General features: G+C 59.6%; 188 protein-coding genes, 1 tRNA gene, 7 pseudogenes and 1 riboswitch (2 of these 197 only partly in view). Of the genes and pseudogenes, 106 read left to right on the forward strand and 90 right to left on the reverse strand.

Annotated features, from left to right (window positions below; translation table 11 throughout):
• Positions 1–881 carry the 3' portion of an EamA family transporter RarD gene (gene rarD, locus AB4N41_RS22970; protein WP_056789655.1) on the forward strand. The gene continues 1 nt to the left of window position 1, outside the view, so 881 of the gene's 882 nt are visible here — the last part of the coding sequence; its start codon straddles the left edge of the window (only 2 of its three bases are visible, at positions 1–2); its stop codon occupies positions 879–881.
• A gap of 173 nt (positions 882–1054) precedes the next feature.
• Here the strand turns inward: rarD and hppD are convergent, their stop codons facing one another.
• Positions 1055–2131 carry a 4-hydroxyphenylpyruvate dioxygenase gene (hppD, locus tag AB4N41_RS22975; RefSeq protein WP_016774910.1) on the reverse strand — a complete coding sequence of 359 codons (1077 nt, stop codon included), beginning with the start codon at positions 2129–2131 and terminating at the stop codon, positions 1055–1057.
• A 351-nt stretch (positions 2132–2482) separates the two neighbouring features.
• Here hppD and AB4N41_RS22980 point away from each other — a divergent pair, with 351 nt between their 5' ends.
• Positions 2483–4018 (forward strand): EAL domain-containing protein, encoded by a 1536-nt coding sequence (locus AB4N41_RS22980; protein ID WP_460138079.1) that lies wholly within the window; start codon positions 2483–2485, stop codon positions 4016–4018.
• A 227-nt stretch (positions 4019–4245) separates the two neighbouring features.
• Positions 4246–4611 carry a histone-like nucleoid-structuring protein, MvaT/MvaU family gene (locus AB4N41_RS22985; protein ID WP_041480175.1) on the forward strand — a complete coding sequence of 122 codons (366 nt, stop codon included), beginning with the start codon at positions 4246–4248 and terminating at the stop codon, positions 4609–4611.
• Positions 4612–4826: 215 nt separating this feature from the next.
• Here AB4N41_RS22985 and AB4N41_RS22990 read toward each other — a convergent pair whose 3' ends face one another.
• Complete coding sequence (locus tag AB4N41_RS22990; protein WP_095180140.1) at positions 4827–5345, reverse strand: DUF4946 domain-containing protein; 519 nt, start codon at positions 5343–5345, stop codon at positions 4827–4829.
• Between the two features lie 137 nt (positions 5346–5482).
• On the opposite strand from AB4N41_RS22990, the gene gloA reads away from it, so the two are divergent.
• A complete protein-coding gene (gene gloA, locus AB4N41_RS22995) occupies positions 5483–6004 on the forward strand; it encodes a lactoylglutathione lyase (protein ID WP_039762746.1) in 522 nt (173 codons plus the stop codon).
• Positions 6005–6255: 251 nt separating this feature from the next.
• On the opposite strand, the gene ahpF is transcribed toward gloA, so the two are convergent.
• The 3 genes from ahpF to AB4N41_RS23010 form a co-directional block, all read right to left on the reverse strand.
• Positions 6256–7818, reverse strand: coding sequence for an alkyl hydroperoxide reductase subunit F (gene ahpF, locus AB4N41_RS23000; RefSeq protein WP_252876398.1), 1563 nt, complete (start codon positions 7816–7818; stop codon positions 6256–6258).
• Positions 7819–7942: 124 nt separating this feature from the next.
• The gene (gene ahpC / locus AB4N41_RS23005) at positions 7943–8506 is read right to left on the reverse strand and encodes an alkyl hydroperoxide reductase subunit C (RefSeq protein WP_016774916.1); all 564 of its coding nucleotides are present in this window, start codon (positions 8504–8506) and stop codon (positions 7943–7945) included.
• 137 nt (positions 8507–8643) lie between these two features.
• Positions 8644–9582: a site-specific integrase gene (locus AB4N41_RS23010; protein WP_252876399.1), complete on the reverse strand. Its 939-nt coding sequence runs from the start codon at positions 9580–9582 to the stop codon at positions 8644–8646.
• Positions 9583–9759: 177 nt separating this feature from the next.
• Between AB4N41_RS23010 and AB4N41_RS23015 the strand changes: the two genes are divergently transcribed.
• Positions 9760–10776 carry a DNA-binding protein gene (locus AB4N41_RS23015; RefSeq protein ID WP_460138080.1) on the forward strand — a complete coding sequence of 339 codons (1017 nt, stop codon included), beginning with the start codon at positions 9760–9762 and terminating at the stop codon, positions 10774–10776.
• Here AB4N41_RS23015 and gorA read toward each other — a convergent pair.
• Both gorA and galU read right to left on the reverse strand, forming a co-directional pair.
• Entirely contained in the window at positions 10773–12131 is a 1359-nt protein-coding gene (gene gorA, locus AB4N41_RS23020) for a glutathione-disulfide reductase (protein WP_460138082.1), read from the reverse strand. The genes AB4N41_RS23015 and gorA overlap by 4 nt on opposite strands.
• A gap of 129 nt (positions 12132–12260) precedes the next feature.
• Positions 12261–13100, reverse strand: a complete 840-nt coding sequence (galU, locus tag AB4N41_RS23025) for a UTP--glucose-1-phosphate uridylyltransferase GalU (protein ID WP_024013124.1) — start codon at positions 13098–13100, stop codon at positions 12261–12263.
• Between the two features lie 258 nt (positions 13101–13358).
• Between galU and AB4N41_RS23030 the strand changes: the two genes are divergently transcribed.
• Both AB4N41_RS23030 and AB4N41_RS23035 read left to right on the forward strand, forming a co-directional pair.
• Positions 13359–13544, forward strand: a complete 186-nt coding sequence (locus tag AB4N41_RS23030) for a hypothetical protein (RefSeq protein ID WP_016774922.1) — start codon at positions 13359–13361, stop codon at positions 13542–13544.
• 140 nt (positions 13545–13684) lie between these two features.
• Positions 13685–13972: a hypothetical protein gene (locus AB4N41_RS23035; RefSeq protein ID WP_016774923.1), complete on the forward strand. Its 288-nt coding sequence runs from the start codon at positions 13685–13687 to the stop codon at positions 13970–13972.
• 3 nt (positions 13973–13975) lie between these two features.
• Here AB4N41_RS23035 and AB4N41_RS23040 read toward each other — a convergent pair whose 3' ends face one another.
• Together AB4N41_RS23040 and AB4N41_RS23045 are read right to left on the reverse strand one after the other, a co-directional pair.
• A complete protein-coding gene (locus AB4N41_RS23040) occupies positions 13976–14206 on the reverse strand; it encodes a hypothetical protein (RefSeq protein ID WP_016774924.1) in 231 nt (76 codons plus the stop codon).
• Between the two features lie 72 nt (positions 14207–14278).
• A complete protein-coding gene (locus AB4N41_RS23045) occupies positions 14279–14635 on the reverse strand; it encodes a hypothetical protein (RefSeq protein WP_016774925.1) in 357 nt (118 codons plus the stop codon).
• Between the two features lie 211 nt (positions 14636–14846).
• On the opposite strand from AB4N41_RS23045, the gene AB4N41_RS23050 reads away from it, so the two are divergent.
• The 4 genes from AB4N41_RS23050 to ada all read left to right on the forward strand — a co-directional run bounded on the left by AB4N41_RS23050 (position 14847) and on the right by ada (position 17170).
• A complete protein-coding gene (locus tag AB4N41_RS23050) occupies positions 14847–15149 on the forward strand; it encodes a DUF1883 domain-containing protein (protein ID WP_007912251.1) in 303 nt (100 codons plus the stop codon).
• Between the two features lie 28 nt (positions 15150–15177).
• Positions 15178–15348, forward strand: coding sequence for a hypothetical protein (locus tag AB4N41_RS23055; protein WP_016774926.1), 171 nt, complete (start codon positions 15178–15180; stop codon positions 15346–15348).
• 8 nt (positions 15349–15356) lie between these two features.
• Positions 15357–16028: a DNA oxidative demethylase AlkB gene (alkB, locus tag AB4N41_RS23060; protein ID WP_056789629.1), complete on the forward strand. Its 672-nt coding sequence runs from the start codon at positions 15357–15359 to the stop codon at positions 16026–16028.
• An 80-nt stretch (positions 16029–16108) separates the two neighbouring features.
• Complete coding sequence (ada, locus tag AB4N41_RS23065; RefSeq protein WP_252876401.1) at positions 16109–17170, forward strand: bifunctional DNA-binding transcriptional regulator/O6-methylguanine-DNA methyltransferase Ada; 1062 nt, start codon at positions 16109–16111, stop codon at positions 17168–17170.
• Here the strand turns inward: ada and acuI are convergent.
• Positions 17160–18143, reverse strand: coding sequence for an acrylyl-CoA reductase (NADPH) (acuI, locus tag AB4N41_RS23070; protein ID WP_252876402.1), 984 nt, complete (start codon positions 18141–18143; stop codon positions 17160–17162). The two genes, ada and acuI, sit on opposite strands and share 11 nt — an antisense overlap.
• A 206-nt stretch (positions 18144–18349) precedes the next feature.
• On the opposite strand from acuI, the gene AB4N41_RS23075 reads away from it, so the two are divergent.
• The 10 genes and pseudogenes from AB4N41_RS23075 to AB4N41_RS23120 all read left to right on the forward strand — a co-directional run bounded on the left by AB4N41_RS23075 (position 18350) and on the right by AB4N41_RS23120 (position 25672).
• On the forward strand, positions 18350–19414 hold the full coding sequence (locus AB4N41_RS23075) for an NAD(P)H-dependent flavin oxidoreductase (RefSeq protein WP_252876403.1): 1065 nt from the start codon (positions 18350–18352) through the stop codon (positions 19412–19414).
• Positions 19415–19547: 133 nt separating this feature from the next.
• Positions 19548–20315 carry a molybdate ABC transporter substrate-binding protein gene (gene modA / locus AB4N41_RS23080; protein WP_252876404.1) on the forward strand — a complete coding sequence of 256 codons (768 nt, stop codon included), beginning with the start codon at positions 19548–19550 and terminating at the stop codon, positions 20313–20315.
• The gene (modB, locus tag AB4N41_RS23085) at positions 20316–20996 is read left to right on the forward strand and encodes a molybdate ABC transporter permease subunit (RefSeq protein WP_076562644.1); all 681 of its coding nucleotides are present in this window, start codon (positions 20316–20318) and stop codon (positions 20994–20996) included.
• A gap of 3 nt (positions 20997–20999) precedes the next feature.
• On the forward strand, positions 21000–22079 hold the full coding sequence (modC, locus tag AB4N41_RS23090) for a molybdenum ABC transporter ATP-binding protein (protein ID WP_252876406.1): 1080 nt from the start codon (positions 21000–21002) through the stop codon (positions 22077–22079).
• Positions 22080–22150: 71 nt separating this feature from the next.
• Complete coding sequence (locus AB4N41_RS23095) at positions 22151–23188, forward strand: DNA topoisomerase IB (protein ID WP_056789610.1); 1038 nt, start codon at positions 22151–22153, stop codon at positions 23186–23188.
• Between the two features lie 161 nt (positions 23189–23349).
• Entirely contained in the window at positions 23350–23580 is a 231-nt protein-coding gene (locus tag AB4N41_RS23100) for a hypothetical protein (protein WP_016774936.1), read from the forward strand.
• A gap of 309 nt (positions 23581–23889) precedes the next feature.
• Positions 23890–24006 (forward strand): annotated as a pseudogene (locus AB4N41_RS23105) (con-10 family general stress protein); the annotation flags it as partial.
• Positions 24007–24382: 376 nt separating this feature from the next.
• Entirely contained in the window at positions 24383–24934 is a 552-nt protein-coding gene (locus tag AB4N41_RS23110) for an ATP-dependent Clp protease proteolytic subunit (protein ID WP_041480149.1), read from the forward strand.
• A gap of 232 nt (positions 24935–25166) precedes the next feature.
• A complete protein-coding gene (locus tag AB4N41_RS23115; RefSeq protein WP_056789607.1) occupies positions 25167–25424 on the forward strand; it encodes a DUF6555 family protein in 258 nt (85 codons plus the stop codon).
• Positions 25421–25672 carry a hypothetical protein gene (locus tag AB4N41_RS23120; protein ID WP_252876407.1) on the forward strand — a complete coding sequence of 84 codons (252 nt, stop codon included), beginning with the start codon at positions 25421–25423 and terminating at the stop codon, positions 25670–25672. Before AB4N41_RS23115 ends, AB4N41_RS23120 begins: the two co-directional genes overlap by 4 nt.
• Positions 25673–25684: 12 nt before the next feature.
• On the opposite strand, the gene AB4N41_RS23125 is transcribed toward AB4N41_RS23120, so the two are convergent.
• Positions 25685–26098, reverse strand: coding sequence for a cupin domain-containing protein (locus AB4N41_RS23125; protein ID WP_150635125.1), 414 nt, complete (start codon positions 26096–26098; stop codon positions 25685–25687).
• 215 nt (positions 26099–26313) lie between these two features.
• Between AB4N41_RS23125 and AB4N41_RS23130 the strand changes: the two genes are divergently transcribed.
• Positions 26314–26694, forward strand: a complete 381-nt coding sequence (locus tag AB4N41_RS23130) for a RidA family protein (RefSeq protein WP_024013136.1) — start codon at positions 26314–26316, stop codon at positions 26692–26694.
• Positions 26695–26858: 164 nt separating this feature from the next.
• Here AB4N41_RS23130 and AB4N41_RS23135 read toward each other — a convergent pair whose 3' ends face one another.
• Positions 26859–27335 (reverse strand): hypothetical protein, encoded by a 477-nt coding sequence (locus AB4N41_RS23135; protein ID WP_252876408.1) that lies wholly within the window; start codon positions 27333–27335, stop codon positions 26859–26861.
• A 224-nt stretch (positions 27336–27559) separates the two neighbouring features.
• On the opposite strand from AB4N41_RS23135, the gene AB4N41_RS23140 reads away from it, so the two are divergent.
• Entirely contained in the window at positions 27560–29548 is a 1989-nt protein-coding gene (locus AB4N41_RS23140; RefSeq protein ID WP_150740958.1) for a peptidase U32 family protein, read from the forward strand.
• 114 nt (positions 29549–29662) lie between these two features.
• On the opposite strand, the gene AB4N41_RS23145 is transcribed toward AB4N41_RS23140, so the two are convergent.
• Positions 29663–29737 (reverse strand) — tRNA-Gln (locus tag AB4N41_RS23145).
• Between the two features lie 307 nt (positions 29738–30044).
• On the opposite strand from AB4N41_RS23145, the gene AB4N41_RS23150 reads away from it, so the two are divergent.
• A complete protein-coding gene (locus AB4N41_RS23150; RefSeq protein ID WP_056789584.1) occupies positions 30045–31079 on the forward strand; it encodes an alpha/beta fold hydrolase in 1035 nt (344 codons plus the stop codon).
• A 220-nt stretch (positions 31080–31299) separates the two neighbouring features.
• Here the strand turns inward: AB4N41_RS23150 and AB4N41_RS23155 are convergent, their stop codons facing one another.
• The 3 genes from AB4N41_RS23155 to AB4N41_RS23165 form a co-directional block, all read right to left on the reverse strand.
• On the reverse strand, positions 31300–32310 hold the full coding sequence (locus tag AB4N41_RS23155; protein WP_191636952.1) for a GlxA family transcriptional regulator: 1011 nt from the start codon (positions 32308–32310) through the stop codon (positions 31300–31302).
• A 115-nt stretch (positions 32311–32425) separates the two neighbouring features.
• On the reverse strand, positions 32426–33586 hold the full coding sequence (locus tag AB4N41_RS23160; RefSeq protein WP_150635122.1) for a radical SAM protein: 1161 nt from the start codon (positions 33584–33586) through the stop codon (positions 32426–32428).
• 118 nt (positions 33587–33704) lie between these two features.
• On the reverse strand, positions 33705–34598 hold the full coding sequence (locus tag AB4N41_RS23165; protein WP_252876409.1) for a LysR family transcriptional regulator: 894 nt from the start codon (positions 34596–34598) through the stop codon (positions 33705–33707).
• Between the two features lie 113 nt (positions 34599–34711).
• Here AB4N41_RS23165 and AB4N41_RS23170 point away from each other — a divergent pair, with 113 nt between their 5' ends.
• From AB4N41_RS23170 to AB4N41_RS23210, 9 genes are all read left to right on the forward strand, one after another.
• The gene (locus tag AB4N41_RS23170) at positions 34712–35110 is read left to right on the forward strand and encodes a RidA family protein (RefSeq protein ID WP_041480136.1); all 399 of its coding nucleotides are present in this window, start codon (positions 34712–34714) and stop codon (positions 35108–35110) included.
• 157 nt (positions 35111–35267) lie between these two features.
• Positions 35268–36131, forward strand: coding sequence for a putative selenate ABC transporter substrate-binding protein (locus AB4N41_RS23175; protein WP_041480134.1), 864 nt, complete (start codon positions 35268–35270; stop codon positions 36129–36131).
• Positions 36128–36925 (forward strand): phosphonate ABC transporter ATP-binding protein, encoded by a 798-nt coding sequence (locus tag AB4N41_RS23180; RefSeq protein WP_252876410.1) that lies wholly within the window; start codon positions 36128–36130, stop codon positions 36923–36925. Before AB4N41_RS23175 ends, AB4N41_RS23180 begins: the two co-directional genes overlap by 4 nt.
• Entirely contained in the window at positions 36919–37746 is an 828-nt protein-coding gene (locus tag AB4N41_RS23185) for a PhnE/PtxC family ABC transporter permease (RefSeq protein WP_150635119.1), read from the forward strand. The genes AB4N41_RS23180 and AB4N41_RS23185 overlap by 7 nt, the downstream gene beginning before the upstream one ends.
• Complete coding sequence (phnE, locus tag AB4N41_RS23190; RefSeq protein WP_016774956.1) at positions 37743–38510, forward strand: phosphonate ABC transporter, permease protein PhnE; 768 nt, start codon at positions 37743–37745, stop codon at positions 38508–38510. The genes AB4N41_RS23185 and phnE overlap by 4 nt, the downstream gene beginning before the upstream one ends.
• 178 nt (positions 38511–38688) lie before the next feature.
• Positions 38689–40368 (forward strand): MFS transporter, encoded by a 1680-nt coding sequence (locus AB4N41_RS23195; protein WP_252876411.1) that lies wholly within the window; start codon positions 38689–38691, stop codon positions 40366–40368.
• A 108-nt stretch (positions 40369–40476) separates the two neighbouring features.
• Positions 40477–40695 carry a hypothetical protein gene (locus AB4N41_RS23200; protein ID WP_252876412.1) on the forward strand — a complete coding sequence of 73 codons (219 nt, stop codon included), beginning with the start codon at positions 40477–40479 and terminating at the stop codon, positions 40693–40695.
• A gap of 230 nt (positions 40696–40925) precedes the next feature.
• A complete protein-coding gene (gene relB, locus AB4N41_RS23205; RefSeq protein ID WP_056789559.1) occupies positions 40926–41120 on the forward strand; it encodes a type II toxin-antitoxin system RelB family antitoxin in 195 nt (64 codons plus the stop codon).
• Between the two features lie 37 nt (positions 41121–41157).
• Complete coding sequence (locus tag AB4N41_RS23210; protein ID WP_252878180.1) at positions 41158–41379, forward strand: type II toxin-antitoxin system RelE/ParE family toxin; 222 nt, start codon at positions 41158–41160, stop codon at positions 41377–41379.
• Positions 41380–41435: 56 nt separating this feature from the next.
• On the opposite strand, the gene AB4N41_RS23215 is transcribed toward AB4N41_RS23210, so the two are convergent.
• From AB4N41_RS23215 to gspG, 10 genes are all read right to left on the reverse strand, one after another.
• On the reverse strand, positions 41436–53921 hold the full coding sequence (locus tag AB4N41_RS23215) for a filamentous haemagglutinin family protein (RefSeq protein ID WP_252876413.1): 12486 nt from the start codon (positions 53919–53921) through the stop codon (positions 41436–41438).
• Between the two features lie 173 nt (positions 53922–54094).
• A complete protein-coding gene (locus AB4N41_RS23220; RefSeq protein WP_252876414.1) occupies positions 54095–55198 on the reverse strand; it encodes a substrate-binding domain-containing protein in 1104 nt (367 codons plus the stop codon).
• A 464-nt stretch (positions 55199–55662) separates the two neighbouring features.
• A complete protein-coding gene (gene gspF, locus AB4N41_RS23225; protein WP_252876415.1) occupies positions 55663–56874 on the reverse strand; it encodes a type II secretion system inner membrane protein GspF in 1212 nt (403 codons plus the stop codon).
• Positions 56874–58280: a type II secretion system ATPase GspE gene (gspE, locus tag AB4N41_RS23230; protein WP_252876416.1), complete on the reverse strand. Its 1407-nt coding sequence runs from the start codon at positions 58278–58280 to the stop codon at positions 56874–56876. Before gspE ends, gspF begins: the two co-directional genes overlap by 1 nt.
• Before the next feature lie 1675 nt (positions 58281–59955).
• Positions 59956–60438 (reverse strand): hypothetical protein, encoded by a 483-nt coding sequence (locus AB4N41_RS23235; RefSeq protein WP_252876417.1) that lies wholly within the window; start codon positions 60436–60438, stop codon positions 59956–59958.
• Positions 60435–62816 carry a type II secretion system secretin GspD gene (gene gspD, locus AB4N41_RS23240; RefSeq protein ID WP_252876418.1) on the reverse strand — a complete coding sequence of 794 codons (2382 nt, stop codon included), beginning with the start codon at positions 62814–62816 and terminating at the stop codon, positions 60435–60437. Before gspD ends, AB4N41_RS23235 begins: the two co-directional genes overlap by 4 nt.
• Positions 62813–63361, reverse strand: coding sequence for a type II secretion system protein GspM (gene gspM / locus AB4N41_RS23245; protein WP_095180163.1), 549 nt, complete (start codon positions 63359–63361; stop codon positions 62813–62815). Before gspM ends, gspD begins: the two co-directional genes overlap by 4 nt.
• Positions 63354–64475 carry a type II secretion system protein GspL gene (gene gspL / locus AB4N41_RS23250; RefSeq protein WP_252876420.1) on the reverse strand — a complete coding sequence of 374 codons (1122 nt, stop codon included), beginning with the start codon at positions 64473–64475 and terminating at the stop codon, positions 63354–63356. Before gspL ends, gspM begins: the two co-directional genes overlap by 8 nt.
• Positions 64472–65392 (reverse strand): type II secretion system minor pseudopilin GspK, encoded by a 921-nt coding sequence (gene gspK / locus AB4N41_RS23255; protein ID WP_252876421.1) that lies wholly within the window; start codon positions 65390–65392, stop codon positions 64472–64474. Before gspK ends, gspL begins: the two co-directional genes overlap by 4 nt.
• A gap of 47 nt (positions 65393–65439) precedes the next feature.
• Positions 65440–65898 carry a type II secretion system major pseudopilin GspG gene (gene gspG / locus AB4N41_RS23260; RefSeq protein ID WP_076562599.1) on the reverse strand — a complete coding sequence of 153 codons (459 nt, stop codon included), beginning with the start codon at positions 65896–65898 and terminating at the stop codon, positions 65440–65442.
• Positions 65899–66046: 148 nt separating this feature from the next.
• On the opposite strand from gspG, the gene gspI reads away from it, so the two are divergent.
• Positions 66047–66433, forward strand: a complete 387-nt coding sequence (gene gspI, locus AB4N41_RS23265; protein WP_252876422.1) for a type II secretion system minor pseudopilin GspI — start codon at positions 66047–66049, stop codon at positions 66431–66433.
• Positions 66434–66800: 367 nt separating this feature from the next.
• Here the strand turns inward: gspI and AB4N41_RS23270 are convergent, their stop codons facing one another.
• Entirely contained in the window at positions 66801–67160 is a 360-nt protein-coding gene (locus tag AB4N41_RS23270) for a DUF6124 family protein (RefSeq protein ID WP_122601907.1), read from the reverse strand.
• Positions 67161–67809: 649 nt separating this feature from the next.
• Here AB4N41_RS23270 and AB4N41_RS23275 point away from each other — a divergent pair.
• On the forward strand, positions 67810–68991 hold the full coding sequence (locus AB4N41_RS23275) for a phospholipase D family protein (protein ID WP_252876423.1): 1182 nt from the start codon (positions 67810–67812) through the stop codon (positions 68989–68991).
• Between the two features lie 246 nt (positions 68992–69237).
• Here AB4N41_RS23275 and AB4N41_RS23280 read toward each other — a convergent pair.
• The 4 genes and pseudogenes from AB4N41_RS23280 to AB4N41_RS23295 all read right to left on the reverse strand — a co-directional run.
• Positions 69238–69315, reverse strand: a pseudogene (locus tag AB4N41_RS23280) (DUF6124 family protein); the annotation flags it as partial.
• Between the two features lie 552 nt (positions 69316–69867).
• The gene (locus AB4N41_RS23285) at positions 69868–71799 is read right to left on the reverse strand and encodes a UvrD-helicase domain-containing protein (protein WP_460138087.1); all 1932 of its coding nucleotides are present in this window, start codon (positions 71797–71799) and stop codon (positions 69868–69870) included.
• The gene (locus AB4N41_RS23290; protein WP_252876425.1) at positions 71796–74198 is read right to left on the reverse strand and encodes an ATP-dependent endonuclease; all 2403 of its coding nucleotides are present in this window, start codon (positions 74196–74198) and stop codon (positions 71796–71798) included. Before AB4N41_RS23290 ends, AB4N41_RS23285 begins: the two co-directional genes overlap by 4 nt.
• Before the next feature lie 355 nt (positions 74199–74553).
• Complete coding sequence (locus tag AB4N41_RS23295) at positions 74554–74991, reverse strand: type II secretion system protein N (RefSeq protein ID WP_252876426.1); 438 nt, start codon at positions 74989–74991, stop codon at positions 74554–74556.
• A gap of 120 nt (positions 74992–75111) precedes the next feature.
• Here AB4N41_RS23295 and AB4N41_RS23300 point away from each other — a divergent pair, with 120 nt between their 5' ends.
• Complete coding sequence (locus AB4N41_RS23300; protein ID WP_122698127.1) at positions 75112–75558, forward strand: GspH/FimT family pseudopilin; 447 nt, start codon at positions 75112–75114, stop codon at positions 75556–75558.
• Positions 75555–76163: a prepilin-type N-terminal cleavage/methylation domain-containing protein gene (locus AB4N41_RS23305; protein ID WP_252876427.1), complete on the forward strand. Its 609-nt coding sequence runs from the start codon at positions 75555–75557 to the stop codon at positions 76161–76163. The genes AB4N41_RS23300 and AB4N41_RS23305 overlap by 4 nt, the downstream gene beginning before the upstream one ends.
• 39 nt (positions 76164–76202) lie before the next feature.
• Here the strand turns inward: AB4N41_RS23305 and AB4N41_RS23310 are convergent, their stop codons facing one another.
• A complete protein-coding gene (locus tag AB4N41_RS23310; protein WP_252876428.1) occupies positions 76203–76874 on the reverse strand; it encodes a Crp/Fnr family transcriptional regulator in 672 nt (223 codons plus the stop codon).
• 93 nt (positions 76875–76967) lie between these two features.
• Between AB4N41_RS23310 and AB4N41_RS23315 the strand changes: the two genes are divergently transcribed.
• The gene (locus AB4N41_RS23315; protein WP_252876429.1) at positions 76968–77648 is read left to right on the forward strand and encodes a hypothetical protein; all 681 of its coding nucleotides are present in this window, start codon (positions 76968–76970) and stop codon (positions 77646–77648) included.
• Positions 77649–78132: 484 nt separating this feature from the next.
• Here the strand turns inward: AB4N41_RS23315 and AB4N41_RS23320 are convergent, their stop codons facing one another.
• Genes AB4N41_RS23320 through AB4N41_RS23330 form a run of 3 tightly spaced genes read right to left on the reverse strand, consistent with a single transcriptional unit; the run spans position 78133 to position 80374 of the window.
• Positions 78133–79071: a FecR family protein gene (locus AB4N41_RS23320; protein WP_252876430.1), complete on the reverse strand. Its 939-nt coding sequence runs from the start codon at positions 79069–79071 to the stop codon at positions 78133–78135.
• Between the two features lie 32 nt (positions 79072–79103).
• The gene (locus tag AB4N41_RS23325; protein ID WP_252867725.1) at positions 79104–79655 is read right to left on the reverse strand and encodes an RNA polymerase sigma factor; all 552 of its coding nucleotides are present in this window, start codon (positions 79653–79655) and stop codon (positions 79104–79106) included.
• Positions 79652–80374: a secretin and TonB N-terminal domain-containing protein gene (locus tag AB4N41_RS23330; protein WP_460138420.1), complete on the reverse strand. Its 723-nt coding sequence runs from the start codon at positions 80372–80374 to the stop codon at positions 79652–79654. Before AB4N41_RS23330 ends, AB4N41_RS23325 begins: the two co-directional genes overlap by 4 nt.
• A 149-nt stretch (positions 80375–80523) precedes the next feature.
• On the opposite strand from AB4N41_RS23330, the gene AB4N41_RS23335 reads away from it, so the two are divergent.
• Positions 80524–80826: a hypothetical protein gene (locus tag AB4N41_RS23335; protein WP_041480100.1), complete on the forward strand. Its 303-nt coding sequence runs from the start codon at positions 80524–80526 to the stop codon at positions 80824–80826.
• A 180-nt stretch (positions 80827–81006) separates the two neighbouring features.
• Here AB4N41_RS23335 and AB4N41_RS23340 read toward each other — a convergent pair whose 3' ends face one another.
• On the reverse strand, positions 81007–81447 hold the full coding sequence (locus AB4N41_RS23340; protein ID WP_252876431.1) for a carboxymuconolactone decarboxylase family protein: 441 nt from the start codon (positions 81445–81447) through the stop codon (positions 81007–81009).
• A 443-nt stretch (positions 81448–81890) separates the two neighbouring features.
• Here AB4N41_RS23340 and pdxR point away from each other — a divergent pair, with 443 nt between their 5' ends.
• The 4 genes from pdxR (at position 81891) to AB4N41_RS23360 (ending at position 85909) form a co-directional block, all read left to right on the forward strand.
• A complete protein-coding gene (gene pdxR / locus AB4N41_RS23345; RefSeq protein WP_217849020.1) occupies positions 81891–83324 on the forward strand; it encodes a MocR-like pyridoxine biosynthesis transcription factor PdxR in 1434 nt (477 codons plus the stop codon).
• 123 nt (positions 83325–83447) lie between these two features.
• Positions 83448–83741, forward strand: coding sequence for a putative quinol monooxygenase (locus AB4N41_RS23350; RefSeq protein WP_016774982.1), 294 nt, complete (start codon positions 83448–83450; stop codon positions 83739–83741).
• Between the two features lie 192 nt (positions 83742–83933).
• Positions 83934–84335: a cupin domain-containing protein gene (locus AB4N41_RS23355; protein ID WP_252876432.1), complete on the forward strand. Its 402-nt coding sequence runs from the start codon at positions 83934–83936 to the stop codon at positions 84333–84335.
• Between the two features lie 275 nt (positions 84336–84610).
• Positions 84611–85909, forward strand: a complete 1299-nt coding sequence (locus tag AB4N41_RS23360; RefSeq protein ID WP_252876433.1) for an NHL repeat-containing protein — start codon at positions 84611–84613, stop codon at positions 85907–85909.
• A gap of 61 nt (positions 85910–85970) precedes the next feature.
• On the opposite strand, the gene AB4N41_RS23365 is transcribed toward AB4N41_RS23360, so the two are convergent.
• The 3 genes from AB4N41_RS23365 to AB4N41_RS23375 all read right to left on the reverse strand — a co-directional run bounded on the left by AB4N41_RS23365 (position 85971) and on the right by AB4N41_RS23375 (position 93035).
• Positions 85971–90866: an NAD-glutamate dehydrogenase gene (locus tag AB4N41_RS23365; RefSeq protein ID WP_095180183.1), complete on the reverse strand. Its 4896-nt coding sequence runs from the start codon at positions 90864–90866 to the stop codon at positions 85971–85973.
• 479 nt (positions 90867–91345) lie between these two features.
• Positions 91346–92740, reverse strand: coding sequence for a hypothetical protein (locus AB4N41_RS23370; RefSeq protein WP_252876434.1), 1395 nt, complete (start codon positions 92738–92740; stop codon positions 91346–91348).
• Between the two features lie 79 nt (positions 92741–92819).
• A complete protein-coding gene (locus tag AB4N41_RS23375) occupies positions 92820–93035 on the reverse strand; it encodes a hypothetical protein (protein ID WP_252876435.1) in 216 nt (71 codons plus the stop codon).
• On the opposite strand from AB4N41_RS23375, the gene AB4N41_RS23380 reads away from it, so the two are divergent.
• The 9 genes from AB4N41_RS23380 to AB4N41_RS23420 all read left to right on the forward strand — a co-directional run bounded on the left by AB4N41_RS23380 (position 93034) and on the right by AB4N41_RS23420 (position 103834).
• Positions 93034–93390 (forward strand): hypothetical protein, encoded by a 357-nt coding sequence (locus tag AB4N41_RS23380; RefSeq protein ID WP_056789468.1) that lies wholly within the window; start codon positions 93034–93036, stop codon positions 93388–93390. The two genes, AB4N41_RS23375 and AB4N41_RS23380, sit on opposite strands and share 2 nt — an antisense overlap.
• 519 nt (positions 93391–93909) lie before the next feature.
• A complete protein-coding gene (locus tag AB4N41_RS23385; protein WP_252876436.1) occupies positions 93910–95097 on the forward strand; it encodes a YcaO-like family protein in 1188 nt (395 codons plus the stop codon).
• Positions 95098–95123: 26 nt separating this feature from the next.
• Positions 95124–96830: an ATP-binding cassette domain-containing protein gene (locus tag AB4N41_RS23390; RefSeq protein ID WP_252876437.1), complete on the forward strand. Its 1707-nt coding sequence runs from the start codon at positions 95124–95126 to the stop codon at positions 96828–96830.
• Positions 96831–96997: 167 nt separating this feature from the next.
• Positions 96998–97957, forward strand: coding sequence for an AAA family ATPase (locus AB4N41_RS23395; RefSeq protein ID WP_007913915.1), 960 nt, complete (start codon positions 96998–97000; stop codon positions 97955–97957).
• Between the two features lie 5 nt (positions 97958–97962).
• Positions 97963–98907 (forward strand): DUF58 domain-containing protein, encoded by a 945-nt coding sequence (locus tag AB4N41_RS23400; protein WP_016774988.1) that lies wholly within the window; start codon positions 97963–97965, stop codon positions 98905–98907.
• On the forward strand, positions 98904–99401 hold the full coding sequence (locus tag AB4N41_RS23405) for a DUF4381 domain-containing protein (protein WP_042606790.1): 498 nt from the start codon (positions 98904–98906) through the stop codon (positions 99399–99401). Before AB4N41_RS23400 ends, AB4N41_RS23405 begins: the two co-directional genes overlap by 4 nt.
• Positions 99394–100473, forward strand: coding sequence for a vWA domain-containing protein (locus AB4N41_RS23410; RefSeq protein ID WP_252876438.1), 1080 nt, complete (start codon positions 99394–99396; stop codon positions 100471–100473). Before AB4N41_RS23405 ends, AB4N41_RS23410 begins: the two co-directional genes overlap by 8 nt.
• A complete protein-coding gene (locus tag AB4N41_RS23415) occupies positions 100470–102206 on the forward strand; it encodes a vWA domain-containing protein (protein ID WP_056789457.1) in 1737 nt (578 codons plus the stop codon). Before AB4N41_RS23410 ends, AB4N41_RS23415 begins: the two co-directional genes overlap by 4 nt.
• Positions 102203–103834, forward strand: a complete 1632-nt coding sequence (locus AB4N41_RS23420; RefSeq protein WP_252876439.1) for a BatD family protein — start codon at positions 102203–102205, stop codon at positions 103832–103834. Before AB4N41_RS23415 ends, AB4N41_RS23420 begins: the two co-directional genes overlap by 4 nt.
• A 9-nt stretch (positions 103835–103843) precedes the next feature.
• On the opposite strand, the gene AB4N41_RS23425 is transcribed toward AB4N41_RS23420, so the two are convergent.
• The 4 genes from AB4N41_RS23425 to AB4N41_RS23440 all read right to left on the reverse strand — a co-directional run bounded on the left by AB4N41_RS23425 (position 103844) and on the right by AB4N41_RS23440 (position 117987).
• Positions 103844–104164 carry a hypothetical protein gene (locus tag AB4N41_RS23425; protein ID WP_151550880.1) on the reverse strand — a complete coding sequence of 107 codons (321 nt, stop codon included), beginning with the start codon at positions 104162–104164 and terminating at the stop codon, positions 103844–103846.
• Between the two features lie 3 nt (positions 104165–104167).
• Positions 104168–104569 carry a hypothetical protein gene (locus tag AB4N41_RS23430; RefSeq protein ID WP_252876440.1) on the reverse strand — a complete coding sequence of 134 codons (402 nt, stop codon included), beginning with the start codon at positions 104567–104569 and terminating at the stop codon, positions 104168–104170.
• Between the two features lie 132 nt (positions 104570–104701).
• A complete protein-coding gene (gene imm45 / locus AB4N41_RS23435; protein ID WP_252876441.1) occupies positions 104702–105040 on the reverse strand; it encodes an Imm45 family immunity protein in 339 nt (112 codons plus the stop codon).
• Positions 105040–117987, reverse strand: coding sequence for a hemagglutinin repeat-containing protein (locus tag AB4N41_RS23440; RefSeq protein WP_460138091.1), 12948 nt, complete (start codon positions 117985–117987; stop codon positions 105040–105042). Before AB4N41_RS23440 ends, imm45 begins: the two co-directional genes overlap by 1 nt.
• Positions 117988–118435: 448 nt before the next feature.
• On the opposite strand from AB4N41_RS23440, the pseudogene AB4N41_RS23445 reads away from it, so the two are divergent.
• The 7 genes and pseudogenes from AB4N41_RS23445 to AB4N41_RS23475 form a co-directional block, all read left to right on the forward strand.
• A pseudogene (locus AB4N41_RS23445) lies at positions 118436–118843 on the forward strand (toxin VasX); the annotation flags it as partial.
• A gap of 39 nt (positions 118844–118882) precedes the next feature.
• Complete coding sequence (locus AB4N41_RS23450; protein WP_460138424.1) at positions 118883–122017, forward strand: toxin VasX; 3135 nt, start codon at positions 118883–118885, stop codon at positions 122015–122017.
• Positions 122007–123122: a SoxR reducing system RseC family protein gene (locus AB4N41_RS23455; RefSeq protein ID WP_252876445.1), complete on the forward strand. Its 1116-nt coding sequence runs from the start codon at positions 122007–122009 to the stop codon at positions 123120–123122. The genes AB4N41_RS23450 and AB4N41_RS23455 overlap by 11 nt, the downstream gene beginning before the upstream one ends.
• A gap of 200 nt (positions 123123–123322) precedes the next feature.
• Positions 123323–124483 carry a hypothetical protein gene (locus AB4N41_RS23460; protein WP_252876446.1) on the forward strand — a complete coding sequence of 387 codons (1161 nt, stop codon included), beginning with the start codon at positions 123323–123325 and terminating at the stop codon, positions 124481–124483.
• A gap of 77 nt (positions 124484–124560) precedes the next feature.
• On the forward strand, positions 124561–125805 hold the full coding sequence (locus AB4N41_RS23465; RefSeq protein WP_252876447.1) for an exonuclease SbcCD subunit D C-terminal domain-containing protein: 1245 nt from the start codon (positions 124561–124563) through the stop codon (positions 125803–125805).
• Positions 125802–129443 carry an AAA family ATPase gene (locus tag AB4N41_RS23470; protein ID WP_252876448.1) on the forward strand — a complete coding sequence of 1214 codons (3642 nt, stop codon included), beginning with the start codon at positions 125802–125804 and terminating at the stop codon, positions 129441–129443. The genes AB4N41_RS23465 and AB4N41_RS23470 overlap by 4 nt, the downstream gene beginning before the upstream one ends.
• Positions 129440–130036: a glutathione S-transferase gene (locus AB4N41_RS23475; protein ID WP_252876449.1), complete on the forward strand. Its 597-nt coding sequence runs from the start codon at positions 129440–129442 to the stop codon at positions 130034–130036. The genes AB4N41_RS23470 and AB4N41_RS23475 overlap by 4 nt, the downstream gene beginning before the upstream one ends.
• Before the next feature lie 120 nt (positions 130037–130156).
• On the opposite strand, the gene AB4N41_RS23480 is transcribed toward AB4N41_RS23475, so the two are convergent.
• The 8 genes from AB4N41_RS23480 to AB4N41_RS23515 all read right to left on the reverse strand — a co-directional run bounded on the left by AB4N41_RS23480 (position 130157) and on the right by AB4N41_RS23515 (position 136953).
• Positions 130157–130414: a hypothetical protein gene (locus AB4N41_RS23480; RefSeq protein ID WP_016775000.1), complete on the reverse strand. Its 258-nt coding sequence runs from the start codon at positions 130412–130414 to the stop codon at positions 130157–130159.
• Positions 130411–130623 carry a hypothetical protein gene (locus AB4N41_RS23485; protein WP_039763920.1) on the reverse strand — a complete coding sequence of 71 codons (213 nt, stop codon included), beginning with the start codon at positions 130621–130623 and terminating at the stop codon, positions 130411–130413. The genes AB4N41_RS23480 and AB4N41_RS23485 overlap by 4 nt, the downstream gene beginning before the upstream one ends.
• Positions 130624–130888: 265 nt before the next feature.
• Positions 130889–131068, reverse strand: a complete 180-nt coding sequence (locus AB4N41_RS23490; protein WP_016775003.1) for a hypothetical protein — start codon at positions 131066–131068, stop codon at positions 130889–130891.
• A gap of 156 nt (positions 131069–131224) precedes the next feature.
• On the reverse strand, positions 131225–132400 hold the full coding sequence (locus AB4N41_RS23495) for a lactonase family protein (protein ID WP_460138093.1): 1176 nt from the start codon (positions 132398–132400) through the stop codon (positions 131225–131227).
• On the reverse strand, positions 132387–132698 hold the full coding sequence (locus AB4N41_RS23500) for a DUF5629 family protein (protein WP_110645651.1): 312 nt from the start codon (positions 132696–132698) through the stop codon (positions 132387–132389). Before AB4N41_RS23500 ends, AB4N41_RS23495 begins: the two co-directional genes overlap by 14 nt.
• Before the next feature lie 205 nt (positions 132699–132903).
• Positions 132904–134484, reverse strand: a complete 1581-nt coding sequence (locus tag AB4N41_RS23505; RefSeq protein WP_460138094.1) for an aldehyde dehydrogenase (NADP(+)) — start codon at positions 134482–134484, stop codon at positions 132904–132906.
• Positions 134485–134493: 9 nt separating this feature from the next.
• Positions 134494–135486: an AraD1 family protein gene (araD1, locus tag AB4N41_RS23510; protein WP_130928830.1), complete on the reverse strand. Its 993-nt coding sequence runs from the start codon at positions 135484–135486 to the stop codon at positions 134494–134496.
• 144 nt (positions 135487–135630) lie between these two features.
• Positions 135631–136953 carry an MFS transporter gene (locus AB4N41_RS23515; RefSeq protein WP_056789414.1) on the reverse strand — a complete coding sequence of 441 codons (1323 nt, stop codon included), beginning with the start codon at positions 136951–136953 and terminating at the stop codon, positions 135631–135633.
• Positions 136954–137145: 192 nt separating this feature from the next.
• On the opposite strand from AB4N41_RS23515, the gene AB4N41_RS23520 reads away from it, so the two are divergent.
• On the forward strand, positions 137146–138882 hold the full coding sequence (locus AB4N41_RS23520; RefSeq protein WP_041480068.1) for an IlvD/Edd family dehydratase: 1737 nt from the start codon (positions 137146–137148) through the stop codon (positions 138880–138882).
• 187 nt (positions 138883–139069) lie between these two features.
• A complete protein-coding gene (locus AB4N41_RS23525) occupies positions 139070–139789 on the forward strand; it encodes a FadR/GntR family transcriptional regulator (protein WP_024013185.1) in 720 nt (239 codons plus the stop codon).
• Positions 139790–140053: 264 nt separating this feature from the next.
• Here AB4N41_RS23525 and AB4N41_RS23530 read toward each other — a convergent pair whose 3' ends face one another.
• Entirely contained in the window at positions 140054–142438 is a 2385-nt protein-coding gene (locus AB4N41_RS23530) for an efflux RND transporter permease subunit (RefSeq protein WP_042606775.1), read from the reverse strand.
• Positions 142435–143478 (reverse strand): WD40/YVTN/BNR-like repeat-containing protein, encoded by a 1044-nt coding sequence (locus AB4N41_RS23535; RefSeq protein WP_252876450.1) that lies wholly within the window; start codon positions 143476–143478, stop codon positions 142435–142437. Before AB4N41_RS23535 ends, AB4N41_RS23530 begins: the two co-directional genes overlap by 4 nt.
• A gap of 461 nt (positions 143479–143939) precedes the next feature.
• Between AB4N41_RS23535 and AB4N41_RS23540 the strand changes: the two genes are divergently transcribed.
• From AB4N41_RS23540 to AB4N41_RS23570, 7 genes are all read left to right on the forward strand, one after another.
• Entirely contained in the window at positions 143940–144530 is a 591-nt protein-coding gene (locus tag AB4N41_RS23540; RefSeq protein ID WP_007968626.1) for an amino acid synthesis family protein, read from the forward strand.
• A gap of 32 nt (positions 144531–144562) precedes the next feature.
• Positions 144563–145396 (forward strand): alpha/beta fold hydrolase, encoded by an 834-nt coding sequence (locus AB4N41_RS23545; RefSeq protein ID WP_130927338.1) that lies wholly within the window; start codon positions 144563–144565, stop codon positions 145394–145396.
• Positions 145393–146874 (forward strand): aldehyde dehydrogenase, encoded by a 1482-nt coding sequence (locus AB4N41_RS23550; RefSeq protein ID WP_042606772.1) that lies wholly within the window; start codon positions 145393–145395, stop codon positions 146872–146874. The genes AB4N41_RS23545 and AB4N41_RS23550 overlap by 4 nt, the downstream gene beginning before the upstream one ends.
• A gap of 12 nt (positions 146875–146886) precedes the next feature.
• On the forward strand, positions 146887–147372 hold the full coding sequence (locus tag AB4N41_RS23555) for a flavin reductase family protein (protein WP_071172702.1): 486 nt from the start codon (positions 146887–146889) through the stop codon (positions 147370–147372).
• A 130-nt stretch (positions 147373–147502) separates the two neighbouring features.
• Complete coding sequence (locus AB4N41_RS23560) at positions 147503–147892, forward strand: carboxymuconolactone decarboxylase family protein (RefSeq protein ID WP_027613073.1); 390 nt, start codon at positions 147503–147505, stop codon at positions 147890–147892.
• 57 nt (positions 147893–147949) lie between these two features.
• Positions 147950–148714 carry a GntR family transcriptional regulator gene (locus AB4N41_RS23565; RefSeq protein WP_016775014.1) on the forward strand — a complete coding sequence of 255 codons (765 nt, stop codon included), beginning with the start codon at positions 147950–147952 and terminating at the stop codon, positions 148712–148714.
• A gap of 1 nt (position 148715) precedes the next feature.
• Positions 148716–149279, forward strand: a complete 564-nt coding sequence (locus AB4N41_RS23570; protein ID WP_150635080.1) for an NUDIX hydrolase — start codon at positions 148716–148718, stop codon at positions 149277–149279.
• Between the two features lie 123 nt (positions 149280–149402).
• Here AB4N41_RS23570 and AB4N41_RS23575 read toward each other — a convergent pair whose 3' ends face one another.
• Complete coding sequence (locus AB4N41_RS23575) at positions 149403–149699, reverse strand: DUF1330 domain-containing protein (protein WP_236169613.1); 297 nt, start codon at positions 149697–149699, stop codon at positions 149403–149405.
• A 68-nt stretch (positions 149700–149767) separates the two neighbouring features.
• On the opposite strand from AB4N41_RS23575, the gene ribBA reads away from it, so the two are divergent.
• The 5 genes from ribBA (at position 149768) to AB4N41_RS23600 (ending at position 155153) form a co-directional block, all read left to right on the forward strand.
• Positions 149768–150877: a bifunctional 3,4-dihydroxy-2-butanone-4-phosphate synthase/GTP cyclohydrolase II gene (ribBA, locus tag AB4N41_RS23580; RefSeq protein ID WP_016775017.1), complete on the forward strand. Its 1110-nt coding sequence runs from the start codon at positions 149768–149770 to the stop codon at positions 150875–150877.
• Between the two features lie 357 nt (positions 150878–151234).
• Entirely contained in the window at positions 151235–152260 is a 1026-nt protein-coding gene (locus AB4N41_RS23585; RefSeq protein WP_016775018.1) for an ABC transporter substrate-binding protein, read from the forward strand.
• Positions 152257–153165 (forward strand): ABC transporter permease, encoded by a 909-nt coding sequence (locus AB4N41_RS23590; RefSeq protein WP_064363445.1) that lies wholly within the window; start codon positions 152257–152259, stop codon positions 153163–153165. Before AB4N41_RS23585 ends, AB4N41_RS23590 begins: the two co-directional genes overlap by 4 nt.
• A gap of 6 nt (positions 153166–153171) precedes the next feature.
• On the forward strand, positions 153172–153981 hold the full coding sequence (locus AB4N41_RS23595) for an ABC transporter permease (protein ID WP_007918021.1): 810 nt from the start codon (positions 153172–153174) through the stop codon (positions 153979–153981).
• 17 nt (positions 153982–153998) lie between these two features.
• Positions 153999–155153, forward strand: coding sequence for an ABC transporter ATP-binding protein (locus tag AB4N41_RS23600; protein WP_016775021.1), 1155 nt, complete (start codon positions 153999–154001; stop codon positions 155151–155153).
• A gap of 203 nt (positions 155154–155356) precedes the next feature.
• Here AB4N41_RS23600 and map read toward each other — a convergent pair whose 3' ends face one another.
• Positions 155357–156148: a type I methionyl aminopeptidase gene (gene map / locus AB4N41_RS23605; RefSeq protein ID WP_460138097.1), complete on the reverse strand. Its 792-nt coding sequence runs from the start codon at positions 156146–156148 to the stop codon at positions 155357–155359.
• On the reverse strand, positions 156145–156372 hold the full coding sequence (locus AB4N41_RS23610) for a ParD-like family protein (protein WP_007918027.1): 228 nt from the start codon (positions 156370–156372) through the stop codon (positions 156145–156147). The genes map and AB4N41_RS23610 overlap by 4 nt, the downstream gene beginning before the upstream one ends.
• 209 nt (positions 156373–156581) lie before the next feature.
• Positions 156582–156773: riboswitch (cobalamin riboswitch) on the forward strand.
• 140 nt (positions 156774–156913) lie between these two features.
• On the opposite strand from AB4N41_RS23610, the gene AB4N41_RS23615 reads away from it, so the two are divergent.
• From AB4N41_RS23615 to AB4N41_RS23625, 3 genes and pseudogenes are all read left to right on the forward strand, one after another.
• Positions 156914–157927: an ABC transporter substrate-binding protein gene (locus tag AB4N41_RS23615; RefSeq protein WP_460138098.1), complete on the forward strand. Its 1014-nt coding sequence runs from the start codon at positions 156914–156916 to the stop codon at positions 157925–157927.
• Positions 157924–158940, forward strand: a complete 1017-nt coding sequence (locus AB4N41_RS23620; RefSeq protein ID WP_041480056.1) for a FecCD family ABC transporter permease — start codon at positions 157924–157926, stop codon at positions 158938–158940. Before AB4N41_RS23615 ends, AB4N41_RS23620 begins: the two co-directional genes overlap by 4 nt.
• Positions 158941–159032: 92 nt before the next feature.
• Positions 159033–159701 (forward strand): annotated as a pseudogene (locus AB4N41_RS23625) (ABC transporter ATP-binding protein); the annotation flags it as partial.
• Between the two features lie 209 nt (positions 159702–159910).
• Here AB4N41_RS23625 and metE read toward each other — a convergent pair.
• Positions 159911–162199, reverse strand: a complete 2289-nt coding sequence (gene metE / locus AB4N41_RS23630; protein ID WP_460138099.1) for a 5-methyltetrahydropteroyltriglutamate--homocysteine S-methyltransferase — start codon at positions 162197–162199, stop codon at positions 159911–159913.
• Between the two features lie 364 nt (positions 162200–162563).
• Between metE and AB4N41_RS23635 the strand changes: the two genes are divergently transcribed.
• The 3 genes from AB4N41_RS23635 to AB4N41_RS23645 all read left to right on the forward strand — a co-directional run bounded on the left by AB4N41_RS23635 (position 162564) and on the right by AB4N41_RS23645 (position 165929).
• Positions 162564–163940: a pyridoxal-phosphate dependent enzyme gene (locus tag AB4N41_RS23635; protein ID WP_460138101.1), complete on the forward strand. Its 1377-nt coding sequence runs from the start codon at positions 162564–162566 to the stop codon at positions 163938–163940.
• Complete coding sequence (locus tag AB4N41_RS23640; protein WP_460138103.1) at positions 163937–165109, forward strand: cystathionine gamma-synthase; 1173 nt, start codon at positions 163937–163939, stop codon at positions 165107–165109. Before AB4N41_RS23635 ends, AB4N41_RS23640 begins: the two co-directional genes overlap by 4 nt.
• Positions 165110–165359: 250 nt before the next feature.
• Complete coding sequence (locus tag AB4N41_RS23645) at positions 165360–165929, forward strand: hypothetical protein (protein ID WP_460138104.1); 570 nt, start codon at positions 165360–165362, stop codon at positions 165927–165929.
• Positions 165930–165979: 50 nt separating this feature from the next.
• Here the strand turns inward: AB4N41_RS23645 and AB4N41_RS23650 are convergent, their stop codons facing one another.
• Positions 165980–167608 (reverse strand): ATP-binding response regulator, encoded by a 1629-nt coding sequence (locus AB4N41_RS23650; protein ID WP_460138106.1) that lies wholly within the window; start codon positions 167606–167608, stop codon positions 165980–165982.
• Positions 167609–167722: 114 nt separating this feature from the next.
• Here AB4N41_RS23650 and AB4N41_RS23655 point away from each other — a divergent pair, with 114 nt between their 5' ends.
• Positions 167723–168325 (forward strand): LuxR C-terminal-related transcriptional regulator, encoded by a 603-nt coding sequence (locus AB4N41_RS23655; protein WP_236169602.1) that lies wholly within the window; start codon positions 167723–167725, stop codon positions 168323–168325.
• 6 nt (positions 168326–168331) lie between these two features.
• On the opposite strand, the gene AB4N41_RS23660 is transcribed toward AB4N41_RS23655, so the two are convergent.
• Positions 168332–169330, reverse strand: a complete 999-nt coding sequence (locus tag AB4N41_RS23660; RefSeq protein ID WP_041480047.1) for a bile acid:sodium symporter family protein — start codon at positions 169328–169330, stop codon at positions 168332–168334.
• Positions 169331–169412: 82 nt separating this feature from the next.
• Between AB4N41_RS23660 and AB4N41_RS23665 the strand changes: the two genes are divergently transcribed.
• Positions 169413–170201 (forward strand): AraC family transcriptional regulator, encoded by a 789-nt coding sequence (locus tag AB4N41_RS23665; protein WP_056789351.1) that lies wholly within the window; start codon positions 169413–169415, stop codon positions 170199–170201.
• Between the two features lie 239 nt (positions 170202–170440).
• A complete protein-coding gene (locus tag AB4N41_RS23670) occupies positions 170441–171415 on the forward strand; it encodes a TerC family protein (RefSeq protein WP_375122305.1) in 975 nt (324 codons plus the stop codon).
• 122 nt (positions 171416–171537) lie between these two features.
• On the opposite strand, the gene AB4N41_RS23675 is transcribed toward AB4N41_RS23670, so the two are convergent.
• Complete coding sequence (locus AB4N41_RS23675) at positions 171538–172638, reverse strand: polyamine ABC transporter substrate-binding protein (protein WP_041480044.1); 1101 nt, start codon at positions 172636–172638, stop codon at positions 171538–171540.
• Between the two features lie 249 nt (positions 172639–172887).
• Positions 172888–174294 (reverse strand): purine-cytosine permease family protein, encoded by a 1407-nt coding sequence (locus tag AB4N41_RS23680; RefSeq protein WP_460138107.1) that lies wholly within the window; start codon positions 174292–174294, stop codon positions 172888–172890.
• 323 nt (positions 174295–174617) lie between these two features.
• Here AB4N41_RS23680 and AB4N41_RS23685 point away from each other — a divergent pair, with 323 nt between their 5' ends.
• The gene (locus AB4N41_RS23685) at positions 174618–175103 is read left to right on the forward strand and encodes a flavin reductase family protein (RefSeq protein WP_016775037.1); all 486 of its coding nucleotides are present in this window, start codon (positions 174618–174620) and stop codon (positions 175101–175103) included.
• Between the two features lie 139 nt (positions 175104–175242).
• Here the strand turns inward: AB4N41_RS23685 and AB4N41_RS23690 are convergent, their stop codons facing one another.
• Positions 175243–176010 (reverse strand): methyl-accepting chemotaxis protein, encoded by a 768-nt coding sequence (locus AB4N41_RS23690; RefSeq protein ID WP_370593578.1) that lies wholly within the window; start codon positions 176008–176010, stop codon positions 175243–175245.
• Between the two features lie 138 nt (positions 176011–176148).
• Positions 176149–177189 (reverse strand): annotated as a pseudogene (locus AB4N41_RS23695) (cache domain-containing protein); the annotation flags it as partial.
• Positions 177190–177392: 203 nt separating this feature from the next.
• On the opposite strand from AB4N41_RS23695, the gene AB4N41_RS23700 reads away from it, so the two are divergent.
• The gene (locus AB4N41_RS23700) at positions 177393–178436 is read left to right on the forward strand and encodes an LLM class flavin-dependent oxidoreductase (protein WP_122602394.1); all 1044 of its coding nucleotides are present in this window, start codon (positions 177393–177395) and stop codon (positions 178434–178436) included.
• Positions 178437–178529: 93 nt separating this feature from the next.
• On the opposite strand, the gene AB4N41_RS23705 is transcribed toward AB4N41_RS23700, so the two are convergent.
• From AB4N41_RS23705 to AB4N41_RS23730, 6 genes and pseudogenes are all read right to left on the reverse strand, one after another.
• Positions 178530–178874: a hypothetical protein gene (locus AB4N41_RS23705; RefSeq protein WP_252876460.1), complete on the reverse strand. Its 345-nt coding sequence runs from the start codon at positions 178872–178874 to the stop codon at positions 178530–178532.
• A 240-nt stretch (positions 178875–179114) separates the two neighbouring features.
• Entirely contained in the window at positions 179115–179699 is a 585-nt protein-coding gene (locus AB4N41_RS23710) for a hypothetical protein (RefSeq protein ID WP_150635066.1), read from the reverse strand.
• Between the two features lie 1124 nt (positions 179700–180823).
• A pseudogene (locus AB4N41_RS23715) lies at positions 180824–182191 on the reverse strand (DUF637 domain-containing protein); the annotation flags it as partial.
• A gap of 127 nt (positions 182192–182318) precedes the next feature.
• Positions 182319–182909, reverse strand: coding sequence for a hypothetical protein (locus tag AB4N41_RS23720; protein ID WP_150635064.1), 591 nt, complete (start codon positions 182907–182909; stop codon positions 182319–182321).
• Between the two features lie 25 nt (positions 182910–182934).
• Positions 182935–183552 carry an SMI1/KNR4 family protein gene (locus AB4N41_RS23725; protein WP_224787207.1) on the reverse strand — a complete coding sequence of 206 codons (618 nt, stop codon included), beginning with the start codon at positions 183550–183552 and terminating at the stop codon, positions 182935–182937.
• A 237-nt stretch (positions 183553–183789) separates the two neighbouring features.
• Positions 183790–184059: a hypothetical protein gene (locus tag AB4N41_RS23730; RefSeq protein WP_016775048.1), complete on the reverse strand. Its 270-nt coding sequence runs from the start codon at positions 184057–184059 to the stop codon at positions 183790–183792.
• 218 nt (positions 184060–184277) lie between these two features.
• Here AB4N41_RS23730 and AB4N41_RS23735 point away from each other — a divergent pair, with 218 nt between their 5' ends.
• Complete coding sequence (locus AB4N41_RS23735) at positions 184278–184577, forward strand: hypothetical protein (RefSeq protein ID WP_130927882.1); 300 nt, start codon at positions 184278–184280, stop codon at positions 184575–184577.
• On the opposite strand, the gene AB4N41_RS23740 is transcribed toward AB4N41_RS23735, so the two are convergent.
• Genes AB4N41_RS23740 through AB4N41_RS23750 form a run of 3 tightly spaced genes read right to left on the reverse strand, consistent with a single transcriptional unit; the run spans position 184558 to position 195375 of the window.
• Positions 184558–184992, reverse strand: a complete 435-nt coding sequence (locus AB4N41_RS23740; RefSeq protein WP_016775049.1) for a hypothetical protein — start codon at positions 184990–184992, stop codon at positions 184558–184560. The two genes, AB4N41_RS23735 and AB4N41_RS23740, sit on opposite strands and share 20 nt — an antisense overlap.
• Positions 184992–193643: a two-partner secretion domain-containing protein gene (locus AB4N41_RS23745; protein ID WP_252876462.1), complete on the reverse strand. Its 8652-nt coding sequence runs from the start codon at positions 193641–193643 to the stop codon at positions 184992–184994. The genes AB4N41_RS23740 and AB4N41_RS23745 overlap by 1 nt, the downstream gene beginning before the upstream one ends.
• A gap of 25 nt (positions 193644–193668) precedes the next feature.
• A complete protein-coding gene (locus AB4N41_RS23750; protein ID WP_252876463.1) occupies positions 193669–195375 on the reverse strand; it encodes a ShlB/FhaC/HecB family hemolysin secretion/activation protein in 1707 nt (568 codons plus the stop codon).
• 223 nt (positions 195376–195598) lie between these two features.
• Between AB4N41_RS23750 and AB4N41_RS23755 the strand changes: the two genes are divergently transcribed.
• Entirely contained in the window at positions 195599–196417 is an 819-nt protein-coding gene (locus AB4N41_RS23755; RefSeq protein WP_095180222.1) for an alpha/beta fold hydrolase, read from the forward strand.
• A gap of 115 nt (positions 196418–196532) precedes the next feature.
• On the forward strand, positions 196533–197156 hold the full coding sequence (locus AB4N41_RS23760) for a glutathione S-transferase family protein (protein ID WP_460138109.1): 624 nt from the start codon (positions 196533–196535) through the stop codon (positions 197154–197156).
• Between the two features lie 12 nt (positions 197157–197168).
• On the opposite strand, the gene ptrR is transcribed toward AB4N41_RS23760, so the two are convergent.
• Positions 197169–198047, reverse strand: coding sequence for a putrescine utilization regulator PtrR (gene ptrR / locus AB4N41_RS23765; RefSeq protein ID WP_038862196.1), 879 nt, complete (start codon positions 198045–198047; stop codon positions 197169–197171).
• A gap of 103 nt (positions 198048–198150) precedes the next feature.
• Here ptrR and AB4N41_RS23770 point away from each other — a divergent pair, with 103 nt between their 5' ends.
• On the forward strand, positions 198151–199542 hold the full coding sequence (locus AB4N41_RS23770) for an aldehyde dehydrogenase family protein (RefSeq protein WP_310216493.1): 1392 nt from the start codon (positions 198151–198153) through the stop codon (positions 199540–199542).
• A 252-nt stretch (positions 199543–199794) separates the two neighbouring features.
• On the opposite strand, the pseudogene AB4N41_RS23775 reads toward AB4N41_RS23770, so the two are convergent.
• A pseudogene (locus tag AB4N41_RS23775) lies at positions 199795–200963 on the reverse strand (DUF1624 domain-containing protein).
• Positions 200964–201145: 182 nt separating this feature from the next.
• Here AB4N41_RS23775 and AB4N41_RS23780 point away from each other — a divergent pair.
• Together AB4N41_RS23780 and AB4N41_RS23785 are read left to right on the forward strand one after the other, a co-directional pair.
• A complete protein-coding gene (locus tag AB4N41_RS23780; RefSeq protein ID WP_041480769.1) occupies positions 201146–201742 on the forward strand; it encodes a paraquat-inducible protein A in 597 nt (198 codons plus the stop codon).
• Positions 201739–202425: a paraquat-inducible protein A gene (locus AB4N41_RS23785; protein ID WP_460138110.1), complete on the forward strand. Its 687-nt coding sequence runs from the start codon at positions 201739–201741 to the stop codon at positions 202423–202425. The genes AB4N41_RS23780 and AB4N41_RS23785 overlap by 4 nt, the downstream gene beginning before the upstream one ends.
• Here the strand turns inward: AB4N41_RS23785 and ydiJ are convergent.
• Positions 202358–205384, reverse strand: a complete 3027-nt coding sequence (gene ydiJ / locus AB4N41_RS23790; protein WP_460138421.1) for a D-2-hydroxyglutarate dehydrogenase YdiJ — start codon at positions 205382–205384, stop codon at positions 202358–202360. The genes AB4N41_RS23785 and ydiJ overlap by 68 nt on opposite strands.
• Positions 205385–205541: 157 nt before the next feature.
• Here ydiJ and AB4N41_RS23795 point away from each other — a divergent pair, with 157 nt between their 5' ends.
• Positions 205542–206426, forward strand: a complete 885-nt coding sequence (locus tag AB4N41_RS23795; protein WP_056789299.1) for a LysR substrate-binding domain-containing protein — start codon at positions 205542–205544, stop codon at positions 206424–206426.
• Positions 206427–206528: 102 nt separating this feature from the next.
• Here the strand turns inward: AB4N41_RS23795 and AB4N41_RS23800 are convergent, their stop codons facing one another.
• Entirely contained in the window at positions 206529–207803 is a 1275-nt protein-coding gene (locus AB4N41_RS23800; RefSeq protein WP_460138111.1) for a glucarate dehydratase family protein, read from the reverse strand.
• Between the two features lie 30 nt (positions 207804–207833).
• On the reverse strand, positions 207834–209201 hold the full coding sequence (locus AB4N41_RS23805) for an MFS transporter (protein ID WP_460138112.1): 1368 nt from the start codon (positions 209199–209201) through the stop codon (positions 207834–207836).
• Between the two features lie 119 nt (positions 209202–209320).
• On the opposite strand from AB4N41_RS23805, the gene AB4N41_RS23810 reads away from it, so the two are divergent.
• Positions 209321–210220 carry a LysR family transcriptional regulator gene (locus tag AB4N41_RS23810; RefSeq protein ID WP_056789291.1) on the forward strand — a complete coding sequence of 300 codons (900 nt, stop codon included), beginning with the start codon at positions 209321–209323 and terminating at the stop codon, positions 210218–210220.
• Positions 210221–210360: 140 nt separating this feature from the next.
• On the opposite strand, the gene AB4N41_RS23815 is transcribed toward AB4N41_RS23810, so the two are convergent.
• Together AB4N41_RS23815 and AB4N41_RS23820 are read right to left on the reverse strand one after the other, a co-directional pair.
• Positions 210361–210966 carry a DUF6338 family protein gene (locus AB4N41_RS23815; protein ID WP_353187599.1) on the reverse strand — a complete coding sequence of 202 codons (606 nt, stop codon included), beginning with the start codon at positions 210964–210966 and terminating at the stop codon, positions 210361–210363.
• A gap of 189 nt (positions 210967–211155) precedes the next feature.
• The gene (locus tag AB4N41_RS23820; RefSeq protein ID WP_150635055.1) at positions 211156–211491 is read right to left on the reverse strand and encodes a hypothetical protein; all 336 of its coding nucleotides are present in this window, start codon (positions 211489–211491) and stop codon (positions 211156–211158) included.
• Between the two features lie 184 nt (positions 211492–211675).
• Between AB4N41_RS23820 and AB4N41_RS23825 the strand changes: the two genes are divergently transcribed.
• Positions 211676–211915, forward strand: coding sequence for a hypothetical protein (locus AB4N41_RS23825; protein ID WP_041480783.1), 240 nt, complete (start codon positions 211676–211678; stop codon positions 211913–211915).
• Between the two features lie 64 nt (positions 211916–211979).
• Here AB4N41_RS23825 and AB4N41_RS23830 read toward each other — a convergent pair whose 3' ends face one another.
• A complete protein-coding gene (locus tag AB4N41_RS23830) occupies positions 211980–212177 on the reverse strand; it encodes a DUF2188 domain-containing protein (protein WP_095180231.1) in 198 nt (65 codons plus the stop codon).
• Positions 212178–212395: 218 nt separating this feature from the next.
• On the opposite strand from AB4N41_RS23830, the gene AB4N41_RS23835 reads away from it, so the two are divergent.
• A complete protein-coding gene (locus AB4N41_RS23835; protein ID WP_460138113.1) occupies positions 212396–212758 on the forward strand; it encodes an NUDIX hydrolase in 363 nt (120 codons plus the stop codon).
• Positions 212759–212761: 3 nt separating this feature from the next.
• Here AB4N41_RS23835 and AB4N41_RS23840 read toward each other — a convergent pair whose 3' ends face one another.
• Together AB4N41_RS23840 and AB4N41_RS23845 are read right to left on the reverse strand one after the other, a co-directional pair.
• Positions 212762–213004, reverse strand: coding sequence for a DUF1652 domain-containing protein (locus AB4N41_RS23840; RefSeq protein WP_016775073.1), 243 nt, complete (start codon positions 213002–213004; stop codon positions 212762–212764).
• Positions 213005–213109: 105 nt separating this feature from the next.
• Positions 213110–214009, reverse strand: coding sequence for a polysaccharide deacetylase family protein (locus AB4N41_RS23845; RefSeq protein WP_252876473.1), 900 nt, complete (start codon positions 214007–214009; stop codon positions 213110–213112).
• A 198-nt stretch (positions 214010–214207) separates the two neighbouring features.
• Between AB4N41_RS23845 and AB4N41_RS23850 the strand changes: the two genes are divergently transcribed.
• Both AB4N41_RS23850 and AB4N41_RS23855 read left to right on the forward strand, forming a co-directional pair.
• Positions 214208–214888, forward strand: coding sequence for an SOS response-associated peptidase (locus tag AB4N41_RS23850; protein WP_041480789.1), 681 nt, complete (start codon positions 214208–214210; stop codon positions 214886–214888).
• A 263-nt stretch (positions 214889–215151) separates the two neighbouring features.
• The gene (locus AB4N41_RS23855) at positions 215152–215424 is read left to right on the forward strand and encodes a hypothetical protein (RefSeq protein WP_041480791.1); all 273 of its coding nucleotides are present in this window, start codon (positions 215152–215154) and stop codon (positions 215422–215424) included.
• Positions 215425–215468: 44 nt separating this feature from the next.
• Here AB4N41_RS23855 and AB4N41_RS23860 read toward each other — a convergent pair whose 3' ends face one another.
• Entirely contained in the window at positions 215469–215612 is a 144-nt protein-coding gene (locus AB4N41_RS23860) for a hypothetical protein (RefSeq protein ID WP_164488351.1), read from the reverse strand.
• Between the two features lie 129 nt (positions 215613–215741).
• On the opposite strand from AB4N41_RS23860, the gene AB4N41_RS23865 reads away from it, so the two are divergent.
• Positions 215742–216128: a DUF2784 domain-containing protein gene (locus AB4N41_RS23865; protein ID WP_041480792.1), complete on the forward strand. Its 387-nt coding sequence runs from the start codon at positions 215742–215744 to the stop codon at positions 216126–216128.
• On the opposite strand, the gene AB4N41_RS23870 is transcribed toward AB4N41_RS23865, so the two are convergent.
• Complete coding sequence (locus AB4N41_RS23870; RefSeq protein ID WP_310216520.1) at positions 216125–216652, reverse strand: DUF3087 domain-containing protein; 528 nt, start codon at positions 216650–216652, stop codon at positions 216125–216127. The genes AB4N41_RS23865 and AB4N41_RS23870 overlap by 4 nt on opposite strands.
• 222 nt (positions 216653–216874) lie before the next feature.
• On the opposite strand from AB4N41_RS23870, the gene ppnN reads away from it, so the two are divergent.
• On the forward strand, positions 216875–218248 hold the full coding sequence (gene ppnN / locus AB4N41_RS23875; protein ID WP_056789275.1) for a nucleotide 5'-monophosphate nucleosidase PpnN: 1374 nt from the start codon (positions 216875–216877) through the stop codon (positions 218246–218248).
• Between the two features lie 202 nt (positions 218249–218450).
• Here the strand turns inward: ppnN and AB4N41_RS23880 are convergent, their stop codons facing one another.
• Positions 218451–219854, reverse strand: coding sequence for an FAD/NAD(P)-binding protein (locus AB4N41_RS23880; RefSeq protein WP_252867774.1), 1404 nt, complete (start codon positions 219852–219854; stop codon positions 218451–218453).
• The gene (locus tag AB4N41_RS23885) at positions 219855–220418 is read right to left on the reverse strand and encodes a helix-turn-helix domain-containing protein (RefSeq protein WP_076562418.1); all 564 of its coding nucleotides are present in this window, start codon (positions 220416–220418) and stop codon (positions 219855–219857) included.
• An 85-nt stretch (positions 220419–220503) separates the two neighbouring features.
• On the opposite strand from AB4N41_RS23885, the gene AB4N41_RS23890 reads away from it, so the two are divergent.
• The 7 genes from AB4N41_RS23890 (at position 220504) to AB4N41_RS23920 (ending at position 227667) form a co-directional block, all read left to right on the forward strand.
• A complete protein-coding gene (locus AB4N41_RS23890) occupies positions 220504–221439 on the forward strand; it encodes a DMT family transporter (protein ID WP_252867775.1) in 936 nt (311 codons plus the stop codon).
• Positions 221440–221609: 170 nt separating this feature from the next.
• Positions 221610–224528, forward strand: a complete 2919-nt coding sequence (locus AB4N41_RS23895) for a monovalent cation/H+ antiporter subunit A (protein WP_150635048.1) — start codon at positions 221610–221612, stop codon at positions 224526–224528.
• A complete protein-coding gene (locus tag AB4N41_RS23900; protein WP_252867777.1) occupies positions 224528–224872 on the forward strand; it encodes a Na+/H+ antiporter subunit C in 345 nt (114 codons plus the stop codon). The genes AB4N41_RS23895 and AB4N41_RS23900 overlap by 1 nt, the downstream gene beginning before the upstream one ends.
• Entirely contained in the window at positions 224869–226548 is a 1680-nt protein-coding gene (locus AB4N41_RS23905; RefSeq protein WP_095180236.1) for a monovalent cation/H+ antiporter subunit D, read from the forward strand. Before AB4N41_RS23900 ends, AB4N41_RS23905 begins: the two co-directional genes overlap by 4 nt.
• The gene (locus AB4N41_RS23910; RefSeq protein ID WP_252876478.1) at positions 226545–227033 is read left to right on the forward strand and encodes a Na+/H+ antiporter subunit E; all 489 of its coding nucleotides are present in this window, start codon (positions 226545–226547) and stop codon (positions 227031–227033) included. Before AB4N41_RS23905 ends, AB4N41_RS23910 begins: the two co-directional genes overlap by 4 nt.
• Positions 227030–227308 carry a K+/H+ antiporter subunit F gene (locus AB4N41_RS23915; RefSeq protein ID WP_041480807.1) on the forward strand — a complete coding sequence of 93 codons (279 nt, stop codon included), beginning with the start codon at positions 227030–227032 and terminating at the stop codon, positions 227306–227308. Before AB4N41_RS23910 ends, AB4N41_RS23915 begins: the two co-directional genes overlap by 4 nt.
• Complete coding sequence (locus tag AB4N41_RS23920; protein WP_095180237.1) at positions 227305–227667, forward strand: Na+/H+ antiporter subunit G; 363 nt, start codon at positions 227305–227307, stop codon at positions 227665–227667. The genes AB4N41_RS23915 and AB4N41_RS23920 overlap by 4 nt, the downstream gene beginning before the upstream one ends.
• 114 nt (positions 227668–227781) lie before the next feature.
• Here the strand turns inward: AB4N41_RS23920 and AB4N41_RS23925 are convergent, their stop codons facing one another.
• The 4 genes from AB4N41_RS23925 to AB4N41_RS23940 form a co-directional block, all read right to left on the reverse strand.
• Positions 227782–228222 (reverse strand): DUF3995 domain-containing protein, encoded by a 441-nt coding sequence (locus AB4N41_RS23925; RefSeq protein WP_252876479.1) that lies wholly within the window; start codon positions 228220–228222, stop codon positions 227782–227784.
• A gap of 92 nt (positions 228223–228314) precedes the next feature.
• Positions 228315–229331 carry an ABC transporter substrate-binding protein gene (locus tag AB4N41_RS23930; RefSeq protein ID WP_076562406.1) on the reverse strand — a complete coding sequence of 339 codons (1017 nt, stop codon included), beginning with the start codon at positions 229329–229331 and terminating at the stop codon, positions 228315–228317.
• A gap of 124 nt (positions 229332–229455) precedes the next feature.
• Positions 229456–229653: a hypothetical protein gene (locus tag AB4N41_RS23935; RefSeq protein ID WP_056789256.1), complete on the reverse strand. Its 198-nt coding sequence runs from the start codon at positions 229651–229653 to the stop codon at positions 229456–229458.
• On the reverse strand, positions 229650–230120 hold the full coding sequence (locus AB4N41_RS23940; RefSeq protein WP_353956552.1) for a hypothetical protein: 471 nt from the start codon (positions 230118–230120) through the stop codon (positions 229650–229652). Before AB4N41_RS23940 ends, AB4N41_RS23935 begins: the two co-directional genes overlap by 4 nt.
• A gap of 459 nt (positions 230121–230579) precedes the next feature.
• Here AB4N41_RS23940 and AB4N41_RS23945 point away from each other — a divergent pair, with 459 nt between their 5' ends.
• Positions 230580–230686, forward strand: partial view of a hypothetical protein gene (locus AB4N41_RS23945; protein ID WP_236168680.1) — the 5' portion only. The gene runs 106 nt beyond the window's last position; the window shows 107 of its 213 coding nt (coding positions 1–107); its start codon is at positions 230580–230582; its stop codon lies beyond the right edge, outside the window.

Raw genomic sequence — 230686 nt, forward strand, 5'->3', positions numbered from 1 at the left:
TGTCTAAAGGTATCGCTCTATCGGTTTCAGCCTCCGTGCTGTTTGCCGTCATGTATTACTACACGTCGCTGCTGACCCCTCTGAGCGGCGTGGAAATCTTCGGCTGGCGCATGCTTCTGACCGTTCCGTGCATGACGGTGTTCATGCTGGTTTCCGGGGAATGGCGGCGGGTGCTGGAGCTGTTCCGATTGATGGCCGCCAGGCCGAAGCTGATCGCCGGGCTGCTGGTTTCTTCCGCCCTGCTCGGGGTTCAGCTGTGGCTGTTCATGTGGGCACCGCTCAATGACTACAGCCTGGATGTATCACTGGGCTATTTCCTGTTGCCACTGGCGATGGTGCTGACCGGGCGGATTGCCTATGGCGAGAGCCTGTCTTACCTGCAGAAAATCGCGGTATTTTTCGCCAGTCTTGGCGTGTTGAACGAGCTGTATCAGGTTGGCGGATTTTCCTGGGCGACGCTGATGGTCGTGGTCGGTTATCCGCTGTACTTCGTACTGCGCAAATACCTGCAAACCGACAACCTCGGTGGCCTGTGGGTCGACATGACCCTGATGCTGCCGGTCGCCTACTGGTTTGTGCAGGGCGGCGAACAGGGCCTGGCCGTGTTCGATCAATATCCGGGGCTGATGTGGCTGATTCCACTGCTCGGCCTGATCAGTGCGTCTGCGCTGGTGGTGTATATCATCGCCAGCCGCTTGCTGCCGTTCAGTCTGTTTGGGTTGTTGAGTTATGTCGAACCGGTGCTGTTGCTCGCGGTGGCATTGTTGCTGGGAGAGAGCATCAAGTCGGGCGAGTGGCTGACTTACATCCCGATCTGGCTGGCGGTTGTGGTGCTGGTGTTCGAAGGCTTCAAACACTTGATGCGCCAACGCCGCTCTTAAATGCAACACAAGACAAATGTGGGAGCGAGCCTGCTCGCGAAGTCGTCAGACCAGTCAACATGAGTGTTGAATGAAAGTCCGCATTCGCGAGCAGGCTCGCTCCCACAGGTTTTGGATGAAGCAAAAAAATCCCGGCCCTGCATTTCTGCAGGCCGGGATTTTTTCATTTCAGATTACTCGGTGGTCAACACACCACGACGCACCTGGTCACGCTCGATCGATTCGAACAGGGCCTTGAAGTTGCCCTCGCCGAAGCCATCGTCGCCCTTGCGCTGGATGAATTCGAAGAACACCGGCCCCATCAGGGTTTCCGAGAAAATCTGCAGCAGCAGACGCTTGTCGCCCTGCTCCGATGCGCCATCGAGCAGGATGCCGCGCGATTGCAGCTGATCGACCGGCTCGCCGTGATTCGGCAGGCGACCTTCGAGCATTTCGTAGTAGGTATCCGGCGGCGCGGTCATGAAGCGCATGCCGATTTTCTTCAGTTGATCCCAGGTCTTGATCAGGTCGTCGGTGAGGAACGCAACGTGCTGGATGCCCTCGCCGTTGAACTGCATCAGGAACTCTTCGATCTGCCCGGCGCCCTTGGACGACTCTTCGTTGAGCGGAATGCGGATCATGCCATCCGGTGCGGTCATGGCCTTCGAGGTCAGGCCGGTGTACTCGCCTTTGATGTCGAAGTAACGGATTTCACGGAAGTTGAACAGCTTCTCGTAGAAGTTCGCCCAATAGGCCATGCGACCGCGATAAACGTTGTGGGTCAGGTGGTCGATGATCTTCAGGCCAGCGCCAACCGGGTTGCGATCAACACCTTCGATGAACACGAAGTCGATGTCGTAGATCGAGCTGCCTTCGCCGAAACGGTCGATCAGGTACAGCGGCGCGCCGCCAATGCCTTTGATTGCCGGCAGGTTCAGTTCCATCGGACCGGTCTCGATGTGAATCGGCTGAGCGCCGAGTTCGAGTGCGCGGGAATAGGCCTTCTGCGAATCCTTCACGCGAAACGCCATGCCGCAAACGGACGGGCCGTGTTCGGCGGCAAAGTAGGAGGCGACGCTGTTGGGTTCGTTATTGAGGATCAGGTTGATTGCGCCCTGACGATACAGGTGCACGTTCTTGGAACGGTGGGTCGCGACTTTGGTGAAGCCCATGATCTCGAAGATCGGCTCCAGTGTGCCAGGAGTCGGCGCTGCGAACTCGATGAATTCAAAGCCCATCAGGCCCATTGGGTTTTCGTATAAATCTGCCATGGTGACGCCTCATCATTTCTTATCAATTAACCAGGGTTATTTGTCAGGAAAGTGATGTGGACGGCGGCGCACAGGAGATGCCACGCACGCTGCGCGCGAGGAAGTCTCCGTAGATCAGTTGAAACCCGAATATCTTCATTGTCGACCCAAGGCTCTTGCGGGCGAGGCTTCTGCTGCCAGAAGACGATTATTATTGTATGCGTAACCCGATTCTACACAGCGTAACCAGACCTGTCTGCCCTCTGTATAAAATCCGCTTTTTTACCTACGGCACAAGAGCTATCTGCCATCTATTCTCCCCTCTGGCTCAATTGTTTATCGGGTCGGATTTCTAAACCACAGGATGTGTCCATGCCACTGACCCACCGATCCCGCCGCAAACGCAGCACCCGAATCGCAGTGACTTTGCTCACCGGTCTGCTGCCAATCGTGCTGGGCAGTGGGATTCTTTATATGCAGGCAAAACGAACGCTGGAGCAAAGTGCCGGGGAAACGGCCGAACAAGCGTTGCAACAGTTCGATCTGATGCTCGACAACACGGCAGAAGCCGCCCGGGTTCTGCTGCCTCTGGCCGGGAAAAATTGCGAAGACGTGAAACTGGCCCTGCGCGAACAAGTGACCCGACGCCCCTTCGTGCGCTCGACCAATCTGGTCTGGGACAACATTCTCTACTGCAGCTCACTGTTCGGGCAGTTCAAGGAAGCGGTCAATGCCGGGGACTATCATCAAGGCAAATTGTGGTTGATGAACGGCAATCCCGTCACCCCCGACACGGCATTGTTGATCTACCGCCTCAGCGACGGTCGTGGCGGCGCGCTGACCACGCTTGATGGTTATCACCTGAGCAACATCCTGCGCCTGATCGGCCGCCAGACATTACTGATGTTGCAAGTGGGCGATAACTGGCTGTCCGCCGACGGCAGAGTGCATCAAGGGCCCCTGCCCGCTTTGCCGGTCGCGCATAGCATGCTCGAATCCGAACGATACGGTTTCAACGTGTCGGCGGGTTTTCCCGAAGGAGAAACCTGGCGTTACATGGCGGCCAATTATCCGCCGTTGTTCAGCCTGCTGATATTTTTCGGCGTGATCTCGGGCGCCATCGGCCATGTCGTGCAGAAACGCTCGAACTCGCCCAGTCACGAAATGCTTCGCGCACTCGAGGCCGGGGAATTCATTCCTTACTTCCAGCCGGTGGTTCACGGTGACAGCAAGCAGTGGTCCGGCGCTGAAGTGCTGATGCGCTGGAATCACCCGAAAGAGGGCCTCGTACGCCCGGATCTGTTCATTCCATTTGCCGAGCATTCAGGCTTGATCGTGCCGATGACCCGCGCGCTGATGCAACAGACTGCCGCCCTGCTGGGACCGCATTCTGCGGTCTTCGCCAAACCTTTCCATATCGGCATCAACATCACTGCCAGCCATTGCAAGGATCTGGAACTGGTCGAAGACTGTCGCGACCTCCTGGCGGCGTTTGCGCCCGGCAGCGTCGAGCTGGTGCTGGAATTGACGGAGCGCGAGCTGATCGAACCGAACGACATGACCCTGCAACTGTTTGAGCAATTGCACGCACTTGGAGTGAAAATCGCGATCGACGATTTTGGTACAGGCCACTCAAGCCTCGGCTACTTGCGCGCCTTCAAGGTCGACTTTCTCAAGATCGATCAGAGCTTTGTCGCCATGATCGGCATCGATGCGCTATCACGGCATATTCTCGACTCCATCATTGAACTGTCGGCAAAGCTGGATCTGGCCATTGTTGCCGAAGGTGTCGAGACACAGGCCCAAGCCGATTACCTGACGGAGCATCAGGTGGATTTCATGCAAGGTTATTTGTTTGCCAAACCGATGCCGGCAGCAGATTTCATCAGCGCATTAAGTGATCGTTAACTCATTAGCATAGCCCGTCCAACAACCGCACCAAATTGATACAAAAAGTCATTGTTGTTACATGGCGACAACATCAGGATTTACTCTTGTCGCATTAACTACTACAATTTTTTCAACCTGAGCCAGACTGACAGGTGAGCCAATTATCACCGAGTCGCTTCCAGGCTCTTGGCTTATAGCTTTGTTTGCGGTTGGTATCAGCCAAACACACTATTGGAGTAAAGATATTGTCCAGACTCGCTGAATTTCGCGCAGCTGAAAAGGCCCTTCAGGAACAGCTCAAACAGCTGGAGTCACTGAAGAATGACGCCGGGCTCAAGAAAGAAATCGAATTCGAAGAAAAGCTCCAGGGACTGATGAAAACCTATGGCAAAGGCCTGAAAGATATCATCGCTATCCTCGACCCGAACCCGGCGAAGTCCGGTCTGCAGGCCGCCCCAGCGCCGAAGACCCGCCGCGCCCGCGTCGTCAAGGTTTACCAGAACCCGCACACTGGCGAGCTGATCGAAACCAAGGGCGGCAACCATCGCGGCCTGAAAGCCTGGAAAGAACAGTACGGTGCGGCCACCGTGGATTCATGGTTGCGCGGTTAATCTGACGCCAACAAAAAGCCCTGCGCGATGCAGGGCTTTTTTATTGACAATATCTAACAAATGAAATGATTTTCATCGAACAAGTTGGAAAATTGTGTAACGTTACTGAGTCATCACGCTAAACATTTTGCTGCGCGATGTTGCTGCAAACGATGAATCAAACTTTGTGCTTAATCCTTTCCGGCATTCAAAACACCGCGAGTTAGTACGGACGTTTATAATTTCAGGCTGTTACGTGCCGCCTCTATGTCGTCGGCGCTCGCCTTATAAACCTCAGCCTGACCGGCATATGAAAGTACATAAGCCTTGTCTGTTTCCACGGCAGCCACCAACGTTTGTGATAATACGTGCCGGCCGTTCTCGGTGATCGTGCAAGTCGTCTCCAACCCGGTCAATGATCCGAACGCAGCCGGATGGATTCGGTTGCAGACGCTCTGATAACCACTGCGGAAGAAATCCTTCTGGATGGATTTACGCATCTCCAGCAGCACGCCTTGCAAATTGACCTGATGCCCCGCCTCCACTTGCGTCATGGTCAACTCCATCACCATCACCTGATTGCCGTCGGCATCGAGCTTCACTGCCCTTTGCCGCGAGACTGGCGGCGCGGTATCCGGCAACACTTCAACCTTCCAGCCCGCTGGCCAGGTGATGCTCGGTTCGGCCATGGCCGGGAAAACCACGGCCAATGACAAAGCAAAAAAAACAAACACGGATTTGAACAGTCGGATCATTGCCGGACGCACTCGAAGGTAGAGAGCAAAGTCTGAGCCCCGCCCTCGCGCAGGGCAAGCCCGCCTTGCATTTGGCGATGCCGGCCGGCATGCGTATCATTGCGCCCATTCACTCGCCCATTGTTATTGGAGGGCCCATGAGCCTCAACGAACTGAACACTTTCCCCGGCGTGACCGCCACGCCAGACAGCGCAACCCGCAACTTCGTGTTCAACCACACCATGCTGCGCGTGAAGGACATCACCAAGTCGCTGGATTTCTACACCCGCGTCCTGGGTTTCTCGCTGGTCGAGAAGCGTGATTTTCCGGAAGCCGAATTCAGCCTGTACTTCCTTGCGCTGGTCGATAAAGCGCAGATCCCGGCCGATGCTGCTGCGCGTACCGAATGGATGAAATCGATTCCAGGCATTCTCGAATTGACCCACAACCACGGCACCGAAAACGATGCCGACTTCGCCTATCACAACGGCAACACCGATCCGCGTGGCTTTGGTCACATCTGCATTTCGGTGCCGGACATCGTCGCAGCGTGTGCACGCTTTGAAGAGCTGGGTTGCGATTTCCAGAAGCGCCTGACCGACGGCCGGATGAAGAGCCTGGCCTTCATCAAGGACCCGGATGGCTACTGGGTCGAGATCATTCAGCCTGCGCCGCTGTAAAAGCTGAAAGCCCCTACCCTAGCCCTCTCCCAGAGGGAGAGGGGACTGATTGCGGGATGTTGGAGAATTACGCCGACTTGAACGATTGGCGGTGAATCCATAATCGACCGGCTCTCTCAGGTCGATGGATGACTTCAGACACCTCGGTCGGCTCCCTCTCCCTCGGGAGAGGGCTGGGGTGAGGGGTGGCTTTCCACGCGCAATAAAAAACCCATGATCGCTCATGGGTTTTTTCGTTTTCGACCTGGCAGTTACGCCGGGGCCGAAGTCCGGATCAGGTGATCGAACGCACTCAGCGAAGCCTTGGCGCCCTCGCCCACTGCAATCACGATCTGCTTGTACGGCACAGTCGTCACGTCACCCGCTGCAAAGATCCCCGCAATGGAAGTCTCGCCACGGTTGTCGACAATGATCTCGCCACGCGGCGACAGCTCGATGGTGCCCTTCAGCCAATCGGTGTTCGGCAGCAGACCGATCTGCACGAAGATGCCTTCCAGCTCAACCGTGCGCAGTTCATCGGTAGTGCGGTCCTTGTAGCGCAGGCCGTTGACCTTCTCGCCATTGCCGGTGACTTCAGTGGTTTGCGCACTGGTGATCACGGTAACGTTCGGCAGGCTGTGCAGCTTGCGTTGCAGCACGGCGTCGGCACGCAGTTGCACGTCGAATTCCAGCAGCGTTACGTGCGCCACGATACCGGCCAGATCGATCGCCGCTTCAACGCCGGAGTTACCGCCGCCGATCACCGCTACGCGCTTGCCCTTGAACAGCGGGCCGTCGCAGTGCGGGCAGTACGCCACGCCTTTGTTGCGGTATTCCTGCTCGCCCGGGACGTTCATTTCGCGCCAGCGTGCGCCGGTCGCGAGAATCACGCTCTTGGCTTTCAGGGTTGCACCGCTGGCGAAGTGGACTTCATGCAGCTCGCCGTTCTTGCCCGGGATCAGCTTGTCGGCGCGTTGCAGGTTCATGATGTCGACGTCGTACTGCTTGACGTGTTCTTCCAGCGCCGTGGCCAGTTTCGGCCCTTCGGTTTCCTGCACGGAAATGAAGTTCTCGATGGCCATGGTATCCAGCACCTGACCGCCGAAGCGCTCAGCCGCGACACCGGTGCGGATGCCTTTACGTGCGGCGTAGATAGCGGCCGAAGCACCCGCCGGGCCACCGCCGACGACCAGCACGTCAAAGGCTTCTTTGGCGCTGATCTTCTCGGCCTGACGCTCAATCGCGCCGGTGTCGAGTTTGGCAAGGATTTCCTCCAGGCCCATGCGGCCCTGGCCGAAGTTTTCGCCGTTGAGGTAGATGCTCGGCACAGCCATGATCTTGCGATCGTTGACTTCGTCCTGGAACAGCGCGCCGTCAATGGCGACGTGGCGGATGTTCGGGTTGAGCACGGCCATCAGGTTCAGCGCCTGAACGACGTCCGGGCAGTTCTGGCAAGACAGCGAGAAGTAAGTCTCGAAGCTGAACTCGCCTTTGAGCGAGCGGATCTGCTCGATCACTTCAACGCTGGCCTTCGACGGGTGGCCACCGACTTGCAGCAGAGCCAACACCAGCGAGGTGAATTCGTGGCCCATTGGAATGCCGGCGAAACGCAGGCTGATGTCGGCTCCAGGGCGATTGATCGAGAACGATGGCTTGCGGGCATCGTCACCGCTGTCGATCAGAGTAATCTGGCTCGAAAGACTGGCAACGTCTTTCAGCAGTTCCAGCATTTCACGGGATTTCGCACCGTCGTCGAGGGATGCAACGATCTCGATCGGTTGGGTGACCCGTTCCAGGTACGATTTCAACTGGGCTTTAAGATTGGCGTCCAACATACGGGCGATTTCCTTTATTTGAGGCGAAAAAAAGCCCGAGCGAATCTCGCCCGGGCATTTTTATTGGGCGGTGCAGCTAACTTAAGAAGGTGCGGCGTGCCGCCCTGCGTTGCATGTCACAGACTTAGATCTTGCCGACCAGGTCCAGCGACGGAGCCAGAGTGGCCTCGCCTTCTTTCCACTTGGCCGGGCAAACTTCGCCTGGGTGTGCAGCGACGTACTGAGCAGCCTTGATCTTGCGCAGCAGCTCGGAAGCGTCACGGCCAACGCCGCCATCGTTCAGTTCAACGATTTTGATCTGGCCTTCAGGGTTGATCACGAAGGTGCCACGGTCAGCCAGACCAGCTTCTTCGATCAGCACGTCGAAGTTGCGGGAGATGACGTGGGTAGGGTCGCCGATCATGGTGTATTCGATTTTGCCGATGGCTGGCGAAGTGTTGTGCCAGGCAGCGTGAGCAAAGTGGGTGTCGGTCGAAACACTGTAGATTTCCACGCCCAGCTTCTTGAACTCAGCGTAGTTGTCAGCCAGGTCTTCCAGCTCGGTTGGGCACACGAAGGTGAAGTCGGCTGGGTAGAAGAACACTACGGACCACTTGCCTTTCAAGTCAGCATCCGAGACTTGAACGAAGTCGCCGTTTTTGAACGCGGTAGCTTTGAACGGTTTTACTTGGCTGTTGATGATAGGCATCGATGACTCTCCGTCAGGGGTTATGAAGTTGATGGGTGAATCCTACCCACTCACTCGACGGAAGGCTCATTGGCAAACCTGATACTGCTGATTTGTTTTCGCTATTAGCTGACTGTATTAATAGAAGAAAACGATCTCTACGGCTGATCCGGCTTATCCATAATCCGAGCCATTCCCTGGAATGGGCTGACCTCAACATAGCGCATGGCGGATTTCATGTCCTTCCAGCCAACATAACTCATCAACGATTTCAGATCCCAGCCGCTCTGATGCGCCCAGGTTGCAAAACCGCGTCGCAACGAGTGACTGGTATAACCGGCGGCGACAATCCCGGCGCGCTGCAACGCCTGGCGGAGCAGCGGAATAATGCTGTTGGCGTGCAGGCCCTCCTCGCTCAGATTGCCCCAGCGATCAATGCTGCGGAACACCGCGCCGCGCACCAGCGCAGCTTCTGTAATCCAATCGATATAGGCCTGCACCGGGCACAACTTCAACAGCGCCGGGGCCTGGTAGGTCTGCCCGAGGTTTTCCCGGTCGCCCTTGCTGCGCGGCAGATACAGAGTGATGCCCTTGCCAGCGCTCGCCTGCACATGCTCGATTTGCAAACGGCACAATTCGTCGCTGCGAAAGCCGCGCCAGAAGCCCAACAGAATCAGCGCGCGATCCCGATACGCCTTGAGCAAGGTCGGGCGGTCCTGTTCTTCCCGGGCCGTCTGCGCCTCCTGCTCAAGCCAATCGATCACGCGCTGCAGATCCTGCAATTGCAGCGGCTCAGCCTGTTTTTCCTGCGCCGGGTGCAAAGCACGAATGCCCTTGAACACCTTGCGCACCACTGGCGCCTTGGTGGGATCGGCAAACCCCTGACTGTTGTGCCACTGCGCCAGCGCCGACAGACGCAGCTTCAGCGTGTTGATCGACAGCACGCCAGCGTGCGCCACCAGATATCGCGCAACGCTGTCGGCAGTAGCCGGCAGAAATCCGCCCCACGTCACCTCGAAGTGCTCGATGGCCATGCGATAGCTGCGGCGAGTGTTGTCCCGGGTGGCGGCTTGCAGATATCGATCAATGTCGCTCATGGGCAGTTTTCTCGCTGGCGTACGGGTTCAGGCATGCAGGTGCGCATTTTGCCCCCTGACATTGGGTAATACCAGTATATCCCGCCTGTTTTATCTCAAAGATTTACCTATATTTTCAGCATGGTACACTGCGTACTTTAGTGGCATGTACCACAGTACGTAAACGTAGGAGTTCACATGGCCCGTGGCGGCATTACCAAAGCACTGGTGCAAATCGCACGCACAGCGATCCTGGCTCGCGGCGAACACCCAAGCATCGATGCAGTACGCATTGAAATGGGCAACACCGGCTCGAAAACCACGATCCATCGCTATCTGAAAGAACTGGACGACGGCGCCCAGCCGAATGAGGCGTCGGCAGAACCGATCGATGATGAGCTCACCGCCCTCGTCTCTCGACTCGCCCAGCGCCTGAAAGAACAAGCACAGGAACCCATCGAGCAAGCCCGCGAACAGTTCGAGGAGCAACGCGAAGCACTGGAAACCGAGCTGAAACAGGTTCGCCAGGCGCTGGAAAAACTCGAGCACGACCACGACATTCAAGGCGCCGCGCTGCAACGCGAATCCGAAGCGCTGGGCAACACCCGCTCGATGCTGCAAACCGAACAGACGCGCAACGCCGGCCTCAACCAGGCATTGGCCGACTTTGAATTGCGCTTGCAGGACAAGGACGAACAGATTCGCTCACTGGAAGAGAAGCACCTGCACGCCCGCGATGCGCTTGAGCATTACCGTAACGCAACCAAGGAACAGCGCGAGCAGGAGCAGGCCCGCCATGAAGGGCAACTTCAGCAGATACAGGCAGAATTGCGTCAAGCCCAGCAGAGCGCGTTGGTGCGTCAGGATGAGATCACACAGTTGCACCGTGACAACGAACGCTTGCTCACCGAAAACCGTGGCACTCAGCGCGAGCTGAACCTGGTGCAGGATCAGCTCAAGCACAGCAATCAGCGTCAGGATCAGTTGCTCGAGCAGGCCACGCGCATGGACAGCGAGCGCACCCTCCTCCAGGAACGTCTGCGCGTGGCGGCACTGGAAAGCCAGGCGCTCAAACAGAGCGTCGACGAGCAGACGCAGCTCAATCAGTCACTGGAGAAGGAATTGCTCAAGGTTCAGGCAAGCCTTGAGGACAGCCAGCGTCTGGCGTCTGCCGTTGCGGCAGCGCCAGACTCGGCCAAAGCGACAGACGCTTAAGCGCTGACCGGCGTACGCATGGTGACGAACTCTTCGGCGGCCGTCGGGTGCACCCCGATGGTGTCGTCGAAGTCGCGCTTGGTCGCGCCGGCCTTCAAGGCGATCGCCAGACCTTGCACGATCTCGCCAGCGTCCGGGCCGACCATGTGGCAGCCAAGCACCTTGTCGGTTTTGGCGTCGACCACCAGCTTCATCAGGGTTTTCTCCTGACAGTCAGTCAGGGTCAGCTTCATCGGCCGGAAGCGGCTCTCGAAGATCACCACCTCGTGGCCGCATTCGCGCGCTTCTTCTTCGCTCAAACCGACCGTGCCGATGTTCGGCAGGCTGAACACGGCGGTCGGAATCATCTTGTAGTCCACCGGACGGTATTGCTCCGGCTTGAACAGACGCCGCGCCACGGCCATACCTTCGGCCAGAGCGACCGGGGTCAGTTGCACGCGACCAATGACGTCGCCCAGCGCCAGAATCGACGGCTCGGTGGTTTGATACTCGTCGTCGACTTTGATAAAGCCCTTGTCGTCGAGCTGCACATTGGTGTTTTCCAGGCCCAGATTGTCCAGCATCGGACGCCGGCCGGTGGCGTAGAACACGCAGTCGGCTTCGAGTACGCGACCATCCTTGAGCGTCGCCTTCAAGCTACCGTCGGCCTGCTTGTCGATGCGCGCAATGTCGGCATTGAATTGCAGATCGAGGCCACGCTTGGTCAATTCCTCTTGCAGATGCTTGCGCACCGACCCGTCGAAGCCGCGCAGGAACAGATCGCCGCGATACAGCAGCGTGGTGTTGGCGCCGAGGCCATGGAAAATTCCGGCGAACTCGACGGCAATATAACCGCCGCCGACCACCAGCACACGCTTGGGCAGCTCTTTGAGGAAGAACGCTTCATTCGAACCGATCGCATGCTCATGCCCGGGGATTTCAGGGATCTGCGGCCAGCCGCCGGTGGCGATCAGAATGTTTTTCGCGGTGAAGCGCTCGCCATTAACCTCGACCTCGTGCGGCCCAACGATTTTCGCGTGCGCCTCGTGCAGGGTCACGCCGCTGTTGACCAGCAGATTGCGATAAATGCCGTTAAGGCGATTGATTTCACGGTCCTTGTTGGCGATCAGCGTGGCCCAGTCGAAGTTGGCTTCGCCCAGGTTCCAGCCGAAACCGGACGCCTGCTCGAAGTCCTCGGCAAAGTGCGCGCCGTAGACCAGCAGCTTTTTCGGCACGCAGCCGACGTTGACGCAGGTGCCGCCCAGGTAACGGCTTTCGGCCACCGCCACTTTCGCCCCGAAGCCGGCGGCAAACCGCGCAGCCCGCACACCGCCGGAACCGGCACCAATCACATAAAGGTCAAAATCGTAGGCCATTTCTATCTCCTCGGCAGGCCATCAGCATACCCGCAGCCATTCATTGGGCAAGCACTGCCATCCATATAAGGGCGGAAAATGAAAAAGCCACCCGAAGGTGGCTTTCTTTTGCAGACGAGGCAGATGCTATTAGTAAGCTTTGCCAGTCTTGTAGAAGTTTTCGAAGCAGAAGTTGGTCGCGTCGATGTAGCCTTCAGCACCACCGCAGTCGAAACGCTTGCCCTTGAACTTGTAGGCCATGACGCAGCCGTTCTGGGCCTGCTTCATCAGGGCGTCGGTAATCTGGATTTCACCGCCCTTGCCTGGCTCGGTCTGTTCGATCAGGTCGAAGATGTCCGGGGTCAGGATGTAGCGACCGATGATCGCCAGGTTCGACGGCGCGTCTTCCGGCTTTGGCTTCTCGACCATGCTGTGCACGCGGTAGATGTCGTCGCGGATCATTTCGCCGGCGATGACACCGTACTTGTTGGTTTCCTGCGGATCGACTTCCTGGATCGCGACGATCGAGCAGCGGAACTGCTTGTACAGTTTGACCATCTGGGTCAGTACGCCGTCGCCGTCGATGTTGACGCACAGGTCATCCGCCAGGACCACGGCGAACGGTTCGTCACCGATCAGTGGGCGGCCAGTCAGGATTGCGTGGCCCAGACCTTTCATTTCGGTCTGACGGGTGTAGGAGAACGAGCACTCGTCCAACAGCTTGCGGATACCGACCAGGTACTTTTCCTTGTCGGTGCCCTTGATCTGGTTTTCCAGCTCGTAACTGATGTCGAAGTGGTCTTCCAGAGCACGCTTGCCACGGCCGGTGACGATGGAAATCTCAGTCAGGCCCGCGTCCAGTGCTTCTTCAACGCCGTACTGGATCAGTGGCTTGTTTACCACCGGCAGCATTTCTTTAGGCATGGCTTTGGTCGCTGGGAGGAAGCGAGTGCCGTAACCGGCTGCTGGAAACAAGCATTTCTTGATCATATAAGTCCTTGAAAAGGCTGTGTGTACGAGTTTCGAGGCAGTCTAATCAGGCGGCGTGCGCCTTACAATGCCCCGCGCTGGCTAACCGATGCCAACATAGAGAAATATTCGCGCGGATAGTTCCATCCGGGTATTTCAGCGGCGGCGTCAGCGTAGCTCAAGATCCGGGCAAACAGGATCACCATACGCTTATCAGCCCCCATTGCGAGCATTTGCCGCTATCATGGCGCCTTTGAACCAGCGAATGAGACAGACTAGATGGCTGCGGTAAAAATCATCAACGGGTATGTGATCGACAAAAAAGACGGCAAGTGGACGCTGACCACTACCAATGGCGAACATATCGCCGGGCCTTTCGACAGCGAGCAGATGGCGACAGATGTGGCCTCGGTGTTCACTGATACGCCTGCTTCTTCCAAGCGCCGAGGCAAAGATCAGGACTGATCCTTTTAGCACTTGCGCCAAGCCCTGCCAGCATGCAGGGCTTTTTTGTGCTTTGTTGGCAAACAAGTGGCCAATCGCTATAACCTTTTCATCGCGGCGCTGTCAGAGCAACCAGTCCCCCACTTGAAGACCTCGCAACCATGAATCTGAACAAACTGCAGCCGCTTTTCGCGGTATTGGTACTGAGCGGCTGTGCCACTTCGCAGCCCACCTATCTGAACAATGGCGAACAGGGTCTGAGCATCGACTGTTCCGGCGAAGCCAACTCATGGGCCATGTGCTACGAAAAGGCCGATGCATCCTGCGCCGGCACCGGCTATCGCATCGTCGGCACTGATGGCACACCGGCGCCCAAGGAAGATGACAAAACCCTGGGCGTTGACGTTGGCAACTACAAGACGCGCAACGTCGTGGTCGTCTGCAAGTAAGCCTTACATGTGGATTTCGGCGAATTTGATCCCGAGGCCACGGACGACCTCGATCAGGTCGTCGAGCCGATTGAAAGACTCGACTTCATCATTGTCATCCACCAAAAAGTAGCTGCGCCCTGCACTCTTCTTGAAAAACACGATCCATTCACCCGGATTCGCCGGGTTCTGGATGACATGAGTGGCAGAGATAAGGCCCTCTGCGTGGCGCTCCCGCACGTGCTCTCGCTTCATTGCGACTCCATAAATGACAATGCCGCCACAGCAGGACTGTGACGGCATCGGGTGCTGATGTTCGCTAGTCTATCAGCCGGAAATACAGGCGTTCGCAGCTTTCTGTACATCGCGAGGGCGAACCGGCACGTTGGACATGCGCTCATGCAGCTTGATGCTGCTGCCGCCGGCGCGATCCTCGATATCAAACACGGCTGCCGGGCCTGACGAAAGTTTGCCGGGAACGATGACTCGTACACCGTCCTTCTGCGGCTGGACTTGCAACGCACCACGACTGTCAGCGAGCTTGTCGGTCAGACACTGCGCATACTCCTGGGGCTTTTTGCCGGAGATCACGCTCATGGTTGGCAGCGTTTCATTGATTTCGGAAACATTTGCACAACCGGCCATCGCCAGAATCAACGGCACACACACCACACCCCACTTCATAGAAATCCTCCGTTAAAGACCGTCCGACAGCACAAATGCCGCTTTTCTCCGGGGCCTTGTGCATTTAACCCGCCCGCCATGGCGAAGTTCTGTTCAAAATTTGTCAAAGCAACGCCCGACGGCCAGATAATAACCCGTGCGGGCTGATAAACTGCGCCCATCGACAAGCTATCGTTTTGATTTAGTAGAAAAAGCCCTTCTGGAGGCGCCCATGAAATTCATTCACCAGCGCGAGCACCTCAACGAAGACGACATCGTCGTCATTCAATGCTCGCAGATGTGCAACATCCGTTTGATGAACGACGCCAACTTCCGCAGCTTCAAAAACGGCGGCCGTCACACCTACCACGGCGGCGCGTTCGACACGTTCCCGGCACGCATCACCGCACCGAGCACCGGCTTCTGGAACATCACCATCGACACCGTCAACCGCCGCGCAATCAGCGTGACGCGCAAGCCGACGCTGACCCACTCGATCAAGATCATCCGTCGCTCCAGCACTAAACTGAGCTGAGACGCGCAGCCTATTCTGAAAGGGAAACATGACCGTGGCGCAAAAAACCAAATACGTGATCAAGTACAAACTGGACGGTGAACAGCGTTTCGAATTCGCTGAACTGGAAACCGGCACTGACGAGGAAGCGAAGGCGGCGCTGAAGAAAATGCACGCTGACGAAGAGCTCAGTGACATCAAGGTCAGCAAAGCGCTGTAACCAACACCATGCAACCGACCACGTTTGACCTGTTCGCCGACAACGAACCCGTACAGCAAGCCCGCGCCGAGCAGATCGGCGAACAATCGTGGGTGCTGCGCGGGTTCGCCTTGCCGCAGGTCGAGCAACTGCTGACCGGGCTCGACGCCATTCTTGCCGCCGCCCCGCTACGCCACATGGTCACGCCCGGCGGTTTCAGCATGTCGGTCGGCACCAGCAGTTGCGGACAGCTGGGCTGGATCACCGATCGCAGCGGTTACCGCTATTCCAGCGTCGATCCACTCAGCGGCTTGCCGTGGCCGTCGATGCCGGCGGTGTTTGCCGATCTGGCGCACGAGGCGGCGGAACGCGCCGGGTTTACGGATTTTCAAGCCGACTCCTGCCTGATCAACCAGTACGTCCCCGGCGCCAAGATGTCGCTGCATCAGGACAAGGACGAAAAAGGTTATGCCGCGCCCATCGTTTCGCTGTCGCTAGGTTTGCCGGCAATGTTTCTGTTCGGCGGCTTCGAACGCAGCGATAAAACCCAGCGCATTCCGCTGTTGCATGGCGACATGGTGGTCTGGGGCGGCGTGGACCGCCTGCGCTATCACGGCGTGCTGCCAATCAAACCTGGCCGTCACCCGCTCTTGGGCGAGCGGCGCATCAACATCACCTTCCGCGTCGCGGGCGTTCAATAAAAGTTTGACCGCAAGGCGCGGAGTGTTGCGGGTTACGATGCTGGTTAACCTGACTCAAACAGGTCAACGGATCCCCTCTCATGGACACGCTTTCGAAGACAATCAGCATTGAGCACGATCCTCGCTGGGCCGCTGTGGTGGCGCGCGATCCGCGTGCCGACGGGCAATTTGTCTATGCGGTCAAAACCACTGGCATCTATTGCCGGCCGAGCAGTCTGGCGCGCCTGCCGAAACCGCAGAACGTCGAGTTTTTCGACAGCGCCGAACTGGCCGAAGCTGCCGGGTATCGGCCAAGCAAACGCGCCAGCAAGGATCAGAGTGATGCGCAGCATGCAGCGATCGTGGCTGCAGCCTGTCGGCAGATCGAGACCTGTGAGACGCTGCCGGCGCTCAACAGCCTCGCGGCCACCGCTGGCCTCAGCCCTTTTCATTTCCACCGGCTATTCAAAGCCGCGACCGGCCTGACGCCCAAGGCTTACGCCACGGCGCATCGCTCACGCAAACTGCGTGCGCGCCTGGCGGACGGCGGCTCGGTGACCGACGCGCTGTATGACGCTGGCTTCAATTCCAACAGCCGCTTTTACGAATCAGCCGATCAACTGCTGGGCATGAAGCCCACCGATTACCGCGCCGCCGGGCAGAACAACGACATTCGCTTTGCCGTTGGCCAATGCTCGCTGGGGGCGATTCTGGTGGCGCAAAGCGAACGTGGGATCTGCGCGATTCTGCTCGGCGACGATCCGCATCAGCTGGTCTGCAACCTGCAGGATCAGTTTCGCAAGGCCAACCTGATCGGCGCCGACCGCGAATTTGAACAGTTGATCGCCAGCGTCGTCGGCTTTGTCGAAGCGCCCGCGACGGGCCTGAAATTGCCGCTGGATATACGCGGCACAGCGTTTCAGGAGCGCGTCTGGCAGGCGCTGCGCGAGATCCCGCCAGGCAGCACGGCCAGTTACGCCGAGATCGCGCAACGCATCGGCGCGCCGACTTCGATGCGTGCGGTGGCCCAGGCTTGCGGGGCCAACCGTTTGGCGGTGGCGATTCCCTGCCACCGCGTGGTGCGCAGTGACGGCAATCTTTCCGGCTACCGCTGGGGCGTCGAGCGCAAACGCCAACTGCTTGAGCGCGAACTCAACGATTGACGTCGACCACCACCCTGCCCCGCAGTTGCCCGGCGAGTAATCTGGGCGCGGCCTCAAGGGCTTCGCTCAAGCTGATTTCGTGACTGATCAATTGCAATAACGAGAAATCCAGATCCTTGGCCAGTCGGCCCCAGGCCTCGATACGGTGCGCCTTGGGCTGGGTCACGCTGTTGATCCCGGCCAGCGTTACGCCGCGCAGAATGAACGGTGCTACCGAGGCCGGGAAATCCATGCCTTGCGCCAACCCGCATGCCGCGACCACGCCTTCCGAGCGTGTGCTGGCGCAAGCATTCGCCAGCGTATGACTACCGACCGAATCGACCACCGCCGCCCAGCGCTCTTTCGCCAACGGCTTGCCCGGTTCGGACAAGGTGGCTCGATCGATAATGTCGGCAGCACCCAATTGCTGCAGGTATTCATGCTCGGATACACGGCCGGTGGATGCCACCACGCGGTATCCCAACTTGCTGAGCAAGGCGATGGCAAAGCTGCCGACCCCGCCATTGGCGCCGGTGACCAGCACTTCGCCGTGATCCGGTGTCAGGCCATGGCGCTCCAGTGCCAGAATGCACAGCATTGCCGTGTAGCCTGCGGTGCCGATGGCCATGGCTTGCGCCGGGGTGAAAGCTTCGGGCAGTGGAATCAGCCAGTCACCGTTGAGCCGGGCCTTTTGCGCCAGTCCGCCCCAGTGGCTTTCACCGACGCCCCAGCCGTTGAGCAGCACCTGATCGCCCGCCTTGAAATCGGCATGCGAACTGGACTCGACAGTCCCCGCCAGATCGATCCCCGGAACCATGGGGAACTTGCGCACCACCGGGCTACTGCCGGTGATCGCCAGGCCGTCTTTGAAATTCAGGGTGCTGTACGCGACGTTCACGCTGACGTTGCCTTCGGGCAGTTGCTGCTCATCGATTTGCTGCAGATTGGCGCGATAACCGCTGTCGTCTTTGTCGATCAGAATGGCATTGAACATGACGGCCCCTCGAAAATAATGGGAAGAAAGCGTGCCCTGAAATAACACATCGCAACACATTGCCACACTCGACTTTCGCTAAGCCACCCGCACCGACGCTGAAAAACTGCACGTAATGTTCAGAATTTCAGACTGGCCCCGCAGCCGGTTTTGCTGCTAAAACCGCTTGCCGTCCCTGCCCGTTTCATCGTTCGGAGAATTGCTTTATGAGCCAGTGGCCAGACACCCGTATCCTTGATCTTCTCGGTATCGAACTGCCGATCATCCAAGGCCCGATGGCCGGTGCGACCAATTCTTCGATGGTGATTGCCGTGTGCAATGCCGGCGGCCTCGGTTCAATGCCGGCAGCGATGCTGAGCATCGAGCAACTGCGCGAAGAACTGAAGACGATTCGCCAGCACACCACCAAGCCGTTCAACGTCAATTTCTTCTGCCATCAGCCACCGGCGCCTGATGAGCAGCGAGCCCGGGACTGGAAAAATCTGCTCGAACCTTACTACCGCGAACTCGGTGCCGATTTCGAGGCGCCGACGCCGGTGTCCAACCGTGCTCCTTTCGACGAGACTGCGTGTGCCGTGCTCGAAGAATTCCGCCCCGAAGTGGTGAGTTTTCATTTCGGGTTGCCGGAGAAAAATCTGCTTGATCGGGTCAAGGCAACCGGGGCGAAAATCCTTTCGTCTGCCACCACGGTCGAAGAAGCGATCTGGCTGGAGCAACACGGCTGCGATGCGATCATCGCCATGGGTTATGAGGCGGGCGGGCATCGCGGGATGTTTCTCAGCGATGATCTGAGCAGCCAGGTCGGCACCTTTGCATTGGTGCCGCAGGTGGTCGACGCGGTGAAAGTGCCGGTGATTGCGGCGGGCGCGATCAGCGATGCCCGGGGTGTTGCGGCGGCGTTGATGCTCGGCGCCTCGGCGGTGCAAGTTGGTACGGCGTACCTGTTCACGCCGGAAGCCAAAGTCAGCGCCTCACATCACAAGGCCCTGCGCACCGCCAAGGAAAGCCAGACCGCCATCACCAACATTTTCACCGGACGTCCGGCGCGGGGCATTGTCAATCGGGCGATGCGTGAACTCGGCCCGATGTCAGCGCAAGCGCCAGCCTTTCCGTTGGCCGGCGGCGCGCTGATGCCGCTGCGAGCCAAGGATGACGCCGATTTTGCCAATCTGTGGGCCGGTCAGGCGCTGACGTTGGGCAAGGATATCGGTAGCGCTGAACTGACCCGGCAACTCGCCGAGGGCGCATTGGCGAAACTCAACCGTCATTGAATTTACGCGGCGAGCGGATTTAATCCCTCGCCACTTGGCGGCATATCGCTATATATTTCCGTATACAGCGATTGCGCCCGTGTATCGGCGTTATCCAAAGCAAAGCATTCAATGCCGATCACGGAGCCTTTACATGACACCTGCTGCCACACGCCTCGCCCCTGCCTGTCTCGCCTCATTCCTCACATTTTTCAGCATCAGTGCCGCGCAAGCTGACGAAGTGCAAGTGGCGGTCGCCGCCAATTTCACCGCGCCAATCCAGGCCATCGCTGCCGATTTCGAAAAAGACACCGGGCACAAATTGGTTGCTGCTTACGGCGCAACCGGCCAGTTCTACACCCAGATCAAAAACGGCGCGCCCTTCCAAGTGTTTCTCGCAGCTGACGACAGCACCCCGGCAAAACTCGAACAGGAAGGCGAAACCGTCAAAGGCTCGCGCTTCACCTACGCCATTGGCACCCTGGCGCTGTGGTCGGCAAAAGAAGGTTATGTGGATGCACAGGGTGACGTGCTGAAAACCAACCAATACCAGCACTTGTCCATCGCCAACCCGAAAGCCGCGCCATACGGTCTCGCCGCCACCCAGGTGCTGGAAAAACTCCAGTTGAGCGAAGCCACGAAAAGCAAAATCGTCGAAGGCCAGAACATTACTCAGGCCTACCAGTTCGTCTCCACCGGCAACGCCGAACTAGGCTTTGTGGCGCTGTCGCAAATCTTCAAGAACGGCAAAATCAGCAGCGGCTCGGCATGGATTGTTCCGGCCACCCTGCATGATCCGATCAAACAGGACGCGGTGATCTTGAACAAAGGCAAGGACAGCGCTGCTGCCAAGTCCCTGATCGATTATCTCAAAGGCCCGAAAGCCGCTGCGGTGATCAAATCCTTCGGATATGAACTGTAAATGTCGCTGACCAGTGCCGACTTCGCCGCGATCTGGCTGACCCTGAAACTGGCGTCGCTGACCACCGTGATTCTGCTGGTGATCGGCACGCCGATCGCGTTATGGCTGTCGCGCACCTCGTCGTGGTTGCGCGGCCCGATTGGCGCCATCGTCGCCCTGCCGCTGGTGCTGCCGCCGACGGTGATCGGCTTTTATCTGTTGCTGGCGCTGGGGCCGCACGGTTTTCTCGGCCAGTTCACTCAATGGCTGGGGCTGGGCACGCTGACGTTCAGTTTCACCGGGCTGGTCATCGGCTCGGTAATCTACTCCATGCCTTTCGTGGTGCAACCGCTGCAAAACGCTTTCTCGGCAATCGGCACCCGCCCGCTGGAAGTCGCCGCGACGTTGCGCGCCAATCCTTGGGACACGTTCTTCAGCGTGATCCTGCCGCTGGCGCGCCCCGGTTTCATCACCGCAGCGATCCTCGGTTTTGCCCACACCGTCGGTGAATTCGGCGTGGTGCTGATGATCGGCGGCAACATTCCCGACAAGACCCGCGTGGTCTCGGTGCAGATTTACGACCACGTCGAAGCGCTGGAATATGCCCAGGCGCACTGGCTGTCCGGGGCGATGCTGGTGTTCTCGTTTCTGGTGTTGCTGGCGCTGTATTCCAGCCGCAAAACCCGCGCAGGCTGGAGCTGATCGATGATTGATGTACGCCTGAAACGCACTTATCCGGGGTTCGAACTGGATGTTGATCTGCAAGTGCCGGGCCGGGGCGTCACTTCGCTGTTTGGCGATTCCGGCTCGGGCAAAACCACTTGCCTGCGCTGCATCGCCGGGCTGGAGCGCGCCGAGCAGGGTTTTGTGCAGATCAATGACGAGATCTGGCAGGACAGCGCCAACGGCATCTTCGTACCGCCGCATAAACGTGCGCTTGGCTACGTGTTTCAGGAAGCCAGCCTGTTCCCGCATCTGTCGGTGCTGGCCAATCTGGAGTTTGGTCTCAAACGCATCGCCAAGTCGCAACGCCGGGTCAATATCAACCAAGCGACCGAACTGCTCGGCATCGGCCATTTGCTTGAGCGTCACCCGCAGCATCTGTCCGGCGGCGAACGACAGCGCGTCGGCATCGCCCGCGCCCTGCTGACCAGCCCGAAACTGCTGCTGATGGACGAACCACTGGCGGCTCTCGACAGCCGGCGCAAGAGCGAAATCTTGCCGTACCTGCAACGCCTGCACGACGAACTGGATATTCCGCTGCTGTACGTCAGCCATGCCCAGGATGAAGTCGCGCGTCTGGCTGATCATCTGGTATTGCTCCGTGACGGCAAAGCCCTCGCCAGCGGCCCGATCGGTGAGACCCTCGCACGCCTGGATCTGCCCTTGGCAATGGGTGATGACGCCGGGGTGATCATCGAAGGTCAGGTCAGCGCCTACGACGCCACCTATCAATTGCTCAGCCTGCAACTGCCAGCTACCGAAATGAACATTCGCGTCACCCACGCGCCGATGGCCGTGGGCCAAGCCCTGCGCTGCAAGGTGCACGCCCGTGACATCAGCCTGGCGCTGAACAATGATGCGGCCAGCAGCATTCTCAATCGTCTGCCCGTTACCGTCATCAGCGAACAGGCCGCTGACAACAGTGCCCATGTGCTGATCCGCCTCGATGCCGGCGGCACGCCGCTGCTGGCGCGGATCACCCGCTTCTCGCGTGACCAATTGGGCGTGCACCCGGGCCAGCGGCTGTGGGCGCAGATCAAGGCGGTGGCGGTGCTCGCGTAAATCATTCGGCACGACGGCCAGCGCCTGCGGTCAATCAGTTACAGACTGCCGTATGACCGAAGGAAACCGCCATGCCCGATACCGTGCTGACAGATGCCCTGCCCGCCGATCTGCATTACGTCGATGACACTCAGCCTGGTATCACCCGGAAAAAACTGCGCGGTAAGTTCGTCTATTTCGAACCGTCGGGCCAGCGCATCAGCGATCCGGACGAAATCAAACGCATCAATGCCCTCGCGGTGCCGCCGGCTTACACCGATGTGTGGATCTGCGCCGACCCGTGCGGCCATTTGCAGGCCACTGGCCGCGATGCGCGCGGGCGCAAGCAATACCGTTATCACGCACGCTGGCGCGAAGTGCGCGACGCCGACAAATACTCGCGCCTGCGAGAGTTCGGCCTGGCCCTGCCCAAACTGCGGCGCCAGCTTGAGGCGCTGCTCGACGCCCCGGGCTTCAGCCGCGACAAGGTCATGGCCACGGTCATCACCTTGCTCGACGCCACGCTGATCCGCGTCGGCAATACCCAATATGCGCGAGACAATCGCTCTTATGGCCTGACCACGCTGCGCAGCCGCCACGTCGAGGTCAATGGCAGCGCGATCCTGTTCCAGTTCCGCGGCAAGAGCGGCATCGAGCACCAGATTACCGTCAAGGATCGGCGTCTGGCGCGAATCATCAAGCGCTGCCTGGAAATTCCCGGGCAAAACCTGTTTCAGTACCTTGATGAACACGGCGAACGGCACACTGTCACCTCCTCCGACGTAAACGCCTATCTGCAAAAGCTCACCGGCGCTGAATTCACCGCCAAGGACTACCGCACCTGGGCGGGCAGCGCATTGGCTTTGGCAGTGCTGCGCGAGCTGCAGCATGAGTCGGAAACCGAGGCCAAGCGCCATGTGGTCGAAGCCGTGAAGAACGTCGCCAAACAGCTGGGCAACACGCCAGCGGTGTGCCGCAAATGCTACATCCACCCTGCGGTGCTCGAACATTTCATGCTCGGCGCGCTCGCCGAACTGCCCCGCCCGAGAGTGCGCAAAGGCCTGCGCGCTGAGGAAGTAGCCTTGGCGATGTTTCTCGAGCGGATGTGTGAGGTGAGCGAGGCGTCCTGAGTCGCACAACCCCCCTGCAGGCTCACTCCTACAAGATTTGCCGATGAGCTGAGCCGGGTATTTTTTGCACGATCGCGCAGGGCTTCTATAGTTGATCTGAAGGTTCGCGCCACGCGGGCTTTTTGTTGCAACTCAGCCGTTTCAGCGAACGGAGGTGTTTCATGTCCGAGAAAGAGTCCATCACCACCCTCCTCACCCTGCTCGACGCCCGTCAGGCGCGCCTGGCAGCCGCCTGCAAAGAGATCGCCGACTGGGTTGATCATCAGGGCGGGCATCCGACAGCTTTGCGCATTCGCGACCGACTGCATGACATCGAAAAAGATGCGCCGCTTATTCGCGATACGCTTTCGACGCTCAAGCCAATTGATCGGCCGTTGCCACGATTCAGATAGTCGAGGTTCAATTAACTTCAACAACTGGCTCGGCGTCGGTGTAACTGTTTTTCTTTATTATCCATTGCGATTGAGCGTAGCCCCTTTAGTTATATGTGCACTACTGGCCAATACAAGTTGAAAGTGCAGGCACCGCTCATCGGATCAATTAAAAAAAATCAAAACACCGTGAACCGATATGCAATCGAAGTAGGTGTCCATGACGAAAACGGACATCACTAGCGAAACGTTAATAGATATCGGAGAGCTATCATGACTACCGGAAATAAAAATACAGGTAACGCCGGCAACGATCGTGACAAGATGCAAGAGTCCGGGAAAAAAGGCGGACAGTCTGGCGGCAACTTCGCCAACGATCGTGAAAAAGCATCCGAGGCAGGTCGCAAAGGCGGACAATCCAGCCACAGTGGAGGTCGCAAGTCGTAAATGAGCGGTACAAGGGCAGCCTCGCTGCCCTTGTAATATTCGACGGAGCGCATAGATGACCACCTCCATACATACTCCTCCAAGCCAGTTACACCAACACGAAGGCGCTGAAGTTGTTCCAGAAGCGACGCGCAGCTCCCCGGAGAAACTGCCGGACGACGCTGGGTCTTCGTGCATTGAAAGAAAACCTGGCCACCCGCAGCACAGCGATCGTGCCCAACATGAATGTTACGAGCGCAGGCAGTTGAACGTTGACTCTGAAAACTCTCGAGAAACGGAAACGACGCCAACGTACGAACGCTGCTCCTGACTGACGGGCACCAGTCCTTGCGCAAAGAGCCCGTTCGCAGAGCCCCGGCCCGTCGAGGAAATTGCCATGCCTGTTCACGTGATTAACTTTACCGGCCCGATCAATGCTTCGACTTGCGGTCAGCTGATTGATAGAGCCTCGCGTGCGGTAAAGGAAGATGCCCCCAGGTTGATTCTGAACATCGCTACCATGGGTGGCGAATGCAGTTACGGTTTTACGATGTACAACTTTCTGATGGCGCTGCCCGTCCCGGTACACACGCATAACCTGGGAACGGTCGAGTCGATGGGCAATATCGTTTTCCTCGCCGGCCAGCGCCGCACTGCGTGCACTCATAGCAAGTTTCTGTTTCACCCTTTTCATTGGCACTTGCAGGGAGCGGTTGATCATTCGCGCATGTCGGAATATGCCATGAGCCTGGATTACGACTTGCATCTGTACGCGCAGATTGTCGCCGAGCGTACCAGTAACGGGAAAAATGCATTGGAGACAGAGAAATACCTGACAGCGGCTCCGCGCATTATCAATCCTGAAGAAGCTTTGCATGCCGGGTTGATTACAGCGGTTGAAGACACCGAGATTCACGCAGACTTTGTCTGCTCATGCATTTACTCCTGAAGCCCCTTCTGAATAACGCGCCGTTTTAGGTGCGTTTCATTCTATTCAGCTCGCCACTCTGAGCAGCGACATTACAAGATCATGTAGTGCATTGACGCCTCAACTTGTACACGCCCCAACGGGCGGTATAACGCAAAACAAGCGGCGTATGCCGGTCATCCCAGCCAAAAGAATTTTCTCTGAATTATTCATTTCGCCAGACATCCCTCTTTTTAACAGCCGGAGGAAATGTATGAGCGCAGTGGACTTGTACGTGATCGAGTACCTGTTACATGGAAAGCCCAGGTCATTCGTCATTCGCACAAAAAACATGAACAACGCCGAAGCGTGGCAGTGGGCAAGTTGCGACGCAGGAATCGCGCCCATCCCCCGCCCCGGTCGGCCTCCGTTGAAACGTTTTTCCAAACCGATGGCGGAGCGCTTTGGCGTGACCGGGGTGCAATGGCGCGAGTCGGTGCCTCTGGTGTGGGAGGAGGATCACGCAAAATGAATGAGCGCACGTTGAGATTCGGTTTCGGCCGATCCTGGGGTGACGAGATGGCAGAAAACGCCGCGATGTTCCGCGAGGCCGACCTGCTGGAAGAGGCGGCCTACAGAATCATTGAGCATGACGCCGACAGTCCTGAGGCCTGGGCTCGCTTCAGCGAAGCAAAAGCCTTGGCCGACGCCAAGCGAACGGCGGCCTATCAGGACTGGATGCGCATCAAGCGCGCAATGAGCAAGCCGCGCTCGAAATAGCAGCCTGACAGGTCATGGTTTGAGGATCAGCAGCGGCTCGCCTTTCGGCACGACGTAAGTGGCCAGTTCCACGCCCTTTTCGCTGCCAATGTTTTTCGCCACATGCGCCACGCCCGCCGGAATAAACAGGGAATCGCCGGCCTTGAGCGTAACCGGCGCCTGACCTTCGAGCTGGTATTCAAACGTGCCACTGATCACGTAGGCAACCTCAACGCCGGGGTGAGCATGCCGAGGCGAGGTGACGCCAGCATCAAAATCGATACGCGCCTGAATCACTTCGCGATTGTCAGCGCCGAGATCCTGGCGAACCAGATCAGTACGGCTCAGACCTTTCTGCCAACTCGTCGCCGGCGCATCTGCCGCATGGGCGAAACCGGCAAGGGAGGCGAAGACAACGGCAGAAGCCAGAAACAGTGGACGGTACATGGTGGTGCCCTCTTGAACGTAGTGTTGGTGTGAGGGCTACTTTGGGCTCGGCATGTAGGGCGGATGTGTCTCGAAGGCGCAGTTTGGTGTTGCCGTGTGTATCGGCTGAGCGGTGATACACGCTTATACAAACGTGTCGCGGTCCCCGTCCGGGCCATGGTGGGAAAGAATCTGTAAACTGCCGCAATCTTCATTCACCCAAACAAGAGATGCCCATGGCTAATCAAGACATCATCTTCACGCCTGATCCGGACACCGATTCGATTTCTTCCGACGTCGCCACCTTTGGCGGGATCATGGTCTCGACGCAAATCCCGACCCGCGCCGATGGCAGCCTGGAACTCGGCGGCATCACCGAGCAAAGCGAGTGCACGCTGCAAGCGCTGAAAGTCGCCTTGGAACGTGCTGGCAGTTCGATGGACCGGGTGCTGCACCTGACCATTTACCTCACCGACATGGGCGATCGCGGGGCTTTCAATGAAGTGTACAAACGCTATTTCGCCAAGCCTTGGCCAGTGCGGGCAGCGGTGGGCGTCGCCTCGCTGGCGGTTGAAGGGATGCGTGTGGAGGTGACGGCGATGGCGGCCAAGGGCTGATTTGCGGAAATACTGCGTAGGCTGCCGCCACGATTCCGGTTGCGGCGTACGCAGTGAAATACTCAAGGGCGCGCGCCAAACACAGCAGCCACCAGGATGCGGCCGTTTGGCATGCGCTGGCTCGCTCGTTGAGCGAATTGGCGTCAACGGTCTATTCACAAAACTTAAAGGGGACCGCTAGCTATAACAAACAGTTTACCTTCTGATACCCGGTATGTTTGCCCGCGGTGCTCGATTTCAAAATTGAATGTTGCCGTAATCGAATCGATGCCTTCTTCGTGTTTGCGAGCAAACTCTATTGTTCCTGTTTTCGCATATAAAATTTCATGCGACATAGTCATCAATCCCGCCACAGGGCTTCCGAACCCGCCAACTTCATGTCTACCGTCCGCAAGGGAGCGATCTATCACAAATGAAATAATCTCACCCACCTCGTCCGTAAAATATTGACCAATAACGCTGAACGTCTCCTTTGTGCCGAAATAGAGATGCCGAGTAGCGGAGAATATTGGCTTGCCTATGCCCGGATGATCGGGTGAAACGACCGCTTTGTAATACACTTCGGCCTTCTTCTGCGGACGCGATTTAAACGACGCGAAATCCGAGATACCAATCGTCGCGAAGGCGTTATTACCTTTCATGATATTAATCTCCAATGTCTTGCGTGATATAGGCCAGAGCGACTGTCCCGCTCCCACCTGATGTTCACGCTTTGGACGCGGACGGACAACTGACAGACTTTACAGTTATGCATTGCCTCGTATTGTGCTAGGTCCTTCGTACCTGATATCGGCACGCTGATGCCGCCCAGGTGTTTCACAGGTACAATGCGCCCCTTGCCCGTGACCGCCTGACTAAAAAAACTATGTCCTTGCCCAAGCATCACCTGGAATTGCTCAGCCCTGCCCGCGATGTCGCCATTGCCCGCGAGGCCATCCTGCATGGCGCTGACGCCGTGTACATCGGCGGCCCGAGCTTCGGCGCACGCCACAACGCCTGCAACGAAGTCAGCGAAATCGCCGAACTGGTCGAGTTCGCCCGCCGTTACCACGCGCGCATCTTCACCACCATCAACACCATCCTGCACGACAACGAACTGGAGCCGGCGCGCAAGCTGATCCATCAGTTGTACGACGCCGGCGTCGATGCGCTGATCGTTCAGGATCTGGGGGTGATGGAGCTGGACATTCCGCCGATCGAGCTGCACGCCTCGACCCAGACCGATATCCGCACGCTGGAGCGGGCGAAGTTCCTCGATCAGGCCGGTTTCTCCCAGTTGGTACTGGCCCGAGAACTGAACCTGCAAGAAATCCGCGCCATCGCCGATGAAACCGACGCGGCCATCGAGTTCTTCATCCACGGCGCGCTGTGCGTGGCCTTCTCCGGCCAGTGCAATATTTCCCACGCGCAAACCGGCCGCAGTGCCAACCGAGGCGACTGCTCCCAGGCTTGCCGCCTGCCGTACACCTTGAAAGACGAAAAGGGTGGCGTGATCGCTTACGAAAAACACCTGCTGTCGATGAAAGACAATAACCAGAGCGCCAACATCCGCGCGCTGGTCGAAGCAGGCGTGCGTTCGTTCAAGATCGAAGGTCGCTACAAGGACATGGGCTATGTGAAGAACATCACTGCCTATTACCGCCAGCGTCTGGACGACGTGCTCGAAGACCGCCCTGACCTGGCCCGCGCCTCCAGCGGCCGCACCGTGCATTTCTTCCTGCCCGACCCGGAAAAGACCTTCCACCGTGGCAGCACCGATTACTTCGTCACCGATCGCAAGATCGACATCGGCGCCTTCGATTCACCAACCTTCACCGGGCTGCCGGTCGGCACGGTGGAAAAAGTCGGCAAGCGTGACATGCAGGTTGTCACTCACGAGCCGCTGTCCAACGGCGACGGCCTGAACGTGCTGGTCAAACGCGAAGTGGTCGGCTTCCGCGCCAACATCGCCGAGGCCAAAGGCGAGTTCGAAGAAGACGGCGAGAAGCGCTACCGCTACCGCGTCGAGCCGAACGAAATGCCCGAGGGCCTGTTCAAGCTGCGTCCAAGCCACCCGTTGAATCGCAACCTTGATCACAACTGGCAACAGGCGTTGCAGAAGACTTCTTCGGAACGTCGCGTAGCCCTGAGCTGGTTCGCCCGCCTGCGCGAAGAACAGTTGGAAGTGACCGCGACCAGCGAAGAAGGCATCAGCGCCAGCGTCACGCTGAACGGGCCGTTCGGCGTTGCCAACAAGCCGGAGCAGGCGCTGGAGCAACTGCGCGACCTGCTTGGTCAGCTCGGCACAACCCAGTACCACGCCACCGACGTCAAGCTGGATGCGCCGCAAGCGTTCTTCATTCCCAACTCGCAGCTCAAGTCGCTGCGTCGCGAAGTGATCGAAGCGCTGACTGCGGCGCGTGTCGCCGCGCATCCGCGTGGCAGCCGCAAGGCCGAAACCACGCCGCCGCCGGTGTACCCGGACTCGCACCTGACCTTCCTCGCCAACGTCTACAATCAGAAGGCCCGCGACTTCTACCACCGTCACGGCGTCAAGCTGATCGACGCGGCGTACGAAGCTCACGAAGAGCCAGGCGAGGTGCCGGTGATGATCACCAAGCACTGCCTGCGTTTCTCCTTCAACCTGTGCCCGAAACAGGCCAAAGGCGTGACCGGCGTGCGCACCAAGGTCGCGCCGATGCAGTTGATCCACGGCGATGAAGTGCTGACGTTGAAGTTCGATTGCAAGCCGTGCGAGATGCACATCATCGGCAAGATGAAAGGCCACATTCTGAACCTGCCGCAGCCGGGCAGCGTGGTCGGCCACATCAGCCCTGAAGACCTGATGAAAACCATCCCGCGCGCACCGCACTGAGTGACAGGCGTGCGCGGTGCTTCGGCATCGCGCACGCCTGCTTGGCTCCAAACGCGGTAAATCGCAGGCATAAAAAAACGCCAACTTCTTGCGAAGTTGGCGTTTTTTCGTAGATGGCAGGGGCGGCTGGATTCGAACCAACGCATGGCAGGATCAAAACCTGCTGCCTTACCGCTTGGCGACGCCCCTGTAGCTCTGATCAGCGGCTCCGTTAGGATCGCTGTGAGAACGGGGCGCAATTTAACAACATTCATTTCATTTGGGAAGCCCGAAATAAAATTTTTTTTGTTTTAAAACAGCCACTTATTATTTTCGCGCGAAAACTCACCGTTTCATCGCCATGTATCACACTGTGTACGCGCCCCGCTGCTACACAACCCAATGCAAAAACGCTCTCTGGCGACACAGAGCAGATACCTCGCCACGCTTCAATGCACCCAGGGTTTCAAGGGTTCATCCAGCCCCTTGGCCACAGGCTCGCAAAGGAGACGTCAGCATGAAACAGGCTCTGCACACCTCTAAAATCACCGCCGCGCTCGGCTTGTCAGTCCTGGCGCTGTCACTGTTCGGCGCCGTCGGCAGCGCTCAGGCGCAAACCACAGAACCCGCCGCCGTCAGCTATTCCGCGCCCTCGCCCTTCGGCCCGCTGAAGCACATCAAGGCTGGCTTGCTCGACGTGGCCTACGCCGAAACCGGCCCCGCTGATGGTCCAGTGGTGATTCTGCTGCACGGCTGGCCCTACGACATTCACAGCTACGACGATGTCGCACCACTGCTGGCGGCCAAGGGTTATCGCGTGTTGATGCCGTATGCGCGGGGTTATGGCGACACGCAGTTCCTGTCCAAAAACACCCTGCGCAACGGCCAACCGGCGGCGCTGGCTAGCGACGTGATCGACTTCATGGACGCACTGAAGATCAAGCAAGCAGTGCTGGGCGGCTACGACTGGGGCGCGCGTTCGGCGGACATCGTCGCGGCCTTGTGGCCAGAGCGCGTCAAGGCGCTGGTGGCGGTCAGCGGCTACCTGATCGGCAATCAGGCCGCCGGGCAAAACCCGCTGCCGCCGAAAGCCGAATTGCAGTGGTGGTACCAGTTCTACTTCGCCACCGAACGCGGCCGTGCCGGCTATGAAAAGAACACCCACGACTTCGCCAAACTGATCTGGCAGCTGGCTTCGCCACAGTGGAAGTTCGACGACGCCACTTTCGACCGCAGCGCCCAAGCGTTGCAGAACCCCGATCACGTCGAAATCACCGTGTTCAACTACCGCTGGCGGCTGGGCCTGGTGCAGGGCGAGGCGAAATATGCCGCGCTGGAAGAAAAATTGGCTACTGCGCCTTCGATCAGCGTGCCGACGATTACCCTGGAAGGCGACGCCAATGGTGCGCCACATCCCAAGCCTGAGGACTATGCCAAGCGTTTTACCGGGAAATATCAGTTCCGGTTGATTGAGGGTGGGGTTGGGCACAATTTGCCCCAGGAAAGCCCGGCGGCGTTTGCGCAAGCTGTAATCGATGCTGATCGTCTCTGACAGACCCACCCTCAATACCCCTCACCCTAGCCCTCTCCCGGAGGGGAGAGGGAAATGATTGGGGGATATTCGAGATTTACGCCGACCTGAAAGCGCTGTATTGAATCCAAAGTCGACGTCCATCTTTCAGGTCGATGTACAGCGCAAGATACCTCGGTCGGCTCCCTCTCCCTCTGGGAGAGGGCTGGGATGAGGGTTTTTGGGGATTGCACCGGTCGATCTATTTAACCAGCCGTTTTTCCTTCGAAGGCCGATAACCAAAATACGAGCTGTAGCACTTGCTGAAATGGCTCGGTGAAACGAAACCACACGCCACCAGCACTTCCACCTGCGACAGCTCGGTATGTTGCAGCAGGCGCCGTGCTTCGGTGATGCGCAGTTCCAGGTAATAGCGCTGCGGCGTGGTGCCCAGTTGTTCCTTGAACAAGCGCTCGAGCTGGCGCCGTGAGCGGCCGGCGTAGACCGCCAGTTGTTCCAGCTCCAGCGGCTCTTCGAGGTTGGCGTCCATCAGCTTGATCACTTCCCGCAACGGCGCGCTGACGCAGATGTTTTCATCCGGTTTGATTCGCCGGTAGCGCGATTCCTCGAACGCCAGAATGTCCTCGACACCCTCGACCAGCGCCTTGCCGTGCAGGCTTTTGATCCAGTCCAGCGCCATGTGGAAAGCCCCCGATGGGCTCGACGCGGTGAGACGGTCGCGGTCGATCACATAAGGCTCGCTGCTGACGTGCGTAGCCTTGGCAATTTCCGTCAACGCGGGGCGATGTTCCGGGTGAATCGCGCAACGGTAGCCGTCGAGCAACCCGGCGCGCCCGAGAAACCACGAACCGTTCCACAACCCGGCCAGACTGACGCCCCGCTCCGCCGCGAGTTTGAGCAAGTGCACAAACCCATCGCTCGCTCGCAGTTCAGTGCGATAACCGCCGCAGACCACCAGCAGATCCAATTCCTCGAGCGCTGCTGAGTCCAGACGCGCATCGGGGCGGATCACCAGCCCCAGGTCGCTGATGACCTCGCCCTCACCCAGCCCGAAGGTGCGCGAGGTAAACAGCCCCGGGCGCAACAGATTGGTAGTCACCACGGCGTCCAGCGTCTGCGTAAAGGCCGGTAGCGAAAAGTGTTCGAGCAGCAGAAAACCGGTGCGCGTCAACTGCGCGTTATCGCTTTGCTCATTCAGATAGCGGAGGTTTTTCCCCTTCATGCCTCCGCTGAATTGGCGTCGTTCGGTCAAGTTTCAATCCATCGGTCACATTGTTGTGCGCCGATAGTTGGCCGGAACCGGTAAAGAGTCAATCACGTCATCAGGCCACACCTTCAAACAACCCATGGCCGTCGCCCCGGGTATCTCAAACGATCGTATTCAACCCCGCCCCGAGCCGACCTTCGAGGCGCCCAAACAGGACGTAGTGTTGATAGCCACTGGAGAAGGCGCCTGTGGCGATTGCAGTCTTTACGTCGGCATTGAGGCGCAAATATTGCTCCTCATCGAAGTGCTCGGCGCTGACTTCACCTGTACGGCCCAGACGTTCGCTATCGATCGGCTGTTCGAGAATCGTGCGTCGTTGAAAGTCGATGATGCGATTGACCGCATGACTTTCCAGCGGCCCCTTGTTGGGCGATGCGGAGTAGATGTGCAGACCGTTCTTCGCGCAGCGGTTGCACAAGTCCACGCAGTTCTTTTGCGTGGATTTGCGACTCATCAATTCCTGTACCGGCATGTCCAGATACTTGCCGACGCTGTATTCCGCCTGATTGAAAATCGTGCAGCACAGCACGGTATTGCCATTGCAATCGAGTACCAGCCAATCATCTTTCAGGGTGCACGCCTGTTTGGGGTATTGCTTGACCAGATTGACCAGGTCTGCATACGGTGGCAACGCCAGGCGCTTGAGGGTTTCCCGGTCCGTGTCGGTGACCGAGGCATCGTCTTCGACGATGGCGAAGGTTTTTTCCAGCGGCATCATCACCGAGTAGCCGGTGGAGAAATTGAAACCCAGGCGCTCGCTGAACTCGCGCATCAGCCCCTCTTCTTCGAGGTTATCCAGATAGCGGTGGTAATAGACCTCGATAAGCGTATTCAGGCCGTGACGCTGCTTGAGGTCATGCAGCTTGATCATGTTCTGCTTGACCACTTCGATGTCGCCGCCGACATGCCCTTGGCGGTAGGTATCCTGGTGAAACCCGGACAGGGAAACACGGAAGAACCAGGGATTGGCGAGCATCGCGCTTTCAATGTTCTTGGCCAGGTTAAGGTTGGAGCTGATGCCGCTTTGCAAGCCAGCTGCGTTGATGATTTCGACGAACTCACCAATGCGCGGGTGAATCAACGGCTCGGTCCAGTTGTACAAGAAGATCGCCTTGACCCCTTCACGACGTGCCTTATCGACAATCTGCGTGAACATCTCGAGCTGCATGGCTTTCTTGAAATTGGCATTTTCCGAATTACCCATCGGGCATGACGGGCAGCTCAGATTGCAGGCGCCGACGATATCGATGTACATATTCATTACGCGCATAGCTCCTTGGGTCGAACGTGCGCCTCTCATCACGAGCACGTTCGGGTCGTCGGGTTGGTTGTTTTTCTGACGACCTGCCTTCACGTAAAGCAATAAGCGCACCAGAGCCCTACGCCATTAACGCCACAATCCAGTCGATAAACACCCGCAATTTCAAGCTGACATGCCGGTTCGGCGGATACGCGACGTAAAGCGGCATGCTTTCCAGGCGCCAGCCCTCAAACAACGGCACGAGCTCGCCGCGCGCGACATGCGCATCGGCCATATACGTCGGCAACCACAGCACACCCATGCCCGCCAGTCCCGCCGCCAGATAGGCATTGCCGTCATCCACCGCAAGCACATGCCGACCCTTGATCTGCAGGCGCTCGGTGCCATTGTGCAACGTGTACGGAAGAGGTTTACCAGTGCGAGCCCAAAGAAACGCGACCACCCGATGATGGGAGTCTTCCAGTTCGCGTGGATGATCGGGCGTACCTTCGCGAGCCAGATAAGCCGGCGCGGCAAATACCCCCAAGGGCAGATCGGCGAGCTTGCGCGCCATCAGCGATTGATCGAGCAATTCACCGCCGCGCACCACGCAATCGACGTTCTCATCGATGATGTCGACGATGCGGTCGCTGACGCCCATGTCGATCTGAATGTCCGGGTAGCGCGCATGAAACTCCGGCAAGGCTGGCACCAGAATATGCCGCGCGAACGGGCTCGGCACGTCGATGCGCAAGCGCCCCCGTGGCCGTGCGGCGGCACCGGGAAGGCTGGTTTCGGCGTCGTCCATGTCGGCCAGCAACTTGATCACCCGCTCGTAATACGCCGCACCATCGGCGGTGACGTTGACCTTGCGCGTGGTGCGATTGAGCAGCTTGACCCGCAGCCGCGCCTCCAACTGCTGCACCAGTTGCGTCACCGTGGTCTTGCTCATGTGCAGGGTTTCGGCAGCTTTGGTGAAACTCCCCGCCTCGACCACCCGGACAAAGGCCTGCATCGCATCGAACCGGTCCATCCGCGCCTCTCGATTGTTTGGAATTTGCAAACAGTGAACGCCAAGCTTGCGCGTTTATCCAGCAGCTGCAAATACCTAAAGTCACTCCATCAACCACTGATGGAGTCAGCCCCATGTCCAAGCGCGATGTAGTGTTCCCACCCGCCCGCCACGCCCTGTATGAACGTCACCGTTACTCGCCGGCGATTCGCTCCAACGGTTTCCTGTTTGTCTCCGGACAAGTCGGCAGCCGTGAGGATGGCTCGCCCGAGGCCGATCTGCGCGATCAGGTGCGCACCGCCTTCCACAACCTCAACGCGATCCTCGCTGCGGCCGGTTGCAGCTTCGATGATGCGGTGGATGTCACCGTGTTCATGGTCGATCCGCACTCGACGTTCGAAACGATCTGGACTGTGGTGCCGGAGTTTTGGGGCGAAGCGCCGTTTCCGACCATCACCGCTGTCGGCGTGACCTGGCTGGCGGGTTTCGATTTTGAAATCAAGGTGATTGCCAAACTGCCGGAAGCGGCTTGACCGCAACCGTACACAAACAGACACACCGCGCCGGCACGGAGGCTGGCCAATCTCCTCGCGAATGCGTATAACCTCGCCGTTTCGTCTACCCTGACGTGGCGCGCCGCCCGGTAGCGGCTGCCCTTCGAATGTTGACGCTTACGAAACGGAGAATTCTATGTTCAAGCGTACCCTCGCCCTCACCGCCGGTCTGGCCCTGTCCTTTTCTGCCCTGATGACGCAAGCCGCTGATGTCCTGCGCGTCAGCGCGATTCCCGACGAAGCCCCGACCGAGCTGCTGCGCAAGTTCGAACCGCTGGGTGCCTATCTTGAGCAGCAGTTGGGCATGAAGGTGCAGTTTGTGCCTGTCGCCGATTACCCGGCGGTGGTTGAAGCGCTGGCCACCGATCGCCTCGACATGGCCTGGCTCGGCGGTTTCACTTTTGTGCAGGCTCGTTTGAAGACCGACGCCACTACACCAGTGATCCCGCTCGTGCAGCGCGAGCAGGATGCGCAGTTCACCAGCAAATTCATCACCGCCGACCCGAACGTGAAAAGCCTCGCCGATCTGAAGGGCAAGACCTTCGCCTTCGGTTCGGTGTCGTCCACCTCGGGCAGTCTGATGCCGCGTTACTTCATGCTGAAGAACGACGGCATCAAGCCTGAAGGCTATTTCAGCCGTGTCGCCTACTCCGGCGCGCATGACGCCACCGTTGCCTGGGTGCAGGCCGGCAAGGTCGACGCTGGTGTGTTGAACGCCAGCGTCTGGCAGAAACTGGTCGACGCCGGCAAGGTCGACACCAACAAGGTCAAAGTCTTCGCCACCACCCCTACCTACTTCGATTACAACTGGACCGTGCGCGGCACCCTTGATCCGAAGCTGGCCGCGAAGATCAAGCAAGCCTTCCTTGACCTCGACCCGGCCAATCCTGAGCAGAAGAAGATCCTCGATCTGCAGGCCGCCAGTCGCTTCATCGAGACCAAGCCCGAGAACTACAAGGGCATCGAGGAAGCCGCCCGCGCCGCCGAACTGCTGAAATGACCCTACGCCTCACCCAGGGCAGCCTGCGCCATGCCAATGGCGTCGATGCCCTTCGTAACATCGACGTGCAGATTGGCGCTGGCGAACAGGTCGCAATCATCGGCCCGTCCGGCGCTGGCAAGTCGAGCCTGCTCAATCTGCTGGCCACCGCGCTCAAGCCCAGCAGTGGCGACATCGAAGTGCTTGGCGAACGCGCCTGGCACTTGTCGGCGCACCAGCGGCAGCGCCTGCGTGCGCGCATCGGCCTGGTGCATCAGGCGCCGCCGATTCCGCCGCGTCAGCGGGTCATTACGGCGGTGCTGGCCGGCAAGCTCGGTCAGTGGAGTCTGGGCAAAAGTCTGCTGAACCTGCTGCATCCGCTGGATGTGGCGGGCGCTCGCGCGGCGTTGGCGCGGCTGGATCTGGGCGACAAACTGTTCGCCCATTGCCAGCAGTTGTCCGGCGGGCAGTTGCAGCGCGTCGGCATTGCGCGGGTGCTGTATCAGGCGCCGGAAATATTGCTCGCCGACGAACCTGTCTCGGCCATGGACCCGGTGCTTGCCGGCCATACGCTGTCGATCCTTTCGCGCCATGCCCGCGAGCACAACGTCACGCTGGTGGCGAGCCTGCACGCGGTGGATCTGGCGCTGGAACACTTTCCACGGATCATCGGTTTGCGCGACGGGCAGATTCTTTTTGATTGCCCATCCGATCAAGTTAGCCGCGACAAGCTCGATGCGCTGTACGCCAATGAACAACTGCAATCGCCAGCGCCGGCGGTCGCGCCTTTGATCGTGCAGATTCCGCGATGCTGAAAGCTGATTCACGGGACCCTGCGGCGTGGCCGCGATTGTTGCTGACGCTGCTGGCGCTGGCTTTGCTGTGGCCGGGCATTCAGCTCAGCGAACTGGACCTGGGCGTGTTGTTTCAGGCCGATAGCCAGAACGAAATGGGCCGTTTTGTTTCGGCATTCTGGCCGCCGGCGCACGATCAAGCGTTCCTGCAACTGTTGCTCAAAGCCACCCTGCAAACCCTGGCGATTGCCACAGCGGGCATGGCCTTGGCGTTGCTGCTGGCGGTGCCGGCGAGCCTGATCGCCAGCCGCGCGCTGTCGCTCTCGGCGGCGTCCCGGGGCGGCGTGCCGAGCCTGCCCGGGCGTTTGCTGCGCTGGCCGGTGCGTGGCTTGCTGATCTTTTTGCGCAGCGTGCCGGAGATCGTCTGGGCGCTGTTGTTCGTCCGCGCGGTCGGCCTCGGCCCGGCGGCTGGCGTGCTGGCCATCGCCATCACCTACAGCGGCATGCTCGGCAAGGTCTACGCAGAAATTTTCGAATCCACCGACCAGCGCCCGGCGCACGCATTGTTGCAGGCCGGCAGCGGTCGACTGGCGGCGTTTGCCTACGGCACGCTGCCGAATGTCGCCGCCGAACTTCTCTCGTACACGGTGTATCGCTGGGAGTGCGCGATCCGTGCCTCAGTGGTGATGGGCTTTGTCGGTGCCGGTGGGCTGGGGCAACAGATCGACCTGTCGATCCGCATGTTCGCCGGCGGTGAAGTCGCCAGCATGTTGCTGACGTTCCTGCTGCTGGTGCTGTGCGCCGATCAACTCAGCCGCTTGCTGCGCTGGAGGCTGGCATGAGGCGCCTGATCAACCTGCTGCTGCTCGCCGCCATTGCGGTCGCGGTGGTCGCCTCTTTTGCCTATCTGGAACTGGATCTCGCCGAACTCGGCAGCGCCAACAGCCTCAAGCAGATGGGCAGTTATGTGCAGCGTTTTCTAAGTCCCGACTTGAGCGCCGGTTACCTGAAAGCCATTGCCCACGGTTCACTGGAAACCCTGGCCATGTCCGCGTTGGGCACCCTGCTTGCGGCGCTGTTCGGCATCGTTCTCGCGCTGCCCGCTGCCGGGCGTTTCGGCTGGCCGCTGCAAAGTGCGGCGCGCCTGCTGCTCAACGGCTTGCGGGCGATTCCAGAGCTGGTTTGGGCCGCGCTGATGGTGCTCGCCGCCGGTCTCGGCCCGAACGCCGGCACCCTCGCCCTTGCCCTGCACACCACTGGGGTGCTCGGTCGGCTATTTGCCGAAGCATTGGAAAACACTCCGCCACAACCGGCCGAGGCGATCCGTTTGCAGGGCGGCAATCCGATCCTCGCGTTCTGCTACGGCACCCTGCCTAACCTTGCCCCGCAACTGCTCGCCTACTGCCTGTATCGCTGGGAAAACAACATCCGCATGGCCAGCGTGCTGGGCTTTGTCGGTGCTGGCGGCCTGGGCCAGATGCTGTATGTCAGCTTGAGTCTGTTCCAGGAAGCCCAGGCCAGTACGGTGATTCTGGCGATGCTGTTGCTGGTGTTTCTGGTCGATTGGTTGAGCGCCTGGAGCCGGCAGCGTTGGGTCAAAGCGTAGGCCGAGTGGATATCTGGCAAAAGCTGATTATGCTTCAGGAAACCTTGCAGCCCTGCGAGGCGGTCAGACTGTGCAAGCTTCACGCTAGAGCAACGGCGGCAGATGCCAACGGGCCAGAGTGCGACAGGCAGTAACGGGGGACTCCGGCCTACAACAATAAGCACGACGGAGAACACCCATGGCCACAATCGACACAGCATCCACCGGCACACCGCCCCGCAGCGGCGGTATCACGAAGGAGGAGCGCAAGGTCATCTTCGCTTCCTCGCTGGGCACGGTTTTCGAGTGGTACGACTTTTACCTCTACGGCTCACTGGCGGCGATCATCGCCAAGCACTTCTTCGCCGGCGTCAACGAAACCACCGCGTTCATCTTTGCCCTGCTGGCGTTTGCCGCCGGGTTTGCGGTGCGGCCGTTCGGCGCCATCGTCTTCGGGCGCCTGGGTGACATGATCGGGCGCAAACACACGTTTCTGATCACCATCGTGATCATGGGCGTGTCCACAGCAATCGTCGGTTTGCTGCCCGGCTACGCCACCATCGGCGTCGCTGCCCCGGTGATTCTGATCACCCTGCGCTTGCTGCAAGGCCTGGCGCTGGGTGGTGAATACGGCGGCGCGGCGACCTACGTAGCGGAGCACGCACCACGCAATCGCCGTGGCTTTTTCACTTCGTGGATTCAAACCACCGCCACCCTCGGTCTGTTCATGTCGCTGCTGGTGATTCTCGCCTGTCGCACGGCGCTGGGTAACGAGGCGTTCGAGGCTTGGGGCTGGCGGATTCCGTTTCTGCTGTCGATCATTCTGCTGGCCGTGTCGGTGTACATCCGCCTGCAACTGAGCGAGTCGCCGGTATTCCAGAAAATGAAGGATGAAGGCAAGGCCTCGAAAGCGCCGCTGACTGAATCCTTTGCACGCTGGGACAACCTCAAAGTGGTAATCATGTCGCTGCTGGGCGGCACGGCCGGGCAAGCAGTGGTCTGGTACACCGGGCAGTTCTATGCGCTGTTCTTCCTGTTGCAAACATTGAAGATCGACGCGCAGACCGCCAACCTGCTGATCGCCGGATCGCTACTGATCGGCACACCGTTCTTCGTGATTTTCGGCAGCCTGTCCGATCGCATCGGGCGCAAACCGATCATCATGGCCGGGTGCATTCTCGCGGCGCTGACTTACTTCCCGATCTTTACTGCGCTGACCCAGTACGGCAATCCGGACGTGTTCGTCGCTCAGGAGAAAAACCCAGTCAAGGTGATCGCCAGCCCCGAGCAGTGCTCGTTCCAGTTCGATCCGGTGGGCAAGGCCAGATTCACCAGTTCCTGTGACTTGGCGAAAACCTTGCTGGCGAAACGCGCGATCCCTTATGAGAACGTTGCCGCCGAACCGAACAGGGTGGCGCAGGTGCGCATCGGTGACCGCGTCGTCGAGAGTTTCGAAGGCAGCGCCCTCCCCGCCGCCGACTTCAAGGCCCGCAACGACGCCTTCACCGCCAACCTCGGCGCGGCGTTGAAGGAAGCCGGTTACCCGGAAAAAGCCGACCCGGCGAAAATCAATTACCCGATGATGCTGCTCCTGCTCACCGTGCTGGTGATCTACGTGACCATGGTTTATGGCCCGATCGCCGCGTGGCTGGTCGAACTGTTCCCGACGCGCATCCGCTACACCTCGATGTCGCTGCCCTACCACATCGGCAACGGCTGGTTCGGCGGCTTCCTGCCGACCGTGGCGTTCGCCATGGTCGCCGCCACCGGTGACATCTACTACGGGCTGTGGTACCCGATCGTCATTGCAGTGGCGACGGCAATACTCGGCACGTTCTTCCTGCCGGAAACCAAGGATCGCGACATTCTCAAGGACTGAAAAAAGCCGCAGCGCCCTCTCCTGCCGGAGAGGGCCTCGCAGCTGAAAAATTTCGAACGTCTGCCGCCGCGCTGTCTCCAATGTGTACACCCACAGGAGGCCAGCGCCATGAACCCCAACGACGACAAAACTCCCAACGCCCCACCCACCGATGCCAACGGCAAACCGGTGAACGTGGTCGAGCGCGATCTGCAGGACCGCGACGGCAAAACCGAAGGCGTGGACAAAATCATCACGCCGTCTTCCACTCGGGTCAAAGAGCAGGAAGCTGAAGAGCTACAGCGCAAAGTCGATGAGATCGAGCGTAAGGTTGCAGACGGTAACTGAGTGCAGCGTGGCTGTGGCCGCGGCTTTGAGCGGCGGCTGTCAGCCCGATGACCAAAAGCTGATTTCCTACAGAATTGAACTACACAGCTGATCGACTTCACGTGCATCACAAGCGAAGCGTCTGACAGATTTGCATAGTCTGTTTGCGGATGATGTCTCCCTCGTCCCGCCAGTGACGACAACGAGCCCACATCCCCTTAGACTGCTTCACATTGATCATGGAGGTCATGATGAGCGCTGAACTTTCACTTATCGTTTCAGACTTCGAAACCGAAGAAGAGGCTGCGGATTACGATCTTTGGTATCGCGCCAAGGTACAAGCCGCACTTGATGATCCACGTCCGCCTATCCCCCACGATGAGGCAATGGTGCTGCTAGGTCAGATGCTGGAAGAGAGACGCAAGAATCGACGCGCTGCCGGTTAGCTGGAGTAAACCGGCTCTTGGAGACCTGGCTGACATCATCGAATACGTAGAACAACGCAACACTGTCGCTTCAGTTGCACTGCACCAAAGGCTCAGCGCCGCAGCGCGAAGGCTTTCCTGGATACCGCATGGTTTCCGCTCCGGCCGAATACCGGGCACTCGCGAAATGGTCATCAACTCGAATTATTTACTGGTCTATCAGGTGACAGACCACATCAAAATTCTGACCGTGCTGCACGCCCGAAAAAAATATCCATAACCATTCATAAAAAAAGGCGGCCAACCGGCCGCCCAAACGTACTGCACGAGAGTCTTTTACAACGTCAGCTGCCCACGCTCCTCTTCGGTCAGCTGCTGCTTCGCCTGTTCATCCAATGCCCCGGCGCCGAGCACCTGCACCGGGCTGTCCGGGTTATAACCCGTCGCTGGCGCGCGACTAGCGCCATCACGCGACGGCGCCAGTTGCTCGTTGCCGAAACTGAGCACCTGCACAGTGAACACCGAAGCCTGGTTCTGCCGCGCCGCTGCCTGTTGCTGCCGGGCGACGTCTTCCGCCGCTTGCGTAGCGGAGGATGCCGCCGAACTGGCCGAGGTGATTGCGCCGGTATTCACCGCGGACACCACCGGCACGCCGGTCGCTTTGCCCTGCACCGAAATGTTCGCGGCGTTGACCACCGTCAGCGCGGCGATGTTGACGTTGCCCGACACGCGAATCCCCGCCTCGCCGGCATCGATGGTGCCCAGTGGCGCGATCAGGTCGATGTTGCCCGGCGCCACTTCGGCGATCGGGTTGAGCGTGGCGATACCGGCGCCGGTGCTCGGCACCGACGGCGACAGCGTGACGTTGCCCCAGGTGTCGTAGACACGTTTTGGCGGTGTGTAGACCACGGTGGTTTTCGAGCCGCGACCGGCGTTGATATCGCCCTCGGCGGACCAGCCGAGAATCGAGCCGCCGAAGGTGGTCATGATCCGGCTCTGGCCGAGCAGGATGCTGCCTTGCGAGTACAGCTGAATGTCGCCCGAACCCTGAGTAATGATCCCCGCCGTCGACGGCGGCGCCGCGCCTTCGATGCCGAACACCTGACCACCGCCCGGCGTGAGCATCTGGATATCGCCGCCAAACAGCGTCTTGACCCCGGCGCCGCCGTACATCGTGATATCGCCGTCGTAGCGAATCGGATTGCCGGCGACATCAGTGGTCGGGAACAGCGCCGCAATGGCGTTGCGACCGCGCAGGTAACTGCCAGTGCGTGGGCCATCAGCATCGGTGTATTCCAGGCCGCCGGCACGCAGTTCGGCGAAGTACACCTGGCGGGCGAAGATCGCCTGTTCGGTACTCGGCAGTGCGGCGAAGAACGCTTGCGCCTGTTCGTCGCTACCCTTGAAGCCATAACCCAGGCTCAGCCAGCTCTGCAGTTCTTCGACGAAGGTCTTGACCACTTTGCCCGGTTGCGCGCTCAGAGCCACCGCTGAATCCGCTACGTTTTGCGGGTTCAGATAACGCGCAATGAACCGTGAGTAATCCGGCCCCTGCGCGCCCGCACCCGCTTGCATCACGACGCTCGCACCGGGACGCTGATCGCCTGCCACGACAGGACCGAGGCTGGTGATGCTGGCGCGATCTTCCATCAGGATATTGCGCCCGGCATTGACGTCCAGAACACCCGGGCCGGCAATGTCGAAGCTGCTGTAGAGAATGTCTCGCCCGGCCGAAACCCGCGAAATGTCGCGCGCATCGTTATGCACGAACAGATTGCCGGTAGACGCGATCTGTTCGTTATTGCGACTCATGCCCCCAACGGGCGCAAACGTGGGTTGCCCCAAATTGGTACCGGACGCCACGATGTCACGCCCCGCCACCATCCACACCGGGCCTGCCGATTCATACCAGGTGCGCTTCGTGGTCGCGAACGCCAGCGTTTCGCCCGTGCGAATTCCTACCAGGTCACCGGTCAGTGCATAGAAGCGCGCCGGCCCCTGAACACTGCTAGACCCCGAGTAGCTATCGGGACCAAAGGCAAAAAGTGGATAGCGCGAATTGGTTTGCGCCAGCACACCATCGCTGCCGGCGTTGGTCGTGATCGGCCGAGCGGACTGGTTGTTGCCGTAGCCATTGAACGCGGGTGCAAACGGTGTGGCGAGCGCCGCTGGGCTGGCCCCTGACTGGTTGATGGCGTAGCCGCCGGCATAGATCGAATCCCCAGCGATCAGTTCAAGCTGCCCCGCGCTGGAAGGTGCCAACAGCAATGACCAGGCCAGAGCCGGCGCCGGGTTGCCTATGCCGTAGGCCGCTGATGGTCCCGCATAAATCGAGCCCTGGCCGGCCACGGCACGCAATATCGAAGGAAAGACGAAGCGGTCATCGGTCGGTGACCCGTTAAGCCCGGCGACGGGGTCCTGCCCGGTGGTTTCCATCAACTGGGTGCTGGGCGTCAGGTTGCCGCCGGCCGAGAACAAATCGATGGCCGTGTGATCGGTCCACAGCGAGAAACCACTCAAACCGCCACCGGCATGGTAAATGCCATCCGCCGTGGTAAACGGTGTGGAGTTCTGCAACCTCACGCGGCCCGGATCGGCGGCGCCGCCCAACACCAGATCGCCGCGGGTGTTGAGGCGCATGCCGGAGTCACCGGGAATCAGCACCAGCCCACCACTGGCATTACTGGCCGTCGAGTTGAACGGGTCGAAGGCGCGCGTTTCCCGTGGGTCATGAAACAGCGCCGAGGCGCCGTACTGAAGATTGATACCGCCCAACGCGGCGCCCGTCAGTTGCGCCGCACCGCGCAGGTTGATGAGCGCGCCCTGCAAGTCGTGCGTCGGCGTGCCGGTACCCGCCAGGCCGGCACGTGCCTGCAGAGACGGATTAAGGACACCGCCCAGACGAATATCCAGGTCTCCGCCACCGGTCAGTTGCAGGTTCCCGTCACTGTCCACGCGGCCCGTACTGCCGACAGCCACGATCAACCCCTGACTGCGAGGGTACGACGCATACCTGTCGTCGCCCATGGCCTTGAGCATGCCAGCATCCCCGCCGGCGCTCAGACTGATGTTGCCGCCGCCCAGCGTACCGAACCCGGTAAAGCCCACCAGATAAGGTCTGGTTTCCTCGCCCAGCGCTGGCAATGGCTGCGCAGCGTAGCTGCCGAAATTGATCCACCAGGCAGTCGGTACATCGTTGTTGCCGGTACCTTGGCGCCAGAGCCAATTGCCCACCGCCACACTCGGCACCTGCTCCCGCGTACCGTCGCCCGTGGCGACCGAGCGACGGCCAAGCACGTCACCCGACACAGACCCGCCGGCATTGATCGTCAGGTTACCGCCCATCTGCGGATACCAGGCCTGATAGAGGCTGGCACTGCCGCCATCGACCCATTTTTCGTAATCGCTGCCAGCGCTGCCCAATACCGAGCCATCAGCCGACAGCCTTCCGCGGGGCTGGTTATAACGCGCGTCGACGTCTGCCGATTGGGTGCCGGCGGTGTAGACGCCGAAAGGTGAGGCCATGCTGAGGTTACCGGCCGCCATCAAATCCAGGTCGCCGGTGCCAGTACGCAAAACGCTGAACATCTGCGTGTGGGCCTGGGCGCTCTTGCTCGGATTATTTTCAATGCACAGTGCCGGGTCGATGGAGCACCAGAACAATTCGTCATCGTTCATCGGTGTGTAATCCGGCATGCCCATCCAGTTGCCAGGCGCCCACACACTGCGCGCCATGGGCGCGCAAGAACCGGGAGCGATATCACAGAGCACAAGGTATTCCTCGGGAACCGGTTCGTACGGTGTAAAGCCATACTCGTTATCCACCGCCCAGACCAGTTTGCCGGCCACCTCGATCATGCTCACACCATAGTGAGTGTCGGCCATCTGCAAGTTGCCAACGCTGGCCTGAGGTTTCACGCTACGGCTGTCGGCCGCGGTCAGATCGGCCCCTGCCACCATGCGCATCGACCACGACGCACTGCCCGCCGGCAGCATGCTGGCGATCGCCCAGTTTCGACCTTGCTGGTTTCCATTGGCAGGACGCAGGTCGAGGAATACCGTGCCATCGGCGAGCTTCACGTTGGTCATGGAGGGGATCAGCGAACCCCGCAACAGCGCCAACGTTCCGTTCAACACGACACCCACCGTTTTATTGTCGGCATCAACCGCACCCGGCAGCGGCACGCCTTTGGGCCAGAGCAGGGCCTGCAGTGCGGTGGCGTTGTTCAAGCGAATACCTGCACCCAAACGACTGCCGGCCGGCAGGGTCACAGCGTTGTCGAGCAACGTACCGGCGGCATACATCAGGTTACCCGCCGCGTCATGCACATCGCCGGCCAGCACCGTTCCACCCTGTAACACGTAAGGTGCGGCCAAAGTGCTCTGAACCGGCAACACCGTGCCCGCGGCCAGTGTGGCGGCTTGAATCGGCAGGTCGTAATTCAAGGTGGCGCCAACCGGAAAGAGCGTCCCTTCGGCAAGGCTGACACCACTGCCCGGTACGATCAGGTCACCGCCGAAAGGCTGTATCCCCGGCAACAGTTTCCAGCCGGCGTCGTCCACGGTTTCCGGCGGCGGTGCGAAACCGTCGTTGATGCTGCCGTAGATATCGAGGTTGCCACCGGCACGGATCAACAGGCTGCCCGCTTCCCCGCTGCCATACACCGAGGTCCGGCGAGTGTGCGGGTTGAGGCTGGCGTAACGGTAGCCGGACAAGTCGAGATCGCCCTGCACTACCAGATCGCCGTCAGCGGTTTTGCTGACGATTTCCACCCCCGGGCGCAGATGAAACGCATCGGCATAGGTCGCATTGTTGAGGCCGGCCAGTTTGCGTTGTAGCAGATCACTGTTACCCAGCGCCGCATCGATAAAGCCGCTGCTGTCTGAGTGAATGCGATCCAGGTAGGCTTGATCGATCACTTGATACGGGCGACCGCTGGCCGCCGGATCGGTGCCATCGGCAGCATCACTGTAACTTCGCACGGCATTCAGCCCGATGGAGCGGGCACCTTGGATACTCAACGTACCGCTGGCATCCACCGCAATGTCACCGCCGCCCAGACGCGGTGCATTCAGCTCCAGCGTCCCACGCAACACGTCATCGCGTTGTCCCGCCTGGTTTCCAGGCACGGCATCGGTGCCGTGACGCAGATCAATCCGTACACCAGCGGCCAGCGTGAGCACGCCGTCACCTGAATTGAGTTCAACCATGGCGCGGTTCGGTGCGTCGATGATTTTGCCGTAGCTGTCGACGCGCAGTACGCGGCCATGGGCATCGAGCAGCGCGTTGCCTGTCAGGTTCAAACCGTTTTTGCCGGCAAGGCGAATGCTGCCGACCCGTTCACCACTGGCATCGATCACCCCGTCCACGGTCAGGTTGCCGTTGTCCACCGAGACATTGACTTGGCCCGCTTTGAGTTCGTTACCGATACGCAGATTGCCCTGCTTGAACTGGAAGCTTCGACTGCCCACTACCCCGCCGGCATTCAAGCGCAGGTTAAGGCTGGCAAAGGCCTCGCTCAAATCACCCGCCAGGCGCTGGGCGCGAATGTCCACGCCAGCGGCCTTGTACGGCACCCACGTACCGCCCGCGTCGTAATAGCCACTGCTGCTGCCGACAATCTGCCCTTGCAGATCAACCTGTCCAGCGTCAGTGGCCAGGGCCACAACGTTCAATTGCCCGGCCTGATTGTTGACGGCGGACAGATCGATTCGCGAGCCCGCCAACTGACGAATATTGCCGTTGTTGCTCTGCAACGACACGTCGCCGCCCCAGCTGTATTTCTGTACATCATTGAACGGCAGAACCCGGCCCGCCATGTCCACCTGCGCGCCGCTGCCAAGCAGCAGATCATCCTCGGCATTGACCAGCAGCTTGCCGCTGGCGAGGACGATGCGACTGTCGAGCACAACACTGCGTGCCGTCAGGCTCAGTTGCGCACCGAGGGCATCCGCGGCAGCCGTTGTGGCGCTACCACTCAGAGTCAGGTTGTTGCCCGCCTTGAGTTCACTGACCGAGGCGGCCTCGCCGGTCAGCAATGGCGTGCGCAGATTGAGATTGCCGCCGCTGTAGCTGAACCCCTTGACCGCGTCATAAGCTCCTTGGGATTCGTACACCGCCAGACTGCCCTTGTGGTTGGCGGTGATGCGCTCGCTGGCGTTGAAGTTGACGTTGGCAAATCCCAGGGCCAGTCGGTTATTGCGATCCAGGCCATTGGGCTGCGGGTTCGGGCCATAACCCAATTCGATCCGCTGCGCCTGAATATCCAGCGTGCCGTGCCCGTTGCCGGCGCCGTCCTTGACCACCGTACCCGGGGCCTGAGTCGCCCCGTTCCAGATCAGATTGCGGGTGCGGATCGTCGCGACATCGGTGGCAGCGCCCGAGCCGTAGATAGCCGGGCTACCCAACACCAGATTCTGCAAACGGCTCTGGCCGGTCTGCGGATCAATGGTGTCGAGGGTCACGCTGCCGAAAAAGTTGAACGCATCGCGGGCCACCAGACTCAGGGTTTCCAGCGCGGGGGCGCCAGATTGCGTGTCGCCCTGCAACAGGCGATCCAGCACGTTCTGGTTAAGCGTCAGGCCCGCGGGTGTGCGGCCGCTGGCTGCGGCCAGTGCTTGCGGACTGCCGGCATTGACCACACCGACCGAAAGCCCGAGTTGGCGAGTGCCAAAGCGCACGCTTTCGCCCAGTTCGAAGTCTTTGTCAGTGGCGGCGATGATGCTGCCGTTGGAGTACAGCAACGCCGCAGCGGTGCAATCGGCCGTCGGACAGTTGCCGATACGAATGCTCCCGCCCCCGCCATCGGTGGGCGCAAGCACCGGCGTCCAGCCGTTGGACACCACCAGCAGGCTGGAGCGCCCCGGTTCGTAGACGAAACCGGCTGCGGCATCATACGGGACGTTACCTCGCCCCAAGGTATTGACCCCCGCTCCCGCATCGATGGTGATGCCGCCATTGGCGCTGTTACTGCTCAGCACAACCTCTGGCGCCGAGAGGACCGCGCCCTCGCGCAGACGAATCGCCGAGGTATTGCCGATCACCTTGATCGAGCCGCCCTCCGAACCGTAATACACGGTTGGGGTGCCACCGATGGTCAAACGTCCGGCATTCAAGCGGTTGAGGGTGTCGGCGTACAGCGATACACCGTCAAACCCTGGCGTTCGCGTATGCCCGGCACCGAGAATTTCAAACTCTGCGCCGGTATAACCGCCCTGAACGACCGCCGTACCAATGACCCCGCCGCTGGCAGGTTTGAACAGCACCTGCCCGTTGAAGTCCAGGGCTGAGTCGTGCTCGCCGCCACTGACCATGCGCAGGTGCAGCGTGTTGCCGTCCAGCGGTGTGCGGGCGCGCGGCAGACCGCGGCGGGCAGCATCGTTGAGCACAAATTGGCTGAACCCGGTTTCGTTGTACTGTGAATAGCGCCGCAGCACATCGGCAGACGTCACGATGACCTGGCTGGGCAAACTGTCGCGGATACCGGTGTTGGCAATCGACAGCTGTCCGGCCGTGGTCCACGAGCCATTGCGCAACTTCAACGCACTGTCCATCGGCCCCGCAATCGCTTGACCATTGATTTCGACCCGCAAGGCGCCCGGTAACAAGGCAAAGGTCGATGGCAACAAGGTGTAGGTGCCGGGTGCCAGTCCGGCAACGCCGGTCCCGAGGGTGATCTGCTGGCCGATACGCGGGTCGACCGCGCCGGCCTCGGCCAGCATCGGCGCATAGCGGCTCTGGTCACCGGCCACGATTGCATACACGGGGTTATTGGCCAGCCCCGGCAAACTGAAGGTGCCATCGGTGGCATTGCGTACCAGCGGATTGAAACGCGCGTCGGTGGAGCCACCTCGTCCGGAGACAAAACCGGCACCGCGCAAATCGCCGCCGCCCGAAAGGTCGATCACCGCCCCGGCCTGCACATTGGTGTATTGCGCATCAAGGATGACCCCGGAGGTCGCTCCGGCAATGCCATTCAACATCACCGACTTACCGTTGTACCGATAGTCGATACCGTCGGTGGTTCCTCCATAGGGCATGACCAGTCCGGCGGCGCTGACTGAAGTCACGCTGCCCGGCAGAAGGTGAAGTTCACGGGTTTTGACAATGACGTCATCACCCAGGGATATCAGCCCCAAAGGCGCACGAATGACGCCGCCCTGCTCGATCTGTCCCGCACTGAGTGTCAGGCTGCCGAACACCGAGTAAGGCAAAGCGGTCGGCGCCGCCCCGTGATTGCCGATACGCAACGTATGCTCCGGCACCGATCCGGCCATACTTTGATAGCCCACTCGCACCTCAGCCGAGACGCCACTGGCCGGGTAGATCTGCGCAGCCCGCATGTGCATGTCACCCGCAGTCCACAGACGGCTGCGCTGCTGTTCATCGGTTGGCGCGAGGAAGCGCAGGTCGCCCTGGCTGTCGAGCGTGACCAGACCAAAGCCACGGCGGCTGACCGCCAGCGCCGGTGCGGTCGATTGCACGAGAGTCCCTTCGGTGCCGAATGAAAGCGAGTTGCCCACGTCCAGCAGGTTCGCGCTGGCGGTGAATTGCGCGCCGGACAACTGCGCTGTCGGATTGCTCATCACCCGCGGACGCACTTTGACTTCCGAGCTCAAATAGGTGCCCAGCCCTGACAGGCGCAGGTAAGGTGCGCTGAGGTTGACCCGGGCGCTGTCACTCGCCGACTCGGCCAATGAAAGAGAACCGGCGAACAGGCTCAGGCCCTGCCCCATATGCAGGTCGACATCGCCGTCGAACGTCATCAGACCGTTGCTCAGCAGACTCACGCTGCCGAAGCCACCGCTCATCAGCTGATCGGCACTCAAGCGTGTACGCCCGTAGCGTAAAAGTGGCGAAGCCTCACCCGCTCGCAGCGGCTGCGGCAGTGCCGGCGCTGGCCCTTGGCCAATGATCATTTCACGCGGCACGCGCACCGCATTGCTCAAGTTCGCGGGACCGTACGCCGGTGTATCCAGAGCGATCTCCAGACGCCCGCCCGCCGCACCTGCACCGCCAGCATTGGCCTGCAGACTGCCCTCGATGAACAGACCATTGTAGGAACTCAGGGTGATCCGTCCGCCATCGGTGGCCACACGAGCGGGGCCTTGCCCACCGCTATCGAGCACGGCTTGCGCACCGGACGCTTCCAGTCGCGCACCTTGGCGGATGATGACGTAAGCATCGGCAGCGGTCGCCGTGATTTTCTTCACATCAATCTCGCCACCGACAATGATCGAGCCACCCTTGCCAACCTGGCCGTAGACGCGGCCCAGCGCATCGACAGCGGTCGCTGCCCGACCGGCGACATCGATCAAGGCATGTTCACCGATCCAGATCGAACGGTTGTGCGGGGTCGGATCGGCCTCTTGCAAGGACGTCGCCACATCAATCGCGCCGAACTGCTGTTGACGGATATCGACAATACCGCCCCAGGCGTTGAGTTCACCATCAAGCGTGATCTGGCCTGCCCCGCGCAAACCGATGCGCTGGCCGGGATCGACACTGATCCGTGAGCCTTCGCCAATCGACAACGGACTGCTGGCGGGATCAATCAAGCCAGCAAGCGTCGCGCCGGCCTGCAATGCGACAGAAGCGCCGGCCCTTTGCGTCAAGACGCGCTTGAGCGGGTCTTCCTGAAATAACGCGGGCGTCCATAGCTCCAGCGCAGCGCGCGGCGACATACCAGACACAATGGTCGAGGCGGATTCGCCAAATCGATAGACCGGCATCTGCACATCGATCGCGCTTTGCGCGGCGACCTCCAGCCCCTTCAGACCGATGATGTTGTAGGCGCTGAACCCCGTGCGGAACAGCTCCGGCGTCAGGCGCAGGGTCTGTTCTTCGGACACTTCGCCGGAAGCGCCGATCCGCACCTTGCTGGCCTGCACGGTCAAGGTGCCGCCGCCGTTCACGCCATAGCCCTGCACCTCGCCATCGAGCACCATGCGCGATAGGCCTGGCGCACTGTTGGCGCTGGATTCAAGCGTCACGTCGCCACCCTTGCCGCCACGCGTCTTGCCGTTGGCCAATACCGCACCGCCCGACGAAACGTCGACCAGACTGCCACTGGCCAGCAGAATGTCGCCGGTACTGCGGATCGACACCGTCCCGCCATTGAGGTACGCCAGGCCGCCCGCGTCGTCCGGGTCACTCGACAGGTTGCGCCACAGACCGCGCGTCTGCAGCTGCACACCCTGCGCAACCGTCACTCGCGCTTGCTTGCCTGCTGAAACCTGGAGACTGGTGTCATCACGCCGATCGGTGGCGAGCTGGTTCAAAACGTTGCCCAATTGCAGGCTGCCGCCTTGCGCAATCAGATCGGCATTGACCTGCACGTCAGGGCTGAACAGGGTGATGTTGCCACCGTGATCCACCGTCACGCCTTCATTGACTTCAATCGTGTTTTTCGCCGAAATCTTCAGCGCGCCCAGCGCGAAACCATTGAGCAGCCCGGCATCGAGGAACAGTTTGCCTGCGCGTTCTGCCGCGACCGCGTCGGTCAGCCCTGCGTTCGCTACGCTGGCATGCGCGCCCCCCACTTGCACCTGATCGAGCAACGGGTCGAGTTGATAGAGCAGGCCTGCACTGGCAGCGACATAAGCAGCATCGTAACTGCCAACCACCAACTGCCCTCGCCGCGCCCGGGCGGTCTGGGTCTGGGCATAGCCGTCCAGACCTGCCCGCGGTGCCTGGATTTGCCGTTCGCCCTGAAATACCTCACCCAACAGCTGGCCTTCCAGCACGGCGTTGCCCGTGGCGATCACCAACTGGCCGGCATCCCGGCCAACGGTGTAACCCGCTTCCTGACGACGCGCCGGCGCGATCAGCGGGCTATAGAAATAATCCGTCTGGCCCCAGCGCTCGCTGTGACTTTCGTAACCTTTGTAAAGACCGTTGTAGAGAATATCGCCCGGCGCACGCGACACTTCGTATAAGCGCCCGTCCGCACCGCGCAGCCAGCTCTGGCGAATCTCGCCGCCCTGCACATCAAGCGTGCCGCCGGACACATTGATCAGCGAACCTTTTTCGCTGATCACGTCCTTTCCGGAAAACCGCACCTCACCGCCCTGCGCCATCCATTCACCAACGCCATGGCCCTGAGTGCCGAGGTATCCGCCGACCTCCAACAACCCACCGGCGGTGTACCAGCGGTCGGTGGCGTAACCGTTGGTGCCCGCCGGCACGAATACCAGCTCACGGACATCGACCCAGATGTCGTTACTGTTGAGCGCGCCGCTCTCGCGATTGACCGGCGCATCACGCTGCTCGTTGCCCTGGACGTTGATCTTGATGTTGTTGTTTGCCATCGCCACTTTGACGCCGAGGGCGCCGGACACGTCGATCACCGCCCCCTCGCGCAATAGACTGCGCTGTCCGGCGGCAACCGCCACCTGCCCACCGGTGGCAAGGGTGATCGAGCCGCTTTTGAATTCGACGGTGCCGCCGCTGCCGATGTCGATGCGTGACTGATCGCTGCGGATCCGGTTGTTGGCATTGACGCCGGTCAGCGCCGCCTCGCGCTGGCTGTCTAGGGCGGTGAGATCACTGCTGTCGAGCAGAATCGCACTGACGCCATTTTCGCCCAGGGTCACACGGCCTTGGGCATCGCTGGCCGGATTGAGCAGATGCACGGTGCCGCGCGTCGCCACCGAAGTGCTCGCCAGCAGCACACCGTTTTGCACAACATCGCGGCCGGTCAGGGTGATGTCGCCGGTGGATGCCTGGATCAGGCCGGTGTTGCTGACTTTGCCCGAGCTGTCAGCCTTGAAACCGGGAATGACCTCACTGCCGAAGGTGGTTGAATAACCATTGCCGTCGGTGCCCGAGCCCTTGCGGATATAGAAACGGTCCCCCGCACCCAGCACCGTCTGACCTTTGGCCGTACTGATCGAGCCGTCGTTCTGCACGTCCTGGCCGAGCAGCAAGGTATAGCCGCCGGCGTCGGTGGAGAGCGCAGGTTGATGCGTTTGTATGGCTGCGCCACGCTCCACCAGGACTTTGCCAGCAGCGTCGGTAAAGGTTGGCTGACTGCCGGTGCTGTCGAAATACAGACCCCGATCGCGAAATTGTGCATCGGTCATGTTCGCGGCTGCCGCTACCAGATTTCGCACATTGACCTGGCTGCCACCGCTGAAGACGATGCCGTTGCGGTTGATCAGCATCACCGTGCCGTCCGCTTTGATCTGCCCCTGAATCTGGCTGGCTCGTGCGCTCGGATCGTTGACGCGATTGAGCACCGCCCAGTTGGCCTGCTGGGCAAATTCCACTGTGGTATTGCGGCCGACGTTGAACGTTTCCCAATTGAGAACCGCCTTGTCGGCGGTCTGCTCGATCTTCACCGTGGTCTTGCCGTCGGCCTGGGTTTGTTGCGGGCCTTTGGCGTTCATCCAGCCCTGGCTCAGGCTGTTATCGACCTTCAGGCCGCCCTCGCCCAATCCGTCCGGAACCACTTGCACACTGCCCAATGCGGCGGCACGTCCAGCGGCTTGTGCGGCCTGCTGAGCGGCAATCGCTGCCACGGTGTTATTGAGCGTCTGCAAAGAGCGCTGCAACTGCTGGCTGGCCCGTTGCTGCTGTGCCAGCGGTGGGGTCATCCCCGGCAGACCGCTCCCACCCGGACGCGACGCCGAAGCCTGCTGCGCTGCGCCCTTCGCGGCAAACCAGGTGGAACTGAACGCTGTCGCCGCCTCGGCACTGCCCGCCACCAGACACAAGGCGACGGCTTGCGCCAATGGCTTGAGCAGCCACTGTGCGGGATCGCCCGCGCCACGTTTGATCGGCCGGATACGGTTACTGTGACGGGAGGTGCGAGCAAGCATCACTACAGGTCCTTTTGGGTGGCAGGTCGGATCAGCCCTGCTGTTACGACATAGGCAGTTGGCGAGCCTCACGACCGAACGGATGTCACACAAACTTCATGTTCGAGGAGTAAATCGGCAAAAAAAACAGCAGCCCGAAGGCTGCTGCCGTTTCATTGCAGTTGAGACAAGGCTTACAAAGGACGACCAATGCCGTTGCAGGCGTTGGCGTTGTTGATGTCCAGGTTATTGCCCGAGGTGTTGGTGATGAAGTTGGCGGTCACAGCGGTTTTCCAGTTGTTGGGAACCGGCGTGAAGCTGTGGGCGACGGTGGCGACGTTGTTGCCCGGGTTGCTGTAGTGGGTGGTCAGGAAGTTGCGCACGGCGGTGGCCACGGCTGCATCTTTGTAGCACTGGCCGAAGATGAAGTTGGTGTAAGCCACAATCGGGTAACCGCTTGCCGGGTTAGGCACGACCGGGGCCCAGCCAGCCGGGTTGGCAGGTGCGCTTGGCAACGGTGCAGTGCTCAGCGCCAGCGTCACGTTAGCGTTGGTTGGCTGGACGCCATTGACGCGGGCAACCACAGCGTTGCTGGTGGCGTTCACGCCGTCCGGACCCACATAGCCGATCGAACCGTCCACGGCGTTCACCGCAGTGGCCACATCAGCGGTGTTGGCTACGCCGACCCAAGTCGATGGCAGCGCGGAACCGGCCGGCAAACGAGCGTTGGTGAAGGTGGAGTTGACGGCGAATTTGCCTGGGCAAACGGCGTTCAGGTGGCGACTGAGGATCTCAGTGGTGCCACTGGACACGCTGCGGTAAACCACACGGATCGGCGTGCTGTCGGCGTTACCCAGCAGAGCGCCCCAAGTGGTGGCGGTGCCCGACAGCGCATCGCACAGTTGAGCGCTGGTCAGGTTGAGCGCGGTCTGACCGGATTTTTTGTACGGAATGGCAACCGAAGTGGCCACCGATGGCAGCTGGATCAGCGGGCCGTACGAAGCACCGAAGTTGCTGGTGTAGGTGCTGAGTTCCGAAGCGCTGAGGATCGAGTCGCTAGCGGCGAAGTGCACAGTACCGGTGGTGCTGAACTGGGCGGGGTTGTTGGTCAGGAAAGCGCTTTTGCCAATGCCGCTACCGGTCACGGCGTAGCTGAAGTTGGCGGGCAGGATGCTGTTGGCAGAACCTTTGTACAGCGCGGCAGGCAGGGAAGCACCACCACCGGTAACGGCCATGGCCTGGGCGGAAGCCAGAGCGGCGACGGTCAGTGAGGCGGCGATCAGAGTGCGCTTGAACATGAAGAATCTCCTTTTCAACTTGGTTTGGAACACAGGTTTCGGAAGGCTTGCATGACACCGGGAGGGTCCACCGAAGTGGAGCCGCAGGGAGAAATTCGCAGCTTCCGGTGACAGATAAAGGAAAAAACCTCGGGAGCTGCGGGGGGATTTTGGTGCGGATTTCTCGGGTGTTTGCGGGGTGTCGCGGCATGTCTGGATCGGGGGTTTGGCTGAATCGGGCTGGAGCCGTTGGCGGATGGTTGCAGATGACAGAATGGAGAACCCGAGGATGGCGGATTGGGGCTCGGGTGGTGCTAAGACTGGTGAAAAAAAGCTGAGTTATTTATTGCCCTGACCGGCCTCATCGCTGGCAAGCCAGCTCCCACAGGGGTGCAGTGTTGTTAATGCAATCTGGGGTACAACACAAATACCTGTGGGAGCTGGCTTGCCAGCGATGAGGCCGGCCCGGCCAACATCAAAAGCGGCTACTGCACCAACTGGTTGATCTCAATAATCGGCAACAACACCGCCATTACGATCACCAGCACCACCCCGCCCATCACCACAATCATCAACGGCTCGAGCAACGCGGTCATGCCCATCGCTCGTCGTTCAATGTCCCGGGAAAGCGTCTGCGCCGCGCGCTCGAGCATTGGCGGCAGCGAGCCGGTTTTCTCGCCGCTGGCGATCAGGTGAATCAGCACCGGTGGGAAAACATTCTCCACCCGCAACGCGGCGGCGAGGTTGACGCCTTCGCGCACTTTCGCCGTGGCCTCGCTGACGCTCAGGCTCAAGCGGTCGTTGGACAGGGTCTGCCGTGCCGCTTCCAGTGCGCGCAACAGCGGCACCCCGGCGCCGCCGAGAATTGCCAGCGTAGATGCGAAGCGCGCGGTGTTCAGGCCGAGAATGAAACGCCCAAACAGCGGCAACTTCAGCACCCGGTGATGCCAGCTCAAGCGCGCCGCCGGATTGCGCAAATACAGCCGCCAGCTCCAGAACGCCCCGGCCATCAGCGCCGCACACAACCAGCCCCAGGCGCGAATGAAATCACTGGCGGTCAGCATCGCCAGCGTCAGCCCCGGCAAATCCTGCCGCGCCTGGGAAAACGCGCTTACCACCTGCGGCACCACATAGCTGAGCAGGAAAATCACAATGCCGATCGACACCAGCCCGACCACGCCGGGATAGATGAACGCGGTAAGAATCTTGCCGCGCAGGTTGTTGCGTTCCTCGATGTAATCGGCCAGGCGTTCCATCACCTGGGCCAGATCGCCGGACTCTTCGCCAGCGGCAATCAGCGCCCGGTAAATCTCGGGGAAATCCCGTGGCCGCGACGCCAGCGATTCCGCCAGACGCATGCCGCTGCGCACATCAGCACGCACGGCGCTGAGGGTCTGGGCTATGTGTTTCTTCTCGGCCTGTTCGACCGTGGCGCTCAGCGCTGCTTCCAATGGCAGGCTGGCGCCGAGCAGGCTCGCCAGTTGCCGCGTGGCCCAGGCGAGGTCGTTGTCGGAGAGTTTGGCGCTGAACAAACCACCGCCACCGTGTCGGGCGACGTTGCTTTCCTCGTGCACCGACAGCGCCGTCAAACCGCGCCCGCGCAAGGCACTGAACGCAGCACTCTGGCTGTCCGCCTCAAGGTGCCCGGACTCGATTTTTCCCGCGGCATCCGCCGCTTCAAAACGATAGCGATTCATCAGGCGTCCCGTGTCACACGAAGGATTTCTTCCGGCGCGGTGGCACCACTGCGAATCCAGCGCTCACCGTCCTCACGCAGGCTGAACATCCCCGCTTTCGACGCCGCCGCGCGCAGGGCCTGCTCCCCTGCTCCTTGGTGAATCAGCGTGCGGATGTTGTCGTCGATGCAGAACAATTCGTGAATGCCGGTGCGGCCGCTGTAACCGGTGTGATTGCACGCCGCGCAACCGACCGGACGCCAGGTGCCGGGCGTGGCCGGGTCTTCCTGTTTGCACTGATTGCACAAGCGCCGCACCAGGCGTTGCGCGAGGACGCCGAGCATGGATGACGCGAGCAAGAACGGCTCTACACCCATATCGATCAGGCGATTGACCGCCGACACCGCGTCGTTGGTGTGCAGCGTCGCCAGCACCAAATGCCCGGTGAGCGAGGCCTGCACGGCGATTTGCGCAGTCTCGAGATCGCGAATTTCGCCGATCATGATGATGTCCGGGTCCTGCCGCAGAATCGCCCGCAGCGCGAGGGCAAAGGTCATGTCGATTTTGGCGTTGACCTGAATCTGGCTGATCCCCGGCAAATCGTATTCCACCGGATCTTCCACGGTGAGGATGTTGCTGGTGCTCGCATCCAGCCGCGCCAGCGCCGCGTAGAGGCTGGTGGTTTTGCCGCTGCCGGTCGGCCCGGTGACCAGGACGATGCCGTGGGGCTGGCGGATCAGGTGATCGAGTTTGGCCAGCACCTGCGCATCCATGCCCAAGGTTTCCAGATGCAAGCGCCCGGCCTGTTTGTCGAGCAGGCGCATCACCACACGTTCGCCGTGGCCGGTGGGCACCGTCGACACACGAATATCGATCGGCCGCCCCGCTACGCGCAAAGCGATCCGCCCGTCCTGCGGCAGGCGTTTTTCGGCGATGTCGAGCTGGGCCATGATCTTGATCCGCGACACCAGCGCACCGTGCAACGCCTTGCGCGGCGAGACCACATCGCGCAGGGTGCCGTCGACGCGGTAGCGCACCACCGAATGGGTTTCGAACGGCTCGATGTGAATGTCGCTGGCCTCATCACGCGCAGCCTGGGTGAGCAAAGCGTTGATCATGCGAATCACCGGCGCGCCGTCCTGGGTGTCGAGCAGGTCGGTGATTTCCGGCATGTCCTGCATCAGCCGATCGAGATCGACTTCGTTTTCCGCAGCACCCACCACCGCCGCCGCACTGCCGGTATCGGCGTAAGCGCTGGCGAGCAAACCGTCGAGCTCGTCATCGCGCACCCGCTCGACCTGCGTCGCGCCGAACTGCCGACGCACTTCGCTGATCGACCAGCCGGGCGTCGATGGGCACACCGTCAACACGCCATCGCGCAAAAGAATCCGCTGCGCCTTGGCCCAGGCATACGGCAATACACTCATCGCCCATCCTCCCCACAATCCACCGTGGTAATGAGATCCCTTGTGGCAATGAGATCCCCTGTGGCAATGGGAACCTCTGTGGCGAGGGGATTTATCCCCGTTGGGCTGCGAAGCAGACCCAAAACCTGAGAACCAGTTTCTCCAGGCAAATCGCGTGTGCCCGGTTTACGACTGCTGCGCAGCCGAGCGGGGATAAATCCCCTCACCACAGTCATCATCTCAGTCAAAACCGGGTGCTCCCTTCAATCGGTACCGTGGCAATGGGATCCTCTGGGGCAATGCGATCCTCTGTGGCAATGCGATCCCCTCTGGCAATGGGAACCTCTGTGGCGAGGGGATTTATCCCCGTTGGGCTGCGAAGCAGACCCAAAACTTGAGAACCGGTTTCTCCAGGCAAATCGCATGTGCCCGGTTTACGACTGCTGCGCAGCCGAGCGGGGATGAATCCCCTCGCCACAGTCATCATCTCAGTCAAAACCGGGTGCTCCCTTCAATCGGTACCGTGGCAATGGGAGCCTCTGAGGCAATGCGATCCTCAGTGGCAATGAGATCCCCTCTGGCAATGGGAACCTCTGTGGCGAGGGGATTTATCCCCGTTGGGCTGCGAAGCAGACCCAAACCTTGAGAATCGGTTTCTCCAGGCAAATCGCATGTGCCCGGTTTACGACTGCTGCGCAGCCGAGCGGGGATAAATCCCCTCGCCACCGTCATCATCCCAGTCAAAACCGGGTGCTCCCTTCGATCGGTACCGTGGCAATGGAATCCTCAGTGACAATGCGATCCTCTGTGGCAATGAGATCCCTTGTGGCGAGGGGATTTATCCCCGTTGGGCTGCGAAGCAGACCCAAAACTTGAGAACCGGTTTCTCCAGGCAAATCGCATGTGCCCGGTTTACGACTGCTGCGCAGCCGAGCGGGGATAAATCCCCTCGCCACATTCATCATCTCAGTCAAAACCGGGTGCTCCCTTCAATCGGTACCGTGGCAGTGGAATTCCCTGTGGCAATGAGATTCTCTGGGGCAATGCGATCCCCTGTGGCGAGGGGATTTATCCCCGCTGGGCTGCGAAGCAGACCCAAACCTTGAGAACCGGTTTCTACAAGCAAATCGCGTGTACCGGTGTTACGACTGCCGCGCAGCCGAGCGGGGATAAATCCCCTCGCCACAGTCATCATCTCAGTCAAAACCGGGTGCTCCCTTCAATCGGTACCGTGGCAATGGGATCCTCTGTGGCAATGAGATCCTCTGGGGCAATGAGCCCCCCTGTGGCAATGGGAACCTCTGTGGCGAGGGGATTTATCCCCGTTGGGCTGCGAAGCAGACCCAAAACCTGAGAACCGGTTTCTCCAGGCAAATCGCATGTGCCCGGTTTACGACTGCTGCGCAGCCGAGCGGGGATAAATCCCCTCGCCACCGTCATCATCCCAGTCAAAACCGGGTGCTCCCTTCGATCGGTACCGTGGCAATGGGATCCTCAGTGACAATGCGATCTTCTGTGGCAATTAGATTCTCTGGGGCAATGCGATTCCCTGTGGCGAGGGGATTTATCCCCGTTGGGCTGCGAAGCAGACCCAAAACTTGAGAACCGGTTTCTACAAGCAAGTCGCGTGTACCGGTTTTACGACTGCTGCGCAGCCGAGCGGGGATAAATCCCCTCGCCACCGTCATCCTCTCAGTCAAAACCGGGTGCTCCCTTCAATCGAAACCGTGGCAATGGGATCCCTTGTGGCAATGGGATCCTCTGGGGCAATGAAATCCTCTGGGGCAATGAGCCCCCCTGTGGCGAGGGGATTTATCCCCGTTGGGCTGCGAAGCAGACCCAAACCTTGAGAATCGGTTTCTCCAGGCAAATCGCGTGTACCGGTTTTACGACTGCTGCGCAGCCGAGCGGGGATGAATCCCCTCGCCACAGTCATCATCTCAGTCAAAACCGGGTGCTCCCCTTCAATCGGTACCGTGGCAGTGGAATTCCCTGTGGCAATGAGATTCTCTGGGGCAATGCGATCCCTTGTGGCGAGGGGATTTATCCCCGTTGGGCTGCGCAGCAGGCCCAAAACTTGAAAACCAGTTTCTACAGGCAAATCGCGTGTACCGGTTTTACGACTGCTGCGCAGCCGAGCGGGGATGAATCCCCTCGCCACATTCATCATCTCAGTCAAAACCGGGTGCTCCCTTCAATCGGTACGGCTTTGATCGTGGCCCGTGGGCCTGATGTCGGCCCCGGCGCCGGCACGCCTTGCGCAGCGCTCGGCAATTGCGGCGCCTGCATGTCGGGCATCGCCCAGCTGCGTTCCGGCTGCAAGCCGCCCTGGGCGCGGCGCATGAAGTCGTAGCGGTTGAGGGTGATGCTGCGCCCCGCTTCGCTGTCGCGGATGATGTACGGGCGCAGGAACACCATCAGGTTGGTCTTGGTGATCGCCCGGCGTTCGTTGCGAAACAGCGCGCCGATGCCCGGCAGGCTGCCCAGCCACGGCACCGCATCATTGCTCTGGCTGTAGCCGTCCTGCAGCAACCCACCGAGAACCATGATCTGCCCATCGTCGAGCAGAATGCTGGTGTCGATAGCGCGCTTGTTGGTGACGATGCCGGCGGCGGTCACGCTGTTGGATGCGCGCTCATCGATGCTGCTGACTTCCTGATAGATATCCAGCTTCACCGTGCCGCCCTCGGAAATCTGCGGGCGCACGTTGAGCTTGAGGCCGACCTCTTCGCGGGTCACGGTCTGGAACGGGTTGTTGCTGGTGCCCCCGCCGCCAGTGACGTAGCTGCCGCTGACAAACGGGATGGTCTGGCCGACAAAAATGCTCGCCGCTTCGTTGTCCAGCGTCAGCAGGTTCGGTGTCGACAGCACGTTGGTGCCGCCCTTGCTTTTCAGCGCCCGCGCCAGCACTTTCAGGTCGAGAATCTTGCCGATGCCGGGGATGTCGACCGTGCCGTTGACGTAGCCAAGGTTCAAACCCTGCGGCAGTACGTCGATGCTGTTCTTCGCTCCCGTATTGAGCCCCGCGCCACCCAGATTGGCGCCACCGATCACGCCCTTGCCGCCAAGATTGCCGGTCTGCCATTGCACACCGAATTCGCTGGCATCGTCCTCGCCAACCTCGACGATCAGGCTCTCGATCACCACTTGCGCACGGCGCTGGTCGAGCAGATCGATGACCTCACGCAGATTGCGATACAGCGGCTCCGGCGCGGAAATCAGCAGCGTGTTGGTGGTGGCGTCAGCCTGAATCGTCACACCGCCAGCGCTGAAAGCAACGTTCTGTTCGCTGCTCTGCGTACCGCCACTGCTGCCGCCGCCGCCACTGCCCTGCGCATAGCTACCGCCGGTTGCGCCGCTGCCAGTCGTCGTTGAAGTGCCAGTGCTCGGCGTGCTGCTCTGGCCGTTCTGCCCGGCATTGCCGCCGGTGCTGCTGCCCATCGCGCTGAGCACCGACCGCGCCGCGTCGCTGCTGCCGCTATCACTTTCGCCGGTGAGCAAACCGCGCAGCGCCTGCGCCAGTTTCGCCGCTTGGGCGTTGCGCAGATAAACCACGTGCAGATTGCTCGGATTGCTCTGCGCGTTGTCGAGTTTGTAGATCAGGTTGCGCGCCAGCTCGGTACGCTCGGGGCTGCCGGCGCGGATGATGATGGTGTTGGAGCGCGGGTCGCCGATCACGGCGATTTTCTGCGTCGGATCATTGCCCGGCGCGTCGAGCAAGTCGGCCACCATCGGCGCGATATCGGCGGCAATGCCGTTCTGGATCTGCACCACATCGGTGTCGATCGCGCTCGGCGTGTCGATGCTCTCGATCAACTGCGCGACGCGGGTGAGGTTCTCGGCGTAATCGGTGATGACCACGGTGTTGTTGCCCGGGTAGGCGTTGATCGGATTGTTCGGCGAAACGATCGGGCGCAGCACCGGGATCAGGTTCACCGCGTTTTCGTATTGCAGGCGAAACGTGCGCGTGAGCATGCCGTTGCCGGCCGGTTTGTCGGCGCTGTAGATCGGCCCGCCGAGAAGTTTGGCGTCGGCCTCGGGAACCACCTGCGCCACGCCGCCGACATCGACCACGCTGAAGCCTTGCATGCGCAACGCCGCGAGCAACATGTCATAGGCCTGACGGGCCGGCACCTGACCTTCCGAGACCAACGTCAGATTGCCCTTGACCCGTGGATCGACGAGAAACTGCTGCCCGGTGGCCCGCGACAGCGCCCGCACCACCGCCTGAATATCCGCCTCGACAAAATTCAGCGTCACCGGTTGCTCGCCCAACGGATTGCGCGGGCTCGCATTGCTCGGCGCCGCGCCAGCACTGCGCCCACGCTGACTGATGTTGTGCAATTGCTTTGGCACCGGCCGCGCCTGAGCCTGCGCCCGTTCGCGATCGGCCACCGCATCGCCGCTGCGCTGGGTGTTGGCCAGCGGCCGCCCGAGTTCGCTGTCGACCAATAGCGGCGGCTGATTCTGCGGCGCCGTAGTGCTGTTGCACGCGCTCAATGCCATCAGCAACAACGGCAGCGCCAGACGTGCCGGTTTGCAGCGTGACTCCTTCATGAAGCTTCCTTAGCGCCCTGCGCCTGATCCATGCGAACGGTGCCTGACAAAGTGCCGGCGGTGACTTCGGTCGAAGCCTCACTTGCGCGCTGCAACTGCGCCTCGACCACCTGCAGAGAAAGTTGTGACGGCTGGCTGAGCAGCCAGTCGAGCAGCGCATCGGCCGGCGCGGCGTCGACATTCAACTGCCACGCGCCATCCTCCGCCGCTTGTAATTGGTAGTGCCCAGCCAGCCCCGCCGCTTGCAGACTTTGCTCCAGCGACTGGCCAACGCTTTGCCCCTGCGGCCGGACGTTGACGCTGCGCAACAGCACTTCCAGCGCCTCGGTTTGCGCGCGCAACTTAGGCGTTTCGCTCTGCCAGAAAGCGATCCTGGCCAATGGCGGCTTGACCAGCGTCAGCCAGATCAGCAGACCGACAAGCACCAGCGCCATGCCGGCGACCATGCGTTTTTCACGCAACGCCAACGGCTGCCAACGCGCCTGCAACTGGCTGCGCAAGCGCTGCCAGCGCGCACGGTAAATCGCCAGCGTCGCCCTACTCATCGTCTGCTCCGCTGTCGTCGTCTTCGTTGGTGTTGGCGCTGGATTCATCGCTCGGGCGCAAGGTCCAGCCATCGTCATCGGCAGTGACGCTGATGCCGGCTTGGGCCAACGTGCTTTGCCAGCCCTTGTCGTTGCCGCCACGGTTTGCATCGCTTAGCAAGGCCAGCTGCAAGACGCCGTCGCGATAGGTCAGACGCTCGACACTGCCAGCCATGAACGGCATGCCGGTGCCGGCCTGCAACACCAGTCGATTGAAATTTTGCGCCGGGTCATCGACCGCGCCTTTTTGCCGCTGCTCCAGTTGCTGACGCGCCTGTTGCAGCGGGTTGAGAATCACCGGCAATTCGGGAAAGGCCTGCTTCACCCGCTGGCTCATCTGCGCCTTGAGCTGCTGGCCCTGCCGCGCTTCGCGGGCTGCGTACAGATTCAGACCAATCACCCAAACGGCCACGGCCAAAGCCACGCACCCGACAGCACGATCCCAGCCACGTTGCTCGCCGCCGGTTTGCTGCAGGCCGCCGTGCAACCCCCAACCGGGCAAAGGACCGATCCAGCGTTGTGTCGCGTCAGCTGCGAACGATGCCTCATCAACTTCGTCACCGAACAACGGCTCAACCTGCGCACTGTTCAAACTCTCGCGCCGGAGCAAATGCCCGTCCGCCACACAAGCGACAACCCCCGGCAGCACCGGCAGGCTGTACGGCGCCGGATACAAACCGCGCAGCGTCAACCCCGCCTGCTTGAGCACCGCAGCCAGACGCTGCAGGTGCTGCCGCGAGCCCCAGGCAATCTGCACCTGCCCGCTTGCATCGCGAGGGCTGTGGCCGATATGCATTTGGCTGCTGTCACCGAGCATCAACGCCTGCGCCGCACACTGCACAGCGGCCGCCGTTTTGTTCGCGGGCAGCGGCGGCAGATCAATGCTGGCGAGCAGGCTGTCGGCCGGATGCAGAAAACACAGCAGCGGTGGTTGCTTCGGCCGTTGCCCCAACTGACCCAAAGTGAGCCGTTCCTCACGACTGACCTGCCCCTGACGATCCAGCCAGGCGCAGCTCACTTCGCTGTGCAACTCCAGCTCCGCCAGCGGCGGCAACGCAACGCGCAACTGGCTCATGCGCCCACCCGCGACCAGATCACTTGCGGCAGCCGATCCTCGCTACGGTGCAGCAAAGCGTCGAGGCTGACCCGGCGCTGATCCCGCCGCGCTTCACCGCGCAAACGAAACCAGTCACTGGTTATGCCGACCTTGACGCTGCTCACTTCCAACTGCGGCATGCGCAAGCGGTTCACAAAATCGCCGCGATTGATAAACCAGCGCCCGGCGTCACGCTCCGCGATCAACGCCGTCGCCCGCTCCAGCGAAAGCCCCGGCACATACGCCGCCAGCACCTGCGCCGTGGCGGTGTTGCCGTTGATCCACGTCGTCGCCGGAATCACCGTCACGTACGGCGCCAGTTGGCCGAGCAGCGCATCGGTGATGCCTTCGACGCTGCGCAAATCATCCAGCGTGCGCAGCATCGGCACCTTCGGCGGCTGCGGTTTGTGATCGGCGTCGGGCGAAGTGGCGCGGCCGCTGTCGAAACCTGCTTTGCCCGTCGCGCCAATCTGCGCATTGAGCAGATGCGGATAACCGGCAATCACTCGCTGGCGGATGCGCTGGCCGACAACGGCGCTCACACCGATCAACTCGCACAAACGCTCGAACGCCTGCACCTGCGCCTCATCGATGCGCTCGTTGGCGACCAGATTGCGCAGGTTGAACTTGCCCTGCTCATCCTCCAGCCGCCCGGCAAAACCCGCCGCCAGCAACGGCTGCGCCCAAGGCTGATCGCGCCGGGTCAACGGATCACGCAGGCGCGCATCCCAGAGCAACTGTCGGCTGATCTCCAGACCACCCTGCGCGACCCAACGCCCCTGCACCCGCTGCTGATCGGCCTCCAGCGCCCGGGTCGCCACGCTCTGGCGCGTCAACATCCCCGCCGCAATCACCGCCACCACGGCGGCGATCAACAACGCGCTGATAATCGCCATGCCCCGTTGCTTCGCCCCGTTGAGCGAACCTTTGTTCACGGCCGGCCTTACAACTGCCAGGAACCGATATCGGCATTCACGCCATCGCCGTCCGGCTGGCCATCGGCGCCGAGGGAAAAGATATCGACCTCACCATTCGCGCCCGGGTTGAGGTACTGATAAGGCCGGCCCCACGGGTCATTCGGCAAACGCTCCAGGTACGAACGCCAGTTGCTGTTCTTCGCATCCGCCGGCCGCTCGACCAACACCTTCAGCCCCTGATTCATGCTCGGATACGTGCCGTGATCGAGGCGATACAACTTCAACGCCTGCATCAACCCACCAATATCCTGCTTCGCCGCCGTCGCCCGCGCCTGATCCGGCCGGTCGAGCACCTTGGGCACCACCATCGCCGCCAGAATCCCCAGAATCACCACCACCACCATGATCTCGATCAAGGTAAAACCCTGCTGCCCACGCGGCATGCGCGGCGACTGACTGAGCGTGTTCAAAGGTGCGATATCCATCTCGACATTCCCTGGCTTGATCCGAATTCGACGCGCAGTGTTGCAAGAAGATATGTCAGGGATGTTGAAAATCCTCGGGTGTTTCCGTCGTCAAGCCGTCAAGGACGGGGGTTAGCGTCGAGGGCTGGGTTTTGCTTTTGGGCCATGTATGCGCGCGCAAACGCGAGAGGAAGGATTCACCCTGATTGAAGTGCTGGTGGCACTGGCGATCATCGCCGTCGCCATGTCCGCCGCCGTGCGCGTCGCGGGGTTGATGACGCAGAGCAGTGGGGTTTTAAGGGATCGGTCGGTCGCGATGATTGCCGCGCAGAGCCGGATGGCTGAGCTACGGCTGGAAGGTCGATTGCCGAATGGGGTAAAGGCTGTTGAATGTGATCAAGGGCGGCTTATGTTGCGCTGTGAACAGGTGATCGCCAGCGCAGAGAATGGGCGGTTGCTCAGGATTGGAATCCAAGTATTTGATCGCAACCAGGATGCGCCGCCGTTGGCCAGACTGGAGACCCTGTTGTCACGGGCAGGAAGCCCCTCACCCTAGCCCTCTCCCGAGGGAGAGGGAACCGATTCGGGGATGTTCCAGAGATACGCCGACCTGAACGTATCGCTCTGAATCCAGCATCGCTGAAGCCCAGCAAAGCCATAGTCGCTAAGGTCTTCCAGGTCGATGTACAACACAAGACACCTCGGTCGGCCCCCTCTCCCTCCGGGAGTGGGCTGGTGTGAGGGACTCTTCTGCCGCGGTGCATAAGCATCAAAAATCCATAATCAACACGCTCGTCCAGGTCGATGCACAACGCAAGACACCTCGGTCGGCTCCCTCTCCCCTCCGGGAGAGGGCTGGGGTGAGGGGCTTTTCTGCCGCACCTAAAATCCCAAGGCCCTGCGCCGGATCAAGGCCAACGACATCACCCCGCCACCTCCAAATTATCCATCACCCGATTCACCGCCAGCTCCCCCAGCATGATCAACTGCGCAACCCCCAACAACGCCCGCCGCTGCGGCGCTGGCAGCAAACTGGAAATGTCCTGAGCAATCGTCTTCGCCGAAGCAAGCGTTTCACTCGCATCCGCCAGCAGCTCTTCATTCTTGGTATCCGCCGTCACCGCATACATCCCACGCGCCTTACGCGGCGGAGGCAGGAGATTGTTTGGCGACAGGTAATGATCGAGCGCACGGTCGGCGGCTTCGTGGAGTTTGTTTGAATCGAGGGATTCGTAGGGAGACGTGGGATCGATTTCGGGCGGGTTGGGTGTTGGTTTGATCATGGTACAACTCCTTGATTATTGGAGCCGCCACGTTTCGCTGCGAAACGAAGAGAGGTGGCAGCTGTACGCAGGTTCGCAGACCGGGAATCAAGGAACCCGGCATACCCGAAGGTATCCCGCGCACAGCCGCCATAAAGCACCATTGCCAAAAATGACAACGAACTGGAGCGCTGTGCGCCTTGATTGATCCGGGCTGCGAAACCCGATCGCCGATTCGTCAGCGACCGCACCACAATAGAACCCGTCCCCTAGGCGCACAAGCCGGCGGATTCTGGCGTAGCTGTAGGCAAAGGCGCAAGAATATGTAGCCTGGGAGCGTGACTGGAGATGTCTTTTTAAACGTTGGCGCTTATCGAGGCCTCATTGAACTACGCCTACTAAAAGGGTTTGTGTCCTCGCTAACGTATTGAGCTGTCTTTTAAGCCTGATAATCAGCAGCTGCTCTTGGCAAAAGTAGTCGTTAAAAGCGAATCAAAGCGGTGAACATATTTGAGGTTTATTCACACACGAATCTGGTACTCAACCTTTTGCATGCGTAGCGTCTGCCTAAGAGAAATGATGGCAAAAAGGCACCAGTCTTCAGTAAGATCCATTAGTAAGCAAGTCAGCGGTGGTTTGCTTGAATGTCGACGTTAAATGGGAAGTGAAAATGAAGTTCATCACCACGGCTGTAGACTTAGAAAAAAATCTCCAACGGCTTATCAAGAGCTACTCAAATATATCCATTGGGGTCGCATGGGCTTCGGCCTCAACGAAACCCTACGAGCTTCTCTCGCAGCATAAGGATAAAATTCGCATTGGAGTGATTGGAACCCATTTCTATCAGACCCATCCTGACGTGTTGGACGACTTCCTTCAATCCAACACCGTCAAATTTGTACTACAACCCAAGGGCGTATTCCATCCAAAGGTATATCTCTTTTGGAGCAACCATCATTGGGAAGCAATCATCGGCAGCGCCAACTTCACTGCCGGCGCACTGCGAGAAAACACTGAACTTTGCACTCTTCTTTCTCATGAGGATGGTGACCATTTTCAAGGCTTGCAAGCCGTTATAGAAGGCTATGCGGAGCGAGCCAAATCTATCACGCCAACCGAAGCTGTTAACTACCGGAGAATTTGGAAGACCAAGCAACCTGAGCTTCGCAAGCTCATGGATCACTACGGCGATAGGCCTCCGACAAAGTCAGCTATCGAGTCCGAAGTGATGAGCATGGATTGGAAAACGTTCCTTGCTGAGCTAAAGAAGGACAAATTGCACGGCTTCGATGAACGTCTGGACCTCTTGGATAAGATTCAAAAGGTATTTGCAAGCGTGCCTCACTTCAAGGACGTCGATGCTCAAACTCGGCGAGCGATTGCTGGGATACCAAACAAGATAATGAAGCATGCAGCTTGGTTTGGCTCCATGCAGGGAGCTGGTGCATTCAAAAACATAGTGATTGAAAATCCTGAGTTTTTATCAAGTGCTCTAGACCAGATACCATCCACTGGTACAGTCACCAAGGATCAGTACCAACGCTTCATTGCCGAATACTTGAAAGCATTCCCAAATGGCCGCGATGGCATAGGGACTGCTACTAGGTTGCTGAGTATGAGGCGCCCAGACCAGTTCCTTTGTGTCGACAGCGCGAACCTCAAAAAGCTTGCTAAAGACGTTGGTATGAGCAATTCCACACAGCTTGACTATGAGCGCTACTGGGAAGAAGTTATTGAGAGAATCATGCATGCCCCTTGGTGGAAGTCAGCTCCGCCGAAGTCAGGCAAAGATCTCAAGGCTTGGAAGGCAAGGGCGGCCATGTTGGACGCTATCTTTTACGAACCAAAGTAGTTATAGAGTTCGAAGACACCACAATTAATTGCGCAGACTGACTATCTAGCCACGGTTGCGTACACAGCCGCCGCTCTCTGCATTTCCGTCCTCAGTCACTCTTGCCTATGACGCGCGGCTTAAATCAGCCAAAAGTGTACCTTCGATCTGTCAGAACATTGTTACCCTTCGGCCAACCGGAAGGCGACGTTGATTTAATTTGGCTTTTGCAGCCTTCGAATGACCTAACGCGCGGTTAGTAGCTTAGTGAATTTTGTTTGAATCGAGGAATTCGTAGGGAGACGTAGGATCGGTTTCGGGTGGGTTGGGTGTTGGCTTGATCATGGTGAAGCTTCTTGATGACTGGAGCCGCCACCGTTCGCGGTCAAACAAACAGGGTGGCAGCTGTACGCGGGTTGACCGACCGGACATCAAGGAATCCGGTACACCCTAGGGTGTCCCACGCACAGCCACCGCAACAGAAATTCAGACAGTGCCTGAATACGTGCAGAACGCTGGCGCGCCTTGATATTGGGCGGACGGTCAAATCCGATCGCTGATTCGTCAGCGACCGCACCACAATAGAACCCGCCCCAAGGCACACAAGCCGGCGGATTCTGGCGTAGCTGTAGGCAAAGGCGCAAGGAGATGTAGCCTGGGAGCGTGACCGGAGATGTTTTTTTAAACGTTTGTGTTTACTAGGAGCAATTGCGCCACGTTGGGCGGGGCAAATTCTTCCCGCGTCGGCCTGTTGAGCTAACTTTCACGCGTGCAAACGGCTGCTATCGGCCAATTGCTGTCGATCACACCCGCAGAGTTACCACCGGTAGCAACCACTTGCCCCGGCGGGAGCCTACCGCTCGGCTCTTGCTTCAAGTAGGTCAGGCAATCATTTGTCTATGGTGATCCAGCTAAAACTTCCTGTGTAAAGACTGCGCTTCGCGGCAAGATCCCGCTCGCCACGACATTTTCCAAGGTGGTCGTCGGATCGGCGACAAAGAACGTTAGTACCAGCCCACGCTGGGCGCGAGTGCAGCAGACGTAAAGCAGTCGCAGCGTTCGGCTCCAAGTGTTTTCATCACCGCCTAGTGCTCGTGCACGATCTGCAGCACGGGCCTCAGCGCTCGCGAAGACACGTTCGTAGTTGTACGTTCGGTAGTCGCTTTCTTCCTCGTCCATCACCACCATGACGCGTTCGAACTGCGCTCCCTTCACACCGTGCTGTGTAGCATAGGGAGACCCTTCTGAGACATAGCGCTCATAGGGCCAAAGCTCTTGTGCCGAGCACTTGAAGAACTTGGCCATTGCCGCATCTGAGGATAGTCCTTCGGCCGGAACTGCATCAGCAGCCTCGGGCTCCTGGGCAGCGTCTGCAACATCCCTGACAAATTTGAGAACACGCGCATAGCGATCGTCGAACTCGAAAAGACCCGTGTCACAGAGATGGAGTGCTATGTCACCAATGGTGGTCCCTGCCTCGTCCACCATGGCGACAAGTCTAGACATAGCAGCGTGCAGCTCTCGCAATACAGCCGCGGCACGTCGGCCGGTAAGAGCCCCTGGCGCCAGACGCGGGCTGAACTTCCGGAGCAGGTTCATCGCCGCGAACTCGTTACCGGCTTTCACGGCAGCAACGATCGGTAGCGCAAAACTTAGGAACGGTCGAACGGGCCAGCCGGTGCCATCCTGCATCCCCTGCTTCATGCCCTCCGATGTCTTATCGTTCAGCGCCGAGTAGATGCCACCGAAGCCGAGCCGGTTTGCGGCCACGCGGTGCACGATGACAAGAATCTTGAGCGCGATGTCTGGGGTCGTCCAACCCTCGTCGTTGTTCGTCGCCGCGCTCCACGCCCGGATTCTCGCCAGGGCCTCAATTCGGTTCAGCGTGTTCGGCAGTACGAACATTCGGGCCGAGCCCTCCACCGGCTTGAGTTCTCCATCAACCCTTTCGTGCAGCCCGCGGACTTGCGCCATGCCGTCGCCCTGCGCGCGCACGGCGTTGGCAACGTCAAGGATCTGCTTCGCACAGCGAAAATTCTCTGGTTTTGTGATAGCCCGCCAATGGTCCTCAAGCGGGATGTCCCCCGACCCTCTCATGAAAATCGCCTGCATCGGGTCGCCAAAAAAACCGAGACAGAACTTGCGCCGCATCTGGGCTTCCACTTCCTTGAAGGACTTCACTACGCTCGGGAACGTGTCCTGACTCTCGTCAATGAACACAAACGGGAAGTTCAGCGCTACGACCTGTCGGAACAGCGGGCGATTTTGCAGCAGGAAATCGGCGAGCTGAAGGATGTCCTCGTGGCCGAGGACGCCCTTCGCGTAGTCACTGCCCACGCCGTAGTTGAAAGTCTCGACGCCAGCAATAGTCTCAAGGCTTCGGGCATAACGCTCTTGGTCAGCCTTGTTCCTGTCGCGTGTAGTCTGCCGGACACGCGAGCTGTAGTTCTTGAATTCTTCTTCCAGTTCGGTGATCCGCCTGCGGATGTCGTTCTGTAGCCAAACCTTAATGTCTGCCTGAAACGTCTTGGTAATAGACCAGTAGAAGCTGTGGATGGTCGAGACATGAACCAGCGGGTCGTCGTTGACATCCGCCAAGATTTCTTTGGCGGCGAGGTCCGTATATGTGATGCAGGCGACCTTCTGCTTCTTCGCCCGCATGCTGGCGCCGTGCTCTGAGATCACCCAGTCCAGCGCCTTTATAAGGGAGGTGGTCTTGCCGGAACCTGCGCCGGCGCGGACCACGAACGGCTGCGGGGGGGTCTCGGCAATACACGCGTGGATCTCGCGGTCGGCGTCAGTGTCTGGGCTATCAATTCGTCTGCTCATATCGTCTGCCCCGCGCTTGCGATAACGGCGACAACACCGGCTGCAGTCGGCTCAATTGTCGCGACCTCGTTGGCAATAGCCGCGTCCGCCTCAATCTCGTGGGCCACTTTGGTTTCGAGCCAGGCTAAGCCCTCGGCGATGTAAGTGGGGACTTTCCAGCAGTTGAGCGGCCCGCTTGCGAGGACCTCCAGCGCAAAGCGAGTCTTGTCGAAGTTCTTGCCGATCACCCTTTCGTGCAACTTCTCAGCCAGTTCTTCAGGGCTGTTTGGTGCGCGCTTCAGCTTGAGTCCGACCGAGCGGTTAGCCTCAGCCTGACACCAGTCGGAGTTCTCAAGACCGAACGCCTCCTCAAGCGTGCGGCCGCAGAGCTGCGAGGTCGTGGCACCCACCGTCACCAAAACCTTAGTTTGATAGGCCACCCGAACCTCAGCGCTGGTCCCCTCGGCAAGCGACAGCGTTTTTTGCTCCGCCGTGACTTCCCAAAGTTCGGCAACCAACCGTTTCTTAGGGATCCAACTGATAAGGGTTTGGTTGGACGTGAACGCACCCTCCACGTGAGCATGGCAGGTGCTGCCACGCTTCTTGGACTTCTTCTTGCCGCCCGGTGCTGCTTCGTCGTCATCTTCGAGCTCGAAGGCCTTCAGGTCATCTTCCTCGTTATTTCCGTCAACGGCACCGGCTCCTGTGTCTTGCTCGGCGGCATTCTCGGCATCCGTCTTGACCGCTACGCTGTCCAGATCCGTGATGACCAGCGTAGTAAGTCCAACGAAGGCAATTAATTCTTGGAACCGATGCGCGAACGCGCCACCGACTTCAAGGATGGTTAGGGCGGAGGAACGCAGGCGCTTGGCCGCCGTCTCGATCATGGCTGGCAAGAGCAGGCGCTCGACATTGCCCTCCACCAGGATGACAGCATCGGAAAAGAAGAGATCGCAGTGTGTCAGTTTCAGATACCGCTGCAAGAATTCGCGCGCTGGAGCGTCGGCCGCGCACGTCTTGAAGAGCGAAAGATTCCTTACCTCGGTGTTATGGTCCAACTGGTCGCTAACACGGCGAAAGTACCTAATGGGAGAGAACCCGCGCTCATAGAGAATGTGCGGGGAGTGAGTGGTGACAACGAGCTGCGTTTGGAAAAACGTTGCGTGATCGCTGGCATCCTCAAGGAGGCGCAAAACATTCCTGATGAAGACCTGCTGGATCTGAGCGTGCAGATGCGCCTCAGGCTCCTCGATGAAGACCAGATGCAGTGGCGCCCGCTTGTCTTCCTCGGCTTTCCACTGCTCGTGCAGGTCGAGGAGTTCAACCACCATATAGACTAGGTTCTTAAACCCCAGACCATTGTAGCTGTCGGGCAGTTGCGCGGTGATCGCACCAGGAACCACGTAGTGAACCTTGGAATCCTGCCCCAGGACGGTGGTCGGATCCAAGGCCGCCCGAATCACGATCTCGGGGTTGTTGACGCCTGGATAGCCGAGTTTGGCGAGGCGCTTGAGAGTGTCGCTGAAGACTTCCTTCAGGTGGAAGTTCAGTTCTTTCTCCGAGGTATCGAGCGCTTTGAGCGCTGCATGGTCGTCGCCACGTTTCTCCAGATTGCGGTGATAGAAACGGCTCAGACGCCGCGACAAGCTCTCGGCGCGGTCGGAGCTGCCAGCATCCGGGTCATCGAGGTGCCGCTGCGCGCGCAGGAAGTCCACCCTCACCAGAGACTTGAGAATCGCCGCGCCACCCGGCTCCTTGCCTAGGGGCAGCGGCGCATAATCAACTTCCTTTGGGTGATATCCGACAAATGCGCGCTCATCGAGCACGTAGTAGCGGAACGTATATTCTTTGCTCAGTTCCTTGGTGAGGTACTTCGTCAGACTTTCCGGCCAGGGCTTGTACTCGCCGGGATCCGCTACCACCGCCGCCACATTTTCCGCACCTGCCTCCGCGCCTACACTGCGTCTGGCCACCAGTGCGTCCGCAGCGTTGTTGGCCTTTTCATGCAGTTCGTGGAACTTCCGGACGAGTGCATGGGCGTCCTGAGGCTCGAATGCCACCCGGATCCCGACGCACTTACCGTCCCACTCCGTGCTCGGAAGAAGCGACATTGCAGTGGCGAGGTCGTCTTCACCGACCCGGAACCAGAGATCCAAAAGAATGGACGGCAACTGCTCGGGCGCATCCTCATCGCCTGGAGGCGTCCTGCCGATGGCGTCGATCTCGGCCCACAACGCCGCGCTGAAGTCGAAGAGTTCAAACTTCTTCGCTTCGCCACGGAGCATCGAGTACAGGCCTTGTACGGCAGACGTCTTGCCGCTGTTGTTGGCGCCAACGAAGATGGAAATCTCATCGTCAAGCTCAATGACGACGTCGCGCAGTCGGCGATAGTTCTGCAGCCGATATGCCTGTAGCTTCATGATCACCTCTTCCTAAGTGTGGCCGGGACAACTTGGTGCTGAGCACACAAGCCGGCTGCTTTCCTTTGAGCGTTCGTGAATCTAACAGCATCTATGTGCGGATGCCGAGAGGAGACTTATATAGCGCACGCCATGCTAAACCTCCAGTCAGCACATCAACGTCGAAATAACGACGACCTTACCCATACATACATCATTTTGAATCGCCCCTAGTTTCGTAGACGCCATCAAGCTTCGAGGAAGGGTTGCTCACTGCGTAACTGTCCGCTTATGGCCGATAGCGAACAAACTCAATCGTTGGTTTTTGAGTAAAAACAAACGCCAAGACCTCGGGGATTCTCCCTATTTCCCCACTCTACAATTCCGACCGGATCAGCCTCGGCATCTCCACCCCCTCCCCCAACCTCTCAACCCCCAACCGCACCCTCTCCCCACCCCGCTCAATCACCACCCCATCCCCCTCAACCCCCACCAACTTCACCCCAACCCCAACCTTCTCCCCCACCAAAAAACTCCTCGGCGCGCCATCATTCAAACTCAATATCGCCACCGTCCCACTCCCGCCCGCGATCACCCCGCTCACTTTGATATCCACCGGTGCGATCTCATTGGAAAACCACTGCAACGCCGGGCTATCGCTCCTCGCCGCGAGCACTTGCGGGGCGGCTGCGGGTGTGTGGGATTCCGCCGAGGTCAGCAGCAGCGACGACCATGTCGCGACGCCCACCAGGGCGGCGAGCAGTGCCAGGGCCTGGACGGTTTGTGCCGGGGTAATCCGTGTGGTGAATTTCATGGGTTGTCGCTCCTTGTTGTCCCTGTTGCCAGCCTACGCGGCAATTCTCTCCGTTTTATTTCACATGCCTTACATGTTCGCCGGGCACGATGGGGTGGGACGCCAAGGAGCGCGCGGGTGATGAGCAGGCAGCAGGGTTTTACGTTGATCGAGTTGATGGTGGTGCTGGTGATTATTGGCATTGCCAGTGCGGCGATCAGTTTGAGTATCAGGCCCGATCCGTTGCAGTTGTTGCGCAAGGATGCCGAGCGGGTTGCGCAGTTGTTGCAGGTGGCGCAGGCGGAGGCTCGCACCGATGGGCGGCCGATTGTGTGGGTGGCGGATGCCAAGGGGTTTCGGTTTGGGCGGCGTGGGGATGATGGCGTGGGGTTTGAGTCGTTCAAGGAGGATGCGCAGTTGCGCCCGCGTGCATGGCAGAGCCCGAAGGTGGAGGTGCGTGTGGAGCCTCGGCAGACGGTGGTGCTGAATGCCGAGTGGATCAATCCGCCGTTGCGGCTGATTTTGTCGGATGGGGCCAATCGGCTGAGTGTGCTGCGCGATGGCAGTGGGCGGATCAGTATTCAATGAAGACTCAGCAAGGGTTCACTCTGATTGAGGTGATGGTCGCGATTCTGCTTATGGCGGTGGTGAGTCTGATTGCCTGGCGCGGGCTGGACAGTGTGACGCGGGCGGACAGTCATTTGCAGGCGAGCAGTGAGCAGAGCGATGGGTTGTTGCGGGCGCTGAATCAGTTGCAGCGCGATGTCGACATGCGCGCGGGGGTGGAGTTGAGTGAGCCGCGCAAGGTCGGGGCTGAGGATGAGGCGCCGACCGCGCCGCCGGCGGTGACGGTGCGCAGTAGCGACAGCAAGGGGTTTCGGCTGGACATTATTCGCAGCGCGGCGGATCAGCCGGGGGCGTTGCAGCGGGTTCGGTGGTGGGTCAAGGGGGATACGTTGTATCGGGCGGCGGCTGAGGCGCGCAGTCGCTATCCGTTGCCGGCGCCTGGTAATGGGGTTGCGGTGTTGAATGAGGTGAGTGATGTGCAGGTGCGGGTTTGGGAGATCAATAAAGGCTGGCGGCAGTTGAGTGGGAATCGTCAGGAAGATCCGGCCGGACTGGAAATCAGCCTGACCCGTCAGACGCCACAAGGCCTGGAAAAATACCGACAGGTGATCGGCCCACTCAACTGAGCAGCCCCCTTCCTCAGCACGTTTGGCGCTTATGGCAGGTTAACTCTCCCGTGCTGCCTCTCTGATTTTTTGCACATCGAGAAGGGTGACGGCGCCGTATCGAACAGCCAACAGGCCTTCGGCTTCCCAGATTTTCAGCTGGCGGTTGACGCTCTGGCGAGACACGCCCAGTTGTTGGGCGATATGTTCCTGGTTGACCTTCAGGCATGGCGCTTCTTCGATACCTGGGCCTTTGATCAAGGAAACGAGTCGGCGGGCCAACCTGACAGGCAGAGGATTGCGGATCGTATTCCCGGCCCAATCGAGCGCCATTCGATATCGCCCACAGACCAGCCGGGTAATGGCTAGCAGAACGTCGGGTCGACGCTCGATGATTTGCCAGAATGCGCTGGCAGGCAGCACTGCAATACGCGCAGGCGAGACGGCTGCAACGTCATACTTTCTTGGTAAGCCATCGAGAAGTGGTACTTCGCCGAACCAGTCTCCAGCGACCAATTCAGTAAGCAGCAGTTGGTATCCACTGGCGCCCAGGCTATCGACGCGCAAGGTGCCTTGAATCACACGAAACATGCCCAGGGGTTTAGAGCCTTGAGGGAAGAGAGCCTCTGACTTTACCAATGTCCTGATCCGCGAGGCCTCGAGCAAAATCGCGTCCACTTCTGGTGGCAGGGAAAATGATGGAGGTATCGCTTCAGCCGACAATTCGGACATTGCCAAAACCCGACAATCTTGGTGTGAGGGCTCGGATAGTATCAGACGCCTCTGGCCTGTAGACGACAGGCCTGTCTGAATCAGGAACGCAGAATGTACGTCGGTCACTTCGCCATCGGCCTGGCAATCAAGGCCCGCTATCCCACGATTCCCGCGCTACCCATCATGATGGGCGTCGGTTTTCTGGATCTGCTCGATGGGATTTTCATCATTCTTGGCTTCAACACGGTCACGGCAAATTTGAACAGCGGGCCGTACCTGTTTTTTGATCTGACCTTTATCGACTGGGATCACTCATTGCTGGCTGCGGTGTTCTGGTCTGCGATTTGGGGACTGCTGTTCATCAAGCATCGACCGGTAGCCATCGTGGCAGCGTTGGCCGCCTTCTCTCACTTCATCGCCGACTGGCCGATGCACAACAGCGATTTGGCACTGTATCCGCACTCGGTCGAGCATTACGGTTATGGGCTTTGGGGCAAGCTGGGGACTGTCTCCTGGGTGCTCGAAGGTGTTTTCTCAGCAGTGTTGGCGGTTTATGCATGGCGGCTCAGCGTCCGACGCGGCGTGAACTTGATCTGGCCTCGTGTGGTGCTGGTGGTTTTGTTCTTGCAGCTATCGCCAGTGGCTTCACCCATGAAGTTGGTTGCCACACTCGATGAACCTCTGGCGCACGTGCTCCATGGGGTTTTGGTTTCGTTGGGCTTTTTGGTTCCAGGGCTGCTGTTGTCGTGGCTTTTGGATAGAAGTGAGGGAGTGAGTATCAAGCGAGGGTGAGGTCAGTTGGGGATTGGTGGGCTGTGAGGCCGTCATCGCTGGCAAGCCAGCTCCCACAGGGATTGAGTGCAATCGTTGGATATTGGTCTGCCGGGAAACTGCTTTCGCGAGCGGGCTCGCTCCCACAGAAGGCACCGGGGGGAAGGGCCAATAGATCAAAAGCCACATCAAGAGCCCCTCACCCTAGCCCTCTCCCAGAGGGAGAGGGGACTGACCGAGTTGTACAGGCGAAGTACGCCGACTTGAGATACCGAGCCGAATGCAGATTCTGAAAAGCTCCCAATCGACCCCCTCTCCCTCGGGAGAGGGCTGGGGTGAGGGGTAGCGACAACGCAAATCAAAAGCCGAACACCCCACGCTTTCACCATCCGATAGGCCGAGTGTCAGCTCGCCTGCTTTTGATCTTGATCCACGGGCGACATCGGAACGAAGGAACCCCGAGCTTTAGCGAGTGGGCCGGACGTTGGAGCAAGCCTTTTTGGCGCTAGCTGAGGACGACCACGCCGCCCGGCAGTTCGGTGCATTTGACGCCGTAGGCGTCGCGGATCAGCAAGGCGACGCCGGCGAGTTGGTCGAGGTTGAAGCGGGCCTGGACGCGGCGTTGGCCGAGTTCGCGGTTGAGCAGCAGGAGCATGCCGGGGCGGTAGCGGTTGATTTCGTCGATCATCTGGCTGAGGGTCGCGCCGTTGAACACCAGCACTTGTTGGCGCCAGTTCATCACGGCGGCGGTGTCGACGGTTTGCACGTTGCCGATTTGCCTTGTGTCGTAGGTGACTTGCTGGCCCGCTTCGAGGCGCAGATTGCGGCCGTCGATGGCGACGTCGACCGTGCCGTCGAGGCAGGTCACGCAGACTTGCTGGTCGGTGTTGCGCAGGTTGAAGCGCGCCTGACTGGCGCGCAACCACCCTGCCCCGGCCTGCATCGCCAGCGGCAGGCGTGCGGTTTGCACTTCGACTTCGCCGCTGACCAGTTCAAATCCCTGCACGCCGTTTTCGACGCTGCGCTGGTTGATGCGGGTCTGGGTGTTGAGTTCGAGGCTGACGCCTTGTGCCGGTTCGACCCGGCGTTGCTGGCCGACTTCAGTGATGTAGTCAGCGCCCAGCCCTTCGAAGCCACCGGGAATCGTGCCGCGCACCAGCAGGAATGCGGCGGATGCCGCAATCGCACCGCCGAGAAATGCCCGTCGACCGAAGCTGCGTCGGCCCTGCACGGCTTCGGCGGCCGGTTGCAGGTGATGCCACAGCTGCTTGGCCTCTTCGAAGGCCCGGGCATGTTCGCCACTCTGCGCGCACCATTCGCGCAGGGCGCGGGCGTCGGCGACGGTGGCGCGGCCCGAGGTCAGCAGGATCAGCCAGTCTTGGGCTTCGCTGTGCAGAGACTCGGTGGCCGAAGGCTCGGCGGGTTTCAGTCGAAAGATGTTCAAACGCGCAAATTCTCAACGGATTAATCGGGTCACTATTCGCTAGACGGTTTTCCGGCCCCGCGACCGAACCGCTGAAACACTTTTCTTTCCAGTTTCGCTGCGCAGAAGCCCAACGCGGCTTTGATTTCCTTCTCGACCATGCGCGTGGAAATGCCGAAACGCTGGGAGATTTCCAGGTGTGGCGCCTCTTCCAGCCGCGCGGCGATGAAGATCCGTCGACGCCGTGCGGGCAGTTCGTACAAGGCGCTGAGCAGGGCCTGCATCTCCTTTTGCCCGCCGACCACCCGCGCCGGGTCGAGGGCTTCGTCGCCCAGTTGCAGCAGCTCTTCGACCTCAGTACCGGTGAGCAGCCGCGCATCGGCCTGACGGCGGTCGGCGGCGATGTTGAGGGCCATGCGATACAGGTAGGCGTTGGGCTTGAGCAGGTTCGGCGGGGTTTCCATGCGATCGACCCGCAGCCAGGTCTCGTGCAGCACGTCATTGGCCAGATCCTCGGAGCCTAGGCGGCGGCGCAGGCGCACGCGAAAGTCCTCGTAGGAGCTGAGGAACAGCTGGCCCATCGCGCTTTGTCCGGCGTCTTTCATCCCCCGGAAACTCCTTCCCATCTCGTGCATTCCATGCGCTTCCCTGACGACTCCGGTAACAACAGCAACGTGACCGGCTGGCGCAAGGCGCTGGGCGTCGGCCGATCGATTGTGAGGTTGCGAAAACTTTCCACCAGCGCGTTATCGCGCCGTACATCGCCGGTCGAAGTGACCAACCGGTTGTGCTGCACCACGCCGTCGCGCCCGACCCACACCTGCAACACCGCGCGATAACTGCCCGGCCGGGTCAGCGGCGAACGACACAGCTTGCGCTCGATCGCCGCTTGCACCGCCGTCGCGTAACTGCGGTTGACCGCGACAGCGGCCGGCGTGGGTTTGTCCGTCGGCACCGGCAGATCTTCCACTTGCGCCACTTGCAAGGTGAACGCGTCGGCGCGGGCATAGCGCGCCATCAACCCGGTGCCGCCGAGCAAATGGCGCAAGGCATCGGCGGCGGTGTATTCGCCATCCACAGCGAGGGAGCGGCGGCCCCGGCTCAACTGGCTATCGACCAGCACCGCGACGCCCGTGGCGCGGCTGTACTGATCCAGCGCCCGAGCGAGTTCCTGCGCCGGGATGTGCAAGGTCAGGCGCATATCCGCCGCCGCCGGATCAGCCTCGGCCGCGTTGGCCAGCAGACCGAGCAGCCACCCCAGACCCGCGCGGCGCACAAGCGTCGCCGAGCGCTGAAGACTGATCCGCGAACTGCCTCGCTGCACGACTGGCGCACCCCTGAAAATCGCTATCCTGCGGGGCATTTATGACTCTGGTATGACGGGCGGTGCAAAAAAACCATCACGGGTTTTGCGCCGCGCTTGCACTAGACTCAAAGCCAGAGCGGCCCATTCGGGCGGGCCAGGAGGCGGACATGAAAACGCGGTGGATGTGGGTCTTGCTGATGACGGTGGGCGCGGCGCAGGCCGAAGAGCCGCTGGGCTGTGTCGAGGTCACGGTCGGCGGTTACAAGGCGCCGAATTACGATTGCCTGAGCCAGCAGATGGGCAACAATCCCGACGGCGCGGCGGCGGCGCAGAAGAACATGGAAGCGTTGAATGTGCCGGTGCACAAGCGCGCGCCGAATCAGGTAGGGCTGGCGACCCCGGCGGCGACCAGTACGCGGATGGGGAATACGTTTGGCACCTCGGTGAAACCGCAGCGGCCGGCGAATTGAATCGCACTGTGGGTGCTGAGGGATTTAGCACCTGTGGTGAGGGGATTCATCCCCGTTGGGTTGCGCAGCAGCCCCGAAGTCGCCTGACTCTGATCTGTCAGATAAACCGATTTCACCGTTTTGGCGTCTGCTGCGCAGCCGAACGGGGATAAATCCCCTCGCCACAGGGAGGGGGGCTTTTCAGTCACTCGGGGTCTGACGGAAGCTGACAGCCAAACGATTCCAGCTGTTGATGTTGCTGACCGCAACCGTCAAGTCCACCAGTTCACCTTCATCAAATTGCTCGCGCGCTTGCTGGTAGACGTCATCCGGCACGTGGCTTTCGGCCAACAGCGTCACCGCCTCGGCCCAGGCCAGCGCCGCCCGTTCGCGGGGATTGAAGAAGTTGCTGTCGCGCCACACCGCGATCGCGTAAAGGCGCCGATCGCTCTCCCCGGCCCGCCGCGCGTCCAACGAATGCATGTCAGTGCAGAAGGCGCAGCCGTTGAGTTGCGAAGCGCGGATCCGGATCAATTGCAGCAGTGGCGCTTCGATGCTCAGGTGGGTGGTCAGCGCCTCCATGGCAAGCATCGCTTTCATCGCCTTGGGCGAAGCGTTGTAGTAATCCAGACGCAGGGACATGGCGCGGCTCTCGGCAGGCGGAATGATGAGTTCACGGTAAGGGCTGTGCGGGCTGTGTTACAGCCCCAATTCCATGAATTCCGGCTACACCAATGAACCTCGGCCAAACGCAATACCTGTGGGAGCGAGCCTGCTCGCGAAAGCGGTTTCCCAGACAAATATTCATCCACTGCACCACCGCCATCGCTGGCAAGCCAGCTCCCACAAGGTTTAACGTCGTTCACAAGATTTGTGCACGCCGCAAAAACTGTGGGAGCTGGCTTGCCAGCGATAGCGGAGTGTCAGACAACGAATCTGTTCAATGACCCACCGCTTTCGCGAGCAGGCTCGCTCCCACAGGGACATGCGCCAATTTGCGGTTTTTACTCCACGCAACTACTGCCAAAAGCCCAACAACGCTAATCTGACCGACACTTCACTCAACACCCGGGAGCCTCGTCGGTATGGAACTTCATGTCGTGATCAACGGCCGCAAGGATCTCGCCGGTCAGTTGTATCAGCAGTTGCGCGCGGCGATTGAATCCGGGCGGTTGGCGGCGGGTACGCAGTTACCGCCGAGCCGCTTGCTGGCCGAGCAATTGGGCATCTCGCGCAAGACCATTTCCGACACTTATGCGCAGCTGACCTACGAAAACTTCCTCACCGGCGTGATCGGCAAAGGCACCTACGTCAACGCCCGCCCGGCACAGGTGCAGCGCAAGCAGAGCCACACCGAGCTGGCCAGTGCCGAGGTGATCGAGAGCTGGCGCAATCTGCCGGTGTTCCTGCGTCACCCGACGCTGCAAGGTTCGCTGCGCTACGACTTTATCGGTGGCGCCACCAGCAAGGGCCAATTCCCCCACGACGACTGGCGCCGCTGCGTCGCCCACGCGATGCGGCAGATGGCGCAGTCGAAAGGTTTCTACAGCGTCGCCGAAGGTTTGCCGGCGCTGCGCAATGCGATCGCCCGGCACATCGCGTTTTCCCGTGGCATCAATTGTCAGGACGAGGACATCGTCGTGTGCAACGGCGCACAACAGGCGCTGGATCTGATTGCCCGCGTACTGACCCGTCCCGGCAGTCTGGTGGCCATGGAAGATCCCGGCTATCCGCCCGCGCGCTTGTTGTTCGGCACGCACGGCGCGGAGGTGGTCGGCGTGCCGGTGGATGCCGAGGGCATTCAGGTCGAGCACATTCCCGATGGCACCCGGCTCATCTATGTGACGCCATCGCACCAGTTTCCGCTGGGCATGGCCATGAGTCAGGCGCGCCGCGAGGCCCTGCTCGCCCGTGCCCATGAACTGGGCGCGATCATCATCGAAGACGACTACGACAGCGAATTCCGCTACGAGGGCCGGCCCACCGATTCGCTGTACAACCTGGATCAGCGCGGCATCGTCGCCTACGTCGGCACCTTCTCGAAGACCCTGCTGCCAGAGTTGCGCTTGGGCTACGCGATCCTGCCGCCGTCGATCATCGAGGCGGTGATCCGCGCCAAACAGCTCACCGATCTGCACGCCTCGACCCTGCCGCAATGGGCGCTGGCCAAGTTCATCGCCGAGGGTTGCCTGCTCAAGCACATCCGCCGCTGCCACACGATCTACGCGCAACGCCGCGAACGCATTCTCGAGCGCATGGCCACCGACCTTGCGCCATGGCTGCAAGCCGTGCCGGCCAGTGCCGGTTTTCACATGGCGGTGTTCTGCAAGGTGCCGATCGATTTGCCGTTGGTCATCGAGCTGGCAAAAAAGGTCGAGGTCGGCCTGTATGCGATCAGTGGTTTCTACTACCAGCAGCCGGCGAAAGAAGGCCTGTATTTCGGCTTCGGCGCCATCGAGACCCTGGACATCGACATTGCTCTGGATCGCCTGCGCGACATCCTCGAACAGCTGTCATGAGCCGTTGGTATAAGGCTTTTACCGCCGATTGGTTATTGGTGATTCACGGCGGCAGGCCTATTCTGCACAGGCGTTATCCCTCAGTGAGCAGGATTCGTCCGGCCTGATTCAGGAGTGTGAGCAATGTCCAACGAAGTGATCAACACGGTTGAGGTCAAGGCGGTTGCGGGCCGCTCGGAAGAGCTCGGCAAGCAATTGCAGAAGATCGTCGACACCCTGCGCGAAACTCCGGGCTGCGATTCCTACCTGGTCGACCGCTGCCCCGAGGACAGCCACCGCTGGACGGTCAGCGCGCGCTGGCAGTCGGAAGCGGCGATGCAGGCGCATTTCAACCGGCCCGAGGCGCAGGGGTTTATCGACCTGATCGATAGCCGCCTGGCCAATAGCGTCGATTTCAACAGCTTTCCTATCGTCTAAAAGCAAGATCAAAAGATCGCAGCCTTCGGCAGCTCCTACTCTGGAATGCGTTCCCCTGTAGGAGCTGCCGAAGGCTGCGATCTTTGCTTTTGAACCAGAATTGGTCACCTGATCTTCGCGAATATTGGCCATTTGAACCGGCCACATTGCGGCCTACTGTGAGCACACCCCCACCATCACAGGTAACCCGCCATGAAAGCCCTGCACCTCGTCGCCGCAGCCCTCGCCTTCACCTTCTCCGCCTCGGCAATGGCTCACGACCCATCCGAAAAAATCACCGTCCTGCAGGACCAACTGCTGAAAAACGCCCCCGGCAAGAAAGCCATGATGATCGAAGTCGACTACCAGCCCGGGCAATCCTCGATCGCCCATAAACACGAAGGCACGGCTATGGCTTACGTGCTCGACGGCGAAGTGATTTCCCAAGTCAAAGGCGAACAGGCGATCACTTACAAAAAGGGCCAGTTCTGGTACGAGCCAGCCGGCTCCGAGCATCTGGTGTCGAAAAACGCCAGCTCAACCAAGCCTGCCAGGTTGCTGGTGTTCATGGTGATGGCCCCGAACGAGCAGGTGCTGATCCCGCTGGAAAACTGATGGCTGCCTGATCACATTTGGAATGCGATCAACCGTGGGAGCGAGCCTGCTCGCGAAGGCGCCAGACCAGACACCACAAAATCCCTCAGACATTAAATCCCCGGCAAGACAGGCCATCCCGTCTTCCAAATCCACAATCATCCGCCGCTGTCCACTGTCAGGTCTGACAGTGGACAGCGCGACCGAAAGCTCCCCAAATACCAGCACTGCGTTGATTTGCCGGTCCCTATCGACTGATCGCTTTACGCAAAAACAGCGTATTCGAGGAGCAGACCATGACTGAAGTAAAAGACACCGCTGTGCATAATCTGGACCCCACTTTCGGCCCCGATAAAAATGGCCTCACCTGGTTTAAATATCCCGATCAGGAAAACGGCTTCGCCAACGCAGTTGCCGTCGCGGCGGACGGCAAGCTGCTGATCGCCGCAAGTCCGGGCAACAAGTTCGCCATTGTGCGATTGAAGCCTGATGGCACACAGGACACTTCGTTTGCCCGGGATGGCGTGGCCAGCGGGGTTTTCGCTCCGGGCTATAAATCCACGGGTGGCAGCATCAGCATCCTCAAGAACGGAAATCTGTTGCTTCAGGGTGCCTTTTATCTACACGAATACGCACAGCCACAACGCTGCCTGGCAATGTTTCGCAATGACGGAACGCCCGAGACCGCATTTGGCGTCAACGGCGTAGTCTTCGTTGATCCGATTCCGGTGCCCGCGCTCACGTCGTCCGAGATCGAACTTGGGCAAAAACGCACTACGGCATCCGATTACAGTGGCCATGCCATTGAACTGGACGACGGAAAACTGATGGTGTTGAGCAACCATCGATATTCCCCCAATGACCAATGCGGTCTTTTGATCAGACTGCAAAGCAACGGGGCTCTGGACACTGCGTTTGGCCAGGGAAAGGGTTACGTCGTGATTCGATACCTGGCCAACTTCACGTGGGCTGGCTCACTGATCCGGCTCCAGGACGGCAAATTCGCCATCGCAGGTTACGTTTCACGTGAAAACCGCTACCGCGCAATGATCGCCCTCTTCGACGCCACAGGTAAGCCTGTCAGCAGCTTTGGCGATAACGGTTTTGCCCTGTTCGACCGCCTGGACAAGCTCAGTCAGATCAACCAACTGGTCGAAATGCCTGGTGGCAACATCCTTGGCATCGGTAGCGCCACCTCGAAGGATTTTGTTCACCAGGGCGTCCTGGTTTGTGTCGACAGGAACGGGAAATACGCCATCGACTTCAATGAAGGGAGGCCTGTCCTGACGTCCTATCCAAAAGCCCTTTTCGGCATCCAATGGACTGCTGGCACGCTGAGGGACGGACACATCGTCGTGCTTTCCAGCACCCACGGCGAACAAGACTCGGAAATCGTCATTGCCCAGTTCAAATCGGAAGGCTATCCAGATCGCGATTTTGCCGACGACGGTGTGCTGGTCATCAATCTGACCGCCGTGCTCGACATGGCGGGAGGCCTTGCCATTCAGAACAATCAGCTTGTCGTAGCCGGAACATCCCTGCCCCGTACGGACGGCGTCGGTAGCTTCGCCTTTCGCTGCGCCGATACGTTCTGAATGACAGACAAGAAAAAGCCCCGCCTCTTTCGAGAGCGGGGCTTCTTCATTCAGCCACTACTTACGCCAGTTCAAGCTCGGCATTCGCAGTGATCGCAGGCACGATCGCTTGCCCGCTCAACGCCAGATCCAGCAGTTCACGGTTGGCCACCGCGTACATGGCGTAGTCCGTACCGCTCGCAGCACGGATTTCCACCAACATGGCGCGCCAGCGTTCGATCATGCTTTCGTGCTGGGCCATCCACAGCGCCAGGCGTGCTTCCACGTCCTGCGAGCCGTCGCCCTGTTGCAGGACGGAGATGGTGATCGCCCGTTGCTGCCAGTCGACGTCATCACGGAACGCTTCACGGGCCAGAGCCTGCCAGTTGTTTTCAACCGGCAGAGCGCTGATCTGTTGCAGGTACCAGGTGATGTCCAGTGCAGAGCCGACGGCGAAGTAAGCCTTGGCCACTTCGGCCGGGTTCTGCCCGGTGACGTCGGCGGCTTCGATGATCGGCAGCAGCGTGTACAGGTGCGAAGTACCCGCCACCATACGCGCCAGCAATTCCGGCACACCGGCTTCGACGTAAGCCTGATAGCGCGACTGCCAGTTCTCGCGGATTTCGCCGCTGAGCAGTTCGTCGAGTTTCAGACCCAGTTCTTTCAGGTGCGGACCGAAATGCGCGACGTCACGGGCAGCGTTCTGCTCGTTGCGGCGGGCACGCAGGAACCAGCGCGTGGCACGACGGCCCAGACGCATCAGCTCGTCCATCAGTTCCAGTTGCACGTCAGCGGAAACCTGATAGTCCAGCGCTTCGATCTGACGGAACCAGTGCGGGAGGTGGAAGATGTCGCGCACGATCACGTAAGCGCCAGCCACGTTCGCCGGGCTCATGCCGGTCGACTCTTTGAGTCGCTGCACGAAAGTGATGCCCATGTGGTTGACCAGATCGTTGGCGATCTGCGTGCTGACGATCTCGCGCTTCAGACGATGACGACGCATGGCTTCGGAGAACTTGCTGACCAGGGTCGGCGGGAACGCCGTTTCCATGTCGCGGGTCAGGTAGTCGTCGTCCGGCACCAGCGAGCCCAGCAGCTGCTCTTTGAGGTCGATCTTGCTGTAGGAAATCAGCACCGACAGCTCAGGACGGGTCAGGCCGTGGCCCTCAGCGACGCGCTCGGTCAGTTGCTCTTCGGTCGGCAGGAATTCGATGGCACGGTCCAGCTTGCCACGGCCTTCCAGATCGCTCATCAGACGCTTGTACTCAGCGATGCGCGCGTAGGCACGGCGCGCCGCCAGGGACAGGGCCTGAGTCTGCTTGTAGTTGTTGCCCAGCACCAGATTGCCGACTTCGTCGGTCATGCTCGCGAGCAACTGGTTGCGTTGCTTGTCGGTCATGTCACCGGCCTGAACCACTTCGTTCAGCAGGATCTTGATGTTCACTTCGTGGTCGGAGCAGTCCACGCCACCGGCGTTGTCGATGAAGTCGGTGTTGGAACCGCCGCCATTGAGACCGAATTCCACGCGACCCAGTTGGGTCATGCCGAGGTTACCGCCCTCGCCCACGACTTTGCAGCGCAGCTCGTTACCGTTGACGCGCAGTGCATCGTTGGCCTTGTCGCCGACATCGGCGTGGCTTTCGGTGCTGGCCTTGACGTAGGTGCCGATACCGCCGTTCCACAACAGATCCACCGGCGCCTTGAGCAAGGCATTGAGCAGTTCGGTCGGGGTCAGCTTGTCAGCCTGGATGTCGAAGCGTTCTTTCATCTGCGGCGAGATCGCGATGCTCTTCGCGCTGCGCGAGAAGATACCGCCACCTTCGGACATGATGCTGGTGTCGTAGTCGGTCCAGGCCGAACGCGGCAGGTCGAACAGACGCTGACGCTCGACGAAACTGGTCGCCGGGTTCGGGTTAGGGTCGATGAAGATGTGCATGTGGTTGAATGCCGCGACCAGTTGCAGCTTGTCGGACATCAACAGGCCGTTACCGAACACGTCGCCAGCCATGTCGCCGACGCCAACCACGGTGATGCTGTCTTCCTGAACATTGATGCCGCGTTCGCGGAAGTGGCGCTGTACGCCGACCCACGCGCCCTTGGCGGTGATGCCCATTTTCTTGTGGTCGTAACCGGCCGAACCACCGGAGGCGAACGCGTCACCCAGCCAGAAGCCGTAGTCGATGGCGATGCCGTTGGCGATGTCGGAGAAGGTTGCAGTGCCCTTGTCCGCCGCGACCACCAGGTACGGGTCATCGTCGTCATGACGCACGACATTGACCGGCGGCACCAGGGCGCCGTCCTTCAGGTTGTCGGTGATGTCCAACAGGCCGGAAATGAAGATGCGGTAGCAGGCGATGCCCTCGGCCGCGATTTCGTCTCGGCTGCCGCCCAGTGGCAGGCGACGCGGCAGGAAGCCGCCCTTCGCGCCCACTGGCACGATGACCGAGTTCTTCACTTGCTGGGCTTTTACCAGGCCGAGCACTTCGGTACGGAAGTCTTCTTCACGGTCGGACCAGCGCAGGCCACCACGAGCAACGTTGCCGAAGCGCAGGTGCACGCCTTCGACGCGTGGCGAGTAGACGAAGATTTCAAACTTCGGCACTGGCTTGGGCAGCTCAGGGATCGCATGCGGGTTGAACTTGAAGCTGAAGTACGACTTGTTCTGGCCGTTGGCGTCAGTCTGATAGAAGTTGGTGCGCAGGGTGGCTTTGATCAGGTCGAGGTAACGACGCAGGATGCGGTCTTCGTTGAGCACCTGAACATCGTCCAGTGCAGTCAGAATCGCTTGTTCCAGACGCAGTTGCTTGTCTTCCAGATCGTCGCTGCCGAGCTTGCGTGCCAGGTAGAAACGGGTCTTGAACAACCGGGTCAGCTCGCGAGCGATGTCGGTGTGGTTGTTCAAAGTGCTGGCGATGTAACCCAGATCGAAGCCCAGACGAATCTGCTTCAGGTAGCGGGCGTAGGCACGCAGCAGCGCCACGTCGCGCCATGGCAGACCGGCGGTCAGCACCAGACGGTTGAACGCATCGTTCTCGGCATCGCCGCGCACGATGTGGACGAACGCGTCCTGCAGGGTGTCGTTGAGTTGCTGGATGTCGAGGTCGAGACCTTCAGCGGCGGTGAATGCGAAATCGTGAATCCAGAATTCGCGGCCGTTGGTGTGGCGCAGGCGATACGGGAATTCACCCAGTACGCGCAGGCCGAGGTTTTCCAGAATCGGCAGGACGTCGGACAGCGCCAGCGGCGTGTCGGCGTGATACAGCTTGCAATGCAGCTCGCGCTGGCCGGAGACCTGACCGAGCGGCTGATAGAAGCTCATCACCAGCGGATTTTTTTCGTTGAGGCTCAGCAGGTGCTGCATGTCGACCACGGCCGAATGCGCGGCAAAACGCTCGCGGTAACCGGCCGGGAAGCCTTTCGGGAAGTCGGCCAGCACGTTGGTGCCGTGGGCTTCGCCGAAGCTCTCGACGGTCAGTGCGGCGTAATCGTCCTGCCAGCTGCGGCAGGCCTGAACCACTTCTTTTTCCAGCAGCAGCGGGTCGATGTCGAGACGGTTCTTCGGATCGACGCGCAGGATCAACTGCACGCGGGCCAGCACGGATTCCGAGAAGAAGGTCCAGAATTCGCAATCGGACGCCTTCAGGCGTTCCATCAGCACTTGCTGGATCTTCTGGCGCACTTCGGTGGAATAGATGTCGCGCGGCACGTAGGCCAGGCAGTAGCAGAAGCGACCGTACGGGTCTTTGCGCAGGAACACGCGGATCTTGTTGCGCTCCTGGATCTGCACGATCGACATCACGGTGGTGAACAGTTCGTCGACCGGGGTCTGGAACAGGTCGTCACGCGGCAGCACTTCGAGGACCTGTGCCAGTTCCTTGCCCAGGTGAGCCTTGGACTGGAAGCCGGAGCGGCGCTCGATTTCTTCGACCTTGCGGCGGATGAACGGGATGACCCGCACGCTCTCGCCATACACCGACGAGGTGTACAGGCCCATGAAACGGTGTTCCTTGATGACTTTGCCGTCGGCGTCGATTTCACGGATCGACACGTAGTCCGGGTAAGCCGGACGGTGCACACGGCTCGGGTGCGCAGCCTTGGCGAACGACAGCAGGGTCGGTTCGCGCAGATAGGACACGGCGTAGTCTTCGATGCGCAGGTCTTCGTAGGTCAGGCCGGTGCGCAGCAGTTTGGTCAGGCCGAGGAAGGAGTTCCGGTCGTACTCGATGTGGCCGCCATCGGCCTGATCGGTGACCACGAACTCTTCGTAGCCAAGGAAGGTGAAGTGGTTGCCCACCAGCCATTCCAGGAAGCTCTTGATTTCGTTCTTTTCGTCGGCATCGACCGGATAGGCGCTGTTGTCGAGCTGGGTGAGGATGTCCTGCACCTTGGCTTTCATCGGCTCGAAGTCAGCGACGGCGACGCGCACTTCACCGAGCACCTGCTCAAGCTCTTTGCTCAGCACGTTCAGCTCGGCCGCGTTGGCGCAACGGTCGATTTCCAGGTACATCAGCGATTCGTGCAGCACGCCTTCGCCGGTGCTGCCTTTTGGCAGGATTTCCAGCAATTCGCCCTTGCTGCCACGACGCACGCTGAGCACGGTGGTCTGCAGGGTATGAATGCTGTAGCCGCGACGGTTCAGCTCGGTACGCACCGAGTCGACCAGAAATGGCAGGTCGTGGTGCAGCACTTCGACCGCGGTGTGGGTCGACTGCCAGCCGTGACGTTCGTAATCGGGGTTGTAGACACGCACTTGCGGTTGCGCGTGATCGAAGCGCTCAAGCAGGCGCCACGCAGAGAGAGTACAGCCAGCGAGGTCGGAGAGGCGACGTTGAGTCAGCTCGTCCAGGGAAATGATGCCGAAGAATTGTTCAGCGAACAGCGCCACTTGTGGCAGTGCCTGTTCACTGATGTGCTGCGCCAGTGCCGCTTGCAGTTGGTGCTGGAAGTCGGCTTTGCTGGCTGCGGTGAAGAACGCCATCTGTGGTACTCCGCTTAAGCTTGTTATTGATGGAAAGCGTCGCGTGCAACACCCCTTTCGGGGCTGGTGTCGCCCTGTTCCTGATTCTCGGGCAGAGGAAACAGGGAGACAGGTGGGTGAAGCTGGACGGGACACTCAGGTCACATTCACCTTCCATGAATGAGCATCTGCAAAAGCGACTGCCAGCACTGCCGACAATGCCTTTACGGGTGCTCATCCGTTGCGCAGCTTAATGGGTGCGACAATGTGTCTGCTTGCGGTGCTGCGACATATTCGGTCATTGGCACGTAAATGCAGGGTTTGGCCTGCATCAACACTAGCAGGCGTGAGCTGAAATGCAGGCTCGATACCCCGGTTTCACGGGACTTTCGTGCCAGGACAATCCTTGGGAACGTTACATATCCGGAAACGAAAACGCCCAAGGCCCTGTTATCGACCCTGAGCGTGGCATCCGGTTCAGCGCTGGCGGTTGACGCGGATCAGTCCGGCAGTTCCTCAAAGGCTCTGAATTTGCTCACCGTGGCGCAGTCGTAGCACATCGTCTGCAGGATCTGCTTGTCCATGCTGGCGTCAATGTTGCTCGAATCGCATTCGCGGCAGAACAGGCGCAGATTGCCCAGCAAGTCGCTGTCGAACGCTACGGCGCTGAAGAATTGCGGAACCAGTTCGTCGCGCCAGTACATGCCCGGCGACTTTGAGAATCCGGCGCCGCTGTCCTTCAGCACTACGTCGTAAAGCAGTCGCTGCAAGGCTGTCTGCGGCACCCGCGCATCACGATGGCCGTTCTTGCGCCAGTTACGGACGAGCGCGTCCTGCGCCGTGCCCAGCATGTTGCGCGGAATGGTGTTGGAGGCGTGACTGCGCCCTTTGGAATTGCCGGTGGCATAAAAGTGCGCGGCGTTTCGTACCGCCAAGCGGGCGAAGTAATACAACTGACTCACCGAGAAGTCCTGCAACAACTGCCCGACCACCTCATCGGCACGGGCTTCGGCCGTGAAGGCGAAATCCACCTCACTGGCCAGCACACGAATGTATTGAAGCGACTCTTCGCGGGCGAGACTGAAGACCAGCGAATAGATTTCGCTCTTCCAGGCAGCCTTTACGCTGCCCGACAATTCCTGATACAGCGCCAGATACAGATTCTCTCGGTTACTGCGCGCCGCGCCATCCAGCGTGACGTTGGGCAGCCAGCGCACGGCGCTGTACTCGCGAATACTGCAACCCTCGCTGCGATCGAAGGCGTTGATATCGGATTCGGTGGAAACCGCCAGCACCCCGGCTTCGTGCAGGTCTTTGAGCAACTCTTCCCGCGCCTCGAAGGTCAGGGCGAGCAGCTCCTCTCGGGATGGCGCGTTCAACGGCGCAATCCATTCAACGTTTGCGCCGTAGCCATCATCGAGCAAGGCAAGCAACGTCAACTTCTGCACAAAGCCCAGATTGGCGTAAGGCACTGCAGGGAGTTGCGCGCCATATCTGGCCTGCAACTCCAGACGGTCCCGCGCTGCCCGGGCGGCCAGTTGCTGCTGGCGAACCTTGAAACATTCTGTGCAGTTGCACGCTGCGTGGCGGCCATTGGCGCCGGGGACACTGTGCTGGTGCTCACAGCGGACGCATTTGAATGCACTGCGCAACGAAAGCGGAGTTCCCCTGGCGTAGCGGCGCATCCACATCGGCAGTTCACAGTAAGGACAGGTGAGGTCTGTGCTGACGATCGGTGGCAGAACTTTTAGCAGACTGCGCACCGTGGAAGGAATCTGGAATTGCGCCATCAGCTGCGAAGTTTTCTCACCTTCCAGATAGCGCTTGTAGATCTCCTCGATCTGTTCGTCAGACAGGTGGCGAATTTCTTCGGCGCGTTCGAAATATTGAGTCATGGCAAAGGTCCTTTTTCGGGGTTTTGGTAACGCACTCCGTTGCGCAAGAGCGGCGAAACTAACGGCAAAACGGTGGCGATCACAAGCGAAAAATCGCAATTTCGGGTGGATTTTGCGCATCCGGTAATTGCCTTACGCTGGCGTCGGATTTTCCCTTCTCGCTACTCGGAACCGGGCGACGGAAATGTCCTGCTTTGCGACTTTTTGCCGATGCAGGCAGCGCGAACGAGCAGAGACTGGCAAAATCGCGCCTTCGAACAGATTCACCGCCGCCACTGCCCAGGATTTCACCCATGCAAATGACCACCGCCCTACTGATCGTCAACCCGTGCGACGACGAAGAAGACAACATGGCCATGCTCTGCTGCCACAGCGACAAGGGTGAGATGTTCCTGATGAGCCGTTATCCGGATGAGGATGAGCTGGAGATCACCCTGGATGGCGAGCCGTCGACGCTTGACGGCGTGAAGGTCACGCTGACGTCGGAACTGCTGAAGATCGAGATTGCTGCGGCGGATGCCGATGCGTTGAATGGGGATGATGTGCTGGAGATCGCTTTCAACCCGGATATGGTGGATATGGAAGAGGTTGTTGAGACCTTGAAGAATATTCTCGATGGGACAGGAACTTTTGTAATTAATCTGGAATAACCAGGTCGGCTCGCATGACAAGATAAATGACGACGGCATTTGATCGCCCCTTATGCCATCGTCATTAATTCCACGCTGATCGATACCTCTACAAGCTCTAAACACCTGAAAACCATAATTCGCGCTAATTTTCCGCATAGAACGCCGCTGTGTTTAACAGCACGAAGCTCGATCCTACTACTCCTCAAGAAGTGCCCTACGCAATCATCGGAAGCCGTCTGATTGCGGGCCCACCCCTCCCTTGTTATTACTCGTTGCGCTTGCAAAAAAACATGCAAGCTCGGCGCACAAAAAAGTGCCGACAACGTGATATTCAATGGAGTCATATGTAATGGGTAGAAAACGTTCTGAAATAAACACCTTCGAGGATTTGCCTTATGGCTCGGGCCACTTTGAAGGTTTCCTGGCGACGGAACTGGACTTCTTCGCCTCACTGACCCGCTGACTCGGCCTCCCGATCAGCCAATCCTGAAAATGCCGAAAGTCGATCTTTCGGCATTCAAGCCTACGAGGCTCACCATGTCAGAGCGTGAGATTTCATCCAGCGAAGCGTTTGTCCGAATAAACAATGTTATCCAGACACTGGGTTTGAAAGCGCGAGTGCGCTATGTCGATGACGGTAATCTGGTCGCTACTGCCGAACTCTATAACGAATACGACACGCTGATTGAATCAGGCGCAGGCAAAGGTCCCGACGCGCTTGTAGGTGCACTTGCTGAAAGCCTTGAGCACTACGCGATGTTTCACGCCGAGCCGCCATTTTGCACAACGCTTGGTTGCAGTGACATCGCTTCGCAGAACGGGGTCGAGTCGGACGGCATTTTCACAAGTCTGCGAAAAAACATCGAGCCTCTACAGTGTCTGCAGCTTGCAGCACTCGACGGCTGCGCCGGGCTTTTTGTGCCATGCGCCCTGCTGTATCCGGTCAAAGATGAACGTAAAACAACGAGTCAACCGACGCGCTTTTTAAATCGCTACGCCTCTAACTCAGGAACTGCTTTCGGCTGCACGAAATCAGAAGCACTGCTGCACGGTACCCTGGAACTGATTGAGCGACACCTGTTGTCCCGGTTTTTCATGGCCGTCTGCAGACTGATACCTGCGATAGATCTCTACTCACCGTCGGCGCCCCTGCTTGCGCAAGCCCTGTTCAACAACTCATACGCGCTACAGGCTGCCGAAGCTTTGCAGATCATCATTATCAAAGACGAGTCAGAAGTTTATCTGGCGGTTGCATTCCCACGAACCGGCCCCGGCGACCGACATATATCCGCAATCGGCTCCGGCTGTTCTTTGGACATATTTATCGCCATCCAAAGAGCGGTAACGGAGCAATTCCAATCAAACGCCTTATACGACGCCAACGATGAAATCGCGGACCGAAAGGTACTTGATGTGCTTTGTCAATCCGAGAAACTGAAACAGCTGATAGACTTTGCACCCGTTAAAAACTTGAAACTCAATACCCTGGCGCCGCCAAAAAGCCTGCTTGCACTCTCTGTTCCTGAACAACTTGCCTTGCTCCGAAAAAACCTGAGCGGTATGAACAAAGTCCTATTTTTCAGAACAGTCATGGAGTACCCGGGGACCAACGTAGTTACCCAGACTTATATCCCGGGTCTCGACCGATTCAACATAATCAGAAATGGCCAACCCGTAGCTCCTCAGCACATTTTGCTCGGCACCAGGAGCACGCCAACGGCGTGATCCAAAACGACCACAGGCCCATACTCATGCAGACATTTATAAGAACAGCCTGCGAGAAACATCGACTCCTGCTGGTGATGACAATAGGCGCGACCATCACCCTGAAAATCCTGGCCCTGGCCCCTCCTTTGTTATTGGGCAAGATCGTCGATTCACTAAACGATGCCGATCACACAACGCTGCGTACGCTGCTTTTTTTCACCGCAGCTTTTACGCTGGCCGGTTGCATTCAGTCGATGACCACCCCCCTGCAAACGCTGCTGCTCTCAAAGCTCGTCCAGCGAATTGTCATGGATGCTTCCATCAATTGGATGGCGCGGTTGATGGGCAAGGATTTTTCCCAGTTTGGCACGTGGCGAGTAGGACACTTCATCAAGTCGGTCGAGCGCGGAATCACTGCCCACGAACAGTTGCTGATGTTCTTCGTCACTACGGGTTTTCCCCTGTGCCTGGAATTTCTTATTGTGGCCGGCGCATTCTGGTATATGGGCGGAGCCTGGGTTTTCTGCGCGCTAGCTGGCCTCGGTGGCTGTTATCTCTATGCAACTCACCGGATCATTCGATGGCGCAGAAAACACATCGATGCTGTTAATGACCAGGAGGATGAGCTGAGTGCAACCTTGGTCAATACTTTGAGGGCTGGTAAATCGATAAAACTGGAACGCGCCGAACGCACGGCCCTGCAACCCTTGAACCGAGCGTTTGAGCGCTACGCCAATGCTGCGGTGACCGTAGCAGGCTCGGGCGGACTGTTGAGCGCGGCGAAGATTTTGTTTATCAGCCTGTCCACCGGCGGTTTGTTGGCTTGGGGAGTCATGGATCAGACGTCCGGACAAGCAAGTATCAGCGTCGGTCAGTTGGTGGCCATTTCCTCTATTGCTGGTACGTTCCTGTTGAATGTATCGGCGCTGACCGAAGGCTATCGGGTGCTGGATCAATTTTCGGCTGATCAACGGCGACTCAAAGAATTACTTGCAACTGCTGACTTCGATAACGATCGCCGCAATGACTCTGATGCGTTGCATAACCTATCAACATTACGGCTCGAGCCCTGCGAGATCACCCATAACGGTGTTGCGCAGCTATCAATTGCCAGCCAGATCAGCTTCCGACAGGGCCAATCCGTTGCGATCATCGGGCCCAGCGGCGCTGGCAAATCGACGTTACTCGAAGCGCTGGCAGGACTGGATTTTTCGGTGCGGCCCCGGCTGTTCATCGACGAGCTGTGCATAGATCGCTTAAATGCTCGCGTTCATCTGGAAACGGTGCGTTACAGCCCCCAGTCTCCGCAGTTCCTGGAAGGAAGTTTTGAACAGTCCGTACTTTTCGGTGTTGAGCAGTCGAAAACATTGAACGAGGCAATTCAATGCCTCCAGCTTGATGAAATCATTGGCCGAGGTCACATCGCTGAAAACGCCACCAATATCTCCGGAGGTGAAGCGAAGCGGCTTTCGTTGCTGCGACTTCTGAATCGACCGGGCAAATTCAATCTGTTTGATGAGCCGAGTGCTTCGATTGAACCGAAACTCGCTACACCAGTGTGGGATTTGCTATTCAAGACATTCGCTGGACAGGGCCTTATGTGTGTCACCCATGATGTTGAACATCTCCATCGTTTTGACCGCGTGCTCGTCATGCAGCAAGGCGCCATCGTTGATGAAGGCAAATGGTTCGAACTGCTTGAGCGCCCCGCCATCAAGGTCATATTGCACAGCTTGCACACGCAGACCTGAATCGCAAAAACGTCCAGAAACGGCCCCACGCAGTGCAAACGAGGGCCGATACTGACAAATCGCGCAAATGCCGTTAGTCGCCGCCCCCCACGATGGATTAAAGTAACGCCCCCAGCCCCGGCGTTATCCGAACGCCCCGGCCACCCCCTTTCCAGGAACAGTCACCGATGGAACATCGTGAAGCGCTGCTGGCGCTGCGAACCTTTCTTTCAACGCAGATTCTCGGCCAGGAAAAACTCATCGAGCGTTTGCTCATCGCCCTGCTCGCCGACGGCCATATGCTGGTCGAGGGCGCTCCCGGTCTGGCCAAGACCAAAGCGATCAAAGAACTCGCCGAGGGCATCGAAGCCCAGTTCCATCGAATTCAGTTCACCCCCGACCTGCTGCCGGCTGACATCACCGGCACCGAAATCTACCGTCCGGAAACCGGCAGTTTCGTGTTCCAGCAAGGGCCGATCTTTCACAACCTGGTGCTCGCCGACGAAATCAACCGCGCGCCGGCCAAGGTGCAATCGGCCTTGCTCGAAGCGATGGCCGAGCGTCAGGTCAGCGTCGGGCGCAGCACCTATGAGCTGTCGCCGCTGTTTCTGGTGATGGCCACGCAGAACCCGATCGAACAGGAAGGCACCTATCCGTTGCCGGAAGCCCAGCTCGACCGTTTCCTCATGCACGTCAAGATCGGCTTCCCCGACGCCGCTGTCGAACGGCGCATCCTCCAGCAGGCGCGTGGCGAGGCGTTGAACGGCGAGACCAAGCCCGAGCGCCGGGTCAGCCAGCAGGCGATTTTCGCCGCGCGCAAGGAAATCCTTGGTTTGTACATGGCCGACGCCGTGGAGGAATACCTGGTGCAACTGGTCATGGCCACGCGCAACCCGGCCAAGTTTGATCCGGAAATGGCCGAATGGATCGCTTACGGTGCCAGTCCGCGCGGTTCGATTGCCCTCGATCGCTGCGCCCGCGCCCACGCTTGGCTGGCCGGTCGCGACTTCGTTAGCCCGGAAGACATTCAGGCCGTGCTGTTCGACGTGTTGCGCCACCGCATCATTCTGTCGTTCGAAGCCGAAGCCGCTGGCATCGATCAGGATCGCGTGGTGCAGCGGATTCTCGACGTCGTCGCCGTCGCTTGACCCCCATGAACGCCGCCCTGCCCTCCGAACCCGGTATCCGCATCAGCCTCGCCGAGCTGATCGAGATGCGTCACCGCGTGCGCGAGGTGCAACTGTTTTCTACGCCGAGTCAGCGCAGCCCGCTGATCGGCCTGCATCATTCGAAATTCCGTGGCCGTGGCGTCGACTTCGATCAGGTGCGGGTCTATCAGGCCGGTGACGACGTGCGCACCATCGACTGGCGCGTCACCGCGCGCACGCAGGAGCCGCATACCAAGCTGTTCCACGAAGAGCGCGAGCGACCGATTTTCATCATGGTCGAGCAAAGCACGCGGTTGTTTTTCGGCTCGGGGCTGATGTTCAAGTCGGTGCTGGCGGCGCAGGTCGCGGCGTTGATCGGCTGGGCCGCGCTGGGGCACAACGACCGCGTCGGCGGATTGGTGTTCGGCGACAACGAGCACTACGAAATCAAGCCTCGCCGGAGCAAGCAGAGCCTGCTGCAATTGCTCAACCGGCTGGTCAAGGTCAATCAGTCGCTGCACAGCGAGCGCGAGCCGGATCGCGATGCCTTCGGCGTGGCCCTTCGCCGCGCGCGGGAAGTGCTGCGCCCGGGCAGTCTGGCCATCGTTATTTGCGATGAGCGCGCGTTGTCCGACAGCGCCGAGCAGCAATTGAGTCTGCTGGCGCGGCATTGTGATCTCCTGATGTTGCCGCTGTCCGATCCACTCGATCACGCCCTGCCCGCCGCCGGCCTGCTGCGCTTCGCCGAACGTGGCGCGCAACTGGAGATCGACACGCTGAACTTCGACCTGCGCCAGACCTACCGCGCCCAGGCCGAAGCGCGCATCGCTCGCTGGGAGCTGCTCGCACAAAAGCTGCGGGTGTTGCTGATGCCGCTGAGCACGCAGAGCGAAATGGTCGAGCAGATGCGCGAGTTCCTTAACCCGCAGCGTCCGGGGAAAGGTCGATGAACGGCCTCGAACAACTGCAACCGCTGATCTCGCCGCCGCCGATCGCCTTCTGGCCGCCGGCGCCCGGCTGGTGGCTGCTGCTTCTGCTGTTGCCGCTGCTGGGTTTTGCCGTGTGGAAGCTGCGCCGCTTCATTCCGATGAAGAAACGCCCGGTGGTGCGCGCCGAGCAGCCGCTGGATCCGGTGCGCATCGCCGCGCTCGCCGAACTGGCGCAAATGCCCAAACCCTACGACGGTGCACCAGCCGGCGCTTGGCTGCAACAACTCAACGGCCTGCTCAAACGCCTGTGCCGCAACCACTATCCGTACAGCCAGAGCCACACCCTCAACGGCCGCAAATGGCTGGCCTTCCTCGATAACCGCTGCCCCGCTGCCGGCCTGACGCGCTGGATGGTGCTGGTTGAAGGCGCGTACAAACCGGAATGCAAACTCGACGACAAAGCCATCGCCGGCCTGACCCAAGCGGTCGACACGTGGATTCGCAAACATGTTTGAGTTCGCCTGGCCTTGGATCTTTGTGCTGTTGCCGCTGCCGTGGCTGATGCGTCTGATCCTGCCGGTGGCCGACAGCGGCGAGCCGGCATTGAAAGTGAGTTTCCTCGCCGACCTCGAAGGCCTCGCCCGCCGCCGCGCCCGCGCCAACTTGCCGGCGTGGCGGCAGCAGGCGCCGTTTATCTTGCTGTGGCTGATCTTGCTGATCGCCGCCGCGCGCCCGCAATGGCTCGGCGAACCGCTGCCGATTGCCGCCAGTGGCCGTGATCTGCTGGTGGCGGTGGACGTGTCCGGTTCGATGGATTTTCCCGACATGCAATGGCAGGACGAAGAAGTCAGTCGTCTGTCGCTGGTGCAGCACTTGCTCGGCGATTTCCTCGAAAGCCGCGACGGCGATCGCGTCGGTCTGATCCTGTTCGGCAGTCAGGCCTACCTGCAAGCGCCGCTGACCTTCGATCGGCGCACCGTGCGCGTCTGGCTCGACGAGGCGCGGATCGGCATCGCTGGCAAAAACACCGCGATCGGCGATGCCATCGGTCTGGCCCTGAAACGCCTGCGTCTGCGCCCGGCGCAAAGTCGCGTGCTGATTCTGGTCACCGACGGCGCCAACAACGGCGGCGAAATCAATCCGCTGACCGCCGCAAAACTGGCCGCCAGCGAAGGCGTCAGAATCTATCCGATCGGCATCGGCGCCAATCCCGAGGACAGCGGCTCGACCGGCCTGCTCGGGGTCAATCCGAGCCTCGATCTGGATGAGCCGGCACTCAAGGCCATCGCCGAAATCACCGGCGGCCAGTACTTCCGCGCCCATGACGGCAAAGAGCTGCAAGCGATCAAGGACACCCTCGATCAGCTCGAACCGGTGACTCAGCAACCGACTCAGGCACGCCCGGCGCAAGCCTTGTATCACTGGCCGCTGGCGCTGGCGCTGTGGTTGAGTCTGTTGCTGGTCGTCCGCGAACTGTGGCCGGACAATCCGCTGCTACGCCTGTTTACCAAACAACTGTATTTACAAAGTCCGCTGCCGGACTGGCGTGAGCGCTTGCAGCGTTTGCGCCTACGGAGGCGCCGATGATCGCGCTCTGGCCGCACTGGTTCCGCCCTTGGTGGCTGCTGCTGTTGCCGCTGCTCGGCTGGCTGCTCTGGCAACTCTGGCACCGGCAGAAACGCGCCGGGCGCTGGCAGATGATTCTGCCGCCGGCATTTCACGCTGCGCTGCTCAGTGGCGGCAGCGGTCGCCAGAGCAAACTGCCGTGGATCGCCCTAGGCGTGGCGTGGTTGCTGACCATTCTGGCCTTGCTCGGGCCGAGCTGGGAGCGCGTCGAACAGACCAGCCAGAAACCCGCCGATCCGCTGGTAGTCGTGCTCGAACTGACCCCGGAGATGCTCGCCACCGACTCGCCGCCGACGCGTCTGGAACAGGCGCGGCGCAAGCTGTTCGACCTGTTGCAGGCGCGCAGCGATGCGCAGACCGCCATCGTCGTTTATGCCGGCAGCGCGCACACGCTGGTGCCGCTGTCGGATGATCTGGCAACCAGTCGCAACCTGCTCGACGCGCTCAAGCCATCGCTGATGCCGGAAGCCGGCCACCGCGCCGATCTGGCCGTGGACGAGGCGCTGGCGTTGCTCAAGCAAGGTGCGCTGGGACAGGGACGGATTCTGTTGATCGGTTCGTCGCTCAATGAAGAGGAACGGCGCGGCATTCGCCGTGCGCTCAATGGCGAGTCCACGCAACTGCTGATGCTCGGCATCGGCACCGCTGAAGGTGCGCCGATTGCCCAGGAAGACGGCAGTTTCCTCAAGGACGAGCAAGGCGCGATCCGCGTGCCGCAACTCGACAGCCCTGGTCTCGCGACTTTCCTCAACAGCGTGGGCGGCGAGTATCACCCGGCGCGTCTTGACGAAGCTGATCTTGGCGCTCTTGGCCTGCTCAACGGCCCGCGCAGCCTGCGCGACGACGGCCAGACCGTGCGCTTGGATACTTGGGCCGATCAGGGTTACTGGCTGCTGTTGCCGTTGCTGTTGCTGGCTGCGTGTGCCGGGCGCCGTGGCTGGCTGTTCTGCCTGCCGCTGCTGTGGTGCCTGCCGCAACCGAGCTACGCTTTCGACTTCGAAGACTTGTGGTTGCGACCCGACCAGCAAGGTTTGCACCTGCTCAAGCAGAAACGCCCGGCCGAAGCCGCGCAGCATTTTGACGATCATCAATGGCAAGGGGTGGCGTTGTACGAGGCCGGCGACTACAGTGGCGCCGCTCAGCGTTTTGCCGAGGGCAGCGATGCCCGCGCCCACTACAATCGTGGCAACGCCCTGGCCAAAAGCGGTGAGCTGGAAGCAGCAATCGACGCCTACGAACAGGCGCTGGAACTGCAACCGGATCTACGTCCGGCGCAGACCAACAAGGCGCTGGTGGAAAACCTGCTGAAGCAGAAAAACGCCCCGCCGCCGCCCGAACCGGACAACCAGCCGAACGAACAAAGTCTGCCCGGCGATGAGCCATCGCCCACTACCGCGCCCCCTCCGGCGGTGAGCAGTGAAACCCAGAGCGAGGCGCAACCGGCCGAGTCGGCCAGCGAACCGCCGCCAACCGCCCCGCCGCTGCCCGGCCCCAATGAAATCCCCGGCAGCAACGAGGAAGAGGAAACCGACACGGTGCCGACCCTGCGCCCGAGCGAGAACAACCTCGAAGGCGAGCAGCGTCAGGCGCTCGAACAATGGCTGGGCAAGATCCCGGACGACCCGGGCGAACTGCTCAGGCGCAAATTCTGGTACGAACAGCAACAACATCAGGATCAGGAAAACAATCGATGACCCGCTTCACCGCTCTCTTGCTGCCCCTGCTGATCTGCACGGCCACCGCTCAGGCGGCCGAGCTGACCGCCAGCGTGGATCGCAGTCGCCTGAACTCCGGCGAGACGGTCGAGCTCACCCTCGAAACTGACGACGTCACCCAGTTCGGCAAGCCCGATCTGTCGGCGCTGGAAGCGCTGTTCGAAGTGCGCGGCACGCGCCAGGTCAACCAGCTCAACACCCTCAACGGCGACAACCGCGCGACCACACGCTGGATCATCACCCTGCTGCCGAAAGAAAACGGCAGCGTCGTGATTCCGCCGCTGCAACTGGGCGAAGCACAGAGCCAGCCGATCACCGTGCAGGTGATCGCCAGCGACAACCGCGAAGACAACAACAGCCTCGATCCGGTGTTCATCGAAGCCAGCCTCGACCAGACCAGCGTCTACGTGCAGGCCCAGGCCATCCTGACTTTGCGCATTTATCACTCGGTTTCGCTGTACGACGACAGCAGCCTGAGCCCGCTGCAAATCGCCGATGCGCGCATCGAGCAGCTCGGCGACACGCGCACCTACGAGAAAGACATCAATGGCCTGCGCCACGGCGTGATCGAGATGCGCTACGCGATCTATCCGCAACACAGCGGTCTGCTGACAATCGCCCCGCAGACGTTCAGCGCCACGCTGGTCGATACCGCACCATCAGCAGACGCCTCGGGGCCGAAACCCGGCAAACTGATGCGCGTCAGCTCGGCGTCGATTCCGCTGACGGTCAAACCGAAACCGCTGACCTACCCGGTCGATGCACCATGGCTGCCGGCGCGCAACCTCAGCCTCAGCGAAAGCTGGAGCCCGGAACCGGATCACACTCAGGTCGGCGATTCCCTCACCCGCAGCCTGACCCTGAAAGTCGAAGGCCTCGCCAGCTCGCAACTGCCAGCCCTGCCCGCCACCGACGTCAACGGCCTGCGCCGCTACCCCGACCAACCGGTGCTGAGCAACCAGAGCAGCGACCGCGGGATCATCGGCAGCCGCGAAGAACGCGAAGCCCTGGTGCCAAGCCGCAGCGGCGCGATCGACCTGCCAACCGTCGACGTGGTCTGGTGGAACACCTTCGAAGACCACCTCGAACACAGCAGCCTGCCCGCGCGCACCCTGCAAGTGGCGAACAACCCCAGCCTGCAGATCGACACCCCGGCCGGCACCCTGCAACCGAGTACGCCCGACAACGACACCCTGTGGTGGTGGAAACTCAGCACCCTGATCCTCGCCTGCACCACTCTGCTCGGCTTCGGCCTCTGGTGGCGCGCCCGCTGGCAACCGGCAATCCACCGCGCCGCCCAAACCGGCCCGAGCCCACGCACCCTGCTAGACGACATCAAACGAGCCAGCCAGGCCAACGACCCCCACGCCACCCGCCAGGCGTTGGATGCGTGGGCGCGGCAACAGCCGGAGACACTGGCAGATATGGCCGCGCGGTTTGTGCCGTTATCGGACGCGTTGGATGGGCTGAACGGCGCGCTGTACAGCGAGACCGGGCAGCATTGGCAGGGTGAGGATTTGTGGCGGGCGATTCGAACGATTCCGGCGGCGGAACGGGTGCAGGATCCGGTGGGTGATAGTGGATTGCCGCCGCTTTATCCGAAGTAGATTTTGCTTTTAGATTGTGTCGCGAGTTTGATAATCGAATTTCATCTTTACTTGTTCGCCTTCGCGAGAAGACAGGACAAAGCATGTCCAAGGCTCGCCACGCGCGACTGCGTTCTCGTGCAGTTTTTCTACAAGCGCATAGACCTTCGAATGATTGAAATCAGTTTCAGCGTCCCAAATTTCGGAGCCATGTATTTCGACGGCGAGGTCGGACTCCATATAATTCCCTCCCCATTCGACACTGTACCGGAACGCGTCATAACCATGAACGACGCCTGATTCGATCAATTGGAAAATTTCCTGGACGATTTTAATGTCCTCAGTGGTCAATCTTCATTTCCCGTGGAAGAACCCATTTACCCTACTCCGTTGAGAAAGAAATAGATTGCGCACGGTTTCCATGTCCGCCTGAACGGCTTTCAGTTCCTCGCCATCGGCTCCCGCCTCAACCAGACTCTCTGGGCTGCACTGTTCGTACGTAAGGGTCAAAATATCCAACATGTCTGATGCGTAAAGGCTGTCCCCCAACTTCAAACCATGTCGGCTACCTTCCATATAAATGGCGGTTTGCAAAATTGCGTTCGGGCCGGGTGCGTCTTTGCGCATCAAGCGTTCCAGCTCATCCTGAGCATAGGCAAAAGCTTGCTCCGGACGAAACCCAAGCTCCTCCATCGCATGAAAATACAGCCCTTTGGCCATGGCTTTGGCCTGATTGAACAAGCTTTCAACCCGCATTTCTGTTCCCCCGGCGATTCCACCTGCTATCCAAAAATGAGGGCAGATTTATTTCCTTAAATAACTCTGCTCGCCATTTCCATGTCCCATATCCGACTTCTTTCGCATTTCTGCGCTTCTTCTAAAGAATGTCTAGCGAGTTGTCAGCTCCGTTGGCACCTCTATCGAATCAAACAAATAAACATCTTCAACTGAGCAGTCTGGATATATCCATTTCTCCCAATTCGAAATAACCCACTCCCTTGAAATTCCGTGTTCATCGGATGCGCAGCTTTCCAATGGCAAGTGCACCAATACCAAGCCTGATTTATTCCCGGAAGCCACCACCAGTGAATGGCCAAAGCTATCATCTGGTATATCGACCACCATGAAATCCACTATTGACTCATACGGCCAACTGGCAGGCACCCGAAAAACTTGCCCCCTGGCAATAACGGAATCTGAGCATTCGACAAGTTTGATACTATTCATCACTTCATCCTCAAATCATGTTTACCCGAGTCATCTTTAGATTTAGGAACAGGTATCAAATCAAACTGCACCTCTCCTTGATGTTTCCCTCGGCTATTCACCTGTTCCAACCTACCGTGCTGACTGTCAACTGCGTAAAAATATCCATCGGATCCAGCATAAACATCTCTGCCATTCAATTTCGTCAGGAAATTGTCTTTAGGCCAACCCAGGGAATCGGCTAACTCCCTTGCTCTGGTTTTTACAATTGCGACTCGTTCACCTGAAGGGAGGGTAACCAAAGACTTCTCAAATTCCGACGCAGACTGCCCCCACGGCAGGCTATAAACGTTCCCCAACGAAGGGTTTTCTACGATAGGCGTCGTGTACGTACCGTCTCCCGTCTCAACGACAGGGCTTCCGCCCGTGTCGGTGGGCAAAGAGGGCTGCATCACGAAACCGCCGATGCTTACAGGATGCAGGGTGTCAGTATCTACGGCTGGATTCGTCAATATTCCATATTTTGGGTCCAGTAGCGTGACCGGGAAGGTCGTACCCAGCATTAATGCCCACAATTCAGCCGAAATGGATAACTGCTGAGATCCGCTATAACCCGCCTCACCGGCAGACGCAACTAGCGCATTAACTGCATCTCGTGTGTTCTCCTGATTTTTTGTTCCGGCGGCAGCCGTAAGAAGCATTGTCCCTAACGCTGCAATTGCACCACCAGCCAAAGCCAAGGGCACAAAATTCAATCTTTCTGGATGAGGATCTTGCAAGCGTCTGAGCAGAACGAGCATGCCAAGAGCCTTGTCAGGATCGCTACCGGCAATTTGAGTAATGCGGTCTATCAACGCTTGAGTTTCGGGACTGTTATCACCATTGGTCATGTTTTTGATTGCAGCATTGACTGCGACCGCTCGAGCCCCCTCATTTTTACTATTTAACTGCCTTACAAAAACACGAAGAAGTGTGACCTGATCAGCAACCTCAAAACCCCGACCACTTAAGATGTTCACCGCACCAAAGAGCAGATCGGTCAGTGAGTTCAACGCCTCAAGACTATTTTCCCCGTACTTCTCGACATCCATTTTCCATTTTTCAAGCGTTTGTTTCGGATTCATCACCGCCTTGACTGAAGAGCTACTCACATACAGATCAGTACGGTGTTCCTCATCTCGAGTGACTTCGTAAGCCTGATTCAGATCTCGATTTAGGCCAAGCGTCGAGTCCTGCCCAGTATCCTTGTCATTACGTACTGTGATAGCGCCGGCACCCACGGTTGCCCGGAGGATCTGCTCGCGATCCTTTTCGTAGTTGTAACCCTCAACCGCCCAACTGGTACTCCCTTGGCCTTCCATACCCTTATTAGGCTTATCTGCCTGAGAACCGCTACTTGAGCCATAGCTACCACTTACATTCAAGTAGTAACCGTGTTCATTATCCTTCCCGGTGATATTACGAAACCCCAGCGTGTCGGTATCTAACTTCAGGTTCCCGTTCTCGGCGGACAAGACTGCCCCATCGATCTGAGTGTGCTTCTCGGTGCGTATATCCACCTTACTCTTGCCGCTGATTACAGTCTGACTTTCAACCCAATTAGTCTGACCTGTCGTTCGCCCGTAACCTACCGAACCGCTTGCTCCGTAGAAGGAACCTGTAATACTAAGATCGAGCTCCTTTCCATTGACCTTTCCAGTATCAGGCACAGAGATGACCGTTAGATCACGACCGACCTCACCAATTACTTCATCTGCGCGGAGTGTGGCACCGGCAATAGTGGTGTCACGGCCACTTTCAAAGTTCAGACTATTCCCTGCGTACAAATAGGCTTCTTGTTGATGAACACCATCGCGTTTCAGATTTCCTGTTCCGTAACTCGCACTTCCGTAGATTCCGAAGCCATCCTTCCCCGCAATCAGTCCTCCCTCGGCACCCCAGTTCCGACGGGTATTTTCGCTATTGGATACATTCTGGGCAGATAGGATTTTTAGATCGTTAGCGGCCTTGAGCGTGATATTCCGGTCGGCGTCAACCTCGGCGCCGACCAGAGTAAGGTCATTTTTGGCATCCAGTTTGACGCTACCACCTGCGTTAAGGCGGGTAACCGTGGACGTCCCCTGACTCGACTCGTCCTTCGCTCCGGAATTACTGACTCCCACACCAATTTTAAACCCGCCGGTCGTTCCGCCCTTGAGGCCGCCCTTGCTCTGCGTATTACTGCCGTCACTGCTATCATCGCCATGCGCAACATCGAACGTAATATTGCGCCCAGTAACATTGATATCGCGGCCCGATTCGAACTGGCTGCCTCTCACATTGATGTCGTTGCCGGCGTCAAGAATAATGTCATTCCCCGCACCCAGACTGGATGGACGCTTCGTCAGGGAAGTATGTGTATTAGTTTGACTAGTGCTTGATGCCCCGAGGTGCCCATCAAATTTTGGGCCGCTGAAAAAATTATCCAGAGTATCAACACTTTTTAAAACACTTGACCCCTTGCTGACCCTATCTTCACCTTTGCCGGTACCTTTAAGTCCGTTGATCGTATTGCCGATATTATAAGCAATAGTTGTCGTAGTACCGTTGCGTTTTACGCTGTTTTGACGGGTAACTTCATTAGTTTCATCTGCCGCGTCAATATTGATATCTCGGCCGGCTTTCACCCTGATATCGTTATCCGCCAGCAGGCCAGACCCTTGCTGATTGATATCACGATCCGCATTAATTTTTACATCGTGCCCCGCTTTGATATAGCTGCCTGCCGCCGTTCGGGCGGTGCTATTGATACCTTCCTTGATCGTTTCATCACCCACGAACGTGGTAAAGCCATTACTATCAATATCCTGCTTGATACCGTAACTTTTATTCGTTTCCCAACTATTACTACGTTGTTGATTTGCTCCCGCAAGAATATTCACATCACGACCAGCATCCAACGACGCGTTTCGTTCGGCGTTGATTCCGCTTCCAATGATATTAATATCTCGTGCGGACTTCAGGCTCACATCGCGGCCTGCATTGACTTGGCTGCCAACACTCGTGGACGTCGCGACTTCACGCCCACCTTTGTGTGACGCAATCGCGGTTATATCAGCGCCGGCGCCAGGTGTGCCGGCAAAGAGGCCAATGGTGTCCTTGAGCGACAAGCCGATCTTTTTCTTGAATGCTTCTGCACGACTGAAGGCCTCATCCTCACCCGCCGCGAGACTGATATCGCCTGACTGATCAATCAATCCAGCATGCAGTTCGGCGTCGTTTTCGGCATTGACTACGCTGGCATTCATTCGCACATCGTGACCGGCTACGACCACTACGTCGTGCCCGGCCGCCATGGAACTTCCAATCTGAGTCACGTTTGTCTGGAGTTGACTGCTTCCGCTTTTCGACATACCAAACAACCCGGTTTTTGTCTTTTTGCTGTAAGCACCGCTCTCCTCGATACCGGCAAGCATCGCCACATCGTTGCTTGCACCCACGACCAGATCATTACCTGCCTTGAGTTGGCTGCCTATGGTCGTTACGTTACGCCCCCCATTCAAACTGACGCTACCATCCTCTTCTTTGGTGGTATTGACTGTCAGATTTCGCCCAGCCTCAATCACCGAGGCAACGTTCTCGCTTTCATAACTTTCCGACTGAGTGGTTTTGCTTCGTCCGAACGAACCCTTTTTCTTCTTGTAGTAATAAGACGAACTCTCATCCTTCGCCGAAGCTACGGTGATGTCCTGTTCTGCACCGAGGCTGATGTCCTCGGTCGCTTTGATGCGGCTGGCAATGATGCCCAGGTCGTTGCCGGCGTTCAGCGCGATGTCGCGACCGGCGTTCAACACTGATGATTGCTGCGTGATGCTGTGAGTTTCGTTCGCGCGTTTTTTGCTGCGTGAAACGTAGTCGCTCTCGTCGGCGGCCGAGGTGATGACGATGTCATTGCCCGAATCGACGCTGAGATCGCGCTTGGCATCCAGCCGACTGGCCACGATTGCAACGTCGCGATCGGCACTGATCGACAGATCCCGTCCGGACGTTACTTCGGCGCCGTGCTGGGTGATGCTCTGATTGAGGAAACTGGTACCGCGCGCATTCGTGCTCCGGTTCTGGACCGAAGTGATATTGACGTCGCGATCCGCATCAAGCGTCATGTCCTGACCGCTTATGAGCACACCGCCGATGTTATTGATATCGAGGCCGGCCTTGATCGTCAGATCGTTGGCTGCTTCGATTCGCGCGGCGTTGTCCAAGTAGTCACGATGGATCACGTTGCCACCCCGGCTGACATCTACGCTGTTGACGTCGCGCTGGTTGATCACGCTGCCGTTGGTGGCTGTCAGGCTGACATTCTTGCCGGAAATGATGCCGCCGGACTTGTTGATGATGTCGTTGCCGGCCTTGAGCGTCAGGCGCTCGCCCGCTTCGATCAAGCCGCTGTTGGTGAGGTCATTGCCTGCTTCTGCCCAGAGGTTGTTCGAGGCGCGCAGCGTACCCGCGTTATCGAGGTTGCCGCCGGCGATCAGGGTCACGTCTCCACCTTGAATCAGTGCCCCATTTGGCGCCAACCGGTTATTGGCCTGCGCCAGATACAGCACCGGCACCAGCACTTTTTCGCCGTTCACTTCGTGCTCTTCGAGCCAGACGATGTCATGGGTCAGTGCTGCCACTTGCTGCGCGGTCAAGGTGACGCCCATCGACAGGTTGAGCTGGTCCTTGCTGGCGATGGCGTTGTTCATCAGGTACTTGAACATCGCTTCGTCAGAGGTCTGGCCGTCGATGAAGCGCTGACCAGTACGGGCGACCACGGCCTGCTGCACCAAGCGTTGTTCAAACAGGCCGTCGCCCAAGCGCTTGGCGCTGGTGTCGGGGTCGTAGCCGAGCTTCTGCAGCAGGTAATCCGAACTCTCGAATTTTTTCAGGTCGGTGAGTACTGGATTGGTTTCGATCAGGTATTTGTGTGGGTTGGAGCGCACGCTGGTGTCGGGCAGACCCTGTACGAGTGGCACGTCAAAGGAAACATTGCCACGATCAGGCGCTGAAACCCGAACAAGTCCGCCGCTCTCGGCGGCATTGACGCTGATCATTGCGGTCTTGTCGTTGAGATTCAGCGACTGACGATCAGCCAGTGCCAGTTCACGGTTTTTCACCGAGACCGGGGCGTCGTCGTCGATCTTGAACTCGGTAGCATGTCGGACCGGCATCCCGCCCGCATGTGTCGAGGGTGCGGCGCTGATAGACCTGATCTTCCAGCCTTCGGCGGCCACCATCGCCGGTTCGCTACCGTCCTTTTTGCTCAGACGGAACAGGCCGTTGTCGCCGCTCGGCAAGGTGAAGCCCGGCAAGGCCAGGGGGTTGACCTGCTGTTGGGCCAGGTCTGGAGGTAGCTGCGCGTTGATGCGAATGACGGTTGGCGTGACCTGGCCGGCCAGTTGGGTGGACCCCAGGCGCGATGCTCCCCCGACCGATGCGTTGCCGTTGCGAACGACGCCGTTGTCCAGTTTGTTGGTTGCGTTTATGTAGACGGTGCCGCCTGCCTGAACGACTGCGTTGGCATTTGTAGTCGGGCTGCGCTCAACGATGCTATCTCTGAAGAACGCTGCGTTCTTGACGGCGTCAGGTGCCTCTACTCGTACGCCGTCATTGTAATGGGGGGCTGGAATATAGAATTTGCCGTCGTAATCGAGATGGATTGAACCGAATGCGATATACCGATCAGCCTCACCACCGGACATACGACTGCGCACACGCGTCAACGATTCGACCTCATTGGCGTTCCAGACATGCAAGTTGGGTCTGGCAAATGCACCTTGTCCCGCGATATAGCCGAGCGCTCCGGAATCGTAATCCGGATCGTTAGCCGCGTTATAGCTCAGAACTTCTTCCCAGAATCTCGGGCCCTTGGGAGCATTGAACCAACGGGTAACGGTGTATTCACCTACAGACGCCCCTTGGTTGGTGAAGTTCTGCACATTAAGTGTCAGATTGCTGCCCGCACTGACCGCGGAGGCGTTGTTTAAAAACTCGCGGCCAATGCCAGTTAAGTTTCGGCCCGCCGTCAAAGTGCCCGAAGCTGAATCTCGAACAATGGTTGACTTGTAGTTTTCAACCCACACCATGTGACTCGGGGATGCATCTCCTTGACTGAAGTCACCGAAAGAAATACAGCTATAGCACCGAACGCCAATCGCTCCGGAAATCAGACCTCCTCCCGCAGCCACTTCAAATACATCCTTGCGATTCTCGATGCGTTCCGCCGCCAGACTCAGATCACCCACACTTTCGATGGTCGCCGAAATGTTATTGATCGAAGAGCTCCAGCCGTTGCTGTCGTCGCGGGCAATACTGATATTGCCCATGCCATAGATGTCGGCGTAACGGTTGGTAAGCGACCCGACGCGCAGGTTCATGTCACGGCCGCTGAAGATCAGACCGTTCTCGTTGAGCAATGAATCACTGGTGATCCGCAGATTGCCAGCGCTGCCCAACGTCCCGTTGTTGACCAGCGACGCGGCATTAACGGTCAGGCTGTCGGCGGAAGTGAGCCGGCCCAGATTGGACAGGGTGCCACGGCTGGTGACCGTGGCGGTCGATGCACCGGTGATGCTCGCCACGCTGCTCAAATCGATGCGCGAAGCCAGCAGCCCCAGATCGCCGACACTGCTCACCCGCCCATTACCGCCGTAAGTCCCACTCAACTGAATATCAAGCCCGCCATCACTGGCAATCAACCCCTCGTTCGTCCAGTTCCCGCCACGCCCCACCAACTGATTCGAAGCCAGCAATTGCCCACTGGCCGTCTGCACAAAATTGCCGACATTCAGCGTCAAGCGCCCCGCCTGAATCACGCTGCTGTTGGTCCAGCTGTCCGCGTTCAGGGTCAGGCCGCCACGGGTCACCAGTGAGCCGCCGGCGTTCATTACGTTGGTGGTGGAGATGCCGAATTCACCGAGGCCGACATGGGTCACTGTGCCGCCAGCGTTGAGCAAGCTCGGTGCAGCGAGGGAGAAGTCGGTGTTGGCGGTTTCCACCAGGCCGTTGCGGTTGTCGAACTGGCTGCCGATCTGGAAATCGGTTTTGCCGCTTGAGCCGAGGGCGCGCAGTTTGCCGCTCTGGTTGTTGAGGTTGGCGGCGCGAATCGCCAGGGTGCTGGCGCTTTCGATCAGGCCGCCGTTGTTGGCGAGATTGCCGCCAAGGCCAATGTCGATGAGGCTGCCGCTGACCTGGCCGGCAGTGTTGTTCATCGAGCCGGCGATGACGTTCACCTGGCCGCGGGCATAGATGCCGCCGCCGCTGTTGTCGAGGGCGTTGCCGCCGGCATTGAGCAGGATGTCGCCGCTGTTGGCGGCGATGCGCCCGCCGTCGCTGTAGATGCCGCCCAGTGCGCGCAGGTCGAGGCGACTGCCTTCGATCTTGCCTGACTGGCCGTTGCGCAGGACACCGGTCAGACGGGTTTGCAGCAGACCTTTGAGGCTCGACAGCACGCCGCCTCGGCTGTCGAGGCTGGCGGCAGTGAGGTTCAGGTCGCCGTTCTGCGCAATGATCTTGCCGCCCTGGTTGTCGATTGCGCCGTTGCCCGTGTTGATGGTCAGCGCGGTCATGCTTTGCACCGCGCCGCCGGCGTTGTTCAGCGCGGCTGCGGTGAGAGTGGCGTCGGCGGCGCTGCTGGAAATCAGGCCATCGCCGTCGTTGCGCAACAGGCCGCCGGCGGTGAGATTCAGTTGGCTGCTGGCGGCGATGGTGCCGCGCTGGCTGTTGTTCAGATCGCCGCTGGTGAGCAGTCTCAGCAGACTCTGGCTGATCATCTGGCCGCCACGGTTGTCGATGCTGGCCGAACGCGTCAGCACCAGCGGCCCGGTGCTGCCGAGCGCGCCGTTGACGTTGGTCAGCGCGCCGAGCAGGTCGAGTGTGACGCGATCATCGCCGACCAGGCTGCCGCCGTTGTTGTTCAACGCACCGCCGGTGAAGGTCAGGGCGTTTTTCGCATTCAGGTTACCCGAGGCATTGTTCAGGCTCGCCGCCCGGATATCGAGGGCGTCGGTGCTTTTGATCAAACCACCGGAGGTGTTGTTGAGTTCGCCGCCGAGCACAGTCAAGGTCTGCTTGCCGTCGCTGGTCAGCGTGCCGGCGCTGTTGTTGAGGCTGGCGGCCTTGATGTAAAGCTCGCCCTTGCTGCCCACGCCACCCTGGCTGTGGTTGATCAGTGCGCCGCTGAGGTCGATGCTGACATTGCCGAGCTGGCTGGAGATCGCGCCTGCGAGGCTGTTATCGACGCTACCGCCGGACAGAGTCGCGCCGGTCCAGCCAGAGACCAGTCCGCCCTGATTTTTCAGCTCGGCCGCCGTGAGGGTCAGTTGCTGATTGCTGATCAGGTTGCCGCCGCGATTGTCCAGGCTGTTGGCGCTAAGGCTGAAGCTGTTGACGCTGGAAACCTCACCTTTCTGGTTATTCAGGTCACGCAGGGTGGCGATGCTCAGCACGCCTTTGCTGTTGATCACGCCGTTCTGGTTATTGAGGTCACGCAGATGCGCAATGCTCAGCGCGCCTTTGCTGCTGATCACCCCGCCCTGGTTGTTGAGGTCCTGCGCGGTGACGCCGAGGTCGATGGCAAGGCCAGCGGCACCCACCAGCGTGCCCTCCTCATTGTTCAGGCCGGTGCTGTTGAGGGTCAGCTGCTGCGCGGCGCGGATGCTGCCTTTGTTGTGATTGTCGAGCAGACCATAGACGGTCACCGAGATATCGCTGTCACTGAGCAATACGCCGCCATCGCTGTTGTCGAGACTGGCCGCGCGAACCTGCAATGCTGCTGCCGCGATCGTGCCTTTGATCGAGGTCAGGACCTTGTCGAGGGTCAGGCTCAGTTTCTGATTGCTCAGCACTTGGCCGCCGCTGTTGTCCAGCGATTTGGCGATCAGTTCAAAGGCCTGCTCGCTGGAAATCTCGCCACCACGGTTGTTCACCTCAGCGAGATTCTTCAGCAGCAACTGCCCTGGCGCATTGATCACCCCACCCTGGTTGTTCAGCGCACCACCGTGCAGGTCGACGCTGACGCTGGCGTGGCTGCTGAACAGTTTACCGCCCTGCTGATCGAGGCCCTGAATATCGGCAGTCAACGCATTGCCAGCGCCGAGGCTGCCAGCCGTATTGGTCACTTTGCCGGCGCTCAACTCAAGCTGATCGGCGGCGTAAATGTTCGCCTGACTGTTATTGAGTTCGCCGGTAGTGATGTGCAGATTGCTTTTGCTGCTGATCACGCCTTTCTGCTGGTTGTCCAGCGCGCTGCTGGTGAGCGTCAACGCTGCATCGGTCAACAACTGGCCGCCCCGGTTGCTGACCGCACCGCGTGTGTCGACGCTGAGCGCTTTGGCGCTGGACAGCGTACCGCCATCGTTATTGAAGCTTTGCGCATCGATCGCCAGCGCACCTTCGCTGAACAGACTGCCCTGCGCGTTGTTCAGCTCGCCAGAGAGGGTAATCGCGAGGTCTTGTTGCGTGGTCAGGCGAGCGCTGTTTTCCAGACTTTTGCCGACCAGCGTCAGGCCGGTAGCGCCGGACAGCACGCCGTTGTTGCGGTTGATCACCTCGTTGACGGTCAACGCCAGATTGCCGCCCGCCAGCATGTAGCCGCTGTCGCTGTTGTCGAGCCAGGCACCGATCAGGTTCACGCCGGTCTTGCTCGACAGTTCACCGCTGCGGTTATCGACACGGTCGACGACCAGTTGCAGCGCTTGGGTCGAACCGACCAGGCCCTCGCGACGGTTATCCAGACGCGCCGCCGTGAGCGTCAGGCCCTCGTCGGCGATGACCACGCCAGCCTGGTTGTCGAACAGATCAGTGACGGTGAAATCGACCGCGCCACGCCCACGAATCTCACCGCCGCTGTTGTCGAGGCTGGCGCTGCGCGCTTGGAGGCCAGCAGAGGCGATCAGGCCTTTCACGTTGCTCAGCGCACGGTCGATGACCAGGGTGAGTTTTTCATTGCTGAGCAGCTTGCCGCCGTCATTGTTCAGGCTTTGCGCGCTCAGATTCCAGGCTTTGGCAGCGGAGATTTCCCCGGCGCTGTTGTTCACATCCTTGAGATTTTTCAGCAGGAGTTGGTCCGGCGTATGAATGTTGCCGCGCTGGTTATCGAGCAGGCCATTGTTGAGGTCCAGGGTCAGATCGCCGTTGCTGAACAGCTCGCCGCCGTCCTGCTGCAGCGAGGTGACGGAAGCCTGCAGGGTTTTCTGGCTGCCGATAATCCCGCCGGAGTTATCCAGATGCGCGGTGGTCAGCAGCAGCGTGCCGTCCGTGGCGAGGCTGCCGCCCTGCCGGTTCTTGAACTCACCGGTGGTCAAGGTCGAATCGGCCTTGGCACTGAGGATACCGTTGTCGCTGTTATCGAGACTGCCGCTGGTGAAGGTCAGGCCCTTTTGCGAGGCGATGAGCCCGCCCTGATTCTGCACCCCGGCGACGCTGGTCAGTGCCATCGCTTCCAGGCTCGACAGCTTGCCCAGGCGATTGTCGAGGCTGCCGAGATTCAGGGTCATCTGCCCTTCACTGTTGATCAGGCCTTGCTGGTTGTCGAGGGCATTGTCGAACGTCAGGTCCAGTGTGTTCTGGCTGACGATCCGCCCGCCCACATTGCTCAAGCCGATGCCGCTGAGCGTCGCCGCGCCTTTGCTGAAAATCAGGCCATTGGTGGCGTTGATGATCTGCGCGACTTTCAGGCCCAGCGTGGTGTCGGACAGCACCTTGCCGCCCTCGCTGTTGTCCAGGCGTGCGCCATTGATATGCAGGTCGAGTTGACTGGAAAGCGTACTGGCGCGGTTGTCGATCTGGTCGACATTGACGGTCAGGGTCTTGAGCGACCCGACCAGGCTGTCCTGGCGGCTGTTGAGGGTTTTGCCGGTGAGTTTCAGATTGCCTTCGGCAACCAGTTCGCCGGTTTGCTGAGTCAGGTTGTCGATGCTGGCGTCGATATCGCCCTTGCCGGAAATCCGTCCGGCATCGTTGGTGACATCCCGGGCTTTGAGGTTCAACAGTCCGGTCGAGGTCAGCAAGCCGCCGTTGCTGTTGTTCAGTGTGCTGCCTTCGAAGGTCAGCGCTGCCTTGCTCTCGGCGCGGCCCTTGTCGCGGTTATCCAGATTATCGATCAGCAGCGTCGTCGCTTTGTCGGCGCGCAACACACCCGCACGGTTGTCGGTGGTGGCGCTGCTGACGGTCAGGGTGTCGAAACCGGAAATCTTGCCGGCGCGGTTATCCAGGCGCGTGGCCTGCACGTCCATCGCACCGTTGGCCTGGATCAGGCCCTTGTTCTGGTTGTTCAACTGGTCACTGATGCGCGTGGTCAGTGTGCCTTCGCTGGTCAGCTGGCCTTGCTGGCTGTTGTCCAGTTGTTGCGCTTTGATCGCTACGGCCTGTTTCGCGCCGATCCGTCCGGTGCGATTGTTGATGGCGCCGAGGGCGGTGATGTCGAGCAAACGGCCAGCGGTGATCAGGCCGGCGACGTTGTCCAGCGAGGTGAGCGTGAGCACTACGTCGCTCTGGCTGCCAAGTTCACCGTTGCTGTTGATCAACTGACCGATGTTGCCGGTGAGTTTGCCATTGCTGGTGAGCGTGCCTTGATTGTTCAGCACCTGATTGGCAGTGAGGGTCAGGCTGTTGTTGCCCAGCACTTTGCCGGCGTTGCGGTTGTCCAGCGTGCCGGCGGTGATGCTCGTGGTCTGGCCACTGAGCAGGCCATTCTGGTTGTTGAGGGTTTGCGCGGCGTTGACGGTCAGGTTGCGGCTGGCGCTGAGGCTCTTGCCACTGTTGCTCAGATTCTGTGCGCGAAGGCTCAAATCACCGTTGCTGTTACGGCTGCCGTCACCATTGACGCCGGCTTCGATGGCGCCGGCATTGGTCAGTTGCCCACCGGCGCTGAGCACCACGCTGTCGCGGGCGGCCAAGGTCTGGCGGTTGGTCAGGTTGCCTTGGGTCTGTACGTTGAGCGATGTGCCAGCGTAAACCGGCGCTTGCGCGTCGAGGCTTGCGGCTTTGACGTTGACCGCGCCGGTAGCCGAGGTGTCGGCCAGGCTCAGTTGCCCGTTCGCATCAAGCTGAATATCGCCGCCGCTGGCGATCAGTTTGCCGTCGAGTTTCACCCCGACGCCGGCCTCGGTGCCGACCAGTTTGATCGCTCCGGCGTACATGCCGCCGAGGGCCGAGGAGTCGATGGCCAGTTGCGGTTTGGCGCTGCCGTCGTCGGCGCGGGCCGTGGCGTTGAGGGTGTCGGCGTTGACGTCGTTGCGACCGGCGACGATGGTCAGGTTCTGCGCTTGAATCTGCGCATTGATCTTGGCGCTGCGGGTGATGATTTCGAAACGGTCGATATTGGTCGCGTTGATGCCCGCGCCTTCGATAGCCACGCTGCCCTGATCGACCTGAAAGCGATCCAGCCGACCGTTTTCCAGCACTGGTTTACCGGTAGTCAGCGTCACCCGAGGTGCGTTGATGAAACCGCAGCCATTGCAGGTGATGCCATAGGGGTTGGCGACGATGACCCGCGCCGACTGCCCGGCCACTTCGGTGTAGCCGCGCAACTGACTCGGGTTGCCGCTGATGACTTCGTTCAGAATCGCCTGCGCCGAACCGCTGTTCTTCAGATTCGGGTTGCCAATGACGTGGCCGCCCAGTTGCGTGTTCGAAGTTTGAGTCGCGCCGTTGTTGAGGATGACGCCTTGTGCGCCGACGTTGTAATCGTGGAACTGGTTGTGCGACAGGCCACTGGCGTTGGGCGTGGCGATGTTGACGATCGGCACGCCGTTGCCGGCACGGTCCAGCGTGGTATTCGGGTTGGCAACGACGATGCCGTCGGCCTGCGCCCACAGCGGTTGCCAGAACATGACGTTGGCCAGCAGGAACGCCAGTCCGCGCTTGGGCATGCCGAGGAACTCCTCGCGTTTGGCCACGACGGTAGAAGGCTGGCGAGCGAGGAATGCGTACTGGCGAACGTCCATGTGAAGATCCTGCAACGGGCAATAATCGGTCTGATCAGGTGCCATGCTCCGCAGGTAAGCGGCGCGGATGAGCGCAAAGAGTCGCTGGCATCCCTGCAATAGCGCACTAGTATCAAAATAGTGGCGCGATATTAGATGGCCACTATTTTGGCGTCAATTAATGGATGCGTTGAAAAATCGATTTCGATGAGCGGTACGGCTCAAATCCGTAGGCAATGAGCTTGTTAACGGATCTATTTATCAGCGTAGGTTCGCGAGCGCGGGTACGCCTTCAGGGTTACTCACGATTCATCCGAAGCAACCTCTGTAAGATTTCAGACGATCCCTTGTAGGCTTCATCCCGAGTGTTCGATTCCTACGCAAAACACAGAAAGATCTGACTGCTGTCGTTTCCCAGATACACGCACATTTCTCTGTCACAAACAGACACAGGGAAATGTGCTCAATGATGCACCCCGCCAACCTCGCGGCAGCCGCAGCGTCCAAAGCCCCGATCATCGGCCCCGCCGCCTGCCCCTTGCGCAACACCCACGTGCAACTGCTGCCCCTCGCGTACGGCCTGGTGGAAAAAACCTTCGACCCCGGCAGCGAACTCACGCTGCCGTACACCCTGACCACGCGCCCCATGGGCATCCGCCGCCTGCGCGACGGTTGGCTGTACATCGTCGACAGTCTCAGCGGCGAGCTCTACGAATACCGCGTGCTGGAAGGTGTCATCAGCGCATTGCTGCATCGCGGCAAAAGCGTCAGCGAGGATCAGCGCAGCACCATCGAAGAACGTCCGGCATTGATCTTCTCGCGCAAAAGCACCCTGTACCTGACCTTCGCCGACGTGCAGTTGAGCGCGGCGAAATGCCGACAGGTGCTGGACAGTGCGGAGGAACGCGAGCACTTCATGCAGGCGGTCGATCTCGGCCCGGTGCATTGTCTGATCGGCGGCGAGCATCTGCTCACCGTGGCCCAGGCGAAACAGTGGCTGGCGGAAGTGGCCTGCACAGCGAAACCGCTGGCCGAGGCAGACGCCACGCGGATGCCGGCGGTGCAGGTCAGCGATGCGCCGGAGCACGAACGCGAACCTTATCTGTGGGAAAACCCGCGACGTTTTCGCGAGGCGCATATCGGCGAATTTCTTGGTCGGGTGCGCGGACCTTATCAGGACGACACGCTGTTTCTGCTGGTCAACGACGACCTCGGAGTGATGCGCGATCTGGCCGATTATCAGGACCTGGTGGTCGGCTGGATCGAGCAGTGGAGCAACACCGACAACAACGAGCGCGACTATCTGCTGGCCAGTTACATTGAGTCGCTGAGCCAGTTGGGCGCTCAGGATTTCGACTCCTTGTCCAAGGCCAGCGACGATCCGCGCGCCCAGGCATTGTTTGCTGAACTGGAGCAATTGCCCGAGCCGGATCGGGAAAATACCCGGCAGGCGCTGCTCGACTATCTGAACAAAGGTGGTGAGGTCGAGCCAGTTGCAGTCGAAGCCACGCCTGAGTTGCAACAGCTTCGCGAAAAGGCACTGGACGAGTCATTGGCGCTGAACCGCTTCGACGGCATTGCCCCGGATTTCACCGCGCACGCTCGCGTCACCGCCGAGGCAGATCGGCGCTTTTACACCCGCGAATATTTTGCTGAAGTGGCCCCGGCCGATTTCGTCGAGCGTCATCTGAACACACTGGTCGACCTCGGCAAGGATCAGAACCGACGCATGAGAGACGTGCTCGACGGCCCGTTGCTCAGCGGCAAACGCGGCATCAACGACCTGATCGACCGCCCGGCCATGGACGAGGTGCTGAACAATCATCGCGACAACCTCGGACGCTGGAATCGCCTGCTCGAACGCATCACCGCCGACCGCGCGCAATTGCTGTGCGCCGGGCGTTTCCATCGCTCGGCGTGGTATTTCGACGGGCAAGTGCAGATCGATCAGGCGCTCGCCAGCGAATACGCCTGCCTCAAGGACATCGGCCGCAGCGACGCGGCCAATGAGCAAATGCTCGGTTACCTCGAGCAACACCCGCAACTGACCCGCCCGCTGTTCTACACCTTGCCGCTGCGCTTGCAGACCGAACAGGCCGGGCAATATTCAACGCTGTTCAACGCCGGCATGGCGATGTTCAACAACCTGCCGGACTGGCTGGCCAAATTGCAGAGCATCGAGCATCCGCAGTTGCCGGCCCTCGACGATCTGCCGGCACACAGCCGCGTCCTCGCCGATGCGGTGCAGGACACCTACAGCCCGGCGCTGAACCTCGGCCTGAGCCGGGCGCTGGAAGGTTTTGATCTTGCCGGCGAGAAAATTCCCGACCTCGACGAACTGTTCCAGGGCCTGCCCAAAGCCCTGCGCCTGCGCGTGTTCGACGCCGCGCGAACCAGCGGCGTGACCTTCACCGTATCCACCCCGGCGGAGCAAGCGGCGCTGCAAGCCACGATCAAGGAAGTGCTGCGCGAGCGCGACTACCTGAAAACCCTCAACCGCGAACGCAACCAGCTCACCCACAACAAAAACCGCCAAGGCCACAAAACCGCCCGGGCGGTGGAATTGCAGCAGGAAATCGTCCGCGTGCGCACGCAATTGGCGCTGTTCGAAGGCCGCCTTGCGGCAGCGTTGAGCCCGATTGATGAACTGCCGGATCGCTCGGCACGGCTGTATGGCGCCACCCCGGCGAAAGCGGGCGTGACGGTGGTGTTTCCGTCGGCGCAGCAAGGGGAATTGCGCGGGTTGCTGGAGAATATTCGCGCGGGAGTGGCGGGAGTTTCGAAGGCGAGCCTGGTGCGGACGGAGGGGATGGGATTGTTGGTGGTGTTGGTGCAGGTGGTGAATTTGGTGGGGGTTTATCGGGAGCTGCGCAGGCAGGCTGTAAATGAAAGAGTGTGGACCTCGTTGATGAATTCAGTCGTTGCAACGGGAGCGGCGGGATTTAGTGCCGCACAAAGTCTTGCTGATACGGCGTTAAAAGTTCGCTGCGCTTCTCTAGTGGCAAGCGTTCAGCTCCATGCCTTGCAGACCGTGCACGTGCAGATGGGGAAATTGCATGTGGGATTGGGTTTTTTTACATATTTGTCAGGGTTGGCTTCTTCTACGAACAGTATTGTCACGCAGCGCAAAAACTGGGAACAGGCGGTTCGCAGTGGAAATCATTCGGCGCAAAGCGCAGCTGCATTGGCGACGATGGGAGCTGGTGGAATGACATCAGTTAGTGGCTATGGTTTGACCAACACTGTCCACTCCACATTCAAGGTATTGAAGGCGTCAAGTAATGCCGCTCGTAGAGCTGCTTGGGCCGCTGCTGGCACACGTTTATCCACCGTCTTTTTCCGCTTCAATCTCGCTGGAGCACTTTTTACTGTTCTAGAGCTGGGGGGTAGCTTGCTGTACAGCCGCTACAACATCAGTGCTCACGATAAATGGTTGAAAATCACACCGTGGAGTAGGGATAGCGAGATGCGTGGCGACCACTCACTTGATGACTATCAAAGTTATCTGGCTTTTTTAATTCACGCACCTTACGCGCAGCTTGGCCCAAATCTGTACGACTCTTGGCTGAAGGATCTGTTATTCAAAGCCAAACCCAGCGATATTCACTTAGCATTGCCGACCCTAACGCTGAATGATCTGCTGCGTCCGTTTGGCGGCAACCCAACCTCCCGTTTAGGTATCGGCGCGCACCGCATTTCAATTCCGCTGCACAGTCGAGGAGCACCACGAGAGCAGCGAGATGTCATTAGTGACGAGATTTTAAGCAGCCTGCGCATCGTGAAGTCCAGCCCAGAAGGACTGATACTTTGTCTCCAGTATCCAGCGGGCCTCGGGTCGGAATTTGTTCCCGCGAAAGAAACGCTGGAATTGGCTGTGTGCGTTCAGACATTGAATAAAAAAGGTGAATGGGCATCTCGAACTCGCGTCATTCACCTCGATCCGCGTGGTGAGGGTCATTTTGGGGTTGTTACTCCCCAACAGGTCAAAGAAAAACCTCCAGTTTTGCTGGTTGAGGCTCACCTGTTAGAAAGAGCTGACCATGCTGAATAATCACGATGATCCATTAGCAACTCGCCCGCTTCGACAGCCTAGAAAGACCGGTGACATTGAGGCGTTTCCGAGCGGAAAAATTACCTATCTCGCGCCCTTGCCATTACCAACATCAATGCCAGCTTACGGTCCGCATATTGGTGAACTGAATGACGTTTATATGGATTTCGGTTTAGGGACACTGGAGGTTTTTTCTTGGCAAGTCATTTTAGGCGGACCATTCAGCGGCACATTAATGATCGCGTTTCTATATCCACTGATGGGAGGGTTTATAGGACTTCTGTTAGGTGATAGCTGGGAGTTCATTAAAGAAGTCATTGAGGGTATTTTTTTTGCCATTTACAAATTGGCTTTCTCAACGGGTTTAATTGCCTTGTTTATTGGCCTAGGCGTCTGGCACCACGTCCACAAAACCCGCGCCACCCTCATCCCAACCCGCTTCAACCGTCAACGCCGCGAAGTCTGTTTCATGCCCCAAGGCGCCACCGAGCCGGTCTTTGTCCCGTGGGAGTCGCTCAGCGCCTGGATCATCGAAGCCAAAGGCGCCACCCAGTTTGGCATCCACCGCCAATACGGCATGGGCATCGGTTTTCATCACGGCGAAACTCTCACCAGCCAGGAATTCCAATGCGCCGGCCAGCAGCTCGCGATCAGCCATTGGGAGGCGATTCGCGGTTACATGGAGTACGAAGTCAACGACCTCAAATCGATTCAGGACCTGCAAGACCTGCAAGGCCCGGACGACCCGCCCCACGAAGGCCTGCACACTTTCCGCAATGCCCGCGCGCGGATGCATCAGCAGATCCGTGAAGGCCACCGCTCGCGGCTGTCGGGGTTCTTCTGGTACCTGTATCACGTCATGACTTTATGGACGATTCCCAACCGTTTGGTCGAATGGGAAGTGCGCCGTCTGGAAAGAATCGGCAAGCAGGCGCTGCCGGAAGTCATGCGTGCCTGGTCCGAGCCGCTGCCGAAAGAGCAATGGGCCAAGCCCAGTGAAGAGCTGTTGCGACTGAGTGAACAAGTGCGGCGGATGCACAAGCGCCAGCCGCACCGGCCGATTACGCAGATTTTTGCTGAGGTTTGCAGGCGGGCTGTGGACTGATGCAGAGCAGTTTTGTGACCAGAGGGAGGGAGGTTTTTTGCCTGTTTGAGCGCCCTCGCGAGCAGGCTCGCTCCCACAGGGGACCGCGTGGATGCGGATGTTTCGGTTGATCTTGGCCGAGGTGGGAGACCCTCGGGGTGGTGGCCATTTTTCAGTTGTTGCTACCGGGTCGGCCAAGGAAAACCCGATGGTTCTGCTGGTTGAAAATCAATACCTCGAAAGGGCTGACCATGCTGAATAATCACAATGAGCCTCTTGTTGATGCGCAATGTGAGGTGATCAGAAAAGCGGGCGATGTAGAGCCGTTTCCGAGTGGAAAAATTACCTATCTCGCGCCCTTGTCATTACCAACACAAACGCCACCTTACGGGCCTCACATAGGGGAACTAAACAGTGTTTACATGGACTTCGGGTTGGGAAACCCGCAGGTATTTATGTGGCAGGTGACTTTAGGAGGACCGTTCAGTGGCACATTCATGATCGCGTTTCTATATCCACTGGTGGGAGGCTTAATTGGGCTCATGTTTGGAGATAACTGGGAGTTCATTAAGGAAATTATTGAGGGTGTTTTTCTTGCCCTTTACAAATTGGCGTTATTAACGGGTTTTATGGCCTTGGGTATCGGCCTGGCCGTTTGGCACCACGTCCACAAAAAACGCCTCTCCCTCATCCCAACCCGCTTCAACCGTCAACGCCGCGAAGTCTGCTTCATGCCCCGGGGCGCGACCGAACCGGTATTTGTCCCGTGGGAGTCGCTCAGCGCCTGGATCATCGAAGCCAAGGGCGCCACCCAGTTCGGGATCCATCGCCAATACGGTATGGGCATCGGTTTCTACCAAGGTGAAACCCTCATAAGCCAGGAATTCCAATGCGCCGGCCTGGAGCTCGCGATCAGCCACTGGGAAGCGATTCGCGGCTACATGGAGTACGAGGTCAACGACCTCAAATCGATTCAGGATTTGCAGGATCTGCAAGGCCCGGACGACCCACCCCACGAAGGCCTGCATACATTCCACAATGCCCGCGCGCGGATGCATCAGCAGATCCGTGAAGGCCACCGCTCGCGGCTGTCGGGGTTCTTTTGGTACCTGTATCACGTCATGACCTTATGGACGATTCCCAACCGTCTGCTCGAATGGGAAATTCGTCGGCTGGAAAGAATCGGCAAGCAGGCGGTGCCGGAAGTCATGCGCGAATGGTCCGAGCCGCTGCCGAAAGAGCAATGGGCCAAGCCGAGCGAAGAGTTGTTGCGGATGAGCGAGCTGGTGCGGCAGATGCACAGACGCCACCCGCATCGGCCGATTACCGAAATATTCGCCGCTGTCGGTGCAAGCAGACACACGACAAGGCAAGGGGCGTGATTTGCCAGTAAACTCCCCTCCTCTCGCCGCCCGTTCTTCTTCGCGGCCACCCTCTTGATCAAAATGCGGAGTCCACCTTGCGTCTGTTCCACACCTCCGACTGGCACCTTGGGCAAAACCTGCACGGCCAGGAGCGCGATTTCGAGCACGCGTGTTTTCTCGAATGGCTGCTGCGCCAGTTGCACCTGGCGCAGCCGGATGTGCTGCTGATCGCCGGGGACATCTTCGATACGGTCAATCCGCCGGTCAAAGCTCAGGAACGCCTTTACGACTTCATCGTCAGCGCTCACGAACAGCAGCCGTTGCTGACCATCGTGATGATCGCCGGCAACCATGATTCCGGCTCGCGGATCGAGCTGCCGGCGCCGTTGATGCGGCGTTTGCGCACTCACGCGTTGGGTCGGGTGCTGTGGCTGGATGACGGGCAGCTCGACGCCGAACGTTTGTTGCTGCCGCTGCCGAATGCGCAAGGAGAAATCGCCGCGTGGTGTCTGGCGCTGCCGTTCTTGCGCCCGGCGGAAGTCACTGGCGCGCATCTGGGTGACAACTATCTGCGCGGCATCGGTCAGGTGCATGAATGGCTGATCGCGGCGGCGAATGCCAAGCGTCAGCCCGGGCAGGCGTTGATCGCTATCAGCCACGCGCACATGGCCGGGGGCTCGGTGTCGGAGGATTCCGAGCGCAGCCTGATCATCGGCAATGCCGAAGCGCTGCCCGCCAGCCTGTTCGGCGAAAGCATCAGTTACGTCGCCCTCGGCCATTTGCACAAGCCGCAGAAGGTCAACGGCGAGGAGCGCATTCGCTACAGCGGCTCGCCGATTCCGCTGTCGTTCTCCGAAATCGGTTATCAGCATCAGATTCTCGATGTGGTCCTCGAGGGTGAAACCCTGGTCAGCGTCGAGCCGAAATTGATCCCGCGCTCGGTCAATCTGCAACGCATCGGCCCGGCGCCGCTGGCCGAGATTCTGCTGCAACTGGCCGACCTGCCGAACATCGATCTGCTCGCCGAAACCCAGCGCCAGCCCTGGCTCGAAGTGCGCGTGCGTCTGGATGAGCCGCAGCCGGATCTGCGCCATCAAGTGGAAACCGCACTGCAAGGCAAAGCCGTGCGACTGGTGCGCATCGCCGCTGAATACGCCGGCAATCGTGGTGCCGATGGCAGCGATGACGGCAGCACGTTGATCGAACTCGACCAGCTCACCCCGCAGGAATTGTTCAGCCGCGCCTGGCTCGACAATTACGGCAGCTTGGTCGACGAGCAGACGCTCAAGGACTTCGCCGAACTGCTGCAGGACGTGCAACTGGAGGGCGAGCAGCCATGAAGATTCTCGCCATTCGCTTGAAAAACCTCGCCTCGCTGGCCGGTCCGTTCGAGATCGATTTCACCGCCGAACCGCTGGCCAGCGCTGGTCTGTTTGCGATCACCGGCCCCACAGGCGCTGGTAAGAGCACGTTGCTTGATGCGTTGTGTCTGGCGCTGTTCGGCGCCGTGCCGCGCCTGAACAACACCGGTCGCGATGCGAAAGTCCCCGACGCTGACGGTGAAATCGCCACTGGTGACCCGCGCACCTTACTGCGGCGTGGCACCGGTGAAGGCTATGCCGAAGTGGATTTTGTCGGCGTCGATGGCCGCCGCTATCGCGCGCGCTGGGAAGCCAATCGTGCTCGCGAGAAGGCTGGTGGCAAACTCCAGGCCAGTCGGCAGAGCCTGCGCGACATCGATCAGGATCAACTGCTCGCCAGCCAGAAAGGCGAATACAAAACCCAGCTGGAAGCCGCGCTGGGCCTTAACTTTGAACAGTTCACCCGCGCGGTGCTGCTGGCGCAGAGCGAGTTCAGCGCGTTCCTCAAGGCCGACGACAACGACCGCAGTGAACTGCTGGAAAAACTCACCGACACCGCGCTGTACACCCGTCTCGGCCGCCGCGCCTTCGACAAGACCAAAGAGGCCCGCGAAGCGCACAAGCTGCTGCAGGATCAGGCTACCGGAGTGACGCCTTTGGCGCCGGAAGCCCGCGCCGAACTCGACGAGCGTTTCAACACCGCGCAGCAACAGATGAAGGCGCAACAGGCGCAGCTCAAACAGCTTGAGCAACAACACGGTTGGCTGAAGGATTTGCGTCAGTTGCAGGACGCGCAAAAGGCCGCCAGCGAACAACTGCAAGCCGCGCAACAGCAATGGCAGGCACTGGCCGGCGAGCGGGTAAAACTGACGCGTCTGGAACAGCTTGGCCCGCAACGCCATCAGTTCGCGCGCAAGGCCGAGCTTGATGCGCTGCTGACGCCACTGGCGACGCAGATTGCCGCGCACACCCAACAACACGCTGCGTTGGGCGAGCGCCAGACGCAACTGGCGCAAAACCTCGATGCAGCAAAAGTCGCCCTGAGCGAAGCGCAACAGCGCCAGAGCGAAAACGCACCGTTGCTGCGTCAGGCATTCGAAGAGCAAAGCACCCTCGCCCGTCTGATCAAGGACACTGCCAGCAGCGCCGAAGCCCGACAAACCGCCGAGCAAGCGTTCAAGGATGGCCAGAGCGCGATTCAGGCCTTGCAGGAAAAACAGGCTGAAGTCGCCGCACGCTTGCAACGCATCGCCACCGAGCTTGAGCAGAGCGCCCATCTGGCGCCCTTGAGCGATGCCTGGAGCGCCTATCGCGACCGTCTGCAACAGTTGATGCTGATCGGCAACCGCTTGAACAAAGGCCAGAGCGAACTGGCGTCCCTCGAACAGAACGCCGCGCGCAGTGCTGAGCAACTGGCCTCGCACAAGCAACAACTGGAAGTGTTGTTCAAAGAGGCTGGCGCCGAGCCCGATGCGGTGGCCGAACAGATCGGCCTGCTCGGCACCTTGCTGCAGGACAACCGCAAACAGCTGCGCGCAATCGAAGACCTGTCGCGTTTGTGGGCGACTCAGCAGGATCTGGACAAGCGCAGCGCCGAGTTGCAACAACGTCAGCTCGACGCGCAGCAGCAACGTGAACGTCTGACCCAGGACGGTGTGAAAACCAAGGCCGAACTGACCGTCGCCGAGCAGACCCTCAATGTCACTCGCGAACTGCTCGAGCGTCAGCGGCTGGCGCGCAGTGCCAGTGTCGAAGAGTTGCGCGCGCAGTTGCAGGACGATCAGCCCTGCCCGGTCTGCGGCAGCAACGAGCATCCCTATCACCAGCCCGAAGCGCTGTTGCAGAGCCTTGGCCGTCACGATGAAAGCGAACAGGCCAACGCCCAGCAAGTGGTCGATCAGCTCAAGGAAAAACTGATCGAGCTGCGCGGCGAAGTCGGTGGCGTGATCGCGCAACAGAAAGAATTGCTCCAGCAACAGGAACAACTGGCGGCGCAACAACAAGCCCTGGCCCCGAGCCTCGACGCGCATCCGCTGGCCGCGCAACTGTTCAATCAGAACGCCGACAAACGCGACGCCTGGCTCAGCCGCCAGACCGAGCAGTTGAACCAGAGCATCACTCAAGACGAACAACGGCAAAGCGCCCTGCTCACCTTGCAACAGGACGCGGCGCGTTTGTCGCAACAATTGCGTCAGGCCGAAGTGGCTCACCAGCAAGCGACGCAACAGCTGAGCCATCAGCAGCATGAACTCAACAGCGACCGTCAGCGTCTTGAAGAAGAACTCGCCGCGTTTGGCCCGCTGCTGCCCGCCGACACGCTTGAGGCCTTGCGCCTTGAGCCGGCGGCAACGTTCATGCAGCTGGATCGGCAGATCGCCGAGCGTCTGGCCCAGCTCGAACAGCAAAAGGAAGAGCTGAGCGAACAGCAGCAACGCCAGCAGACGTTGGAGAAAGAACAGGATCGCCAACAGCTGCGCACTCAGCAACTGCACAGCGCCGAGCAACAATTCACGGCGCTGACCGAGCAGCAGCAAAGCTGTCAGGAAAAACTCGCGCAGTTACTTGGCGAGCACAGCAGCGCCGAGCATTGGCAGCAGCAGCTGGAACACGCGGTGGAACAGGCGCGCGTCGCCGAAACCAGCACCGCTGAGGAGCTGCAAAGCGTGCGCACGCAGCTGGTGCAGACCGCAGCCGAACTCAAGTCTCAGCAGGATCGCCTGCAAGCATTGGAGGCTGAAGAACAGGCACTCGCCGGCAAGATCGCCGATTGGCGCGCCAGCCACCCGGAACTGGATGACAGCGGCCTGGAAGACTTGCTGCGCTTCGACGACGCGCAAGTCGCCGACCTGCGTCAGACCCTTCAGCACAACGAAAAAGCCATCGAACAGGCCCAGGTCTTGTTGCAAGAGCGCGATCAGCGCCTGCTCGATCACCAGGCCCGGCAGGACGGCAATCTTGACGCCGAACAGCTGGACAGCGCCCTCGCCGAGCTGCAAAACCAGTTCGCCGTCAGCGAACAGCAGTGCGCCGAACTGCGCGCCGAACAGGCGGAAGACCAGCGCCGACAGAACGCCAATCAGGCGTTGGCCCGGCAGATCGCTGACGCCTACGCCGAGTATCAACGCTGGGCGCGACTCAGTGCCTTGATCGGCTCAGCCACCGGCGACACCTTCCGCAAGATCGCCCAGGCCTACAACCTCGACCTGCTGGTGCACCACGCCAACGCGCAGCTGCGCCAACTGGTCAAACGCTATCGCCTCAAACGTGGCGGCAGCATGCTCGGCCTGCTGGTGATGGACACGGAAATGGGCGACGAACTGCGCTCGGTGCATTCGTTGTCGGGCGGCGAGACGTTCCTCGTCTCGCTCGCCCTTGCGCTGGGTCTGGCTTCGATGGCGTCGAGCACGCTGAAAATCGAATCGCTGTTTATCGACGAAGGTTTCGGCAGCCTTGATCCGGAATCCTTGCAACTGGCCATGGACGCGCTCGATGGCTTGCAGGCGCAGGGACGCAAGGTGGCGGTGATTTCCCATGTGCAGGAAATGCACGAACGGATTCCTGTGCAGATTCAGGTGCGGCGCCAAGGCAATGGTTTGAGCACGCTGGAGGTGAAATGAACACGCTGTATTCCTTCCGCCGCTGCCCTTACGCCATGCGTGCGCGAATGGCGTTGCGTTATGCGGGCGTGCCGGTGGAGATCGTTGAGGTCAGCCTCAAGAACAAGCCGGCGGAAATGCTCGCACTCTCGCCCAAGGGCACCGTGCCGGTGCTGAATGCCGATGGCGTGGTGATTGATGAGAGTCTGCAGATCATGCGCTGGGCGTTGGCGCAGAATGATCCGGATGATTGGTTGCTGGGCGGTGATTCGTTCGCGGCACTGTGGATGGAGAAACTGATTGAAGGCAATGATCAGATTTTCAAATCGGCTTTGAATCGCTACAAGTACGCCGAGCGTTACCCTGAGCAGCCGATGGAAGCTTATCGGGCTGAAGGTGCGTTATTTCTGCAGAAACTGGATGAGCTGCTTGAAGGACGTGAGTACTTGCTGGCCGATCATCCGAGCCTCGCCGACATCGCCCTGCTGCCCTTCGTCCGGCAGTTCGCTCACGTTGATCGCGAGTGGTTCGCGCAGACGCCTTATGTTCGCTTGCAGGCCTGGTTGCAGCGCTTGCTCGAATCCGAGCTGTTCATCTCGATCATGAAAAAATAACCCTCTGTCCCTTTGATCGTTCCCACGCTCCGCGTGGGAATGCAGCCGGGGACGCTCTGCGTCCCAGTGGAACGCGGAGCGTCCCTTGAGGCATTCCCACGCAGAGCGTGGGAACGATCATTAGGCCAGTGCTTGGCACATGCCCAGCGCCATGCAATCCACTTCAAACGGCCCGAGAAAATCCACCGCGACCTTGACCGGTGGATTGCCGGCCATCAGGCCCAGCGTGTTGGCTCGTTCAATGTTGTGCGCGATGTTGTGGTTGGCCTCTATGGCCCGGGCCAAACCGCCCACCGAGCCCTGGCCAAACCCCAAGAGTGAGGCGCCGTTGGTCATCAGCGCGAGGCTGGCGATGACCCAGAGTCTGTAGCCTTTCATGCGCCGCCGACTCCTGCGAGTTCGGCCCTGTCGACCATCGCGCTTTGCGAGCGCAGTTCGAACTGGATGCCGGGGTGGGCGACGTCGATCGGGGCGTCGAAGCTGTGTTCCATTTGTGCGCCGATGCTGACAAACAGCACCACGGCCAGGTACAGACCGATGGCCAGGTAGGCGCCGCGTTTGGCGGAAGTGAGGATTGCGCTGGCCATGGTGTTCTCCGTGGGCAAAGGTTTCGATGGCCACAGAATCAATCAAAAAAGCCGAAGCAACCACTCAGGGTTTGCAATGGTGAATATCAGCTTCGTTGATTATTTAGCGGCTCTATTTGCCCGCGAGAGAAAACCTATGAGTGGAGAACGCGTACGCGCACAGGAGCTGCCGAAGGCTGCGATCTCTTGTTTGATCGTTCCCACGCAGAGCATGGGAACGATCAAGATCGCAGCCTTCGGCAGCTCCTACAGGAGAACGGTGCGCTCAGGCTTGGGTTTTGTGATCCAGCGCGGCGTAGAAGTTGGCGCTTTGTTGCAGGTATTTCTGGGTGTAGCTCTGGGTGTGGGATTTTTTGCTGGCGATTTCGACGTTGGCACCGGCTGGCAATACCACGGTGGCAGAAATGGCGGAAGCGGCGATGACGGAGAAGAGATTGAAATTCATGGCGGTAACCCTCGTGTTCGTTTGCTTGGTTTGCCCGGTCGGGCTGTGAAACAAACGTAACGCTCGAGGGTTGCTCGCTTGAAATCTTTTGTAGCATTAGCCGATATCAGTGCAATTAATACAACGATGCAGGCCCCGCAGACCGGGGCCTGTGGCTTATTGTCGCACTACAAACTTCAGATCGCTTGGCGCGTCCATCGGCAGTTTTTGCACGGTTTTGCCGAGCAGACCGGTCTTGGTATCGCGCTCGACGACGACAATCTGGTTGCTCTTCTGGTTGGCGATCAAGACGAATTTACCGCTCGGATCGAGAGCAAACTCGCGCGGGTGATCCCCCTCGACCGAGCGCTTTTGCAGCTCTTTGAGCTGACCGGTCGCAGGATCAATGCCGAACACTACGAGTTGATTGGCCGTGCCGCGATTGCTCACGTAGAGAAACTTGCCGTCAGCCGAAGCATGCAGCGCCGCGCCGGCTTTGTCCGAGGTTGGCTGGCCCGCTGCCAGATCGACCAGTTGCGTCTGGGTCAGTACGCCGTCGTTGTAGTCGAACACCGCAACCTGCGCGCTCATCTCCATGGTCAGCCAAGCGTGTTTGCCATCAGCGCTGAACAGCAGATGACGCGGGCCACTGGCGGCCGGCAAGGCTACCGAGGCGGTTTTTGCCGGGGTCAGCGGCAGGTGTGGATTGGCCTTCGGGTCGTACTGATAGATGAAAACCTTGTCCGCTCCCAAATCATTGGAGAACACATAGCGCCCGTCCGGCGACGACACCGTCGAGTGCACATGATTGGAAGCCTGACGCTCAGGGTTGACCCGACTGGCCGGGTGGCCGCTCATCTGCACCACCGGTTTCAACTGGCCGTCGGCATCGACCGGCAATACCGCCAGGGTGCCGCCCGGATCTTCCATCACTGAGTAGTTGCTGACGAACAGGTGTCTGGCATCAGCGCTGAGGCTGGAATGGGTCGGCTCGTTGCCCAGGCTCTGCACCTGATTGATCAGGCTCAGCGCATGGGTCTTCGGGTCAATGGCGAAGCTGCTGACGCGGCCGACCGGATCGGTCTGGCCCGGGCCGTTTTCGTTGACCACGAACAAACGCTTCTGGTCTTTCGAGAGGGTCAGCCACGAAGGGTTTTCGGTCTTGACCACTTGCAGCGGCTTGGCGTCGATCTGGCCGGTGGCGCTGTCGAACTGCATGCGGTAGATGCCCTGGCTGGAACCGGCGGTGTACGAGCCGACCAGCAACTGCAAGGTGTCGGCGCTGGCGCTGGAAAGCCCCATCGCGCCGACGCTGCCGGCCATCAGCAAAGGCCAGAAATTACGCATCTTCATTATTGTCATCCTCATCGTCGCTGCTGCTGACTACGTCGCCGAGGCACACCAGACGATGCTCGCCCGTGGTCTTGGTGTCGCTGGCGTAACCGACGATCAGCCAGCTCTGCAGCGTCTCATCGAACGTCGCTTGCGCGACCTGCGCCGGGGTGAATTCCCAGTGCTTGGCTGCACGGCCATCAATGCATTCGATGTGCAGGTTATCGTCCTCGTCGAGGGCGAATTCGAAGGCGTGCAGGCCATCGATTTCGACCATACCGCAGTGTTCGAGGGCGTTGAGAAGGGTTTGGGCAGTCATGGCAAACAGTCTTTCTAGGGGGAAAGGGCCAATGATAGCCCAATGTGATCCAGAGGCCCCTGCTGGAATCTCTGTCTGATCGTTCCCACGCTCCGCGTGGGAATGCCTCAAGGGACGCTCCGCGTTCCAGTGGGACGCAGAGCGTCCCGGGCTGCATTCCCACGCAGAGCGTGGGAACGATCAACACAAAAAATCGCGGTGTTGGCTAGATCGCCTCACGCGATGGCTTGCCATCCACCAGTCGCTGAATCTGCAGCGGGTTGGCGTTTTTCAGTGGTTCGGGCAGCAAGCTGTCCGGGTAGTTCTGGAAGCACACCGGGCGCAGGAAGCGATCGATCGCCAGCGTGCCCACTGACGTGCCGCGCGCATCGGACGTCGCCGGGTACGGGCCGCCATGCACCATCGAATCGCATACTTCGACACCAGTCGGATAACCATTGAGCAGGATGCGCCCGACTTTCTGTTCCAGCAGCGGCGTCAGTTCGGCGAATTGCTCGAAGTCAGACGGCTCACCAATGATCGTCGCGGTCAGTTGACCGTGCAGGCCGTGCAGCGCTGCGCTCAGTTGTGCCTGATCGGCCACTTCGACGATTACTGTGGTCGGACCGAACACTTCTTCCTGTAGCACTTCGTCGCCGTTGATCAACAGGCTGACATCGGCCTTGAACAACTGCGGCTGCGCCTGATTGCCCTGCTGCGGATTACCGGCCAGATGCTCAATGCCGCTGTGCGCCAGGAGCTTTTCCAGGCCTTTACCGTAGCTGCCGAGGGTGCCGGCGTTGAGCATGGTTTGCGCCGGTTGATCACCGATCGCAGCGGCGACTTGCTCTACAAACGCGCTGAACTGCGCAGAGCGAATACCGATGACCAGACCTGGATTGGTGCAGAACTGACCGCAACCCTGCACTACCGAAGCGGTGAGGTCGCGCGCGACGGTTTCCGAACGCGTGGCCAGTGCCTGCGGCAAGACAATCACCGGGTTGATGCTCGACATCTCGGCAAACACCGGGATCGGTTGCGGACGTGCAGCGGCCATGTCGCACAAAGCGCGACCGCCCTTCAGCGAGCCAGTGAAACCAACGGCCTGAATTGCCGGGTGCTTGACCAGCCATTCGCCGACGCCGCCACCGTAGATCATGTTGAACACGCCTGCGGGCATACCGGTTTTTTCTGCGGCACGAATGATCGCGTCGGCGACCAGTTCAGCCGTGGCCATGTGGCCGCTGTGGGCCTTGAACACTACCGGGCAACCGGCGGCCAGCGCTGCTGCGGTATCGCCACCGGCAGTGGAGAACGCCAGCGGGAAGTTGCTCGCGCCGAACACCGCGACCGGGCCGAGGCCGATGCGATACTGGCGCAGGTCCGGACGAGGCAGTGGCTGGCGATCAGGCAGTGCCAGATCGATCCGTGCGCCGTAGAAATCACCACGACGCAGGACTTTGGCGAACAGACGCATCTGCCCGCTGGTGCGACCGCGCTCGCCCTGAATGCGCCCGGCTGGCAGCGCGGTTTCGCGGCAGACCACGGCGACGAAATCGTCGCCAAGCGCATCCAGTTCATCGGCGACCGCGTCGAGGAACTGCGCGCGACGTTCGGCGCTGAGGCTGCGATAGGTCGGATAAGCCGCAGCGGCGGCCTTGGCGGCGGCATCGACCTCTTCGGCCGTGGCCTGGATGAAATCATGCGGCAAGGCCTCGCCAGTGCTGGCGTCGACCGAGTGCAGTTTGACGCTGCCGGCGGCGCTGCGCTGACCGCCGATGTAGTTGTGACCGAGAATCTGAGTCATGGGATCTCCTTAAAGGGTGCCGATGCTGTCCGGTTCAAAAGCCGCCTGAACCGGTGCGATACCGTTGACCAGCGGTGCGCCGAAGTCGGCCTGGCTGATCTCGAACGTGTCGCCCGGCTGGGTGCGGATGCCGTCGGCAAACGACAGGGTCGCAGTACCGAAAAAGTGAATATGCACGTCGCCCGGACGCAGGAACTGACTGTATTTGAAGTGGTGGTACTCGAGGTTCGCCAGGCTGTGGCACATGTTGGCCTCGCCACTGAGGAACTCGTTCTGCCAGAGCACTTCGCCGTCACGCAGGATTCGGCTGGTGCCGGCAAGGTGTTGAGGCAATTCACCGGTACGAAGTTCCGGGCCATAACTGCAACTGCGCAATTTCGAGTGCGCCAGGTACAGGTAATTCTTGCGTTCCATGACGTGATCGGAGAACTCGTTACCGACGGCGAAACCGAGGCGATACGGCTTGCCATCGTTGCCGATGACATACAGGCCGGCCATCTCTGGCTCTTCACCGGCGTCTTCGGCGAACGGCGGCAGCGGGAACGCCTGCCCCGGACGCACGACAATGCTGCCGTCGCCCTTGTAGAACCACTCCGGTTGCACACCGGCCTGCCCCGCCGCTGGTTTACCGCCCTCCACGCCCCATTTGAAAATGCGCATGGTGTCGGTCATCGCCGCTTCATCGCCGGCCTGCTGGTGCATCTTGTCCCGCGCCGAAGCACTGCCCAGATGGGTCAGACCAGTACCGCTGACCAGCATGTGTGCCGGGTCCGGGTGATCCAGTGGCGGCAGGATGCGCAGGTCTTTGAGCAACTGCGCGTAGTCGTGGCTGGCACCGAGGCCGAGGCTTTGCACTTGCTGCTCAAGGGAGCTACCGGCCTCGATTGCCGCCAGGGCCAGATCACGGACACTGCGGGCGTCCTCGACTTCGCGGACCTGACCGTTGTCGACCACGCCGACCCGGCGCTCGCCGTTGGGTAATTCGAATTGAACCAGATGCATGATTTTCTCCTGTTCCATCAAAAACGCCGCTATCCCCTGTGGGAGCGAGCCTGCTCGCGAAAGCGGTGTACCGGTCACCAGCAGTGTTGAATGTGATGGCCTCTTCGCGAGCAGGCTCGCTCCCACAGGGGCCAGTGTTGTCAGTCAGATGCGGGTCGCGCCACGGGCGCTGGCGGCGAACTGGTCGACGGGCAGCACATGCTTGCGTTCCAGCACGCGGTAGACGATGCCGGTCAGAATCAGCCCGAACACCATCACGCCCGAGAGGAAGTACAACCCCGAAGCCAGATTGCCGGTGTATTCCTTCAACGCGCCGATCACGAACGGCCCGATATACCCGCCCAGATTGCCCACCGAGTTGATCAAGGCAATCCCCGCCGCGGCACTCGCGCCAGCAAAGAAACGCCCCGGCAAGGTCCAGAACACCGCGGTGCATGAGAACAGCGCGAACGCCACCAGACACAGCGCCGCCAGTTGCGCCACCGGTAGCGACAGCCAGGCACTGAGGAACAGGCCCAGCGCACCGAGCACATAGAGCACCGCCAAGTGGCCGTAGCGATCGTTCAAGCGGTCGGAACTGCGCGGAATGATCAGCAGGCCGATGATCCCGAAAATGTATGGCACCGAAGAGACGAAACCGGTGACCAGATCGCTGCCGCCGAACTGTTTGATCAACGTCGGCAGCCACAGGCCCAGACCATAAATGCTCAGGGTCACCGGCAGATAGAACAGCGCCAGCAACAACACACGTTTGTCTTTCAGCGCATGCAGCGGATTGCCGTGACGGGTCTGGCCGTATTCCTGCAAGTCCTTTTTCAGTTCGCCGGTCAGCCAGTCTTTTTCCGCCTGATCCATCCACTTCACTTGCTGCGGGCCGTCCGGCAGCCAGCGCAGCACCGGCCAGGTCAGCAGGATCGCCGGGGTGCCGATGACGATGAACAGCCACTGCCAGCCGTGCAGGCCGAGGATGCCGTCCATGCCCAGCAAACCACCGGACACGGGACCGGTGATCATCATCGCGATCGGTTGCGAGAGGATGAACAGGCCAAGGATCTTGCCGCGATGGCGCACCGGGAACCATTGGGTGATGTAGTACAGCACACCGGGAAAGAACCCCGCCTCGGCCGCGCCGAGCAGAAAACGCATCACATAGAAGCTGTGCGGCCCTTGCACAAAGGCCATGCCGATGGTGATCGCGCCCCAGGTGATCATGATCCGCGCGAACCAGCGCCGCGCGCCGAAGCGTTCGAGCATCAGGTTGCTGGGAATCTCAAGGAGAAAATAGCCGATGAAAAACAGCCCGGCACCCAAGCCGTAGGCGGCATCGCCGATGCCGATGTCGGCGCCCATGTGCAGCTTGGCGAAGCCGACGGCGGAGCGATCCACATAGGCGATCAGGTACAGCAGGATCAGGAAGGGAATCAGTTTCAGTGTGATGCGCCGGACAAGCCGCAATTCCTGGCTCATGAGATCGGTCTCCGATTGTTGTTTTTATAGAACCTCGGGGGACGCCTCTCGCCAAAACAGCCAGGGCCATCCCTCCGTCGAAAACGACTATATAGTAATACTAATTACCCAACAACACTTCCAAAGCGCGGATTTTGAGCTTAGATTAAGCGTCAGCTCGCAAACAATAGTCTTACAATAAGAGAATCGATCATGTCTGATAAGAAACCCACCCTGCGCTCCGCCCAATGGTTTGGCACAGCCGACAAGAACGGCTTCATGTACCGCAGCTGGATGAAGAATCAGGGCATCGCCGACCATCAGTTCCACGGCAAGCCGATCATCGGCATCTGCAACACCTGGTCGGAACTGACCCCGTGCAACGCGCACTTCCGCCAGATCGCGGAGCACGTCAAACGCGGGGTGATCGAGGCCGGTGGTTTTCCGGTGGAGTTTCCGGTGTTCTCCAACGGCGAATCGAACCTGCGCCCGACCGCCATGCTCACCCGCAACCTGGCGAGCATGGACGTTGAAGAAGCGATTCGCGGCAACCCGATCGACGGCGTCGTGCTGCTCACCGGTTGCGACAAAACCACTCCAGCACTGCTGATGGGCGCGGCCAGTTGCGACGTGCCGGCCATCGTCGTCACCGGCGGGCCGATGCTCAACGGCAAGCACAAAGGCAAGGATATCGGCTCCGGCACCGTGGTCTGGCAGCTCAGCGAACAGGTCAAGGCCGGCACCATCACCATCGACGACTTCCTCGCAGCCGAGGGCGGCATGTCGCGTTCGGCGGGCACCTGCAACACCATGGGCACCGCGTCGACCATGGCCTGCATGGCTGAAGCGCTGGGCACTTCGCTGCCGCACAACGCCGCGATTCCGGCAGTGGATGCACGGCGTTATGTGCTGGCGCACATGTCCGGCATGCGTGCGGTGGAGATGGTTCGCGAAGATTTGAAACTGTCGAAGATCCTCACCAAGGAAGCCTTTGAAAACGCCATTCGCGTCAACGCCGCCATCGGTGGTTCGACCAATGCCGTGATCCACTTGAAAGCCATTGCCGGGCGCATCGGCGTCGAGCTCGATCTGGACGACTGGACGCGCATCGGTCGCGGCATGCCGACCATCGTCGACCTGCAACCGTCCGGGCGTTTCCTGATGGAAGAGTTCTACTACGCCGGTGGTTTGCCAGCGGTGCTGCGTCGCCTCGGCGAAGCCAATCTGATCCCCAACCCGAACGCACTGACCGTCAACGGCAAGTCCATCGGCGAGAACACCAAGGACGCGCCGATCTATGGCGAAGACCAAGTGATCCGCACCCTCGACAATCCGATTCGCGCTGACGGTGGCATCTGCGTGTTGCGCGGCAATCTGGCGCCGCTGGGCGCGGTACTCAAGCCGTCCGCCGCTAGCGCTGAACTGATGCAGCATCGCGGTCGCGCGGTGGTGTTCGAGAACTTCGACATGTACAAGGCGCGGATCAACGATCCGGAGCTGGACGTCGATAAGGATTCGATTCTGGTGATGAAGAACTGCGGGCCGAAGGGTTATCCGGGCATGGCTGAAGTCGGCAACATGGGCCTGCCGGCCAAGCTGTTGGCGCAAGGCGTGACGGACATGGTGCGCATTTCCGATGCACGGATGAGCGGCACCGCTTACGGCACGGTGGTTCTGCACGTTGCCCCGGAAGCGGCAGCGGGCGGGCCTTTGGCGGCAGTAAAGGAAGGCGACTGGATCGAACTCGATTGCGCCAGCGGCCGTCTGCATCTGGACATTCCGGATGCTGAACTGGCCGCACGCATGGCCGATCTGCAAGCGCCGCAACAGTTGTTGGTGGGCGGTTATCGTCAGCTGTACATCGATCACGTGCTGCAGGCGGATCAGGGTTGCGACTTTGACTTCCTGGTTGGTTGCCGAGGTGCCGAGGTTCCGCGTCACTCTCACTAACAGCGCAATTCCCCTGTGGGAGCGAGCCTGCTCGCGAAGAGGGAGTGTCAGTCGACATCTATTTGACTGATATGCCGCCTTCGCGAGCAGGCTCGCTCCCACAGTTGCTTTTGCGTATCGCCTCAAATCTGTGCCGTGCCTGCTATGATGCGCGGCATCTCCATCGCTCAGGATCGCGCCACTCCCCATGGATTACCGCAAACCTTCCGACCGTAAAAGCATGCACTCGCGCATCGTCCAGGAACTGGGCATGCAGATCGTCTCCGGACGCTTTTTGCCCGACGACAAACTGCCCGCCGAAGCCCTGCTTTGCGAGGAGTACGCGGTCAGTCGCCCGGTATTGCGCGAAGCCACGCGGGTGCTGGTGGCCAAGGGTCTGGTGTATTCCAAACCGCGCGTCGGCACCGTGGTCAAGGCTCGCCGCGAATGGCACATGCTCGACCCGGACGTGCTGCACTGGCTGATGCAGAGCAGTCCGCAGAATGAATTCTTCAACGTGCTGACCAGCGTGCGCAGCATCATCGAACCGGCAGCGGCCGCCCTCGCCGCTCAGCATGCAACCGATGCCGACATCGCCGCGATCAACGAAGCCTACCAACGCATGGAAGCCGCGCCGACTCCGGAAGCGCTGTTGCAGCCGGACCTGGACTTCCACAGCCGCATCGCCGATGCGACGCACAACGACCTGCTGGCGAACCTGTGCAATATGTTGGCGGTAGCGATTGCCGAGGCGTTGAAGCATTCCAATCAACGGCCGAATCTGCATGAATTGGCGCTGCCGAGGCATAAGGCGATTCTGACCGCCATCGAGAACCGCGATGCCCTGGGTGCCCGGCATGCGACGCTGGTGCAGTTGGATGATGCGCGCAGTGCGTTGAGTGTGGTGCTTGGCGCTGAGCTTTCTTAGGGCTTGAGACCGCTTGCCCTCACCCTAGCCCTCTCCCAGAGGTAGAGGGGACCGATTGGGGAATATTTGAGATTTACGCCGACTTGAACGTTCTGCTGTGAATCCATAACCGACTCGGTATCTCAGGCCGATATATCTAGCCGCACCCCTCGGTCAGTCCCCTCTCCCTCCGGGAGAGGGCTAGGGTGAGGGGCTCTTGATGTTGATTCACAAAAAAAGCCGCAACCCCTCAAGGTTGCGGCTTTGTCGTTTCAGCCTGTCAGATCAGTGGGCAAACAGCGAATTGCCCTTCTGCCCCGCCAGCTTCTCAGGCTTGATCAGGAACTTGGCCAGCGCCGGCAGCAGCCACAGCGCGCCGAACATGTTCCACAGCAGCATGAAGGTCAGCATCAGGCCCATGTCAGCCTGGAACTTGATCGCCGAGAAGATCCAGGTGCACACGCCGATCGCCAGGCACAGGCCGGTGAACAGCACCGCTTTACCGGTGGACTTCAGGGTCTGGTAATAGGCTTCCTGCAACGGCAGCCCGGCACGCAGGAAACTTTCCAGGCGGCTGTAGATGTAGATGCCGTAATCCACGCCAATCCCCACGCCCAACGCCACCACCGGCAGCGTCGCAACTTTCACGCCGATGCCCATGAACGCCATCAGCGCGTTGCCGAGTACCGAGGTCAGCACCAGCGGCAGGACGATGCACAGGGTTGCCGCCCAAGAGCGGAAGGTGATCATGCACATCACCGCCACGCAGATGTACACCAGAATCAGAATGGTCAGCTCAGCCTGTTTGATGACTTCGTTGGTGGCCGCTTCGATCCCGGCGTTACCGGCAGCAAGGATGAATTCCAGACCGTCCTTATTGTTTTCCTTGGCGAACTCCTGCACCGCTTGCACCGCACGGTCGAGGGTTTCGGCCTTGTGGTCGTTGAGGAACACCAGTACCGGTGCCAGCGAGCAGCTGTTGTTGTACAGGCCATCGGCGCGGGCGATCGAGTTATTCAGTACGTCCGGGTTGCGCGACAGGGTTTCCCATTTCAGGTTGCCCTCGTTCATGCCCTTGATCATCTGCTTGGACACGGTCACCAGCGAGATCGCCGACTGCACGCCCTCGGTGTTCTGCATCTTCCACATCAGCTGATCGATCGGCGCCATGGCTTCGTAGCGCGAGCAGCCTTCAGCTTTGGTCTTGACCATCACCACCAGCACGTCGGAGCTGGTCGAGTAGTTGCTGATGATGAAGTTGTTGTCCTTGTTATAGCGCGAGTCCGGACGCAGTTCCGGCGCGCCCTGGTCGAGGTCGCCGATCTTCAGGTTCTGGCTGTACCAGAGGCCGCCACCGAAGGCGATCAGCGCCAGCGCTACCGAAATCGGCGCGACTTTCGGGCTGGCGAAGTTCGACAGCAGACGCCAGAACGGGTGCTCGCGGTTGGCGTCCTTCTTGCTCTTGGCAATCGCGCGCTTGCTGATGCCGACATAGGAAATCGCCACCGGCAGCAGGATCAGGTTGGTGAACACGATCACCGCAACGCCGATGGAGGCGCCGATAGCCAGTTCACGGATCACGCCGATGTCGATGATCAGCAGAGTGATGAAGCCCACCGCATCGGCGAGAATCGCGATCATCCCCGGCAGGAACAACTGGCGGAAGGTGCGCCGCGCAGCGGTCAGGGCGTTATCGGCCTCGCTGGATTGCAGGGCGATACCGTTGATTTTCTGCACGCCGTGGGAAATGCCGATGGCGAAAATCAGGAACGGCACCAGCATCGAATACGGGTCGAGGCCGAAGCCGAAGAAGTGCATCAACCCGAGTTGCCAGACCACCGCCACCAGCGTCGTACTCAACACAGCGATGGTGCTGCGCAGGCAGTTGGTGAACCACAGCAGCAGAATCAGGGTGATGACGAAGGCGACACCGAAGAACAGCACCACCATCACCAGACCGTCGATCAGGTCGCCGACCTTCTTGGCGAAACCGACGATGTGGATCTTGATGTTGGGGTTCTGCGCTTCGAACTTGTTGCGGATCTTGTCTTCGAGTTCATGGGAGAACTGGCGATAGTCCAGCGCCAGCAACTTGCCCTGATCCTGGGGGTCCGGATAGGCCTCCAGCAGCGGGATGTCGACGATGCTCGACTTGAAGTCGTTGGCCACCAGACGCCCGACCTGGCCGGACTTGAGCACGTTGTTGCGCAGCAGATCGAGGCTGTCCTGGGAACCGTTGTAGCTCTGCGGAATCACTTCACCGCCGGCGAAACCCTCTTCGGTCACTTCGGTCCAGCGTACGCTCGGGCTCCATAGCGATTTGAGGCCGGAACGGTCGACGCCGGAAATGTAGAACACTTCGTCGTTGATCTGGCGCAGGGTCTCCATGTACTCCTTGGAGAAGATGTCACCGTCGGTGGCTTCCACCGAAATACGTACGGTGTTGCCCAGGTTCGCCAGATCGTTGCGGTGCTCCATCATCTTTTCGATGAAGGGATGCTGCAGCGGGATCATTTTTTCAAAACTGGTCGACGGCCGAATCAGCGTGGCCTGCCAGAACAGGAAAATACTCACCACCAGGCAGATCAGGATCACGGCCGGACGGTTGTTGAAGATCAGGCGCTCGAGAACCGTCGCCTTTTCCTGCTGAGGAGTGATCAAGGAAGTCATAGCCCCGCCTTCTTGTTATTGGTCTCGGCACCGTTTGGCAGGGTGATGTGCAAACCACCCTGCCCGGTCAGAATCAGGTTGCCGTTGCCGGCGGCGGTGACTGACGACAGCGAAATGCGATCCGGGCGGTTGAACACGCTGAAGCTCTCGCCGTTGTCGCTGCTGCTGATCACCGAACCGCCGTTACCGACGATGACGATCGAGCCGTCTTCCAGCAGCGTGCCGCCGGACAGGCCGAACTCCAGCGCACCGCGTGCAGCTTTGAGTTCGACCTGCTCCCAGGTGCTGCCGAAATCAGTGGAGCGATAAAGATTGCCGCGCAAGCCGTACGCCAGCAGGGTCTGCGGCTGCGCCGTGCCGATCACGCCGAACAGCGAACCTTCGTACGGGCCTTCGAGTTTTTCCCAGGTCTGGCCGTCATCGGCGGAGCGGAACATGCTGCCGGACTCGCCGACGATGAACAGCCCGGCGTCTTTCACGGCGGCGATGGCGTTGAGGTGGAACTGGTCTTCGTTGTCGAGGCGATCGCTGACGTCTTCCCAGTGCTTGCCGCCGTCGGAGGTTTCCAGCAGCGTGCCGTAGGCGCCCACGGCAAAGCCGCTGCTGGCGTCCTTGAACCAGACGTCGAGCAGCGGCGATTCGCGTGCGAGGTCTTCGAATTGTTTGGTCCAGGTCAGACCGCCGTCTGCACTGGCGAGAATCTGTGCGTCGTGGCCAACGGCCCAGCCGTTTTTGTCATCGACGAAATACACGGCAGTGAGCAGTTGCCGGGTCGGCACCTTGGCCTGGGTCCAGGTTTTGCCCTGGTCATCGGAATAGACGATGTGCCCGCGATCGCCGACCGCGACAAGACGCGCGCCAGCGTGGACGACATCAAGAATCAGGCTTTTTGCGGCCTTGGCCGATTCGGTGGCATAGACCACGTCAGCCGGGGCCTCGGCGGCAATCACAGGTGCCGATAACGTGGCAAAGCCCAGCAGCGAGAGTGCTGTGGCCAGCAACGCGGTGTTGCGTAACGCCGGCGGGCGGCAACGACTCATAGACCTTCCCCTATTTATTATTGTTGGGCCATCGGGCCTTCAAGGGCGCCGCAAGGGTGCTCGGCTACTGGCGTTTCAGAAGCATAGTCCTGAAACCCGCAATCCAGAGCCCCTTCGGAAGCTGGCTCATCCTATCGGGCTTTGCAAATGTCTGACAATCGGCGCCGCGTTATCTTTTGTTAACCGAAAGCGGCTCTCTGTAACCCATCATTTTCCCTGTGGGAGCGAGCCTGCTCGCGAATGCGGTGTATCAGTCACCCTGTTTATTGGCTGACCTACCGCTTTCGCGAGCAGGCTCGCTCCCACAGGGTTTGTAGTGATGGTTGGTTTTGCGACAAAGGGTGAATGCGCAGCCATTCGTAGGATGGATGACGCAATTGTTGCGGAGGGGACTTGCAGGATCGGTATTATGGTATACCATCAGACGCACAGACACTCTCAATCCCCAAACGGAGCAGCTCATGAGTTTCGAAATTCGCAAGATCGTCAGCTATGTCGAAGAAACCTTCATTGAAGGCGGCAAGGCTACTGACAAGCCGGTGACCATGGTCGGCCTCGCCGTGGTGATGAAGAACCCGTGGGTGGGCAATGGTTTTGTCGAAGACCTCAAGCCGCAGATCCGCGCCAACTGCTCCGACCTCGGCGCAATGATGGTCGAGCGTCTGGTCGGCATCATTGGTGGCGCCGAGAAGATCGAGGCTTACGGCAAAGCCGCCGTGGTCGGCGCTGACGGCGAGATCGAACACGCCTCCGCCGTGATCCACACCCTGCGCTTCGGCAACCACTATCGCGAAGCGGTGAAAGCCAAGAGCTACCTGAGCTTCACCAACAAGCGCGGCGGTCCGGGCACGTCGATTCAGATCCCGATGATGCACAAGGACGACGAAGGCCTGCGCTCGCACTACATCACCCTGGAAATGCAGATCGAAGACGCGCCGCGTGCCGACGAAATCGTCGTCGTGCTGGGTTGCGCCGACGGTGGCCGCCTGCACCCGCGTATCGGCAACCGCTACATCGATCTGGAAGAACTGGCCGCCGAAAAAGCCCAGTAATCACAACAAGAAAGGCATTGCAGGAGCGCTCCATGATTCGGCTCACCGCTGAACTCACCCCGGCTGGCACCAGTTACCTGGCGACCGGCCAAGGCCAGCCCGTGGTCTTGATCCACGGCGTGGGCCTGAACAAAGAAATGTGGGGCGGGCAGATTGTCGGCCTCGCCAGCCAGTACCAGGTGATCGCCTACGACATGCTCGGCCACGGCGCCAGTCCGCGCCCGGCCAGCGGCACCGACCTGCTCGGTTACGCCGATCAGTTGCTCGAGCTGCTCGATCACCTGAATCTGCCCCAGGCAGCGGTGATCGGTTTCTCCATGGGCGGTCTGGTCGCGCGGGCCTTCGCCCTGCACTACCCGGAGCGCCTGCAAAGCCTGGTGGTGCTGAACAGCGTGTTCAACCGCAGCGAAGAACAGCGTGCCGGTGTCATCGCACGCACTGCGCAGGCTGCCGAGCATGGCCCGGACGCCAACGCCGAAGCCGCCCTGTCACGCTGGTTCAGCCGTGAATATCAGGCGGCCAACCCGGCGCAGATCGCCGCGTTGCGCCAGACCTTGGCCAACAACGATCCGCAGGGTTACCTGACCACCTACGAATTGTTCGCCACCCAGGACATGTACCGCGCCGACGACCTGAGCAGCATTCAGGCGCCGACACTGATCGCCACTGGCGAACTCGACCCCGGTTCGACCCCGGAAATGGCCGAGCAACTGGCCCGACGCATCCCCGCTGCGAAGGTTGCCGTGCTGCCCGAGCAACGGCATATGATGCCGGTAGAGTCGCCGCGTCTGGTCAACCAGATGCTGCTGGAATTTCTCCAATTCGCACACTCCCGACAAAACCATATAAAGGGGATCGTTGCATGACACTCGCACGCTTCCAGATGTGCATCGGCGGAGACTGGGTCGACGCCCTCTCCGGCAAGACCTTCGAAAGCCTCAACCCGGCCTCCGCGCAAGCCTGGGCGGAACTGCCCGACGCCGATGAAGCGGACGTCGAACGCGCCGTGCAAGCAGCGCAAACTGCTTTTGACAGCCCGGCGTGGCGCGGTCTGACCGCCACTGCGCGCGGCAAACTGCTGCGCCGCCTCGGTGATCTGATCGCAGAAAACAAGGAACACCTGGCGCAGCTTGAAAGCCGCGACAACGGCAAGCTGATCCGCGAAACCCGTGGCCAGGTCAGCTATCTGCCGGAGTTCTTCCACTACACCGCAGGCCTCGCCGACAAGCTTGAAGGCGGCACCCTGCCGCTGGACAAGCCCGATCTGTTTGCCTACACCGTGCACGAAGCCATGGGTGTGGTTGCCGCGATCATTCCGTGGAACAGCCCGCTGTACCTGACGGCGATCAAACTGGCCCCGGCCCTGGCCGCCGGCAACACGATTGTGATCAAGCCGTCCGAGCACGCCTCGGCGACCATTCTCGAGCTGGCGCGTCTGGCCCTCGAAGCCGGAATTCCGCCGGGCGTGGTCAACGTCGTCACCGGTTACGGCCCGAGCACTGGCGCCGCCCTCACCCGCCATCCGCTGATCCGCAAGATCGCCTTCACCGGCGGCGCGGCGACGGCACGGCATGTGGTGCGCAGCAGCGCCGAGAACTTCGCCAAGCTGTCGCTGGAGCTGGGCGGCAAGTCGCCGAACATCATTTTTGCCGACGCCGATCTCGACAGCGCGATCAACGGCGCGATTGCCGGGATCTACGCAGCGTCCGGGCAGAGTTGCGTGTCCGGTTCGCGCTTGCTGGTGCAGGACGAAATCTACGACGAATTCGTCAATCGTCTGGTCGAGCGCGCCCAGCGCATCCGCATCGGCAACCCGCAGGAAGACCACAGTGAAATGGGGCCGATGGCCACCGCGCAGCAACTGGCGGTGGTCGAAGGTCTGGTCGCCGATGCGATCGCCGAAGGCGCGCGTTTGCGCACCGGTGGCAAGCGTCCGGCGGATCTCGGCGAAGGCTGGTTCTACGAGCCGACGCTGTTCGAGTGCGACCGCAATTCGATGAAGATCATGCAGGAAGAAGTCTTCGGCCCGGTGGCTTCGGTGATTCGTTTCAAAGACGAAGCCGAAGCACTGGCGATCGCCAACGACTCGCAGTTCGGCCTCGCCGCCGGCATCTGGACCCGTGACCTCGGCCGCGCCCATCGTCTGGCGCGTGATGTGCGCTCGGGGATTATCTGGGTCAACACTTACCGCGCAGTGTCGGCGATGGCGCCGATCGGCGGCTTCAAGAACAGTGGCTATGGACGCGAAAGCGGCATCGACTCGGTGCTGGCCTACACCGAACTGAAAACGGTGTGGATCAACCTCTCCCAGGCGCCAATGCCTGATCCGTTTGTGATGCGCTAGGAGTCCTGCGAAATGATCGAACCCGGCATTTACAAAGACGTCATGAGCTCGTTCCCGTCCGGCGTCACGGTGGTCACCACCCTCGACCCGGACGGCGGCATCGTCGGTATCACCGCCAGCGCGTTCAGCGCGCTGTCGATCGACCCGGCGCTGGTGCTGTTCTGCCCTAACTATGCGTCCGACACCTACCCGGTACTGCGCGACAGCAAGAAATTCGCCATCCATTTGCTCTCCGCCGAGCAGACCGCCGAAGCCTACGCGTTCGCCGGCAAGGGCAAGGAAAAGGCCAAGGGCATCGAGTGGCACTTGAGCGATTTGGGCAACCCGATTCTGGCCAAGGCCACGGCGATCATCGAGTGCGAGTTGTGGCGTGAATACGACGGCGGCGATCACGCGATCATTGTCGGCGCAGTGAAGAACCTGATCCTGCCCGAGCAACCGGTGACGCCGATGATTTATCACAAAGGCAAGCTCGGCCCGTTGCCGACTCTGGCCTGAAGCGACAATGCAAAACCCTGTGGGAGCTGGCTTGCCAGCGATGGCGACGGAACATTCAACATCAATGCTGACTGAACTACCGCTATCGCTGGCAAGCCAGCTCCCACAGGATTGAGGTGAGGCGAAAGAAATGAGTAACGAGAAGTATGAAAAAGGTCTGAAAATCCGCACCCAGGTATTGGGCGAAGCCTACGTGCAGCGCTCGATAGACAACGCCGACGATTTCACCCGTCCGCTGCAGGAAATGGTCACCGAATACTGCTGGGGACATGTCTGGGGGCGTGAGGGTCTGTCGCTCAAGGAACGCAGCATGATCAACCTGGCGATGATCTCCGCGCTCAACCGCCCGCATGAACTCAAGCTGCATGTGCGTGGCGCCTTGCGTAACGGCCTGAGTCGTGAGCAAATACGCGAAATTCTGCTTCAGGTCGGCATTTATTGCGGCGTTCCGGCGGCCGTGGACAGTTTCCGGCTGGCCCGTGAAGCCTTTGCCGAAGCCGACGCCGAGGCCTCCAGTTAACCCTCGGCTGTTTTGATGCCCGTCTGGCATGGACAGCCAAGCTCAAGAGCGGACCCCATGAAACGCCAGCCACTCGACGACAGCTTCAAGGTCAATCGCAACCCCGTTACCCTGCGCGAAATCGTGCTGGACAAACTGCGTAGCGCGATCATGAATTTCCAGCTCATGCCAGGCGATCGCCTGGTCGAACGCGACCTCTGTGATCGCCTCGGCGTCAGCCGCACTTCGGTGCGCGAAGCCTTGCGTCACCTTGAATCCGAAGGTCTCGTCGAATTCGCCGACGCCAAAGGCCCGCGCGTAGCCATCATCACCCTCGACGACGCCGTCGATATCTACGAATTGCGTTGCGTGCTCGAAGGCTTGATCGTGCAGTTGTTCACCCTGCGTGCCAAAGCCAAGGACATCAAGGCCCTGGAAAAAGCCCTCGATGACAACCGCAAGGCGTTGAAGGACGGCGAGCTGCAACAGGTGATCGACTCGGTGCAGGGCTTCTACGACGTGCTGCTCGAAGGCTCGGGCAACCATGTCGCCGCCACGCAATTGCGTCAGTTGCAGGCGCGCATCAGCTATCTGCGCGCGACCTCGGTCTCCCAAGAAAACCGACGCGGCGCGAGTAATCACGAGATGGAAAAAATGGTCGAGGCGATCAAGAGCGGCGATCCGCTGGCGGCGCATCAGGCCTGTGTGGATCACGTCCGCGCGGCCGCCGCCGTGGCCCTCGATTACCTCAAGCGCAAACAGGAAGAAACCGGCGTCGCCGTCAAAGGCACCCCGGCGATCACCCTGCCGATCGCGCTGAAAGAACCCCGCATAGGTCAATGACATGTTCAGCCCGAGCTTTTGTCCGAAATGCGGTGGCCCTGACCTCGGTCAGCAGACGCCGCCGGGCGATACGCACGAGCGCCTGATGTGCCGCGGCTGCGGTTATATCCACTACGTCAATCCGAAGATCATTGCCGGCTGCATCATTGAGCAGGACGGCAAATACCTCCTGTGCCAACGGGCGATCCCCCCGCGCCCGGGCACCTGGACGCTGCCGGCCGGTTTCATGGAAAGCGGTGAAACCACCGAGCAGGCGGCGCTGCGCGAAGTCTGGGAAGAAAGCGGCGTGCGCGCGGAAATCGTCTCGCCGTATTCGATCTTCAGCGTGCCGAAGATCAGCGAGGTGTACATCATCTTCCGCGCCATCGCCCTGGAGATCACCGGGCAGTACGGACCGGAGACCATGGATTACAAGTTCTTCGCCCCTGAAGACATTCCTTGGGAGCAGATCTATTACCCGGCGATCCGGCAGATTCTCGAGCGCTATATCGAAGAGCGCCAGGCTGGGGTTTACGGGATTTACATGGGCAATGATGACAGCGGCAAGATCCATTTCATGCGCTGATCACCACCTATACCCCTGTGGGAGCGAGCCTGCTCGCGAAGGCGTCGTGTCAGTCGATACAAATGTTGAATGATCGAACGCATTCGCGAGCAGGCTCGCTCCCACATAGTTTGGTGGTGTGGCTCAGTTCGGGGCGATGCCTTCTACGATGATGATCTCCGCCCTCGCCCATTCTTCGCGGTAACTTTTCGCCTCCTGATACGCCGCCGAGCGATAGCACGCCACGGCCTGTTCGTAGCTGTCGAACTCGATGATCACTGTGCGCTGCGGCGTCTGCCGGCCTTCCAGCGCTTCGCTGCGCCCGCCTCTGGCGAGAAACTTGCCGCCGAATGCGGCAATCGCCTGCGGGGTGCGCTGGGTGTATTGGCTGTAGTGCTCGGCATCGGCTATATCCACATGTGCAATCCAGTACGCCTTCATAGTGACCTCTTTGTTGATTTTGTATTATGGTATACCAATATATTTCCAACGAACCCTGAGAGTCCAGCATGGCCTTCAACAGCATCGAAGAAATCATCGAAGATTATCGCCTCGGCAAAATGGTCCTGCTGGTCGATGACGAAGACCGCGAGAACGAAGGCGACCTGCTGCTGGCTGCCGATCGCTGCACACCGGAGGCTATCAGCTTCATGGCCCGCGAGGCACGCGGGCTGATCTGCCTGACCCTGACCGACGAACATTGTCAGCGTCTGGGCCTGGAGCAAATGGTACCCGCCAACGGCAGTGTGTTCAGCACTGCATTTACCGTGTCGATCGAAGCGGCGGTCGGCGTGACGACCGGCATTTCCGCAGCAGATCGCGCGTGCACCGTGGCCGCCGCCGTCGCGCCGAATGCCCGTGCCGAAGACCTGGTGCAGCCCGGTCACATCTTCCCGTTGCGCGCCAAGGAAGGTGGCGTGCTGACCCGCGCCGGGCACACCGAAGCCGGTTGCGATCTGGCGCGCCTGGCCGGTTTCACCCCCGCCTCGGTGATTGTCGAAGTGATGAACGACGACGGCACCATGGCCCGCCGCCCGGATCTGGAGCAGTTCGCGCGCAAGCACGGGATCAAGATCGGCACCATTGCCGACCTGATCCACTACCGCCTGAGCACCGAGCACACCATTGAACGCATCGGCGAACGTGAGCTGCCGACGGTGCATGGCACGTTCCGTTTGATCACCTTCGAGGATCGCATCGAAGGCGGTGTGCACATGGCGATGGTCATGGGCGATCTGCGCCGTGAAGAACCGACGCTGGTGCGCGTGCATGTGATCGATCCGCTGCGCGACCTGGTCGGCGCCGAGTACAGCGGGCCGACGAACTGGACGCTGTGGGCAGCGTTGCAACGGGTCGCGGCGGAAGGTCATGGAGTTGTGGTCGTGCTGGCCAATCATGAATCGTCGCAGGCATTGCTCGAGCGCGTGCCGCAGTTGACCCAGCCGCCACGGCAGTTCAGCCGTTCGCAATCGCGGATTTATTCCGAGGTCGGGACTGGGGCGCAGATTCTGCAGAACCTTGGGGTTGGCAAGCTGCGGCACCTCGGGCCACCGCTGAAGTATGCGGGGTTGACCGGGTATGACCTTGAGGTGGTTGAGAGCATCCCTTTCACTGAATAAGCCTGCTATCGATAATCCCCTGTGGCGAGGGGATTTATCCCCGTCGGGCTGCGAAGCGGCCCCGATTCCTGCCAACGCGATCCGCCAGAAATATCGCATGTCCCGCTTTCAGGGCTGCTCCGCAGCCCAACGGGGATAAATCCCCTCGCCACAGTTTCATTCGCTACACATTTGGATGAAGGCCGGAAAAACAGATCCGCCAGATAACCGGTAAGGCAAAGTGCTTGCACAAAGTTTGGAATACCATAATATGATATTCCATAGACCTGACGACGTGAAAAAGCGTCCAGCTACTGCTCCCGACAGGCGGGCAACAACGCAAGGCCCGCTCAAAAACACAACAATGAGGGCGTGAACATGGTGTTGAACAAAGCTGCAACCGCGATCTTTTTCGCGGGACTGCTCAGCGTTACCGGCCAGGCTGCAATGGCTGCCGAAAGCGTGAATTTTGTCAGCTGGGGCGGTAGCACCCAGGATGCGCAGAAACAGGCCTGGGCCGATCCGTTCAGCAAGGCCAGCGGCATCACCGTCGTCCAGGACGGCCCCACCGACTACGGCAAACTCAAAGCCATGGTCGAAAGCGGCAACGTGCAGTGGGACGTGGTCGATGTCGAAGCCGACTTCGCTCTGCGCGCCGCTGCCGAAGGCCTGCTCGAACCCCTCGATTTCAAAGTGATCCAGCGCGACAGGATCGACCCGCGCTTTGTCAGCGATCACGGCGTCGGTTCATTCTTCTTCTCCTTTGTCCTCGGCTACAACGAAGGCAAGCTCGGCGCCAACAAGCCGCAGGACTGGAGCGCGCTGTTCGACACCAAGACCTACCCGGGCAAGCGCGCCCTGTACAAATGGCCAAGCCCCGGCGTGCTCGAACTGGCGCTGCTGGCCGACGGCGTTGCGGCTGACAAGCTCTACCCGCTGGATCTGGATCGCGCCTTCAAGAAACTCGACACCATCAAGAAAGACATCGTCTGGTGGGGCGGCGGCGCGCAGTCGCAGCAACTGCTGGCGTCCGGCGAAGCGAGCATGGGCCAGTTCTGGAACGGTCGGGTGCACGCCCTGCAGGAAGACGGCGCACCGGTCGGCGTGAGCTGGAAGCAGAACCTGGTCATGGCCGACATTCTGGTCATTCCCAAAGGCTCGAAAAACAAAGATGCGGCGATGAAGTTCCTCGCCAATGCCAGCAGCGCCAAAGGTCAGGCCGACTTCTCCAACCTGACCGCCTACGCGCCGGTCAACCTCGACAGTGTGGAGCGTCTGGATTCGACGCTGGCCCCCAACCTGCCGACGGCTTACGCCAAGGATCAGATCACCCTTGATTTCGCTTACTGGGCCAAGAACGGTCCGGCTATCGCGACACGGTGGAACGAATGGCTGGTCAAATGAAAATCGCGGCCACTGCGCCTCGTCCTTCCACTGCCACCGGGAGCGCCGCTGGCGCTACCGGTTCGGCGTTTAAACAACGCTGGCGCGGCGCTGGCAACCTCGTCCCGGCGCTGCTGTTCCTCGGCCTGTTCTTTCTTGCGCCGTTGATTGGCCTGCTGTTGCGCGGTGTGCTGGAACCTGTGCCGGGTCTCGGCAACTACGAACAACTGTTCGCCAATTCGGCCTATGCGCGAGTGCTGCTCAACACCTTTTCGGTGGCCGGGCTGGTGACGCTGTTCAGCCTGCTCTTGGGCTTTCCGCTGGCTTGGGCGATCACCCTGGTGCCGCGCGGCTGGGGGCGCTGGATCCTCAACATCGTGCTGCTGTCGATGTGGACCAGCCTGCTCGCCCGCACCTATTCGTGGCTGGTGTTGCTGCAAGCCTCGGGCGTAATCAACAAGGCGCTGATGGCGATGGGCATCATCGATCAGCCGCTGGAAATGGTGCACAACCTCACCGGCGTGGTGATCGGCATGAGCTACATCATGATCCCGTTCATCGTGCTGCCGTTGCAGGCAACCATGCAGGCCATCGACCCGATGATCCTGCAGGCCGGCTCGATCTGCGGCGCCAGTCCGTGGACCAACTTCTTCCGGGTGTTCCTGCCGCTGTGCCGGCCGGGTCTGGCCTCCGGCGGTTTGATGGTGTTCGTGATGTCGCTCGGTTACTACGTCACCCCCGCGCTGCTCGGCGGGGCGCAGAACATGATGCTGCCGGAGTTCATCATTCAGCAGGTGCAATCGTTCCTCAACTGGGGCCTGGCCAGTGCCGGCGCCGCGTTGCTGATCGCAATCACCCTGGTGCTGTTCTACTTCTACCTGAAGCTTCAACCGGAATCCCCGGTTGGCGCCAGTAACGCGAGGTAAGCCGACATGCTCCTGACCCCCAATGCCATGAGCCGGCGCATGCGTTTCGGCCTCTACGCCACTACCGGGCTGATCGGTCTGTTCCTGCTGTTGCCGATCGTGTTCATCGTGCTGCTGTCGTTCGGCTCCTCGCAGTGGCTGGTGTTCCCTCCGCCGGGCTGGACGCTGAAATGGTACGGCCAGTTCTTCTCCAATCCCGACTGGATGAACGCCGCTGCCGCCAGCCTAAAAGTTGCCGTGCTGACCACGATCTGCGCCGTGGCCCTCGGTTTGCCAACCGCGTTTGCGCTGGTGCGCGGACGCTTCCCCGGCCGCGAGATGCTCTACGGCCTGTTCACCCTGCCGATGATCGTGCCGCTGGTGATCATTGCCGTGGCGGTGTATGCGCTGTTTCTCAAACTCGGCTACACCGGGACCATGTTCGCCTTCGTCGTCAGCCATGTGATCGTCGCGCTGCCATTTACCATCATCTCGATCATCAACTCGCTGAAGCTGTTCGATCAGTCGATTGAAGACGCGGCGGTAATCTGCGGTGCCTCGCGCTTGCAAGCGGTGTTCAAGGTGACGTTCCCGGCGATCCGTCCGGGCATGGTCGCCGGCGCCCTCTTCGCCTTTCTCGTTTCGTGGGACGAAGTGGTGCTCAGCGTGATGATGGCAAGCCCGACTCTGCAAACCCTTCCCGTGAAAATGTGGACCACCCTGCGCCAGGACCTGACCCCGGTGATCGCCGTCGCTTCGACGCTGCTGATCGGCCTGTCAGTGTTGGTCATGGTGATCGCCGCCGCCCTGCGCCGGCGCAACGAAATCAGCGCCTGAGCGCCCAGGAGTACGACATGAGTGCCGTGATCAAAGACGCATCCCAGCAGAGCGACAAACCCCTGGTCAGCCTGCGCAACCTGAACAAGCACTACGGCGATTTCGCTGCCGTCGACAATATCTCGCTGGACATCAAGGACGGTGAATTCCTCACGTTCCTGGGCTCCAGCGGCTCGGGCAAAAGCACCACGCTGTCGATGCTCGCCGGTTTTGAAACACCGAGCAGCGGCGAGATCCTCGTCAACGGCCAGTCGCTGGTCAACGTGCCGCCGCACAAGCGCGACATCGGCATGGTTTTTCAGCGTTACTCGCTGTTCCCGCATCTGTCGGTGCGCGACAACATCGCCTTCCCTTTGGCGATCCGTAAACTGGCTGCCGCCGAGCGCGAAAAGCGCGTCGATGCGATGTTGAAGCTGGTGCAGCTTGAGCAGTTCGCCCATCGCCGCCCTTCGCAACTGTCTGGCGGCCAGCAACAACGGGTTGCCATCGCTCGCGCCTTGGTTTACGAGCCGCGCATTCTGCTGATGGACGAACCGCTCGGTGCGCTGGACAAGAAGCTGCGCGAAGACTTGCAGGATGAACTGCGCCAGCTGCACCGGCGCCTGGGCATCACCATCGTCTACGTGACCCACGACCAGGAAGAAGCCATGCGTCTGTCGCAACGCATCGCGATTTTCAGCCACGGCAAGATTGTCGGGCTGGGCAGTGGTTATGACCTTTACCAGAATCCGCCGAATGCATTTGTCGCGTCGTTCCTGGGTAATTCGAACTTCCTCAAGCTCAAGGCGCAAGGCAATGCAGCGGCGAGTTTCGAGGGCCAGTCGTTGTCGATTCGGCTGACGTCCGGGTTGCACACTGATCAGGATGTGCTGCTGATGGTGCGTCCGGAAAAGGCCTTGGCGCTGAGCACGCAGCAGGCGCTGGATGAGCCGCTGGCAGCGGGCTGGAATGAGGTGTCGGCGAACGTTGTGGAGGTGCTGTTTCTCGGTGAAAGCCAGACGTGCAGCGTGGTGACTGCGGGCGGGACGTCGATGACGGTGAAAGCGCTATCGGCAGCGGGCATGCCGCTCAAGGCCGGCGATCCGGTACGGGTGCGCTGGGCGACGGCGGATGCTTGTGTTTATACCGAGTGGACCGAGAGCGATTTGAACAAGGCTGCCGGTGCTCACTGATTGCGCTGAGTCAGTTGGATCTACCCCCTCACCCCAGCCCTCTCCCCCACGGGGGGCGAGGGGGAAAGGGAGCCGATCTTCATGCTGTTCAAAATGTAAGTTCGACTCGGTATCGCACGTCGGCGTATCTCGCAACAACACCTCGGTCAGTCCCCTCTCCCATTGGGAGAGGGCTAGGGTGAGGGCAAGCAGGCGACACGGTATTAGCCAATGGCCCGGTACCCTTCAATCTCATCCGGCCAAGCCGTCAGCAATTCAAACCCGCTCTCCGTCACCGCGACCATATGCTCCCACTGCGCCGACAAGGAGCCATCCTTGGTCAGCACCGTCCAGCCATCCGGCATGTTCTTGACATGGCGTTTGCCGGCATTGAGCATCGGTTCCACGGTGAAAATCATCCCGGCCTTAAGCTTCAGCCCTTGATTGGGAAAGCCGTAATGCAGGATCTGCGGTTCGTCGTGATAGACCTTGCCGATACCGTGGCCGCAGTATTCGCGCACCACGCTGAAGCCCTCCGCCTCCGCCAGGCTCTGGATCGCGTGGCCGATATCGCCCAGTGTTGCGCCCGGTTTCACTGCACGGATGCCCGCGCACATGGCTTCGTAGGTGGTCTTGATCAGGTGCTGCGCTTCGGGAGTCGCCTCGCCCACCACATACATGCGACTGGTATCGCCGAACCAGCCGTCCTTGATCACCGCGATGTCGAGGTTGACGATGTCGCCGTCTTTCAATGGAGTACCCGATGGAATGCCGTGGCACACCACATCGTTGACCGACGCGCAGACGGTTTTCGGAAAGCCGTGATAACCGACGTTGGCTGGCACCGCCTTCTGCACGTTGACGATGTAATCGTTGCACAGTCGATCCAGCTCATCGGTGGTCACGCCAGCCTTCACATGCGGCACCAGCATTGCCAGCACTTCAGCGGCGAGTTTGCCGGCGGCGCGAGATTTTTCGATGTCGGCCGGGGTGTTGATCTTGATCTGGTTTCTCATGCGCTGACGGCTTCCTGAGTCAGTTGTTGCAGATCCAGCCCACCATTCTGTTCGGCGCGGATCAGCAGGCGGCAAATGGCGCTGTGGTCGAGGTTGGGATGCAGCTCGGCGAGCATGCCGATGCGCATCCAGTGCTCGGCCTGCGCGTTGATCGAGCGGCTGAGGGCGTTGCTGGAGATGCGCAGGTTCTCGTGCATGTCCTCTGAGATTTTTACGATGCCCATATATGAATCCGATACGATGTGTATATGGAACGTATATTAGCCAAGCTTACCCTCGGATTGCAAACGCTTCGCCACGCAAACACGCACCCGTGTAGGAGCTGCCGAAGGCTGCGATCTTTTGATCTTGCCCGTTAAAGACCAGATCAAAAGATCGCAGCCTTTGGCAGCTCCTACCAAAGCAGATTCGGCTCCCCATCAGCGGCCTGATCGACTACCATGCCCGCGCCGGTTTCCACACGGAATTAATAGGGAATCCGAGATGCTCCACGCATCAATCGGAACTGCCCCCGCAACTGTAGGTGCCGAGCCTGCTCCTCGACTGCCACTGGGTGAACCCCGGGAAGGCCGGAGCGTGGCGATGACGCATCAGTCAGGAGACCTGCCGGCACAGTGACTGACCAACCGGCGGGGTGTCCGGGAAGGACATCGTGCCGTGCGCATTTTCCCCGTGCCGGCCTTGCGTAGTTTCCACGACCGCGCCCGAGGTGTGTTTCCAAACCGTACCCGCCCGCTCCCGTACGGTTCCCCTGGAGACTGCCCCATGCTGCTGCCCCGCGTTGCCACCCTGCTCACCGCTCTGAGCCTTTGCCCCCTGGCGCAAGCGGCGCCGACTGCGTATCCGCTGACCGTCGAAAACTGTGGCAGCAGCCTGACCTTTCAACACGCGCCTGCGCGCACGGTGACCATTGGCCAGGCCGGCACGGAAATGCTCTACGCCTTGGGTCTGGGCGACAAAGTCGTCGGCACTTCGCTGTGGTTCAACGATGTGCTGGGCACATACAAAGCACAGAACGACAGGATCGAGCGCCTCGCCGACAACGAGCCGAGTTTCGAAGCGGTGATCGCCAAACGCCCGGAGCTGGTTGCCGTCGAGCTGGAATGGATGGTCGGCCCGCAAGGCGCGGTCGGCACCCGCGAGCAGTTTCATGAACTGAAGATTCCGACCTATCTGCTGCCCTCCGATTGCGAAGCCAAGGACAACCTCGTCGGTTCGGACGGCACGCGGCTGGCGCCGTTTCGCATCGACAGCATCTACAAAAGCGTGAGCCAACTGGCGGCGATTTTCGACGTGCAGGCGCGTGGCGAACAGCTCAATGAGCAGCTCAAAGCCAGCCTCGCGCAATCGATCGCCACCGCGAAAAACCAGCAGCGCAAAGACGTCAGCGCTCTGGTGTGGTTCTCCAGCGCCGAGATGGACATCGAGCCTTTCGTGGCCGGGCACAAAGGCGTTCCCGATTTCATGCTCAGCACCCTCGGCGTGCGCAACGTCGTCGAGTCGGATGAAGAATGGCCAACGGTCGGCTGGGAAACCATCGCCAAGGCCAACCCGACGTTTCTGGTGATCGCGCGCATGGATCGTCGACGTTTCCCGGCGGACGACTATCAGAAGAAACTCGCCTTCCTGCGCAGTGATCCGGTGACGCGCAACATGGACGCGGTCAAGCACAACCGCATCATCATCCTTGACGCCATGGCCATGCAGGCCAGCCTGCGCACCTTCGACGGCCTCGCACAACTGGCCAGCGCGATCAACGGCTACGACCTGTCGCCATGAGCAGACGCCTGATCCGTTTGCTGCTGGTGCTGTTGACGCTGTCGGTCGCGCTGATCGGCGGCGTGGCCATTGGCGAGACTTCGATCGAGCCGAGCGTGGTGTTGCAGGTGCTGGCCAACAAGCTGTGGGGCGCCGGTTATGTGCTCGACCCGATCGACGAAGGCATTGTCTGGAACTATCGCCTGACCCGCGCGCTGGTCGCGGCGGCCTGCGGCGCCGGTCTGGCGACCTGTGGCGTAATCCTGCAGTCGCTGCTGCGCAATCCGTTGGCCGATCCGTATCTGCTGGGAATTTCTGCTGGCGCCTCGACCGGCGCGGTGATGGTCGCCCTGCTCGGCGTCGGTGCCGGGGCGATTTCATTGTCGGTCGGTGCTTTTGCCGGCGCGGTGACCGCTTTCGCACTGGTGATCCTGTTGGCGCGAGTCAGCGGCTCGGCCAGCGGCACCGGGCAGATCATTCTGGCCGGGATTGCCGGCTCGCAGCTGTTCAACGCCCTCACCGCTTTTCTGATCACCCGCTCGGCCAGCTCGGAACAGGCGCGCGGGATCATGTTCTGGCTGCTCGGCAATCTCGGCGGCGTGCGCTGGCCGTCGGTGTGGCTGGCGGTGCCGGTGGCAGTGTTGGGGTTGGTTGTTTGTCTGTGGCATCGCCGGGCGCTGGATGCGTTCACCTTTGGTGCGGACTCGGCGGCGTCTCTCGGCATTCCAGTGCGACGTGTGCAAATTCTGTTGATTGGCTGCGCCGCGCTGGTGACGGCGGTGATGGTGTCGATTGTCGGCTCGATCGGCTTTGTCGGTCTGGTGATTCCCCATGCCGCGCGGTTGTTGCTCGGCACCGGCCATGCGCGTCTGCTGCCGGCCAGTGCGTTGGGCGGCGCAGTGTTTCTGATCGCCGCCGATGTGCTGTCACGCACCCTGATCAAGGGTCAGGTGATTCCTGTCGGCGTGATTACCGCGCTGGTCGGCGCGCCAGTGTTCGCGCTGATTCTGGTGGGCCGGAGATCGGCGCGATGAACACGGTTCTGAGTTGTGCGGGTGTGGGCTTCAAGGTGCGCGGTGCCGAGTTGCTCAATGGTGTCAGCCTCGATGTCCAGCGCGGCGAGACCCTGGGCATTGTCGGGCCGAACGGTTCGGGTAAATCCACGCTGCTGAAACTGCTCGCTGGCCTGCGCGAACCGAGCGCAGGTCAGGTGCAGCTCGACGGTCGGACGCTGGGCAAGATGTCGCGGCGCACTATCGCGCAGACGCTCGCGGTGGTTGAGCAACAGGCCGATACCGACGATGGCATTCGCGTGTTCGACGCGGTGGCGCTGGGGCGGACGCCGTGGTTGTCGGCGCTGCAACCATGGTCGCCGGCCGATGACGCCATCGTCGAGCAAGCGCTGGTCGACGTCGACGCCGTGCACCTGCGCACCCGCCTCTGGCGCAGCCTTTCCGGCGGGGAACGCCAACGCGTGCACATCGCCCGCGCACTGGCGCAGCGCCCGCAGATCCTGCTGCTCGACGAGCCGGCCAACCACCTCGACATCCAGCATCAGTTGAGCATTCTGCAAGTGGTGCGCGCACTGCCGGTGACTACGCTGATCGCCCTGCACGATCTCAATCAGGCGCTCAAGTGCGATCGCCTGGGGGTGCTGGAGCGCGGGCGTCTGGTGGCACTGGGCGAGCCGCTGCACGTGCTGACGCCGGAGCGGTTACAGACGACTTTCGGGGTCAGGGCGCACTATCTGACAGACCCGTTCGATGGTGCGCCGATATTGCGCTTCCTTGCCTGATGCATGGGTGGCTGACACACCGCTTTCGCGAGCAGGCTCGCTCCCACAAAGGATTTGTGTGTTGCCGTGAATGACGGGGAGAACGCGAGTTCTGTGGGAGCGAGCCTGCTCGCGAAGGCGTCAGGTCATCCAACATGGTGTCGATTGACACACCGCTTTCGCGAGCAGGCTCGCTCCCACAGGGTTATGTATTCCAGGGCGGTAAAGGGTCAGGCCCACTCTTTGCGCAGTTGCCGCGCGGCGCTGACCATGTGCACCAGCGCCGCTTCGGTCTCTGGCCAGCCTCGGGTTTTCAACCCGCAATCCGGATTGACCCACAGCCGCTCCACCGGAATACGCTGCGCCGCTTTGCGCAGTAAACCGACCATTTCCGTCACATCGGGAATCCGTGGCGAGTGAATGTCGTACACGCCGGGGCCGACGTCGTTCGGGTAGGCGAACGCTTCAAACGCTTCGAGCAGTTCCATGTCCGAACGCGAGGTTTCGATGGTGATGACATCGGCGTCCATCGCCGCGATCGACTCGATCACATCGTTGAACTCGCTGTAGCACATGTGCGTGTGGATTTGCGTTTCGTCGCGCACGCCGGAGGCGCACAGGCGGAACGCTTCGCTCGCCCAGTGCAGATACGCCGGCCACTGCGCCCGGCGTAACGGCAAGCCTTCACGGAACGCCGCTTCGTCGATCTGGACGATTTTGATTCCCGCCGCTTCCAGATCATTCACCTCGTCACGGATCGCCAGCGCCAGTTGTCGTGCCTGCACTTCGCGGCTGACGTCTTCGCGCGGGAACGACCACATCAGCATGGTCACCGGGCCGGTCAGCATGCCTTTCATGACCTTGTCGGTTAGGCCTTGGGCGTAGCGGCTCCACTCGACCGTCATCGCCTGCGGGCGGCTGAGGTCACCGAAAATCACCGCCGGTTTGACGCAGCGCGAACCGTAGCTCTGCACCCAGCCAAAGCGGGTGAAGGCATAGCCGTCGAGCTGTTCGGCGAAGTATTCGACCATGTCGTTGCGCTCGGCCTCACCGTGCACCAGCACATCCAGGCCGAGGCGCTCTTGAATTTCCACCGCGTGGCGAATCTCCGTGTGCATCGCATCGGTGTAATCGGCCGCGCTGAGCTTGCCTTGCTTGTAGGCCTGACGCGCCAGACGGATCGCCGCCGTTTGCGGAAACGAGCCAATGGTGGTGGTCGGGAATAACGGCAGGTCGAGCTTGCCGCGCTGTTTGGCAATACGCTGGGCAAACGGCGATTGGCGTTGCGCATCCTTGGCAGTGATCGCCGCGACCCGCGCTTGCACCGCCGGTTTGTGAATACGCGGCGAGGCAGCGCGGCTGGTCTGCACCGAACGGCTTTGCGCGAGGGCACGCAGTACCTTCGGCGCTTCCGGCTCGCTGACCGCTTGAGCGAGCACGGCGACCTCTTCGCACTTCTGCACGGCGAACGCCAGCCAGCTTTTCAGTTCGGCATCGAGCTGGTCTTCGCGGCCCAGATCAACCGGGCTGTGCAGCAATGAACAGGACGGTGCTACCCACAATCGATCACCCAGACGCTCATGAGCATGGCGCAGCGTCGCCAGCGCGTTTTGCAGATCGCAGCGCCAGACGCTCCGACCGTTGACCACACCCAACGACAGCACCTTATAAGCCGGCAGACGATCCAGAATGGTCGGGTACTGATCCGGCGCGCGCACCAGATCGATGTGCAAGCCATCGACAGGCAGGTTCGCCGCCAGACCGAGGTTTTCTTCCAGGCCACCGAAGTACGTGGCGAGCAGTTTTTTCAGCGGATCGCGCTGGATCTGGTTGTAGGCGCGCTCGAAGGCATTCTTCCAGTCCTGCGGCAAATCGAGCACCAGAATCGGCTCGTCGATCTGCACCCACTCCACACCCAATGCCGCCAGCCGCGCGAAGATCTGGCCGTACAGCGGCAGCAGGCGATCAAGCAAATCGAGCTTGTCGAAATCGGCGCCTTTGGTTTTACCCAGCCACAGATAGGTCAGCGGACCGATGATCACCGGTTTGACGTTGTGCCCCAGCGCGCGGGCCTCTTCGGTTTCCTCAAACAACTGCTCCCAACCCAACTGGAAGTGCTGGTCGACACTGAATTCCGGTACCAGGTAGTGATAGTTGGTATCGAACCACTTGGTCATTTCCTGAGCATGGCCTTCGCCGCAGCAAGTATTGCTGACGCCTCGGGCCATGCTGAACAGGGTCTGCAGCGTGGCTTTGCCGTCGTGCGGACGGAAACGCTCGGGGATCACGCCGAACATCAGCGAGTGGGTCAGCACCTGGTCGTACCAGGCGAAATCGCCAACCGGCAGCAAGTCGATGCCGGCGTTTTTCTGCAAGTCCCAATGGACCTTGCGCAGCTCACGCCCGACGTCACGCAGGCCCGCCTCGTGCAGTTCTCCTTTCCAGAACGCCTCTTGCGCTTTCTTCAGTTCGCGATCGCGACCGATGCGCGGAAATCCAAGGGAATGGGCCAGTGCCATGACAAACAACTCCAGATGCTTATTCGATGGCGGGTATTGTCGGGAACCGGTCTTGATGAAACAAACTCAATAAATTCTAGATCATCACAAGTTCTACTCATGCACAGGCGCCCCGTAGGAGCTGCCGAAGGCTGCGATCTTCTGGCCGTAGGGACGCAGAGCGTCCAAGGCTGCATTCCCACGCGGAACGTGGGAACGATCAGAACACGTCAGGGCAACATGCAAGTTTTCGTTCTATCGTTAGATCCAAATGGCTGGATTTTCCAAGGATTAGAGGTTGCGAGAGGGGATGTCTGCGCCTAAGTTGCACGCGAGTCTTTTCCCCGCGATTGGAACGCGATCAACACCATAAAGAGGTGAAGAAATGTCAAAGGAATCACGCCCTGCCGTGCTTGGGCTGATAGGCAATACTCCGCTGGTGCAGGTCACCCGCTTCGATACCGGACCGTGCACGCTGTTTCTCAAACTCGAATCGCAGAACCCTGGCGGCTCGATCAAGGACCGTATCGGTCTGGCGATGATCGACGCTGCCGAACGTGACGGCCGCCTGCAACCGGGCGGGACGATTGTCGAGGCCACTGCCGGCAATACCGGTCTGGGTCTGGCGCTGGTCGGTCGCGCCAAAGGCTATCGCGTAGTGCTGGTGGTACCGGACAAGATGTCCACCGAGAAGGTCCTGCACTTGAAGGCCATGGGCGCCGAAGTGCACATCACTCGTTCTGACGTCGGCAAGGGCCATCCCGAGTATTACCAGGACGTCGCCGCCCGTTTGGCCAAGGACATCCCCGGGGCGTTTTTCGCCGACCAGTTCAACAATCCCGCCAACCCGCTGGCCCATGAATGCAGCACCGCGCCAGAAATCTGGGCGCAGACCGAACATGATCTGGACGCCATTGTCGTCGGCGTCGGTTCGGCCGGCACGCTGACCGGGCTGAGTCGCTTCTTCAAGCGCGTGCAACCGGATCTGGAAATGGTCCTGGCCGATCCGGTCGGCTCGGTGATGGCGCAATACAGCCGCGACGGCACCTTGCCGACGCCCGGTTCGTGGGCAGTCGAGGGCATCGGCGAAGACTTCATTCCGTCGATCACCGACCTCTCCAGCGTGCGTCACGCCTACTCGATCAGCGACGCGGAAAGCTTCGATCATGCACGCCAGTTGCTCAAGGCCGAGGGCATTCTCGGCGGCTCATCGACCGGCACCCTGTTCGCTGCCGCGCTGCGTTATTGCCGCGAACAGACCGAGCCGAAACGCGTGGTCAGCTTTGTCTGCGACACCGGCACGCGCTACCTGTCGAAGGTCTACAACGACCAGTGGATGACCGATCAGGGCCTGTTGCAACGCAAGGGCTACGGCGACTTACGCGACTTGATCGCACGGCGTTTCGAGGACGGCCGGGTGATCAGCGTCGGCCCTGACGACACCCTGCTCACGGCCTTCCAGCGCATGCGTCTGGCGGACGTTTCGCAATTGCCGGTGCTGGTCGAAGGCAAGCGACTGGTGGGCGTGATCGACGAGTCCGACATCCTCCTCGGCGTCCACGAAGACGCCGCGCGCTTCAGCCAGTCGGTGTCCAGCGTGATGACCGACAAACTGCAAACCCTCGCCCCGGCTGCGACCCTGGCCGAGCTGGAAGCGGTGCTCAGCCGTGGCCTCGTCGCGATCATCGCCGACGCCTCCGGCTTCCACGGCCTGATCACCCGCACCGACATGCTCAACCAATTACGGAGATCCCTTGCATGAGTCAGCACGACGATAAATCCAAAGGCTTTGCCACCCGGGTGATCCACGCCGGGCAAGAGCCTGACCCGACCACCGGCGCGCTGATGCCGCCGATCTATGCCAACTCCACCTACCTGCAAGACAGCCCCGGCGTGCACAAGGGGTTCGACTACGGCCGCTCGCACAACCCGACGCGCTTCGCGCTGGAGCGCTGCGTCGCCGACCTCGAAGGCGGCACCCGCGCGTTCGCCTTCGCCTCGGGGCTGGCGGCGATCTCCACGGTGTTGGAACTGCTCGACGCAGGCTCGCACATCGTTTCCGGCAATGACTTGTACGGCGGCACCTTCCGCCTGTTTGACAAGGTCCGTCAGCGCAGTGCCGGGCACCGTTTCAGCTTCGTCGACCTGACCGATCTGTCGGCGTTCGAAGCCTCGCTGCAGGACGACACGCGCATGGTCATGGTCGAAACCCCTACCAACCCGCTGCTGAGCCTGTCGGATCTGGCCGCCATTGCGCGCATCTGCCGCGCGCGGGGGATCATCTGCGTCGCCGACAACACTTTTGCCAGCCCGTACATCCAGCGCCCACTGGAGCTGGGCTTCGACATCGTCCTGCACTCGACCACCAAATACCTCAACGGCCACTCCGACGTGATCGGCGGCATTGCCGTGGTCGGACAGAACGACGAGCTGGCGGAAAAACTCGGTTTCCTGCAAAACGCCGTCGGGGCGATTTCCGGGCCGTTCGATGCATTCCTCACCCTGCGCGGGGTGAAGACTTTGGCGCTGCGCATGGAACGTCATTGCAGCAACGCCCTGGATCTGGCGCAGTGGCTGGAACAGCAACCGCAGGTCAAACGCGTCTACTATCCGGGCCTGACCTCGCACCCGCAGCACGAACTGGCCAAGCGGCAAATGCGCGGTTTTGGCGGGATGATTTCTGTTGATCTGAACAGCGACCTGGCCGGTGCGCGGCGCTTTCTGGAAAACGTGAAGATCTTTGCGTTGGCCGAAAGCCTCGGTGGCGTGGAAAGCTTGATCGAGCATCCGGCGATCATGACCCACGCGACGATTCCACCGGAGACGCGCGCCAAGCTTGGTATTGGCGATGGCTTGGTGCGGTTGTCGGTCGGAGTTGAAGACGTTGAAGACCTGCGCGCCGATCTGGCTCAGGCACTGGCAAGAATGTAAACAGCTCCACCCAAAGAAGCCCGCGCAATGCGGGCTTCGTCTTTTTTTGTCCGTCGATCTTTCTGCCGTGGCAGTTCCCGAGGCCGATCCTATACTCAATCGGCTCGATCAAAATTATCTCGACACCCGCACGCCGTTCGGTGTGCCCGTGCCTTTCGCCAACCAGGTAGAACCCAAGCCAGTGAGTCGTGGCGTCTGTATGCATCGCGCGCGATTGATCGCTGTTTGGCAACGGGTCGTGGAGAAAACCATGAAATACAAGTTGTTGTCAGGCGTGCTTCTTGCGGTAGCGGCCAGCGTTGTGGTGCCGAATGTCTTGGCGGCGCAACCGCAGGCGTTGGCTTCGGATGGGGCTGATCATGTTGGCGCCGGCGCAGTGGCCGCCGATGGCGCCGATCGTGTCGGTGCCGGCGCGGTGGCTGCCGATGGCGCTGATCGTGTCGGTGCCGGCGCGGTGGCTGCCGATGGCGCTGATCGTGTCGGCGCTGGCGCAGTGGCTGCCGATGGCGCTGATCGTGTCGGCGCAGGTGCAGTCGCTGCCGATGGTGCTGATCGCGTCGGCGCGGGCGCGGTGGCTGCCGATGGTGCTGATCGTGTCGGCGCTGGCGCAGTGGCTGCCGATGGCGCTGATCGTGTCGGCGCTGGCGCAGTGGCTGCCGATGGCGCTGATCGTGTCGGTGCCGGAGCATTGGCAGCGGATGGGGCCGACCGCACCGGCGTCAACCGAGTGGCCTACTCCCGGGTCGGAGTCGGTTCTGATCGCGTGGCATCGGCGCTGATGACCGGCAGCTATTCCGACCAGTTCAACAGCCCACAATAATCGCCGCGAAATAACGGGCGAGCTTCTGAGCCGCCCGTTTACATCGGCCTTTACAGCATCTGTTCAACCGCTGCGCCTTGTCGATCACGCAGGGCGCGCAGCGTCGCGCGTAACTCGGCCGGGCGCACAGGTTTCGACAGAATCGCAATCTGCCGGTCATGCAAGGCAGCCTGAATCTTCTCGACGTCATGCCCGGTGATGATCATCGCCGGCACGGCCCAGCCGCGCTGCCTGCGCACTTCATCGATGCATTCGATACCCGTGGCGTGGGTGCCGAGGTCATAGTCGGCGACGATGATGTCGCAGTCGGTGACCAGGCCTTCAGCTGACCACTCGGCCTGCACCACGCAGCCCCAGCGTTCGAGCAACGCCGAAGTCGCGAGCAACACGTTGCGGTCATCCTCGACCAGACACACCTTCAGCCCGGTCAACAAACCTGCCTGCCGCGCTTCACTGCGAACCACCGGTGACTGCGGCGCCGCCACGATCGGCAACCCCGCAAGCGTCACAGCGGTGCCGCGTCCCAACCGTGAACGCAGAGCAACGTGCACATCGATCAGTTCACCAAGACGCTTGATGATCGACAGGCCCAGCCCGACGCCCTCGACATCTTTGTCGCGCACTTGCCGTACCCGATAAAACTCCTCGAAGACCTTGTGCAGATGCTCTTCGGCAATGCCGTTGCCACGGTCATGGATGACGATGGCCAGCCCTGCCCCACGTCTACGCACGCCGATCAGCACAGGTCGTTGCGCGCCGTATTTGAAGCAGTTGGAGAGCACGTTCTGCACCATGGTCGCGAGCAGCGCCGGGTCGGTTCTGACCCAGTGGTTGCACGGTCGCAGCCGCAGCTCGACGCCTGCCCAACGGGCCGCTTCCTGGTGTTGGCGTATCAGATCCGCAAGCCATTCACCGAGATTCAGCGTTTGCATTTTCGCTTCGATCCGACCGTTATCGAGGGTGTAGAGGTCGAGAATCGAGCGGAACAATTGCGAGACGTTGAGCAGTGAGCGGTCGATGTTATCGACCAGCCGCCGCTCGTCATCGCCCAGGCGCGACTCTCGCAGACACGCGGTAAACAGTCCGATGGAATGAATTGGCTGACGCAAGTCATGACTGGCCTGCGCCAGAAACCGCGACTTTTCCAGGTTAGCCGCCAGCGCTTCTTCCGACGCCTTGCGCGTGCGCTCAAGCAGCAAGTGCGCATAAAACGGAATCACCGTGCTGGTGATCAGCAGCATCAGCACCATGAACGGCTGCGCCTGCCAATACGGCGTCAGGCGATAGACCACCAGCAGCGCCACCAATGCAAGGCCGGTGGCGATTGCCAGATAGCGCGAGCCGTAGCGCATGCCGTTGCCGAGATTGACCCAGACCATCACCGCATACAACGGCAGCGCCGCTTCGCCGCCGATCACCAGTCCAAAACAGGTGCCGGTGTAATCGTGGACCATGGCAAAAATCCGCCGCGCCGGATAATGCCCGGGCCAACGCGCAATGGCTTGGCGGAACGCGATCGAAGCCAGCAGAAACAAGACAATGTAAGTGATGACCGGCAGGTAGGTATCGAAGCGATGGCCCGGCAGAAAACCCAGCACGACCATGTAAACCACCGCAATGGCAGCGATGATAATGCGCAGGTTGGCCTGGTCGAGTTCGGTATTTTTTTCGAACTTCATGGTAAACGTCCTTGTGCAGCAATCGTCAGTTTCGGAAGCAGCCTACAGGCAACCTTCGCGTCCAGTGCTAAGGTGCAGGCCTTGAATCACGCCTGACCCAGGGAGGGTCGCGTCATGACGTGCCGGATCATCATAGCCGACGATCACCCGCTGTTTCGCGAGGCGATGCTGCGCACCGTGCAGCGCTTGCTGCCCGATGCCGATACCTGCGAGGCCGGCGACTTCGACGCGGTGCTCAAGCTGCTGTCACAGGGCGACGAGCCGGACACGCTGATGCTCGATCTGCGTTTTCCCGGACTGACCTGCATCACTCAACTCGCCGACTTGCGAAGACGATTGCCGCGCACCACGCTGATCGTGGTGTCGATGGTTGACGATCAGACGCTGATCAGTGAAGTCATGGCGGCGGGCATTGACGGTTTTATCGGCAAGAACATTGCGCCGGATGAAATCGGCCAGGCAATTCTGGCGATCCGTGAAGGTGAGGTGCTGGTGAAGTCGGCGCCGTCCGGCTTGTTGCCGCTGGAAACCGCGACGACGCTGACGCCGCGTCAGCAGGACGTGCTGCGGTTGATTGCGCAAGGCAAGACCAACAAGGAAATCGCCCGTGAACTGGATATTTCGCCGTTCACGGTGAGGATCCATGTGTCTTCGTTGTTGCGCACGCTGGACGTGCCGACGCGAGCGGCAGCGGCGGTCAAGTATTCGGGGCTGTGAACCCTTTTACGGATCAACCTGCGCCATCAGATCCGGCACCGACTCCGGCCGCTTGGCATAGCGCTGCGCCAGCACCGCGCAGACCATCAGTTGAATCTGATGGAACAGCATCAGCGGTAGAATCAGCACGCCGATGGTGCTGCCGGCAAAGAGTACCTGCGCCATCGGCACGCCGGTGGCCAGGCTCTTTTTCGAGCCGCAGAACAGGATGGTGATGCGGTCTTCCTGATTGAAGCCGAAGGCTTTGCTCAACAGAATTGATGCCACCAGAACCAACGTCAGCAGGATGCAGCAGACCACCACCAGGCCGAGCAACTCGAACAACGGAATCTGCTGCCAGATGCCTTCGTTGACCGCCTCGCTGAATGCGCCGTACACCACCAGCAGAATCGAGCCCTGATCAACGAATTTCAGCCAGTTCTTGTTGCGCCCTACCCACGCGCCGATCCAGCGGCGGGCGATCTGCCCGGCAATGAACGGCAGGAGCAATTGCACGCTGATCTTCACGATCGCATCGAGGGTCGAGCCGCCGTCGCCGTGGACGTTGAGCAGCAAAGTCACCAGCAGCGGCGTAAGAAAAATCCCGAACAGGCTGGACGCCGCCGCGCTGCAGATCGCCGCCGGAATATTGCCTCGCGCCAGCGAAGTGAACGCGATGGCCGACTGCACCGTAGCTGGCAACGCGCAAAGGTAGAGCATGCCCATGTACAGCTGATCGCCGATCAGCGGTGACAACAGCGGTTTCAGCGCCAGACCGAGAATCGGGAAGAGCACGAAGGTCAGGCCGAACACCAACAGATGCAGACGCCAGTGGCCAGCGCCGGCGATGATCGATTCGCGCGACAGCTTGGCGCCATGCAGGAAAAACAGCAGGGCGATGGCGATGTTGGTCAGCCAGCCGAAGCCGACCGCGACCTGGCCGCTGGCGGGCAGGAAGCTGGCCAGCAGAACCACGCCGATCAAAGTCAGGGTGAAGTTATCGGGCAGAAAACGTGGGCGCGTCATGAGATTCATCCGGGGGTTGCCAGTGCGTGCCGACGACTCTAACGTGACTGGCAATTACCGACTAACGCCGAAGAGCCGCAAGATGCCGCCTAAAGGACATAGCAAAAGCGTGCGCCGCAGTGTTCCCGGGTTGCCCAGCCTGCCGCGCCCCGTGTACGGACGCACCGAATCGCTGCCCAACCGCGCCCTCACCCGCCGTCACAGTCATCCGTGGGTGCAGTTGTCCTACGCGATTCAGGGCGTGCTCGAAGTGCAGACCAGCGTCGGCCGTTTCGTCGCGCCGCCGGAGCGTGCGGTGTGGATTCCGGCCGGCGAGCCGCACCGGGTGTTCAGCGCACCGCATACGGAAATGCGCAGCCTGTACATCGATAGCAGCGTCACCGGTTGGGCGGCTGAGCATTGCCATGTGCTCGGCGTCAGCGCGCTGCTCAGGGAATTGATTCGCGCCTTCAGTCAGGTCCCGGTGGAATACGACGAGAGTGGCCCTGACGGACGCTTGGCCGAGGTGATCCTCGATCAACTCGCCGACGCACCGACCATCGACCTGATGCTGCCGCTGCCGCAAGACCCGCGCCTGAAGCAGATCTATCAGAGCCTGGAGCAACACCCGGAGCAGCAGACCACGCTGAGCCACTGGAGCGAAAAATTCGGTGTCACCGAAAAGACTCTGACGCGCCTGTTTTTGCGCGACACCGGCCTGACCTTCCGCGCCTGGCGCCAGCGCCTGCGCTTGCTTGGTGCCCTGACCCCGCTGGAAAAAGGCGAGCGTGTGACCGATGTTGCGCTGGCTTGTGGATACGACTCGACCTCGGCGTTTATCGCCGCGTTTCGTCAGCAGTTCGGCGAAACGCCGGGAGAGTTTTTCCGCTGATACTTCGTTTTTGCCGAACTGTCAGTCAGAAATAAACGATTTTTCTTTGCTCCAGATCCGTCGCTAGCATGGCCCCGTCTGACTTTGATCGAGAAGAGAAGATGATCCCTGTGGGAGCGAGCCTGCTCGCGAACGCGGTGGGTCAGCAACCTCAACTTCGCTGTTCCATCGCATTCGCGAGCAGGCTCGCTCCCACAGGAGATGTGCTTGCTGCAAATAAAAAGACAGGGGAGCGTGCCATGCCTGCCACGAACATCAACATCGGCGAACCCTGGATGTGGGGTGCCTTCATCATCTTCGTTCTGGCCATGCTGGCCCTGGACCTGTTTGTCTTCGGTGGGCGCAAGGCGCACCGGGTGTCGGTGCGGGAAGCGTCGGCCTGGGTGGTTGCCTGGTGCCTGTTGGCGCTGAGTTTTGCCGGGTTGCTCTGGTGGTATCTGCACGGTGAATTCGGCGGTGAAATCGCCCGGCAGAAAACCTTGGAATTCCTCACCGGCTATCTGATCGAGCAGTCGCTGTCGATCGACAACATGTTCATCTTCGTGATGATCTTCAGCTACTTCGCCGTGCCACCGGAATTGCAACGACGAGTGCTGCTGTACGGCGTGCTCGGCGCGATTGTCATGCGCGCGATCATGATTTTCGCCGGTGTGTGGCTGGTGTCGCAGTTCGAATGGCTGCTGTATGCCTTCGGTGTGTTCCTGATCATCACCGGGATCAAGATGCTGGTGTTCGCTGATCATCAACCGGATCTGGAAAAGAATCCGTTATTGCGCTGGGTGCGCGGGCATATGCGCATCACCAGCGGCTTTCATGGCGAGAAGTTTTTCATCCTGCAGAACGGCGTGCGCTGGGCGACGCCGATGTTTCTGGTGCTGGTGCTGATCGAGGCCAGCGACCTGATGTTCGCGGTCGACAGCATTCCGGCGATCTTCGCCGTGACCACTGACCCGTTCATTGTTTTCACCTCGAACATCTTCGCGATCATGGGCCTGCGCGCGCTGTACTTCCTGCTGGCGGACATGGCTGACCGTTTTCACCTGCTCAAGTATGGCTTGGCGATCGTGCTGGTGTTCATCGGCGGCAAGATGGTGCTGATGCCGTGGTTCCACATGCCGGTGGAATGGTCGCTGGCAATCGTCGGATCGGTGATTCTGGGGTCGGTGTTGTTGAGCCTGGTGACCAGCCGCGAGGCAGAACGCCGCACCGAATGACACAACACAACCCACCTGTGGGAGCAGCCTGCTCGCGAATACGCCGGTTCATTCAACATAGGAGTTGAATGACACCCCGCTTTCGCGAGCAGGCTCGCTCCCACATTTGAAGTGCGATGCTCTTATTTATCGGATTTGATACTGGTCCACACCCGCGTGCGCACCCGCTCCATTTTCTGCGGCAACGGCTGCACCACATACAGGGTTTTCAGCGCTTCGCTGGTCGGGGTCAGGTTGGGGTTGTCGGTGATGTCCTTGTTGACCAGCGGCATCGAGTCCTTGTTGGCATTCGGGTAACCGAGGAAATCACTGATCGGTGCGATCACTTTCGGGTCGAGCAAGTGGTTGAGGAATTCGTGGGCCTCGGCGACGTTCTTCGCGCTCTTCGGAATGGCGAACGTGTCGAACCAGATCGGCGCGCCCTCCTTCGGCAAACGCCAGTCGACCACCACGCCATTGCCCGCCTCTTTGGCGCGATTGCCGAATTGGTAGAAGCTGCCGGAATAACCGATCGCCACGCAGATGTCGCCGTTGGCGATGTCGGTCATGTACTTGGCCGAGTTGAAATAGGTCACGTAAGGGCGAATCTTCATCATCAAGGCCTTGGCCTTTTCATAGTCCGCCGGGTTCTGGCTGTTCGGGTCGAGGCCGAGGTAATGCAGGGCCAGCGGCAGGATCTCCGACGGCGAATCGAGCATCGCCACGCCACAGGCCTTGAGCTTTTCCATGTTCTCGGGCTTGAACACCAGATCCCAACTGTCTACCGGCGCATTCTCGCCCAGGGCGGCCTTGACCTTGGCCGGGTTGAAGCCGATCAGCACGGTGCCGTACATGTATGGCACGCCGTACTGGTTGCCGGGGTCGTTGGCGTCGAGCAATTTGAGCAGGGCCGGATCCTGGTGCTGCCAGTTCGGCAGTTTCGACTTGTCGAGTTTCTGGAACACGCCGGCCTTGATCTGGGTTTCGATGAACTGATTGGACGGCACCACCAGGTCGTAACCGGAGTTGCCGGTGAGCAGTTTGGCTTCCAGGGATTCGTTGGTGTCGAAGGTGTCCCAGGTCACTTTGATCTTGCTTTGCTCGGCGAAGTCCTTGGGCACTGACGGCAGGATGTAATCCGCCCAGTTGTACACCCGCAGTTCGCGCTGCTCGGCCTGGACGGCGCTGGCCAGCAGCGTCAGGCCACACACGGTGGCGCCCAGAATGCGTTTGATCGTGACCATGGTTGTTTCCCTGAATGCGACGTGAGATCGATGGTTTTTATGTTCTGTACACGGCAGTGGCTGTAACGATAGCCAAGGGCAAAAAAGGTCGAGCCTGTTGTTATGGTTTCGATTCTTGCTGACAGCGTAGCGCGATGACAGTAGGCGGCAGGCCAAAAGGGGATCGATATGGCCAATTTGCTTGACCGCCGAGATACGCAAACAAAAATGCCCGGCACTGGGCCGGGCATTGCTGTGTTGCCGTTGGGATCAGTCGGTATAGCCGAGCCTGGCCGCCCTGCTCTGCTGCGCCTGACCACGGGTTGCGAGGCAGTAATACAGCGGCACCGTTACCACCAGACCGACCAGCCAGGACAGGTCGGCACCTTCCACCAAGTTGGCGTACGGCCCCACGTACAGCGAGGTGTTGGCAAACGGCAGCTGCACGATGATGCCGATGAAATAGGCAATGATCGCGTGCAGGTTGAAGCGCCCGTAAATCCCGCCGTCAGCGCGGAAGATCGAGGCGATGTCGTAGTTACCGCGCTTGATCAGATAGAAATCGATCAGGTTGATCGACGCCCACGGCACCAACACCAGCAGCAGCGCCAGAATCAGTCCGATGAATTCGGAAATGAAATCCGCCGAGGCACCGAGGGCGACCACGCAGCATCCGGCCAGGATCACGCTCGACAGCACCACGCGCACCTTGATGCTCGGCGTCCACTGGCTGGCAAAGGTCTGAATCGAGGTGATGATCGACAACACCGCGCCGTACAGATTCAGCGCGTTGTGGCTGATGATGTTGAGCAGAAACAGCACCATCAGAATCGGCCCCAGCCAGCCGGTGGACTGCTTGACCGCTGCCATCGCTTCAGTGCCTTCCGGCGTCGCCAGTACCGCCACCGCGCCAAAACTGAACGACAGAATCGTGCCCAGCGTTGCGCCCAGATACGTCGCCCAGAAGGGTTTGGCGATGCCGATGTCTGCTGGCAGATAACGCGAATAGTCGGAGACGTACGGCGAGAAGCTGATCTGCCAGATGATCCCCAGCGACACCGTCGCCAGCCAGCCGGAGAGGTTGAAACTGCCGCGCGTCAGGAAGTCTGCCGGCAAGTCATGGGCGAAGATGTACATGAACCCGGCGAGCAACGCGCCGCCCATCACCCAGGTGCCGATGCGGTTGAGGGTGTGGATGAAGTTGTAGCCGATCACACCGATCGCCGTAGCAGCCAGCGCGCCGATCAGAATGCTCAGCGGCGCTGGCACTGACGGGGCAATGCCGACAATGGATTTACCGGCCAGCACGATGTTGGAAATGAAGAAACCGATGTAGATGAGCGCCGCAAAGAACACGATCAGCAGTGCGCCATAACGACCGAACTGACCGCGACTCTGGACCATTTGCGGAATGCCCATGCGCGGACCCTGGGCCGAGGCCAGCGCAATCACCACGCCGCCGATCATGTGCCCCAGCGCAATCGCCAGCAGCCCCCAGAACAGATTGAGGTGGAACACCTGAACCACCATGGCGCCGGTAACGATGGGCAGTGGCGCGATGTTGGTGCTGAACCAAAGAGTGAACAGATCGCGGGCCTTCCCGTGGCGTTCCGCGAGTGGGACGTAATCGACCGTATGATTCTCGATCAACGGATCTTGCCGGGACATCTGGGACATATGCATGAACTCGAGTTTGTCTGTTTTTATCTTTGTATGAAGCCAAACCGGGAGGACTCTTGGGTCGCCCCTCAGATGCAGACCATATTATGGTATTCCAAACTTTGCACAAGCCTGATCCGCTGATTCTGTCGCTCTCTGATCCGCTATCCTCGCTGATCCCACCCCTGACCGGCTAGCTGAAAGCCCCGTAAACACTGAGTTTCCGACGAAAGTGGCACGTTTATCGGTTCACCAGAAAAGCTCTTGCAAGATATGTATTACGGTATACCATCAGACCTACAAACCATAAAAACCGCGTCACACCACCCGAGGACCACCCAATGATCGATGCTGCCATTTACAAACAAGTCATGGGCTCGTTCCCGTCCGGCGTCACCGTCATCACCACGCTGGACGACGACGGCCAGATCGTCGGCCTGACCGCCAGCGCGTTCAGCTCACTGTCGATGGACCCGGCGCTGGTGCTGTTCTGCCCCAACTACAGCTCCGACTCCTATCCCGTGCTGATCAAGAACAAACGCTTTGCGATTCACCTGTTGTCCAGCGTGCAGCAAAGCGAGGCCTATGCCTTCGCGCGCAAAGGCAAGGACAAGGCGCAGGGCATCGAGTGGACGTTGAGCGAACTGGGCAACCCGATCCTTGCCAATGCGACGGCGGTGATCGAGTGCGAGTTGTGGCGTGAATACGAAGGTGGCGACCACGCGATCATGGTCGGCGCGGTGAAGAACCTGATCGTCCCCGAGCAGGTCGCCGGGCCGCTGGTGTATTGCCACGGCAAGATGGGTGCGTTGCCGGTTGTGGCGTGATTTTCACATCCGCCGAAAATCCATGTGGGAGCGAGCCTGCTCGCGAATGCGATGGGTCAGTTGTTACATTTTTGACTGACCCGACGCCTTCGCGAGCAAGCTCGCTCCCACAAGTTTTGGTGTTGCCTGGGCGACCGTGTCAGGTCCTAAACCGGCTCACCAACTGATTCAACGTCTGCGACAACGCCGTCAGGTTCTGCGCATCCTGGCGAGTTGAATCCGCCAGGCTCGCCACCAACTGCGCATCACCATGAATCTGGCTGATGTGTCGATTGATGTCCTCCGCCACTTGATGCTGTTCCTCCGCCGCCGTGGCGATCTGGGTGTTCATGTCGCGGATCACGTCGACCGATTCACGGATCAATTCAAAACTCGCCCGCGCCTCGTTGATCGACACCACGGTTTCCTGCGACACCTCAAGGCTGGCGTGCATCTGCTTGCCCATCTGGTGGGTGCGCCGCGCCAGATTGCCCAGCAGTGCGTCAATCTCACCGGTCGAGTCCGAGGTGCGTTTGGCCAGCGCGCGGACTTCATCGGCGACCACGGCAAAGCCCCTGCCCTGTTCACCGGCGCGCGCGGCCTCAATGGCGGCGTTGAGCGCGAGCAGATTGGTCTGCTCGGCAATCGAGCGGATGGTGCCGAGGATCGACTGAATGTCGTTGCTGTCCTGTTCCAGTTGCTGCATCGACTCGGCACTGTGGCCGATCTCCTGGCTCAAGCGCCCGACGTTACTCACCGCCGCGTCGATCTGCTGCTGCCCGGTGTGTGCCTGACGCTGACCGTTGTCTGCCGAGTCGGCCGCTTGACTGCACGAACGCGCAACCTCGTTGGAAGTGGCGACCATTTCGTGAAACGCCGTAGAAACCATGTCCACCGCCTCACGCTGACGCGAAGCGACGTCGGCCATTTCTGCCGAGACTTCAGTGGCGCTGCCGGAGCTGCTGTGAATCTGCCCCGCTGCTTGGCCGATGCGCTGAATCAACGTGCGAATCGCTTCCAGAAACTGGTTGAACCAGCCCGCCAGTTGCGCGGTTTCATCCTGCCCACGTACTTCCAGTCGCGCAGTCAGATCGCCCTCGCCTTGTGCAATGCCTTCGAGTCCGCTGGCGACACCACGAATCGGCTTGACCATCAGTCCGGCAAACCACGCGCCGGCCATCGCGAACAACAATGCGCAAACCACAGCGATAGCGCCGATCAGCCAGGTCAAACGCGTCGCCCCGGCCATAACTTCGCTGGCCTTCACCAGCCCGACAAACCGCCAGCCCAACGCCTGCGACGGCCAGACCAGCGCCATGTAATCCTCGCCGGCCAATTGCACCTCGACCAGGCCTTTGCCCGCCTCGGCCAGTTGCTGATAACCGTCGCCGAGATCGCTGAGTTTCTTGAAGTTGTGCGCCGGATCACTCGGGTCGACCAGCACGGTGTTGTTGGCTTCCATCAGCATCAGATAACCGCTCTCACCGAGGCGGATCTGCTTGACCAGGTCGGTCAATTGCTTGAGCGACACATCGATGTTGACCACGCCGGCATTGCTGCCCAACTGGTTGTTGAAGCTGCGCACAGTGCTCACCAGCACCACGTCATCCGCCGCCCAGTAATAGGCCTCGGTGCGCAGGGTTTTGCCGGGATTGGCCATCGCGGTTTTGTACCAGGGCCGGGGGCGCGGATCGTAGTTGGCCAGTTGCGCATCGCCCGGCCAGAACAGGTAACCGCCCTGCTCGGTGCCGACAGATAGATAGGTGTAAGCCGGGTGCGCCTTGGCCAGACCGTCGAACAGCTTGAACAGCTGTTGATCCTGCGGCCCCAGCGGCACTTGCGCGGCGTCGCTGCTCAGGTAGCGTTTGAGGCTGGTGTCGATGCTCTGCAGTTGCGGATGCTCGGCCAGGTAAGCAACGTTCTGGCTGATGCCCTCGAAAAACAGCTGCATCGCGTTTTCCACCTGACGCACTTCGCGCCCGGTGCTGTCGGTAAAGGTGTCGCGCGCGCCCTCGCGGACATTGAGGATGATCAGCGCTGCCACCAGTAACACCGGCAGGCTGGCGATTACCGCAAACGCCAGAGTCAGTTTTTGTTTTATGTTCATTGCTTGCGCCTTCCTTGTTCGAAGTGTCGGTCAGAAATATTTTGCGGATATTCCGTATTATGGTATACCAATATTCAATCAACCGAACAGCCGTCCTCGAAGGCGTGCTTGAATGGTGAGAAGACTCGCGAGCGCGCAGCGTTCACGTCAGTTCGACAGGCCCGCACACGACCGGCCAATTACAAAAGACTCGAGGTAGCGTCATGAAATTTTCCCTGTTCGTACACATGGAACGCTGGGACGAAAGCGTCAGCCACCGCCAACTGTTCGAAGACCTGACCGAACTGACCCTGATGGCCGAGGCTGGCGGTTTCAGCACCGTGTGGATCGGCGAACACCACGCCATGGAATACACCATCTCCCCAAGCCCGATGCCGCTGCTGGCCTACCTCGCGGCGAAAACCACCACCATCCACCTCGGCGCCGGCACCATCATCGCGCCGTTCTGGCACCCGCTGCGCGTCGCCGGCGAATGCGCCCTGCTCGACGTGATCAGCAACGGCCGCATGGAAGTCGGTCTGGCGCGCGGCGCCTATCAAGTCGAATTCGACCGCATGGCCGGCGGCATGCCCGCCTCCAGCGGCGGCCAGGCCCTGCGCGAAATGGTCCCGGTGGTCCGCGCCCTGTGGCAAGGCGACTACGCCCACGACGGCGACATCTGGAAATTCCCTACCTCGACCAGCGTGCCGAAACCGATCCAGAAGCCCAACCCACCCATGTGGATCGCCGCCCGCGATCCCGACTCGCACAACTTCGCCGTGGCCAACGGCTGCAACGTCATGGTCACGCCATTGATGAAAGGCGACGAAGAAGTCCTCGACCTGAAGAACAAATTCCAGACCGCGCTCGACAACAACCCAGACGTACCGCGCCCACAATTGATGGTGCTGCGTCACACCCACGTGCACACCGCTGATAACCCGGACGGCTGGCAAGTTGGCGCCAAAGCCATCTCACGTTTCTACCGCACGTTCGATGCGTGGTTTGGCAACAAGCAAACACCAGTCAACGGCTTCCTCGCGCCGAGCCCGGAAGAGAAGTTTGCCGGACGTCCGGAGTTTGAGCTGGAGAGCCTGCACAAGACGGCGATGATTGGTACGCCGGAAGAGATCATTCCGCGGATCAAGTACTACCAGGAACTGGGGGTGGATGAGTTTAGTTTCTGGTGTGATAACAGCTTGCCGCATGAAGAGAAGAAGAAATCGCTGGAGTTGTTTATCAAGCATGTGGTGCCGGCGTTTCGCTAAAGGTTTCGCAGGTTAAACCCAAAAAAACGCCCCGCTTCAGACGGGGCTTTTTTTGGAAAAAGGCATCAATTCGTGCAACCTGGCTTTCGCTGCCTATTCGCCGCTGCCATCCTCGCTGAGCACTTTGAAGGAGTGGAAGTTAAAGGCTATTTTTTCTTCTTCCTCATCAACCAGCTCATACCGTATACGATCCAGTCCGCCTTCAACCCTCGACACGCAAAGATCCATGAACTGAGTCAAGCCACCACCAAATCCCCGCACGTTCAGACCGCCCACGTTAAAAAATATGACCGCGATAGTCGCTGCTCCAGGATCCGCAGACTTCGCCAGCGTCATCAACAGGTTGTAACCGCTAAGTCCATCTTCGGAATCCAGGTGAAGACTTTCCACATAAACGTATTCACGCAGAAAGCCATTCAGTGCTTCAACATTGTTCAATGGTTGATCCTCGTGTGCTTTAAGCTCCAGATATTGCAGCCGGCAACCTGCCCTGAATTTGATTCACACCTTATTACCGGCAGCATTCATCAGAATGCGTACAGCTCCATACAACTGATTATCCGACGTACCGTTCACCTATCCGACACTTCGGTAATATCAAATTGACAAAAAAAGGCAAAAAAGAGGTAGCCCGTAAAGAATGGGACAGTCCACATATGTTAAAGATCAGCACTTAGTTTATAAAAAACGAACTTTCCAAAAATCCTTACCTGCATCCACCCAATACTTTTCTCGTGACGGAATCAAGTAGCTGAAATCGCCAGATTCAGCAACCCAGTCCGAATGCACATACTCCTCATGAAATCGACCGTCATCCATGTGCATGAAAATCTTTCGATCAAAATTCACGTAAAACAGTGGAAGCCTCGAGCGTATGACATTTGCATTTTTGAACAGCTCCGAATCCAGACCTTCGCCTGTGAGATAGTAGTTTTCAATTTTTTCAAAAACATTCGGCTTAGCCCCAATAAAGCCTTGCAATTCGGAAGACGACAAAATCTTTACACTCGGCCCATGAAGATACGAAGGAAAGTTCTCGGCAGTCATCTTCAGGATACCATTTCTGAATTTCAGGCAGGATCGTTCGTATTGCTCTTGCGTGATAGTTCCGTTACTCAATGACGCTCTAAGACTCTTGTCAACGTCAAGAGTAAAATTACGCTTCTCGTCAACAATCCAGTAACACTGAGCTGACTGAACAAAAAAACCGATACTTCTTTCGCCGTCCCACAGGTCATCAAAAACGTCTTGATCAATGGTCATTTCTTAAACTCTTTTAAAAATTCGTCTTGCGTATAGACACGAGCATTACTCGCACTGTTTTCGAGTAGCGACTCCCATATCTTCGGCAACTCCAGGGAGTAACCTGGTTGGCCCTCGTCGACTCTCTTGGGTGCATCACGGTCCCTTGGGCCATCGCCGTGCTGAGGTATCACTCTGTCCATAATTTCCTTATGAGTCTTGGCATCGATATCGAAGACCACTACGGAGCCATCAGGACGCTTGTTCGTCAAGTAGTAGGTTGCGTGGTCAGCATTGCCAACACTGACACACAGCTGGCCCGTACACCCAGGATTAATGGTAATGCTCCCGTCGTCATTGGCGGTAATTCGATTCTGGCTCGTCTTAAACCCTGTTCCCCCACCTTCTACCCGGAAATAGGTTACGTTTTCCGCCGAGTCGCTTTTGGTATTTCCTGCGTTGCCTTTCGGAGCAGTGGATTCGGCCTCCTCTGTCGATCCAGCAGGCCCTCCCTTGGGTTTATTCTTACCGCCTCCTGCGGTCTTAATCGTCGGAGCCATCCCAGACACTGACATCGCCAAGCCTTCAACAGCAGCCATCGCCATTTCGTGGCTGATGCCAAGCGTTTGGACCAGTGTGTCCGCAATCGCAGCGACTGAATTTCCAGCGGTGATGCCCGCCAGCATATTCTGGAACCCGTGATTTTCCGCGATCAGCAGATCGAACATCTTGGCTGCTTCGGGCGATGCCGAGGCTGCCAGGTCTTTCAATTTTTGAGTTTTTGCCTCGGCCTCTGCAACAATCCTTGAAAGGCCTTCGCAGCTACCAGAATTAGCCGCACATTGAGCAACTGCCTCGATGTCTTGCTTCTGGCTCAGAACGTGATATTCGGCGTACTTCGTATTCGCGCATGCAGCGTCATTGCCACAGGCGGACAAATCGTGTGCCGCTCGCTCGAGGTCAGAATGCGAGAGGTAATTGTATTGGGTCGCAGTAGCCGCGATATTTGCTGCTATGTTTGGGTCTGTGTCGGCAATCACGGCGGAGAGCACTGCGATCAGTTGCGACATCGCCAATAGATTAGCTTTGGCCTGATCGGCTCCCGGCATGTTTGGGTCGTAATTTTCCGGCAGTATCAGGTCCGCAAGATACTGAACCAGTGCTTCGTTGGCGCCTCCAGCCAACGCGCCTGTCTTGAAGTCCCCGCCCAAGGCCATGGACTTCAATCCGCCCACCAATGCATGGGCTGCAATCTTCGTTGGACTGCCTTCCACCAGGTTAAGGTTACCAACCTTATTGGCGGCGATAGCTCCGCCAATATCGATTACAGCTCCTAATAGATTGTTGACGAAATTGTCGCCCAGGCTTCCGCCCTGCAATGCGGTTTGAGCCAACGTATCAGCGCTGGTTTTGAGAATCACTTGGCCTGCACTACTCCAGTCAAAACCAAGTTCTGTCGGGTTATAACCCAGGCCATTCCCAATGCCGCCCAACATCCCGGAGAGCACATACCCCTGAAGATTTTCGCTGCTGAAAACGTCCTTGAGAACTGAGCCCAGATCGCCTTTATTGCTGATGGCGCTGTTTGCAGCGGTAGTTTCGACTGCGATCAACACAGCGTTGGCGAAGCCCGCAGAGAACGTGCCAGCAGTTGCGCCTATCAATCCTGCGCCTGCCCCCCCGGTGACTGCAGCTAGCAGGATAGCCAGGGCCAATTGTGCGGCGACACCAAGTCCAGATGTCGAGTATTTGAAACTCTTGTGTATTTCTTCGACACGACGCCAGTCAACATCGCCACGTAACTCAGCTTCCTTTAGCCAAGCCAACTGCGGATCAGCCTTGACCATCGCATCAATGGTCTGGCTGACGGACTCCTGACTCACATCCTTGATATCAATCTTCAGCCCATCGACCGCTTTTAGGACGATGTTGCCCTTGGCGATCATCTGCGTCTGGCGCAGGGTTTCGTCGGTGTTGCCGCGACCCTTGGCCGAGACCCATGCGGCGTTGTTGTTGGTTTTGGTATGGCTCTCGTCATGCAGATCCTTCACCCCTTCGAAGGTGATGGCGCCGCCGCTGTCGAGGAGGATGTCCTTGCCGCTGTCGAGTTTGGCCACCTGGTAATGCTGGTCGCCCAGGCTGACCAGAGACAGGTTGCCGCCGGTCTTGATTTCGCTGCCGACGTGGGTGACCTGGGTGACTTCGTCGCGCTGGAGTTTCAGGTTGCCGAAACCGCCCTTCTCCTTCATGTCGTAAAGGGTGTGGTCCTTGTTCTGCGCGGCCAGCAGATTGAGGTCGTTACCGGCGTAGACGTAGGCTTCATTGCCTGCGCTGATTTTGCTCGCGACCAGTGTGGTGTCACGGCCGGAACTGGTTTTTACGTCGCCGCCGGCGATGAACTCGGCGGCTTTCTGAACAGTGTGGTCGTCCTGTTCATGGACACGTTTCTTGCCGTCCTTGCTATGGGTTTCGACGTTGTATTCATCTCCGGCCGAGGACAAATAGATGTTGCGACGGCATCGAGCTGCAGGTCACCGCCGCTTTTACGCTCGACGCGAATTTGAAGGTGGCCTGTCCCCGTTTGTCTCTCGAAAGGTGGTCTTTCCCCATTTATCCGGTCCCCATTTATCCGCTTTTCTTTCAATCGTCGGGAATCTCGATATGAAACGAATCTGCATCAATTTTCAAAGACATCCATCCTGGCCCAGGCAAAACGTTTATTTCACCCTCAAGAAAATACTCACTTGCAGACTTATCGACTTTAGGCCCACTAATAAACTCCTCGACAAACTCATTACCTGAGGAACTCTTTCGATCGAGAGAATATTCATAGATAACTTTTCTCAACACACTCACACCCGAAAAGACCAGCCAGCAGTCACCCACATATTCATGCATTGCGTGCAAACCTTCACTCTTGCTCTCGTATTTGACCCATTCACCACCCTCGCTTCGAGCGTGTAACAAACCATTTACAAGACTCCATTCAACATACTCCACATCTCTAGCGGGATCGTAAATATAATGAACAGGAAAAATACTTTCGCCCTTAGGACACTCATCTTCATCACACTGTACGATCCGAGCGCCATCCGCCGCTGTTACCAACTTCGTTTTTTTCAAGGCTAGGCCTCTTTCGACATAAAGGCGAACTACTCCATTTTCGAGCTCAAAGCCTCCATATACGCAGTCAAATGTGACGAGGGAATCAAACATCGCTGAAACTATCATTTGTCTCCTGTCAGTCCAGACTGAATTAAACCTGAGTACCGTCTGGTAAATTTTTAATCTTATCGGCTATATCGGCTCTGAGCCGCATGCCTTCTACAGCATCGGCAACATATAAATTATCCAAGGAAAAATCACCACCCATTACAAAAGGCACTTTGGGCAGCAAACGCATCCCAGCACGAACTGGACCATTGCGCTTTTGCCACTGATGAGCCAACGGATAGCCTGTCAATACTTCATAGTCGTGCAGAACTACTTCAGCCCAGCTTTCAACATCCGCAGCCAAGTACTCTAACGAGCCAGTTTCCGGATCAAAAATGTAGATACTGCCATCCTTGATACAGAACTGCCCACCAAAGATATCTTCAGCAAAAAAGACACCATTATCGGCTAGACCTTTGTAGCTAGTGCGCCACAGGTCAGCATGATTCCAATCAGATATGCCCATTTCACTTTGGCTGGAGTTGCTTGGAAAAATATGCAGCGCGCCTTCAAAAGCATAGAAGCCATTGCGCTGACGCAGCACATTAAAAAGTTGTTCCGCCGAAGTCCCTGCCATGTTGCGTATTGGCCCAGACAGTTCTGGTTCACGCTCACTCAAGGACGAACTTGCAATCGATAACAACTTATCCAAATTATTCACAATCTAATCTATCACCTCTATTCTAACCTTCGTCCCGTTAGGCAACTCTCTGCATTGAGCGCCAATACAAGCGCCTGGTCAACGTGTCAGGCTTTCCTGCCCCGATGGCATCTTCAATATGTTGCGCCGACTCGGGGAAACGGGGACAGATCACGTTTTGGAATGCGTTTTAAACATGGTCTGTCCCCGTTTATCTGGGTGCTAGGCCGGTGTCAGATCACATCTAGGCCTCTACAATTAACAAGAGACATTCAAACCACAAGCAGAGATAAAATCACGTATCGGTATATCAAGAACGCTACTTTCTCCAGCGGAGAGTACATCTTGCAATGTGACGATGCCTTTTTCAAAGTCTAAAGAAACGTCAAAGCAATTAAACTCGAACGCCCTGAACAGAATGCTCTCTGAGCAAACCCGCTCATCAAAGGCGTTTTTCAAAATAGAGCGAACGCTGTCGTCCAACTCTTGGGCCACAAATCGTTCTATTATCGTGCCGCCACTGCTCATAACCATTCCTAACCAGTACGAGAACGCAGTCTGGATCACACCATCCCGAACATTTATTTTGATTGTCGAGATCGGAGCGCATCAGACGTTTGTTCCAATCACCTTACTTGGGAAAACGGCGGACAGACACGTTTTACTCCTTCATGTCGTAGAGGGTGCGGCCCTTGTTTTGCGCGGCCAGCAGGTTCAGATCATTACCGGCGTAGACGTAGGCTTCGTTGCCTGTGCAGATCTTCCCCGCGACCAGTGTGGTGTCGAGGTCCGGGCTGGTATTTGCGTCGCCGCTGGCGATGAATCAGCAGCTTCCTGAAAAGAGTGGTCGTCCTCTTCATGGACGCGTTTCTTGCCGTGCCTGCTGTGGATTTCGACGTTGTGTTCATCACCGGCCGAGACAGGGAGATATCGCGCTTGGCCTCGGCGGTAAGGTTGCCGGTAGCTTCGGCGATGGCGACAACGTTGATGTCGCGACCGGCATTGAGCTTCAGGTCGCCACCGCTTTTACGCTGGACGAGAATTGAAAGGTGGTCTGTCCCCGTTTATCTCCTCCATTTGTTGTGAATAACGCTTTTCTAATCTTTCAGCAGACCTTTGAACTCCATCGCGTTCATCTGGAAAGTAAGCAGAATAAACATCAGCTGCAATTTTCATCAGAGAAACGTAGTCAGCCACAGGTATGCTAGAAGTTAACGCTTCCCCCAAGAAGAAACTTACCTCATTGAATTCTTCTGGATCGTCCCAATCCTGATCAAGCGAGTAAAAAAAACCTTCAGCCACTGAGAACCCATGTCCCTGCGAAGCGTCGTAGATAAACGCAGGAAAATTAGTCCTCCCTCTTACGATAGAAGCCTCAATTAACTCGTAAAGACCCTCATAATCTGCGTCAGTTGAAGAAAATGATTCCTTGAGAACCTCTAACCAAACCAAATCAGCCATTATTTCGTCCTCGGCGGCATAGTAATAAATGAGTTTGTTATATCTCCAGTTTTGCTATCACGCGTCACTTGAAAGTAATAACCATCAACTTTGATACTGGCCTCCCTCATGGCTGGATTAGCTCTGAACAAAGAGCCAGCTTCGACTGCCGCCCTGCTCGACATATCAGCCACCTTGATATCTGACAGAATTTTCGAATCATAAGTTGTTTTGGTGGATTTGGACTTGTATCCACCGACCAACTCGCCCCGAGTGTTAGTTTTAGGCAACTGATAACTATACTCCACAAGGCCAGGATAACGGACATCCGTAGTTTTATTGGAGATTTTTGCCCCAGTTTTTTCAACCGACTCCAAGAAGGCATCGCTGTTATGAGCACCAGAAATCGTCCCCGCCTTACTATTACGCACGCCAATCTGGGTGTTATGACTAAGAACTTTCTCGCCAAAATCTTTCAAAAATGTAGAGGTTGCCTGACCTCCAACGGTGGCTGCCCCCTCTGAACCTATCGCTGCCGGCCTAACGACTGCCGCAATCTGCTCAGCCGTTAGCTTAGCCCCAGTTTTCGCTTCGATCTCCATCAAACCGCGGAGATCACTCAGTTCCTTGGCTGCGGCCCCACCTGCTGTGGCCCCTAACCCCACGGGAAGTGCCTCCGACATTCCTGCCTCAGCGGTCCAGATCGCGACTTCGTTCGCGCACAGCACTGGGTTTGCTGCACAAGTAGCTGCACCTCTCGTGGCCAACTGTCCAAGCAAACCAATCGCTTCCGGCGCAAGAGCAATAATTCCCGCTGCAGCCAACAATTTCACCGCATTAGCCGGATCCCCTTTCGGAAGGTGGTCGAGGACCGCTCGCGTCCTAGCGTTGGTCGAGTCGGCGATATTGCTATGAAGGAATTGATCTGTGATCCCCGAATCGTCATTTTCCCAAAGTTTATTTAATGCAAGAGAGCCTTCATCAATCTCAGCCTTGATCTGCGCGCAATCGCCGGTCGCCCAACAGTTATTGAGCCGCGCCGTGTTATCCGCATCACGCTTGGCAAACTCAGCTCGAACAGCATCACAGTTGTCTTTACACTCCTTAAGCGCTTTCTCGAGGTCTTTTACATCCTGGTGATTCAGGAAGTTGTACTGTGTCGCATTGTTGGCAACCCAAGAGGCGTTTTCCAATGACTCTTGATCAGTATTGCCCAGCGCAGTTGCGGAGAGCACCCCCACTATCTGCGACCCCATGAGCAACAACTCGGGATTGCCCTTGAACCATTTGTTCATCTCACCAACAAGCGCTTCATTCGCACCAGCCGCCAACGCGCCTGTCGCAAAATCCCCGCCGGTCATCTCCGACAACAGCCCACCCACCGCCGCATGAATGATGATTTTGCCCGCTGAGCCATCATCCAGAACGCCCTGCGTGAGATCGCCCACCATGTTGAAGCTGAACGCTGCGACGGTATTGAACAGAGCCGTCTTCAGAACGTCACCGGCGCTTGCATCGCCGCCGACTGCCTTGGTGATCAGCGCGGAAGTGCCACCCTGGATGATTTGGCTTCCAGCGAATCTACCGACGCCCTCCCACGTGGCTAACGACGGGCCGAGCAGCTTTCCGGTATTCGGATCGTATTTCATACCCGTCAGCTGGTTCAGGTATTCGGCCATCAATCCGGCTGTCACTCCGGAAATCACATAGCCCTTCAGTGCATCGGATGAAGTAACGTCCGCGAAAACCGCTCCAAGGTTTCCGCCGTTATTGATAAAACTGGTCGTGGCATTCGTGGCTGCACCTGTTGCCACAGCGGCGAGGCCTGCGGCCCAGGCTGTGCCCATGCTCGCGCTTAGCGAAGCGAACGCAGCAGGCCCGACAAAGGCAGCCATCACGATCGCAATAATCATCTGCGAAGCCGGGCCAAGCCCCGAGTTGCTGTATTTAAACGACTCGTGAATCTCCTTCACGCGCCGCCAATCAACATCTCCCCGAGCCTCCGCATCCTTCAACCACGCCAGTTGCGGATCAGCCTTGACCATCGCATCAATGGTCTGGCTGACGGACTCCTGACTCACATCCTTGATATCAATCTTCAGCCCATCGACCGCTTTCAGGACGATGTTGCCCTTGGCGATCATCTGCGTCTGGCGCAGGGTTTCGTCGGTGTTGCCGCGACCTTTCGCCGAGACCCACGCCGCGTTGTTGTTGGTTTTGGTATGGCTCTCGTCATGCAGATCCTTCACCCCTTCGAAGGTGATGGCGCCGCCGCTGTCGAGGAGGATGTCCTTGCCGCTGTCGAGTTTGGCCACCTGGTAATGCTGGTCGCCCAGGCTGACCAGAGACAGGTTGCCGCCGGTCTTGATTTCGCTGCCGACGTGGGTGACCTGGGTGACTTCGTCGCGCTGGAGTTTCAGGTTGCCGAAACCGCCCTTCTCCTTCATGTCGTAGAGCGTGTGGTCCTTGTTCTGCGCGGCCAGCAAATTGAGGTCGTTACGGGCGTAGACGTAGGCTTCATTGCCTGCGCTGATTTTGCTCGAGATCAGTGTGGTGTCACGCCCGGAACTGGTTTTTACGTCGCCGCCGGCGATGAACTCAGCTGCTTTCTGAACAGTGTGGTCATCCTGTTCATGGACGCGTTTCTTGCCGTCCTTGCTATGGGTTTCGACGTTGTGTTCATCACCGGCCGAGGACAGGTAGATGTCGCGCTTGGCCTCGGCGGTGAGGTTGCCGGTGGCTTCGGCTGTGCTGGCGACGACGTTGATGTCGCGACCGGCATCGAGCTTCAGGTCGCCGCCGGTTTTCACTGTAGACGCGAGGTTTTCCACGGTGGTGGTAATGACTGAGCGATGGCCGCCATCGAAGGATTCGTGGAGTTCGTCTTCGTCGCGTGTCGCCAACAGGTTGATGTCGCGCGCTGCACTCAGGCTGGCGTCACCACCGCTGCTGATGGCAGACGCGTTGGTCAGATCCTGTCCGGACTTGATGGTCAGGCTGTCGCGGGCGCTGATGATGCCGCCGTCGTCGACGAGGGTGCGCATGCCGTTGCCATCACGCACCGCGATGGCGGTGCGATCGTTGACGATATCGCCCTTGAGTGTCGTCAGTTCGACCTGATTGCCACGGATTTCGCCGGCTAGGGCGTTGCGGATGCTGTCGGTGGCCATGAGTTTGATGCGCTCATCGGCTTCGACCAGACCGCCCTGATAGAGGCTGCCCTTGACGTCGACGGACACGTCGTTGCTGGCCTTCAATGTGCCGACGTTGACCAGATCGCTACCGGCCAGCATTTCCAGATCTCGGCCCTGAATCAGGCTGCCACCGCGCACGTTGCGCGACTCGGCCTGCGCCAGATACAACACCGGCACCAGCACTTTCTGGCCGTCGACGATGCGCTCTTCCATCCAGACAATGTCGTGGGTCAGCGCAGCGACCTGCGCCGAGGTCAGGCTGACGCCGACTGAGAGGTTCAGTTGATTTTTGCTGGCGAGCGCGTTATCCATCAGATAACGAAATTGCTCGTAGTCGTTCTCCAGGCCACCGGCGAGAAAACGCTGGCCGGTCTGGGCCATGACGGCGTCGCTGATCAGCCGCGATTCATAGCGACCGTCACCGAGGCGACGCGCCGCTTCATCGGCGCTGAAGTCGAGCTTGCCGAGCAGGTAGTCGGAGCTCATGAACGCCGTCGTCTGAGTCAGCTCTGGGTTGGTTTCGATCAGATAACGGCTCTGCGGATTCGTGCTTTGCACGAACATGCCGTACGGGCCTTTCGGCAACCGGAAGGTCGAGGAAGCCGTCGGGTCGACGGCGGCGAACGGCACACCTTTGAAGTCCACCGGTGTGAAGCTGATCTGCTTCACGCCATCGGCGTCGACATGCTCGATACGGGTAACGGATCTGGAGGTTTGGGCGACAGCGTCGGTGCTATGTTTGCCCAGGTTGATGTTGATGCCGCCGACCGCGTCAGTCTGGTCGCTGGCCAGAGAACCTGTCAGTTGGCCATAAGTGTTGTCGTATAGCGTGCCGTTCTGGATGCTGTTGGTGACGTCGAGCTTGACCTTGCCGCCGGCCTGCATCACCGCAGCGTAAACGGCGTTGCCGTTTGCGTTCCAGGTGGTGACGTCACTCATCAAAGAGAATCGCGAATCACTGGAGCGACTGATCAGTTCATCGAACCGCACCTGATCGAAGTTGCCGGCCGCGGTAGCCGCGTTGAACGCCGGAACATCGACGAACTCCATCTTGTCCCAGAGGCTGTTGTCGATACGCCCAGGGGTGCCCCTTTTCACCACGCGCGTCCCCGAACGCGACTCCCCGCCCTGGTTCAGCAGGCTGTCAGCCGTCACGGTCAGGTTGCCGTTGGCGGCCAGCAGGCTGTAACGGTTTTCAACCTGGTTGGCGTGGATGGTGAAGTTCTTGCCTGCCACGAATCGCGCCGCGCGCGAGTCCTTGAGCACCTCGTCGTTGAATTGGGTAGTGATGGTGATGGTGCCGCGCTTCCAGCCATCACCACCATCGCAGTGCTGACCGCACACCCAGCTCAAACTGCCGGACGACTGACCGGAAGTCAGCTCGAACTCGGCTTTGGCGTTTTCGAAGGAAACCGCGTTGATATCGACGTCACCCTCGCCTTCGATGGTGCCCGACAAGTTGCTGAACAACGCCGCGCGCCCGCCATCGACAGCGTCGAAGCTCATGTTGCCGCGGCTGTAAATATCGCCGTAATAGTTATTCAGGCTGTTGCCGTGCAGCTTCATCGTGCCGCCGCTGAACAGCAGCGTGTCGGCATCGTTGTAGAGACCGTTGGCGGCGGTGAGTTCGAGATTGCCTTGGGCGCCGAGGGTGCCTTTGTTATTGATCCGTGCCGCCGTCACCGTGAGGTTCTGGTTGGCGATCAGGCGACCGAGATTGTCCAGTGTGCCGCGCAAGGTCATCACGGTGTCGCCGCCGCCAACCAGTCGCCCGTCCTGCTGGATCACGTCGTTGGCGCTGATCGTGAGTTTCTGCTGCGCGGAGACTTTGCCGCTGTTGAGCAGATTGCCGCCGAGGGTCAGCGCCAGATCGCCGCCGCTGAGCAATTGTCCGGCATTGTTCAGGTTGGCCACGTTGAGGCTGAGCGCCGAAGCACTGGCGATCCGTTCGCCAGCATTGAGCGTCAGGTTCTGCGCACTGGTGTAGGTCAGCCCGCCGTTCAGTTGCCAGGTACCAACACCGTTGACCGAGCCGACATCCCATACACCATTGCCCAGCCCGGTGAGACTGCCCTGGTTGTTGGCCAGTTGGCTCACATCCAGGTCGAAAAGGCCCTGCGCCGCGTGGCGCACATTGCCGCTGAAGTTATTGATTTCGGCACCCGACAGCAGCAGGTCCTGACTGCCGATTTCGATCACGCCGCTCTGGTTGTTCAGATTGCCGGTCAGCTTGATCTGACTCGCAGCGCCACCGAGGGCGCGGAGCTGGCCGCCGGCGCTGTTATCCAAGCCGCTGGCAGTCAGCTTGAGGCTGTTCGCCGATTCGATCAGGCCGCCCTGATTGAGAACCTGCCCGACGGCTTCGAGCCCCAGCTGATTACCGCTGATCTCGCCGCCGGTGTTGTCCAGGCTGGTACCAGTGAAGATCACCTGATCCTTGCCGAACATTCTGCCGGCGCGGTTAGCCAAGCGCGTCACGGTCAGCGTCAAGTCATCAATCAGGCTGGAAATCAGCCCGGCCTTGCCGCTGGCTGCACTGTTGTCGAGGTCGGCACTGGTGATGCTCACCGAGTCGGCTTGCAGCGTGCCGCCCTGGTTTTGCAAATTGCCGTTGTTCAGCGCCAGTTCGGCATGGCTGCCGTTGGCCAGAATCACACCTTGCTGGTTGAGCAGTGTTTTGCCAGTAATCTTCAGGCCGTCGCTGCCAGCGATGATCTGCCCGGCAGCGTTGTTGTTGATCCAGGCGCTATTGATGTCCAGGCGCTTGCCTTGCAGGGTGCCGCCCCGGTTATCCAGCGAGGTCAGTTGATCAAGGAGCAAGCGCTGTGCGCCAGCATCGACCAGACCGGTGACGTTGCTGAAAACTCCGGCAATGTTGAGGACGACATCGCCGCCATTACCGACGATGCCGCCCTTGTCGTTGTTGCCAAGTTGTTTGGCATTGATGTCGATAGCGTTGCCGAGCAGGACACCGGCGCTGTTGTCGATCTCGTCACCGTCGATGTGCAACTGACCTTCGCTCTGAATCCGGCCCTGTTGATTCAGCAGTTGCGACTGGCTTGGTGCAGTTTGCTTGAGGATCAACCGCGCGCCATCGGCACCTGCGGCCAACAACCCGTTGGCACGGTTATCAAGGCTGGCCGCGTGCAACTCCAGGTCGTCGGCGATCATCCGCCCGCCACGGTTGTCGACGTATCCGTCCTTGGCCACCACCAGCAATTGCCGGGCGGCGACTACACCGCCACGGTTATCGATAGAGCTGGCACGCAGTTCCACATCGCCTTTGATGGATTGCAGACGGCCCAATGCGTTGTTCAAGTGCTGCTGGACGAGGAGCGTCAGTTGCCCGGTTTCGGCGCTGAGCGTGCCGTCGTTGTTGCCGATCAGATTGCGCAGGTTTGCGTCGACGATGCCGCCCAAAAGTTGGCCGCTGGCGTTTTGCAGATCCTGCGCGGTCAGGCTCAGGCGATCGGTCCCCTGGATCAGGCCAAGGCTGTTATCCAGGTCTGCACTGGAAACCACGCTGTCATCGGACGAAATCGCGCCTTGCGTATTATCCAGCGTGCCGCGACTGGCCACCTCGAGGGTTTTGCCCGTCAGACTTGCGTTGCGGTTGTTGATGCTCTGCGCAGTGACGGTCAAGCGATCCGAGGCTTGCACCTTGCCGTCGTGGTTGTCGAAATCCTGAGTCAGCGTCAGATCAGCAGCACCGTTTTCCGCGCTGATCACACCCTTGGCGCTGTTATCAAGGCGAGTGGCCGTGACGTGAATGTCGTCGGCAGCCAGCGTCCCACCCTGATTGAGCAACTCCCCTCCCGACAGTGCCAGTGTGGTTTTCGCCTGGATCTTGCCCGCGCCGTTATTCAGACGTTCGCGGGCGACAACCTTGGCCTCACCGTCGCTGGCGCCGATCAGGCCGCCACCGTTGTCCAGTTGACGGGCGTCCACGTCGAGGCGACCGGCGATCACTTTGCCGCCGGTGTTTTTTACCTCCTGAGCATTGAGCTTGAGGCTGCCGCCGGCGATTTCGATACGGCCCTGACGGTTGTCGATACTGTCGACCACCAGTGTTGCCTCTTGCCCATCGGCGAAGCGAATCAGGCCGCTGAGGTTGACGATGGCCGGCGCGCTCACGACCAGACGGGTTTCACCATAAACACGCGCATTCACACCTTGGTTGACCAGGCGCGCCGCGTTCAGAGTGAGGTCTTGAGCCTGCACGGTACCGTTCTGGTTCTCGAACGTTGCGGCTGCGCTGGCGGCCAGGGTGCGGCTGGCCAACACGCTGCCACTGTTGCTCACCGAAGCACTGTTGATCGACAGATCACCCTTGGCGTTGCGGCTGTTGTCTGCGTTCACCCCGGCTTCGATCACACCAGCGTTGGTCAGCCTGCCGCCGCTGCTCAGGCTGACGCTGTCACGGGCAGCGAGGCTTTGGCGATTGATCAGGTCTTCGGCGGTTTGTACGGTGACCTGCGTACCGGCATAAACCGCGCCCTGGGCATCGAGACTTTTGGCCTTTACATCGACGGCATTACCCGCCGTGACTTTAGCCAGGGTCAGCTGGCCATTGGCGTCGATCCGGATGTCACCGGCGCTGGCGGCAAGATCCCCCGCCAGCTTCACACCAACGCCCTGCTCGGTACCGACCAGTTTGATTGCACCGGCATACATGCCGCCGAGCGCCGAGGAGTCGATGGCCAGTTGTGGTCTGGCGCTGCCGTCATCGGCACGGGCGGTGGCACTGAGCGTGTCGGCGTTGACGTCGTTGCGGCCGGTGGTGATGTTCAGGTTTTTTGCGTGGATCTGTGCATTGATCTGCGCGCTGCGAGTAATGATTTCGAAACTGTCGACGTTGCTCGCATCAAGACCGACGCCGTCAATCGAAACGCTTCCCTGGTCGACCTGAAAGCGCTCCAGGCGACCATTGTCGAGCACCGGCTTACCGGTGGTCAGCGTGACACGTGGCGTGTTGATGAAACCGCAACCGTTGCAACTGATGCCGTAAGGATTGGAAACGATCACCCGTGCCGATTGCCCTGCGACTTCGGTGTAGCCGCGCAACTGGCTCGGGCTGCCGCCATTGACTTCGTTGAGGATGGTTTGTGCCGCTGCGCCACGCAGGTTCGGGTTGCCGAGAATGATCCCGCCCAGTTGCGTCTGTTGCATGCGGTCGGTGGCGTTGTTGAGGATGACGCCTTGCGCACCGACGTTGTAGTCGTGGAACTGGTTATGCGACAGGCCACTGCCATTGGGCGCTGCGATGTTGACGATTGGCACGCCATTGCCGGCGCGATCCAGACTGGTGCCGGGTGCACTGACAACGATGCCGTCCGCCTGCGCCCACACCGGTTGCCAGAACATGACGTTCGCCAGCAAAAAGGCCAGACCACGCTTGGGCATGCCGCAAAATTGCTCGCGCTTTTTTACGGCCGCAGAAGGTTGGCTGGCCAGGAAGGCCAGGTGGCGAATGTCCATATCAGAATCTCGAAGCGGGCAAAAATTAAATGAAGAAATCCAGGCGGAAATAGATCGGCGCTTCACGCTCGGTCAGCGCGTCGGGTCGTTCCAGGGAATGCGCGAAAGTCACGCTGGCGGCCACATGCTGACCACGGGCGAACAGCTCCAGCGAGTTGCTCGACATGCGCCCGTGCTGATCGCCGTTGTAGCGATCGCCGCGAATTACGCCCTGGTCGTATCCGAGGCTGGTGCCGTACTCGGCGAACACCAGTTGCAGCCATTCGGCAGTCACCGGGCGGCTCCAGCGCAGGTCGTTGCGCCAGTAACCACCGCTGTCGCCAGACAGCGATTGATCCTTGTAGCCACGGATCGACGCCGAGCCGCCGAGGCTCGTGCGTTGTGGGCTGAACAGCACATCTTCGCTGCGCTGGCCGGTCATCAGGCTGCTGAAGCTGAAGGATTCACCGAGCAATTTGAACGGCTGCAAATAGCTCAGCGTTGCGGTGTATTTGCGGTAGCGTGCGTCCGGCTCGCCAGGACCGGGATCGTGACTGCCCTGCGCATCGAAAGCGCCGATGCCCTCCTGCACGCCAGCATCGAAGTTGACGAACGCGCTGCCGACACGACGGCCGTGGTTGAAGCCGAATTGCGCTTCGCTGATGCGATTGCTGCTCAGTTTGAGTTTGCTGTCTTCGATGAAGTTGTTGCTGCGCAGGTACGAAAGTCCCGCACTGAGGGAGGTCTTGCTGACCGCGTCGCGATGGATCACGCGTTCGGCGCGCAACTGATGGTTTTCGCTGTCGCCGGTCTGCTTGAAGTTGTAGCCGTTGGCGGCAATCTGCGAGCGGTACTCGCTCTGGCTGTAGGTGTAACTGAACGTCCACCAGCCCCACGGCAGACTGTAATTGAGCATGGCGTTGTTGGAGGTGTGCTGGTGATCGGTCATCGCATCGTGGCCGCCGCGCAGGCTCAATTGGTCAGCCAGCCCCAGCGGGCTGTCCCAGTCGAACGACGTGCCCCACTGCTGCTCGCCGGTGCTGCGTTGGCCATCGTTGCTGCGCGACAGGCCGGCGCGCCAAGGTTTCTGCGGCGTGTTGGTGACGCGCACTTCACTGCCGCCGACATTCTGCCCCGGCGCCAGCTCCATTTTGGCCTGGTTGGACGGCAGGCGATTGAGCTGGTCGACCATTTGCTCGATCTCGCGCAGGTTGACCAGTTCACCGCTTTTGCCGGGAAAGGCCATGGCCAGTTCGCGATCCGAGAGCCGGCTGTTTTCTGCGCCTTTCATGCCTTCGAGTTTGCCTTCGACCACCAGCACTTTCAGGTGTCCGGCGGACAGATCCTGTTGCGGCAGATACGCACGACTGGTGACCAGACCTTTTTCGATGTAGTGATCGGTGATGACTTTGAGCAGCTCGTTGAGCTGCGGCACGCCGAGGCATTCGCCGATATAAGGCTTGAGCAGCCGCGTCTTCTCACGCTCCGAGAGGCTGTCGGCGCCCTTGAGCTCGATGTCCTTGATGGTGAAGCAGCGCGTATCGACGGGGGTTGTCGGTTGCGCCGGTTTGGCGTCTTTGCCGGGCAGATCCTTGAGTTCTTCGAGGCGCCGCTGCTGCTCTTCGAGCAAGCGGCTCTGACGTTCGCGGATCAGGTCGGTTTCACCAGGAGTGGGCGCGGCCCAGGCAGATTCAAGCGGAGAAAGGCAAAGCAGCGCCAGGCACAACCGCGCCGTGAAGGCGGGTGAAAACATGTTCGATCCCTCGACATAAAAAGTGACATCAAAATAGTGGCGCGATATTAGAGGGCCATCATTTTGACGTCAAACTTAAGTTTGTTCCGCTCATCGGGATTTGCCGCGCTTTCATATGGGTGAAACCAGCACCTGCGTACAAGTGGCGGGCGCGTTTTGCGCGGATAGTGGCCGTTGCCCATTCGGCATCTATTCTTGCCACACACGATCACAAGGAGTTTGCATGAGCACCTTCAAGACCCAAGACGGCACCGAGATCTATTACAAGGACTGGGGCAGCGGCAAGCCCGTGCTGTTCAGCCACGGCTGGCCGCTGGATGCCGACATGTGGGAATACCAGATGGAGTACCTGAGCAGTCGCGGCTACCGCACCATCGCCTTCGACCGCCGTGGTTTCGGTCGCTCGGAGCAGCCGTGGACCGGCTACGACTACGACACTTTCGCCGATGACATCGCCGGTTTGATCAACCATCTGGACTTGCGCGACGTAACTCTGGTCGGCTTCTCCATGGGTGGCGGCGACGTCAGCCGCTACATCGCCCGCCACGGCAGCGAGCGTGTTGCCGGCCTGGTATTGCTCGGTGCGGTCACGCCGCTGTTCGGCAAGAAAGCCGACTTCGCCGACGGCGTCGACAAATCGGTGTTCGACGGCATCAAGGCCGGCCTGCTGAAGGATCGTGCGCAATTCATCGCTGATTTCAACGCGCCGTTCTACGGCACCAATCAGGGCCAGAAAGTCTCTGACGGCGTGCTCACGCAAACCCTGAACATCGCGCTGATGGCCTCGCTCAAGGGCACCGTCGATTGCGTGACCGCGTTCTCGGAAACCGACTTCCGCCCGGACATGGCCAAGATCGACGTGCCGACCCTTGTGATCCATGGTGACGGCGACCAGATCGTGCCGTTCGAAACCACCGGCAAGCAGGCCGCCGCACAAATCAAGGGCGCCGAGTTGAAGGTTTACGCTGGCGCGCCGCACGGTTTCGCCGTGACCCATGCGCAGGCGTTGAATGAGGATCTGCTGGCGTTCCTCAATCGGTAATCCCGCCCGGCAAAAGCCGTAGTCAGATGCTGATGAACCAAGGCCCGCGCAATGCGGGCCTTGTGTTTTGCGCTATGGTATTTTTCTGCGTCCACTACCCGGAGAAGGAAATCCCATGCTGCGACTACTCGGCAAAGCCTCATCGATCAACGTGCGCAAAGTGCTGTGGACCTGTGCTGAACTGGACATCCAATTCGAGCGCGAAGACTGGGGTTCGGGCTTCAAGTCGCCGAACACGCCGGAGTTTCTCGCGCTGAATCCCTGCGCCATGGTGCCGGTGATTCAGGACGGCGATTTCACTCTCTGGGAATCCAACACCATCATTCGTTATCTGGCGACGCGTTACGGCGGTGCGCATTTATATCCGGTTGAGCCCATCGCCCGCGCGCGGGTCGATCAGTGGATCGATTGGCAGGCCTCGGAGCTGAATCGCTCGTGGTCGTATCCGCTGATGGCGCTGGTGCGCAAGTCGCCGGACTATCAGGATCGCGATGCCCTGGCCGCCGGCTGCCGGGACTGGACGCGCAACATGCAAATCCTCGATCGCCAACTGGAGAAGACCGATGCTTACGTCAGTGGCGAGCAATTTTCCCTGGCGGACATCCCGATAGGGCTGTCAGTGAATCGCTGGTTCGAAACGCCGCTCGATCACGGGGACCTGGCTGCGGTGCGCGCCTATTACGATCGCTTGAATCAGCGCGACGGTTATCGTTTGTACGGGCGCAACGGCACGCCATAAAGACATGCTCGATCAGGCTTGCTCACGCACAACGCCCCGCTCTTCAAGCAAGCGCACGAACATGCTCAGACTGCGCGACACCGTGCCCCGCCGCCACACCAGCCAAGTGGTCAGATAGCGGAAGTCCGCCGTCAGCGGCCAGACGCTGACCGTCGCGCTGCCGGGCATGCTCTGCAGCATTTTGCGCGGCATCAGCGCCAGGCCGGCACCGGCGCTGACGCAGGCGAGCATGCCGTGGTAGGACTCCATTTCGAAGATCTTGCCCGGTACGGCAGCGTCAGTGCTGAACCATTTTTCGAAATGATGCCGGTAAGAACAGTTGGAACGGAAGGCGTAGATGTTTTCGCCATTCACGTCCGCCGCACGTTCGACCGGTGAATGATTGAGCGGCGCGATGATGACCATTTCCTCCTCGAACGCCGGCACCCCTTCCAGCGCCGGATGCAGCACCGGGCCGTCGACGAATGCAGCGGCGAGCCGCCCGGACAGCACGCCGTCGATCATCGTCCCCGATGGCCCGGTGGACAGGTCAAGGTCGACCTTCGGGTGCTGCTGGTTGTACGCCGCCAGCAGTTCGGGAATACGCACCGCTGCGGTACTTTCCAGCGAACCCAAGGGGAACGCGCCCTGGGGTTCCTCCCCCGCCACCGTGGCTCGGGCTTCCTGCACCAGATCGAGAATGCGCCGCGTGTATTCGAGAAAACTCCACCCGGCCGGCGACAGGCGCAATCGGCTTTTCTCACGGATGAACAGATCGACGCCGAGATCCTGCTCAAGCTGCTTGATCCGCGTAGTCAGGTTCGACGGCACGCGGTGGATCTGCGTGGCGGCGGCGCTGATGCTGCCGTGCTCGGCCACGGCCTTGAAGATTTCCAGTTGCACCAGATCCAAAGTCATTCTCCAATCGTGAAAGAAACGCTCTTTATTATTCAGTTTCCAGAAAACTAACGCCATCCTACTCTAGGCCCATCCGACGAACCTACAGGACAACGTCATGAGCCAGATTTCCAGCCAGACCCACGCCATCTCGATCAACCCCGCCACCGGCGAGCAGATCGGTGACTACGCGTTTGAATCCGCCGCTGCCCTTGATGCGGCACTGACTCGCGCTGCATTCGCTTTCGGCAAGTGGAAGCGCAAGCCGCTGCAGGATCGTTCGCGCCTGTTGACCGCCCTCGCCGGCGCGCTGCGTGAAACCTCAGAAGCGATGGCAACCATGATCACCCAGGAAATGGGCAAGCCGATCGCCCAGGCCCGTGGCGAAATCGAGAAATGCGCTAAGCTCTGCGAGTGGTACGCCGAACACGGCCCAGCCATGCTCGACGCCGAGGCGACTCAGGTGGAAGGCGGCAAGGCGCGCATCGAGTACCGCCCGCTGGGGCCGATTCTGGCAGTGATGCCGTGGAATTTCCCGATCTGGCAAGTGCTGCGCGGCGCGGTGCCGACGCTGATTGCCGGCAACACCTACGTACTCAAGCACGCGCCGAACGTGATGGGCAGCGCTTACCTGCTGCGCGATGCGTTTGTTCGCGCCGGCTTCCCCGAGGGCGTGTTTGAAGTGATCAACGTGACCCCGGAAGGCGTTTCCACCGCCATCGCCGATTCGCGCATCGCCGCTGTGACGCTGACCGGCAGCGTCCGCGCCGGTATGGCCATCGGCGCTCAGGCCGGTGCGGCATTGAAGAAATGCGTGCTGGAACTCGGCGGCTCCGATCCGTTCATCGTGCTCAACGATGCTGATCTGGATGAGGCGGTGCACGCGGCGGTGGTCGGTCGTTATCAGAATTCCGGCCAGGTCTGCGCGGCTGCCAAACGTCTGATCATCGAACAAGGTGTGGTCGAGGAATTCACCCGCAAGTTCGTTGAAGCGACACGCCAGTTGAAAATGGGCGATCCGCTGAACGCCGACACTTACATCGGGCCGATGGCGCGTTTCGATCTGCGTGATGAGCTGGATCAGCAAGTGCGCGACACGTTGGAGGAAGGCGCGACGCTGTTGCTGGGGGGCGGCAAGGTTGAGGGTTCGGGCAACTACTATGAGCCGACGGTACTGGCGGATGTCACCGACCGCATGACTTCGTTCAAGCAAGAGCTGTTCGGCCCGGTCGCTTCGATCATCACCGCCCGCGATTGCGCACACGCCGTGGCCTTGGCCAACGACAGCGATTTCGGCCTGACCGCGACTATCTACACCGCGAACGTGGCGCTGGCTGAGCAACTGACCAGTGAACTGGAAACCGGCGGCGTGTTCATCAACGGCTACTCCGCCAGCGATCCACGTGTGACCTTCGGCGGCGTGAAAAAAAGCGGCTTCGGTCGTGAGCTGTCGCACTTTGGCGTACGGGAATTCTGCAACGCGCAGACCGTGTGGCTGGATCGTAAATAAGCCTGGTGCTGTAAAACCTGTGGGAGCGAGCCTGCTCGCGAAAGCGGTGTATCAAGCGATGAAGATGCCGAATCCACCGGCGCCATCGCTGGCAAGCCAGCTACCACAAATACTGCGGTGGAAACTGATACAGCAAACACCATAGAACCCTGTGGGAGCTGGCTTGCCAGCGATGGCGGTGCATCAGCCAGCATTTATACCGGCTGATTCACCGCTTTCGTGAGCAAGCTCACTCCCACAAGTCCACGCAATTTAAAGATATTTCAACCAGCTGATGTCCCGGCGCCGCGCTTTCAATGCAGAGAACCAGCGCACTGCCGGGAACAGCACCACGGCAAGAACCACCGCCGCCAGCCACACCGCAGTCACCGTCGAAAAGCCGAAATAGCTGCCCTGATTCAGGCCGAACAGCGCCACACCGATCAGGTACAACACCTTCAACACATACAAGTGCAGCAGATAGAAAAACATCGGCGCCGAACCGAACACCGTCAGCCAGCCAATCCAGCGGCGACTCTGCACGCGCTCAAAGGCGAGCAACAGCAACAGACCCACGCTCACAGTCAGCGCGATGAACAGCAGCGACGGCGGATATTTGGTGATGTTGAAAAAACTCATCAGTGTCTGCACCAGCGAATCGCTGATCGCCCACGGTTTTTCGCCGTAGCCGTTAATCAAGCGCAGCACCATAAATCCCAGCAATCCACCGACCCCGGCAATCAGCAAACGACGCTGACGCACCGCCGCGTCCATGCCCCGAGCAAACCACGGCCCCAGCGCATAGCCCAGGCCGATTACACCAATCCACGGCAGCAGCGGGTACGAGGTGCGCAGGCGCAGGGTGTCGCTGATCTCGATCCAGCCTCGATCATGCAGAATCGCCCAAGGCACATGCAGCGCCGACTCGACCGGGAAATGCAGCGTATCAAGCAAGTTGTGCCCGGCGATGATCGCCAGGCTCAGCGTCAGCAGCACCGCACGTGGCAACCAGACCAGCAGCGCCAGCGCGATCATGCTCAGGCCGATCGCCCAGATCACTTGCAGGTAGATCACGCTGGGCGGCAACTGGAAGGTCCAGGCGAAGTTGACCAAGGTGAATTCCAGCGCTACCAGGAACAATCCGCGCTTGAACAGAAACGCGCTGACATCGGCTTTGCCAGCGTATTTTTCGCCGTAGAGCCATGCCGACAAACCGGTCAGCAAGACAAATACCGGCGCACACAAATGCGCCAATGTGCGGCTGAAAAACAGCGCCGGCTCGGTGCTGGCGATGTCCATCGGATCGTAGACCTGGCGATGCAGCAGGAAGGTTTCGCGCACGTGATCGAGCAGCATGAACAGGATCACCAGGCCCGGAGCGCATCAATGGATAGCAGCCGGCCAGTCGTCAAGGAGGCAGAACGGGGAAGCACAGGGGTCATGGATCTTTCGCAATCGAGAGGGATAACACCGGACGGCCGCAACGCCGCCCGCAAATTCGCGTTACCTTATAACATCAAAAAAGCAAAACCCAAACAAGTCAGGATCAAGGTTGCCCATCGGCCCCGGCCTTCTATAGTGAACAGGTCTGCCCTGCCGTCGCGGCCCTCCTCGAGCGTTGTCCATGGTCAACACCGAACACCTGATCATTTGCGAGCACTGTGATTGTGTGTACGAGAAAGTCGTGCTCGCCCAACACCAGAAAACCCTGTGCGTGCGCTGCGGTGGCGTGCTGCAGCGCTTCAACGGCCTGACCATCGAGCAGCGTCTGGCGCTGACGTTCACGGCGGCGATGCTGTGGCTGTTTGCCAATTTCTACCCGGTGATGAGCATCAGCCTCAAAGGCATGAAAAACAGCGCAACCCTGTGGGATTCGGTGCTTGCTCTGAGTCAGGGGCCGATTACGTTCATTGCAATGGTCGCGGCTATTGCGATCATCATCGCCCCGGCATTTCAGCTGGTGTTGCTGGTCTGGGTGTTGAGTTTTGCCCTCGGCCTGCGTCGGGCACCGGGATTCAACCTGTGCATGCGCTGGCTGGAAACCCTGCGCCCGTGGAGCATGCTCGAAGTGTGTCTGCTGGGGGCGATGGTCGCGGTGTTCAAACTCGCCGGACTGCTCGATGTACTGCCCGGGATCGGCCTGTTCGCCCTGGCGGTGCTGAGCCTGATGATGATCCGCATTGCCGGCCGGGACATTCGTGAACTGTGGGACATTTTATGAAGCGTCCACCGACCGCCAGCGAACTCAACCTGTGCCTGTGCCACAGCTGTGGCCTGGCCTGTGACATGACCGACGAGCCACACCAGTGCCCGCGCTGTGATGCGCCGTTGCACCGGCGCAAGACCAATTCGCTGGCGCGCACCTGGGCGTACATGCTCGCCGCGCTGGCGTTTTATGTTCCCGCCAATCTGCTGCCGGTGATGAATACGGTGATGCTCGGCAACGGCGCCGACAGCACGATCATGAGTGGCGTGCTGGAGTTCTGGGAGGCCGGAGCGTGGGACATTGCCCTGATCATTTTCATCGCCAGCATCGCGGTGCCGGGAATCAAATTCGTCGCCCTGACCTTGCTGCTGGTCACCGTACAGCGCAACAGCGATTGGGCGCGCAGGGAGCGTTCGAAGCTGTACCGCTTCGTCGAACTGATCGGTTACTGGTCGATGCTCGATGTGCTGGTGGTCGCGCTGGTTGCTGCGCTGGTGAAATTCCAGGCGCTGGGCGATATCGAGCCACGACCGGGCATCCTCTTCTTCGGCCTGGTCGTGGTCTTCACCATGCTCGCGGCGATGAGTTTCGACCCGCGCCTGATCTGGGACAAGGACACCAGCGACACGGTCAGCGACGTAGCGTCTCCAACAGCACCTGCAACGGATGGCGCAGCGCCTGATCCGACTGGCGCTTGACCTGGCTGCGGCAAGAATAGCCAGTCGCCAACGCCTCGCCCTGCTCCGCCGAAGCCTGCACCTGACGCGCCCACGATTGCTCATAAATGACTGCCGAGGTCTGCCGATTACGTGCTTCGTGGCCGTAAGTACCGGACATGCCGCAGCAACCGGTAGCCTGTGTGGCCAGCTTCAGACCGGCACGTTCGAAGACCTGTTCCCACTGGCGGGTCGCGGCCGGCGCGTTAGTTTTCTCCGTGCAATGGGCGAGCAGACGGAACGCTTTCGGCTGAGCATCAGGCGTCCGTTCTGGCATGACCTTGAGCAACCATTCCTGCACCAGCGCCACTTCAGGACATTCATTCAGGCCCGGTACTTTCAGGTATTCCTGGCGATAGACCAGAGTCATCGCCGGATCCAGCCCCAGCAAGGGCACCCCGGTCTGCGCCAGCGCCTGCAACTGCTCAGCATTACGCAACGCCGCGCGATTGAACGCCGAGAGAAAGCCCTGCACATGCAGCGGTTTGCCATTGGCGCTGAACGGTGCCAGATACACCTGATAACCCAACCGCGAAATCAGCTCGACCAGATCAGCCAGCAGCGGCGCTTCGAAGTAGCGGGTGAAGGCGTCCTGCACGATAACCACGCTGCGTTCGCGTTGCTCTGGGGTCAGCGCCGACAGCGTTGCAACCGTTGCTGGCTGCACCTGCCAACGGCGCATCGCCGCGTGGAAATCGAAGCGGCTGAGCAACGGCACATCGACCATGCCACCGATCCGCGCCAGTGCGCCACGCACCCAGCCGGCGCCCATCACACCGTTGTACAGCGCCGGAATCCGCGCCATATAGGGAATGGTGTATTCCAGCGAGGCAATCAGGTAATCCCGTGCCGGCCGCAGATAACGACTGTGATACAGCTCGAGAAAACGCGAGCGGAATTCCGGCACGTTGACCTTGACCGGGCACTGCCCCGCGCAGGATTTGCAGGCCAGGCAACCGGCCATGGCGTCATACACTTCATGGGAGAAGTCCGCCGACGGATCGCGGCTGTTGCGCCAGCGCTGCCACAGCGTGGGGAAAAACGCCGGTTTGCGGATCGCATCCGAGAGCACGTCGACGCCCGCCTCGCCCTGCAACCGCAGCCATTCACGAATCAATGACGCGCGGCCCTTGGGCGACTGCGCGCGTTCGCGGGTCGCTTTCCACGACGGGCACATGGCGTCATCGGGATCGAAGTTGTAGCAGGCGCCGTTGCCATTGCAGTGCATGGCCGCGCCGTAGCTTTGCCAGACTTTCTCGTCAATCTGCCGATCCAGCTCGCCGCGCAGAGTCACTTCGTCGATCTTCAGCAGTGCCGATCCGCTGTTGGCCGGCGTGGCGATTTTGCCGGGGTTGAACTGGTTGAACGGGTCGAACGCGGCTTTCAAGGCTTGCAGCGCCGGGTACAACTCGCCGAAGAATGCCGGCGCGTATTCCGAACGCAGGCCCTTGCCATGCTCGCCCCAGAGCAGGCCGCCGTAGCGCTGGGTCAACGCGGCGACGCCATCAGACACCGGGCGTACCAGCGCCGCTTGCTGCGGATCTTTCATGTCGAGAATCGGCCGCACGTGCAGTACGCCGGCGTCGACATGGCCGAACATGCCGTACTGCAAGCCGTGGCTGTCGAGCAGCTCGCGCAGCTCGGCGATGTATTCGGCCAAATGCTGCGGCGGCACTGCGGTGTCTTCAACGAACGGCTGCGGGCGGGCTTCGCCGGCGACGTTGCCGAGCAGGCCCACCGCCCGTTTGCGCATGCCGTAGACCTTGTTCACCGCTGCCTGACCGATCGCCAGCGTATGCCCCAGGCGCTCCACCGTGCGGTCGTTTTGCAGATGTTCGAGGAACGCTTCGACGCGGCGCTGCAGGTCTTCGGGATCGTCACCGCAGAACTCGACCAGGTTGATGCCCAGAGTCGGTCGCTCAGGGTTTTCGGGAAAATATTCGGCAACGCCGTGCCAGACGATGTCCTGCATCGCCAGCAGCAAGACCTTGGAATCGACGGTTTCGATCGACAACGGCTTGAGCGCCATCAACGCCCGCGCATCGCGCAGGGCATCCATGAACCCGGCGTAGCGGATATTCACCAGCATCGTGTGCTTGGGAATCGGCAGCACGTTGAGCCGCGCTTCGACGACGAAGCCCAGCGAGCCCTCCGCGCCACACAGCACGCTGTTGAGGTTGAAGCGCTGATCGGCCTCACGCAGGTGCGCCAGGTCATAACCGGTCAGGCAGCGGTTGAGATCCGGAAAGCGTGCCTTGATCAGCTCGCCCTGTTCATCAATGATCTGCCGCGCACAACGATAGACTTCGCCGACGCGATCGTCGCGTGCGCACTGCGCTGCAAGCTCATCCTCCGCCAGCGGCAGACCGCGCAAACGCTCGCCGCCGCGCAGGATCATCTCCAGTTCCAGCACATGGTCGCGGGTTTTGCCGTAGGTGCAACTGCCCTGGCCACTGGCGTCGGTGTTGATCATGCCGCCGACCGTGGCGCGGTTCGAGGTCGACAGTTCCGGGGCGAAGAACAGCCCGGCGGATTTCAACGCGGCGTTGAGCTGATCCTTGACCACCCCGGCCTGCACCCGCACCCAGCGCTGTTCGACGTTGACTTCCAGAATGCGATTCATGTGCCGCGACAGGTCGACGACGATACCGTCCGTCAGCGATTGACCGTTGGTGCCGGTGCCACCGCCACGCGGGGTGATCACCACCTTTTCGTACGCCGGTTCGGCAATCAGCCGCGCCACCCGCGCCACATCGTCCGCATCCAGCGGAAAAACTGCGGCTTGCGGCAGGCGTTGATAGATCGAGTTGTCGGTCGCGAGCACCACGCGGCTGGCGTAATCAGCGCTGATTTCACCGCGAAAGCCGCTGTCTTTCAGGGCGGCGAGGAATTGTTGGTAATCGCCGGTCAGGGCTTTTGCGGGCGACAGCTGGGCAATCATTGGTCGGGTCATCTCGGTCAAATCGGGCTGTGTGGCGGTGGACAGTTGTGCGCAACGAATGATTGCGTCAGGCTCCGCCATCTGATTGCGCCCATGTTCATTGCTGGCCAGCCATGGAACAAGCGTAATTTCGACCCGCTATCGATGAGTTTTACGAATGAATCCGCGCACCCTCACACCGTCCATGTCGCTGCTGCTGGCTTTCGAGGCCGCCGCTCGACACGAGAGCTACACCCGCGCCGCCCATGAACTGTCACTGACGCAGAGCGCGGTCAGCCGTCAGGTACAGATTCTCGAGAAGATGCTGGGCATGCGCTTGTTCAGCCGCGAAGGCCGGCAGGTGGTGCTGACGGATGTCGGGCGCATGTATCAGCGCGAACTCAGCGAAGCCCTTGGGCAGATTCGCAGCGCAACCTTGCAGGCAATGGCGTTTGGTTCGGGCATCCACAGCCTGCGCCTGGCGACGCTGCCGACCTTCGGCTCGAAATGGCTGCTTCCACGGCTTAAGGATTTCTACACGGCGCACCCGGGCATGACCGTGCACCTGCACTCGCGGATCGAAACCATCGACTTCGATACCAGCGAAATCGACGCCGCCATCTGCGTCGGCGGCGGAGAATGGCCAGGCCTGACCGCCCTGCCCCTGCACACCGAAGAACTGGTGGCCATTGCCAGCGCGCAGTTGTCGGCACCTGAACGCGACGAAGCTGAGCAGCACATTGCCGGGCAGTTGCTGCTCAACGTCAGCAGCAATGCCCAGGCATGGGCGGAATGGTTCAGCCATCACCAACTTGCGCATCGCAGCATGCGGATCGGGCCGAGCTTCGAAATGACCTCGCACTTGATTCAGGCGGTACGCGCCAATATCGGTGTTGGCCTGGTGCCGCGAATTCTGGTCGAAGACGAATTGCTCAAGGGCGAATTGCTGCAACTGGGCGAGCCGATTACCAGCCGACGCAGCTATTACCTGGTGTACCCGCCGCGTAATGAGAATTTGCCTTCGTTGAAGGCGTTCAGGGATTGGCTGATTGATACCCTCTGAAGGATCGAGTCGCGGCCATTCGCGAGCAGGCTCGCTCCCACAGGGAAACGTATGTCAAGTGTGGGAGCGAGCCTGCTCGCGAAGAAGCCAGTCGCAACGAACTTAAAACCTCGGCTTGACCGCCCGCCAATCCGCCTTGTACCGCTGCATCTGCCGCACATCATCCCTCTGGCGAATCCCGCACGTCAGGTACTGGTCATGCAGCTTGGCCAGTTGCTCATGGTCCAGTTCCAGCCCCAACCCCGGCGCACGGCTGATCTTCACACAGCCATCGACAATCGGCAGCTTGCCGCCCTTGATCACTTCCTCGTCCGGCTCCTGCCACGGGTAATGGGTGTCGCAGGCGTAATCCAGATTCGGCACCGCCGCCGCGACGTGCGCCATGGCCATCAGGCTGATGCCCAGGTGCGAGTTGGAATGCATCGACACGCCGAGGCCAAACACATCGCACATTTTCGCCAGCGTCTGCGTATCCCGCAGGCCACCCCAGTAATGGTGGTCGGCGAGGACGATTTGCACGCTGTTCTGCGCAACGCTGCGGCGGAACTCGTCGAAATCGGTGACGACCATATTGGTCGCCAAGGGCAGACCGGTGCGCTTGTGCAGTTCGGCCATGCCATCAAGGCCCGGGGTCGGGTCTTCGTAATACTGCAGATCATCGCCGAGCAGTTCGGCCATGCGAATCGCTGTCTCCAGCGACCAGTTGCCGTTCGGATCGATGCGCAGCGGAAATCCCTGAAAGGCTTTCTTCAGTGCCTTGATGCACGCCACCTCATGCTCCGGCGGCAAGGTGCCGGCCTTGAGCTTGATGCTCTTGAAACCGTACGCCTCGATCATCCGCGCTGCCTGCGCGACGATCTGTTGCTCGCTCAGCGCCTCGCCCCAGTTGTCCGGCTTGTAGGGGGACTCGATATGTTCGGCGTATTTGAAAAACAGGTAGGCGCTGAACGGCACTTCATCGCGGATCGCTCCGCCGAGCAGGTCCACCAGCGGCACGTTCAGGTAGTGCGCCTGCAAATCGAGAAACGCCACTTCGAATGCCGAGTAGGCATTGCTCACCGCTTTGCTGGCGTGGGAACCGGGGGCCAGTTCGGCACCAGCGACGCCGGCGGGTTTATTCGCCGCCACGGTGGCCTGCACGATCGCGCGCAATTGATTGAGGTTGAACGGATCGAGGCCGATCAACTGGCTCTGCAATTGTTGCTGGATCGCCAGCGCCGGGGCATCGCCGTAGCTTTCGCCGAGGCCGATGTAGCCGTTGTCACTTTCAATCTCGATGATCGAACGCAGAGCAAAGGGTTCGTGGATGCCGCTGGCGTTGAGCAGTGGCGGATCGCGAAAGGCAATCGGGGTGACGCTGACACGGGTGATTTTCAAGATAACGCTCCTGACAGATCAACAATCGATTCAGTGGCTCGCAGCCGGACGAGCCGGCGCCACAACGGCGGCTTCGTCACTTGGCTTTGCCGGGGTTTTACCTTTGGCGCCAGGCGCCGTGCGGGCGAAGAAGATCACCACGGCAGCGATCAGCGATGTCGCCGCCAGGCCATACAGGCCGCCCTCGATGGAGCCGGTGGTTTGTTCAAGGATGCCGAACGCGGTCGGCGCGACGAAGCCGCCAAGGTTGCCGATGGAGTTGATCAGCGCGATCACCGCCGCAGCAATGCGCGCATCCAGATAGCTCTGCGGAATCGGCCAGAACAGCGCCGACGCCGCTTTGAAACCGATGGCGGCGAAGCAGATCGCGACAAAGGCAAACACCGGCCCGCCGGTGGTCGACATGAACATACCGATGGCGGCGATTACCAGGGTCAGCGCGACCCAGGCCTGCTGGAATTTCCACTTGCCGGCCAGCGCCGCGAAGCCGTACATGGCGACAATCGAAATGATCCACGGAATGGAGTTGAGCAGCCCGACCTGGAAATCACCGAGGTTGCCCATCTTCTTGATCATGCTCGGTAGCCAGAAGGTTGCGCCGTAGATGGTCAGGGCAATGGAAAAGTAGATGAAGCAGAACAGCGCGATCTGCCGGTCGGCCAACAGCTTGAACATCGACGGCTTGGCGACTTGTACCGCTTCGCGAGCGCGCTGCTCCTCGGCAATCGCCGCGACCAGCGCTTCACGCTCCTCCTCGCTCAGCCACTTGGCTTGGCGCGGGTGCGATTGCAGCCAGAACCAAACGAAAGCACACAGCACCACCGACGCTGCGCCTTCGATCAGAAACATCCACTGCCAGCCGTGCATGCCCAATCCGCTGATATGCAACAGCGCACCGGACACCGGGCCGGAAATGACCGAGGCAATCGCCGAGCCGCTAAGGAACACCGCCATGGTTTTGCCGCGCTCGGACGCTGGCAGCCATTGGGTGAAGTAGTAAATGATTCCCGGGAAGAACCCGGCCTCAGCCGCGCCAAGAATAAAGCGCAGTACGTAGAAACTGGTTTCGCCCTGAACAAAGGCCATGGCCATGGCCGCAGCGCCCCAGGTAAACATGATCCGCGTCAGCCAGACCCGCGCGCCGTAGCGCTGCAACAGCATGTTCGACGGCACTTCGAACAGCGCATAACCGATGAAAAACAATCCGGCGCCAAGTCCATAAGCCGCTGCGCCAATGCCCAGATCGGTCTCCAGATGACTGCGCACGAAACCGATATTGACCCGGTCGATGTAGTTGACGATGAACATCACCACGAACAGCGGCAGTACGTGGCGTTTGACCTTGGCGGCGGCGCGGGCGAGCACCGTGATGTCCGGCGGACTCTGGAGGGTTTTCAAGGGGCGACTCCCGATCTTGTTTTTTTAGGGATGACTTGAAGCAATGAGCCGATCATGGACGTCGTGCATTGATCCCGTCTAATCTAAACAGGCATTCGATTGATACCTGGATTAGATCAATGTTCGAACTCACCCAACTGCGCTGCTTTACCACGGTCGCCACCGAACTCAACTTCCGCCGCGCCGCCGAGCGTCTGAACATGACGCAGCCGCCGCTGAGCCGGCAGATCCAGTTGCTGGAGCATCACCTTGGCGTCGAGCTGTTCACCCGCAGCACACGCAGTGTTGCGCTGACGGCGGCAGGCCGGGCATTTTTCGTTGAAGCGCAGAATCTGCTGGAGCGCGCCCAGCAAGCAGCGATCACCGCACGCCGGTTTGCCGAGGGCGATATTGGTTCGGTAAACATCGCGTTTGTCGGCAGCGCGGTGTATGAGTTTTTGCCCAAGGTGATCGCCGAAGCGCGACTTAAACAGCCCCAGGTGAAAATCGATCTGGCAGAGATGAACACCTATCAACAGCACGAGGCGTTGCGAGCTCGCCGTATCGACCTGGGCATCGCACGGGCGCCATTGCAGGAACCGGGCTATGCCACCGAATGCCTGGTGCGCGAACCATTTGTGCTGGCAGTGCCCAGCGGGCACAAGTTGGCAAACGCGACTGAAGTGTCTGTCGCCGATCTGGATAAACAACCGTTCCTGATGTACTCCCATGAAGCCTATCCGCCGTTCAACGAACTGTTGACCGGCACGCTACGCTCAGCGCGGGTGGCGCCGGATTACGTGCAGTGGCTGGGCTCGTCGCTGACGATTCTGGCGCTGGTCAACGCTGGCATGGGTCTGGCGCTGGTACCGCGTTGCGCTACCAGCGTGGTGTTCAGGAATGTGGTGTTTCGCGAGATCGATCTGGGCGAAGGGGTGCAAAGCGAACTGCATCTGATCTGGCGGGAGAACAATGACAACCCGGCGTTCGCGATGTTGCTGGAGGCGATTCGCCGGGCGGTGGTGCAGGGTTGGGGCTGAAAATTATTGTGGCAACCTGTATTTGAGCGGAGGCGGAGCGCTCGGGGCTTTGATCAACGGCTCCTCCAGCGGCTTGCCGTCAGGCCCTGTGAACAGGCGTTCGTATTGCTTTGGCATTGGTCGCGGTGCTCTTGCAGTCGTCATGATGAACCCTCTGATACCGGGCTGAATTCAACCCACTTAACTTGCGCGGAATCTATCAGCAAAATTTCGGCACCAAAAGGAGTCGACTTGCCATCGTCATTGACCCAACGTGGATTCTGCATCACGAACTGGCCGCAACTGGATTCGGACGGCCACTCGACAGGCCAGCCAAACACGCGCCTCTCGTCATGTAAATGCAGGGTTATGAACCGGTCGAATTGGGCAAAGGCGCAGAACCATTCACTGGGGAAAGAAGATTGTTTCGTGACGTTTCGCTTACGTAACCAGCCGTGCAATTTGTCACTCGTAGCCAGGTAACAGGCAAACAATCCCAGCATCAGCGAAAACACAAATGCCCAGAGCCTTTGCGCCCGATCATCCCAGTTTCCTAATGAAAAACCCTTCGAGCCAATCCACAAACAGAGGTTGCCCACCGCCAACACCGCGCCCTGAATCACAAAAGTAAATATCAGCGCCTGCACGATCTGGCCGAACGTATCCGGTCGCTTGAATGCCGTAAGTGAATAGAAGATCCAGGTCGATAGAAAACCTGGGATTAGATACTGCAACAGCGGAATGATGTCCTTGACCAGATCATCCATGATCCGAGGCTCCTTTCAGTCATGCCGAACCCGTCACGGGCCGACATTCAAAGCCTAGTCAAGGATTCGGCAGCGCCTCGCGGGCAACTGTCACAGCTCATTGCGAGCGTTTGGCTGGAGTCTCCATCCGATGAAAAAAGGCAGACATCGAACTTCGGTGTCTGCCTTTTTTGAGATCCGGGCGCCCGGTTACAGGCAATCACGCACCGATTGGCGCAGCGATCCGGACTTGGCCCACGGCGGCCCCTGGTAGAGGGACACCTTGCTGCCGTCCTTGTATTTGACGATATCGAGAATCTCATCCGCCGTGATAATGCTCGGCGCGGTAATCCGGTAGCCGTTGGAAATCGACGTCTGCGAGGTCCTGGCAACATCCTTCTGCCACAACGGTAACAAACACGCAGCATATTCCTTGGGTGGCTTGTCACTGGTCTTGCTGAGGTTTGGCTCGCCCGGCACCAGCGACGCCGGTAACGAGCACCCCGTCAACAGAGCAAGTGCCAGACTGCCGATCCATACGCGCATGTTGTTTACCTGTGCGGAAAAAAGCTGAATGTACCGTTTAACTGCTTGCACATCCATCGTGGCAACCCGCCGTTACCGGCGTTTGGACAATTTTTCACATCGGTTCAGCCGGGCGTCAGATGACTTGGCCGCATCCGGGAAAATGCGACTACTCTTTTCTACCGAGAACGTTCAGGAGGTGATCATGCGGCTCAATGAATACGAACACGAACTTCAACGGGATTTGCAAAGCGTGGCGTCGGACCTGAGATGGTCGGCGGTCGATCTCAAGCGCATCGCTGAACAACTGCGTAAATCCGGCAACGAGGCAGACGCCCAGACCGTGTTGCGGTCGTGCGAAATCCTGCAAAGCGACGAAGAGAGATTGCAGATCTATGCCAAGGAGGTAAAAGCCCGGACCATCAGCCGAATCAAGGTGCACTGACAAGCGTTCCAAAGCCACAAATAAGAAGCCCCGGTCAAGACCGGGGCTCTTTCGTTACACAGCCTCAACCGCCATTGTGGCTTTGACCCTGCCGGGAGCGCTTTTTGTAACCGGGAAGCGCCGCCGCATAGGCCATCGCTTCCTCCCTGCTGGTGAATGACGCCAACCGGTCGCCCAGGGTGCAGACCCGCCATGGGCCGTTGTTCACGCTTAGCACGTCATAACCGTTCATGCGCAGCTTGTTCAGCATTGGAATGCTCATAAGCACCTCCATTTCGTCAACGGTGTTTTCGGTGTACGGGCTTACCTTACACCCGCTCCCCGCTGCGGTGTGAACCGGATTCACCGTGGCACATGTCAATTCACTGGCACTTTTTGCTATGCAAATGGCTCCGAATCAAGAAGGAACCTTTAAAACCGCCTGCGGCTCGAATATTGCAGTTTGATTACAGATTTATGACACACATCAACAGGGCAATCATGAAAGTACGCGCCACCGTCATTTGCGAACAGGATCGCCATATCCTCCTGGTCCGCAAACCCCGCCATCACTGGTCATTGCCCGGCGGCAAGGTCGAACCCGGGGAAACCCGTGCGGCGGCAGCCGTGCGCGAGTTGCAGGAGGAAACCGGGCTCAATGCTGAGGACGTCCTGTACCTGATGGACTTTCAGGCGGGAAGTACGCGACATCATGTGTATGAGGCTTCGGTGGTCAACATCGACGACGTGCGCCCGCAGAATGAAATCGTCGATTGCATCTGGTATCCGCTCGATGCCCTGCACAATCTTGAAACCAACGACGCGACACGGCGCATCGTGCAGGCCTTTCAACGCCGTTTATGACAATCAGCCGGCGAACGCCCGGCGACCGGCGCTGATTTCCGTGCGCAACTCACCGATGAAATTGGAAATATCGCGAATCGTCACCAGATGTTCGGGAGAAACGCCGTCAAGCAACAACTCGACACGCCCACTGCCCGGCTCATACACCTTGATCCGCAACAGACCTTGTCCGGTCGGTGTGCAATCACACTTGAACGTGGGGAAGCCTGACTCGACGATCCGGCAAATATCGGCAATGGCAAGCATGGACGGGCGCCTCGCAGGCGGAGAATCGATCCATCGAGCATAGACCCACGGTCTGTTAATTGCCCGCTCGGGAATGCCAAGCCGATCACAACTCACTCACGTCATTCAATGCGCATCATGATCCCAGATCCAGTTCCACATACCGGGCAGATTCACCGGCTCAGCGCTTTGCTGAACCGTACGCGCCAACGCGGCTTTTTCCATTGCGGCCTGATTGTCGTAGAACGGCTTGTCCGCCAGTCTGACCCCGGTCGCCGCCGCGCTATCGAGCAGAATCTGCAGATATTCGCGAGTGTGGCGCGCGGTGTATCGATTGAGATCATGGAACGTCACCACGACCGGAATCACGCCATCCACGGTCGGCAATTGACCCACCGCGATGCGCTCGCGCACTTCCGATAACTGCCGCAGCATGTTCGCCCGACGCCGAGGGCTGGCGTTGAAGCCCCAGATCTTGCCGTCGTTGGCACTCAGGTCCGTGAGCAAGACGTGCAAGCCGTGTTTTTGATAGGCCGCAAATGTGCGTTTGTCGTAATTCCAGAACGGTGGGCGCAACAGCCTGGGCGGCGCCCCGGTGATAGCGGCAATGTCAGCACTGCCATCGGTCAGCGACTGCTCCAGTTCTTGTGGATCAAGCGAGCGGTGGTTGGTGTGCCAGTGAGTCGCTGTGTGAAAGGCGAGGATATGTCCCTCGGCGTGCTCACGACGCATCAGGCTGCGACCGATCTCGCTGTCGCCTGCCCTGGGTGCTCGGGTCTGCGCGAAAAACACGGCTTTGATGTTTGGCTGCAGCGGATTGCTTTTGAGGCTGTCGAGCACCGTCGCCGTGGGATTCCACCATCCTGAAGCGCTGGGGCCATCGTCAAACGTCAGCAGAAAACGTACGGGGGCCTGAGCCTTCAGGCGCGTTTCGGTTTGCGTGGTCATTTCAATCGGCGCGGCGATGCAACCGGCCAGACCGAGCGCGATGAGCGCAACACAAAGAAGTTTGCATCCGGATGTCATGTCTTGCCCCGAGGCCGCGGCCGTGGTGTTGTCGAATGGCAAACCTCCCTCGCCTTTGTCCATCCCTGCGCGGCTATCCGCGAGCGCAGGTTGGATAAGGTACACAGGGTTTGGTTCCGGTGCTGGTTTCAGTGCGTCATCGGCCAGGCACATCGGCATGTCCGACTAGACTCAAATTTCCTCAAGGAGATTTCAGCCATGTGCGGAAGACTCACGCAGTACCGTGGGATTCACGATTTCGTCGCGGTGCTCAGCATCCCCGATGCGTTGATCAATCACGTTGGCGATGCGCCGCTCAATCGCTACAACGCAGCGCCCACCACTGCGCTGGCGGTTCTGCACCAGCACGAACAGGCCATTCATGCCGACAATCTGCGCTGGGGCTGGCGGCCGCATTGGGCCAAGGATCGTGCCGCGCCCATCAACGCACGGGTGGAAAAAGTCGCCCACGGCGCGTTCTTCCGGGCGATCTGGCGGCAGCGGCTGATTGTGCCGGTCGACAACTGGTTTGAGTGGGTTGATACCGGGGAAAAATCCCGCCAGCCCTGGTTGATTCGTCGGGCGGATCAGGCTCCGGTTTTCTGTGCTGGTATCGGCCAGTTTCCGGCACCGGGGGTTGCGCCGAGGGAGGACGACGGGTTCGTCATCATCACCGCTGACAGCCTGGGCGGCCTGCTCGATATTCACGACCGCCGCCCAGTGGTCTTCGATTCGACGCGGGCTCGGGAATGGCTTGATCCGGCTACGCCGCTGGAACGCGCCGAGCAGATGCTGCTGTTTGAAGGCGAGCCCAGTGATGCCTTCGAATGGTACAAAGTCGGCAAAGCGGTCGGTAATACGCGTAATCAAGGTGCGCAATTGATAGAACGAGTCGACTAAATAATTACTTCACTGCTGCGTTAATCAAGCGAGCCCGTCACTGAATCCCGCGCGTTACAAAAAGTGTTTCAACCGCGATACAACCCCCATAAAACAGCCGTTTGAGCGAATCAACCGCCTGTCAGACATTTCGACAGTCATACATACATTTCCCCGCGCTGCGGATAGCATGCGCGCCGCCTTTCCGATTGGTATACCAGTTGACCAAAGAGTCAAAGAAATCAGGAATCCATCAACAACTTTCAAGCCTTGCAGAGAAATAAGTGAGCGACGATTTTGCAATCAAACAGGTCAGCGGCCTGAAGTGTGTCCATCTGTCCAAGACAGAACGCCTGGAACTCGACTGTTTTATCGGCCATTACATCAAGACCCGAAACCTGCACAGCGTGCCCGATATCGAACGCACCCTGCGCAGCACCCTCGAGGGTTATCCCGGCCATCCGCCGGTGATGGTCAATGAGCTCAATGCGTGGATCGATCGAACGTTGGGGTATCGAGCGACCTACCCGGATTTCACGCAGCTGGAAGACTTCTGAAACGCGAAGAGCCCCGCTGATGCGGGGCTCTTCGTATGCGCTGTTCAAGGTTTCAGAGGACGCTCCTGATCGCGGTCCGACAGCTCGCGGCTGTCATCATGCTTCCAGGTTTTTTCCTGCCTCTTCTGCTGCTCGATTTCTTCTTCCGTTGGCTCATCATCTTCCGCGCGCGTTTGCTCAGTTGCCATGTGCACCTCACCTCAGAACAGTTGATGATCGTTAAAGGGTAGAACACTTTTGCGCGCCCAGATTCACCAACGCATTTTGTCCCGCGCGGCGTACCATAGCGCCATCTCCCCTTACGTCAGGAAGACGCCATGCTGTACCGAATCGCCGCCGACGGGCTGGTGCTGTTTCACTTGTGTTTCATCTTGTTCGTACTGTTCGGCGGGCTGCTGGTGCTGCGCTGGCCACGGTTGATGTGGCTGCACCTGCCGGCGGCTGCCTGGGGCGTAGCGGTCGAGGTGTTGCACCTGACTTGTCCGTTGACCTACTGGGAAAACCTCATGCGCCACGCGGCCGGGCAGACCGAATACGCCGGCGGTTTCATTGAGCATTACATCTGGCCGATCATCTACCCGGCCGGTCTGACGCCGCAGATTCAACTGGCACTTGGCAGCGTGGTGCTGGCGGTCAACCTGTTGGTGTACGCACGACTGCTGCGTTCGTGGAAACTGCGCCGCGCCCGGCGCATTCCGTTTTAACGCGAGGCCGGTTTCAACGTTTCCAGCCACTGCGGATCGAAGCGTGGCTGGTCAGGATCAAGGCCCAGCGCCTGCATCCGCGCCTTGTGCTGTGCGACTTCGTCACGCAGTTGTCCATGATCGCTGGAGTTGCCGTCCAGCTCATGCATCTGCAGCAGTCCCAAGTGGTAGAAACGCAACACCTTCATCGCCGTCGGATCGTTGTTCTGCGCCGCCGCTGTTACCTGATGCATCACATTGGTGATGCTCATCAGATTGCGCTTGAGGCGCCAGCTGTACACCGCCGGGGCCATCCAGGTCTGATGCCAGAAACGTCCGCGCAACAGCGCCGCCGTCAGCAGAAACGCCACAAATACCCCGCCCACGTTGAATCGCAGGTTATCCCCGTCGGGTTCACCGAACACTGCCACCGCAACCGAGGAAAACAGCATGGCCAGCAGCAGAAACAGCACGGCGACGATAATCGTGCTGCGGCGGGTCTGCTGACGAAAGGTAGCGGGGTCCATCGGCTGAATCTCGAACATCGAAAATGACTTCCTTGAGTGGCAAAACGCGCAACGGAAAAAACTCGCCAGCGCATTATCGCATCGCACCGGGTTTTAGCTATGCTGGGGCTCCTTTTCATCTTTTCAAAGTCCAACGGGACATGGCGGTATAGCGCAGATCGTGCCATCTTCATTCATGGATACACACTATTCGGATGCCATCCGCTGCGTTGTGGATGACATCGTTTTAAGGATCACTGCATGACCCAACGACACGTAATCAATGCCTCGGTCAGCCCGAAAGGCAGTCTGGAAACCCTTTCTCAACGTGAAGTCCAGCAACTGAGCGAAGCCGGATCCGGCAGTACCTATACCCTCTTCCGCCAGTGCGCCCTGGCCATCCTCAACACCGGCGCGCATGTCGACAATGCCAAGACCATCCTCGAAGCCTACAAGGACTTCGAAATCCGTATTCACCAACAGGATCGCGGCGTACGCCTGGAGCTGCTGAACGCTCCGGCCGACGCGTTCGTCGACGGCGAGATGATCGCCAGCACCCGCGAAATGCTCTTCAGCGCCCTGCGCGACATCGTCTACACCGAGAACGAACTCGACAGCCAGCGCATCGACCTGAGCAATTCCCAAGGCATCAGCGATTACGTGTTCCACCTGCTGCGCAACGCGCGCACCCTGCGCCCGGGCGTCGAGCCGAAGATCGTGGTGTGCTGGGGCGGCCACTCGATCAACACCGAAGAATACAAATACACCAAGAAGGTCGGCCATGAACTGGGCCTGCGCAGCCTCGACATCTGTACTGGCTGTGGCCCTGGCGTAATGAAAGGTCCGATGAAAGGCGCGACCATTGCCCATGCCAAACAGCGCATTCACGGCGGTCGCTACCTCGGCCTGACCGAGCCAGGCATCATCGCCGCCGAAGCGCCGAACCCGATCGTCAATGAGCTGGTGATCCTGCCGGACATCGAAAAACGTCTGGAAGCCTTCGTCCGTGTCGGCCACGGCATCATCATTTTCCCGGGCGGCGCCGGTACGGCCGAAGAGTTCCTGTACCTGCTCGGCATCCTGATGCACCCGGACAATGAAGGTCTGCCGTTCCCGGTGATCCTCACCGGGCCGAAGCATGCCGCGCCGTATCTGGAACAGCTGGATGCGTTTGTCATCGCGACCCTCGGCGAAGAAGCCAAACAGCATTACGAGATCATCATCGATGATCCGGCCGAAGTGGCGCGGCAGATGACTCAAGGCTTGAAAGCGGTGAAGCAGTTCCGCCGCGAGCGTAACGATGCGTTTCATTTCAACTGGCTGTTGAAGATCGATGAGGGCTTCCAGCGTCCGTTCGATCCGACCCACGAAAACATGGCCAACCTGAAACTGCACCGCGACCAGCCACCGCATGAACTGGCGGCCAATCTGCGTCGGGCGTTTTCCGGGATCGTCGCCGGTAACGTCAAGGACAAGGGCATTCGCCTGATCGAAGAGCACGGGCCGTATCAGATCCGTGGCGATGCGGCGATCATGCAGCCGCTTGATGCACTGCTCAAAGCCTTCGTCGCCCAGCACCGGATGAAACTTCCGGGTGGCGCGGCGTATGTGCCTTGCTACCGGGTCGTCGCATAATCTCAAGCCGTCACAAAAGCCCAATGTGGGAGCTGGCTTGCCAGCGATAGCGGTCTTTCATTCAACAGAGACGTTGAATCAGATGACGCTTTCGCGAGCAAGCTCGCTCCCACAGGATTTATGGTGTGCCGCAAATTGTAGTAACAACCTGAATCCCATTGTGGGAGCGAGCCTGCTCGCGAAGAGGCCCAAGAAAAACACATCAGTCTCTCAGGCTATCCACCAACCGCCGAGCCAACGCTTTAGCCTGCGCAGCGACGTCCGTCACTGCCGTACTCTCCCACCACATCCCGCGCAACGGCGGGCCCATGGCAAACAGCTGACTACTCACCCGCCCTTCGGCACCCACCACTGCGCCGTCCTTTGCCGAGATCCCCAGCGCCAACGGCCCCGGCCGCACCAGCCCCCGCGCCAGCAACTGCTGTGGCAACGGTCGTGCGACTCGCCGCCAGTCGTATTCAATACCGCTGGAGTTGATCAGCGCCGCACCACTTACAGTAGATGTTTCAGCCTCACCCCGAGGACGGATGCGAATGGTCACAGCATCGCCAGCGCCGGGCTCAATGCCCTTGAATGACGCGGCGTGAATGCGCAAGCGTCCTTCCTTGTGCAGCCGTTCGATTAACTCGGCACTCAGTGGCGGCGAACGATGGTGGTGACTCTCCCACCATGGCCGTACATGCCGTACGAATTGTCGACGCTGCACGTCAGTCGCCTGACTCCACAACCGCGCGATATGCGCGCGAACCGTATCCAGCGGCGCCTGCCAGTCGATGCCTTGGGCGATTGCGTCGCGACAATGTCGGCGCAATTCGCGCACCAACTGGCGTGGCGTGCGGATGCTGTGATCTGCTGCCAGAAAATCCACCCAGGCCGGCGGTTGACGGCGCACGTGCGGCAGCAGGCCATGCCGGGAGAATACCTCGATCGGCCCACGGTGCCCGGCCTGCTCCAGCGACACCACGGCATCGACCATGGTCAGACCGGAGCCGATGATCACCACGGTGGACTGCGGGTCGAGTTCGCGCATGGCCGCCACATCCCAGGGATCAAGCGCTGCGGCGTTAAGGCCACTGGATTGCGTCTGCGGCGTGCGAGCGGCGGGAAACATGCCGGTGGCCAGCACCGCCTGCGACCCACGCAAAATCCGGCCATCACTCAAGGTGAGCTGCGTTGAGCCGGAATCGCTTTGCAGGTCGACGGCTTCAGCACAAATATGTTCAACGGTCGAACCTTGCAGCGCGCCCACCGCCCGGGCCTCAGCCAGACGCTGTTGCACATAGACCCCGAACAGGCCGCGCGGCGGAAACAGCTCACTGACCGGCACATCCTGCTCGGCAGATTCCGGCCAGCCGCCGCCGGCAATATGCGCGGTCAGCCACTGCGTCAGATCATCAGGATTATCCGGATCGACGCTCATCCGCGCCGCGTTGCCGTTCAGCGTATGTCCCAACTCGACTGCGCTGTAAGCCTCACCACGTCCCAGTTCAGCGCGAGGCTCGATGATGAGAATCTTTCGTTGCCCCGGCAACCGGAGCAATTGCACTGCCAGCATCGTGCCGCTAAGGCCGCCGCCGATGATCAGAATGTCCGCAGGCTGCTCCATTCAGATCACCACATTACGCACGAACCGCGCAGCCACATCGCCATCGTTGCGGTAGGCATGCGGTTGATTGCTGGCGAACATGAAAAACTCTCCTTTGTTGATGTACTGCGGCTGATCCCCGAGCATCAGCGTCAGGCAACCCTCAAATACGTAGATCTGCTCGCTCCAGCCATCGGCGTCCGGTTGTGACGGATAAACTTCGCCCGGTTGCAGGCACCACTCCCATTGCTCGACTTCGCGGCTCGCGGTGGCTTTGGACAGTAGCACGGCCCTGCTGCCCGCAATCGTGCCAGCCCAGGCAACCTCGTTGATACGGCTCGGATCGCGCGCATCGTGCGCCTGGATCAGATCACTGAACGCAACGTCGAGCGCTTCGGCGACGCGATCAAGCGTGGTCAGGCTGACATTCTTTTCCCCCGCCTCGATCGCCACCAGCATCCGTCGGCTGACCCCGGACTTTTCCGCCAGTGCGGTCTGGCTCATATCCGCCGCATGCCGCAGGCGTCGAACGTTCTGGCTGACGTGTTGCAGGACGGAGGCTCGCTGAGTCGAATCTTTGTGCACTATATTGCTCACTCGGTGGGGTTGGGCAGTATACTGCGCAACGTTGGCGGCATTGTGCGGCCTCCCTTTTAATGTGCGCAAGGTCATGATGTCGCCAAACAATTCTGCGTCCCGAATCCGCTTTTCCCGCTTCAGCAAAGCCGAGTGCGTGCTGGTGCTGATCACCATGATCTGGGGCGGCACGTTTCTGATTGTGCAACATGCCATGACGGTCAGCGGCCCGATGTTTTTTGTCGGCCTGCGCTTTGCCGCCGCGGCGGCGATCGTGGCGATGTTCTCCTGGCGTCATCTGCGCGAACTGACCTTGTTCGAAGTCAAGGCAGGGTCGTTCATCGGTGTAGCGATCATGCTCGGTTACGGCCTGCAGACGGTCGGATTGCAAAGTATTCCGAGCAGTCAGTCGGCGTTCATTACCGCGCTGTATGTGCCGTTTGTGCCGCTGCTGCAATGGCTGGTACTTGGCCGTCGCCCAGGATTGATGCCGAGCATCGGTATCATGTTGGCGTTTACCGGGTTGATGCTGTTGTCGGGTCCTTCGGGGGCGGCGTTGAATTTCAGTCCGGGAGAAATTTCGACCTTGATCAGCGCCGTTGCGATTGCTGCTGAAATCATTTTGATCAGCACTTTCGCCGGGCAGGTTGATGTGCGGCGGGTGACGGTGGTGCAACTGGCGGTGACGGCGGTGTTGTCGTTCTTGCTGGTGGTCCCGACCGGTGAAGTGATTCCGGAATTTTCCTGGTTGTTGCTGGTGACCGCTTTGGGTCTGGGCGCAGCAAGTGCGGCGATTCAGGTGGCGATGAACTGGGCGCAGAAGAGTGTTTCGCCGACTCGGGCGACGTTGATCTATGCCGGTGAACCGGTGTGGGCCGGGATTGTCGGACGGATTGCCGGAGAGCGCTTGCCGGCGATTGCACTGGTGGGCGCCGGGCTGATTGTGGCGGCGGTGATTGTCAGTGAGTTGAAGACCAAGGGAAGGTCCACCGAGGCAGAAGCTGAGCTGGAGCGGGAAACGCAGGCGTGACCCGCAATCTTTTCTGGCTGCTCGCGAAAGCGCCGCACCATTGTTGCCCCTGAAACAACGCCAAACACAAAATTCCGGACTACTTTGTAGGATTCTGAGACATCCTCGCGTTTGGTGATCAGGGAGCTGGCACGTATGATGCTTCACAAACTTCCGCAGATTAGAAGCCTATGTCCCTGATAGTTCTACTGCTTCTGCCGTTCATCGGCAGCTGTCTGGCAGCGGTGCTGCCGCACAATGCGCGCAATGCCGAATCGCTGCTGGCGGGTCTGGTCGCTTTGATCGGCACCGTTCAGGTCGCGATGCTGTACCCGCAAATCGCCCACGGTGGCGTGATCCGCGAAGAATTCATGTGGTTGCCCAGCCTCGGGCTGAACTTCATTTTGCGCATGGACGGCTTCGCCTGGCTGTTCTCGATGCTGGTGCTGGGCATCGGCACACTTGTTTCTTTATATGCCCGTTATTACATGTCGCCGGACGATCCGGTGCCGCGTTTTTTCGCGTTTTTTCTCGCGTTCATGGGCGCCATGCTTGGCCTGGTAATCTCCGGCAACCTGATTCAGATCGTGTTCTTCTGGGAATTGACCAGCCTCTTCTCGTTCCTGCTGATCGGCTACTGGCACCACCGCGCCGATGCGCGGCGCGGGGCTTATATGGCGCTGATGGTCACCGGTGCCGGCGGGTTATGTCTGCTGGCGGGGGTCATGATTCTCGGCCATGTCGTCGGCAGCTATGACCTGGACAAGGTCCTGGCCGCCGGCGATCTGATTCGCGCACATGCCCTCTACCCTGTTCTTTTGCCACTCATCCTGATCGGCGCGCTGAGCAAAAGCGCGCAATTCCCGTTTCACTTCTGGCTGCCCCACGCGATGGCGGCACCGACGCCCGTCTCGGCCTATCTGCACTCGGCGACCATGGTCAAGGCCGGGGTTTTCCTTTTGGCACGTCTGTGGCCGTCGCTGTCCGGCAGTGAGGAATGGTTCTACATCGTCAGCGGAGCGGGCGCCTGTACACTGTTGCTTGGCGCGTACTGCGCGATGTTCCAGAACGATCTCAAAGGTTTGCTGGCCTATTCGACCATCAGCCATCTCGGTCTGATCACCTTGCTCCTGGGCCTCAATAGTTCACTGGCCGCAGTGGCAGCAGTTTTTCACATTCTCAACCACGCGACGTTCAAAGCTTCGCTGTTCATGGCCGCCGGCATCATCGACCACGAAAGCGGCACCCGTGATATCCGCAAGCTCAGCGGTCTGATCAAACTGATTCCCTATACGGCGACGCTGGCCATGGTCGCCAGTGCCTCAATGGCCGGCGTGCCGCTGCTCAACGGTTTCCTGTCGAAAGAAATGTTCTTCGCCGAAACCGTGTTCATCAACGCCACCGCGTGGGTCGAGACCAGTCTGCCAATCGTCGCGACCATCGCCGGCATGTTCAGCGTTGCCTATTCCCTGCGTTTCACCGTCGACGTGTTCTTCGGCCCCACCGCCACTGACCTGCCGCATACGCCGCACGAGCCGCCACGCTGGATGCGCGCCCCGGTCGAGTTGCTGGTCTTCACTTGCCTGCTGGTGGGGATTTTTCCGGCGCAGATCGTCGGGCCATTACTCGCCGCTGCGGCATTGCCGGTGGTCGGTGGTGAGTTGCCGGAATACAGCCTGGCCATTTGGCACGGTTTGAACGCACCGATGATCATGAGCCTGATCGCCATGTCCGGCGGCATCATCCTCTATCTGCTGCTGCGCAAGCAGTTCAAGCTCGGCCATTTCAAGTATCCGCCGCTGGTCGGCCGCTTCAACGGCAAGCGTTTGTTCGAGCGCAGTCTGGTCGTGATGATGCGCATCGCCCGGCGCGTCGAGCGGCGCCTGGGTACCAAGCGCTTGCAGATGCAGCTGTTCCTGATGGTTTCGGCCGCCGTGCTCGCCGGTCTGATCCCGATGCTGCACAGCACGCTGACCTGGGGCGACCGGCCGAAAATACCTGGTTCCATCGTCTTCGTGACCCTGTGGCTGTTGGCGATCGCCTGTGCGCTCGGCGCCGCATGGCAGGCGAAATATCACCGTCTCGCTGCACTGACCATGGTCAGCGTCTGTGGCCTGATGACCTGCGTGACCTTCGTCTGGTTCTCCGCGCCTGATCTGGCGCTGACGCAACTGGCGGTCGAAGTGGTGACCACGGTGTTGATCCTGCTTGGTCTGCGCTGGTTGCCGAGACGCATCGAAGAAGTCTCACCACTGCCAGGCAGCCTGCGCAAGGCGCGTATCCGTCGTCTGCGCGACTTGCTGCTGTCGATTGCGGTCGGTGCGGGGATGGCGCTGTTGTCCTACGCCATGCTCACCCGGCAGACGCCGAACCATATTTCCTCTTTCTACCTCAGTCGCGCCCTGCCCGAGGGCGGCGGCAGCAACGTCGTCAACGTGATGCTGGTGGACTTCCGTGGCTTCGACACCCTCGGTGAAATCACCGTGCTGGTCGCCGTGGCGCTCACCGTGTTCGCCCTGCTGCGCCGCTTCCGCCCGCCGAAGGAAAGCCTGCAGTTGCCGGCGCAGCAACGCCTGCTCGCGCCCGACGTGGTCACCGATCTGGTCAACCCGCGTTCGGCCAGCGACACCGCGCTCGGCTTCATGATGGTGCCGGCGGTGCTAGTGCGCCTGCTGCTGCCTGTCGCGCTGGTGGTGTCGTTTTACCTGTTCATGCGCGGGCACAATCAGCCGGGCGGCGGTTTTGTCGCCGGGCTGGTGATGTCGGTGGCTTTTATCCTGCAATACATGGTTGCCGGCACGCAGTGGGTCGAGGCGCAAATGAGCCTGCGCCCATTGCGCTGGATGGGCACCGGTCTGCTGTTCGCCACCGCCACCGGTCTCGGTGCGATGCTGGTCGGCTATCCGTTCCTCACCACTCACACCTGGCACATCAGCGTGCCGGTGCTGGGCGACATCCATATCGCCAGTGCGCTGTTCTTCGACATCGGCGTGTACGCCGTGGTGGTCGGGTCGACGCTGCTGATTCTCACCGCCCTCGCCCACCAATCGGTGCGCGGCCACAAGACGGCCTCGCTGCCCAAGTCAGTCGCCAGCAAAGGAGCCGTCTGATGGAAGAAGTCATCGCAATCGCCATCGGCATTCTCGCCGCGTCCGGGGTCTGGCTGGTCCTGCGCCCGCGTACCTTTCAGGTGGTCATGGGCCTGTGTCTGTTGTCGTATGCGGTCAACCTGTTCATTTTCAGCATGGGCAGCCTGTTCATCGGCAAGGAGCCGGTGATCAAGGACGGCGTGACCCAGGACTTGCTGCATTACACCGACCCGCTGCCCCAGGCGCTGGTGCTGACGGCGATCGTCATCAGCTTCGCCATGACCGCACTGTTCCTCGTCGTATTGCTCGCCTCGCGCGGCTTGACCGGCACCGACCATGTCGACGGCCGGGAGCCTAAAGAATGATGGCGATGACTCACCTGATCGCTGCACCGATCCTGCTGCCGCTGCTGACCGCCGCAATCATGCTGATGCTCGGCGAGAAACACCGGCCGCTGAAGGCGAAAATCAACCTGTTCTCCAGCCTCCTCGGCTTGTTCATTTCAGTGATGCTACTGCAATGGACGCAGACCACCGGGGTGCCCGGCTCCATCGGTGTGTACCTGCCGGGCAACTGGCAGGCACCGTTCGGCATCGTCCTGGTGGTTGATCGCCTGTCGGCACTGATGCTGGTGCTGACCGGCGTTATCGGCGTCAGTGCGTTGCTGTTTGCCATGGCCCGCTGGGACGGCGCCGGCTCAAGCTTTCACGCTCTGTTCCAGATCCAGCTGATGGGCCTGTATGGCGCGTTCCTGACGGCTGATCTGTTCAACCTGTTCGTATTCTTCGAAGTGTTGCTCGCCGCATCCTACGGCTTGTTGCTCCACGGCTCGGGCCGGGCGCGGGTGTCGTCGGGGTTGCATTACATTTCGATCAACCTGTTGGCATCGTCACTGTTTTTGATCGGCGCTGCATTGATCTACGGGGTGACCGGCACGCTGAACATGGCTGATCTGGCGATGAAGATTCCGCTGGTGCCGGAAGCCGATCGTGGCCTGCTGCATGCTGGCGCGGGGATTCTTGCGGTAGCGTTTCTGGCCAAGGCTGGGATGTGGCCGCTGAACTTCTGGCTGGTGCCGGCTTATTCATCCGCCAGCGCGCCGGTGGCGGCAATGTTCGCGATCATGACCAAGGTCGGCGTGTACACCCTGCTGCGCTTGTGGACCCTGTTGTTTTCCGGTCAGGCCGGCGCCTCGGCATTCTTCGGCGGCGACTGGCTGATCTACGGCGGCATGGCGACCATGGCTTGCGCAGGGCTGGCGATTATCGCCGCGCAACGCCTGGAGCGCATGGCCAGCCTGAGCATTCTGGTGTCGGCGGGGATCCTGCTCTCGGCGATCGGCTTCGCCCAGCCGAACCTGATCGGCGCTGCGCTGTTCTATCTGGTCAGCTCGACCCTGGCGCTGAGCGCGCTGTTCCTCTTGGCCGAACTGATCGAGCGCTCGCGCTCGGCCAACGAAATTCCGCTGGAGGACGAAAGCGAACTGCTTCCGCGCCCGCAGGAATCGCTGCAACCGCCCAAGGGCATCAACCTCGACGACGAACAGAAAGCCGTGGTCGGTCAGGTCATCCCGTGGACCATGGCCTTTCTCGGTTTGAGCTTCATTGCCTGCGCGCTGTTGATTATCGGCATGCCACCGCTCTCCGGATTTATCGGCAAGCTCAGCCTGATCGGGGCATTGCTCAACCCGTCGGGACTTGGCACTGCGGCGCCGCTGCCTCCCGGCGCATGGGGATTGCTGGCCCTGTTGATCCTGACCGGTCTGGCCTCCCTCATGGCCTTCTCTCGCCTGGGTATCCAGCGCTTCTGGACGCCGGAGGAGCGCCCGTCACCACTGCTGCGCAAACTCGAATGCGCGCCGATTTTTCTGCTGCTCGGGCTGAGCATTGTCCTGACGTTCAAGGCTGAACCGCTGTTGCGCTACACCCAGGCTACGGCCGATGCGCTGAACAATCCGCAGCAATATGTGCTCGCAGTTCTCGGTACACGTGCGGTGCCGAGCCCGCAAGCCAGAGCCGACATGCTCGAGGTGCAGCCATGAATCGACTGTTTCCGGCTCCGTGGTTATCGCTGGCGCTGTGGGTCTTGTGGCTGACCCTGAACCTGTCCGTCAGCCCGGGCAACCTGCTGCTCGGTGCCGCGCTGGGTTTCGCCGCGCCGCTGATGATGCGCAAATTGCGGCCGAAACGTGCGCGCATTCGCAATCCGATGGCCGTGCTGCGCCTGTTTCTCCTGGTCGGTCGTGACGTGATCATTTCCAACCTGATCGTCGCCTGGGGCGTACTCAACGCCGGACGGCGCCCGCCCAACTCATGCTTTATCAAGGTGCCGCTCGATCTGCGCGATGCTCATGGTCTGGCGGCACTGGCGATGATCTGCACCGTGGTGCCCGGCACCGTATGGTCGGAACTGGCACTGGACCGCAGCGTTCTGTTGCTGCACGTCTGGGATCTGCACGACGAAGCGCAGTTCATCGAGCACTTTAAAAGCACTTACGAGCGACCGTTGATGGAGATTTTCGAATGAGCCCATTGCTGTCGAATGCGATTCTGCTGACGTTGTTTCTGTACTGCGTGGCGATGACGCTGACCCTGGTGCGCTTGTTCAAAGGCCCGTCAGCTCAGGATCGGGTACTGGCGCTGGATTACCTGTACATCGTCGCCATGCTGATGATGCTGACCCTGGGCATTCGTTACGCCAGTGATACCTACTTTGAGGCGGCGCTGTTGATTGCGCTGTTCGGCTTCGTCGGCTCGTTTGCCCTGGCGAAATTCCTGCTGCGTGGCGAGGTGATCGAATGAACGCCGAATTGTCTTTGTGGGTCGAGATTCCGGTGGTGGTCCTGCTGGTGCTCAGCGGCGTGTTTACCCTGCTGGGCGCAACCGGATTGCTGCGCATGAAGGATTACTTCCAGCGTATGCACCCGCCAGCGCTGGCCTCGACAATCGGTGCCTGGTGTGTGGCACTGGCGTCGATCATCTGCTTTTCAGCGCTGAAGTCCGGGCCAGTGGTGCATGCCTGGCTGATTCCGGTTCTGTTGGCGATCACCGTGCCAGTGACCACCCTGCTGCTGGCGCGGGCGGCGTTGTTCCGCAAGCGGATGGCCGGGGATGATGTGCCGGCAGAGGTGAGCAGTCGTCAGACTGAAAGTGGTAACTGATGATCATGTGGCGCCTGTGATGGCGCCATCGCTACACCAGGAATTCGCTCTCCCATGTGGGAGCGAGCCTGCTCGCGAAGAGGCCAGTCGGGGCGTCGCCAATTCCGGATCAGCTCAAACCCAAGCCACCGCCAACAACCCCGCCCCCAGCAGCGCACACAACGGCGAATACACCCAGGTATCGAGCCGCGCGAATCGCGAATCCTTCACTTCCTTGAAAAATCCGACCAGGTTCGAATCACCGATCGCTCGGGCGAACATCAACAACGCAATTGCGCTGATCACCCATTGCAGTGCCTTGTGCTGCACCGCCGGCACGCCCCAACCCACTCGCATGCAAACCAGGGCCGCAATCACCAGCAGCGCAGCGGCGACTGCCAGCGTCAGCCAGCCTGAGGGCTTGAAGGCCGGGCGTACCGAGGCCACGAAGCCCGACACCGGCACCTGCGGCACCACCACCGCAGCCGCCCATTGCCCACCCAACGCCCAATACACGTGCATCAGGCCGATTGCTGCGAACACAGTCACCAGCCATTGAGCCAACACAAAGGTCATGGTTGAAATCCTTCAAAGGGATTTGAACAAACCATCCTAGTCGGATTTTTTACCCCTGCACGACCGGTCGGCGGTACGCTGCGTTGACCGCGTTATTTCAGATCAGCCGTCACCTTGTCAGCCACATCCTTGGGTAACCAAGCCTGCCACACGTCCGGATGCGCTTTCATGAACGCGACCGCCGCCTCACGAGGTGCGGTGTGCTTGTCACTCATATCCGCCAGTGCCTTGTTCAGCGGCTCGATGGGAAAATCGACCTTGCTGAAGAACTCGGCAATTTGCGGGTTCTGCTTTTGAAACGGCGTAGACACGCCAATCGACAGCTTCGATGCCAGCGAGCGGGTTGGTTTCGGATTGGGATTATCGGCATCTGTCAGCGTCTTCCACGCCTCGGCATCGAACGGCGGCTCTTCCAGCTGCACCAGTTTGAATTTGCCAAGCAGCGGCGTCGGCGACCAGTAATAGAACAACACCGGTTTGCCGCGACGAATCGAAGAGCTGATCTCGGCATCCAGCGCAGCGCCGGAGCCGCTGCGGAAGTTGGTGTAGTCGTCCTGCAAGCCATACGCCGTGAGCTTCTGCTTGTTGACCACTTCCGAAGTCCAGCCGATCGGGCTGTTGAGGAAACGCCCTTTGCCCGGGCTTTCCGGGTCTTTGAACACGTCCTTGTATTTCTTCAGATCAGTGACACTGCGCAGATCCGGCGCCAGCGGCTTGATGCCTTTGGCCGGATCGCCCTTGATCACGTACTCCGGCACCCACCAGCCTTCAGTGGCGCCTTTTACCGTATCGCCCAGGCCGACCACTTTGCCCTCGGCTTCGGCCTTGACCCAGACCGGACTGCGTCCGGCCCACTCCTCGCCAATCACCTGAATGTCGTTGTTCGCCAGCGCGGTCTCAAGCGTGATGGTGGTCCCGGGCAAAGTGTCGGTCGGCAGGCCATAGCCTTTCTCGACGATCACCCGCAGCACCTCGGTAATCAGGCTGCCGCTTTCCCAGTTCAGGTCGGCAAAGTGGATCGGCGCCTGTGCCGCCTGCAGCGATTGCGCTGACGTCAGCAAACCAAAGGTGGCCACGCTGGCGGCCAATAACCGTCGAAATCCGTTCATGCATCGCACCTCGTGCTGTTCACAGCAATGGCAGTTGGCCTGACAGAACGCAAGCCTCTGAATGACTCAGTCAACTGACTTTAGCCGAGGTTCCTGCTTTTTCCGGGGTCTGCTGCGCGCGAGGTTACGATTCAGACTTTTCCTGCAGGCTTTGCAGCTCACGTCTGACCATGCTGGCGTAAGCTGCCGGTTGCAATGCGTATAGCTGCGACGCCACCCAACTCAGCCAGGCACCTTGCAGTTCGGCCTTGCGGGCGAACAAGCGCTGAGCTTCTTCGCGTGCGCTGTCGAGATTTTGCGCATGGAAATCCGCGCGCTTCACTCGCTGGCCTTGAAGGTCACCAGTTCGCCCTTGCGCCATTTGGCGGCTTTGGCAGTGACGGCTTTGAGGGTTTTGGTCAAACCTTCCTGCAGCTGCTCATTGGCGGCGAACACGGTGACGACGCTATGGCCTTCCCTGAACAGGATCGCGTGACCGTCGGCCGTGCTGACAAAGGCGTAATCGCCCAAGCCGTAGACCGTCAGTTTGATGTCGCGAAAACGAATGTCCATCTTGCCGCCTTCACGGCTGGGCAAAACTGACGCGATGAAATGGTCGCCAACCTTGAGTTTGAGTCCCGGTTTGTCATCGACTACCAATGCACTTTCGGTGTCGATTTCGGCGATGTAAATGCCTTCGGCGTTTTGCTCGGTGATGTAAACAAAACGTGATTGGAATTGCTTGACCAGCTTTGCACGCAAATCACCCAGCACGAACAAAGCATGCATATCGAGGTTACTGACTGCCAAAGAAACATCCCCACATTTGAAAAACCGCGCAGCGAAAAACGCCCACGGCAAAGAAACGGCCAGGCCGATGAAAACTGCAAATACATTCAAACACCCGAAGCGAGCAAAGCACTCTTGAATCGCGAGGTTCGTAGACTACTGGATTGTCATTAGTGAAACCTGCTCTGAAATCGCCAAAGCTTGAAGGAAAACGCCTCAAGTGCGACTAGAGCAATTCTGACTACGAACTTCAGGGAAATTTCTCACGAAAAAAAGCACTTTTCCGACATATCGCTGGCGAAAAATTGCTTTAGATAAGCCCGGTCGTCAACAGGTACTGGCGATTCTAGAGCAGCGATGCTCATTACGACTACCCGCAACGGCCGTTAAATCCCGGCCGACTGATGAAAAGGACTTCATATGTGCACTTTGACTCATTTTGCCACGTCGGCTGACGCGCGAATCACCCCATCTCTGACGATGAAGGTTGCCGACCTCGACAACCTTCCGACATCTTCTAACAATCATCGAACCCCGCACTTTCAAGTGGTGCCGGCAGGTATTGCGTTCTTTCACATCAAGGAGAT

This window comes from Pseudomonas sp. S2_A10 (genome assembly GCF_054668465.1).

What these genes read in the sequence shown, in the direction of transcription:
- hppD (WP_016774910.1), bottom strand. Translation starts at nt 2,131, where the DNA reads ATGGCAGATTTATACGAAAACCCAATGGGCCTGATGGGCTTTGAATTC.
- AB4N41_RS22980 (WP_460138079.1), top strand. Translation starts at nt 2,483, where the DNA reads ATGCCACTGACCCACCGATCCCGCCGCAAACGCAGCACCCGAATCGCA.
- AB4N41_RS22990 (WP_095180140.1), bottom strand. Translation starts at nt 5,345, where the DNA reads ATGATCCGACTGTTCAAATCCGTGTTTGTTTTTTTTGCTTTGTCATTG.
- gloA (WP_039762746.1), top strand. Translation starts at nt 5,483, where the DNA reads ATGAGCCTCAACGAACTGAACACTTTCCCCGGCGTGACCGCCACGCCA.
- ahpF (WP_252876398.1), bottom strand. Translation starts at nt 7,818, where the DNA reads ATGTTGGACGCCAATCTTAAAGCCCAGTTGAAATCGTACCTGGAACGG.
- ahpC (WP_016774916.1), bottom strand. Translation starts at nt 8,506, where the DNA reads ATGCCTATCATCAACAGCCAAGTAAAACCGTTCAAAGCTACCGCGTTC.
- AB4N41_RS23010 (WP_252876399.1), bottom strand. Translation starts at nt 9,582, where the DNA reads ATGAGCGACATTGATCGATATCTGCAAGCCGCCACCCGGGACAACACT.
- AB4N41_RS23015 (WP_460138080.1), top strand. Translation starts at nt 9,760, where the DNA reads ATGGCCCGTGGCGGCATTACCAAAGCACTGGTGCAAATCGCACGCACA.
- gorA (WP_460138082.1), bottom strand. Translation starts at nt 12,131, where the DNA reads ATGGCCTACGATTTTGACCTTTATGTGATTGGTGCCGGTTCCGGCGGT.
- galU (WP_024013124.1), bottom strand. Translation starts at nt 13,100, where the DNA reads ATGATCAAGAAATGCTTGTTTCCAGCAGCCGGTTACGGCACTCGCTTC.
- AB4N41_RS23030 (WP_016774922.1), top strand. Translation starts at nt 13,359, where the DNA reads ATGGCTGCGGTAAAAATCATCAACGGGTATGTGATCGACAAAAAAGAC.
- AB4N41_RS23035 (WP_016774923.1), top strand. Translation starts at nt 13,685, where the DNA reads ATGAATCTGAACAAACTGCAGCCGCTTTTCGCGGTATTGGTACTGAGC.
- AB4N41_RS23040 (WP_016774924.1), bottom strand. Translation starts at nt 14,206, where the DNA reads ATGAAGCGAGAGCACGTGCGGGAGCGCCACGCAGAGGGCCTTATCTCT.
- AB4N41_RS23045 (WP_016774925.1), bottom strand. Translation starts at nt 14,635, where the DNA reads ATGAAGTGGGGTGTGGTGTGTGTGCCGTTGATTCTGGCGATGGCCGGT.
- AB4N41_RS23050 (WP_007912251.1), top strand. Translation starts at nt 14,847, where the DNA reads ATGAAATTCATTCACCAGCGCGAGCACCTCAACGAAGACGACATCGTC.
- AB4N41_RS23055 (WP_016774926.1), top strand. Translation starts at nt 15,178, where the DNA reads ATGACCGTGGCGCAAAAAACCAAATACGTGATCAAGTACAAACTGGAC.
- alkB (WP_056789629.1), top strand. Translation starts at nt 15,357, where the DNA reads ATGCAACCGACCACGTTTGACCTGTTCGCCGACAACGAACCCGTACAG.
- ada (WP_252876401.1), top strand. Translation starts at nt 16,109, where the DNA reads ATGGACACGCTTTCGAAGACAATCAGCATTGAGCACGATCCTCGCTGG.
- acuI (WP_252876402.1), bottom strand. Translation starts at nt 18,143, where the DNA reads ATGTTCAATGCCATTCTGATCGACAAAGACGACAGCGGTTATCGCGCC.
- AB4N41_RS23075 (WP_252876403.1), top strand. Translation starts at nt 18,350, where the DNA reads ATGAGCCAGTGGCCAGACACCCGTATCCTTGATCTTCTCGGTATCGAA.
- modA (WP_252876404.1), top strand. Translation starts at nt 19,548, where the DNA reads ATGACACCTGCTGCCACACGCCTCGCCCCTGCCTGTCTCGCCTCATTC.
- modB (WP_076562644.1), top strand. Translation starts at nt 20,316, where the DNA reads ATGTCGCTGACCAGTGCCGACTTCGCCGCGATCTGGCTGACCCTGAAA.
- modC (WP_252876406.1), top strand. Translation starts at nt 21,000, where the DNA reads ATGATTGATGTACGCCTGAAACGCACTTATCCGGGGTTCGAACTGGAT.
- AB4N41_RS23095 (WP_056789610.1), top strand. Translation starts at nt 22,151, where the DNA reads ATGCCCGATACCGTGCTGACAGATGCCCTGCCCGCCGATCTGCATTAC.
- AB4N41_RS23100 (WP_016774936.1), top strand. Translation starts at nt 23,350, where the DNA reads ATGTCCGAGAAAGAGTCCATCACCACCCTCCTCACCCTGCTCGACGCC.
- AB4N41_RS23110 (WP_041480149.1), top strand. Translation starts at nt 24,383, where the DNA reads ATGCCTGTTCACGTGATTAACTTTACCGGCCCGATCAATGCTTCGACT.
- AB4N41_RS23115 (WP_056789607.1), top strand. Translation starts at nt 25,167, where the DNA reads ATGAGCGCAGTGGACTTGTACGTGATCGAGTACCTGTTACATGGAAAG.
- AB4N41_RS23120 (WP_252876407.1), top strand. Translation starts at nt 25,421, where the DNA reads ATGAATGAGCGCACGTTGAGATTCGGTTTCGGCCGATCCTGGGGTGAC.
- AB4N41_RS23125 (WP_150635125.1), bottom strand. Translation starts at nt 26,098, where the DNA reads ATGTACCGTCCACTGTTTCTGGCTTCTGCCGTTGTCTTCGCCTCCCTT.
- AB4N41_RS23130 (WP_024013136.1), top strand. Translation starts at nt 26,314, where the DNA reads ATGGCTAATCAAGACATCATCTTCACGCCTGATCCGGACACCGATTCG.
- AB4N41_RS23135 (WP_252876408.1), bottom strand. Translation starts at nt 27,335, where the DNA reads ATGAAAGGTAATAACGCCTTCGCGACGATTGGTATCTCGGATTTCGCG.
- AB4N41_RS23140 (WP_150740958.1), top strand. Translation starts at nt 27,560, where the DNA reads ATGTCCTTGCCCAAGCATCACCTGGAATTGCTCAGCCCTGCCCGCGAT.
- AB4N41_RS23150 (WP_056789584.1), top strand. Translation starts at nt 30,045, where the DNA reads ATGAAACAGGCTCTGCACACCTCTAAAATCACCGCCGCGCTCGGCTTG.
- AB4N41_RS23160 (WP_150635122.1), bottom strand. Translation starts at nt 33,586, where the DNA reads ATGAATATGTACATCGATATCGTCGGCGCCTGCAATCTGAGCTGCCCG.
- AB4N41_RS23165 (WP_252876409.1), bottom strand. Translation starts at nt 34,598, where the DNA reads ATGGACCGGTTCGATGCGATGCAGGCCTTTGTCCGGGTGGTCGAGGCG.
- AB4N41_RS23170 (WP_041480136.1), top strand. Translation starts at nt 34,712, where the DNA reads ATGTCCAAGCGCGATGTAGTGTTCCCACCCGCCCGCCACGCCCTGTAT.
- AB4N41_RS23175 (WP_041480134.1), top strand. Translation starts at nt 35,268, where the DNA reads ATGTTCAAGCGTACCCTCGCCCTCACCGCCGGTCTGGCCCTGTCCTTT.
- AB4N41_RS23180 (WP_252876410.1), top strand. Translation starts at nt 36,128, where the DNA reads ATGACCCTACGCCTCACCCAGGGCAGCCTGCGCCATGCCAATGGCGTC.
- AB4N41_RS23185 (WP_150635119.1), top strand. Translation starts at nt 36,919, where the DNA reads ATGCTGAAAGCTGATTCACGGGACCCTGCGGCGTGGCCGCGATTGTTG.
- phnE (WP_016774956.1), top strand. Translation starts at nt 37,743, where the DNA reads ATGAGGCGCCTGATCAACCTGCTGCTGCTCGCCGCCATTGCGGTCGCG.
- AB4N41_RS23195 (WP_252876411.1), top strand. Translation starts at nt 38,689, where the DNA reads ATGGCCACAATCGACACAGCATCCACCGGCACACCGCCCCGCAGCGGC.
- AB4N41_RS23200 (WP_252876412.1), top strand. Translation starts at nt 40,477, where the DNA reads ATGAACCCCAACGACGACAAAACTCCCAACGCCCCACCCACCGATGCC.
- relB (WP_056789559.1), top strand. Translation starts at nt 40,926, where the DNA reads ATGAGCGCTGAACTTTCACTTATCGTTTCAGACTTCGAAACCGAAGAA.
- AB4N41_RS23215 (WP_252876413.1), bottom strand. Translation starts at nt 53,921, where the DNA reads ATGCTTGCTCGCACCTCCCGTCACAGTAACCGTATCCGGCCGATCAAA.
- AB4N41_RS23220 (WP_252876414.1), bottom strand. Translation starts at nt 55,198, where the DNA reads ATGTTCAAGCGCACTCTGATCGCCGCCTCACTGACCGTCGCCGCTCTG.
- gspF (WP_252876415.1), bottom strand. Translation starts at nt 56,874, where the DNA reads ATGAATCGCTATCGTTTTGAAGCGGCGGATGCCGCGGGAAAAATCGAG.
- gspE (WP_252876416.1), bottom strand. Translation starts at nt 58,280, where the DNA reads ATGAGTGTATTGCCGTATGCCTGGGCCAAGGCGCAGCGGATTCTTTTG.
- gspD (WP_252876418.1), bottom strand. Translation starts at nt 62,816, where the DNA reads ATGAAGGAGTCACGCTGCAAACCGGCACGTCTGGCGCTGCCGTTGTTG.
- gspM (WP_095180163.1), bottom strand. Translation starts at nt 63,361, where the DNA reads ATGAGTAGGGCGACGCTGGCGATTTACCGTGCGCGCTGGCAGCGCTTG.
- gspL (WP_252876420.1), bottom strand. Translation starts at nt 64,475, where the DNA reads ATGAGCCAGTTGCGCGTTGCGTTGCCGCCGCTGGCGGAGCTGGAGTTG.
- gspK (WP_252876421.1), bottom strand. Translation starts at nt 65,392, where the DNA reads ATGGCGATTATCAGCGCGTTGTTGATCGCCGCCGTGGTGGCGGTGATT.
- gspG (WP_076562599.1), bottom strand. Translation starts at nt 65,898, where the DNA reads ATGGATATCGCACCTTTGAACACGCTCAGTCAGTCGCCGCGCATGCCG.
- gspI (WP_252876422.1), top strand. Translation starts at nt 66,047, where the DNA reads ATGCGCGCGCAAACGCGAGAGGAAGGATTCACCCTGATTGAAGTGCTG.
- AB4N41_RS23270 (WP_122601907.1), bottom strand. Translation starts at nt 67,160, where the DNA reads ATGATCAAACCAACACCCAACCCGCCCGAAATCGATCCCACGTCTCCC.
- AB4N41_RS23275 (WP_252876423.1), top strand. Translation starts at nt 67,810, where the DNA reads ATGAAGTTCATCACCACGGCTGTAGACTTAGAAAAAAATCTCCAACGG.
- AB4N41_RS23285 (WP_460138087.1), bottom strand. Translation starts at nt 71,799, where the DNA reads ATGAGCAGACGAATTGATAGCCCAGACACTGACGCCGACCGCGAGATC.
- AB4N41_RS23290 (WP_252876425.1), bottom strand. Translation starts at nt 74,198, where the DNA reads ATGAAGCTACAGGCATATCGGCTGCAGAACTATCGCCGACTGCGCGAC.
- AB4N41_RS23295 (WP_252876426.1), bottom strand. Translation starts at nt 74,991, where the DNA reads ATGAAATTCACCACACGGATTACCCCGGCACAAACCGTCCAGGCCCTG.
- AB4N41_RS23300 (WP_122698127.1), top strand. Translation starts at nt 75,112, where the DNA reads ATGAGCAGGCAGCAGGGTTTTACGTTGATCGAGTTGATGGTGGTGCTG.
- AB4N41_RS23305 (WP_252876427.1), top strand. Translation starts at nt 75,555, where the DNA reads ATGAAGACTCAGCAAGGGTTCACTCTGATTGAGGTGATGGTCGCGATT.
- AB4N41_RS23310 (WP_252876428.1), bottom strand. Translation starts at nt 76,874, where the DNA reads ATGTCCGAATTGTCGGCTGAAGCGATACCTCCATCATTTTCCCTGCCA.
- AB4N41_RS23315 (WP_252876429.1), top strand. Translation starts at nt 76,968, where the DNA reads ATGTACGTCGGTCACTTCGCCATCGGCCTGGCAATCAAGGCCCGCTAT.
- AB4N41_RS23325 (WP_252867725.1), bottom strand. Translation starts at nt 79,655, where the DNA reads ATGAAAGACGCCGGACAAAGCGCGATGGGCCAGCTGTTCCTCAGCTCC.
- AB4N41_RS23335 (WP_041480100.1), top strand. Translation starts at nt 80,524, where the DNA reads ATGAAAACGCGGTGGATGTGGGTCTTGCTGATGACGGTGGGCGCGGCG.
- AB4N41_RS23340 (WP_252876431.1), bottom strand. Translation starts at nt 81,447, where the DNA reads ATGTCCCTGCGTCTGGATTACTACAACGCTTCGCCCAAGGCGATGAAA.
- pdxR (WP_217849020.1), top strand. Translation starts at nt 81,891, where the DNA reads ATGGAACTTCATGTCGTGATCAACGGCCGCAAGGATCTCGCCGGTCAG.
- AB4N41_RS23350 (WP_016774982.1), top strand. Translation starts at nt 83,448, where the DNA reads ATGTCCAACGAAGTGATCAACACGGTTGAGGTCAAGGCGGTTGCGGGC.
- AB4N41_RS23355 (WP_252876432.1), top strand. Translation starts at nt 83,934, where the DNA reads ATGAAAGCCCTGCACCTCGTCGCCGCAGCCCTCGCCTTCACCTTCTCC.
- AB4N41_RS23360 (WP_252876433.1), top strand. Translation starts at nt 84,611, where the DNA reads ATGACTGAAGTAAAAGACACCGCTGTGCATAATCTGGACCCCACTTTC.
- AB4N41_RS23365 (WP_095180183.1), bottom strand. Translation starts at nt 90,866, where the DNA reads ATGGCGTTCTTCACCGCAGCCAGCAAAGCCGACTTCCAGCACCAACTG.
- AB4N41_RS23370 (WP_252876434.1), bottom strand. Translation starts at nt 92,740, where the DNA reads ATGACTCAATATTTCGAACGCGCCGAAGAAATTCGCCACCTGTCTGAC.
- AB4N41_RS23380 (WP_056789468.1), top strand. Translation starts at nt 93,034, where the DNA reads ATGCAAATGACCACCGCCCTACTGATCGTCAACCCGTGCGACGACGAA.
- AB4N41_RS23375 (WP_252876435.1), bottom strand. Translation starts at nt 93,035, where the DNA reads ATGGGTGAAATCCTGGGCAGTGGCGGCGGTGAATCTGTTCGAAGGCGC.
- AB4N41_RS23385 (WP_252876436.1), top strand. Translation starts at nt 93,910, where the DNA reads ATGTCAGAGCGTGAGATTTCATCCAGCGAAGCGTTTGTCCGAATAAAC.
- AB4N41_RS23390 (WP_252876437.1), top strand. Translation starts at nt 95,124, where the DNA reads ATGCAGACATTTATAAGAACAGCCTGCGAGAAACATCGACTCCTGCTG.
- AB4N41_RS23395 (WP_007913915.1), top strand. Translation starts at nt 96,998, where the DNA reads ATGGAACATCGTGAAGCGCTGCTGGCGCTGCGAACCTTTCTTTCAACG.
- AB4N41_RS23400 (WP_016774988.1), top strand. Translation starts at nt 97,963, where the DNA reads ATGAACGCCGCCCTGCCCTCCGAACCCGGTATCCGCATCAGCCTCGCC.
- AB4N41_RS23405 (WP_042606790.1), top strand. Translation starts at nt 98,904, where the DNA reads ATGAACGGCCTCGAACAACTGCAACCGCTGATCTCGCCGCCGCCGATC.
- AB4N41_RS23410 (WP_252876438.1), top strand. Translation starts at nt 99,394, where the DNA reads ATGTTTGAGTTCGCCTGGCCTTGGATCTTTGTGCTGTTGCCGCTGCCG.
- AB4N41_RS23415 (WP_056789457.1), top strand. Translation starts at nt 100,470, where the DNA reads ATGATCGCGCTCTGGCCGCACTGGTTCCGCCCTTGGTGGCTGCTGCTG.
- AB4N41_RS23420 (WP_252876439.1), top strand. Translation starts at nt 102,203, where the DNA reads ATGACCCGCTTCACCGCTCTCTTGCTGCCCCTGCTGATCTGCACGGCC.
- AB4N41_RS23430 (WP_252876440.1), bottom strand. Translation starts at nt 104,569, where the DNA reads ATGCGGGTTGAAAGCTTGTTCAATCAGGCCAAAGCCATGGCCAAAGGG.
- imm45 (WP_252876441.1), bottom strand. Translation starts at nt 105,040, where the DNA reads ATGAATAGTATCAAACTTGTCGAATGCTCAGATTCCGTTATTGCCAGG.
- AB4N41_RS23440 (WP_460138091.1), bottom strand. Translation starts at nt 117,987, where the DNA reads ATGGACGTTCGCCAGTACGCATTCCTCGCTCGCCAGCCTTCTACCGTC.
- AB4N41_RS23450 (WP_460138424.1), top strand. Translation starts at nt 118,883, where the DNA reads ATGCAGGCGGTCGATCTCGGCCCGGTGCATTGTCTGATCGGCGGCGAG.
- AB4N41_RS23455 (WP_252876445.1), top strand. Translation starts at nt 122,007, where the DNA reads ATGCTGAATAATCACGATGATCCATTAGCAACTCGCCCGCTTCGACAG.
- AB4N41_RS23470 (WP_252876448.1), top strand. Translation starts at nt 125,802, where the DNA reads ATGAAGATTCTCGCCATTCGCTTGAAAAACCTCGCCTCGCTGGCCGGT.
- AB4N41_RS23475 (WP_252876449.1), top strand. Translation starts at nt 129,440, where the DNA reads ATGAACACGCTGTATTCCTTCCGCCGCTGCCCTTACGCCATGCGTGCG.
- AB4N41_RS23480 (WP_016775000.1), bottom strand. Translation starts at nt 130,414, where the DNA reads ATGAAAGGCTACAGACTCTGGGTCATCGCCAGCCTCGCGCTGATGACC.
- AB4N41_RS23485 (WP_039763920.1), bottom strand. Translation starts at nt 130,623, where the DNA reads ATGGCCAGCGCAATCCTCACTTCCGCCAAACGCGGCGCCTACCTGGCC.
- AB4N41_RS23490 (WP_016775003.1), bottom strand. Translation starts at nt 131,068, where the DNA reads ATGAATTTCAATCTCTTCTCCGTCATCGCCGCTTCCGCCATTTCTGCC.
- AB4N41_RS23495 (WP_460138093.1), bottom strand. Translation starts at nt 132,400, where the DNA reads ATGAAGATGCGTAATTTCTGGCCTTTGCTGATGGCCGGCAGCGTCGGC.
- AB4N41_RS23500 (WP_110645651.1), bottom strand. Translation starts at nt 132,698, where the DNA reads ATGACTGCCCAAACCCTTCTCAACGCCCTCGAACACTGCGGTATGGTC.
- AB4N41_RS23505 (WP_460138094.1), bottom strand. Translation starts at nt 134,484, where the DNA reads ATGACTCAGATTCTCGGTCACAACTACATCGGCGGTCAGCGCAGCGCC.
- araD1 (WP_130928830.1), bottom strand. Translation starts at nt 135,486, where the DNA reads ATGCATCTGGTTCAATTCGAATTACCCAACGGCGAGCGCCGGGTCGGC.
- AB4N41_RS23515 (WP_056789414.1), bottom strand. Translation starts at nt 136,953, where the DNA reads ATGAGCCAGGAATTGCGGCTTGTCCGGCGCATCACACTGAAACTGATT.
- AB4N41_RS23520 (WP_041480068.1), top strand. Translation starts at nt 137,146, where the DNA reads ATGTCTGATAAGAAACCCACCCTGCGCTCCGCCCAATGGTTTGGCACA.
- AB4N41_RS23525 (WP_024013185.1), top strand. Translation starts at nt 139,070, where the DNA reads ATGGATTACCGCAAACCTTCCGACCGTAAAAGCATGCACTCGCGCATC.
- AB4N41_RS23530 (WP_042606775.1), bottom strand. Translation starts at nt 142,438, where the DNA reads ATGACTTCCTTGATCACTCCTCAGCAGGAAAAGGCGACGGTTCTCGAG.
- AB4N41_RS23535 (WP_252876450.1), bottom strand. Translation starts at nt 143,478, where the DNA reads ATGAGTCGTTGCCGCCCGCCGGCGTTACGCAACACCGCGTTGCTGGCC.
- AB4N41_RS23540 (WP_007968626.1), top strand. Translation starts at nt 143,940, where the DNA reads ATGAGTTTCGAAATTCGCAAGATCGTCAGCTATGTCGAAGAAACCTTC.
- AB4N41_RS23545 (WP_130927338.1), top strand. Translation starts at nt 144,563, where the DNA reads ATGATTCGGCTCACCGCTGAACTCACCCCGGCTGGCACCAGTTACCTG.
- AB4N41_RS23550 (WP_042606772.1), top strand. Translation starts at nt 145,393, where the DNA reads ATGACACTCGCACGCTTCCAGATGTGCATCGGCGGAGACTGGGTCGAC.
- AB4N41_RS23555 (WP_071172702.1), top strand. Translation starts at nt 146,887, where the DNA reads ATGATCGAACCCGGCATTTACAAAGACGTCATGAGCTCGTTCCCGTCC.
- AB4N41_RS23560 (WP_027613073.1), top strand. Translation starts at nt 147,503, where the DNA reads ATGAGTAACGAGAAGTATGAAAAAGGTCTGAAAATCCGCACCCAGGTA.
- AB4N41_RS23565 (WP_016775014.1), top strand. Translation starts at nt 147,950, where the DNA reads ATGAAACGCCAGCCACTCGACGACAGCTTCAAGGTCAATCGCAACCCC.
- AB4N41_RS23570 (WP_150635080.1), top strand. Translation starts at nt 148,716, where the DNA reads ATGTTCAGCCCGAGCTTTTGTCCGAAATGCGGTGGCCCTGACCTCGGT.
- AB4N41_RS23575 (WP_236169613.1), bottom strand. Translation starts at nt 149,699, where the DNA reads ATGAAGGCGTACTGGATTGCACATGTGGATATAGCCGATGCCGAGCAC.
- ribBA (WP_016775017.1), top strand. Translation starts at nt 149,768, where the DNA reads ATGGCCTTCAACAGCATCGAAGAAATCATCGAAGATTATCGCCTCGGC.
- AB4N41_RS23585 (WP_016775018.1), top strand. Translation starts at nt 151,235, where the DNA reads ATGGTGTTGAACAAAGCTGCAACCGCGATCTTTTTCGCGGGACTGCTC.
- AB4N41_RS23590 (WP_064363445.1), top strand. Translation starts at nt 152,257, where the DNA reads ATGAAAATCGCGGCCACTGCGCCTCGTCCTTCCACTGCCACCGGGAGC.
- AB4N41_RS23595 (WP_007918021.1), top strand. Translation starts at nt 153,172, where the DNA reads ATGCTCCTGACCCCCAATGCCATGAGCCGGCGCATGCGTTTCGGCCTC.
- AB4N41_RS23600 (WP_016775021.1), top strand. Translation starts at nt 153,999, where the DNA reads ATGAGTGCCGTGATCAAAGACGCATCCCAGCAGAGCGACAAACCCCTG.
- map (WP_460138097.1), bottom strand. Translation starts at nt 156,148, where the DNA reads ATGAGAAACCAGATCAAGATCAACACCCCGGCCGACATCGAAAAATCT.
- AB4N41_RS23610 (WP_007918027.1), bottom strand. Translation starts at nt 156,372, where the DNA reads ATGGGCATCGTAAAAATCTCAGAGGACATGCACGAGAACCTGCGCATC.
- AB4N41_RS23615 (WP_460138098.1), top strand. Translation starts at nt 156,914, where the DNA reads ATGCTGCTGCCCCGCGTTGCCACCCTGCTCACCGCTCTGAGCCTTTGC.
- AB4N41_RS23620 (WP_041480056.1), top strand. Translation starts at nt 157,924, where the DNA reads ATGAGCAGACGCCTGATCCGTTTGCTGCTGGTGCTGTTGACGCTGTCG.
- metE (WP_460138099.1), bottom strand. Translation starts at nt 162,199, where the DNA reads ATGGCACTGGCCCATTCCCTTGGATTTCCGCGCATCGGTCGCGATCGC.
- AB4N41_RS23635 (WP_460138101.1), top strand. Translation starts at nt 162,564, where the DNA reads ATGTCAAAGGAATCACGCCCTGCCGTGCTTGGGCTGATAGGCAATACT.
- AB4N41_RS23640 (WP_460138103.1), top strand. Translation starts at nt 163,937, where the DNA reads ATGAGTCAGCACGACGATAAATCCAAAGGCTTTGCCACCCGGGTGATC.
- AB4N41_RS23645 (WP_460138104.1), top strand. Translation starts at nt 165,360, where the DNA reads ATGAAATACAAGTTGTTGTCAGGCGTGCTTCTTGCGGTAGCGGCCAGC.
- AB4N41_RS23650 (WP_460138106.1), bottom strand. Translation starts at nt 167,608, where the DNA reads ATGAAGTTCGAAAAAAATACCGAACTCGACCAGGCCAACCTGCGCATT.
- AB4N41_RS23655 (WP_236169602.1), top strand. Translation starts at nt 167,723, where the DNA reads ATGACGTGCCGGATCATCATAGCCGACGATCACCCGCTGTTTCGCGAG.
- AB4N41_RS23660 (WP_041480047.1), bottom strand. Translation starts at nt 169,330, where the DNA reads ATGACGCGCCCACGTTTTCTGCCCGATAACTTCACCCTGACTTTGATC.
- AB4N41_RS23665 (WP_056789351.1), top strand. Translation starts at nt 169,413, where the DNA reads ATGCCGCCTAAAGGACATAGCAAAAGCGTGCGCCGCAGTGTTCCCGGG.
- AB4N41_RS23670 (WP_375122305.1), top strand. Translation starts at nt 170,441, where the DNA reads ATGCCTGCCACGAACATCAACATCGGCGAACCCTGGATGTGGGGTGCC.
- AB4N41_RS23675 (WP_041480044.1), bottom strand. Translation starts at nt 172,638, where the DNA reads ATGGTCACGATCAAACGCATTCTGGGCGCCACCGTGTGTGGCCTGACG.
- AB4N41_RS23680 (WP_460138107.1), bottom strand. Translation starts at nt 174,294, where the DNA reads ATGTCCCAGATGTCCCGGCAAGATCCGTTGATCGAGAATCATACGGTC.
- AB4N41_RS23685 (WP_016775037.1), top strand. Translation starts at nt 174,618, where the DNA reads ATGATCGATGCTGCCATTTACAAACAAGTCATGGGCTCGTTCCCGTCC.
- AB4N41_RS23690 (WP_370593578.1), bottom strand. Translation starts at nt 176,010, where the DNA reads ATGGCCGACGTCGCTTCGCGTCAGCGTGAGGCGGTGGACATGGTTTCT.
- AB4N41_RS23700 (WP_122602394.1), top strand. Translation starts at nt 177,393, where the DNA reads ATGAAATTTTCCCTGTTCGTACACATGGAACGCTGGGACGAAAGCGTC.
- AB4N41_RS23710 (WP_150635066.1), bottom strand. Translation starts at nt 179,699, where the DNA reads ATGACCATTGATCAAGACGTTTTTGATGACCTGTGGGACGGCGAAAGA.
- AB4N41_RS23720 (WP_150635064.1), bottom strand. Translation starts at nt 182,909, where the DNA reads ATGATAGTTTCAGCGATGTTTGATTCCCTCGTCACATTTGACTGCGTA.
- AB4N41_RS23730 (WP_016775048.1), bottom strand. Translation starts at nt 184,059, where the DNA reads ATGAGCAGTGGCGGCACGATAATAGAACGATTTGTGGCCCAAGAGTTG.
- AB4N41_RS23740 (WP_016775049.1), bottom strand. Translation starts at nt 184,992, where the DNA reads ATGGCTGATTTGGTTTGGTTAGAGGTTCTCAAGGAATCATTTTCTTCA.
- AB4N41_RS23745 (WP_252876462.1), bottom strand. Translation starts at nt 193,643, where the DNA reads ATGGACATTCGCCACCTGGCCTTCCTGGCCAGCCAACCTTCTGCGGCC.
- AB4N41_RS23750 (WP_252876463.1), bottom strand. Translation starts at nt 195,375, where the DNA reads ATGTTTTCACCCGCCTTCACGGCGCGGTTGTGCCTGGCGCTGCTTTGC.
- AB4N41_RS23755 (WP_095180222.1), top strand. Translation starts at nt 195,599, where the DNA reads ATGAGCACCTTCAAGACCCAAGACGGCACCGAGATCTATTACAAGGAC.
- AB4N41_RS23760 (WP_460138109.1), top strand. Translation starts at nt 196,533, where the DNA reads ATGCTGCGACTACTCGGCAAAGCCTCATCGATCAACGTGCGCAAAGTG.
- AB4N41_RS23770 (WP_310216493.1), top strand. Translation starts at nt 198,151, where the DNA reads ATGAGCCAGATTTCCAGCCAGACCCACGCCATCTCGATCAACCCCGCC.
- AB4N41_RS23780 (WP_041480769.1), top strand. Translation starts at nt 201,146, where the DNA reads ATGGTCAACACCGAACACCTGATCATTTGCGAGCACTGTGATTGTGTG.
- AB4N41_RS23785 (WP_460138110.1), top strand. Translation starts at nt 201,739, where the DNA reads ATGAAGCGTCCACCGACCGCCAGCGAACTCAACCTGTGCCTGTGCCAC.
- ydiJ (WP_460138421.1), bottom strand. Translation starts at nt 205,384, where the DNA reads ATGATTGCCCAGCTGTCGCCCGCAAAAGCCCTGACCGGCGATTACCAA.
- AB4N41_RS23795 (WP_056789299.1), top strand. Translation starts at nt 205,542, where the DNA reads ATGAATCCGCGCACCCTCACACCGTCCATGTCGCTGCTGCTGGCTTTC.
- AB4N41_RS23810 (WP_056789291.1), top strand. Translation starts at nt 209,321, where the DNA reads ATGTTCGAACTCACCCAACTGCGCTGCTTTACCACGGTCGCCACCGAA.
- AB4N41_RS23815 (WP_353187599.1), bottom strand. Translation starts at nt 210,966, where the DNA reads ATGGATGATCTGGTCAAGGACATCATTCCGCTGTTGCAGTATCTAATC.
- AB4N41_RS23820 (WP_150635055.1), bottom strand. Translation starts at nt 211,491, where the DNA reads ATGCGCGTATGGATCGGCAGTCTGGCACTTGCTCTGTTGACGGGGTGC.
- AB4N41_RS23825 (WP_041480783.1), top strand. Translation starts at nt 211,676, where the DNA reads ATGCGGCTCAATGAATACGAACACGAACTTCAACGGGATTTGCAAAGC.
- AB4N41_RS23830 (WP_095180231.1), bottom strand. Translation starts at nt 212,177, where the DNA reads ATGAGCATTCCAATGCTGAACAAGCTGCGCATGAACGGTTATGACGTG.
- AB4N41_RS23835 (WP_460138113.1), top strand. Translation starts at nt 212,396, where the DNA reads ATGAAAGTACGCGCCACCGTCATTTGCGAACAGGATCGCCATATCCTC.
- AB4N41_RS23840 (WP_016775073.1), bottom strand. Translation starts at nt 213,004, where the DNA reads ATGCTTGCCATTGCCGATATTTGCCGGATCGTCGAGTCAGGCTTCCCC.
- AB4N41_RS23845 (WP_252876473.1), bottom strand. Translation starts at nt 214,009, where the DNA reads ATGACATCCGGATGCAAACTTCTTTGTGTTGCGCTCATCGCGCTCGGT.
- AB4N41_RS23850 (WP_041480789.1), top strand. Translation starts at nt 214,208, where the DNA reads ATGTGCGGAAGACTCACGCAGTACCGTGGGATTCACGATTTCGTCGCG.
- AB4N41_RS23860 (WP_164488351.1), bottom strand. Translation starts at nt 215,612, where the DNA reads ATGGCAACTGAGCAAACGCGCGCGGAAGATGATGAGCCAACGGAAGAA.
- AB4N41_RS23865 (WP_041480792.1), top strand. Translation starts at nt 215,742, where the DNA reads ATGCTGTACCGAATCGCCGCCGACGGGCTGGTGCTGTTTCACTTGTGT.
- AB4N41_RS23870 (WP_310216520.1), bottom strand. Translation starts at nt 216,652, where the DNA reads ATGTTCGAGATTCAGCCGATGGACCCCGCTACCTTTCGTCAGCAGACC.
- ppnN (WP_056789275.1), top strand. Translation starts at nt 216,875, where the DNA reads ATGACCCAACGACACGTAATCAATGCCTCGGTCAGCCCGAAAGGCAGT.
- AB4N41_RS23880 (WP_252867774.1), bottom strand. Translation starts at nt 219,854, where the DNA reads ATGGAGCAGCCTGCGGACATTCTGATCATCGGCGGCGGCCTTAGCGGC.
- AB4N41_RS23890 (WP_252867775.1), top strand. Translation starts at nt 220,504, where the DNA reads ATGATGTCGCCAAACAATTCTGCGTCCCGAATCCGCTTTTCCCGCTTC.
- AB4N41_RS23895 (WP_150635048.1), top strand. Translation starts at nt 221,610, where the DNA reads ATGTCCCTGATAGTTCTACTGCTTCTGCCGTTCATCGGCAGCTGTCTG.
- AB4N41_RS23900 (WP_252867777.1), top strand. Translation starts at nt 224,528, where the DNA reads ATGGAAGAAGTCATCGCAATCGCCATCGGCATTCTCGCCGCGTCCGGG.
- AB4N41_RS23905 (WP_095180236.1), top strand. Translation starts at nt 224,869, where the DNA reads ATGATGGCGATGACTCACCTGATCGCTGCACCGATCCTGCTGCCGCTG.
- AB4N41_RS23910 (WP_252876478.1), top strand. Translation starts at nt 226,545, where the DNA reads ATGAATCGACTGTTTCCGGCTCCGTGGTTATCGCTGGCGCTGTGGGTC.
- AB4N41_RS23915 (WP_041480807.1), top strand. Translation starts at nt 227,030, where the DNA reads ATGAGCCCATTGCTGTCGAATGCGATTCTGCTGACGTTGTTTCTGTAC.
- AB4N41_RS23920 (WP_095180237.1), top strand. Translation starts at nt 227,305, where the DNA reads ATGAACGCCGAATTGTCTTTGTGGGTCGAGATTCCGGTGGTGGTCCTG.
- AB4N41_RS23925 (WP_252876479.1), bottom strand. Translation starts at nt 228,222, where the DNA reads ATGACCTTTGTGTTGGCTCAATGGCTGGTGACTGTGTTCGCAGCAATC.
- AB4N41_RS23930 (WP_076562406.1), bottom strand. Translation starts at nt 229,331, where the DNA reads ATGAACGGATTTCGACGGTTATTGGCCGCCAGCGTGGCCACCTTTGGT.